Below are 224902 nucleotides of genomic sequence, written 5' to 3'. Positions count from 1 at the left end.
CAAGAACCTGGCAGTGGAAGCTCTCAAGAAGCTTCTGAACGGTGAGATCTCTGCGAAGACCAGAACGAATATCGTTCAGAAAGAGGAGTTTTCCTCTCGCCTGGAGCAAGCGATTGCTAAATATCACAATAGAAGTGTCGACGCCCTTCAGATCCTTCAGGAACTGATCGAAATTGCGAAGGACCTTCGGGATCAACCTGACGACGGTTTGTCTGCGGAAGAACGCGCATTTTATGATGCCCTGTCGCAAAATGACAGCGCGGTTGAGATCATGGACAATGATAAGTTGCGTGTAATAGCCGCGGAACTGGTGAATACGGTGCGAAAAAATTCAGGTACGGATTGGTGGCGCCGGGATAATGTGCGAGCCAGGATGCGTATTGCAGTGAAGAAAATTCTTCAGCGGCATGGGTACCCACCTGATCTTGCATCTGAGGCTGTGAAGACCGTTCTTCGTCAAGCCGAAGCCCTGGCAGTCGAGTTGCATTGAGCGACACGTTGAACCAAAGAGAGAGGCTCCACGGTCGTTTGGTGCCTCTTCAACTGTATCAGTTTCTTCTGTCGAGCGGTGAGCGCTCTGTAAACCCGGCCTACGCGTGCCGGTGCAAATCTCATTCCCCAGAATTTTCCTGGTGATATAGTTTGTGTGTTTTTTAATGGAAAGAGATGAGCAATGGATGATAGAGCGCTGATTTCCGAAATTAGCAGAATTTTGGACACACACGGTCTTGAGTATGGCAAGCGAGACGCGGCTTTGGGTGTGCTTTGGATCGTATTGCATCCAAATTCCACGCCAACCTCAAAAAAGAATGTTTGTGACGATGGAAGTATCCTCAATAGTCAGCGCTGGACTCTATTCAACAATCAACGTGAGAGTGAAATGAAAGTCGCACTCCACTATAATACTGACATAAAGTAGGCTTGCTGTGATTGGACACCGCCCCTTTCTCGGCAAGCTGAAACTGGGACGGCGCATCTCATGACGGAGAAAGTGAGGATCCTTCAACCATTCGAAAATGGGGTTCGCATTGGCTGCATATCGCTGTGCCACCAGTGCCACTGAGATCCCCTGCGTCGTTGCCTGCGCTCAACTCTCGTGCTCTTCTTCGTCCGACTAAAACCCCTTCTTCCGCCCGCCCATAAATCACTCGTCAAGGCGCCGTCAGGTCGGGTTCAACGGGCGCTTGCGTCGAACGCGGCGTCTTCCCAGATAGAAGCGAATTTCTCCTGCGCAGCTGTGAACTGAACGTCAATCAGCCGAGCAAGATCTGTGAGCTGTATGAATTTCTGAGCCTTCTGGCTGTTGTTCTCAACTCCAGTGTAGGGCAAGCGGATGTCGCCGCCGTCGATTTTTTGCTTCAGCGTATCCGGCTTGTAGTTCAAATACTGCGCTACGTGTTCCAGCGGGATAATCGGATTTCCGCCGAAATGGGCGAGCAGCATGTCGATGGTTTTCATCTTGGTCTCCTTTGCTTGTGGAGAGGAAATGCGTTTCTGCTTCAAAAGGCGGAAAGCTGGTTTGATAGAGGCAAAAAAGATGGCCGAAGCATTGCACTCCGGCCATCCCAAAACTCAATGCAAGGCTTTGCACATTTCCAATGCGCGTTGCAGCCAGGGCCAATCGACGAATTTGTCCCCTTCTTCCTCGACATGCTCGTATCGGTAAAGACATCCGCCGTTCTTGTGTCCGGAGATCTTTGATACGAATGCGGCCCGCATGCCCATTTCGAAGTGCCTGCTAATTGCTTCGTGCCGGAAATCATGAAAGCGCAGGTCTACGACGCCGACCCGATCACGGTGGCGACGGTAAGCTGTGCCTATTGAGCGGGAATTGTAGGGAAAGATGTACTCCGAGGTTCTGGGCATTGCTTTGATGATCGCCAAGGCCTCCCTCGGAAGCGTACACCAGACATCATTGCCTTTCTTCTGTCTGGGGTGCTTCATGTCGCGCACCAGTATTTGGCTGCTCCTTTCTTGAAGGTCTTCCCAGCGCAAACGGCAGATTTCATCCAGTCTTCGGGCGGAGTAGATCGCAAACACAACGAGGATGGCGACCGGGATTTTCTGGCGCCGATTATTTGAAATTGCGGTCAGAATCTTGTCGAGTTCCCAGAGTTCTGGTCGACGCTTCCGTTCTTCTGAACGCGCCAGGACCTCATCTTCCCACATCGTTCGCATCGCCGCACCGACAACTTCGATCGGGATCAGCGCGCCACGGTCTTTGGCCCAATTCAGGGTTCTCGCCAGATGGGTCATGTAACCAGCGACAGTTTGTGGAGTTCTTTCACCTGCTGACAAAAGGTCTGCATAGTCACAAAGCTCCTCTTGCGTCAGCGTCGAGACCCTGGTTTTCCCGAACTCATCGTTTTTGATGTAGTTCAGAACTTGTAGAGCCGAACGCCCCAGGTCCTTACCTCGAGTCAGGCGGTTTTGGATGACGTCTGCAATTGTAGTCGAGGTGATGATCTCAACGGGGAACCCATTTACTTCGATTTCCAGCTTCTTCTTGTCGCGCCATTTCTTAGCGTTTGGAAGGTGCTTGAAAGTTTTTGTCAGGCTGTGTTTTTCACCTTCCACGGTTCGACGAATTTGAACGCGAAATGAAACTGCCCCGTCTTTCGTAACGAGCCGAGCAATGTTGGGTTCTTTGAACTTCTTCCTGGATTGGTTCTTTTGGGCTTTCTGATGCTTCACTTTCAGAGACTGATTCGGTGTGTCCCCGTTGCCAGGAACGGGGTTTGCGGAAGCAGTGACGTCGTAGGTCGCCGGTGTCTTAAGAACGGTTGACGTTTGCCAGGCGTTCTGGGCGGCAATGGCGGCAAGAACGCTCTGGGTGCTGGTGTCGATCTTGGTCATGGAGTTCATCCCATCTTGGTTTCTGTGATGGGGAAGTCGGTTCGAACGCCAAAAAAATATCTTGGGTTTGATTGCCGATTTCCGGGGGGAGAAGGGAGGATGGGAAAGGGGGTGCCCGGGCCAGGAACCAGCTGCATTTGGGCCGCTGTTTGTAGGCTTTGGATGTGCTACACCGTAGCACGCTCGAATCGAGAACCTCCGAAAATCCCCGGAAATACGGTGAAATCAGGGGAAATCGTGCTACGCGAAGTTTGGAGCTGAATGGAGTTAACGCTTTGAAAAATAACGCACAAAAAGCAGCGCGTTTAAGCGTGGCACCCATGATGGATTGGACGGATCGGCATTGTCGGTATCTGCACCGATTGTTGAGCCGGGAAACGCTGCTTTACACCGAGATGGTTACTGCTCCCGCGTTGGTGCGGGGGGGGGCGCTGCATCTGCTGGAATTCAGTTCGCAAGAGCATCCATTGGCCCTGCAACTTGGGGGATCTGACCCCGAAGAGCTGGCCAAGGCAGCCAAACTGGGCGCTGATGCGGGCTATGACGAGATCAACTTGAACTGCGGCTGCCCCTCGGATCGGGTGCAGTCCGGAACCTTTGGTGCTGTGTTGATGCAGCATCCGCAACTGGTGGCCGATTGCGTCGCCGCGATGCGCGATGCGGTGGATGTCGATGTCACTGTGAAATGCCGCATCGGTGTCGATGACCAGGACCCCGAAGTTGTTTTACCCGATTTCCTGAACCACATCGCCAAGGCGGGATGCGAACGTGTGACCATTCATGCGCGCAAGGCCTGGCTTCAAGGGCTCAGCCCCAAGGAAAACCGGGATATTCCTCCGTTGGACTATGATCTGGTTCACCGGATGAAGGATCAGTTCCCGGCGCTTCATATCTCGATCAACGGGGGTATCACCTCGTTGGCCGAAGCCAAGGCGCATCTAGAGGCTGGGTTGGACGGCGTGATGATCGGGCGTGCGGCCTATCATCAACCTGCGGACGTCCTGTGCGCCGCAGACCCCGAGATATACGGTGCGGGTACTGCGACCGATCCGGTCGAAGTGGTTCACAAGATGGTGCCCTACATCGAGGCGCATCTTGCCCAAGGGGGCCGGTTGCACCAGATCACCCGTCACATGCTGGGCCTCTTTGCAGCCCGCCCCGGTGCACGACAGTGGCGCCGGACGCTGTCTGAGGGGGCCGCGCGCAAGGATGCCGGGACGGACGTGCTCCTTCAGGCGCTGGCGAGCGTGACCCCTCTGGCGCAGGCGGGCTGATCGGGCTAGGCATACCGTAACGACGAGGGGGAGAGGTCCATGCCGGATACGATGCTGCTGGTGCAGATGCTGGTCATGTTGCTGGTGATCGGCGGATTTGCCGGGGTTTTGGCGGGGCTGTTGGGCGTGGGCGGTGGCATCGTTCTGGTGCCTGCGTTTTTCTATGCATTCCAGACGCTTGGATATGATGGTCCGCAGTTGATGCAGATGTGTTTGGCGACCTCGTTGGCGACGATCATCGTGACCTCGGTGCGCTCGGTGCTCAGCCACAACAAGAAGGGCGCGGTGGATTGGTCGATCCTGCGCAGCTGGGGGCCGGGGATCGCCGTTGGGGCGGTTCTGGGCGTGTTGGTGGCCGCCTCGCTGAAATCGGTGGCGTTGCAGGCGCTCTTTGGCGTGCTGGGGATCGTGATCGGCGCCTATCTGGGGCTGGGTAAGGCCGAATGGCGTTTGGGACAGGCCATGCCGGGCGGTCTGCGTCGCGCGGCACTCTCGCCCATGGTCGGGTTCCTGTCGGTGTTGATGGGCATCGGCGGTGGCAGTTTTGGCGTGCCGCTCATGAGCCTTTACAACACACCCATCCACCGCGCGGTGGCCACCGCTGCAGGCTTTGGTGTTATCATCGCGGTACCCGGGGTTTTGGGTTTTCTGTTGATTGAGATCGATCCCAGCCAACGTCCGCCGCTCACCATCGGTGCGGTCAATCTGGTGGCCTTTGGTATCGTCATCTGTATGACGCTGATCACGACGCCCTGGGGCGTGAAACTGGCCCATGCGATGGATCCCAAGCCGCTCAAGCGGGTCTTTGCGGTGTTCCTGACGCTGGTGGCGCTCAATATGCTGCGAAAGGCGCTTGGGTGGTAATGGGTTTTCACGAACGGGGCTGGGTTCGGTTTCCGGTCGATCCCAAAACGCTGGCTTGGGTGCAGAGCGCAATTCCGGCGGCGCGGGCATCCGTGACCGATCCGGCTCATGGGCAATGGTTAGATTGTGAAGGCACCTGGTTCATCGGTGTGGATGCCTTGCCGAACGATCCTTCGGGGTGTGTGGATGGGCAGACCCCGCTGGCGGGCGCGGCCATTGATTTCATCGCGCAGGAATACGGGATGCAACCGCTGCACCGTGGCCAGGTCTCGGTGATCTATCCAGGCTACCCAAAGGCCCGCCGGGGAGAGAACGAGGCCGCGTTGCGTTATCGCCGCAACCGGGATGCGGCGCATGTGGATGGGTTGAAACCCTCGGGTCCTGATCGCCGCCGCCATGTCGACGAGCCACACAGCTGGATTCTGGGCCTGCCCCTGACCGAGGCCAGCCCGACGGCGGCACCCATGGTCGTGTGGGAGGGCAGCCACAAGATCATGATGGATGCCTTTCGCGCGGCATTGGCGGGGCACGACCCCGCTGTGATGCATCAGGTGGACGTGACCGATGCCTATCAGGCCGCCCGCCGCGAAGTGTTCGAAACCTGCCCCCGGGTTGAAGTGTATGCGCAGCCGGGCGAGGCATATGTGCTGCATCGTCATTGTCTGCACGGGGTCGCACCGTGGGGGGATGATGCCACGGCAGGGCCGGATGGTCGGATGATTGCCTACTTCCGCCCGGACATGCAAAGCGGTGTGGCGGGATGGATCGAATCCCCATAACCTTGGCGCATCATTGTGTGAGAGGGTTATTTTTCGATGATTTCCGTAGAAACTCAAAGTGATGGCGCAATTCTGGAAGTGACCGCTTCGGGGACAATTTCCAGTTCCGATTATGAAGCAACCCTGGTTCCGGCCATCGAAGCGGCGCTGGCGGATCATGATCAGATCCGGCTGTTGATCCTGGTGGGCGAGGAGTTTTCAGGCTTTGACATGTCCGCCGTCTGGGCCGACACGAAACTGGGTGTCAGCCATTGGCGCGGGTTCGACCGGATCGCGCTCGTCACTGACACCGGCTGGGTGCAGACATCCGCCCGGCTGGCCTCGCCGATGATGCCGTGCCCGATGCAGGTGTTCTCACTGGCAGGCATCGAAGAGGCGCGCCGTTGGCTGCGCGAGTCGTTGGGCGCGATCCATGTGATCGACCTGGGTGGACCCTGCGTGCAGGTACGGCTGCTGGGGCAGGTGGATCCGGGCGAATATGCGCAGGCCACTGGCGATCTGGATGCCATGATCCGGGGCAAGCAAGGGTTCCGGCTGCTCATCGACCTGACCGAGTTTGACGGTTGGCAAGGGTTGTCGGCGCTCGATGCCCATTTCCATCTGGGCCGCACCCACGCGCCGCTGCTGGAGCGCGCGGCGATTGTCGGTAACAAAGGGTGGCAACACATGGCACAGCGGATCGGCAATCAACTGATCAAGGCCGACATCCAGTATTTTCCGGAAGAAGACATGGACAACGCCAAGTCCTGGCTGGCAGCAGGATGAACGGTCTTTTGAAGTAGGTTTTGGGTGAGCCCGGGGGCCAGAAACTTTCAAAGTTTCTGCTCCCAATTTCTTTCAAAGAAATTGGCGCCACCGGGACCCGCTCGTCTTGAATTTTACCGTTTCACCCGCGCAGCGCGACCGCCGCGACGCTTGGTCAGGCGCGGTGCGCGTTCGGGCAGGTCTTGCATGATCTCGGCCCGTTCGTCGCTGTCCATTTTGGACCAGCGCGTGATCTCGTCGATGGTGCGATAACAGCCGGTACAGATGCGTTCGGTGGGGTGCACCACGCAAATCTGAATGCAGGGCGATTCGATCTCGTCGCGTTTCCAGACCATGTCGTTCATATCTGCGTCAGGCTCCGGCAAGGGCTAATCCAGAAAGCGCATCCGATCGAGCGCTCCTTGCAAGATATACCCGGCTGCGACGTGATCAATCACCTCTGCGCGACGTTTTCGTGTCGTATCCGCCTCAAGAAGTGCTTTTTCTGCCGCAACTGTGCTCAAACGCTCGTCCCAGAACCCAATCGGCAGCTCGGTCAGGCGGCTTAGGTTGCGGGCAAAGGCGCGGGTGGATTGGCAGCGGGGGCCTTCAGATCCGTCCATGTTGCGGGGCAGACCCAACAGGATTCCGCCAATCTCGCGGTCAGTGACGATCTTGAGGAGCTTCTCGGCATCCACGCCAAATTTCTTGCGCCGTATGGTCTCCAGTGGGGTTGCCACGGTCAGCATCCGGTCGGACACGGCGACGCCAATGGTCTTGTCGCCAAGGTCCAGCCCGGCCAGGGCGGACATCTTGGGAACGGCGGCGGCGAAGTCTTCGAACGCGTCAAAAATCATCCGTCGATCCCTGCGGCTTGGGCGGCGGCTTGCAAAAGGGCCACCGCATTGGCGTCGTTGCCAAAGACCTGCTGCGCCTCGTCATAGATCGCACGAGCGCGGTCCGTGTCGCCCAAAACACCAAGCGCTTGGATCAGCCGCGCCCATTCGGGCGGAGAGCCGCCTTCGTTTGCCAGTCGTTCTGACAGGCGCTCGACCATGCCGCGCGCCATGTCCTGCACCTCTTCGGCGTTCATGTCGCCGGCGGCTTGGATGTCCTCGGCACTTGGGCCAGCCAGACCGGCGGTTTCGGGTAGGCGATAATCCACCCCGGCGCGGAACGCCAGATCAACGATCTGCGACCGGATCGCGGGCACCCACGGCGCATCGCTCGGGCTTTCGCGCAGGGTCTCTTCCCAGATGCGGAATGCGATGTCGGGACGACCGGTTTGCGACAGGCTCAGGCCATAGTAATAGCGCGCAGGCCCATGGGTCGGGTCACGCTCCAGAGCAGTTTCCAGCACCGCCTCGGCCTGCGGAGAGACATAGCCGCCCGCCGCCAGGATCATCATCTCGGCCTGTTCGGCATAGTCCTGTGCGCTGGCCTGATCGCCCAAGATCTCGATCACACGCGCCTTGGCCTCATAGGCGGCCTTGTGGTTGCCGCTGTTGGCCTCGTGCTGGGCCAGCAGAATCTGACCTTGCAGATCGTCGGGGCGTTTCTTGACGGTTTCGCGCAGCTGCTCGATCAGCTTGGCATAGCCGGGATCAATCTCGGGTTTCGGGATCGCGGGCATGCGCTCTTCGGCGCGGGCTTGATCGGGGCGGTTTTCACGCGCCTCTTGCGCCAGTTCGACGCGCAGCGACAAGGGCAGGTCGCCATAGCCCGGCGCCCCCAGGTCGCGATAGATGAAAAAGGCGCCAACGACGATAACCGCGGCGACGCTGCCTGCCACCAGGGTTGTCAGGGTGCGGGGCTGCCCGCCGCCCTCAACTTCGGCCTGCATCTGCGCATCCGCAGCCAGGATGCGGCGCGAGATTTCGGTCCGGATGCGTTCGGCATCGCCTTCGGCAATCACGCCGCGCGCCAGATCCCGATCCACGCCCTTGAGCTGATCGCGGTAAACCTGCAAATCAAAAGCCGCCGCCGGGGTCTGTCCGCTGCGCCCACGCAGCAACGCCAATAGCAGAAGGCCGGTCACGGCCAGCGCCATCACGGCAATGAGGATCCAGAACGTCATGGGGTCTCCGATGTCACCTGCCTTTCATCTATCCCTGTCAGGCCCAAGGCAAAAGGGGCAAAAGGCCGCTGTGTGTCGCAATGTCGGCGACCATGTCGCAACTGCGCATTATTGCGGCGGAACGCGGCGTGGGTAAAATGGCTGTGCGCGGCATATCTGCGACAACCTACGAACCGGATGGATTCGCTCATGAAACATTACTCAGCCTTTGCTGTGGCGCGAGAGGCCTTGCGCTATCACACCGGATGGGAGCGCGCCTGGCGCTCGCCGGAGCCCAAGAAACGCTATGACGTGATCATCGTCGGTGCGGGTGGCCATGGTCTGGCGACGGCCTATTACCTGGGCAAGAACTATGGCATCCAGAACGTTGCCATCATCGAAAAAGGCTGGCTGGGCGGTGGCAACACCGGGCGCAACACCACCATCATCCGTTCGAACTACCTGCAGGATCCGTCGGCAGCGATCTATGAGAAAGCACGCTCGCTGTACGAGGGTCTCAGCCAGGACTTGAATTACAACGTCATGTTCAGCCCGCGCGGCGTCATGATGCTGGCCCAGACCCAGCACGAGATCCGCGGCTATCAGCGCACCGCCCACGCCAACGCCCTGCAAGGGGTCAAGACCGAGTGGATCACGCCCGAGCGCGTGAAAGAGCTGGTGCCGATCATCAATCTTGACGGTCCGCGCTATCCGGTTCTGGGCGCGCTCTGGCAGGAACGCGGCGGGACCGCGCGTCACGATGCGGTGGCCTGGGGCTATGCCCGCGCGTGTTCGGCCATGGGTATGGACATCATCCAGCAGTGTGAAGTCACCGGCGTCCGCTCGGAAAACGGCCACGTTGTGGGCGTCGACACCACCAAAGGCGCGATCGACTGTGACAAGCTGGGCATCGTGGTTGCGGGTCACTCGGGTCAGCTGGCCGAGATGGCGGGCTTCCGTCTGCCGTTGGAAGGCATCGCGCTGCAGGCGCTGGTGTCCGAGCCGATCAAGCCTTGTATGGACGTGGTCGTGATGGCCAACACCGTGCACGGATATATGTCGCAATCCGACAAGGGTGAGATGGTCATCGGCGGCGGCACCGACGGGTTCAACAACTACACCCAACGCGGCTCGTTCCACCATATCGAGGAAACCGTGCGCGCGCTGGTCGAAACCTTCCCGATGATCTCGCGCCTGAAAATGCTGCGTCAGTGGGGCGGCATCGTGGACATGACCGGCGACCGCTCGCCGCTGATCACGAAAACCCCGCTGGGTGGCTGTTTCATCAATGGCGGCTGGGGTACGGGCGGCTTCAAGGCGATCCCCGGCTCGGGCTGGGGCATGGCACAGCTGATGGCCACGGGTCATTCGCCGCTGACCGAAGCCTTCTCGCTCGACCGCTTCAAAGAGGGCCGCTTCATCGACGAAAGCGTCGCCGCCGGGGTGGCGCATTGATCCAGATTTTTTCAAAAAATCTGGTCCGGAGTTTTTTGAAAACTCCGGCGCGCGCCTTTGGAAACGGAGCCGAGTGATGGCTTACTCCGAAGCCTTGGCTGAAACCATGCGTGCCGACCTTGGGGTCGAGCCGGGCCTGTCAGAGAAGAAGATGTTCGGCGGCCTGTGCTTTCTGCTCCACGGCAATATGGTTTGCGGTGTGACCAAAGACGGGGCGATGTACCGCCCCGGCAAGGACCGCGAAGCCCAGGCTTTGGAGGCAGGGGCCGAGCCACTGTCATTTACCGGTCGCCCCATGGGCGGCATGGTCGAGGTTGACGCAGGCGCGTTCGAAGACGCGACACTGCGCGCCACACTCACTGAATTGTCGCTGGCCAATGCGGCCAGCCTGCCACCGAAATGAATATGTAAGGATGATCACATGCTGACCTTGCGTTGCCCCTATTGCGGCGTAGATGCCGACGAAACTGAACTGGCCGCTGGTGGCGAGGCGCACCTGAAGCGCCATGGCCCCGGCTCGGATGACGATCAGTTTCACGACTACCTTTTCACACGCGAAAACCCCAAAGGCGTCCATTTGGAACGCTGGCGTCACGCTGCGGGCTGCGGCAAGTGGTTTCACGCCGCGCGCTGCACCGCCACGCTTGAGGTTTTTGGCACCTATTCCGCGCAGGTTTATGAGCCGCCGCAGGACATCAAGGACGCCATCACCGCCAAGCGCCCCGGCTGGTCGTGGAGAGAGTTCTCGTGATGCGCCGATCCGCCCCTATGCAAGTCCTGACCTCCAATTGCGAAAGGTCCGATAAATGAGCACCCGTCTCGCAAAACAAGGCCGTCTGATTGACCGGTCGAAACAGATCACTTTCAAGTTCAACGGCACCACCATGCGTGGGTTCGAGGGCGACACGCTGGCCTCGGCCCTGATGGCCAACGACCAGATGATGATGGGTCGGTCGTTCAAATACCACCGCCCGCGTGGCGTGGTCGCCAGCGGCGCCGAAGAACCCAACGCTCTGGTTGGATTGGGTGAGGGGGCACGGTTCGAGCCGAACCAGCGCGCCACCACCACCGAGCTGTTCGAGGGGCTGACATCGGCCTCGCAGAACCACTGGCCGAACCTGGAGTTTGACGTGGGCGCGGTGAACACCGCCCTGGCGCGGTTCCTGCCTGCCGGGTTCTACTACAAGATGTTCATCCACCCACAGCCGTTCTGGAAGCACGTGTACGAGCCGATCATTCGCCGCTCGGCCGGTCTGGGCAAGGCACCGGACAAAGAAACCAAGGACGCCGACACCTACGAGCATTTCTATGCCTTTGCGGATGTTATGGTTGTGGGCGGCGGTGTTGCCGGTCTGCAGGCAGCCAAGGCAGCGGCGCAATCGGGTGCCAAGGTTCTGCTGGTCGAGCAAACCAGCCATTGGGGCGGTCGTGGGCCGGTTGATGGCGGCACCATTGATGGCCTGACGCCTGACGCTTGGGTCGAACAGACCCTGGCCGAGCTGCAGGCGATGGACAACGTCACCCTGCGCAGCCGCACCATGGGTTCGGGCGTTTATGACCACGGCTATGCTCTGGCGTATGAGCGCCTGACCGATCACACACCCGGCGCACCGGGGCCGCGTCACCGCCTGTGGCGCATCCGTGCCAAGCAGATCGTCACCGCAACTGGGGCCATCGAGCGTCCGCTGTCGTTTGCGGGCAACGATGTTCCCGGTGTCATGCTGGCCTCGGCCATGCGCGATTATGTGGTGAACTGGGGCGTGACCCCCGGTCAGCGCGTGATCGTGGCGACCAACAACGACGACGCCTATCGCACCGCGATTTCGCTGAAAAAGGCCGGTGTTGACGTGCTGCGCGTGATCGACGCGCGCACCTCGGGCGGCGGAGCTTTGGCGGATGAGGCGCGGGCCCTTGGCATTCGTGTTGATCCGGGCAAAGCAATCGCCAAGGTCAAAGGCGGCAAGCGGGTCAAGAAGGTTGCGATCTGCAATCAGGACGGTATCGGTGGCGCGCGCGAAGAAGTGGCCTGCGATGCGGTCGCCATGTCGGGCGGTTGGTCGCCTGTTGTGCACCTGTGGTCGCACTGCGGCGGCAAGCTGATCTGGGACGACGCGCAGGCGCATTTCCGCCCCGATCCCGCACGTCCGCCTCTGGGTGCGGACGGCAATGGGTTCGTGGTTCCCGCAGGCGCGGCCAACGGTCCGGTTGCCTTGGGTGAGGTTCTTGCAGATGCGCAGACAGCGGGTGAAGCGGCAGCGAACGCAGCTGGCTTTACGCCCAAGACCGCGGATGCGCCCAAAGGCGAGTCCGAGGTGGAGTTGCCTCTGGAACCCGTTTGGCTGATGCCCGCCAACGCCGACACGCCGCTGCGCATGAAGGCCTGGTTGGACTTCCAGAACGACGTCAAGGTCTCGGACGTGCAGTTGGCTGCGCGCGAGGGGTATGAAAGCGTTGAGCACACCAAGCGCTACACCACTTTGGGCATGGCGACTGATCAAGGTAAGTTGAGCAATATCAACGGTCTGGCAACGCTTGCGAAAGCACTGGGTGAGGATATTCCTCAGGTCGGCACCACCACGTTCCGCCCGCCGTACACCCCGATCTCGATGGGGGCCATCGGTGGCGAGGCGCGGGGCGAGGTGTTCCAGCCGATCCGCAAGACGCCGATCCATGAGTGGAACGACGCCAACGGCGCAGACTGGGAACCCGTCGGCCACTGGCGCCGTCCCTATGCCTATGTCCGTCCGGGCGAAGGTGTGCACGATGCGGTCAACCGCGAGGTCAAGAACGCGCGGGAAAACCTTGGGCTGCTCGATGCCTCGACCCTGGGCAAGATCATCGTCAAGGGCCCGGATGCGGGCAAATTCCTGGACATGATGTACACCAACATGATGTCGAACCTGAAGCCGGGCAAATGCCGCTATGGGTTGATGTGTTCCGAAAACGGGTTCCTCATCGACGACGGTGTTGTGGCCCGTATCGATGACGACACGTGGCTGTGCCACACCACCACCGGCGGGGCCGAGCGGATCCATGGTCACATGGAAGAATGGCTGCAGACCGAATGGTGGGACTGGAACGTCTATGTCGCCAACGTGACCGAGCAATACGCTCAGATCGCGGTTGTCGGCCCCAACGCCCGCAAGGTTCTGGAAAAGCTGGGTGGCATGGATGTCAGCGACGCGGCGATCCCCTTCATGGGGTGGGCTGATGGCAAGATCGGTGGGTTTGACTGCCGCATGTTCCGTATCTCGTTTTCGGGTGAACTGTCCTGCGAGATCGCGGTTCCGGCAAGTCAGGGTCTGGCCTTTTGGGAGGCGCTGCTGGAGGCTGGCAAGGAATTCGGCGTGATGCCATACGGCACCGAAGCGCTGCACATCCTGCGGGCCGAGAAGGGCTTTATCATGATCGGGGACGAGACCGACGGGACCATCATCCCGCAGGACTTGGGTCTGAACTGGGCGATCTCGAAGAAGAAAGAGGACTTCCTGGGCAAGCGCGCACAACAGCGCAGCCACATGACCGACCGCAACCGCTGGAAGTTGGTCGGCCTGGAAACCGTCGATGGTTCGGTCCTGCCGGATGGGGCTTATGCAGCGGGCGAGGGCGTCAATGCCAACGGCCAGCGCAACGTGATCGGGCGGGTGACCTCGACCTATTACTCGGCCAACCTGGATCGTGGCATCGCCATGGGTCTGGTGTTGCACGGCCCCGACCGCATGGGCGAGGTGATCGAGTTCCCGGGAACCGACGGCAAGATCTACAAAGCAAAAATCGTGGACCCCGTGTTCTATGACAAGGAAGGGAAGAAGCAGAATGTCTGATCCCGTAAGCGCACTGAACCATGTCTCGTATGTGGGCATCGCCCGCGTCGAGGAAACCGGTCTGCAAGGCATGATCACCCTGCGCGGTGATCTGTCTTCGGCCTCCTTGGGCAAGGCTATAAAAGCCGCCACCGGTCAGGACGTCCCGGACGTCCGCCGCGTGGCCGTGGATGGCGACAGCGGCGCCTGCTGGATGTCGCCCGATGAGCTGTTGCTGCTTGTTCCTTACGCCGAGGTCGAGGCCAAGCTGGCTGCTTTGAACGAGGCGCTCAAGGGCGAGCATGCTCTGGCGGTCAACGTCTCGGACGCGCGCGCTGTGTTCAAGGTCTCGGACGGCCCCGCACGCGAAGTCATGGCCAAGCTGGCACCGGTCGACCTGTCGCCCGGTGCGTTCGAACCCGGCGAAATCCGCCGCACCCGCCTGGCCCAGGTGGCCGGTGCGATCTGGATGGAAGAAGACGGCGCATTCCGCGTCATCTGCTTCCGTTCGACCGCGGATTACGTGTTCAAGCTGCTGAGCGTTGCGGCGCAGCCGGGCAGTGAGGTTGGGGTGTTCTAAGAAAACACCTTATGGTTGCGAATCTAATTGGCGTCACTTACACAGCTCACTGGATACAGTGGGCTGTTTTTTATTGAGAAGTGCGCCGCTGTCACAATATTTCTGTTTGGAGTGGCCACTTGATTTCACCTCGTATCACGCTTGCAATAGTTGTATCGACACTGTTTTTGGTACCCGTGCAAACTTTAGCCGATTCCGCCAACATTTATTTGTGCGATACGGACTTTTCAAAGAGCCATTCCAAGGGGTTCAGGCCGGACGATGTCGCGTTTCAGATCATCGACGGAGCGAAAAAGGGCCGCGCCGTCGACCCCCTCAACTATCACTATGGAAAGATCGCAAAGGCCAAGCAGACCTTTGCCGAGGATGGAAGTGTGACGTTGGCGTGGCGGATGCAGGTCCCGACCACTGAAGGCTTCCAAATGGGTGGGAATATGAAAGTCGTGTTCGATCCTGCCACGATGACCGGAACGATCCGCTCGCATATTCCCTCCCGATTGGTCGATGGTGGGACAGTGATCGGCAATCTATCCTGCAAGAAAGTCAAAGGATTGCCGCAGAAGAAATCTTGAAGCTCTTTCAGGAAAACCTGGTTTTCAATCTTTGAATATATAGCTGCGGAAGCCGGAAAGCGCTTGGGGTGTGGCCCAATGTTCGGAGGTCACCGGTTCACCGGTTTCGTCTGTGCAACTGCCATAGAAGGACAGCGATGACATGAGTTGCCGGGTCCGCTCGGTCCGTGTATCTTCATCCAGATATGGCGCATGGGTCGACAGATACAGGGCAGGGCGGTGCTCTTTCAGCCAGGGCAATAGCGACGGCAGAACGCCGTATTCCGCGCCCTCGATGTCCATCTTGACCAATGAGACTTTCGACAGGTCATTGGCCCCTGCGAACTGATCCCAGCTGATGGTCAGCGCGTCCGTGCCGTGGGTGCCGTCATTCAAGAGTGATGAAGTGGAATCGCCCGCCTCGCCATGCATTGACGCCATGCGGGTCACGCCAAAACTGTCCGACAGCGCCACGCCAAAGGCCGAGACATTGCGGATGTCGTTCAGTTCCAGGTTCCACAGCAGATGCCGCAACGCCACCGGGTCGGGCTCGAAACACATCACCCGGCGCGCCTTGCGGGCGCCATACAGAACTGTGGGGCCGATCCATGCGCCGATGTCCAGATAGTCGCGGTCCATGGACAGATGCTCATCCAGGATTTTAAAGGTCTCGGGCTCCCAGGTGCCAGCCGAGGCTTTGCGCCAGAATTTCGAATGATAGGGGTCCAGACGGAAGGGTTCGCCGTTCAGGTTACCCGCGTAATACCCACGCGCGCGATAGACCATTTTGCGCAGCTTTGTCAGCATTGCCCTGCCTCCCTGTCGTTGTTTTCGCCTCTCGGCCCTTGACCTGCGCGCGTGGTCAAAGCATGTAACCTTGGGAACCGCAACATTTATTATACAGGGGGCCACCATGGCTTTTGAACTTCCTGATCTTCCTTACGCACACGACGCTCTGGCTGCCAAGGGCATGTCGGCGGAAACTCTGGAATATCACCACGACCTGCACCACAACGCCTATGTCACCAACGGCAACGCGGCGATTGCGGGCACCGAGTGGGACGGCAAGTCGCTGGAAGAGATCATCGTAGGCACCTATGACGCCAACGCTGTTGCGCAAAACGGCATCTTCAACAACATCAGCCAGCTGTGGAACCACAACCAGTTCTGGGAAATGATGGGCCCGGGCGAAAGCGCGATGCCGGGCGAGCTGGAAAAGGCTCTGGTCGAGAACTTTGGCTCGGTCGACGAGTTCAAGTCGCAGTTCGCGGCCGCCGGTGCCGGTCAGTTCGGTTCGGGCTGGTGCTGGCTGGTCAAGAACGCCGACGGTTCGCTGGCCGTGACCAAGACCGAAAACGGCGTGAACCCGCTGTGCTTCAACCAGACCGCTCTGCTGGGCTGTGACGTGTGGGAGCACTCCTACTACATCGACTTCCGCAACAAGCGTCCGGTTTACCTGTCGAACTTCCTCGACAATCTGGTGAACTGGGAAAACGTTGCCTCGCGAATGTAATCGCGAATGACGCGAAGAGGTTTTCTTCGGGGCCTGCTGGCGGTGACGCTGGCAGGCTTTTTTGCTGCCCTCTACGGGTTCTTCATCGAACCGGCGCTACGGCTGCGGGTCAGACGGTGGCGGATTAGGCGAGCGGACTGGACGGCCCGACCGCTCAAGATCGTTGTGCTTTCCGATCTCCACGTGGGCGAGCCTTTTGTCGGCCTCAAGCGCATTCGTCAAATTGTCAAACGTGTCAATGCTTTGGACGCTGATCTGGTGTTGCTGCTGGGGGACTATGCCGCCGGGCATAAGTTTATCACCGAACCTGTCAAGATTGCAGACGTCGCCCCCATTCTGGCCGAATGCCGCGCGCGCCACGGGGTTTATGCGGTGTTGGGCAATCACGACTGGTGGGACGATCTCGAAGCTCAACGGCGCGGAGGAGGGCCAAACCTCTATGCGCAAGCGCTAGAGGCACAGGGCATTCGCGTGCTGTCGAACCATTCCACTTGGCTCGAAGGGCCGGGCATCTGGTTGGCCGGTCTCGAGGATCAGATAGCCATCCGGCGCAATGGTCGATGGGCCGGGCTGGATGATCTGCCGGGCACCATGGCCCAGATCACCGATGATGCTCCCGTGGTTTTGATGGCGCATGAGCCCGATATCTTTACCCGCGTGCCAGATCAGGTGGCACTGACCTTATCGGGCCACACCCATGGCGGACAGGTGCGCCTGTTCGGCTGGTCCCCGGTCGTGCCGTCGCGGTTCGGTAACCGGTTTGCCTATGGCCATGTACACGAGAAGGGGCGCGATCTAGTGGTCTCGGGCGGTATTGGCTGTTCGATCCTGCCGGTGCGGTTTGGTGTGGTACCGGAAATCACCGTGGTAGAGATCTCGAGCTGAGGTTTTGGGCTGTCAACTTGAGACCGCACAGGGCATTGTTGCGATCAGAGGAGACAATCATGAACCAAATGACTGCCGAGCCGCTGGTGACCCAAGCCCTGGATCAGGGCGTTTTGACAGTGTCTTTGGGCCGCGCGCCTGCGCATCCACTGTCACGTGAGATGATCGCGGCGTTGCACGGCGTCATTGTGCAGGCGGGACAGGCAGACGACGTCAGGGTGATCGTGATCCATGGATCGGGGCGGATATTCTGTGCCGGCCACGACCTGAAAGAGATCGCCCGTCACCGCGCAGACGCAGACGAGGGGCGGGAATACGTCGAGGATCTGTTTCAGGCCTGCTCTGAAATGATGATCGACATCACACACAGTCCCAAACCAACGATTGCCATGGTCGAAGGGATTGCCACGGCGGCCGGTCTGCAGATGGTGGCGGCCTGTGATCTGGCTTATGCCTCGGTTGATGCCACATTCTGTCTGCCGGGCGTTCAGAACGGCGGATTCTGCACCACGCCTGCGGTCGCTGTCTCTCGCGCTATCGGGCGCAAGGCGGTGATGGAGATGGCCCTGACCGGCGCCGTCTATGACGCCGATTGGGCCTTGGTCAACGGGTTGATCAACCGGGTTCTGGCAGCCGATCAATTGCCTAAGCACGTTCATGACCTTGCTACGACACTGGCCACCCGTGTGCCGGGGACGGTCAGCAAGGGCAAGCAGACACTGCGCCAGCATCTCGATCTGCCGTTGCGCGAGGCTTACGACATGGCCACACCGGTCATGGTCGAACACTTTATGGACCCGGACCGCCGCAAATACGACTGGCAAGCCTGAGCCCTCTTGCCATTACCCTAGTCCCCGGTCACACCTGCGGATGAAAGAGGGGATTGCGGATGAGCCAGACATTGAGCGGCGTTTTGGCCATGGTCACCTCTTGCGTGGTTTGGGGGCTGTCGCCGATTTATTACAAGCTGCTTGATCACGTGCCCCCGGCCGAGTTGCTGTCGCATCGCACCCTATGGGCCGTGGTTTTCTTTGCAGTGCTGCTGCTCTTGCAGGGCCGGATGGGCGAGTTGCGCCAAGCCTTGCGCGGTCGCAAACAGGTGCTGCTCTTGTTCGTCGCCTCGCTCATGGTGGCGACGAACTGGTTCTGCTTCATCCTGTCCATCCAGATCGGCAAGACGACCGAGGCCTCGTTGGGATACTACATCTTTCCGTTGATGGCGGTGCTGATCGCGCGATTCTGGTTTGCCGAACAACTGGCCATGGGGCAGTGGCTGGCGGTGGCCTTGGCGACATTGGCGGTGGTGATCCTGACTTGGGGGCTGGGTGTGGCGCCTTGGATCGCATTGTTCATCTCGACCACGTTTGCGCTCTATGGGGCGATCAAAAAGGGGCTGGCTTTGGGGCCGGTGATCTCGGTCACCGCCGAAATTCTGCTGGTGCTGCCGCTGTGGCTGATGGTGATGGGCTGGTTTCACCTGCAGGGGCAGGGAAGCTTTGGCACGGACCTGACCACCAGCCTATTGTTGATGGTGTCCGGCCCTCTGACCGCCGTTCCGCTGATCCTGTTCAGCTATGCCGCGCGTCGGGTGGCGCTGTCGACTCTGGGCGTGCTGCAATACATCAACCCGACGCTGCAATTCATGTGCGCTGTGGTGGTCTTTGCCGAGCCGTTTTCACAATGGCACGCCATCGCATTTCCGCTGATCTGGGTGGCACTTGCAGTGTTCTCGGTCTCGGCCTTGCGTCAGGACAGGGCCGCGCGCAGGGCGGCCATGGTGGTTTCGGGGGTTTCAACCCACGTCACGAAGTCACCCAAGGATGCGTCTGCAAAGCCCTGATCCATGGTTTGATCCATCAGATCACGCAGCTTGTCCCAATAGCCATCGACATTCATCACCAGAATGGGTTTGTCATGCAGACCCAACTGGCGCCAGGTCAGCGCCTCGAAAAACTCGTCCAGAGAGCCGGGGCCGCCGGGCAGCACAACCACCGCATCGGCGTTCATGATCATCACCTTCTTGCGCTCGTGCATCGTCTCGGTCACGACAAAGCTGGTGAGGTCGGTCTTGCTCACCTCGCGGTTCAAAAGATGGGTGGGGATGACGCCAAACGTGTCACCACCTGCGGCTTGGGCTGCGCGCGCAACGGCCCCCATCAGCCCCACGTCGCCCGCGCCATAGACCAACCGCCAGCCTTCCTCTGCCAGCATCGTGCCAAAGCTCTCAGCTGCGTCTTCATACGCAGGCATTGCTCCAAAGCGCGATCCGCAATACACACAGACGGATTTGACAGTCATGGGCAAGCCTTTCAGGTGGAATGAAACACATGTTTTGCCCCCTGATAGCGGGATTGCATGGCTGGCTCAACTGCGCGGTTACCGGTTTGGGGTGGGGCCCAGATCAGACGCCGCGGATGGGGAAGGAAGAACATGGCAGCGAGTGCCGGAGCTGGCGGGCTGAGCGCCTTTGGATGGGTCGTAGTGGCAGGCGGTGTGGCCGTCGCCGGGGCGGCAGGTCTATATTTTTCAGGGGTTTTGACACCAGAACCAGAGGTCGAGCAGATTGCTGTGGCCGAACCCAAGCCCGTGCCTGAGCCGACCAAACCCGCTGAACCGGCCCAGACTGAGGCCGAAGCGCCCGTAGCTGAGCAGGTCGCAGACCCCGAACCGTCACAACCGGCGACCGAGACGGTCGAGGTCAAGCCCGAGCCACAAGCAGCCGAACCCGAATCCGAGCCGGTTGCAGAGAGCAATGAGCCACAGGAAGAGGCTGCGCCTGCCACAGAAGAGACGGTCAAAGCCCTGCCGGACGTTGCACCAGAGCCACAGGCGGCGCCAGAGCCCGCCGCGCCCGCCTTGGCCGCTCCGGCGCTGGACACCATCCGCATCGAACCGGACGGCAGCGCCGTTCTGGCCGGCAAGGCCGCGCCCGGCAGCACTCTGTCTGTGCGTTTGGATGGGCAAGAAATCGAACACGCCCAAGTCGACCGCAGCGGGGCTTTTGCCCTGTTCCTGACCCTGCCGTTCAGCGACGCACCGCGCGGCCTGAGCCTGGTGGCGGAGCTTGATGGGCAGACCGCTCAATCGGATGACTACCTGTTGGCGGCGCTGCCCAAACCGCGGCCCGTCCAGGTGGCCGAGGCAGAGATCCAAGCGGACCCCGAGCCGCAGCAAGAGAGTGCAGAGACCACGTCTGAGACCCCTCAGCCAGACGCAGTTGCCGAAGTCACAAAACAGGATACCTCGGCAGAGGTGGAGGCAGAACCCAAGGCCGAAGAAGCGCAGATTGCCAACACGCAAGAAGCGCAGCCCGAGCAAGTGACCGAAGCGGAGCCTGCGGTGGAAGATACCGCACCTCAGCCGATCCAAGACGTTGAGCAGGCGGAAAACACGGCTGAACCATCTGAGGAAACGGTCGAAGAAGCTGCTCAGGAAACCACGACCCCAGTCGCGACCAGTGAACCTACGGATGAGGCCGAAGCGGAGCCTGAAACTTATGAAACCGCGTCAGGGGCCGACGAAACGGCCGACGAAACGGTTGACGACGCGCCGCGCGCGGTTGCGATCCTGAAATCGGATGAGGCGGGCGTCGAACTCGTTCAGGCACCGACATCTGCGGAACCCGCAGCCACGGCACAAATCGCATTGGATACCATCGGGTATTCCGACGCGGGCGACGTGCAATTGACCGGCCGTGCCACACAGGGCACATTGGTACGGGTGTATCTGGACAACCTCGCGGTCTCGGACGTGATCACCGACACCGAAGGGCGTTGGCGCGGAGAGCTTGATGACGTGAGCCCGGGCATCTACACCCTGCGCGTGGATGAGCTTGGTCCCGGTGACGTGGTTCTTAGCCGTCTGGAAACCCCGTTCAAACGCGAAGCGCCCGAAGTTTTGGCACCTAAAGAGCCAGCATCCGGTGCTGCGCCTGAGACGGTGGCCATCCGTGCTGTGACCGTGCAAAAGGGCGATACCCTTTGGGCCATCTCGCGCGAGCGCTATGGTGACGGGGTGCTCTACGTCAAGGTGTTCGAGGCCAACCGAGATGCGATCCGCAACCCGGATCTGATTTATCCCGGTCAGGTGTTCAATATCCCCGAATAGCCCCGAACGGCATTGCATTCAGGCCCCATTGGGCCATCATGTCCGATGTGACCAAGAAAAAGGCAGGCCATGCGACGCAGTGCGCCAACCCATTCTGACGACAGTGTAACTGACGCCGAGCGCAGCTCGGGGTGGCGCACCTTGCGCAAGGTGGCGCCCTATTTGTGGCCTGATGACGAGGCTTGGGTGAAACGGCGGGTCGTGTTGGCCTTGGTGATGCTGGTTTGTGCCAAGATCATCGCTGTTTACACGCCGATCCTGTACAAGGGCGCGGTGGACGGCCTTGCCGGGGAAGGGGTGCCGCCGCTGGCTCTGGGGGCCGTCGGGCTGACCGTAGCTTATGGCGTGGCGCGAATGATGACCGTGGGCTTTCAACAGCTGCGCGATGCGATCTTTGCGCCCGTTGGTCAACGGGCTTTGCGGGCGCTTGCGCTGGAAACTTTCCGCCACATCCACCGCCTCTCGATGCGCTATCACATCACGCGCAAGACCGGGGGCCTCAGCCGGATCATCGAGCGTGGCGTCAAGGGTGTCGAATTCCTGTTGCGGTTCATGCTCTTTTCCATCGGGCCGCTGATCCTGGAATTGTTGATGATCGCGGTAATCTTGCTGTGGCTGTTTGACGTCTGGTATCTGGTGATCGTGGCCGTCACCATCGCACTCTATATCTGGTTCACCTTTGCCGTCACCGAATGGCGGGTAAAGCTGCGCCGCGAGATGAACGATCAGGACACGGACGCCAACCAAAAGGCGATCGACAGCCTGCTGAATTTCGAAACGGTCAAGTATTTTGGCGCCGAAGAGCGCGAAGCGCAGCGCTATGATGTGTCGATGCGGGCCTATGCGCGCGCCGCGCTCAAGACGTCTTATTCGCTGGCTTTTCTGAATTTTGGTCAGTCTCTGCTGATCACCGCCGGTCTTGTGGGCGTCATGGTTCTGGCTGCTGTTGGGGTGCAAGGTGGCAGCCTGACGGTGGGCGATTTCGTCATGGTCAATGCCTATATGATCCAGATCACCGTGCCGTTGAATTTCCTGGGCACTGTTTATCGCGAAATCCGGCAATCGCTGGTGGATATGGGCGAGATGTTCGACCTGCTGGAACAACCCTCGGAAGTGTCCGACAAACCCGGTGCCAAGCCGTTGCAGGTAAATGGGGGCGAGATCACGTTGGAGGATGTGCGCTTTGGCTATGATCCCGAGCGCGAGATCCTGAAAGGCGTATCGCTGACCGTACCTGCGGGCAAGACGGTGGCCATCGTGGGGTCTACCGGGTCCGGTAAATCCACCATCGGGCGGCTGCTTTTTCGGTTCTATGATGTGACCGGTGGCGCATTGAAAGTCGACGGGCAAGATGTGCGCGACGTGACGCTCCGCAGCCTGCATGAGGTCATCGGCGTGGTGCCGCAGGATACCGTGCTGTTCAATGACACCATCCGCTACAACATCGGTTACGGGCGCGAAAATGCAACCCAGGATGAGATCGAGGCCGCGGCCCGCGCCGCGCAGATCCACGACTTCATCGAAGGTCTGCCCGAAGGTTATGACACCAAGGTCGGCGAACGCGGGCTCAAGCTGTCGGGTGGGGAGAAACAGCGTGTGGGCATCGCGCGCACCTTGCTCAAGAACCCGCCGATCCTGCTCTTGGACGAGGCGACCAGCGCGCTGGATACCGAAACGGAACAAGACATCAAGGAGGCACTGGCCCGGGCGGGCGAGGGGCGTTCGGTCATCACCATTGCGCACCGGCTGAGCACGATTGCCGAGGCTGACGTCATTGTTGTTTTGGACAAGGGTGAGATTGCCGAGCAAGGCACTCATGACGAGCTGCTTGATCGTAAAGGGCGCTATGCGCAGCTGTGGAACCGGCAACAGGCAGACGCCGACGCGGCCTGAGGTCTGTTGCACCAACGCACATTGCGCGGCTAGTTTGAACCGGATTGCATCTTGCAGCCCGGAGTCTTGAATGCTGAAAATCCTGCGATTTCTGATTTTTGCGACGCTTGTTTACATCGTCGCCAGCTTTGGCTTTCAATGGTTGTTTTCGGTGCCCCATGATCCGGATCGCGCGAATTCCACCGCTTTGCCTGCCAGTACGGACACCACTTTGGGTGGGGTTGTGCTGCCATTGATGGATCAGAACCCTGGCATTTCGGGCGTGGCGGGGTTGCAGGATGGCGCGGCAGCCTTTGCCGCGCGGCTCTTGCTGATTGATGCCGCCGAGCAGAGCCTCGATGTGCGGTATTATATCTGGCAAAAGGACATCACTGGTCTGCTGCTGCTGGATGCGGTGCAGCGCGCGGCAGAGCGCGGCGTGCGGGTGCGGCTGCTGCTCGATGACAACGGGACGCCCGATCTGGATCCGGAACTGGCCGAGATGGACGCGCATGAAAACATCGAGGTGCGTCTGTTCAACCCCTTCATGCTGCGCAGCCCGCGCATGGTGTCATACGTGCTGGATTTCGGTCGCATCAACCGTCGGATGCACAACAAGAGCCTGACCGTGGATGGGGTGGCAACCGTTGTGGGCGGGCGCAATGTGGGGGACATCTATTTCTCGCGCAGCGAAGGGGTGAACTATTTCGACATGGATGTGGTGGCCATCGGGGACGCGGCGGCGGATGTGTCTTCGGACTTCGATCTGTATTGGGCCAGCCCCTCGGCGGTTCCGGTTTCGGATGTATTGACGCCCAGACCCGCGGGGGGCGGCCTGCTGGCGGCCTCGGTCGCGCAGGTCAAAGCGCGGCCCGGCGGTGCGGCTTATGCCGACAGCGTCCGTGCCTCGCACCTGATGGAGGAACTGCTCGACGATGCGCGCGGCTTTGACTGGGTGCCGATGCAGATGGTCAGCGACAGCCCGGTCAAAGGGCAGGGGGCGGCGCAGGACGACGACCTGATGATGACGCGACTGATCAAGCTGCTGCCAAGGCCAGAGGTCGAAGTCAGCGTGATCTCGGCCTATTTTGTGCCCGGCAACCGATTTACCGAGGTGCTGACCACCTGGGCGAGTGATGGGATCCGGGTGCGCACCCTGACCAACGCGCAAGAGGCCACTGATGTGCTGCCGGTGCATTCGGGCTATGTGCCCTATCGCGACCGTTTGATCGACGGCGGGGTCGAGGTGTACGAGCTGAAATCAGATCAGGTCAAACCGGACCTGTTGGAGCAATTCGGGCTGGTCGGTTCATCGAACACCAGCCTGCATGCCAAGACGTTTGAAATCGACGGCAGGCTGATCTTTGTGGGCTCGTTCAACTTTGACCCCCGTTCGGCGCGGCTGAACACGGAAATGGGGTTCCTGATCGACAGCGCGGATCTGGCGGGGGGGATGGCGCGTGGTCTGGATCGACAACTGCCAGAGCGTGCCTATCTGGTCGAGCGGGGTGCCAGTGGAGACCTGCACTGGATCGAGACGGACCAAACGGGAGCCGAGCGCGTCTACCCCCGCGAACCAAAAACCACCGCGCTGAGCCGCGCGGTGGTGTGGATCATGGGGCTGTTGCCCATTCAGTGGATGCTTTGAGCGTTTCGATTGCAAGGTAATTGCGAGACCTCACTTGTCGAAACGCTGCAATCACTCGGCTGCCCGCAAGGGCCCCCCAATTTTGGGCAGGTCTTCTTCGGCCTCGGGCTTGGACTTTGACACCGGCGCATCTTCCCAGATGATCTCGGTCGCTTGCAGCTTCTTCGCCGACTTGTTCAGGCGCATGTCGCGGGCGATCCGGCTGGAGCGGCCACGGGTGGCGCGGGCCAGCATGCGGAAGAACCAGACCGCATAGGTCGTGAACCAGACCCGCAACGCCAGGAACGAGGGCGTCACGATCAGTGTCAGAACCGTTGCAATGCCCAGACCAAAGACCACCGCTGTTGCCAGCTGTTTCCACCACAGCGCCGTGGGGCTGTCGATGGAATAGCCGCCACCGATGAAATCCAAGGACAGGCCGAACATCATCGGTGTCAGACCGGCCATCGTAGTGATGGTGGTCAGCAGAACCGGACGGATACGCGCCTCGGCGGTGCGGATGATCGCCTCGATCCGGGGCATATAGCGGCTGTATTCCTGATAGGTGTCGATCAGAACGATGTTGTTGTTCACCACGATCCCCGCCAGAGCCACGATGCCGGTGCCGGTCATGATGATCGAGAAGGGTTGTTGCATCACCATCATCCCGATCAGAACACCTGTGGTCGACAGGATCACCGCCAGCAGAACCAGGACCGAGTTGTAGAAGCTGTTGAACTGCGCCAGCAGGATCACGAACATCAGCCCGAGCGCGGCAAGGAAGGCGCTGGACAGGAAGGCCTGACTTTCGGCCTGTTCTTCCTGATCCCCGGTCCATTCCCATTCCAGCCCCGCGGGCAGGGGGTTGGCCTCCAGCCACTCGGTCAGCACGCCGATGCGTTCATTGGGGTTGATCGGCACAAACTGCGCACCGTCGTCGATGGCGGTGGTCAATGCGTCGAGGTCTGCATCGTTCAGGAAGGTCACGACATCGAATTCTGCCCCCGCGGCATTGGTGACAGCAGGGCCTTGAGCTGATGCGCCCTCGGGCACTGCACGCAGGACCGCAAGGCGGTTCTTGCTGTCATCGTCAGCGGTCTGTTCCAGGCTGATCAGCCCAGGTTCTACGTCCGATTTTACGTCAAAGTACCGTTTCTGATCGACACGTTTGATCTCCGACAGTTTCGCCACCGGCTTGCGGGTGATGAAGTTTGCCAGCGGCACCAGACCGTCCGGCGTGCGCACCCGCAGCGTGTCGAGCGTCGACAGAACCCGGTCGCTGTCGGGCAGGCGGACGCGGATCTCGATCTCTTCGTCGCTGTCGTTGGGGCGCATTTCACCCAGCAGGATGCCGCGTGTCACCAGCTGCACCATCGCGCCCACGGTTGCCACGTCTGCGCCATAGCGGCCCGCTTTGGCCACATCGACCGAGATTTCCCAGTCGATGCCGGGCAGGGGCAGCGTGTCTTCGATCTTGATCAGGCCGGGGACCGTGTCGAAATGGGCGCGCGCCTCAGCCGTGCTTGTGACCAGTTGCTCCCAATCGTCGCCTTTGACGCGCAGGTGGATCGGCTTGGCCGAGCCAGGGCCCTGTTCCAGCGCCGCAACCTCGGCCACGATGCCAGGTAGTTTGGCAAGCTCGACGTTGATCTCGTCAATCACCGTGTTGCCGTCATATTCGGTCGCTGTCACCTCGCGGGTCAGCAACCCATAGAACCACGTCTCGGTCTCGGTGGGGCGGTTTTCCCATGGGATCATCTCGAACTGGACCTGACCAACGGTGTCGGCAGGCGACTGTCCGCCGCCCGGCCCGCCGGTGTCCAACCCACCTTCGCCCGCGAAGGAGAAGACGTTGATCACGGCGGGGTGGGCCGCGATAACCTCTTCGACCTGGCGGACCATCTCGTCTTTTTCTGTCAGCGACAGGTTGCCCCGCGCGCGGACATAGGTGGTGGCCTGTTCGGGCTCGTTTTCAACAAAGAACTCGACCCCGCGCGAATTGGCCGGGAAGAGGATGGCGACCACATAAAACACAGCGCCAAAGACGGCGGCGATCGACACGATCGGCATGATCGGGTTGCCGACAAGGAATTTCACCAAATGGCCGAACGGAGTGTGCCCTGCCTGAGTGCGGACCTCGCGGGTTTCGAATGTGATCTTGGCCGCGCTGAGTGTGATCGATGCGGCAAACGCGGACAGAACAAAAAACAACGCGCCTGCAATTGTCCCCCCAGGCAAGAAATAGTCGGGGTTCAGCATCTGCATCGCGCCCAGGAACATCCCGTACAAAGCCGGGGGCACCAGGATGGCGCGCACAAACCAGGGCGTGCGGGCCCGCAGCCAGTTCGACGCAGTGGTAAAGGTCCGGCTGATACGGCCCGAGACACCGCCCACAACGGGCAGATAAACCAAAGCAACCACCAGCGAGGCCGAAAGAACAAAAATCAGCGTCACGGGCAACATGCCCATGAACTCACCCGGAACGCCTGGCCAGAACAGCATCGGAAGAAAGGCGCAGAGCGTTGTGGCCGTGGACGAAATCACCGGCCAGAACATGCGTTTGGCGGCCTCGACATAGGCGTGCATCGGACCAATGCCGTCCTTGATGCGCTTGTCGGCGTATTCCACCACAACAATCGCGCCATCGACCAGCATCCCCACCGCAAGGATCAGACCGAACATCACGATGTTCGAGATGCTGACCCCCATGAGCGCGAGAAAGGCAAAACACAGCAGGAACGAGGTCGGGATGGCAAAACCCACCAGCAACGCGGCGCGGCTGCCAAGGCTGGCCAGAACCACGATCATCACCAGTGCCACAGCCGTCAGAACCGAGCCCTCAAGCTGGCTCACCATCGAGCCGACAACGCGGCTCTGGTCGTTCGAGGTGTCAACCTGGATCGCGGTTTTCAGCTCTTCGGGCCATTCTGACCGGGACTGGGCCAGAACCTCTTTGACCTGCTCAACAGTGTCGATCAGGTTGTAGCCCTTACGCTTGACCACTTGCAACGCGACGGTGGATTCCCCATCAAAACGCGCGGTGCCTGCGCGGTCTTCAAAAGTATAGTTGATCTGGGCCAGCTCGCCCAAGGTGACAACCCGGTCGCCGTTGACCTTGACCGGCAGGTCGAACACGTCTTCGGCGGTCTTGAACGACGAGGGGATTTTGACCGAGAAAGTGCCCTGTTCGCTTTCAACTTCACCAGCCGCAATCAGCTGGTTGTTGTTGTTTACCACATTGATCAGCTCGGCTGCGGTGACGTTGTACGCCTCAAGTCGGAGCGGGTCGATGACGACCTCGAGCATCTCGTCGCGGTTGCCTGCGATCCCGGCCTCGAGCACGGAATCCAGCGCTTCGATGTCGTCCTGCAGCTCTTTGGCGATGCGCGCCATGGTGCGTTCAGGCACCGCGCCCGTCAGGCTGATGATGACGATCGGGAATTCCGAGAAGTTGATCTCGGTGATCGTGTATTGCTCGGCGCCATCGGGAAAGTTGGCCTGCGCGGTGTTCATCGCGTCGCGCACATCTGCAATGGTGGCGGACTTGTCCCAGCCGAACTCGAACTCCAGCAGGACACCGGCATAGTTTTCGGCAGCGGTGGCGGTGATCTTGTCCAGACCATCCAGATCCACCATTTCCGTTTCCATCGGCTTGATCAGCAGGTTTTCACTGTCTTCCGCCGAGATGCCCGGAAACTGGGTCGAGACGAAGAGCATCGGGATGTCGATGTCCGGCTCACCCTCTTTGGGCAGGTTCACATAGGAATAGCCCCCGATCACCAGCGAAATGATGATGAAGGCTATGACCATCCGCGCCCGGGACGCGGCCCAGTCGACGATGCCGGTCATTGCGCGGCCTCCCGATAGGTGGGCTCAACACGGACGCCTTGGGTCACGAATTCTTGTCCCACGACAATCACGTCGGCCTGTTCACCCAGACCGCTGACCCAAACGCCGTCGGCGTGGTCCTTGATCAACGATACGGCGGTGAACTGCACGATGTTGCCCGCACCAACCACGCGCACCCCCAATTGCCCATCGTTGTTCAGCGTCAGCGAAGACTGCGGCAGCAGGTGCGCCAGCGTTCCGTCCGAAGCGATGCCGATGGTGGCGGTTTGGCCGTCGCGGATCAGCAACTCGTCGTTGGGAACAGTGATTTCGACCTCAAAAGTACGGGTGGTTGGATCTGCCGAACGGCTGAGGAAGGTGACACGGCCCTGAACCTCGAGCCCTGTGGCCAGACGGGCGCCGGCGGGGGTGCCCACGGTCACGCGGTTCACCTCGGTTTCCGGCACAAAGCCCACCACCTTGATCGGGTTCAGCTGGATGACAGTTGCGCACAGGGTGCCGGGCTGCATCAGGCTGCCGATCTCGGCGGTATCGCTTTCCAGCAGGCCACGGAAGGGGGCCGTGATCGACAGGCGCGCAATCTCACGCTCGGCGGCTGCCACAGCGGCGGTGGCAGCTTCGATCCCGGCTTTGGTGGCTTCAAGCCCCGATTTCGCGCTTTCGATCCCGGCCGCTGCCGAGCTTACAGCGGCCTCGGTCGCCACGCGACGGGTTTCCGAAGCATAGCCGCCTTCGGACAGTTTCTGCGCCGCGTTGTTGTTGATCTCAGCTTCAAGCAGGCGAGCCTTGGCTTCTTCCAGGCGGGCTTCGGCCTCGGGCACACGGCTTTCCGCCTCAAGCTTGCGGGCGTTCATTTCGGCCAGCACGGCGTCACGGGTGCCGGTGTCCAACTGGCACAGCAGATCGCCCGCTTCGACAAAGGCCCCTTTGCGCTTGGGCTCGGAAACCACGACGGCAGATGTTTCGGCGCGCACCTCGACCTGGCGTATGGCGCGGGTCTGGCCGCGCAGGACCACGGCGCTGTCGATCTGACGCGCCACGGATTTCAGCGCGACCACGCCAACGGCGCTTTCGCTGGCCTGCGCTACGGCTTCGCCTGCTTCTTCGGCCGCCTCTGGTGCAGCGGCCTCTTGCGCTTGGGCCGCATCGCCCTTGGCAAATGCGAGCAGTTTCTCGCGCTCAAACACAGCCAGATATAGACCGGCTGTTACCAGAATTGCGGTGATGAAAGGGATCAATCGCATGTCGCGCCTTCCTGAAAGTCCTTGGTTCTGTCCCACGCGCCGCTGTCGACACTTGGCCACCACATGGGGTCTCGGTTTCGTGATGTCTACACTAAACCGAACAGTTCAGATCACTTTTTTTAACTTTAGCACAGTTGTGGCAGGCAAATGACGCATTTCCGACACTTGGCTTGATGCGAGGGGCAAGGTAAGAGGGGCGTCAACAACATGCACCAAGGGGGCAGGGATGAGCGATACCGACAGTTTCATTGACGAGGTGACCGAAGAAGTTCGTCGCGACCGGATGTATCATCTTTTGCGTCGCTATGGCTGGATCGCAGCCGTGGTCGTTGTCGGTGTCGTTGGTGGGGCTGCCTTCAATGAAATCCGCAAATCGCAGGCCACAACGAATGCGCAGGAACTTGGTGACAACATCATTGCCGCTCTGGGTGTGAATGATGCTGCCTCCCGCGCCACCAACTTGGCTGCTATCGAGGCGGCTTCGCCAGGTGGTCAGGCGGTTGTGGACATGCTGACCGCTGCTGCAGAGGCCAATTCCGATCAGGTCGCTGCTGCGGTCGAGGGGTTGAACAAGGTGGCCACCAATGGCGAGCTGCCCGAGATCTATCGCCACATCGCGAGCTTCAAGGCGTTGACGTTGCAGACCGAAACGTTGCCGGTGGCCGATCGACGCCAGCAGTTCAGCGCGCTTGCCGCGCCCGGCGCCCCGCTGCGTCTGTTGGCCGAAGAGCAGTTGGCCCTGATCGATGTGTCCGAAGGGGACGCGCAGGCGGCCATTGACCGGTTGCAGTCGATCTTGCAGGATTCCGAGGCCACCGCGGACTTGCAACAACGCGCAAGCCAGTTGATTGTGGCATTGGGCGCAACGCCCGAGCCCCTGCCGGGGCAGCAAGGCTGAGCCGGGCCCCCTGAGAACCCGGGCGAAACAGGAATGATACAGGACGACAGGCCAGAGCGATGATTGCAAAGTTTTCCGTTTCCCGTGCCGGAGCCGCATTTTTGGGCGGCTCCCTGCTGCTCTTGACGGCCTGTGCCGAGCCCGAAGTCATCCTGCCTGGCGAGCGCGAGGATATTCGCGGCGCAGATGCAGCGGCCGAGGTGGTGAACAAATCCAAGCCCATCAGCCTGCCGAAACAGGTCAGCAACACTTCGTGGGCGCAAAACTATGGCACTCCGGCTTTCCGCACCAACAATGCGGCGATGCGCGCGGCGCCGCAGTTGATCTGGTCGACACCGATTGGTGCAGGCGATGAACGTCGCCGCCGGATCACAGCCGATCCTGTCGTTGCGGGCGGGTTGATCTATACGCTGGATTCCGGCGCAACAGTAACCGGTGTCGCGCCCAACGGTGGTGTGGTCTGGTCCACCGACCTCGTCCCCTCGGGAGAGGATTCGGGACAGGCAACAGGCGGTGGCATGGCTTATGACGGGGGCGTGCTCTACGTTTCGTCAGGATTCGGTCGCCTCACCGCACTCGACGCCAAAACGGGTGCTGTCCGCTGGCGTCAGAAACTGAATGCAACCGGCAGCGGCACGCCTACGATCCGTGATGGCCTGCTTTACCTGGTGGCAGGGGATGAAACCGCCTGGGCCATCAACACCAAGGATGGCCGTATCGCATGGCAACTGAGCGGCACGCCAAGCGTCGGCAACGTTTTGGGTGCACCGTCACCTGCGTTGACCCGCGATTTGGTGATTTTCGCTTTTGGGTCGGGTGACATCATTGCGTCCTTCCGCAAAGGCGGGGTCCGGCGCTGGTTTGCCTCGGTTACCGGTGAACGCAAAGGTCGCGCCGCGTCGCGTATTGGCGACGTGACCGGCAGCCCGGTGATTTCCGGCAGCACGCTTTATGCGGGCAACCACTCGGGGCGTACGGTGGCCTTCGATTCCGAATCCGGCGAACGTAAATGGACCGCAGCAGAAGGGGCCGTTGGTCCGGTCTGGCCTGCTGGCGACAGTGTGTTCCTGGTCAGTGACCGCAGCCAATTGATGCGATTGAGTGCATCCGACGGTTCGGTCATCTGGGCGCGTGATCTGCCGGGATTCGTCAAGGACAAGCCACGCAAACGCGGTGCCGTCTTTGCCCATTATGGCCCGATCCTGGCGGGGGGACGTATTGTTTTGGCCTCAAATGATGGTTACCTGCGGCTTTATAATCCCACGGATGGCGCGCTGTTGGGGCAGGTTCCGGTGCCCGGTGGGGCCACCACAGGACCCGTTGTTGCAGGCAACACGCTCTATGTTGTGGGTGCCAAAGGTCAATTGCACGCTTTCCGTTGACGCCAAGATGCGCTAAAGGGCGCATCTTGGAGCTTTGCAAAGTTTGAAACCATGTCGATGACCCTCGCCATCGTGGGGCGCCCCAATGTGGGCAAATCCACTCTGTTCAACCGCCTTGTGGGCAAACGCCTGGCCCTGGTCGATGACCAGCCGGGGGTCACGCGTGACCTGCGCGAAGGCGAGGCCCGCTTGGGCGATCTGCGCTTTACCGTGATCGACACCGCCGGTCTGGAAGATGCCACAGACGACAGCCTGCAAGGCCGCATGCGCCGGTTGACGGAACGTGCGGTGGATATGGCCGATGTCTGCCTCTTTATGATCGACGCGCGCACCGGCGTGACGCCCACGGACGAGATATTTGCCGAAATCCTGCGCAAGCGCGCCGACCATGTGATCCTGGCCGCCAACAAGGGGGAAGGATCTGCCGCAGACGCCGGCGTGCTGGAAGCCTTTGCTTTGGGTCTGGGCGAGCCTATCCGCCTGTCAGCCGAACATGGCGAAGGGATGAATGACCTTTACACCCATCTGATGCCCTTGGCAGACAAGATGGCCAAGCAGGCCGAAGACTACGCACCGGTCACGGACATCGAGCTGTCTGAGGATGACGACGAGGATGAGTTCGCAACCCCCGCGATCACCGCTGAAAAACCGCTCCAAGTGGCTGTTGTGGGCCGTCCCAACGCGGGCAAATCGACACTGATCAACAAGATCCTGGGAGAGGACCGCCTGCTGACCGGCCCCGAGGCCGGGATCACCCGCGATGCCATTTCGTTGCGCACCGAATGGTCCGGCACGCCGATGCGAATCTTTGACACTGCAGGCATGCGCAAGAAAGCCAAGGTGCAGGAAAAGCTGGAAAAGCTCTCTGTCTCGGATGGTCTGCGGGCGGTCAAATTCGCCGAAGTCGTGGTGGTTCTGCTTGATGCGGATATTCCTTTTGAACAACAGGATCTGCGCATCGCCGACCTGGCCGAGCGCGAAGGCCGCGCGGTTGTGGTGGCCGTCAACAAATGGGACGTGGAAGACAACAAGCAGGAAAAGCTGCGTGATCTGAAAGAGGCATTCAACCGCCTGCTGCCGCAGTTGCGCGGGGCGCCGCTGATCACGGTTTCGGCCAAGACGGGCCGGGGGTTGGAGCGTTTGCACGACGCCATCCTGCGCGCCCATGACGTCTGGAACCGCCGGGTTCCAACCGCGGCGTTGAACCGCTGGCTGACGGGGATGCTGGAACAGCACCCGCCGCCAGCCCCGCAAGGTAAGCGGATCAAACTGCGCTACATGACGCAGGCCAAGACGCGCCCGCCGCATTTCGTGGTGATGTGCTCGCATCCCGACAAAACGCCAGACAGCTATTCGCGTTATCTGGTGAACGGCCTGCGCGAAGATTTCGACATGCCGGGCACGCCGATCCGGCTGGTACTGCGGGGGCAGGGGGACAAGAACCCCTACAAGGGCAAGCGCAAGAAACAGCCAAGCAAATTGAGCAAACATCTCAAGGGACGCCCCAGCTCCTGACCTCACCACCTGCGCGGCCTTGCGTCCTGCGGACGGCCGGGGGCCAGGCTCACGCGGGCAAAGCCCGCGTGAGCCTGGCCCAACGGAAGGAGATGTCCCGCAAGGGGCATCGACGACGGGCGGGAGTGCCCCGGTTCCATTTGGCCGCAAAGAACATTTCACCAAGTTTGGCATCAACACAGGTGACGTGAGGAGATTTTCCGGCTAACTCTATTGTTAAGACACCAGAATTTTCCAGCTTTGCATGCTGGCATACGATTGAACGGAATAGGTTGACACGAACCGGGCCATCCAGGGGAGAGGACAGGCATGGATCTAAGGCAACATACGCGGGCTTATTGCGCCAAAGACAACCGTCTCGCGGCCCTTAGTTACTTTGGTACCTTCGCGGTGTACTTTCTGTCGCTGTACCTTGCGATTTTCTACGTGCATGCGTGGTACATACTGCTTCCCGCGGGGATCGTTCACGCCTTTTCGGCCGTGCGGCTTTACGTGCTGCAACACGATTGCGGCCACCATTCGCTGTTTGAGACGCGCCGACAGAACGAGTGGGCGGGCCATGGCCTGTCCCCGTTCACCTTTGCCCCGTTCGAGGTGATGAAGCAGAACCACAACCTGCATCACAACGGCATCGGCAACCTGGACCATCGCGAAACCGGCGAGATCCACACAATGACCCTGCGGGAATGGAACGAGGCCGGTGTCTGGCAGCGCCTGTTCTACAGGCTCTATCGAAGCCCCTTTGTGCTTGTTCCCATCGGCGCGGCCTTTACCTATTTCATCCGCTATCGCTGGCCCAAGAACACCCTGCGCTTTGGCGTGACGGGGGTCTTGCTGCACAACCTCTCGATCGCGATCTATCTGGGCATCCTCTACACACTGGCCGGACCCACCGGAGTGCTCGTCTGGCTGGCGTTCTCTTTCTTAGGCGGCATGATTGGCGTCTTCCTCGTCTACCTGCAGCACAATTTCGAAGACACCTATTGGGACCGTCGCCCCGACCTTGACCCGCAGATCGCGGCCTTGCAGGGATCATCTGCGCTCGACTTCGGCTGGTTCTTTGATTTGATCGTAGCCTGCATCACCTTGCACGACATCCACCATTTCAACGCGCGCATCCCCTCGTACCGTCTGCGGGCCTGTCACTACAGCCTGCCACCCGAGGTTGCACCGCGCCGCATCAAGTTCCCCGAGGCACTGGCCGCGCTCAACCTCAAGCTCTGGGATGAGGACACCAAACGGCTGGTTCCGTTCCCCAGATCGAAATCCTCGGATCGTGGCGAAGGTGTACCGGCCCAGTAACCAGTCCCGTTTTCTACACGATTTGCAATTTGTATATCCCGTGTATATACATTTTCGAAAGAGTTTTTGGCGACGAACTGAAAGGACCTGTAATGACATCTGTTTCCTCTTTGCGAGGTGTTGGTAAAGCACTGGAACAAGCGTTGATCGCGGCCGGGTTCAAAACGGTCGAAGACGTCGCCGGCGCGACCGAGGAACAGTTGAGGCAGGTCCCACGCGTGGGGGCGGCGCGTGCCAAGGCGCTGTTGGCTGCGGCTCAGGCCGGTGCACCCACGGGGGCAACAGAGGCCCCAAAGCCCGCCCCCCGCAAGCCTGCGACTCGCAAGCCGGCCGCCGCCCGCACTCCAGCGGCCCGCAAAGCCCCCAGCAAGCCAGCCGTAAAGCCGGCCGCATCGACCAGAACCAAGACATCCGCTGCCAAGGCCAAAGCGCAAGCCGCGGAAAAGGCGCGCAAAGAGGCCGACAAAATCCGCAAGGAAGAAAAGGCGCGCAAAGAGGCTGAGAAAGTCAAGAAGAAGGCCAAGACCAAAGCCAAAGCCGCAAAGGCTGCCAAGAAGATTGAAGAGCTTGAGGCCAAGATCCAGAAGGCCAAGGAAAAGGCCAAATCGAACGCCTGGGCCAAAAAGGACAAAAAGGCCAAATCCAAGGACAAAGACAAATCCAAGGACAAGCCAAAAGACAAGAAGTCCAAGAAGAAGGACAAGAAAAAGGCGAAGAAGTAACCTTCTCCGCCTTGCTGGTCTCGCAACTGGCCTGATTTAGGCCAGCGAACCGTCCAGCTGCAGAATGGACTTGCCGCCCAGATAGGGGGCCAGAACTTCAGGCAGGGTCACGGTGCCATCTTCGTTCTGACCGTTCTCCAGCACCGCAATCAGGCAGCGCCCCACGGCCAGACCGGACCCGTTCAGCGTATGCACGAACTGCGGCTTGCCGCCATCGGCGGGCTTGAAGCGCGCGTTCATGCGGCGGGCCTGGAAATCACCGGTGGTCGAAACCGACGAGATCTCGCGATAGGTGTCTTGACCGGGCAACCACGCCTCGATGTCGAATGTGCGACGCGCGCCGAACCCCATGTCGCCGGTGCACAGCACCACGGTGCGATAGGGGATGCCCAGCTGTTCCAGCAGATCCTCGGCGCAGCGCAGCATGCGCTTCTGCTCGTCGTCCGATTTGTCGGGATGCGTCACCGACACCATCTCGACCTTTTCGAACTGGTGCTGACGCAACATGCCGGATGTGTCCTTGCCGGCACTTCCCGCTTCGGAACGGAAACAGGCGGTGTGCGCGGTCATGCGGCGGGGCAACTCGCCCTCATCCAGAATGTCACCCGCAACCGAATAGGTCAGTGTCACCTCAGAGGTCGGGATCAGCCACCAGCCATTGGTGGTCTGATAGCTGTCGTCGCCGAACTTGGGCAGTTTATCCGTGCCATACATCGCCTCATCGCGCACCAGAACCGGGGTCTGCGTCTCGGTCAGCCCGTTCTTGTCGACGTGTGTGTCCAGCATGAACTGCGCCAAGGCACGGTGAATGCGTGCAACGCCTTTGGTAAGGTTCACGAACCGGCTGCCGGATGTTTTGACGGCGGTTTCAAAATCCATCGCCGCAGCCACAGCCGGGATTTCAAAATGCTCCTTGGGCGCAAAGGTCAGCTCACGCGGGGTGCCCCAGCGGTTCACCTCGACGTTGTCATCCTCATCCGCGCCTTCCGGCACATCATCGGCGGGCAGGTTGGGGATGCGCGCCAGCTGATCGGTCAGCTTGGCGTCCAGTTCCTTGGCCTCAGCCTGCATCGCGGCCACTTCGGCCTTTTTGGCGGAAACCTCGGCGCGCAGTCGCTCAAACTCGGCCTCATCGCCTTTGGCCTTGGCGGCACCAATGGCCTTGGCGGCCTTGTTCTGCTCGGCCTGAGCGGTCTCGGCCGCCAGGATCTTGGCTCGGCGCGCCTCGTCGAGTTCCAACAGCGACGACGACATCGCATCATCCCCACGACGCGCCAGAGCGGCATCAAAAGCGGCAGGATTTTCGCGAATAGCGCGGATGTCGTGCATGGGTCTTGTCCCTATAGGTGATTCAACTATGGGCGTTATGCCTGATGTGTGGGGGGAAGGGTAGAGGTCACGAAGCTGTCGTTATGTCCCGCCCGGACGAAGGCCGGGCAGCCCCCGACCGCCCCCATGGGCGGGGGCTCCACCCCCACCCGCGGTCGGGGGCCGCCCTTAGGTGTTTGGTTCATCCCAGGTCGTTGGATCGTTTGGGTCGAAGCCAATCTCAACTTGCCATTCTTTCCAGCGCTCAAAGTAGTCTTCTCGAATGAAATCGGTGGTGGCGAAGTCGTCTTCGTTAAAAACTTCTGAATTTGCTTTGATGGCAGAAGATATTCCCTTGTCAGGTTCATTCAGCCAAGCACTTCCTCGAAACTTTGCTTCCTTCCAGTTGATCGCATTTCTGAACTTGGAGTTCTTGACAACTGCGCCATGGAAACGGGTGTCAGAAGAGAAAAAAGCTTCAGAAAAATCCACTTGCCAAAGGTGACATCCAGAAAAGTTTGCTTGATAAAGGTATGCCCCAAAAAAAGAAGTTCTGTTCAGGTTGAAGTTAAATTTGGCGCGATCTAGCCGGGCGGAGCCAAAGTTTGCTGGAGATAGCCATGCGCCTGAGAAGTCTGTGTTTTGAAGGGAAGCAAGCTCCCATACAGAGTGATTCAAAGAGGTACTTCGGCCAGACACTATGTCAGTCTCAAATCTGGCATGGTTAGCCACAGCCGCAAAAACTAAGGTTTCGTTTATTATGGTGCCTTGTAGTTTTGCGTGAACCAGATTTGCACCAGTTAGGTCTGCTACTCGAAAGTTTGCACACTGTAGTTCTGTGTGCGTCAGAATTGCCCCTCGTAGGTCTGATCCGCTGAAGTCCACGTTTCGAAAATTGTATCCTGACAAATCGCAATTCGTGAGATTGGTGTCCCTCAAGTTCAACCTGAAGCCTTGCCATTCTCCATTTCTGTCATAGAAGCCATGTTCGAGAGAAATCTGTCTCTGAGTGCGTCTTCCTAAAACAGTCAATGCAACACTGATATCTTCCCTGGGCTTTCTTAACTCGCCAACCCAACAGCGAATTTTCTTTGCGACGTCAGAAGCTTTTTCATGCTCCATAAGGTCGGGTTTGCCTTTGTGCCTCAGTCCCGCAATTTTGTCAGTATATTCCTTGGGGAGCGGCTTGGGTGGACCTAGAGGCGCATTTTGGCGAACATACGCGCACAATATTTCCATTATTTGTTCGTGATCACGATCACTATCCTGTGCGATCCGTTCCAACGAGTACAGTGCACCTATTCTGACTTCTAGGTTTGGTTGACTAACCTCTATCATCAAAGGTTTTGAGTAGATGGGTTTCCCGTTTCCGTCTTTTTCGTAAGTTAAGTTTCCGCCATTGTCTTGTCTCTGCTTTTTAACAGTTTTTTCCGCGCCTAATCCCTCAACGGCCTTGCTGATCCGATCTGTGATCTGACCTTGCTCGGCGACATCCACTTGTTTTTGTGCAACGATCGACCGCCAAATCAAAAATGGTACGCCAATGACTGCAGCCAGCGCCAAACCAGTATTTCGTATTGCCTCGCTCTGGGACGCAGTCTCTGCGAACTCAGTTAGGCCTAGCGTAGCCTTTACGAACTGAAATCCTGTGGCTAGAGCAAGCCCCCCAAAGGTGAGCAAAAGGAGTGTAAACAACTTGGTGTTCACAGGGTCTAGGTTTAGCCGCACTTGAAGTTGCTTCACCATTGAGACAATCGGCTCGTACTTGTGGGCCAAAATAAAGATCATCAAGGCTAGCAGTAGCAACCAGCCGACAAAATCCAGACCTCTGATCACATGCGGCTCAATAGGTAGCTCAGTCATACACACAACTCTCGAATAGGTTGCGCGCACTATGACGCCATTGCACGTCAGGGTCGAGGGCTAGGTGTCGTCCATATGGGCCAGCTTCCCATTCCATTCTCCGGGGGGGATCTTGGCCTCGGGCGGGTCGGCGATGTAGCTGGGCGTCATGATCTGCACATCGTTTTCGGTGAACACGGCCATGATGTTGCGGTGCAGGTCGGATTTGATGCGGGGGATCGAGGCGCCCCGCGTCGTGTAGGCGTTGATCTGATAGTTGATCGCGTAATCGGCGAGTGCGGCCCACAGCACAAAAGGGGCAGGGCGCGCCTTGAGGTCCTTGGTGCGGTGCGCGGCCTCGATCAGCATCGCCTCGACCTTTTCGGGGGGCTCTTCATAGCCGATGCCGACGGTGGTGTGCAGCAACAGACCCGAGCCGTCGATTTTCTTGGTGTAGTTGATCACCTCAGAGTTCAGAAGCTGCGCGTTGGGGATCGAAATCAGCTCATTCTTGATCGACTTCAGATGTGTTTCCATCAGTTTGATCTGCACCACGTCGCCGACGTGTTCGCCCACCTGGATGCGATCCCCCAATGACGTCGAGCGGCGGTAGATCACGAAGAGCCCCGCGATCACGTTGCCCACGACCGAGTTTGATCCCAACGACAGCATGGCCCCGATCAGGATGGTCAGGCCCTGGAACGCCGCCGAATCCGATCCGGGGATGTAAGGAAACGAAAAGACAAGCGCGATCATGATGACGACCGTGCGGGCGATGTTGAACGTCGGGTTGATCCAGTGCTTTTCAAAGTCGCGCAAGCGAAAGGTTCCGGCCTCGACCGCGTCAAAGAACACCCGCATGCCCTTGATCACATACTGGGTCAGCAGGCCGATGATCAGCAGCGTGATCAAGTTCGGCAGATAGGCGACGAAACCCAAAACGATGTTGAGCACCGGCTCGGTCACATAGACCAGCAGGATCTGCGCGACATAACGCGTTTCCGCAAAGGCCAGCAGGATGAACGAAAGGTAATAGTACGCCCCCAGGAAGAAGAGCACAAAGAGGATAAAGTTCACCCCAAAGCGGATCAGTGCGGCGATGGCGTCAGCCTGTACCTGGGCGTTGGTGGCGGTTTCCACTTCGGCAAAGTTGCGACGCACGATGGCGTTGATGCCCAGCTTGAACCGGCGGCGCAACCAGATGATCAGAGCGGAAAACAGCGCAAACCCCACAGTCCAGAGCCCGGCTTCGATCGCTCCGGTGACACGGGCTTCGTCCGTGCGTTCGCTGCGATAAGTCAGGATCGCGTCGCGGATCGCATCCCCTTGCAAGGCGGCCAGAACCGAAACGTCCATCTGATCCAGATCCGCGTCCGCCTGGGTCACAATGCTGATTTCCGTTCCGTCGGCTATGATCTTGATACCCAGGTCGGTTTCTTCAAAAGTGATCTCGACGGCTTTGCTTTTAGATTTGGCGGCGACTTCGACTATGCGCTCTTGCACTTGCGCCACACGTTCAATGGCGGGCAGGGCGCTAGATCCGCGCAGCACGAACAGTTCGTTCCCATCCACGATGACCGGTGCCTGAAAGGTGTCGTTCAGGGGGTCTTCGTCGGTTGGCAACGAAATAGAAGGGTCTTCGGTTTGAGCCACGGCTGGCAGGGCCAGAAACACCATGAAAAACATCGTGACCAACGTCCACAGGCTGCTTCGGACCTTGGAATAAACTGCTATCATGATGCTCTCCCCATGACTTGACTATATCCGCGCCAACGGGCCTGCCTAGGACTTATCTGCAACGGTGCGCGACAAAGAACGGGCTCGGGGTGACCGCGATGAGATGCGCGGCGTCAGGTTCCCTTGCAAACCCCCGGGCCAACGCATAGGTTCCCGGCAAATTTGCAAGGGGGCGATCCCCTTGCCCCTGACACAAAGGAATATCCCATGGACGCTGGTGCACTCGGTCAGTTTCTGCCGCTCATCCTGATCTTTGCCATCATGTACTTCTTGCTGATCCGCCCGCAGCAGAAGAAAGTCAAAGAGCACCAGGCGATGGTTGACGCCGTGCGCCGTGGCGATCAGGTGATCACCCAAGGCGGTCTGATCGGCAAGGTCGTCAAGGTCAAAGATGACGGCGAGATCGAGGTTGAACTGGCTGAGAACGTCAAGGTGCGCGTGGTCAAGGCCACCATCGCTCAGGTTCTGAACAAGACCGAACCGGCGAAGTAACTTTACGTTCTAACACATTCAAAAGGCAGGGTAATGCTGCAAATTGATACCTGGAAGCGGGTTCTGATCTGGCTGGTTTGTGTGACTGGCTTGCTCATGGCCCTGCCGAATGCGTTCTACTCACGCGTCGAGCAAAGCAACGACGCAATCGCCGAGATCGAGCTGAAGGGCGAGACGCCCGAGCGGCTGACACTGGCTGAACAATGGCCCAACTGGATGCCGTCCTCGCTGGTCAACCTGGGCTTGGATCTGCGCGGTGGTGCGCATCTGCTCGCCGAGGTCAAAGTCCAAGACGTTTACGCCAGCCGGATGGAGGCCATGTGGCCGGAGATCCGCGATGCGCTGCGCCCCGAACGTTCCACCGTCGGCACCATTCGGTTGCAGCAATCCCCCGCGGATGAGATTCGCGTTCGCATCTCTCAGCCCGAGGGCATGTCGCGCGCGATTGAGGTTGTGCGCGAACTGGCCCGTCCGATCCAGACGCTGACCGGCGCGGGATCAACAGACATTGAGGTGAGCGGGCAGGGTGATGTGCTGACCGTGCGCCTGTCGGATGCAGAAAAGCTGGCATCCGACGACCGCACCGTACGTCAGGCGCTTGAGATTATCCGTCGCCGGATTGACGAGGTTGGTACACGGGAGCCCACCATTCAGCGTCAAGGTGCGGACCGTATCCTGATCCAGGTGCCGGGTATTGGCAGCGCGTCCGAGCTGAAAGCCATCATTGGCACGACCGCTCAGCTGACGTTCAATCCGGTGGTGTCACGTGGCACGGATGCCAATGCCGTTGCTGGTGTTGGTAACGAACTCATCCCGTCGATTGATGAAACCGGCGTCTTCTATGTCATCGAAGCGGCCCCGGTCGTCACCGGCGAAGAGCTGGTCGATGCGCAGCCAAGCTTTGATCAGAACGGTCGCCCGGCGGTCAGCTTCCGGTTCAACACATCCGGTGCGCGCAAGTTCGGCGACTATACCCGCGACAACATCGGGTCACCCTTTGCCATTGTTCTGGACAACGAGGTGATCAGCGCCCCTGTGATCCAAAGCCACATTCCCGGCGGCTCGGGCATCATCACCGGCAACTTCACCGTCGAGGAAAGCACCAACCTGGCCGTGCTGCTGCGCGCCGGTGCCTTGCCTGCAGGGTTGGAGTTCCTGGAAGAACGCACCATCGGCCCCGAGTTGGGTCAGGACAGTATCGACGCGGGCAAGGTCGCCACCATCGTGGCCTTTGTTGCCGTGCTGGTCTTCATGGCGCTCAGCTATGGCCTGTTCGGGATCTTTGCCAATATCGCGCTGATCATCAACGTGGGTCTGATCTTTGGCCTGTTGTCCACAATCGGCGCCACACTGACCCTGCCGGGTATTGCTGGTATCGTTCTGACTGTCGGGATGGCGGTGGATGCCAACGTGCTGATCTTTGAACGGATCCGCGAAGAGCTGAAAACCGCCAAAGGCCCGGCGCGCGCCATCGAGTTGGGCTATGAAAAGGCGCTGTCGGCCATTCTGGATGCCAACATCACCACCTTTATTACGGCCGTGATCCTCTTTGCCATGGGCTCGGGCCCTGTGCGCGGCTTTGCCATCACACTTGGGCTGGGGATCTTGACCTCGGTCTTTACTGCCATTTTCGTGACGCGCTTGATGATTGTCATCTGGTTCGAACGCCGCCGCCCCAAGATGATCGAGGTTTGATATGCGACTGAAACTTGTCCCCCAAAACACCTCGTTCGACTTCTTCAGCCGCTGGAAGCTGTGGCTGGGTCTGTCGGCGCTGATGATCATCGTTGGTATGGCATCCTTTGCCTATCAGGGCCTGAACTTCGGTATCGATTTCCGTGGTGGTACCACCGTGCGCACCGAAAGCCCGCAGCCCATCGATGTGGCGGCCTATCGCGCCGCGATGGAGCCTTTGGGCCTGGGTGACGTGTCGATCACCGAGGTGTTCGATCCCACATTCGACGATGACGAAAACGTCGCCATGATCCGCATCCAAGCCCAAGAAGGGGCAGAGTCTGTCACGGCCCAAGTGGTCAATGATGTGCAGGCCGCACTGCAAGGGCACGATCCTGACATCAAGTTCATCTCGGTCGAATCCGTGGGCCCCAAAGTGTCGGGTGAGTTGGTGCAGACGGCTGTTCTGGCGGTGGCGCTGGCCATCGGGGCGGTGCTTGTCTACATCTGGCTTCGGTTCGAATGGCAGTTCGCGCTTGGTGCCGTGGCAGCCCTTGTGCACGACGTGGCGCTGACCATCGGCATCTTCTCGGAACTTCAGATCAAGTTCGACCTGGCGATCATCGCGGCGCTTCTGACTATCGTGGGCTATTCGCTGAACGATACCGTGGTTGTGTTCGACCGCGTTCGCGAGAACCTGCGCAAGTACAAGAAGAAAGACCTCAAGGACGTTCTCAACATCTCGATCAACGAGACGCTGAGCCGGACGGTCATGACCTCGGTCACGACCCTGTTGGCGCTGATCTCGCTCTACGTGTTGGGTGGGGACGTGATCCGTGGGTTCGTCTTTGCGATGATCTGGGGTGTGATTGTGGGCACCTATTCGTCGGTCTTTGTGGCCTCGGCGATCCTGCTCTACCTGGGGGTCAAGCGCGACTGGTCCAAGCCGTCGAACACAGCTGGCAACCAATACGCCGACATTGATGCCTGATGCCTGAAACCCTTCTGGCGGCACTTGAGACGCCGGGTCTCTGGTGGCTGGCGGCGGCCTCTTTTGTGGCCGCCGTTGTGCGTGGATTTTCCGGCTTTGGCACGGCCCTGGTGTTCCTTCCGGCCGCAGCCCAAGTGCTGCCGCCGGTTTGGGCCGTGATCGTGCTGACGGTGATGGACGCCTTCGGCCCGCTGCCGATCCTTCCACGCGCCTGGCGCGCTTGCCACCGCAATGACCTGCGTCGCCTGCTCATTGGTACCGTGATTACCGTGCCCATCGGTGTACTTATCCTGCGCCACACCGATCCGGACATCTATCGTTATGGCATTTCGACCCTGGCACTTTTGATGCTGGCCATCCTGCTGTCGGGGTTCCGTTATTCAGGCGATGTCTCGCGCCCGATGGTTTACGGAATCGGCGGCGGTGCCGGCTTCATGGGCGGCGTCGCGGGCCTGCCCGGACCGGTGGTGATCCTGTTCTACATGGCCAGCCGTCACGGCCCCGAGGTGATCCGCGCCAACACGCTGCTCTACCTCTGGGCTTTTGACATCCTTTTCTTCACCGCCCTGATCCTGCAGGGGGGCTTTGTCGGCATTGCCGCGTGGATCGGCCTGTTCATGGTTGTGCCAACTTTCATTGGCAATCTCATCGGAACTGCTATCTTCAACCCAGATCGCGAGCGGCTCTATCGCAACGCGGCCTATGTCATCATCGCGGCCTCGGCGATTTCGGGGCTGCCCTTCTGGAACACCGGAGCACACTGATGCAGTTGAACGAGATCTCCTTCGCCGGTTCGGTTCCCGTGGACGGCTATGGCCCCGGTTTCTTTCGCGTGGGCGGAGAGGTGATCCAAGGCGCACTGCTCACTGGTCCCATCGGCACGCAGGCCTGGGGCGGATACGACGACGCGCAACCCCTGTTGGATCTGGCCGAAGGCATCGACGTGCTCTTCATTGGCACCGGCGTGGAAATCGCCCACATTCCGGCATCTCTCCGACAGAGCCTCGAAGCTGCGGGTCTGGGCGTCGAAGTGATGAACTCCCCGGCCGCCTGCCGCACCTATAACGTGCTCCTGTCCGAGGGGCGCCGCATCGCATTGGCAGCCCTTCCTGTCTGAGCGCCCACCTTTGCGGCAACAACGCCCCTTTTGCGTGATGCATCAATCGGCTAAGCGGGTTTCATGACACTGATCGTCTCAGACCTGACCATCGCCCGTGGCGGCGTTCCCGTGCTCGAGGGGCTGAACCTGACGCTTGCGCCTGGGCAGGCGCTGGTGATCCGTGGTCCCAACGGCATTGGCAAGACGACACTGTTGCGCACGCTCGCCGGGCTGCAGCCGCCTGTGACCGGAAAGATTGTAGGCGCCGAGGACACTATCGCCTACGCGGGCCATTCCGATGGGTTGAAACCCACACTGACCGTTACCGAAAACCTGACCTTCTGGGCCCAGGTCTTTGCCGCAGGTTCGATCCAGCCTGCGCTGGATGCTTTTGATCTGAACGACCTGGCCAACCGCCATGCGGGCAACCTGAGTGCAGGGCAGAAACGCCGCCTGGGGTTGGCGCGGCTGCTGGTCACGGGGCGTCCGATCTGGGTGCTGGACGAACCCACGGTTTCGCTCGACACCCGCGCGGTCGGGATGTTTGCCGATGCGGTGCGCGCGCATCTGGGGCAGGGGGGATCGGCGCTGATCGCCACCCACATCGACCTTGGGCTGGACGCGCAGGTGCTGGATGTTGGGCAATTCCGCGCCAAGCTGCCGGCATTGGATGATTTCGATGGGGGCTTTCTGTGATTGCGCTTCTGTCTCGGGATTTGCGGCTTGCCTTGCGCGCCGGTGGTGGCTTTGGCTTGGGCCTCGCGTTCTTTCTGATCCTGACGGTATTGGTACCATTCTCGGTCGGCCCGCAATCGGCCCTGCTGGCCGTGATTGCGCCGGGCGTCTTGTGGCTGGGGGCTTTGCTGGCCTGCCTGTTGTCCCTCGATCGCCTGCTGGCACTGGATTGGGAGGACGGGACGCTGGACCTTTTGGCCACCGCGCCCTTGCCGCTGGAATCCGTCGTGACCATCAAGGCGCTGGCCCATTGGCTGACCACGGGCCTGCCGCTGGTGCTGGTTGCGCCCGTCCTGGGTATCCTGCTGAACCTGCCTGCGCCGGGCTATGTCTGGCTGGTGGTGTCGCTGCTGGTGGGCACGCCTGCGCTGTCGGTCATCGGCACCTTCGGCGCGGCGCTGACCGTTGGCCTCAAACGTGGCGGCTTGCTGTTGTCCCTGTTGGTGCTGCCCATGTACGTGCCCACGCTGATCTTTGGGGCCGAAGTCGCGCGACGTGGCGCCGAGGGGATGGCGACATCAACGCCGCTGTTGCTGCTGGCCGGGATCACGGCGGCGGTCATCGCGCTTCTACCCTTTGCCAGTGCTGCTGTGCTGCGCGTCAATCTGCGCTAGCACGAAAGCAGGGATGTGAATTGAGGCCGTATGAAATCCGGGCTAGATACCAAGACATGACACAGACGTCCAAGCTCAATTCCCTGTGGGAATACGCCAACCCGAAGAAGTTCCTGTCCACGACCGAGCGGTTTTTGCCGGGGCTGTGGATCGTCACGGCCCTGTGCCTGGCAGTCGGGCTGATCTGGGGGTTCTTTTTCACGGGCGATGACTACAAACAGGGCTCGACCGTCAAGATCATCTATCTGCATGTTCCAGCCGCCCTGATGGCGATCAACGCCTGGCTGATGATGCTGGTCACCTCGCTCATCTGGGTCGTGCGCCGTCATCACGTCAGTGCCTTGGCAGCGCGGGCAGCTGCGCCCGTGGGGGCCGTGTTCACCCTCATCGCGCTGGTGACCGGGGCGATCTGGGGCCAACCGATGTGGGGCACCTGGTGGGAATGGGACCCGCGATTGACCTCGTTCCTGATCCTGTTTCTGTTCTACCTGGGCTACATCGCCTTGTGGGAGGCGATCGAAGATCCAGACACCGCCGCTGATCTGACATCTGTCCTGTGCCTGGTGGGGTCGGTTTTTGCAATCCTCAGCCGTTATGCCGTGAACTTCTGGAACCAGGGGCTGCATCAAGGGGCGTCCGTGTTCCGTGCTGGTGCCGTGACCGGGACCGACACGGCCGAGAAGGTGAGCAATGTCTATTTCTACCCGCTGCTGATCTGCATGATCGGCTTTGGCCTGCTGTTTGTGGCGCTGGTATTTTACCGCACCGGGACCGAGATCCGGGCCCGTCGGATCAAAGCCTTGCAAGCGCGTGAAAGGATGAGCGCATGATGCCCGATCTGGGAAAATACGCCGATACAGTGTTGTCGGCCTATGCGGCCTCTCTGGTGTTGCTGGTGGCCTTGGTGGTGATGTCCGTTCTGCGCGGCCGCAAGGTGCGGGCCGAGATGGAAGAGATCGAAAGAAGGTTGCGCCGGGATGGCTAAGTTTTCGCCTTTGATGATTGCCCCGCCGATGATTTTTGCCGGCTTCGTCCTGCTGGCTGCCGTTGGCATGTTCCGCGAAGATCCTGACAGCCTGCCATCCGCGCGCGAGGGGCAACCGGCCCCGCCCGTGGTGATGACCGAGTTTCCGGGCAAGACCGGGTTTGACGACGCCACGCTGCGCGATGGTCAGGTCAAACTGGTCAACTACTGGGCCAGCTGGTGCGCACCCTGCCGGGCCGAACACCCAAGCCTTGAGGCACTGTCGGAACAGGGCATTCCGGTCTACGGCGTAAACTACAAGGACAGCCAAAACAACGCCTCGGCTTTTCTGGAAGAACTGGGTGATCCCTACGCCGGGATTGGTCGCGACGAACAGGGGCGCATGGCGCTGGATTGGGGCGTCTACGGCGTGCCCGAGACCTATGTAATCGCGGGTGATGGTACCATTGTTCTGCGTTTTGCCGGGCCGATCACACAGCGGGTGATCGACAGTACGATCCGCCCGGCGCTTGAAAAAGCGGCTGGCAACTAACTATTTCCGCACAAGAATCCAGACCATCGCGCCGATAAAGGCAAAGGTGGTCAGGTTCATGAGCGTGTCTGTCAGATCTCCGATCAGCATCGCTTACACCTCCTCTTCCCGCAGGCCGCGGAACAGGCAGACCAGCAGCAGCACCGAGATAAAGACAAAGGGCAGGGCACCGACCGAGATCAATATCTTCACCGAGTTGACCGAACCCGACAGGATCATCGCCACGCTCAGCAGCCCCAATAGCACGCCCCAGATCAGGCGAATACGCGGCGCGGGGTTAGCGTCCCCGCCGCTGGAAAATGTCCCCAGCACAAAGGCCGCGCTGACCACGCTGGTGACGATGAACAGAAACGCAGCCAGAACCGTGGCCAGCGTCGTTACCGTGGTCAGGGGCAGACGATCCAACAGGCCAAAGGTCACACGCTCGACATTGGTTTCGGTCATCGACAGCAACTCTCCGGCACCGCTGAGCGCCTCATAGAGGCCGATGCCACCAAAGGCGCTGAACCAGAAGATCGAAAACAGCGTTGGCGCAAAAAGCACGCCCAACACGAACTCTCGGATCGTGCGGCCGCGCGAAATGCGCGCGACAAAGACGCCCACGAACGGCCCCCAGGCGATCCACCAGACCATGTACGTCAGGGTCCAGTCGCTGAACCACTGGCTGACGGCGTCGCCGTAAAATGTGAAGGTCTGAAACCCGCGCGGAATGACATGCGAGACATAATCGCCAAAGCTTTGAACCACAGTGTTCAGCAAGTACTCGGTTGGGCCAAGGATGATGGTGTAAAGCACCAGGGCGATTGCGATCAGCATGGCGGTGTTCGACAATTTGGCCATGCCTTGGCCCAGGTCGATCAGCAGGGCAGGGATATAGGCGGCAACCATTGCCACCAGAACGCCCCCGATGAGGTAAGAGGTGACCGGCCAATCAGTGAGGACGGACACACCATCGGCCACCTGAAACACACCCATTGCCATCGACCCGCCAACCCCGATAGCAATGGCGATGATCGCGGCAAAGTCGGAAAACCACCCCACAACTCTGGCCCATTTTTCGCCGGGAAACAGGGATATCAGCGGCGCGCCGACCATCATGCCGGTGTCCCGGCGAAAGCTGAAATAAGCAATGGTCAACGCGGTCGAGCCATAGATGGCCCAAGCGTGCAGACCCCAGTGGAAATTGGTCGCCAGCATGGCTTGGCGCGCGGCTTCGGGCGAGCCTTCGAACTTATCCATGAAGTGGTAATGGGTCAGCGGCTCGGCCACGGCCCAGAACAACAGGCCGACGCCCATCCCAGCCGAAAACAGCATGGAGATCCAAGAGGCGGTTGAAAACTCTGGTCGGTCGTCATCCTTGCCCAGTCGGATGTTGCCGTATTTGGAAAAGGCCAGATACAGACAGCTGATCAGCATGCCGCTGGCCGCAAGCATTACGAACCAGCCACGGCTGTGAAAGGTCTGATGCACAACGCCGCTGGCCCATTCGACCAGCCCAGCGATGTCCACGATGCCCCATATACCGACGGTGGCAATGACGATCAGTGAACACAACAGCAGTGCATTTGGTTTGCCCATTGGCAGGCTCCGGTCCCGAGATGATGTGGATTAGACTGCCGAAGCGCGTGACAAAGGTCCAGAAAATAAAGATAAACCGCGGCACGAGGCGCAATGCATACCATGGGGCTTGGCTCCCCCAGTTCGATGGGTTTTGCGGGCTACCCGCGCCGCTTAACTCATAATGGCAAACCCAGACCAAACCCTGTCAGCTAGCTCTTTCGATCACTCTGGCAATCTCTTTTCCGATCAGCGCTGATCCTTTGGCCGAAGGGTGAGTTCTGTCTGCGTCAAACAGGTCTCTCACAGGCGGGTCAAACACATCTTCGGCGTCGAGAAAATAGAGGCCCGCGTTTGACCGGGCCAAAATCTCGATGCGCCGTTCGATTTCAACCAAGCCGGGTCGGCACCCCCTGAATGCAGTTGTTTCCGGCGCTTTGTAATAGCCCAGCCACAAGACGCGCGCGCCCTGCGCTTGAGCCTTGGCTACCAGGTCGGGAATGGCGCCGGACTGGCTGTCTGTCGAGATCAGTTGATCGATCACATCGCCGCAGCGGGTGCATCCGCATGTGAACCCCAAGTCATTTGCCGCACCATTGGCGATGACCCAGTTCCATCGTCCCGGCGGCATCTGGCCGGGGATGCTCAAACCGACGATGCGAGCCAGATCGTTAGCTCCGATCTGGGCGCCAAAGGCGGCCCGGTTTACGACGTCACGGCCAAGTTCGGATGCCAAAGCGCTGCCAACGTCGCGGCCCTCGGCGCGGTTCCATGCCAGCACGGAATCCCCAATGACAAGAATGTCGCCGCGCTGCGCGGTCTGTTGCGCACAAGACCCCAGTATCCAAACCAGCAAAAATGCCACCATAAACCGCAAGACCATGTGCTCCTCAGTGGTTCGGTGCGTATTCACTCAGGATGTAAGGTGGGATCGCTTGTCGTCCAATTTGACGAAAGGCGGGGAGCTGGCGCCACCAATGTGCTTTGCGGGCAAACCCCTGTTCTGTCCAGCCCGCGTTTGAACGTATGCAACACGGGCCGGACAATGAGGCCGAGACCTATTGGAGGCGTTTCAATCAGTCCTTGGCGAGGTTGCGCAGCACAAAGTGCAGAACACCGCCATGTTCGATGTATTCAATCTCGGGCGCGGTATCGATCCGGCATTTCAGCGTGATCTCTTTCACCGTGCCGTCTGCCATGGTGATTGAGCAGGGCACCTCTTGCAGCGGCTCGACGTTGTCCAGGCCCGTGATCGTGACGGTCTCTTCCCCGGTCAAACCCAGCGTCTTGCGGGTGTCCCCACCGGTGAATTCCAACGGGATGACCCCCATTCCGACCAGGTTCGACCGGTGGATGCGCTCAAAGCTTTCGGCGATGACCGCCTTGACACCCAAGAGCGCCGTGCCTTTGGCCGCCCAGTCCCGCGATGAGCCCGCGCCATATTGCTCACCACCAAAGACCACCAGCGGCGTGCCATTGGCCTGATGCGCCATCGAGGCGTCATAGACGCTGCTCTGCGCCCCGTCTGGCCCCTTGGTATAGCCGCCTTCGACCCCATCCAGCATCTCGTTCTTGATGCGGATGTTGGCAAAGGTGCCGCGCATCATGATCTCGTGGTTTCCCCGGCGCGAGCCGTAGGAGTTGAATTCGCGCGGTTGAACCTGACGTTCGATCAGGTACTGACCGGCAGGTGAAGACGCGGCAAACGACCCGGCGGGTGAGATGTGGTCGGTGGTGATCATATCGCCCAACATCAGCAGCACCTTGGCGCCTTCGATGTTCTCGATGGTGCCCGGCTCTGGCCCCATGCCCTGGAAATAGGGCGGGTTCTGGATGTAGGTCGAATTGGGGGGCCAATCATAAGTCTCCTGCTGCGGCACCTCGACACCGCGCCATTTCTCATCGCCTTTGAAGACGTCGGCATATTTCGACTGGAACGCCTCACGGGTGACGGTCTTTTGTACCAGATCGGCGATCTCTTCGGTCGAGGGCCAGATGTCTTTCAGATAGACGTCATTGCCGTTCTTATCCTGCGCGATCACGTCTGACGACAGGTCAATGTCCATGGTTCCGGCCAGCGCGTAGGCCACCACCAGTGGCGGCGAGGCAAGGTAGTTGGCGCGCACATCCGGGCTGATCCGCCCTTCAAAGTTTCGGTTGCCCGACAGGACCGAAGTGGCGACCAGATCGCCCTCGGCAATGGCGTCGCTGATCTCTTTCTGGATCGGACCCGAGTTGCCGATGCAGGTGGTGCAGCCATAGCCAACCAGGTTGAACCCGATGGCGTCCAGATCGTCCTGCAGGCCAGCCGCCTCCAGATAGGCGCTGACCACCTGTGACCCGGGCGCGAGCGAGGTTTTGACCCACGGCTTGCGGTTCAGCCCCATCTCGGCGGCCTTGCGGGCCACCAGACCCGCGCCGATCATCACATAGGGGTTCGATGTATTGGTGCACGACGTGATCGAGGCGATGACGACCTTGCCGCTTTCCATGGTGTAGTCTTCGCCTGCAACAGCAACCTCTTTGCCCATGGGGCGTTTAAAGGTCTCTTCCATTTCACGCAGAAAGGCGGTCTTGCCGTCGCTCAGGGCCACGTAATCCTGCGGGCGCTTGGGGCCGGAAATGGCCGGAACAATCGTGCCCATGTCCAGATGCAGGGTGTCGGTGTAGATCGGCGCATAATCCGCATCGCGCCACAGCCCGTTTGCCTTGGCATAGGCCTCGACCAATGCGATCCGGTCCTCATCTCGGCCGGTGTTGGTCAGATAGCGGATGGTTTCGCCGTCGATCGGGAAAAAGCCACAGGTCGCGCCGTATTCGGGGGCCATGTTCGCGATGGTGGCGCGATCGGCCAGCGGCAGGCGGTCCAGACCGTCACCATAGAATTCCACGAACTTGCCCACCACGCCTTTTTCGCGCAGCATTTCAACGACTTTCAGCACCAGGTCGGTGCCGGTGGTGCCTTCCATCATGGCACCGGTCAGTTCAAACCCGATCACTTCGGGGATGAGCATGGAAATCGGCTGACCCAGCATCGCGGCTTCGGCCTCGATCCCGCCAACGCCCCAGCCCAGAACGGCCACGCCGTTGACCATGGTGGTGTGGCTGTCGGTGCCCACCAGCGTGTCGGGATAGGCAACCTCGACCCCGTTCTGGTCCGTGTCGGTCCAGACGGTTTGCGCCAGATACTCCAGGTTCACCTGATGGCAGATGCCGGTGCCGGGCGGCACCACGCGGAAGTTGTCGAACGCGTTCTGTCCCCATTTCAGGAAAGTGTAGCGCTCCATGTTGCGCTCATACTCGCGGTCCACGTTCATCTGGAACGCGCGCGGATTTCCGAACTCATCAATCATCACCGAATGGTCGATGACCAGATCGACGGGCACCTGCGGGTTGATTTTCGACGCCGAGCCCCTGAGGCCCACGATCCCGTCGCGCATCGCCGCAAGGTCCACAACGGCCGGAACCCCGGTGAAATCCTGCATCAACACGCGGGCCGGGCGATAGGCAATCTCGCGTGGGTTCTGACCGCCATTTGCACCCCATTCGGCAAAAGCCCTGATGTCATCGACCGAGACAGAGAAATCCCCATCCTCGAACCGCAGCATGTTCTCCAGCACCACCTTGAGCGCGGCGGGCAGCTTGGAAAAATCGCCAAGCCCAGCCTCGGTCGCGGCGGGGATCGAGAAATATGATATGGTCTTGCCATTCACGCTTAGCTCACGGCGTGTTTTGGCGGTGTCCTGTCCAACGGTGATGGGCATAAGGTGGCTTCCCTCTAATGAGATGTGAGAATGAGGTTTTGCTGTTGGTTTTGTGCATGACCCGGTCCCCTGTTTCAAGGGGAATGGCCCTGCGTCCAACGTCATGTATGCAATTGTATACATTTTTCAACGCCCATGTTTCGGATTATTCACTGGCCTCTCAAGAAACCTTGATTGGCGTTTGAAAGCGTCCCGGCTTAGACCTGTTTGCACCCCAAGCAGGATAGTGCCAGCCATGAAACGCGCCCTTTTTTCAGTTGCTCTGACCGTATTGTCGGCCAGCGTAGCCATCGCCGAAAACAGCAACCCAGTTGTCGTCGAGCTGTATACGTCACAAGGGTGTTCATCCTGCCCGCCAGCCGATGCCCTGATGCAGAAACTGGCCGAGCGGGACGACGTGCTGGGGTTGGCGCTGCACGTGGATTATTGGGACTACATCGGGTGGAAGGACGAATACGCCAAACCGTCCCACACCACGCGCCAGCAGGGGTATGCGCATGCGGGCGGGCGTACGATGATCTACACGCCGCAGATGGTCATCAACGGCAACGAAAGCGTGGTTGGCGCGCGTGGAATGGAGCTGATGGAGCTGATCGCTCAGCACCGTGACCGCACGCCCCTAGCGACGGTCGAGACCACCAAATCCGGCGATGAGGTCGAGGTCAGCATTGTGGCATCCGAAAAACTGCCCAAGGGCACCTATGCCGTGCAAGTGGTCCGCTATGCGCCGATGCGCCACGCCAGCATCAAACGAGGAGAGCTGGCAGGCCATGATCTGGACTATGCCAACGTGGTCGACAGCTTGAATCTGTTGGGTCGCTGGGACGGAGCAGAGGACGCGAGTTTTACCGTGCATCTTGCTGATGGCCTGAAAACCGCAGTTCTCGTGCAGGTGCCGGGTTATGGCCCGATCGTGGCTGCGGCCAAGCTGGATTAACCTTCGGGGGATCCCAGACCGTTCCACATTTTCCAGCGACGGTGGATCCAAAACCACTGATCCATGTGCTTGCGCACCATAACCTCTAGATCGTCGTTCATCTGTTGGGTCATGGTTGTCGGGTCGGTGTGTTCCAGCGGTTCGTGCAATACGATCTCAAAATCCAGGCCATTGGGGTCCCGCACGGCGTAGCAGGGAATGGTCACGGCCTTGTATTTGATCGCCAATTCCGCGTTCAACACGGATGTAACAGCAGGCTGGCCAAAGAACTGCAGCTCTTCGCCGCCATGGGCGTGCAGGTCGGACACAATTGCAATGATGCCGCCCTTTTTGAGCGAGCGCACCATTTCCATCATGCCGCGGCGGCCCTGTTCGAACATCGGCTCGCCGGTTTTGTGAAAGGCGTCAACGTAGATCTTGTTGAAATAGGGGTTTGCCATGCGGCGATACAGACAGCCGATGGGTTTTTGCACCCGGTGCTGCAGGGCCACACGCGCCGCCAGGTAGTGGCCAAAATGCGCGGTGATGAACATGACCGGGCGCCCCTCGGCACAGGCTTGTTCAAAGGCCTCGATACCGGGGCCCGAGACTTTGGCGTTCTTCTGGCGCTCGGTGAAATCCTCGGGCGAGAAATGCTCCATCACGGCGCGGCCAGCAGTGTTGGGGACAGACTTGGTCAGACGCTTCACCTCGGCCTCGGGCAGGTCCGGGCAGGCCAATTTCAGATTCTTGCGCACCCGCTTGCGAAACCCCACCAAAGGCGAGACAGTACTGATGATCGACCCCATGGCCGCGATCCGTGTGTCATACGGCAGCTTGCGCATACCGGCGATGAACGCGCGCAGAAAAAAATAGGACGCACGGTATTTCGCCCGCTCAATCCGGGAAAGTTCAGACTTTTCTACGGGCATGACTGCGCCTCAGGAGTTTCGTGTTTCTCGATGCCACACATATAGGCCCGCCCCAGCGATCACAAGCGCACCGCAGATCGTCCATGTGTCGGGAAACTCGCCAAAGAACACCGCTCCCCAGACAGCCGCGAACCCAAGTCCGCAGTACGCATAAGGCGCCAGCATTGAGGCCTGGCCCAGGGTAAACGCCCGGATCAGCAGCATTTGGGCGATGGTGCCAAAACCCGCGACCATCGCGATCAGGCCCCAACTGGTTGCATCGGGCATCTGAGCATAGGGCGGGGCGATCAGTGTCATGATCACGGTGCCCACAAGACCAGTGTAAAAGAGCGAGGTCCAGACATCTTCGTCCGAGCCGACCTTACGGGTGAGCAGCGCATAACCCGTGTAACAGCAAGCCGCCGCCAGCGGATAGAGCGAGGCCAGAGAAAAGACGCTGCTACCTGGGCGGATGATAATCAATGCGCCGCACATGGCGACGATGATGCCAACGATCCGGCGGGGACCAAGAGGTTCGCGCAGAAAGAGCGCTGCACCAAGTGTAATCAGAACCGGGTTGACGGACATCAGTGCCGTGGCATCGGTAAGAGGTATGAGCGACAGAGCCAGAAAGAAAAATCCGGTGGCTCCCATCAACAGCAATGAGCGCAAGAATTGCAGAACAGGGTACTTCGTGCGCACAACCCGATGCAGGCGCGGCAGAACCAGGACAAAGACTAGTAGCATTTGCCCACCATAGCGTGCCCAAAGGCTGGGAATGACACCAAAACGCGGGGTTAGAGCTTTGACCGAGGCGTCCATCAGCGTGAAGAACAGAATGGCTCCGACCATCAACAGAATGGCTTTGCCTTGGGTGTCTGGCCCGTTGGTCATGGGCGTGAACAGTTCAATGGTATCATCCTGGGGCCTGCCGCTGTGGATCGCTCGAAATTCGTGAGCATGCTAACGTCATAGGCACGACCAGGGTGGCTGTCCATGCGGGAAACGCAACAAAAACAGAGCACCGCAGCGTAATGTGCTCATGGGCCGAGAGACAGCGAACAAAACGAAGACGTGGCAACCGGGCGCGTGTGTTCCAGACAGTTTTCCGGGTGGCCACGCATCAGGCAAGGGAAGGGCGCCGATCACCCACGGATCGTGTCAAAGTTCCGCCCGATCAAACTGGTCTGCCTGCTTGGCAGACCATTCAAGATCATGGCGGCCGAGGCTTACTCGTCCTCCTCGTCTTCGACCACCAGTGTAATGGTGCCTTCTTCTTCCAGCTCTCGGATCGCGTTGACCACAGCGTTCATTGCCCGCTCGCCATCCGTACGCTTGATGGTGCCGCGTTCTTGCACCTCCTCACGTAGGTTGTCGGCCATTCGGGCGGACATGTTGCCCAACAAGAACTCGACCACTGGCGCGTTTTTCTCATCTGTCGCAGCGGCCAGGGCGGTGATCAGATCATCCTGATCCACGGCCCGCACCACAGCAGGCACGTCACGCGTTGTGACCCGTTCTGGGATGTGGGCGAAGGTAAAGATCATCTTGCGCACCGATGTGGCGAATTCCTGATCCTCGGCATCCAACGAGTCGAGCATGTCGTCGCGGGTGTTGGCGGCGGATTGGTTCAGAATGGCGCCAACGCGCTTTTCGGGGTCATCGGCAAAGGCGGATATCGGCCGTTGATCCATCTGAGCAACCAGGGAAAACCCAATACGGTCAACAGCTTCTGGTGTGACCTTGCCGGTTTTTGACACCGCATAGGTGATCTGGCGGGCCATTGGTCCGGGCAATTGCCCCAACATTTCCGCCGCTTTGGGGGTGTCCAGCTTCGACAGCAGTACGGCGGCCACTTCGGTGCTTTCGGCCTGGGCCAGTTCCGCCAGTTCACCAGCAGAGAGAGCTTTGAGCCGCACCCAAGGGTCGCCCGATTGCTTGACGCCGGCCTGTTTGCGCAGTTTGGCGGCCGTACGTGCGCCGATCTTCCCGTCGAGCACAGTAAGCGCGCCAGCCAGATCATGGGGCATCGACAGGCCGATCCCCTCGAGCGCCTCGGCAAACTCATGCGCGACGGCCCCCAGGGTCACCCGGTCCACCAACCCAATTTCGCCCATCTGCTCGGTCAGCTTGGTTTGCAGGTCTTCGGGCAACTCCTCCAAAGGAATGTCCGCGCCTTCGTTCAGCAATAGGCGGACGACAATGGCCGCCTTGGCCCGCCCGCTGAGTTCCCGAGGAACGCGCACGCCTTCTGACATCGGGGCGTCCGCGTTCATTGCGATTACACTGTCCGTCATTGGCGGGGCCAATGGGGCCAGTTGCATCAATGCTCTGTCGTCTTGCATCTTTTTGCCTGCACATCCGTCATCGTCGCGATCACGCTACGCGCAGGCCGTAAAGAAAGACTGAAAATCAGTAGCTGTATGTGGTTCCTGTACGGATTGCTTCGCGCAGCGAGGCTTCGGCCCAGGATCCTTCGCCACCACGGGCCTTGATCTCACGCCATTGGGCAATCGCCAGATCAAGTTTCCCTTGTTCGACAAAGCCTTGGCCCATGTAGCTGCGCGCCAGAATGTTGTCGGGGTTGGTGGTGATCGCTTTGTCGTAATAGGCATTGGCCAGTTCGATCTGACCCAGCTTGCGGTGGGTGAAGCCCCAATAGGTCAACACGCGGTCGTCGTTTTGATCAGCCATTGCCGACAGGACGCCCTGTGCGTCGTCATACCGACCCGCATAAGCCAGCTCGCGCACCGCGCCATACAGCGTGTCGGTGTCCAGCGACGATTTCTTGGGTTTCACACAACGCTTCTTTTTCTCGTCCCAGACGCGCACCCCCTTGCAGGTCTTGGTGGTCTCAGACGGCTCTGGCGGGTTGGTCCATGTGGTGCCTCCGTCGCCATTGCCGCCAGCGGCAAAAGCATATCCGGGCAGGGCGATGGTCAAGGCAAGAAGAACACGCATTACAGTCACTCCGATTGATCACTTGATCAGAGTTTAGTGCAAAAAAAGACGGACGCCCCTCAAATCAGCGCGTCCGCAATAAAAAACCTGTGAGATGTATGTCAGCTGTTGACGATTTTGACGCAGCTTTGGCTGTTTGCATCCCAGGTGGTGCCTGCTGCGCAGGATTGCACCTGATGTTCGCGCCCCGAGCACCCCATCGCCGCAGCGATCGAGGGCAGCAAGAGCGCCGCGGTCAGCACAAGAGTTCCGACTTTCATGATCCGTCCTCCCATTTTGTGGCCACAGGATACGCCGAGACGGATCATTTCCAAAGGGAAAGTTCCTGGTGAACGTGCAAACGAAAAAGACCGGCACAGGGGCCGGTCTTTCAATCGCATGAGCTTGCTTCTCTTAGTCTTTGAAAACACGCTTGAAAATCGTATCGACATGTTTGGTGTGATAGCCCATGTCGAACTTTTCGTTGATGCCGTCCTCGCCCAAGGCTGCAACCACATCAGCATCCGCCAGCAACTGTTCGCGGAAATCGACGCGGTGTTCCCAGACTTTCAAAGCGTTGCGCTGGACCATGGAATAGGCGTCTTCGCGGCTGACACCGGCTTGGGTCAGGGCCAGCAGCACACGCTGCGACATCACCAGGCCGGGGAACTTGTTCATGTTGTCCAGCATGTTGTCAGGGAAGATCAGCATCTTTTCGACCACACCGGCCAGACGGTGCAGGGCAAAGTCCAGCGTGATGGTGGCGTCGGGACCAATCGCACGCTCAACCGAGCTGTGGCTGATGTCACGCTCGTGCCAAAGCGCCACGTTTTCCATCGCGGGCACAACGGCCATACGCACCAGACGGGCGAGGCCGGTCAGGTTTTCGGTCAGAACCGGGTTCTTCTTGTGCGGCATCGCCGACGAGCCCTTTTGACCCATCGAGAAGAATTCGGCACCTTCCAGAACTTCGGTGCGCTGCATGTGGCGGATTTCAACGGCGATGTTTTCGATCGAGCTGGCGATGACGCCGAGCGTTGCAAAGAACATCGCGTGGCGGTCGCGCGGGATCACCTGTGTGGAAATCGGTTCGGGGCGCAGCCCCAGCTGTTCACAGACGTGATCCTCAACCGCAGGGTCAATATTGGCGAATGTGCCAACCGCGCCCGAGATCGCGCCAGTGGCAATTTCCCAGCGGGCTTTTTCCAGACGGTTCTTGTTGCGGTCCATCTCGGCGTAGAAACGCGCGAATGTCAGGCCCATGGTGGTAGGTTCGGCGTGGATGCCGTGGCTGCGGCCCACGCGAACGGTGTCTTTGTGCTCATACGCGCGGGTTTTCAGCGCGGCCAGAACCCGGTCTACCCCTTCCAGCAGGATGTCGGCAGCGCGCACCAACTGCACATTCAGGCAGGTGTCCAGCACGTCCGAGCTGGTCATGCCCTGATGCACGAAACGGGCTTCTTCACTGCCCACATGCTCGGCCAAGTGGGTCAGAAACGCGATGACGTCGTGTTTGGTGACGGCTTCGATCTCGTCGATGCGATCCACGTCGAACTCGACATCTTTGGCTTTCCAAACGGCTTCGGCGTTCTCTTTCGGGATCACGCCCAGATCAGCCATGGCATCACAGGCGTGCGCCTCGATCTCGTACCAGATGCGGAATTTGGTCTGGGGCGACCAGATGGCGACCATGTCGGGGCGGGAATAGCGGGGAATCATTGGTGGCGGCACCTTATTGTGATTGGCACGGGGGATCGCGCGCGTCTTAAACTCGTGGCGGCAAATGAACAAGGCAGGAGCGGGTATATGAGACGGTTTGCCCTGATTTTGGCGGTTTTGGTAGGGGCAACAGCCGCAAATGCCGAACCCAAACCCGAAGACGCGCGGGTTTTGGACGCGTTGATGGGCAAAAAGCTCGATTACGGCGATGGGGTCTGGCAGGACTTTCGGTCCTCGATGAAGACGCTGTATTACTCGGGCCGTCCCAGCTGGGGCTATTGGTCGGTGCGCAATGGCCAGTATTGCTCGCAATGGCCGCCATCCAGCCTGTGGGCCTGCTATGATATCGAACTGACCGTCAGTGGCGTCAGCTTTGTGGGCGAGCGTGGTGATGTCACCATCGGGGCTTACGCAGACTGACGCAGGTTCGGATTTTCGGTTTACATTTCGGGGCTTACGCTGGACACTTGCTGCGATTGAACAGTGAGAGAGGCAATTATGCCGAGAAGTGTTTCCTTGCGGCTGATTTCTGCCGTGCTTGGCGTTGCTGGATTGGTCCTGCCATCTGCCGCGCTGGCCGAGATGCCGGTCACCTATATCGAAGACAATCGCGCGCTGTTTTACGTCAGTGCGCCGGATTTCTGGCAGGTTCGCGCAGGCGGTGCCCGCGCGATCACTCCACCCGGATCTGACGAGGCGCGGTTGATCAACCGTGTCATCGGGTTCGAGCCGGTGGCCGAGCAGGGTGTCTGGGTCGGTTTCATGTCGCCCAACGGTGTCTCGACCTTTGCCGAGGCGCAAGAGTATCTACGCAACATCGGCCAATCTGTGGTGGATAACCCTACGGTGGACAGCAGCAAACCTGCGACGATCGGAGGACGTCGCGCGCAGAAGTTTGCGGGACACGGACGCAGGGATGGTCGGGCCGTCAATTTCACGGCAGTGCTCATCGATCTGCCTGGATCGCGGGTTGCAATCTCACTCTCGGTGATCGAGGCAGGCGCAGATCCTGCATTGATCGATGACGTGAACGCGATTTACGCGTCGTTCCGTGCAGCGCGATAGAAAGGGCAGACCATGCGTATGAAAAAGTTTGTCCTTGGCTGTGTGATGGGGGCAGCAGGTCTGATCCTTGCGGCCTGTGATCCCAACACGACCACATCGTCAGGCGGGTCGGTCTATTATGACAGCATGATGTGGAACGACTATTACTATGGTTATCCGCGACCGCCGCGCCCGGAGCGTCCACGGCCCGAGCATCCGATTGCGCGTCCGCCCGTCGCACGTCCACCCGTTGCCCGGCCACCGATCCATCGCCCCCCTGTGGCGCGGCCTTTGCCAGGCCGGGTGCGCTGATTGCGGAACGAAGACCTCATGAAATCGAACATGCTTCGCCGGTTTGTGGCCGGCGTGCTGATCGCGATCCCGCTCGTGGTGCTTGGGATCGCGCTTTATACTTTGTCCGAACTGTTTCAGATCATCGGCGATCCGCTTTTTGGTCTGATCGATACAGGCACGGCGCTTGATCCGATCCTTGAGCATCTTTTGGCGGGTCTTGCTGCCGTTCTTGCCGTCTATCTGTTGGGATACGCGGCAGAGCTGCGTGCTATCGAAGACCGCATCGGTCGTCTGGATCGCCTGCTGGTTCTGTTGATGCCTGGGTATACGATGATCAAAGGGTTCATCGGCGGGGTGGTGAAGGAAGACAGCCTGATGGAAGGGTTCCGCCCGGTCCTTGTGGAAACCGTCGACTGCACCCGCATCGGCTATGAGATTGAGCGCGCGGCCAGCGGCAAGGTCGTGGTCTTCCTGCCAAACGCCCCCGCTGCCAGCACCGGAATCATCGCCGCCTACGAGGCGAAACGCGTGACCCGGTTGGACGTCCCGCCGCACCGGGTCATGGAGCTGCTGAGTTTTTATGGCGCGGGTCTGACCGAACTGGGCAACGCGCAGCCCAAGTAAGGGGGGATCAGGCGGGCTCTTTTGCCCGCTCCAATATCGTCTCGACCTGGCTGCTGGCCTCCAGCGTGCGGTGAACAGGGCATTTGTCGGCAATCTCCAGCAGGCGCGCCTGCTGATCGGCGGTGAGCGGCCCCTTGAGGTGGATGCGCCGGGTGAAGCGGTCGATCTTGCCACTGGCGGCAGAATCGGCGTCTTGCGCATGCACTTTGTTGTGGCTGACATCCACGCTGACGCTTTCCAGCGGCCATTTCTTGCGGCGGGCATACATGCGGATGGTCATCGACGTGCAGGCGCCCAGACCGGCGGACACGAACCCATAGGGCGACATGCCCTGATTGGTGCCGCCATACGACAGCGGCTCGTCCGCGACGGCATGGTGATCCGGTCCCGATTGCACATCCTGACGGAACCCGTCTGGATCTGCCTCGGACACACGCACGATGCCTTCGGGCGTGCCGGGAGGCGGGGCAGGTGGCGTCAGGTCCACATAACGTGTTGCCCAGGCCGCGATGACGTCGGCCGCATATTCGGCATCTGCTGCGCGGGTGATCAAGTGGTCGGCATCATCCAGAGTGACAAAGCTTTTGGGATGTTTGGCAGCCAGAAAGATCTCGGCCGCGTTGTCGATGCTGACGGTGTTGTCCCGCGGTGCATGCAACACCAAAAGCGCGGCGTGGAGCTCGGCGATGGCGGGTTTCAAGGCGGCCTCGGAAATATCGTTCACAAAGTCCCTCCCGATGCGGAAGGGGCGACCGGCCAGGCAAACCTCGGCCGAGCCTTCGGTCTCGATCGTGGGCAGGGCGGCGTCGAAATGGTGCGAGACATGACCTGGGTCAGCAGGCGCACCCAAGGTCACGACGCCCTTGACCGACGGGATGCCGGCCCGCGCGCGCAGCACTGCTGCCCCACCCAGAGAATGTCCGATGAGCAGTGCCGGAGCCATCCGGCGTGAGGCCAGATATTGCGCCGCCGCGATCAGGTCCTGCACGTTCGAGGTAAACGTGGTATTGGCAAATTCCCCCTCGGAATGACCAAGCCCGGTAAAATCGAACCGCAACACGGCGATCCCCATGGCCGACAGGCGCGCAGCGATTCGGCGCGCGGCTGGGATGTCCTTGGAACAGGTAAAGCAATGGGCAAAGAGCGCTGTCGCCAACACCGGGCCGTCTGGCAAATCTAGCCGGGCCGCCAGTTGGTTGCCATCGTGACCGGGAAAAGTGATGCGTTCTGTGGGCATATCGGGCTCATTTGCTGCGCGGGTGGGATCGCCCCAAGATGGGCTGCGAAGGGGCCGCGCGACAAGGCCTGTGACAGGCTTGTCACAGCATGGTGAGGGAAGCGGAGCCACAGTTTCTTCACAATTGTTCTCAATTTGTGCGCAATCCCCTCAAATTCTCTTCAAACTCTTCTGTCAAACCCAAGTCTCAATCGAATACCAGAATTTAAGCGAAGAACGACATGTAATCCGACGGCGTGGCTTGGGGGCTGCGCGCTTGTCCCGGCAAGCGGGGGTATCAGCGATGCTGGACCTGACGAGTGAACATGAAGTTGTGACGCCCCCCTGGCGTGATCGCGTTTGTTTGGGTCTAAAGGGGAAAATTAACGAAGTTGCGCGGGCGATTGCCGGCGACACGGACGCACGTGATATGACTTTTACGCTGATCAAGGAATCGGCGCGGTCCATCTGTGCCGAAGTGGAAATTGACGGGCAGAGCGCATTCCTCAAGCTGTTTGACGGCGAGGGAGAGGCAGATCAATTGGCCTATATGCGGGAAAAGACCTGCTTGCTATCTTTTCGGGGCAGCGGTTTGGTGCCGCGCATCCTGGCCTTTAGCAATCCAGGGCGGTTCGTGATCACCGAATGGGTCAGCAAAGGGCAGGTTCAGGATCGCCTGGATCGGCTCAGCGCCGAGGACACCGGCGCCAAGCTGGGCCGTTGGTTGGCGCGCTATGACGCCGTCAGCCCAGCGGAATCGGCCTGTGGTAACTGGTATTCCTATCTGAACCGTTTTGGTGCCGAGATCGATTTGCAAGCCGTTGAGACTGCGCAAGATCTGTTGTTGGAAATTCCGCTGTGCGGCCGTTCACTGGCACGCAACGATGCGGCGCTTGGCAATTTCATGCTGACCCACAAGGGCGACATCATCGCTTGTGATTTTGAGGCGGCAACCATGCGCCCGCGGGGCTGGGATTACCTGCAGCTTTATCGTGCGCTGATCCTGCGTTTTGCCGACCGCGCGGCTGATGCGGTTGAGGCGTTTGCCGACGGTTACGCCGCCGAGCACAAAGGTGCGTTGATCGCAGATGAGCTGAACGTCGTGGCGCGCATCTTGTTCTGTGCCGAGGCAGTGGCAGGCCGCAAGGACCGCGAGGCACTGGCATGGCTGTAGAGACATTAACCATTTCGCTGAGCAATACTCAAAAGATCAAGGGAAGCAATTTGATCTCCGGCGATGTCGATGACAATCAAATTGTCACTGTTTTGGACGGTGGAAATTTGAGCGGTCGAACGTACGAGTTCGAAAAATGGGGAAAGGATACGCCAACCGAACCTGGAGCGGGACCAGGTGGAGATGACGAATTCTATTTTGACCTTTCTGGGTTCGACGACAACTTTGACATCGAAATCAAAAGCTTTGACCCGTTAGATTGCTTTATCTTCACTAATTTCGACAGCTACAGCGTGGTCGGCAACGTCTGGACGTTTGACTATACCGGTTCGGACGGGCAACCGCACACGGTTTCGATAGACGCGGAATCCACCAATGGCACCGGTGTGGCCTGCATTGTGGTCTGTTTTGCCAAGGGAACCAAGATCCGCGTGCCAGCGGGGCAAATGTCGATTGAGGATCTGCAGGTCGGCGACATGGTCCATTGCGGCGACGGTATGCAGCGGCCAATCCTTTGGATTGGCAGCCGTGCCATTGATCAGCAGACGTTGGACCTGCACCCCGAATTGCGTCCGGTGCAGATCAAGACGGGTGCGCTGGAACCGGGCTATCCCGCCCGCGACTTATACCTGTCGCCCCAGCATCGTGTGTTGTTGCGCGACTGGCGGGCGGAGCTGTTGTTTGGTGAGGATGAGGTATTGGCAACCGCATCGTCATTGATCAACGACAGCACCATCCGGCCGGATATGGAGTGTACGCAGGTCGAGTATTTTCACCTGCTGCTGGACGGGCATCAGACCGTCTTCGCCAACGGGGTCGAGTGTGAGACGCTGATGCCGGCAGAGATGGCCCAAAACGCCTTGCCCGCCGAAGCCCGGACCGAGATTTGTGCGATCTTCCCGGAACTGGCAACGGACCTTGGATCGTTTGGTCCGCTGTATCGCATGGCCCTGAAACCGACGGAAATCAGGGCCATGATGGCGCTATGAGCGCTTATTGCCCCATCAGAGCGGGATCAAAGGGGTATTTGGTCAGGTTTTCATAGCCGTCTTCAGTGATGAGAACCTGATCCTCAAGCTTGATCGAGAAGGCACCGCCAACGGCACCCACGCAGGCCTCGACACACAGGACCATGCCGGGTTCCAGCGGATAGTCATAGGCGCCTTCGACCGCCGCGTCGGGGTAGGCGACCAACGGCCATTCATCGCACAGGCCCACGCCATGCATCAGGCAGCCGTATTTTTGCGCCTGAAACTGATCATCCAATCGGTGGGCGTTTGCCGTCAGCTCGGGGATCATCACACCGGGTTTCAGCATCTCCATATTGGTCATGATGTGCTCATGCGCGTGTTGCATGGCATAGACCATGTCGGCGGGCGGTTTTTCGTCCCCGATCCACCAGCTGCGCGAGATGTCGATGCAGATGCCGTATGACCCGACCAGGTCGGTGTCGAACGAGATGATCTCGTTTTGTTGCGTGATCCGGGGGCCACATTCCTGGAACCAGGGGTTGGTGCGCTGGCCCGATGCCAACAGGCGGGTTTCAATCCATTCTCCGCCGCGGCGGATGTTTTCCGCGTGCAGCACGGCCCAGATGTCATCTTCGCTGGTCTTGCCGTCGCCTACGTTGGCGCGGGCGAACTCCTCCATCGCGCGGACGGATGTTTCGCAGGCATGGCTGGCACATCGCATGGCCAGGATCTCGTCCGGGCCTTTGACGGCGCGGCATTTCTCGGTGAGCTCTTCGCCTTCCATGATCTCGAAGCCCTGCGCCTCTAAAGCGCGTAGCCCGTGCAGCATGATCTTGTCCACGGCCAGCCGCATGTTACCGCCGCCGTGCTCCTGGATCAGGTCGCGCACTTCGTTCGACAGCTTGTCGGCGGCCACGTCCACTTTGTCGCCGCGATCGAAATAGAACAGGTCTGCGCCCGAGCGCTGCTCGCGCACCAGTGGGTTGAATTCGGACAAGAACGGCGACTGTTTGTAATCCCAGATCACCATATAACCATCTGCGCACAACAGCAGCGCGCGGAATGGGTTGTGGGTGTTCCACAGCTGCATGTTGGTCGAGTCGGTGGCATAGCGGATGTTGAGCGGATCAAACAGCAGCACGCCGCCATAGCCTCGGTCGATCACGTGTTGGGTCAGTCGCTTCCAGCGGTGTTCGCGCATCCGCTCAAGATTGGGCAGGATCAGCCCGGCGGCCTCCCATTCGGCAAAGGCCAATTGCGTCGGGCCGATCTCGACCCGGTCGTTGTCGTTGGGGGTTCCATCCCCCAGGGTCGGGCCCTTGTTGGGGTCGATCTTGCGTCGGTCTCGGTAATGCTGGTTCACTGACTGGCTCCCTGTCTCTTGGCGCCAATTGTGCCACCCGGGGTGACGCCGTGTCCTATCGGAAAGCGACCGACACATGTGTCGTTTTTCGTCGGCAGGTGCTAGGGCAGGGGAATGAAAGAGATCCTGCAGACATCGATTCCCTACGATTTTCAAACTGCCAAGGCATTGCCCGGTATCGCACCTATAGGTGACGAGGCGTGGTTGCATCAGGATGAAGCCTTTGCGGGGCAGATGGCGTATCGCGATGAGTTGATAACCCGGAAACGCGACAAGGTGGTGGCCATCGATGAGGCAGCGGTGCCTGCTGCTCGGGAACTTTTGGATGAGGTGTTGGCACAGATTTACCCGGGGCAAACAAACCAGGTGCTGCGTGCTGATGGCGTCCGAGTCCCTCTGGACCGAGATAACCCATTGGGGACGTTGGGACGCATCGTGCAGGAAGATTTCTGTATTTTGCAGAAACAGGGTGATGAGCACGTTCTTACAGGTGCTGTTTTGTGTTTCCCGGCCAGTTGGACCCTGTCCGAGAAGTTCATGCGCCCATTGATCGGTATTCACGATACGGTGGATTCATACGACGCAGGCATCGCCAAGCGGGTGCAGCGTCTGTTTGACGGGGTCAAGGCAGAGCGTCCCATGTGGCGGTTCAACGCATTGTGGTACGTGGATCCGGACCTGCACCAACCGCGTAGCATTCATGACAGACGCAAGCATCCCGATCCTGCGAACGCCAGCTATTTTCGCTCCGAGCGGCAGTGCATCCTGCGGTTGCCGCAAACTGAGGCGGTCGTTTTTTCAATCCACACCTATATTTTGGCAAAGAGTCACGTGCCAAACGACGAAAGCCCCGTCACTCGTTAGAGCACGGGGCTTTGCATCTATTGCCGCTTGTCACATCGGAAGGATGGACATCACGCTTGCCATGGCGCCCGAACTTTGCAGAAACACCAGAGCGCCGGTCAACGACAGCACTTGAGTGTTCAAGCGAAAATCTTCGCCACGGGCCAGATTGACCGCAGCAAGGGACAGCGCCACCGGGGCCGATACAAAGGCCAGCGTGCCGGTCATCGCCCAACTGGTCAGACGACGAATGTCGTTCTGCGCCCGATCTTCGGGTGACAAACCATCCAGCTCATCAGGATGCGGATCGCTGCGGAACGCCAAGGCCAGGGCCTCTTCGTCAGTCAGTTCGATCAGCCCGAATTCGCCAATATGTGGTTTTTGACCTGCAATTGTGTCGTAGCGCATCGCCAATCCGGGCGCCGTCTCGTCAATTGGCGCAAAACGATCGCCGTTATCATAGACGATTTCCTGGCGACCGCGCACTCGTCGCGGTGACACATTTGCGAATGCGCCCAGAAATTGGTCGATGGTCAGTGAGACATTGGGATCGAGCCATTCGATATGCTCGGAGGCATAAAGGTCGACCATGCGGTAAAGCATCACCACCAGCATCAGCTCGGTGACATCGCGGTCGTCGTGCTGCTCGGACACGGGACAGAGCGAAATCACCAGTCTATTGCGGACGCGGACTCGGGTGTCCTTTTTCCCGCGGTTCAATCCGGCGGCGTCATCCAGACGCGCCGTGTGGTCAGCGCACACAGGATTTGGATCGAGCGTCAGCTTTACGTGGAACTGGCTGGTGACGATCCGGGCCTCGTGCGGGCCTGAAAGTGTTTGTCGTTCAACTGAATGGCCGTAGTCCTCGAGCGTCGCCGTCACAATGCGGCTGAACCGGTCTAATGAGCCGTTTTGGTTACCCAGGAATACTAGTCCACCGTGATACTTGCCTGTCTGTGTCACAGTGAGAATCCTCCGTTGTGTGTGTTCTCGAGATCAAAACTACTCCCCGATCAGGGAGAAATTTTGACCCAAACAGACAGATCACGGGGCAATCTTGGGTTTTGTCTCAGATTGATGACAGATCGGAAACCAGTGTTTTTATGGAAAATTCGTTGAAATTTGACGGAATTGGGGCGACCAAAGGGCGGACACAAGGCTGTGATGCGACTTCTAGTTGTCTATTCGGGCCCCCATGATAGCAATCGACTTTTGGTACACAGTGGCCGCATTCCATTGCTTTATCACTGCAAAATTGGGCTCGCCGGGCTGATATCCTTTGCCGGGCTTCCATCCCTTCTGACGTAGGAAGTTCGCCGTAGAGGCGAGTGCATCGGTCAAGTTGTAGAAATCGACCCTACCATCTCCGGTTGCATCGACCCCATAGGTCAACGCGTTGCCGGGCAGAAACTGGGTGTGGCCCAGCTCGCCATGTTTGGCCCCCTTGGTGGCAGAGGTGATCGCGCCCTGATCCACGAGTTTGAGCGCGCCGATGGCGTGAGGGATGAAAAAATCTGACCGGCGGCAGTCATAGGCCAGCGTGGTGATTGCCGAAACAACCTGACTGTCGCCCATGAAATTGCCAAAGCCTGTTTCCATGCCATGAATGGCGATCAACACGCCTGCGGGCACGCCATATTGCCGCTCGAGAGTGGCATAGAACTGCGCGTTGCGGGCCTTGCGCTTGCGCCCTTGGGCAACGATGGTGTCAGCCCCACGGATCTGCATGAATTTCTCAAGAGAATAGCGAAAACTCTTCTGGTTGCGGTCCGCTGCAATAGTTCGGGTGGCATAGCGGGCTTGTGCCAGGGCTTGTAAGCCACGTTTGCGAACGCCTGCTTTGCGGGCTTGTTTGGCAAAGTCATTCTTCCAGGCTTCAAACCCTGATCCGGTGTTGCCGCAAGGGGCTGCCAGAACGGGTTGGGCCAGCAGGCCAAGGGCGAAGAGGGCTGGGATCAATATGGATCGGGGCATGGCATATCTCTCGCTTCGTCAAATTGGTGCGCCGGGGAGGTTTTCCCCCGGCAGCAGGATCAGGGCAGCGTCGGTGCAACCATATGCAGGGCATCCAGAGCAAAGCCAGGCTTGACACCCGGCAGAGCGGTCTGGAAAATGTCGGCCATCGCGCCTGTGCCGTAAAGCTCGGACAGGACGCTGTCGACCAGCAGGCGGAAATCAGCATCCCCGCGCGCCATCGCCAGACCATGTTTTTCAACCGTCATGATCTCGCCCGAGATCTTGAAGTCATTGCCCATACCTGCGGCGATGTAGTTCACCAACAAAATGGATTGATCGGCAAAATAGGCCGAGATCTCGCCGTTCTTGAGGGCGGTGATCCCTGCAGGGTGCGTGTCAAACCGGACCATCTGTGCCTTGACTCCTGCCGCCGAGAACGAGTTCTTCACGGCTTCTTCGGTGGTGGTGGCGCTGCGCATCCCGATTTTCTTGCCCGCCAGTTGCCGCAGATCACCGCTGGCTTCACGGGGCAACAGCACGTCGGTGCCGTCGATGTATGTGGGGATCGAGAAGTCCACCAGCTCCCGGCGGCTGAGCGTGATTGTGGCCGCACCACACAGCAGGTCGATTTCACCGCTTGCGACCTTGTCGAACCGAGTTTTGGAATCAACCGGGATGAAGGTGGCGTTCAGCTCGGTCAGCTCTAGCTTGTCGGCGATGGCCTGGGCGATCTGATCGCAGATGATGGGGGAATAGCCAGCGGGTTTGTCGTTGGCATCTATGTACGACAAGGGGGCCGCATCTGTGCGGAACCCGATGTTGAACTGTTTGGTCTCTTTGATGCGATCCAGGGTCTGGGCCGCAGCTGCCCCGGCAACCAACGTGGCGGTTGCCAAGGCAAGGGAAAACAAGCGCATGAAAACGTCCTTTGTGTTCAAACTCATCCAAGCGTAGCCGGAGCCGCGCTGAACACAAAGGGGAATGTGACAGGCCCCCGTATCAATTCCCGTATCAATTCGCGGCGGGTTTAAGCCAACGCGAGTTGCGCCTTGAGGTTGCCGATAAACGTCGCATCGTCCTGTGCCTTACGGGCTGCCAAAAAGGACACGGCATCGGCGCCGGCGGTATAGCGCAGCGTGGGGGTTCCGTCGGTGACGGCGGTCCAGATCACTTCGGCCACAAGATCGGGGTCGGAACCGGTGGCGCCAGAGCCAAGTTGTGCAAAGGCCTGCATCAAGCCTTGGACGGTGGGCGCATAGTCAGGCAGTTCATCGCTTTGAGCAAAATCGAACGAGCGGCCGCCAAAATCCGTGCGGATCATGCCCGGCTCGATGATCTTCATGCGGATGCCAAGGGGCTCTAGCTCATAGTGCAGCGCTTCGCTCAGGCCTTCGACGGCAAATTTGGTGCCGTGATACAGCGTGCCAAGGGGGAAGGTCATCTTGCCACCGATCGAGCTGACATTGACGATGGTGCCGGATTTCGCCGTGCGCATGTGGGGAAGGACGGATTTGGTCACCTCAAGCACGCCAAGGACATTGGTGTCGAACTGACGGCGGATGCGGTCCATGTCAAAGGCCTCTAACGGGCCATAGGCGCCATAGCCTGCGTTGTTGAGCAGGACGTCGATGGTGCCAAATCGGGTAAGGGCGGCCTCGGTCGCGGACCGGATCGAGGCGCTGTCGGTCACGTCAAGCCGGGTGACTAGGAGATTGTCAAGCGAGGCAAGGTCTGAGCCCGCTGTCGGGTCCCGCATGGTGGCCACAACGTTCCAGCCACGGGATTGAAACAGCTTGGCGGTCTCGCGGCCAATGCCCGACGACGCGCCGGTGATGAAGATGGTCTGTGTCATGAGGGGTCTCTTGGTTGAAAGCGATGACCCAGAGATGAGGTTTGAGGAAGGGACCTGCAAATGCAGATAGCGCCAAACTGCTTGCGGATAGTGCCAAGCTGATTGCGCCAAGCTGCGCGGCCATTCGGCCTTGCGTCCTGCGGACGGCAGGGGGGCCAGGCTCATGCGGGCAAAGCCCGCATGAGCCTGGCCCAACGGGAGGAGATGTCCCGCAAGGGGCATTGACGACGGGCGGGAGTGCTTCTGCCTCACACAGAAAAAGGGCGCCCCGAAAGGCGCCCTTGATCTTGTTTCGAACCGCTGAGGATCAGCAGCTGTAATACATGCCGTACTCAACCGGGTGCGGCGTGTGCTCGTAGGTTTCGACCTCTTCCATTTTCAGCGCGATGTAGCCGTCGATCTGATCTTTGGTGAACACGTCGCCCTGCAGCAGGAAATCGTGATCAGCAGCCAGCGAGTCCAGAGCCTCACGCAGCGAGCCGCAGACGGTCGGGATGCCGGCCAGCTCTTCGGCGGGCAGGTCGTACAGGTTCTTGTCCATGGCTTCGCCCGGATCGATCTTGTTCTTGATGCCGTCCAGACCGGCCATCAGCAGAGCGGCAAACGCCAGGTAGGGGTTTGCGGCCGGATCGGGGAAACGGGCCTCAACGCGCTTGGCTTTGGGCGATTCAGTCCACGGAATACGGACACAACCGGAACGGTTACGGGCCGAGTACGCGCGCAGAACAGGAGCCTCAAAACCCGGGATCAGGCGCTTGTAGCTGTTGGTCGATGGGTTGGTGAAGGCGTTCAGCGTCTTGGCGTGCTTCAGGATGCCACCGATGAAATACAGCGCTTCGCTCGACAGATCCGCGTATTTGTCACCCGCAAAGAGCGGCTTGCCGTCTTTCCAGATCGACATGTTCACGTGCATGCCAGTGCCGTTGTCGCCATAGATCGGCTTCGGCATGAAGGTTGCCGATTTGCCGTAAGCATGCGCCACATTGTGGATCACGTACTTGTACTTCTGTAGCTCGTCGGCCTGTTTGGTCAGGCTGTCAAAGATCAGACCCAGTTCGTGCTGGCACGAGGCAACCTCGTGGTGGTGCTTGTCCACTTTCATGCCCAGACGCTTCATCGTCGACAGCATTTCCGAACGCAGGTCTTGGGCTTCGTCGATCGGGTTCACGGGGAAATAACCGCCCTTGACGCCCGGACGATGGCCCATGTTGCCCATCTCATACTCGGTGTCGGTGTTCCAGGACGCGTCGGTTGCGTCCACTTCGAACGACACTTTGTTGATGGTGTTCGAGAAGCGAACATCGTCAAACAGGAAGAATTCGGCCTCAGGGCCCATGTAGGCCACGTCACCGATGCCCGATGCCTTCAGATAGGCTTCGGCTTTCTCGGCGGTGCCGCGCGGGTCACGCTCGTATTTCTCGCCGGTGTCGGGCTCAACGATCGAGCAGTGGATGCAGATGGTTTTTTCTGCATAGAACGGATCGACATAAGCCGACGTGGTATCGGCCATCAGTTTCATGTCCGAGTTTTCGATCGACTTCCAGCCTGCGATCGAGGAACCGTCGAACATGAAGCCTTCTTCGAGGAAGTCTTCGTCGACCAGATCCACGTCCACGGTGACGTGCTGCAGCTTGCCGCGTACGTCGGTGAAGCGGATGTCGACGTATGCCGCATCCTCATCCTTGATCATCTGGAGAACTGCGTCTGCGCTCATTCCCTATGTCCTTCTGATTGATGTGTCGGTTGTACTGTGAATTTTACAGCGCGTCCGAGCCGGTTTCGCCGGTGCGGATGCGGATTGTCTGTTCGACGGGGCTGACGAAAATCTTGCCGTCGCCGATCTTGTCGGTCTTGGCTGCAGCCACAATGGCGTCGATGGCTGCGTCGACCTGATCGTCGTCCAGCACCACTTCGACCTTCACCTTGGGCAGAAAGTCGACGACGTATTCGGCGCCGCGATACAGCTCGGTGTGCCCTTTTTGGCGACCAAATCCCTTGACCTCGATCACGCTGAGGCCCTGAACGCCCACGTCCTGCAGCGCTTCCTTCACCTCGTCCAGTTTGAACGGTTTGATGATGGCTTCGATCTTTTTCATGGCACTACCTCGCATGCTTGTCATCGGCTCTCAGATCACGTCTAAGTTTTGCTCACAATCGGATTGCGCACGGGCGGCTGTTGCGTCGCAGCAATTTTGGGGCCCGTGTGAAATTTTGAGCATGTTGCACAAAAAATGCGCAGAATTGAATCGAGCGAGGTTTGAGCCATGACAGAATTGCTGACGGCGGCGCAGATGCGGGCCATCGAGCAGGCCGCCATCGATTCAGGCGAGGTGACCGGACTGGAGCTGATGGAGCGTGCTGGGCAGGGCGTGGTCGAGGCGATCTTCGAGGAATGGCCAGAATTGGCCGAGAGCGAAGAGGGGGGCGCTGCCCCCCGTCCTGCGGACTCCCCCCGGGATATTTCTGGCAAAAGGAAGAGAGCAGTTGTTCTGTGTGGCCCCGGCAACAACGGTGGCGACGGATTTGTCGTGGCTCGGTTGTTGGATCAGAGGGGCTGGGATGTTGACGTGTTTCTTTATGGAGAAGCTGACAAGCTGCCGCCGGATGCGCGGGTGAATTTTGACCGGTGGCGGGAGTTGAATGGAAGATGCCAGGCGTGGCTTTCAACCATTTATGATGACGATGGAAAATTACGTGCCAGGCTGTTGTCTGCTGATGTTACAGTTGATGCGGTGTTTGGAACTGGATTGTCACGCGGTCTCGGCCGGATACACAATGATGTATGGTCAGCCTACGATCTGGATACCGGAGCACTTAACAGGCTCGTTGCGGTGGACATTCCAAGTGGCCTTTGTTCCGATAGCGGCAAGCTCTTGGACTTTGAGGTTAGCGCATTTGGGGCCGATGAAAATTTCCACGCCTTTCAATCGGCGCTAACTGTTACATTTCACAGGGCAAAGCTTGGGCATTATCTGGCTGTGGGCGCAGCGCTTGGTGGTAGGGTGGTCGTCAAAGACATTGGTTTGTCTTCTATAACGTGTCTGCGCGAAGCTTGTGTCCAAAGGGTTGCGTCTGACCGAAGGGCATCTACGAAAATTGAAACAGGACATAAATTCTTGCACGGCCATGCGCTGGTTTTTACCGGGGGGCTAGGCAAAACCGGCGCGGCGCGTTTGTCCGCCCGAGGGGCTCTTCGGATTGGAGCGGGATTGGTAACCCTGGGAGTTCCACCTTCGGCGCAGATGGAGGTTTCGGGCCACATTACCGCTCTGATGATGAGCCGTGTCAATGGAGGGGGCGGGCTAGAGGTTATTCTAGAGGATGAGCGCCTCAATGCTTTATGCCTCGGGCCGGGACTGGGGCAGGCGCGGGCGCGCGACTTGGTACCGGTCGCATTGGCGGCCAAGCGCGCGACCGTTTTGGATGCAGATGCTCTGTCGGCGTTTGCCGATGAACCCGAGGTGTTGTTTGCTCTCTTGCATGAGGGCTGCGTGCTAACTCCACACGGCGGTGAGTTTGCGCGGTTGTTCCCGGACATCGCGGACAAGCTGAACGAGACGCCCATCAGAGGCCCCGCCTATTCCAAGGTGGATGCCACACGTGAGGCGGCGAAGCGGGCAGGGTGCGTGGTTCTGTTCAAGGGGCCGGATACAGTGATTGCCGACCCTCAGGGGTGCTGTTCGATCAACTCGGCACATTACGAGCGGTCGGCGCCTTGGCTGGCCACCGCCGGGTCCGGCGATGTGCTGGCGGGATTCATCACCGGGCTATTGGCGCGCGGGTTTGCGCCAATGCAGGCCGCCGAGATGGCGGCCTGGTTGCATGTGGAATGCGCGTTGGAGTTTGGCCCCGGTCTGATCGCCGAAGATTTGCCGGAACAGCTCCCGGCAGTGTTCCAACGGCTTGGCGTTTAAGCGGCGGGGCGGATTTCGGCGGCCAGCGTTTGCGCGCCCAACTCCAGCCCACCGGCATAAAGGATGTGAGAGCTGTCGAAACGCAGTTGGAACAGCTCCATCTCTTGCTCGCCCAGGTCGCGAATGAATTCGCCATCCAGCAAGGCATCGGCTCGGACCATTGCCTGGGGGGCGCCAAACATGGCTTTGGCGCGCCAGTCGCGGATCAGCACGGGCTGGCCTGCGGGCAGGATCAGGTCCTGATCGGGGCGCGTGTCGCCAAGCGATCCGGCGGCAAAGGAAATGGCCCGCGTGGTCAGCAGGCCGCGTGTGACGCCCTGAACCTTCACAAAGCCCGCGTCGCGAGTGATGATCTTGTCACCTGCCGAGATGAATTCGACCGGCATTTCGCCGTCCTGGGTTAGCAGGATGGTTCCGGACAGAAATCCGATGTCATCCATCGGAGTGGAATAGGGGTGCGAAAGCGGGCTTTGCCCACCAGCACGCCCGACCGTATTCGGTTTCATGGCGTTTCTCGCTCGGTTGCCTCATTATTTTGCCTATCAGAATATGGCAAAATCGTGCACAAGTCGCGGCTTTTTTTGACAAAGGTGCGCAAGGGGTGCGTATTTGGATGGGGTGCAAGGTAAATGGCGGCCCGAAAACTGTCAGGGGGCCTCTTGCCCCCGGTTCGGGGGATGTGTATCAGTCGCCGAGCTTGGCTGACGCAGACCGAAATGGGCGGCGCGGCGAGCATCGGATGCGGGTGTGGCGAAATTGGTAGACGCACCAGATTTAGGTTCTGGCGCCGCAAGGCGTGGGGGTTCAAGTCCCTCCACCCGCACCACTCTGTTTCAATGGCGCGAAAACTGAAGCAAAGTCGGATACTTCGCGGCTTGGGTGGTTCTGGGGCGCTTTGTCACCAGGTTTGACGCTGATGTGCCGCTGCCGCGCAGACTGCTTTCTATTGAGACCGATTCAGATCCGAGAGTTTCGCCGCTGCCTGTTGCAAAGGCGTCAGGAAATCGAGAATCTGTTCCAACGAGCACCGCATCACCGGCGCGTGTACTGACAAGGTTGCCAGCATCCGGCCTTGGGAATCGAGGATTGGAACTGCAATTGCCGCCATGCCTGTCATGAATTCTTCGTTGTCCTGCGAGTATCCGCGTTCGCGCGATTCTGCCAATTCCTGACGCAACAATTCTGGATCGGTTGTCGTTCGTTCTGTTAGTTTTTCCAGAGGCTTGGCCGACAATACCCCGTTCAGTGTCGTCGAGCGCAACGAGGACAGGTACATCTTGCCGCTGGCGGTGCAGTGAAAGGGGACCTGGGTGCCAATAGGCAGCTGGATCCGCAGGGGCCATTTGGTCTCGACCCGGTCCAGATAAGTCATGCCCTCGCGGTCCGGGGTGGCCAAATTGATGGTTTCGCCAATCTCTTCGGCGGCGGCCTTCATGATGGCCAGACGCGCGGTGCGGATGCGTTCAGACGACATGGTGTTGACCGCGAGCGCCCGCAAGCGATCCCCGGGGCCGAACGAGCGGCCATCAAGGTCACGCTGTAAAAAACCTTCGGCCTCTGCAGTTTGCAGAAGCCGATGGATCGTTGGTTTGGGCAGGCCGATCGTGTCGATCAGATCGGCCGGCTTGACGGATACCCCAAGGCGCGCAACCTCCTCCAAAATCCGCAGAAGCCGAAGGTTCGTCGGGATCTGGTGTTCTTTCGAAGGTGTCGCGTCTTCAGGCATCGCGTCTCATTTCTATCTGTTCGGCAGCAGCGCCAGTGCCAGATCCGGTACAAGTGACACAAGCACCCAGACCGAGATCAAGGCGGCAAGATATGGCACCGTATAGCGAAGCAGACGGAAATATGGAACTCCGGTTACGCCTGATGCCACATAGAGGTTCAACCCGTATGGCGGCGTGATAAAGCCGATCGATGCGCCCACAAGGAAGATCACCGAAAAGTGGATCGGATCAATGCCCACAGATGCCGCAATCGGTGCCAGGATGGGGGCCAGAATGATCGTCACCGGCAGGCTTTCCAGCACCATGCCCGAGAAGAACACGATCACCATCGAGGTGAAGAGCACCGCGTGATAACCGCCCATCGAGGTCACGAAATCACCGATGGTTTGCTGCGCACCAAGCAGGGACAGGATTTGCTGCATCACGACGGACACCGCGATCAGCGGGGCCAGAATGCCGCTGATCTGGGCCGAACGGACCACGATCGACGGGATTTCTGGCAGGGTGAAGCCCTCGACCGCGAACATCTCGGCAAAGCTCTTGTCTGAGACGGGCTTTTCACCGTTCGCGCCCATGATCTTGTTGATCGGATAGCTGACAAGACCCGCAAATATGCAGAAGCCTACGGTCACACCCGCCGCCTCGGTGGGGGAGAACTTGCCGGTGTAGATGCCCCAGAGCACCAGACCGATGGCAAAGAAACCCAGCCACGCGCCAAACGCGGTTTTCAGCACCCGGTTCAGTTGCAGCGGGATCAGGTAACCCCAGCCGTTGATGCGGCAGATGATCCAGCAGGCCAGCTGCATGCCAACCACCATCAGCGTGCCGGGCAGGATGCCAGCCACAAACAGGTCCGAGATCGGCAGGTTCATCAGGAACCCGTAGACGATAAAGATGATCGACGGCGGGATGATGATCCCGACAGTACCACCAGCCGCAGCCGTGGCTGCCGAGAAGCGTTCATCGTACCCGCCCTTTACCATCTCGGGGTGCAGCATTGAGCCGATGGTGGCCGTGGTGGCCGAGTTCGAACCCGAGATCGCCGCAAAGAGACCGCAAGCGCCCAGAGATGCCATGGCCAGACCGCCCCGCAGCCAGCCAAGGCAGGCATAGGCAAAGTCCGATAGCCTTTTGGCAATCCCTGATTTGTTGATCAGGTCCCCGGTCAGGATGAACAGCGGCATCGCCATCAGCGCAAACCCGTCCTTGAAGACGTTCAGCATCTCGGCGCCGGTGTTGTCGAGTGTCAGGTCCAGCACAAAGCTGCACCCCACGACCCAGTAAAAGATGATCAGCAGCACCGGCGTGCCCATCATGAACAGAAAGGTCACCCCAAGCGAGATGATCGTAATCCAGGTTGCATCGGTCATCAGGCGTCCCCCCCGATTACGGCTTGTTCGATCATCGGGCCATCGCCTCGGAATTTACCCAAATCTTCGAGGATGTTTTCGATGGCGCGCGTGGCGAGCAGGATGAAGCACAACGGCATTGTCAGGATGAACCACCAGCGCATGATGTCATCGGTGCCCAGAACGATGGCAAAGTTGTCGTAGGTGTTGACCGTGACGCGGGCGGTGGTGGTGACGATGATGATGCAGAAAATCAGCCACAGGACGTTGTCCATGGTCAGCCAGAACAGCTGTCCCTTGCGGCCCAGCTTGGTGCGGAACTCGGAAAAGCTCAGATGCGTGCGCAGGCGGATATTAAAGGTGCAGCCATACCACGCCATGATCATGAACAAGAGCGGCGGGATGGTCGTCGACCAGGGGGCCTGAACCGAGAATACGAACCGCTGGATGACGCCCACAAAGATGATCACCGCCATCACGATGTAACAATAGACCACAATGGTGCGTTCGGGCGTGCGTTCCAGCAGGATCAGCAGCACCGGGATGAACACAACGAGCAGACGCAGGTTGCCACCTGTAATAGTAGTCAGAAAGTTGCCCACCGGATCCAGAAACGCTGCCGCCAGGCCCAAGGCCAGCATCACGGCGATGATCGGATGGGTGAACCGTGTTGCGGAATATCCCAACCGTTCCTCCAGCCTGATGGCCAGTTTCTCGCGATAGTAGAAGATAACAGCGCCGATCAAGGTCAGCGGTCCAAATACAAGCCATGCCGCATCCGAGCGATAGGCCTTAACGACTTTGAAGTTGATGTCCCCCGTCACGGTAGCCGTGACAATGGTGGACATATCCGCCCAGACTGACATCTGGTGCCCCTCCCATGTTCATAAGTACATCCGTCACCGCGCATTGGCTGCGTCTACGGACAAATGAGCCGGCCCCGTGACCGAGGCCAGCTCCAATACCTTAGCGGTGGATTACGATTTCCACCAACGGCGGGGTTCGACGTTTTCGGGCAGCGTGTCCTCGGGGATCGTGCGCACTTCGTCGTAGATCTCCTGATAGGTGTCTGCGCCACCTTGCCAGCCGTTGATCCGCTCGCGCCATTGCTCCCAAAGCTGAGGCTGGAATTCGGGCGAACACATCTCTTCGGCCTTGCGCAGTTCTTCCTTGGACAGGAAGGCGTTGCGCACGTTGTTCTTGGCAAAGATGGTGTCGGGCAGCTGCGGATCGGACATACCGACCGTCTTGACCAGCGCCGCCTCGTTGGCAGCCTGAACATGGGTTTGCGCCCAATAGGCCGATTCCATCACCGCATCCTGCAGTTCGCCACCCAGCCCGTCGAACACCTCGGCCGACATCGCTGTGTGCTCTGTCCCGCAGAAGAAGTTCAGGTGAACCGACTGCGAAACAACTGGCGACATGTTGGCATAGGCCACAGCCGACGCCCAGGTTTCAGCCCCGTCAATCAGGCCCTGCTTCAGACCATCCAGGGTTTCTTCCCACGCGACTGGAACCGGGTTCAGGTTCAACGCCTGCATCGCGATCCGGCCCAACTGAGTGCCCGTGACGCGGTTCTTGGTGCCGAACAGCTGCTCGACGCTGGTGACCGTGGGCTTGTCTTCCCACGCCAGACCCAGCTGGATACCGCGCAGTTCCGCATGGCTGAACAGGAACTTCAGACCATGGCGACGTTCATAAGGCTCACGCAGCAGCGCCTGGGACTTGGGCGAATACAGGAAATGATACTGATCCGCGCGGTTGCGGAACATGTATGCGTAATCCAGAACGTTCAGATAGGGCGCGCCACCAGCCGAGTTCTGAGTGGAGGCGGCATAGATGTCGACGATCCCCTGCTGGGTCTTCTCGACACAGGACACCTGACCGCAGATCTGGTTGTTGCCGATGAATTCGACGCGGATCTCGCCGTCGGTGCGGCTTTCCAGATCGCGAGCAAATTCCAGCGCACCCGCACGTTCGATCAGCAGGTTCTGAGGGTTGAACCCTGCTGCGCCGAACTTCAGCGTGTGTTTGGCCGGCTTTGCGAACCGCTTTTCATAAGTCGACTCGGCGGCGTTTGCCAGGTTGGCCACGCTCATAGCCCCCCCGAACGAACCCGCAGCCAGCAACGTTGAGCTTAGACCATACTGCCCCGCGACCCTGAACAGATCGCGCCGAGACATTTTGCTCAGCTTGTTTCCGATACTCATAGTTCTCCTCCCTGAGTGTCAATTATTGAGACTTGTGGTCTCATTTTTACTCATCTATTGATTGGTGACGCAAGGGAATTCTGCAACCCTGCCAAACTTACCCGCCGGAGGATCTGACTATGTCACCAAAAACAGCTGATTTTCTGATTGTTGGAGCCGGTTCCGCCGGCTGTGTTCTGGCCAACAGGCTCAGCGAGAATCCGGCGAATCGGGTGATTCTGCTTGAGGCCGGCGGCCGTGACATAAACCCTTGGATCCACGTTCCGGTGGGCTATTTCAAAACGCTGCACAATCCCAACACGGACTGGTGCTACAAATCCGAGCCGGATCCGGGGTTGAATAACCGCAGCCTGGATTGGCCGCGCGGCAAGACACTTGGCGGGTCGTCGTCCATCAACGGGTTGCTCTATGTGCGTGGCCAGAAAGAGGATTACGACCGGTGGGCGCAACGGGGCAATCGCGGATGGGGCTATGATGATGTCCTGCCGTTGTTCAAGCGGTCAGAGGCGCATGAAAATGGCGAAGATGAGAACCACGGCGGTGACGGCGGTCTGGCCGTCTCTCTGATCCGAGCCAAATCCGAGATTTCCGAGGCTTTCATAGAAGCGGCCGTTGAAATGGGTGTTCCTCGCACCGACGACTACAACGGCGCGGAACAAGAGGGGGCGGGCTATTTTCATCAAACCGCAAAAGGCGGGTTCCGCTGCTCATCGGCGCGTGCGTTCCTAAATCCCGCCAAAAAGCGCCCCAACCTTGAAGTCATCACACACGCGCATACCGAAGAGCTTATCTTTGATCCAGAAGACGACAAACGCGTCATCGGAGTGCGCTATTCCAGCAAGGGGCAAACTCATGATCTGCACCTGAACCCCGGTGGCGAGGTTATTCTGTCCGCGGGTGCCATCGGGTCGCCCCAAATCCTGGAGCTCTCGGGGATCGGACGGGGTGATGTGCTGCAAAAGGCGGGCGTAGCTCTGCGCCACGAACTGCCGGGCGTGGGTGAATGTCTGCAGGACCACCTGCAGATCCGGCTGGTGTATGAGGTCAACAGCCAGACCCTGAATGACGCCATCAACCGCTTTGTGCCCCGGATGGGGATCGGTTTGAACTATGTGCTGTTCCGCAAGGGGCCGATGAGCCTGGGCGCCAGCCAAGTGTGTATCTTTGCCAAATCGATGGAGGGGCTGGAGACGCCGGATATCCAGTTCCATTTCCAACCTTTGTCAGCGGACAAGCCCGGCATCGAGATGCACCCGTTTTCGGGCATCACATCCTCGGTCTGTCAACTGCGCCCTGAAAGCCGGGGGCACATTCATATCGCGTCTCCGCGGGCCGCGGATTACCCCAAGATCGTGCCGAACTACCTGTCGGCCACGGCCGATCAGCTTTGCGCCATCCGTGCGGTGAAATTCGCTCGTGCGATGACCGAAACCAAGGCGCTCTCGCCCTTTATCGTGCGCGAACATGTTCCGAACAACAATCCGCAGACCGACGAAGAACTGCTGGATTGCGCACGCAACATCAGCCAGACGATCTATCACCCCACCAGCACCTGCCGGATGGGCAATGACGGTCTGGCGGTGGTCGACGACCGCCTGCGCGTGCACGGCGTCGCTGGCTTGCGCGTGGCTGATGCGTCGATCATGCCGGACATCGTCTCGGGCAACACCAACGCGCCGACCATCATGATCGGGGAAAAGGCCAGCGACATGATCCTCGAAGATCGCGCTCGCAGCGCTTGAACACTGCGCACAGCGGCGGAATCGATTGCAGATCGTGTCGCCGTATCCTCATTTCTGCCGAGAAAATCCGGCATTCGACGCCTGCGCGCACTTAGCCATTCTCAAAACTTGAGCGGATTGCTGCGCGTCTCGCCTGATTTGGGCGAAATGGCGCCATGGGTTTGATGCTGAGCGCATATCGGATATGCTGCGACATCATGGATCGCGATTTGAATTTTGCTTGGCAGGGTTTTCCTCGATGATCTGAAGAGGCGCCAAACCCCTTTGTTTGTTGGGGTTACGTTTGTGGGGTCTCAAATTGACTGTTACATTAATGCAATATCATTGGGGCCCGACGGGTCGGCCCCTTCAACATGCAAGATGGGGTTCCACATGTTTTATACCTCAATTCCAGAACTCCCAGTGGTGATGAATATGACACAGACGCTTAAACTAACTTCGGCAGCTGCGCTGCTGGCGGCAGGTATCGCGGCTCCGGCTGCTGCCGAATTCAAATGGGACAACGCTTCGGGCGGATATGTAAAGATTTACGGCCAATTTTCTCCGGCCTTCCAATCCGTTGATGACGGTGTGACGACCACCGACAACCTGGTGGACAACGCGCATTCGAACACCCGTGTCGGCATGTGGGTGCGTCAGCCCCTGCAGGGTGGCGAATTCAGCTTTAACTTTGAAACAGCGCTTGGCCTGCGCAGCTCGGGCGGTGTGAGCCAGACCTCGAAGCCAAAGGGCGTGGATTGGGACCGTACCGACCTGCGTAAGGTCGATTTCGCCTACAAAGGTGACTGGGGTACAGTTTACCTGGGGCAGGGGTCGATGGCGACAGACGGTGTGGCCGACAAATCGCTCAACAACAACGCCATGACCACTTACAACGGCATTGGTGACTTTGCGGGCAGCTTTCAGTTCCGCACAGCCGGTGGTGCGCTTTCCGGCGTGAGCATCAGCAGCGTGACGCCCAGCCTTGATGGCGGTCGTCAGGGTCGTGTTCGCTACGACTCGCCTTCGTTCAATGGGTTCCAGGTTGCCCTGTCGGCGGGGCAAGACATCCTGACCCCGGGCAGCAATGACAAATACTATGACGTCGCGTTGAAGTATGTACGCGAGTTCGGCGGCACCAAGGTCGCCGGTGGCATTGGCTTCTCACGACGGGATCGCAATGGTGTAGATCGTGACGACACCTTTGGTTCGCTGGCCGTCAAATTGCAAAACGGCCTGAACTTTGCCTTCTCGGCCGGTAGCCGGAAGAATGACGGTGACTACACCTACTTCTTGGCGGGGTATGAGGCCGACTGGTGGCAGGCGGGGACAACCTCGATCGCGGTCGACTTTTACAACGGCAACGATTTTGGCCTGGCCGGGCGCAAGTCCAAGAGCATCGGTGTTGGCCTGAACCAGAACATCGACAGCATCAGCACCCAGGTCTATCTGGGCTACCGGACGCATGAACTGTCCGATCCGGGCGTGTCCTATCAAGATGTGAACGCGGTTCTCTTTGGTGCGCGCTGGCGCTTCTGATCCGCCTTACATCGCTGAAATTCAAAACGCCGCGTTTCTGACGCGGCGTTATTTTTTGTGCTGAACAGAATAGAATTCCCCGTTCTCTTTTGCGTCGTCTCGGGCAAGGTCCGAAAGGTGGTGTTTTGCGCGGATTGCTGCAGGTGCATGGTCCAGGATGAGCAGATCGCCGCCGCCGATATTGCGCGCCTGCAAGGCCGATATGTGGTTACGTCATGCGTATACGCATGATTTTCTGTTGTGACAATTTTCTCGGGTTTGCGCCTTGATGCGCAAACGCCTTGTTTCCTTGGTGAAGACGGATCGCCGACTCAAATTCACTGTGACCGAATTGCAATAGAGGCAGTTGAGGGGGGCTTGGCCCCTTCAAGTTGGACGATCCAATTCCATATTCCCGACTGTTACTATCAGAAACACTCCGTGGTGGAAAAAATGTCACAAAAACTTAAACTTACGTCAGCTGCTGCCGTTGTTGCAGCCAGCATTGCAGCGCCTGCTGCTGCCGAATTGCGCTATGAAAATGGCTCAGGAGGTTGGCTCCGTCTGTATGGTCAGTTCAACCCGTCGATCACCCGCGTGGACGATGGCCAGCAGACCGAAACCAACGTCACGGACAGCTCGATCTCGGCCAGCCGCATCGGTGTACGTGGTGCGCAGGACTTTGGCGCGAACACCTTCCTGTTCCGCTTTGAAAGCAGCTTGAACCTGCCGGGCTCGGCAGACATTGACCAGAACGGCCGCAACACCAGCGGTTGGTCGCGTGAGAACATCCGTTATGTCGATTTCGCTCTGCGCGGCAGCTACGGTACCTTCTCGGCCGGTCAGGGCAGCATGGCGGCAGATGGCGCAACCAGCGTTGACCTGTCTTATGTGAGCGAAGTGCTGAACTCGGCCACCACCGACGTCAACGACAGTTTCATCTTCCGCAACCCCAATGGCGCGCTGAATGGCCCGACCGTTGGCAGCACCTTTGGCACCTTTGACGGCTCGCGTCGTGGCCGTGTGCGCTATGACACGCCCGAATTCAACGGTTTCACTGCCGCCGTTGCGTACGGCAAGAACGTTCTGTCGAGCACCGATGATGACGATTACTATGACGTCGCCCTGAACTATGCCAAAGACTTTGGTGGTGTCGAGTTCGCAGCCGCAATCGCATATTCGGTCCGCGACCGCAGCAATGGCGCCAAGCGCTCGGACACCGTTGGTTCGGCCTCGGTCAAGCTGCAGAATGGCCTGAGCTTCACCATGGCAGCCGGTCAGCGCAGCGATGATGCGGCAGGTGCGACCGACCCGAACTATGTCTATGGCAAGATCGCCTATGAGCAGGACTGGTTCTCGATCGGTGAGACCGGCATTGGTATTCACTATAAAGATGGCAGCGACTTCGACACCAACGGATCGAAGTCCAAAGTGATCGGCATCGGTATCGCGCAGCGCATCGACCCGATCAACGCCGACGCATACTTTGGTATCCAGCGTCACGAGCACGACTCGACCACGGTGTCCTATCAGGACAATCAGTCGATGATCCTGGGTGCCCGCTGGAAGTTCTGATTTTCTGATCAGAGCGTCAAAGTGAACACGCCGCATTCCCTCGTGCGGCGTGTTTTTTATTGGTTTGACGGCAAGTCCCGGCCTGTTCTTGTGCAAAGCCTCTTGCACCGGCGGGGCAGGGCAAATAGAAGGCGTCAAATTTCCCGGCGCGCCCGTTTTGCGCGCCCCGAATCCTATGGGGACTAAGAATGCAGGTTACCGAGACGCTGAACGAAGGTCTGAAGCGCGGCTACAACATCGTCGTGACTGCGGCCGAGCTGGACGAGAAGGTCAACGAAAAGTTGGTCGAGGCGCAGCCCGAGATCGAAATGAAAGGCTTTCGCAAGGGCAAGGTGCCCATGGCCCTGCTGAAAAAGCAGTTTGGTCAGCGTCTGCTGGGTGAAGCGATGCAGGAAAGCATCGACGGTGCCATGAACAAACATTTCGAGGATAGCGGTGACCGTCCGGCGCTGCAGCCCGAAGTCAAGATGACCAACGAAGACTGGAAAGAGGGCGACGACGTCCACGTCGAGATGGCTTACGAAGCTCTGCCCGAGATCCCCGAAGTCGACCTGAAGTCGATCTCGCTGGAGAAGCTGGTTGTCAAAGCTGACGACGCTGCCGTGGAAGAGGCCCTGGGCAACCTGGCCGAAACCGCGCAGGACTTCAAAGCGCGCCGCAAGGGCTCCAAAGCCAAAGACGGTGACCAGGTCGTGTTTGATTTCGTCGGCAAGGTGGACGGCGAAGCGTTTGAGGGTGGTTCGGCCGAAGATTACCCGCTGGTTCTGGGCTCCAACAGCTTTATCCCCGGTTTCGAGGATCAGCTGGTTGGCGTGAAAGCCGAGGAAGAAAAAGACGTCACCGTCACCTTCCCCGAAGATTACCAGGCCGAGCACCTGGCGGGTAAAGAAGCCATCTTCTCGTGCAACGTCAAAGAGGTCAAAGAGCCGGTTGCGGCCGAGATCAACGACGAGCTGGCGCAGAAATTCGGTGCCGAAGACCTGGCTGCCCTGAAAGGTCAGATCAGCGAGCGTCTGGAAGCGGAATACGCGGGTGCCGCCCGTGCTGTGCAGAAGCGCGCTCTGCTCGACGCGCTGGATGGCAAAGTGTCGTTCGACCTGCCGCCGTCGCTGCTGGACGCCGAAGCCAAGCAGATCGCGCACCAGCTGTGGCACGAAGAAAACCCCGAGGTTGAAGGCCACGATCACGCCGAGATCGAAGCGACCGAAGAGCACACCAAGCTGGCTGCACGCCGCGTACGTCTTGGCCTGCTGCTGGCCGAACTGGGCCAGAAAGCCGAGGTCGAAGTGACCGACGCCGAGATGACCCAGGCGATCATGGCGCAGGCGCGTCAGTATCCGGGTCAGGAACGTCAGTTCTTTGAATTCATCCAGCAGAACGCACAGATGCAGCAACAGCTGCGCGCGCCGATCTTCGAAGACAAAGTCGTCGACTATGTATTCGAGCTGGCCGAAGTGACCGAGAAAGAGGTCAGCAAGGACGATCTGGAAAAAGCTGTTGAGGCGCTGGAGGACGAGTAATCGTCTTGCTGCCTTTCACAGGTAGAAACAGAAGGAGCCGCCCAATGGGCGGCTCTTTTCGTTTGAGGAGAGCATTTTACTGTCCGGCCCGCCTGGGCCAGGATCATGCTTCGTTTGCCAGGGCCCAGGGTGTCTGGCGCAAGGTCTGACGCTGCTCGGGCGAGAAGCTGTCGCTGAGTGCCTCGATCAGGTCGAGGACGGATTTGACCTCTTCCTCGGTCTTGGCGGCGCGCATCTGCTCGACAAAGTACTTTTCAAGTGAGCTGAGCGGCTTGTGATCGCGGTTGGCGGGAGTGGTGGCTGTTGTTGTATCCAGTGGCATTTTCGCTGTGCTCTTTGAGTGGATTAAAAGTTTCAGTGCCTCTTCCTCAGTGAGGAAAACGTCATGTTCGATGCCTGCAAATTCGCGAACATTGTTGATACGCTCTTCGGTACAGTCGAGCAGGGCGGCGAGCGCGGGAACCTTGCCCATTGGTACGGTCTTGCCAACATAGCCATAGGGCGCATTGTTGGATCGTTTCAGAACACGGTCCATGACCGGGTCCATGACTGTCACGATGTCTTTAATGCCCGAACGGCGGGCGAATTCCAGCGAACCGATCATCAGCTCGCACGTGGCATACGAGACTGAATTGCGATCCTTACCCCGGGTCAAACGCTGCGTGTCAACGCAGAAACGGGTGGATTCCCACATTGTGGCGCTGCGCAGCGGGGCCTCGCCATCCAGGATGGCGTGGAACACGTCGGACAGCATATGTGGGCCTGTGGTTTGCAGGGCACGCACGGCCGACACGACATTGCCGTTGTCGTCAAGCCCTACCACATAGGCCGGGTCCAGATTGTCGAAGTCATCAATTTCTTTACCGTCTTCGATCGTCACGTCCCATCCCAGACGACCGCCGAAGACCCTACCGCGAAGACGAAACATGTCCTCAAGAACAGAACCAAACAGGTGCTTGTTAAGAGCATCAATCACAATAATCATCTTTTCCCCCATCGAGTGGTTATCGGTAAACCAATCGTTACCTATCTCGGCGGGAGGCTCTATTGGGGGATTCCCGTAGTCTGGCGGGAATGATGATTTAGCCGGGGAAAATCAGGCCCAATCCGATGGCACGACCTACGGCCTGGGCGGTTGTGAGGGCATACAACTTTTCCCGGCTCGAACGCAAATGAACTTCGACGGTGCGGTGAGAAATCGACAAAATATCGCCGATGTCCTGCTGTGACTTGCCTGCAGCCGTCCACTGCAGGATCTCAATTTCGCGTTTGGACAGGGCTGGATGCATCAACACTTGGGTCAGGGTGTCAGAGCTCATGACCGAGTCGTGTATGTGGACGGCCATGGATTGCAAATCGCTGATTACGTGGCTGACCAGCTTGGTCCATTCCGCCTTGCTGCACTCACGTGTGACGCTCAGCAGGCCCACGTCACCATAGGGGCCGCGAACCGGGATTGTGAGGCCTTGATCCCCGATGCCAAAGTCATGTGCATCGCGGAAAACCTGCCGGAACTGGTCGCTGCGTTCCAGCCTGCTCCAGTCGACGGGCGCGATGCTGCGCTGAGGCATGTGAAGGGTCGGGTCGATCAGTTGATAGTTTTGATCGGTGTAGTGGGCCTTCCACGCGTCGTCATAGGTAACGTGCCCATGGATCGTGCCGCTAACTGGATTGATCCCGGCATAGGCCACATTGTCCAGTTCGAAATTCTCACGCACTTGGTTCAGAAAGCCACTGTAGTGGTTTTCTGACTTGGGCAAAGCGCCGAGATCCACAATATCCATCTTAGACATCAGCCTGGACCGCTAGGATGTCGGGACCTAACCTTCGATGTCTATTTTTGATCTAGACGGGTGTGAGCGGGCCGACATGTTCTTGATTATGGTAAGAACAGCATGCTTTTGCTCTGCTGACAAGTCCGTAAAGAAATCAATCAGTTCCTTTGTGGCTTGTTCGTCTCTTGTTTTGCCGGAATTCGCAGGCCGACGGAATGGTTTACTCAAGGGCGAGGGGAGCAGCGGCTCTTCTTCGAAAAAATGGCTGATGTGAAGGTCCAAAGTCTCAGCGATCATCCAAAGCCGAGAGGCGCTGACGCGATTCACACCGGATTCGTATTTCTGCACCTGTTGAAAGCGCACACCAATGGCGCGGCCAAGTTCCACCTGGCTAATGCCCAAGGCCATTCGCCGGGCGCGTATCTTTGAGCCAACAAGGCTATCTATCGAATTCATACATATCACCTTTAAATCATCGACAAGCAAACACATGCGGTCCGCTGCGAGTTCGGCGGTGTGTTGCAAGGTTTGCTGGTCGCACATCCATAGGGAGAGTCTGCCCGACGAAGGTGTGTGTGGCAATAGGAATTCCCTTAAGGGTTGTTAGTTTCACTAGGTAAGAAACAGCTTTCTTGAATATTTTGAAAAAAACATCCTAGATACAAGTTCTTGAAGTGAAAGATCGCCGGGGCAAGGGGGCTTGGACCCGCCCGGCAAGTTGGCTCTGTTCCTGAATTTTTCGAACCGAGCAACGAAACAAGAAAGGCAACAGGGACAGGGGCGGCGGAACCGACCCCAATAGATTTGGAGTACGTGTCATGATGAACAAACTTGCAGCAGAATTTGTCGGAACCTTTTGGCTGGTTCTAGGCGGCTGTGGCAGCGCGGTTCTGGCCGCTGGGGTGGCAGATGTCGGGATCGGGTGGCTTGGGGTTTCTTTTGCTTTTGGCTTGACGGTTCTGACAATGGCCTTTGCCGTGGGGCACATCTCGGGGGGGCATTTCAACCCGGCGGTGACGCTTGGTCTGGTGATCGGAGGACGGCACGACGCAAAGGAGTTGTTGCCCTATTGGATCGCCCAAGTGGTCGGGGCCATTGCTGCTGCTGTTGTTCTTTATATCATCGTATCCGGGCAGAGCGGATTTGAAGGCGTAGGTGGCTTTGCCTCCAACGGATACGGCGAGTCTTCCCCGCAGGGGTATTCCATGGCATCAGGGTTCGTGACCGAGGTTGTGATGACAGCCGTGTTCCTGATCATCATCCTGGGCGCCACGTCCAAGGGCGCGCCTGCGGGCTTTGCTCCGATTGCCATTGGCCTGGGCCTGACTTTGATTCACCTGATTTCAATCCCGGTAACCAACACATCGGTGAACCCGGCGCGGTCGACTGGCGTGGCGCTTTTTGCGGATGGTCCCGCCATGGCGCAGCTGTGGATGTTCTGGGTCGCGCCACTGATCGGCGCGGCCGTGGGGGCCGTGATCTGGAAGGTCCTGTCGTCAGACGATTGATACCGACAAGGACATTCTGCCCGCGTCTGGTGCCAGAGGCGGGCAGGGCAATCAGTTTTTCGGCTTCACAAGGCCGGTTTCTACCAGCATTCCACGTCGTTTGGCCTCGTAGTAATAGCCGGTGGCATACAGACGGATTGCGCGCGCTTGATCGCCGTCTGCCAACAGCCAGGCGCCCTTGAGGTACTTGAGTGCAAACTCCAAGTTGGTTTCAGCGTCCAAGAGATCCTTTGGTTGCCCCTTGAACCCCATGGACCGCGCTGTTGCCGGCAAGATCTGTAGCAAGCCATAGTAAGGACGGTTTACCGCCCAGGGGCGGTGGGTGCTTTCCCGAATGGCAAGCTTGTGCACCAGTTCTCGGGGCAATTCATAGTGATCCGCCCATTTGTTGATCGACGCGCGCAGTTCAGGCGTTTCGTTCGGGAACAGCGGCGGGTCATAGACGGGCGGCGCGGGCTCTTCCCTGCTGCAGGCTGCGGTTGCAAAGCTCAATGTCATCAAAATCGCGGAACGGCGTGTCAGGTGTTTCATCAGGATCTCCGCTCAGTCATCAGCTGAGCCTATCCCACTATGGCTTTCCCGCAAGCTCATATCCGGCACATGTGCTGAAAGTTGCCGACCTATCGCGATCAAACCTCTCCGATGGCACCTGCGCTCTGACTTTAGAAGAACCCGATTTCTGCGACATCAACCTGTGCCGCATGGTCGCGTCCAAAAGCGACGACACCAACCGAAGTGACCGACCCGGCGGATACCGTCGAACGTAACAGGCGACCTGACCGCTCAAACGCGGAAAAGGGCAAGCGAACCTCGGTCCAGGTCCCAGTGGTTTCAAAACTTGCCTGATAATATTGCCACGGCAGCAGTGTCCCAGTCGTCCGCAAATGAATGAAGTAAGCTTGGTTGTTTCCTCGGACGACCAATCGAACACCCTGGGTATCCGAGGGGGCGCGTGTTTCGAGCAAATGCCGAAACTGTATGAAGCCACCATTGTTTGCGGTGCTGACCTGGCCTTCTAGACGGGCAAAGGGCGCGTTCGAAGCCTGTTCAAAGCTTACCTTCCCTGTCGAAACACCCCCCATCACCGTGTCTGCAACATATTGCCACCGGGTTTCAGGGTTATTTTCAAAGGTTTCAAAAGGTTCAGCGTTCAAGGTCACGGCTCCGACCAGCCAGAACTGAGCCGAAATAAGCAAGTGTTTGGCGAATTTCACCCGGTGCTCCTCAATTCAGAAATACGATCGACAGGTTCAGGAGAGAGGCGAAGGCTACCCAAGCAAGATAGGGAAACATCGCCAAGGCGGACGGTCTGTCAGAGGACCAACTGACGCGAATGAAGAGGGTGATGACAGTCAGGAGCGCCACGATCACAGCGAGGGCGAGCCCGGGTTGCTGAAGGGCAAAGAAGACAGGCGACCATGCGAAGTTCAGCGCAAGCTGTGTCCACCAAAGCTTGGATTGGGTTGACCGCGCATCAGCCGCGTAAGAGCGCCAGCCTGCTAAGGCAATCAGAACGTAAAGAACGGTCCATGCCGGGCCAAATACCCAATTGGGCGGGGTGAACCACGGTTTGCTCAAGGCAGCGTACCATTCCCCTGGCGCTGTCATGATACCGATTGCGATGCCGCCGCCAATCACCAAGACAAGGAACGCCAAACGTGTGATCCAGCTTTGGCCGTTCGGTGGAAGGGCAGATACGCTCATATCAGGTCACACATGAAGCCTTTAGCAGGATCGCACAGGAAGGGTTGCAGAGGCCGCGGACGAAAAGACCGCAGTGTTGATCTGGTCGCCCTGCGCCAAGTGCACCGTTGCACCAGAAATCTCAGAGTCGGTGACCGTGATCTCGCGGGCCCCCAAAGTGTCATCAACGTCGATTGTGAACGCAATAGATTCACCAGGTTTCAATCGTACAACATCCAGGCTGAGTGCGTTTTGGCCGTCCAAAATGCTGGGAACCGCTGCAATTGCGGTTCGACCTTCGACCAATTCAAACGGTTGATACACTTCTACACCTGCGCCGGACTCGGTCACGTCAAAGATCAAGGCGCCCTGTGATGATGATAGATCCACACTTAGGGTCGCTGACTTGATGTCACATGACCCGGTGTTGTTGATCTGGAACCGGTCCTTTGGTGCGCCCTCAATGAAACGGATATTCAGATCGGCTTGGGCTGCGGTAGCGCAGAGCGCAGACGCAGCGCAACAGGCGGCGAAAGTTTTTAAAATTGAAGTGCCCACTAGGATCTCCGAGGTTTCAGACATTATTGATGAGTCTACGTCTCAAAGCAGCGGATGGATCAATGCGGGGTCAGAAGAACCGGCCCAAACAAAAAAAGCCGCGCAATTTCTTGCGCGGCTTTTTCTATACTCAAGCTGAAAGAGCTTAGGCGTTGGTGTCGTCTTCGGCCGGGGCTTCTTCGGCAGGGGCCAGTTCGTCGTCGTCCGAAGCGGCGGAACCGATATCGTCGAACAGTTCGGCGATTTCGAATTCTGCGGCTGCTTCTTCTTCAGCGGCCAGTTCCTGGATCGACTTGCCCGATGCCTGCAGTTCGGCTTCTTCTTCCGAACGGGCAACGTTCATGTTGATCGTAACTTCGACTTCGGGGTGCAGTTTCACGGCAACGGCGTGCAGACCCAGGTCCTTGATCGGAGCGATCAGGGCGATCTGCTTCTTGTCGACCGAGAAGCCTGCTTCGGTTGCGGCGTCCGCGGCGTCACGCGGAGTGACCGAACCGTAGAGGGCGCCAGCGTCCGAGGCCGAGCGAATCACGATGAACTGCTGGCCATCCAGCTTTTCAGCCAGTGCTTCGGCTTCTTTCTTGGTTTCCAGGTTGCGCGCTTCCAGCTGTGCTTTCTGGGCTTCAAAGGACGCGATGTTGGCGTCCGATGCGCTCAGGGCTTTGCCTTGGGGCAGCAGGAAGTTGCGGGCGTAGCCGGGCTTGACGTCTACGACGTCGCCCATCTGGCCCAGTTTCGCAACGCGTTCGAGAAGGATAACTTGCATGTCAGTCTCTCCTTACTTCACGGCGTAGGGCAGCAGGGCGAGGAAGCGGGCGCGCTTGATTGCACGGGCCAGTTCACGCTGCTTTTTTGCCGAAACGGCGGTGATACGGCTGGGGACGATCTTGCCGCGCTCAGAGATGTAGCGCTGCAGCAGACGGGTGTCCTTGTAGTCGATTGCCGGTGCATTGTCGCCCGAGAAGGGGCAGACCTTACGACGGCGGAAAAATGGTTTTGCGGCCATGGTTTAGTGTCCTTTTCTCAAGCTAAGATCAGCGGCGCTCGCGGCGACCTTCGCGCTCATCGCGCTTCTGCATCTGGACCGAGGGGCCCTCTTTGTGCTCGTCGACCTTGATGGTCAGAACGCGCATCACGTCGTCATGCAGGCGCATCAGGCGTTCCATTTCCTGAACGGCCGGAGCAGGTGCATCCGAACGCAGGAAGGAATAGTGGCCCTTGCGGTTCTTGTTGATCTTGTAGGCCATCGTTTTGACGCCCCAGTACTCGTGGTCGACAAGGCTACCGCCATTGTCGGACAGAACGGCACCAAAGTGTTCGATGAGACCTTCGGCTTGCGTGTTGGACAGGTCCTGACGCGCAATCATTACATGCTCATACAGCGGCATGTGAACTCCTGTTTCTATCAAGGCGCATTTCAAAGGCGGGGCCAGTTCCCTTTCACGACCCTGCCACGAGAGGCTGCGCGGTTATCCGTTTTGTGAAAGGATGGCCTCATATACACGGCTGGGCGCTGTGGGCAAGGGGGATTGTAGCGGTTCATATGCTGAACAAAGAACCGCTTCTGTGGCCACGGCGGCGTGGCGATCAAAGCCATCATTCTTTTCTTCCGCAACAGCTATCGCCCAGCTGGATTGGTGGGCACGCAACGGTGGCATACGAGCAGTAGACGCAGCAGTCGCCTTGCAAGGGTTTCAGTACCGTTTTGCATGACTTGCATTCATAGAACCATTGGCACGCATCTGTCGGCATGGTTTCCGTTTCACTGTGACCGCATTTTGGGCAGGTCAACGTACTTTCAAGCACCACTCTTTGATCTGTCATCATCTCACATCTGCATAATCAAGTAATCGTTGATCCGAGCCTCGTTAAAAAGAACGATCCAAGCAAATCCGGTGATCGCGGTTGTTCCGCAAAGCCACCATTTCAACTTTAGCAACGATCTGCGCCGATAGGATGCCAGCCATGAGGCCATCACCAGAACCGTCGATATTGTCAGCACATAAAGGCTCGCTGACGCAATCTTTCCAAAGATTGCCAGCCAACTGCCGCCCAGTCCAAAGACCATCATCGTCATTGGCAGCACACAGCAAGTCGCAACACCAAGCGCTGAAAGCGACGCAAGATAGCTGAGGTTAATATATTTCTGCATTGTGTTTCCCTGACCGAACGGAGTTGTCCCTGCAACGCCCCCTCGTATAACTTCTGTAGTAACTACAGGAGCAAGCCGGGAAAGTTCACATGATTGCGATTGGCGAGGCATCGCGCCGAAGCGGCGTCGGCATTGAAACGATCCGCTACTACGAACGCGAAGGCATTGTGCCGAAACCTGAAAGGGCATCGAATAATCGACGACTGTATTCTGAACATGATGTTGGACGGCTTCGGTTCTTAAAGAAGTGCCGCGACCTGGGGTTTCCGCTTGCCGACGCAAAAATACTCTTAAACCTGTCTGAGGGCGACAGAGAAGATTGCCGATCTGTCAAGGAAGTTGCCGAAATTCATATCACCAAGATCCGTGCAAAGATCGACGAACTGGGCCGCTTGGAAGCAGCGTTGAGCGAGCTTACGGCCAATTGTGACAGCGGAAATGTTTCCTGCCCATTGCTCTCCCAACTGCGCATTTCATAGATAGGCTTGGCCTCTGAACTGTGGTCGAATTTGGTTTGAACGCTGAGGGTCAATAAAATCCGCATCGAACCACTCGCCACCAATCCCTTGGAAGACATGCCTATGTAATACCCCCGCATTGCCCCATTTGGCCCTCTCTCTGCCCCAATCCCGTCATCTTGTTTACCCATGGTTAACCAAAGCAGGCGGGATTGGCCCGTCTCAGGAGCATAGTGCGACAGGACACGACAGAGATGACTGCGGTTCAACAGCAAGTACTTCAACAACCCCTCGCGATGCCGTCGTTTGAGGAAACCGTTCCCCTGATGATCACCTTTGCGCCCAACTGGCCCATTCGCACGGTGATTTTCCGTATTGCCGGAACAGCCCTTATCCTTGGGTCCGCGGGCATGTGGGTTCTACCTGGCACATCGGTCGATCCTGATCTGATCGTGATGAAGCTGGGGCTTTCATTCTTCCTTTTGCTGAGTGGCATGGTTCTGCTGATGATGCATCATGTGGACAATCAGCCCGACGCCTATTTCGACCCGATCCGCCGCGAGGTGCGCGTTCTGCAAAAGAACAACCGTGGCCGTCCGCAGACGGTCCTGCGCCGCAGCTATGAAAGCCTGGGCAGCGTGAAATTCCACGAGCGTCAGATGGACCTTTATGATGTGGATGGTTCGATCCTGATGAAGCTGCCGCTGGCCTCGCCCGAGGTGCGTCAAGCGCTGCGCAACCAACTGAGCGGAATGGTGAACATCGCCAGCTGATTTTCGCCTGTGATGACGGGTTGTTCATCTGGGAACAGACTCTGTTGGATAATTGAGACTTGTTTGCCGCCCACGGGCGGCACATTTCTTTTCAAGTGGTCGTGATGCGGCCGCTTGATTTTGCGTATTCAATGCATGGAGCCATTCCAATGAAAACCACCCTGCTTGCCGCCGCCCTTGCCACTGTTGCAACTGCGGGCCTTTCGGCCCCTGAGAAGTATGTACTGGACTCCAGCCACAGCCAGGTCCTGTTCGACTACAACCACCTTGGGTTTTCGACCACCTATGGCATGTTCTCGGGCTTTGAGGGCGAGATCATGTTTGATCAGGAAGACCCGGCAAATTCGTCGGTCAACGTGTCGATGCCTGTCATGTCGATGTTCACCGGTTGGGAACAGCGTGAAGGCCATTTCATGTCCGATGACTTTTTCGGTGCCAAAGAGGGCGATCTGGTGACCTTTACCTCGACCGGGATCGATGTGACCGGCGAAGGCACAGCGAATATCACCGGTGATCTGACCCTGAACGGCGTGACCAAGTCCGTTGTGCTGGACGCCAAGCTGAACCAGGTGGGCGAGCACCCGATGGCGGGCAAGCCCTGGGCAGGTTTCGACGCAACCACCACGCTGGTGCGGTCCGAGTTCAACCTGGGCAAGTTCGCGCCGTTTGTCGGCGACGAAGTGAACGTGAAGATCTCGATCGAAGCGATGAAGGCGGAATAAGCGCCTTTCGTCAGAAAAAAGAAAGGGCCGCCAGAGAGGATCTGGCGGCCCTTTTTTTGTGGTGCTTGGTTACTGACCGCGGGTGGCGGTCAGGGTGATGTCCACGTCTACACCAAAGCCAAGCGAGCCTTCGTCGGGCATATGGGCACCTACTGCAAAGTCCAGGCGATTGAGCTGCAGTTTACCGGTCATGGAGGCTGTGTCGCCTTGCAGGTCCAGCGTAAAGGGCAGGGTTATCGGCACCGATTGATCGCGGATGGTGAGTGGACCGGTGGCATCGTACCCTGTGTCCGTCTTTGTGATCTCGCCTTTGAACGTTGCGGTCGGGAAAGTTTCGGCGTTGAAAAAGTCCGCCCCCATGGCTTGATCCGTAACCGACCCTAGTGTCAGTGAGCCGATAGCAATGGTGACATCGACCGAACCGGCCGGTCCCGGTGTGCTGGGTTCGTCAAAGGTGATGCCGGCGGTCCAGTCAGCAAAGGCACCCGACACGGGGTTGCCGAATTGTTGCACGGTGATGGCCAGCGTGCCCTCGGTCACTTGCCAGTCGGATTGCACAGCTTCGAGCTCGGCCACTTCTGATTGGTCCGTGGCGTGGGAAAACACGCCGATCATGGCGCCACCGGTCAAGGCACCTCCCCAAAGGATCAGGGCGCACAGAAGCGGCAGGAGCGAGTGTTTCTGCGCGGGGGGCTGCGGCATCTCGGCAGATCCGGGCAGCATCCGGCGCAGGGTCATGTCGCGGTCGATGACGTGGTGTTTCACTGCACCTGCAATGTGCAGAACCAGGGCCGCAATCAGAACCCACTGAAGCACATAGTGCAAACCGGCGAACAACTCGGCCACGGCGGCGTCTTTGGGGACAAACGGCAGGTCTTGGCCAAAGGGCCACCAGATTGGCGCAAAGCCGGTGGTGGCTGCGTGGTGGATCCAGCCGGTGAGCGGAACAAAGACCAGCGAGCCATAGAGCAGCCAGTGCACGGTCTCGGCTGCCAAGGCCTCGAGCTTGTGGTCGGCGTTCAGAAGGCCGGGTTTTGGCTGGGTCAAAGCCCACAGGATGCGCAGAAGAGCGACGAAGAAGACAGTGACGCCGACGGTCTTGTGCAACGAGAAAAGGAGCGCTGCACGCGCCACATCCGCGTCGGTGCTGGCAATTGCAGGGTCAATGACTGCCTCGGCCAGGTTGTCGGCAATCAAACCAAGGGGCAGGGCCGTCAGGATCAGCAGCGCGGTGAGCCAGTGAAAGGTCTTGGCCACGCCTCCGTAGTTTTGAAAAGAATTGGAGAGGGACATGAGGGAGTGCTCCTGTGTTTTCTTGCGGCAACCCTACCTGTGATGACGCAGCGTACAATATGCGATGCTGCACAGAAGTCGTGCCTTGGCGCAGGCTTTGCATGTTCTTGTGCATTTGCTTGTGTGGCGGGGCCGGGCAGTCTAAACCGTGCGTCAACTTTGGACAGTTCAGGACGAGATCGCAATGACCACAGCTTTCGTTTTCCCCGGTCAGGGGGCGCAAACCATTGGTATGGGCAAGGCCCTGGCCGATGCTTATCCCGCCGCGCAGGCCATCTTTGACGAGGTGGACGCGGCGCTGGGCGAGAAGCTGAGTGCGCTGATCTGGGAAGGCGACATTGCCGAGTTGACGCTGACGCAGAATGCGCAGCCCGCACTGATGGCCACATCCATGGCGGCGATGCGCGCGCTGGAGGCCGAGGGCGTCACGATCGGAGCCGCGTCCTTTGTGGCCGGTCACTCGCTGGGTGAATATTCGGCGCTGGCGGCGGCGGGCGCGATTTCCGTGGCGGACACCGCGCGCCTGTTGCGCACCCGTGGCCTTGCGATGCAAAGCGCTGTTCCGGTGGGTGAGGGCGCAATGGCCGCCATTCTGGGGTTGGACCTGGAGGCGGTGCGTGCCGTTGCCGAAGAGGCGGCGCAAGGCGAAGTTTGCCAGGCGGCAAATGACAATGACCCCACACAGGTTGTGGTTTCTGGCGCTAAGGCGGCTGTTGAGCGCGCGGCCGAGATCGCCAAGGAAAAGGGCGCCAAGCGCGCTGTGATGTTGCCGGTGAGTGCGCCGTTTCATTGTGCTCTGATGCAGCCGGCTGCTGACGCGATGGCCGAAGCTTTGGCTGGTATCACCATCAACGCGCCTGCGGTGCCGGTGATCGCCAACGTGCGGGCCGAGGCGGTAAGCGATCCGGACATCATCCGTCAGTTGCTGGTCGAGCAGGTCACAGGCTCGGTCCGCTGGCGTGAAAGCGTTCAGTATATGGCCGCCCAAGGCGTGACCGAGGCGTGGGAGATTGGCGCGGGTAAGGCCCTGTCCGGCATGATCCGCAAAATTGACCGTTCCATCGCCTCAAAAGCGGTTGGGACACCTGAAGATGTGCAAAAAGTCGCTCAAGGCGACGCGTAAGTCTTTGCAAAACTCACACCTCTGCGGTCATGGTTAATCGCGGGGGTGCAGGAAGGATATGAATATGTTTGATTTGACCGGAAAGACCGCCCTGATCACCGGGGCGTCTGGTGGCATTGGCGGCGAAATTGCGCGCGTCCTGCATGGCGCCGGCGCAACCGTAGGCCTGTCGGGCACGCGGGTTGAGCCGCTGCAGGCGCTGGCCGATGAGCTGGGCGAACGCGCGCATGTGCTGCCATGTAACCTAAGCGATCCTGAGGCCGTCACGGCGCTGCCGAAACAGGCGGTCGAGGCCATGGGCTCGGTCGATATTCTGGTGAACAATGCGGGCATCACCCGTGACAATCTGTTCATGCGGATGTCGGACGATGAATGGCAAAGCGTCATCGACGTGAACCTGAGCGCCACGATGCGCCTGTGTCGTGGCGTCATGCGTCCGATGATGAAGGCACGTTGGGGCCGGATCGTGAACGTTTCGTCCGTTGTGGGGTCCATCGGTAACCCTGGGCAGGTGAACTATGCCGCGTCCAAGGCGGGTATGGTCGGCATGGCGAAATCCATCGCGCATGAAGTCGCCAGCCGGGGAATCACAGTTAACACCGTGGCACCTGGTTTCATTACCACCGCCATGACCGACAAGCTGACCGACGATCAAAAAGCGGGTCTTTTGACCAAGGTTCCGGCCGGTCGCATGGGTGAGGCAAGTGAAATCGCTGCTGCTGTTTTGTACCTTGCAAGCCCTGAGGCGGCTTATGTCACAGGCTCGACCTTGCATGTGAACGGCGGTATGGCCATGTTGTAAGCGCAACGCAGGGGCAGACGGCGAAATCGTTTGCCTCTGCGTCCGTCTATGCTATAGGCGGCGCATCTTTGATGGGGACGGGCGATGGGGCTGGTTCCCGCAGTTGCCCGGGAACCCGGGACCTTAACCGCCCGGATCGGGCAAAACCAAGCCACCCCGAGCGGGCAAGGGCAGAACCGGGCACATGTGCCCTGAATGAATGAGGAATTGACATGAGCGACGTCGCAGATCGCGTGAAGAAGATCGTTGTAGAGCACCTGGGTGTTGAAGAAGACAAAGTGACCGAGAACGCCTCGTTCATCGACGATCTGGGCGCAGACAGCCTGGACACCGTCGAACTGGTCATGGCGTTTGAAGAAGAGTTCGGCATCGAGATCCCCGATGACGCAGCCGAGACCATCCAGACCTTTGGCGACGCAGTCAAATTCATCACCGAAGCTTCCTAAGCTTTGTTGTGAGCAAAAAAGCGGCGCTTCCCCGGCGGGGAGGCGCCGTTTTTCATTGGGGTGGCTGAATTCAGCTTGCCCTGAGTGTGGGACGGTTGCACGGTGGGCCCGAGGCAGCATCAAACAAGACCACACGCGCAATGAATCGCAACATTCCCATGATCAACACCGCCAGGGTGACCCTGAGCGGTATGAGGCCCGAAGATTTCGAACGGTTTGTCGAAATCTGGACGGATCCTGATGTCGTTCGTTTTATTGGTGGCGAGGCCAAGACCCGGGGCGAGGCCTGGGATGCCTTCCTGCGCAACGCAGGCCATTGGCAGATGACGGGGTTCGGGCAATGGGCCGTCGTCCTGCAAAGCTCGCGTCGGATGGTTGGTCAGGCCGGGTTTTTCTACAAGGATCGGGCGTTGGGAGAGGATTTTGATCTCTATCCTGAAGCCGGTTGGGTCATGATGCCCGAGGCGCAGGGGCAGGGGCTGGCCTATGAGGCGGTGCAGGCGGCGCATGACTGGTTCGACCGGGTGATCCCCGGTGTTCTGGTCGCGATGGTGGACACCCGCAACCAACCGTCTGTGAAGCTGGCGCGCAAACTGGGGTATACCTCGTTGCGCACGGCCGAGTTTCTGGGCACCGAGGTTGAACTGTTTCGGCGAAACGGGCCCCCGTCGCGGTCTTGAAACACCTCGGGTTTCGGACGCCGCAAACAGAGCGGACGATGCCGAAACTGGGTCATAGTCCGCAGATTCCCCGCTGTATGGTACACTCGATTAGAGTGTGACCACATTGAGCGGAGGAATAGGCTCATGATGATTTACCCAACGATGGAGCTTCAGCAGGGGAAATGCGTGACCCTGGACAAGGGGCGTTTGGATTCGGCGATGCTGTGGCATGTCGATCCAGTGGAAACCGCGCGGGCCTGGGCTGCGGCGGGGGCCGAGTGGATGCACTTGACCGATTTCGATGCCATTGATGGCAGCGACGCCAATTCCGAGCTGGTCGAAGAGATCATTCGTTCAGCCGGTATTCCGGTGCAGTTGGGCGGTGGTATGCGCACGCGCGATTCCATCGAGCATTGGATCGACAAGGGCGCCGGGCGCATTGTTGTTGGCACGTTGGCAGCCCGCGACCCCGAGCTGGTCAAGGAACTGGCCAAGCACCATCCTGACCAGATCGTGCTGGCGGTGGATGTCTGGCAGGGGCAGGTGATGACAGAGGGCTGGCGCAGTTCGAGTGCGTTTACGCCCGAAGGTTTTGTCGAAGCCTTTGGCAACACGCCTTTCGCGGGCATCGTGGTAACCGACATCGACAGCGATATGGAAGACGTTGAGGCGCAGCTGGGTCTGATTGCCGGTCTGGCAGAAAAATCGCGGACCCCGGTGATTGCCAGCGGCGTCGTGCGCAGCGTCGATGATATCGCGCGGCTGACCTATCTGCCGAACATCTCGGGTGCGTTGGTCGGGCGGGCGCTGTTCCGCAAAACCGTAGACCTGGCCGAGGCCCTGTCGGTGTCGCAACCGGGGCCGGAACCGGTGGCCGAGTTCCAATAGTGCGGTAAAAAATGCATCGCTCCCCTTGAGGGTGCGAAATTTAGCCCAATATGGGCGGTTGGGCCGAATTGCGCTTGCGTCAATTCGGCCCTTGCTCTTGCCCCCATCCCCTTGGGCGGGGTATGAGCGGTTTTCAAAGGCAAGCAGGCAAGAGGGCAGTTCATGCGCAGAGTCGTTGTAACCGGTTTGGGGTTGGTCACACCGTTGGCCAGCGGAGTCGAGGAAACCTGGTCGCGATTGCTGGATGGGCAATCAGGTGCGGGTCCGATCACGTTGTTCGATGCAGAGGCATCGGGCGTGACCACAACCTATGCCTGCGAAGTGCCGCGTGGCGATGGCACCGATGGGACATTCAACCCCAATGATTGGATGCCACCGAAAGAGCAGCGCAAGATCGAGGACTTTATCCTGTATTCCATCGCGGCTGCGGATATGGCCGTGCAGGATGCAGGCTGGACGCCCGAGGACGAAGAAGACAAGTTGCGCACCGGTGTTCTGATCGGCTCGGGCATTGGTGGCTTGGGCTCGATCGCAAATACAGCGAACCTTATCCGCGACAAGGGCCCGCGTCGGGTGTCGCCGTTCTTTATTCCGGGCGCGCTGATCAACCTGGCCTCGGGTCAGGTGTCGATCCGTCATGGGTTCAAAGGCCCCAACCATTCGGTCGTGACGGCCTGTTCCACGGGCGCGCATGCCATCGGGGACGCAAGCCGGATCATTCGCGCAGGTGATGCGGATGTGATGATAGCAGGTGGTGGCGAGGGCTGCATCTGTGAGATCGGGATCGCAGGGTTTAACGCCTGCAAGGCGCTGTCGACCAAATATGCAGACAACCCGCAGGCCGCGAGCCGCCCCTATGACAGTGACCGCGACGGGTTCGTCATGGGTGAGGGCGCAGGTATCGTGGTTCTGGAAGATTACGAACATGCCAAGGCGCGTGGCGCCAAGATATATGCCGAAGTGCTGGGCTATGGCATGTCGGGCGATGCCTATCACATCACCGCGCCGTCCGAGGATGGCGACGGGGCCGAACGCTCGATGCGGGCTGCATTGCGCAGCGCGGGGCTGGAGCCAAAGGATGTGGACTACATCAACGCACACGGTACCTCGACCATGGCAGACACCATCGAGCTGGGCGCGGTAGAGCGGCTGTTGGGCGATCACGCGGCAAATGCCACCATGACGTCGACCAAATCCGCCACGGGGCACCTTCTGGGTGCAGCTGGTGCGATTGAGGCGATTTTCTCGATCCTGGCGATCCGGGATCAGGTGGCACCGCCCACGATCAATCTGGACAATCCGGCCGTTGAAACACCGCTGGATCTGGCGCCGAATGCCAAGCGTGAGCGCAAGATCGATGTGGCCCTGTCGAACTCGTTCGGGTTTGGCGGCACCAACGCAAGCGTGATCTTCGGGAAGCCCGAGTAATGTGGCGGTCTCTTGCCTCGAACATGTTTACCGTTCTTGTGGTTGGCATGTTTCTGGCCGCGGGTGTGATCCTGTGGGGACAGTCGCAGTATACGGCTGAAGGGCCGTTGGATCAGGCGATCTGTTTGCGGGTCAAGACCGGCTCGAACATGGGGCAGGTCAGCAAAGAGCTGGAAAAAACGGGTGCAGTGTCCAATGGGACGATCTTTCGGTTGGGCGCTGACTACAGCGACAAGGCCAATCAGCTGAAAGCGGGTAGTTTTCTGATCAACGAGCGTTCCAGCATGGAGCAGATCGTGGAGCAGATTACCAAAGGCGGCGCAAGCACCTGCGGCACCGAGATTGTCTATCGCATCGGGGTGACGCGCTTGCAGACCCAGATCCGTGAGCTGGATCCGGGGACCGAGCGATTTGTCGAGCTGGCCGCATTTGATCCGTCAGCCGAAGATGTTCCCGCTGTTTACGGCGAGAAACGTGCCGAGCGGGACACGCGGTACCGTATTGCGGTGGCCGAAGGTGTGACCAGCTGGCAGATCGTTGAAGGCCTGAAAGCGTTGGACTTGCTGGAAGGCAACGTGACGGAGGTTCCCGACGAAGGGATGTTGGCGCCCGACAGCTATGAAGTGTCGCCCGGTACTCAGCGGGGCGCGGTTCTGGCGCAGATGCAGGAAAAGCAGGAGCTGCGTATCAACGCGGTATGGGAGAGCCGTCAGGACGGGTTGCCGCTTGCGAACCCCGAAGAAATGCTGATCCTGGCCTCGATCATCGAAAAGGAAACCGGTCTCGCCGGGGAACGTGGGCAGGTGGCCAGCGTGTTCACCAACCGCCTGAACCAGGGCATGAAGCTGCAAACGGACCCGACGGTGATCTATGGCATCACCAAAGGGCAAGGCGTGTTGGGGCGTGGTTTGCGTCGTAGTGAGCTTCGCCGCATAACGCCTTGGAATACCTATCTGATTGATGGGCTGCCTCCGACTCCGATTGCCAATCCCGGGCTTGCGAGCCTGGAGGCTGCCGTGGCGCCGGATGAGACGGATTACATCTTCTTTGTGGCGGACGGTACCGGTGGGCACGCCTTTGCTGAAACGTTGCAAGAGCACAATCGGAACGTGGCCAAATGGCGCGAGATTGAGGCGGAACGCAACAACAACTAACGGGATCCGATTTCTTTCAAAGAAATCGGGTCGGAAACTTTGAAAGTTTCCGGTGCCGAGACGTAGATGTTAGGATTCTGGTAAGGATACCGGGCGCTTAGGTGTTGCACCTGTTGCGTGAAACCTTGACAGAGCGGCCTGTCTCAGCTATAGGTTGTGTCATGCTAGAAGAAGTGGGCAAACGGCCCCGGAGATGATCCGGAGGCCGTTTTTTCGTTTCTCTCGTGCGGAGATCACTCACGCATGAGGTCCAAAGCACACATGACTTTGATTACCCCGGAGGAGCGGATTTCGCAGACGGCTGAACTTTTGCAGTCCCTGGAGAGATCCATTCGCGATTTGCGGCAAGCGGCGGAAGACCTGCGCAAGCAGATCGAGACCGGGGAGGATGCAGATCTTGCTGGTACCAGCAAGCAGTTGGGATCGGTCGAGGGGCTGATACGCAACTGTCAAAAAGTGGAGACGAGTTTTGTCGAACAACACAACAGACAGGCCGGAATTGCCCAAGGAGGCTATGCGCTCGACCTTGACCGAGCTCGGTTTGAGATCGGGTGCAGGTTGGCTCGCCTCCGCACCTGCTGCGACACGCGAGACATTTCTGAGTGAGATCGGGGAGGGAGGGCTTTGCGCCCTCCCTTTCCTTTTTGAGTTCTGGGCGTTGCCGCATCAGCTGCCACCCGAGGGGGACTGGCGATCCTGGGTGATCATGGGCGGGCGAGGTGCCGGCAAGACGCGTGCGGGGGCCGAGTGGGTGCGTTCGATCGTGGAGGGGAGCAAGCCGCTGGATGCGGGCCAGTGCAGGCGCGTGGCGCTGATTGGCGAGACGTTTGATCAAGTGCGCGATGTGATGATTTTTGGCGACAGTGGCATTTTGCAGTGTTCGCCACCGGATCGTCGCCCGACGTGGAAGGCGAGTGAGCGCAAGTTGATCTGGCCCAATGGGGCCGAGGCGCAGGCGTTTTCGGCGCATGACCCTGAAGGGCTGCGTGGGCCGCAGTTTGATGGGGCCTGGGTTGATGAGTTGGCAAAGTGGAAAAAGGCGGGCGAGACCTGGGACATGTTGCAGTTTGCGCTGCGATTGGGGGATCGACCGCAGGTGTGCGTGACAACGACGCCGCGCAATGTTGGCGTTTTGAAACAGCTGCTGGAGTCGCCGTCCACCGTGACGACCCACGCACCGACCGAGGCGAACCGGGCCAATCTGGCGGCGTCGTTTCTGGAGGAGGTGCGCGCGCGTTATGCGGGGACCCGACTGGGGCGGCAGGAGCTGGATGGGGTTCTTTTGCAGGATGCTGAGGGGGCTTTGTGGTCGTCTGAACAGTTGGAACGGGCGCGCAAGGCAGAGGCTCCGGCGTTGGATCGGGTTGTGGTGGCGATTGACCCGTCTGTGACGTCGGGCGCACAGGCGGATGAATGCGGGATCGTGGTGGCGGGCGTGCAGATGAAGGGACCGCCGCAGGATTGGCGGGGCTATGTGCTGGCGGACCGAACGGTGCGCGGCAAGGGGCCGTCTGGCTGGGCGGCAGCGGCGATTGCAGCGATGGATGAGTTCGGGGCCGAGCGGTTGGTGGCCGAGGTGAACCAGGGCGGGCAGCTGGTTGAAGAGGTTGTACGCCAGATCGACCCGTTGGTGCCCTTCAAGGCCGTGCATGCTTCGCGGGGCAAGGTGGCACGGGCAGAGCCTGTGGCGGCTTTGTATGAGCAGGGCAAGGTGCGGCATGTGGGAAATCTGTCCGAATTGGAGGAACAGATGTGCCAGATGACAGCGCATGGTTTCGAGGGGCAGGGATCGCCGGACCGCGTGGATGCGCTGGTGTGGGCGATGCATGAGCTGATGATTGCGCCTGCGGCGCAGTTTCGACGGCCACGTGTTCGGGCGTTGTAACTGTTGCCTGAGCAGCGTGCGCACTGTTTCCAAGCCTTCAACAATCTTCAGCGATAACTCTCGTCAACAAGGCCGAGCGGCGTGTCCGGCGCAGCGGTGAGCAGATAGGAGCATCAGATATGGTTTTCGATTTCTTGCGTCGCAATGCTGGTGGAGGCTCGGGCAAGGCAGCGCCCGAGAGCAAAGCAAGCGCGGCAGGTCCCATTGTGGCCTGGCAGACGAGTGGTCGTGTGGCTTGGAGCCCGCGCGATACCGCCTCGCTGACGCGGACGGGGTTTGCGGGCAACCCGGTGGGGTTTCGCTCGGTCAAGCTGATTGCAGAAGCGGCGGCGGCGCTGCCGCTGGTGTTGCAGGATCGTGAACAGCGCTTTGACGTGCACCCGCTGCTGTCGCTAATTAAGCGGCCTAATGGCGCGCAGGGGCGGGCCGAATTGATGGAAGCGCTGTTTGGGCAGCTCTTGCTGTCGGGCAACGCCTATGTCGAGGGGGTCCAGGGCGAGGACGGCTTGCCGCTGGAGCTGCATGTTCTGCGCTCGGATCGGATGTCGGTGGTGCCGGGGGCCGATGGTTGGCCGGTGGCGTTTGACTACACCGTGGGGGCCAAGAAGCATCGGTTTGACGCGCAGGCGATTTGCCACATCAAGTCGTTCCATCCGCAAGATGATCACTATGGCTTTGCGCCGATGCAAGCAGCGGCGATGGCAGTGGATGTGCACAACAGTGCCTCGCGCTGGTCCAAGTCGCTGCTGGACAATGCGGCACGGCCCTCGGGTGCGTTGGTTTGGAAGGGCGGCGATGGTCATGGCGTTATGGCCGAGGATCAGTTCCGCCGCTTGAGCGATGAGATTGAGGCAAATTATCAGGGCGCGCGCAATGCTGGCCGTCCGATGGTGCTGGAGGGTGGTCTGGATTGGAAGCCGATGGGCTTTTCGCCGTCCGACATGGAGTTTCAGAAGACCAAAGAAGCCGCCGCCCGCGAGATCGCGCTCGCCTTTGGGGTGCCGCCCATGTTGCTGGGTATCCAGGGTGACGCGACCTATTCGAACTATCAGGAGGCCAACCGGGCGTTCTATCGCCTGACGGTTCTGCCCCTGGTGACGCGGGTGGCGGCGGCGTTGGCGGAGTGGTTGTCGGGCTATAGCGGCGAGGATCTGACGTTGAAACCGGATCTGGATCAGGTGCCTGCGCTGGCCTCCGAACGGGACGCGCAGTGGGCGCGGGTGACCGGTGCGGATTTCCTGACGGATGCCGAAAAGCGGGCTCTGTTGGGGTTGCCAGCGGTGACCGGTGACACGGATGGCTGATGGGCATCCTCCGTTTGAGTGCGCACCGGGGCTGAAACTGGCGGCACACGAGCGGGTGATGAGCATTCAGTTGGAGCACATCAACCGCCGTTTGGATCAGTTGGAAGAGATGATGGAGCGGTTGGAAAAGCGGCTTTGGCTGACGGTTTACGGCGTCGTTGCGGTGATCCTGGCGCAGGCTTTTCAATCGGTTCTTACCGCCGCTGCAAATTGAAACATCAATGGGTTACGAGGAGTACCTCATGGAAATTGATACTGGGCTTGAACACAAATTCGCGCGTTTCGGCGATGGTTTGACCGTCACGGATGATGCGGTGATCGAAGGGTATGCCAGCCTGTTTGGGCAGACCGATCAGGGCGGCGACAATGTGCAAAAGGGCGCTTATCGTGCTTCGCTCAAGGCGCTGATCGCATCCGGTCAGCGGGTCAAGATGTTGTGGCAGCATGATCCTGCACAGCCCATCGGGGTCTGGGACGAGGTGCGTGAAGACGACAAGGGCTTGTGGGTCAAGGGGCGGCTGCTGGAAACCACGCAAAAGGGGCGTGAGGCGGCGGCTTTGATCCAGGCGGGGGCGCTTGACGGGCTGTCGATTGGCTATCGCACCAAACGGGCGACCAAGAATGACAAGGGCCAGCGGCTCTTGACCGAACTGGAGCTGTGGGAGGTGTCGCTTGTGACGTTCCCGATGCTTCCCAGTGCGCGGGTAGCGGCAAAGGGGACGATCCCCGAGGCGGAAGACACCTGGCGCAGCATTGCCGAGGTGTTTGACAGCGCCCGGCAGGAGATGGCGCGCAGGTAACGGCGCCGCAAACCCACCCAACAAAAGGACGTGCTGATGAGCAAGACCGATATCGCGGCCTTGGCCGGAGAGGGTGCGCCCCTGGTTCAGGATGTGAAGCAGGCAGTGACCGGCTTTGTGAGTGAATTCAAGGGCTTTCAAGACGAAGTTCAAATAAAACTGAAACAGACAGAAGAGCGACTGACCATGCTGGATCGTAAATCTCAATTCGCGGCACGTCCGCATCTGGCCGCCTCGATCGACGAAGGCGCGCCGCATCAGAAAGCATTCAACGCCTATGTGCGTTCGGGCGACGACGACGCCTTGCGTGGCCTGGACATGGAGGGCAAATCGCTGTCCACATCTGTTAACAGCGATGGTGGTTACCTGGTCGATCCGCAAACGGCGGACACAGTCAAGTCGGTGCTGAAATCGACTGCGTCGATCCGTTCGATTGCCAATGTGGTAAATGTTGAAGCGAATTCGTTCGACGTGCTGATCGACCATACCGACGTTAGCGCGGGTTGGGCCGATGAGACCACTGCAACGCCAGAGACCGGCACGCCGTCGATTGACCGTATCTCGATCCCGCTGCACGAGCTGTCGGCCCTGCCCAAGGCGTCTCAACGCCTGCTGGATGACAGCGCCTTTGATATCGAAGGCTGGTTGGCGGGCCGCATCGCCGACAAGTTTGCTCGTGCCGAGGCGGATGCCTTTATTAACGGTGACGGTGCAGACAAGCCGCGTGGTTTCCTGAACCATACCAAGGTTGAGGACGGCGCGTGGGGCTGGGGCAATATCGGCTATGTGGCAACTGGCACCGCTGGTGGAGTGGATGCCGATGACATCGTCGATCTGGTCTATGCCCTGGGTGCACAGTACCGCGCCAACGGTACTTTTGTGATGAATTCCAAGACTGCTGGCGTGATCCGCAAACTGAAGGATGCGGACGGCCGTTTCCTTTGGTCGGATGGTCTGGCGGCGGGTGAGCCTGCACGTCTGATGGGGTATCCGGTGGTCATTGCCGAGGATATGCCGGATGCGGCGACCGACAGCTATTCCATTGCCTTTGGTGACTTTGCAGCGGGTTACACCGTCGCCGAGCGTCCGGATCTGCGTGTGCTGCGTGATCCGTTCAGCGCCAAGCCGCATGTCCTTTTCTATGCCACCAAGCGCGTGGGCGGCGACGTGAGTGATTTTGCTGCGATCAAGCTGCTGAAATTCGGCACTGCCTAAGCAGTGCTGATACCGGGGCCGGTTCGCCGGTCCCGGGGCGGGCATGCGCCGGGAATGGGTCCTTGCGTTGTCTAGCTGCTCCCCTCCGTCCGAGCAACGTGAGGTGGCGTGTGCCCGCAATTATCCGAAGGATTTGGCCGGTTTGCGGCCCCGAGCTTGCGGAGAGACGAGATGATGTTGATCGAAGAAACCACGATCCCGGTGACGGCGCTGCCGGTGGAACAATTCAAGGCGCACATGCGGTTGGGCAGTGGCTTTGCCGACGACGGAGGCCAGGATGCTGCTCTGCGTGGGTTTCTGGTGGCCGCCATTGCCGCCATCGAGGCACGGATCGGCAAGGTGCTGATCACGCGCGAGTTTTCATGGACCGTGAACAGCTGGCGCGACCGTGCGGGTGAGGTGTTGCCAGTGTCGCCCGTTCGCACAGTGAGTTCGCTGGTTCTGTCCAATGCGGTTGGGACAGAGACGGTTGTTGCCGCTGAAGATTATCGGCTGGAAAAGGACAGCCAACGCCCGCGATTGCGCCCGGATGGAGCGTTGCTGCCGGTGATTGTGACGGGCGGATCGGCAAAGATCTCCTTCAGCGCCGGGATGGCGGTGGATTGGGGCGGGTTGCCTGCGGATCTGGGGCATGCGGTTTTGCTGTTGGCGGCGCATTACTATGAATACCGCGATGAAACTGCGCTAAGCGATGGTTGTATGCCCTTTGGTGTGACCAGTCTTATCCAGCGCTATCGCACGATGCGCTTTGGTCTGGGAGCAGCCCAATGAAGCGGCCGCATCTGAACCGCAGATTGACGTTAGAACGCCCTGCGCGTGCGGCAGATGGTGCCGGCGGGTTCAACGAAACTTGGACCGCAATCGGTCAGCTTTGGGCCGAAGTGTCCGCGCGGACCGGGTCGGAGCGTCGCGTTGGAGGAGCTGCTCGCTCGCAGATGCGCTTCAAGATTGTGGTTCGCAACGCGCCCATGGGGGCCGCGAGCCGGCCTTCACCTGATCAGCGCTTTCGGGAAGGCGACCGGGTGTTCGTGATCCGTGCCGTCGCCGAACGCGATCCGGCGGGGATGTACCTGACATGTTTTGCAGATGAAGAGGTGGCGGTATGAGCTATGGAGCTGCAGCTGCGTTGCAGAGCGCGGTTTATCAAGTTTTGCAGGCCGATGCCCAGGTGGACAGCCTGGTGGGGGATGCGATCTATGACGCCCTGCCTGCGGGAACCTTGCCACAGACCTATGTGTTGCTGGGGCCCGAGGAGGTTCGCGATGCATCTGATCAGACAGGACAGGGCGCGCGGCATCGATTTACGGTCACCGTGATGTCCGAGGCGTCCGGTTTTGCCGCGGCCAAGCAGTTGGCGGTGGCGATCGGGGACGCGCTGCGTGACGCCTCGCTGACCCTGACGCGGGGCCGTGTGGTTGGCCTGTGGTTCGAGCGGGCCACGGCCAGGAAAACCGGCTCGACCGGCCAATTCCGTCAGATCGACCTGAGGTTCCACGCCCGCGTGGAAGACAACTAATCAACCTATCATTGGAGAGACGATATGGGTGCTCAAAACGGTAAAGACCTGCTGATCAAGGTGGACATGAACGGCGCAGGCCAGTTCGAGACAGTCGCCGGTCTGCGGGCCACGCGGGTGAGTTTCAACGCCGAAAGCGTGGATGTGACCAGCCTGGAGAGTCAAGGCGGTTGGCGTGAGCTGCTGTCTGGCGCGGGGGTGAAGTCGGCCTCGATCTCGGGTTCGGGGGTGTTCAAGGATGAAGGCACGGATGAACGCACGCGGCAGCTGTTCTTTGATGGTGTGACACCGGCCTTTCAAGTGATCATCCCGGACTTTGGCACTGTAGAGGGGCCGTTCCAGGTGACCGCAATTGAATACGCCGGTTCGCACAATGGCGAGGCGACGTACGAGCTGAGCCTGGCAAGCGCTGGCGCGCTGAACTTCACGGCGCTGTAAACCGATGGCCAATCCGTGGACGGGAGAGGTGGCTTTGACCATCGATGGAGAGCGGCGGGTGCTCAAGCTGACGCTGGGCGCATTGGCCGAATTGGAAGACAGCCTGGAGTGCGGCTCGTTGATGGAGCTGGTGCAAAGGTTTGAAGAGGCAGAGTTTTCAAGCCGCGATGTGCTGGCATTGATCCTGGCCGGATTGCGGGGCGGCGGTGCGGATGTTGATCGCGCCGACCTGCTGCAGGCTGAGATCGAGGGCGGGCCGATGGCTGCTGCGCGTGCCGCGGGAATGCTGTTGGCGCGGGCCTTTGTTCTGCCTGAAAAGGCATGAGCGGGTTCGATTGGCCCGCCCTGATGCGGGCGGGTCTTTACGGACTGAAACTGACGCCAGAGCAATTCTGGCGTCTGACACCTGCCGAACTGCGGTTGATGCTGGGCCAGGACGGGGCGCACGCCCCACTGAACCGGGCCGGACTGGATGCGCTGCTTGAGGCCTATCCGGATCAGAAACACGGCCAGAGAGATGGAGAATGTGATGGCGGAGAGTGAGAGCTTTATCGAGCTGGAAGAAGCCAGCGAGAGTGCATCCCAAGCGGTGCGTGGCACCAACATGAGCTTGGCCGAACTGGGTCGCGCGTCCGAGACAACCGACAAGGCGCTGGCCGGTTTGGTCAAGGACATGTCCGGGCTGGAACGCGGAATGCGGTCGGGTCTGAAAGGCGCGTTCGAGGATCTGGTGTTCGAGGGCGGCAAGCTGTCGGACGTGTTGAAGGATGCAGCAAATTCCGTCGTCCGCTCGACCTACAACGCGGCCGTGAACCCGGTGATCGACGGCATTTCGGGATCGATATCCAGCGGCATTGGCGACTTTGTCGGCGGGCTGTTTGGGTTTGCCAAGGGTGGCAGCTTTTCGCAGGGGCGGGTCATGCCGTTTGCCAATGGTGGCGTCGTCAATGGGCCGGTGACCTTTCCCATGCGCGGCGGCACCGGTCTGATGGGCGAGGCCGGACCCGAAGCAATCATGCCGCTTACACGCGGAGCGGATGGCAAGCTGGGCGTGCGAAGCGCCGGCGGTGGTCGTCCTGTGAGCGTGGTCATGAATATTTCGACGCCGGATGCCCAGAGTTTTCAGCGGTCTCAGGGGCAGATCGCGGCGCAGATGGCGCGCGCGCTGAACCGCGGAAATCGAAATCGCTAAGTCAGGGAGACAGACATGAACTTTCACGAGGTGAGATTTCCCGCCAACCTGAGCTTTGGTTCGGTTGGCGGACCGGAACGTCGGACCGAGGTCGTAACCCTGGCCAATGGTTTCGAAGAGCGCAACACGCCCTGGGCCCATTCGCGTCGCCGTTATGACGCCGGGCTGGGGATGCGGTCTCTGGACGATATCGAGACACTGATCGCGTTCTATGAGGCGCGCCAGGGACAGATGTTCGGGTTCCGATGGAAGGACTGGTCCGACTTCAAAACCTCCAAGGCGACAGGGGATGTGTCGTTTGATGACCAGGTCATCGCAACCGGCGACGGCCAGACCACGCGTTTTCAGCTTAGCAAGACCTATCGTTCGGGCGAATACTCTTACCGGCGGCCAATCTCGAAGCCTGTTCTCGGCACCGTACGGGTCGGGGTCGAGCAGGACGAGTTGAAAGAGACGGTGGACTATACCTTGGACCTGAGCACAGGTGAGGTGGTTCTTAATCATCCTCCAGCGGATCAGCTGCCAATTGTGGCCGGGTTCGAATTTGATGTGCCGGTGCGTTTTGACACGGACCGTATCCAGACCAGTGTGGCGAGTTTTCAAGCAGGCGATGTGCCGAATGTTCCCGTCGTCGAAGTGCGAGTGTGAGTGGACCAATGGATGAACGTTTCAAATCACATTTGCAGACTGGGATAACCACTTTGGCCCGGTGCTGGGCCATTCGCAGAGCGGACGGTCAGGAATACGGATTTACCGATCATGATCAGACCCTGCGCTTTGACGGTTTGGAGTTCAAGGCAGATACCGGCCTGACGGCATTGGCCGTCGAGCAGAGCACGGGTCTGTCGGTAGACAACACCGAGGCCTTGGGGGCGATCAGTGATGTGTCAGTCCGGGCCAAAGACATCGAGGCAGGGCGCTTTGACGGGGCCGAAGTGACGGCCTGGTTGGTCAATTGGGCTGATACGGACCTGCGCTGGCTGCAGTTTCGGGGCACCATTGGAGAGCTGCGCCGCACTGGCAATGCGTTTCAGGCCGAATTGCGCGGTTTGACTGAGGCTTTGAACCAGCCGACGGGTCGTATCTTTCAGAAGCCATGCACCGCCGTGCTGGGGGATGGCGCGTGCCGGTTTGACACCAACGAGCCCGGTTATTCCGTTGAGCGCGAGGTTGAAGCCATCGAGGATGGGTTGGTTCTACGATGGAAGGAGTTGCCAGGCTTTGAACCACATTGGTTCGAACGTGGGCGGTTGAACGTGCTGTCGGGGTCAGCCAAAGGCCTTTGGGGGCTTATCAAGCGTGACGTGATCGACGGGGATGAGCGCATCATCCACCTGTGGGAGCCGATGCGCGGCGGATTGCAAGTTGGTGACACTGTCCTGCTTTTGGCTGGGTGCGACAAGCGAATGGAAACTTGTCGGCTCAAGTTCAACAATTTGCTGAATTTTCAGGGGTTTCCCGATATCCCGACCGAGGATTGGGTGATGGCGGTTCCCAAACAATCCGGTCGCAACACCGGGGGGAGCCTGCGGTGACACCTGAGCAAAGCAAGATCGTGTTGATCGCCAGATCCTGGATCGGCACACCGTATGTGCATCAGGCTTCGACCAAGGGGGCGGGCAGTGACTGCCTTGGGTTGGTACGAGGGGTCTGGAGGGAACTGTTCGGGCAAGAGCCCGAGCAGGTTCCGGCCTATTCGATGGATTGGTCCGAGCCACAAGGTGAAGAGCGTATGATGTCGGCTGCCTGTCGACATCTGATCGAAGCGCGCGATGGCGCGATTGAAGCGGGTGATGTCCTGCTGTTTCGCATGCGTCAGGGGGCGGTGGCCAAACACGTTGGTATTGTAACTGAGGCCGAGAATGCTCGCTTTGTGCATGCCTATTCCGGCCACGGCGTGGTCGAAAGCCGCCTGAGCCTGCCTTGGGCCAAGCGGCTGGTCACGCGTTTCAAATTTCCAGTGGAGGGTTCCTGATGGCGACCATTCTTCTTTCTGCAGCCGGTGCTGCTATTGGCGGCTCGGTCGGTGGCACGATTGCAGGCATCGCAACCGGCATCGTGGGCCGCGCGGTTGGTGCGACAGTCGGGCGCGTGATTGACCAGCGTCTTTTGGGAAGCGGAGGCGAGGCGGTCGAGACCGGACGCGTCGATCGGTTTCGTCTGACACAAACCGGTGAAGGTGCTTCTGTCGCGCGCGTTTTTGGCCGAGTGCGTACTGGTGGACAGGTGATCTGGGCATCGGATTTCAAGGAAACGTCGACTACATCCGGTGGTGGTGGCAAGGGATCGCGCCCGCAACCAAAGACCACTTCGTTCAGCTATAGCGTCTCTCTCGCGGTTGCGGTCTGCGAAGGGGAAATTGCGTCAATTGGGCGGGTTTGGGCGGATGGCGAAGAGGTCGCCATCGAAGACCTGAATATGCGCGTCTACGCTGGGTCTGCAGATCAGTTGCCGGATCCGGTGATCGAGGCAGTCGAAGGCGAGGGGCAGGTTCCGGCTTATCGGGGCACAGCATATGTTGTGCTAGAGGATTTGCAGCTTGATCAATTTGGGAACCGTGTGCCGCAGTTTTCCTTTGAAGTGGTCAGACAGGAACAGCGCGACGATCCCAAGTTCGCGCAAGGGGTTGCTCAGGCGGTTCAGGGTGTAGCGATCATCCCGGGTACTGGTGAATATGCATTGGCGACATCCCAGGTGAATTATTCGGACGGGCCAGGGAGCACCTGGGCGGCGAATGTGAATTCGCCTTCTGGCAAAAGCGATTTTGTGACGTCGATGGACACACTTTCGGATGAGTTGCCGAAGTGTCAAACAGCGTCTCTGGTCGTTTCCTGGTTCGGTGGCGATTTGCGGTGCGGATCCTGCGAGTTGGAGCCAAAAGTTGGGAAAAAGACCATCGAGGGTTCCAACATGCCCTGGACGGTGTCGGGGTTGGATCGCGTTTCGGCCAAAGAAGTCGCGCGTGTCGATGACCGGCCGATTTATGGAGCTACACCGGCGGATGCATCGGTGGTCGAAGCCATCAAGCATCTAAAGAACAGCAACAAGCGGGTGATGTTTTATCCGTTCATCCTGATGGATCAACTGGCGGACAATAATCTGCCTGATCCTTGGAGTTCCGCCGACAGTCAGGCCAAACTACCTTGGCGGGGGCGGATCACCCTGAGCAAGGCGCCCGGTCAGGATGGCAGCCCGGATAAAACTGCTGACGCAGACACACAAGTTTCGGCATTTGTGGGCACAGCAAAGGCGTCGGACTTTTCCATCGGCGATGGCGTCGTTTCTTACACAGGTCCAGATGAATGGACGTTCAGCCGCTTTATTCTGCACTATGCGGCGCTTTGCGCAGCGGCAGGTGGTGTTTCGTCCTTTTGCATCGGGTCCGAATTGCGTGGCCTGACGCAGATCCGGGGGGCGAGCGGTTTTCCGATGGTTGCCGCGTTGAAAGAGTTGGCTGCACAGTCTCGCCTTCTGTTGGGCGCAGAGACCAAGATCGGCTATGCGGCGGACTGGTCTGAGTACTTTGGCTACAAACCCGTAGATGAGGCGGATAGCCGGTATTTCCATCTTGATCCACTTTGGGCGGACGACAACATCGACTTTGTCGGCATCGACAATTACATGCCGTTGTCGGATTGGCGCGATGAAGAGGAACATCGCGATGCAAAGGCCGGTTGGAAGAGCATCTATGACGAGGCCTATCTGCGCGACAATATCGAAGGGGGGGAAGGCTTCGATTGGTATTACCACTCACCCGAAGCACGCGCTGCGCAAATCCGTACGAAAATCGAAGACCTGGCCCATCAGGAGCACTGGATATGGCGTTACAAGGATTTGCGTGGTTGGTGGTCGAATGCGCACCACGAGCGTGTCAATGGCGTCAGACAGGCAGCTTCGACGGACTGGGTGCCACAATCGAAACCGATCTGGTTCACTGAGCTGGGGTGTGGGGCTGTGGACAAGGGGACCAATCAGCCCAACAAGTTCCTGGATTCCAAGTCGTCAGAATCTGCGTTGCCGTACTTTTCAAACGGATTTCGGGATGATCTGATCCAGCACCAGTATCTGCGCGCCATGTTGGGGTATTGGTCAGAGGCTGAAAATAATCCCAAGTCGACAGAATATGACGGGTCGATGATCGACATGAGCAACGCCTATGTCTGGTCTTGGGACGCGCGGCCATACCCGTCATTTCCAAACAACGTAAAGCTCTGGAGCGACGGTACCAACTATTCGCGGGGTCATTGGCTCAACGGGCGCAGTGGAAGTCGGACTTTGGCCTCGGTCGTGTCCGAAATCTGCCGTCGATCAGGGCTGGCTGCCTTTGACGTCAGCGAGCTTTACGGCGTTGTGCACGGCTATAGCATGGATGCTGTCGGAGACGCGCGATCCGCATTGCAACCTCTCATGCTACGGTATGGCTTTGATGCGATCGACCGGGACGGCAAACTGCAATTCGTGTCTCGTGGATCGCGCAGGCCGGTTCGGATCTCGGACGACGACTTTGCGATTTCTGGCGATTTGTCAGGGTCGGTCGAACACAGCCGGGATGCAGACGCAGAAATGAGCGGTCGCGTGCGCCTTCGCTTTGTGCAGGCCGGAGCCGATCACGACGTTGTTTCGGAAGAGGCGGTTCTGTCTGATGATGCGACACACGCCGTGGCAACCAGTGAGTTCCCATTGGCCATGTTGCGTGCAGAAGGGCGCCAGACAGTTGAACGCTGGCTGGCCGAGGCGCGAGTGGCGCGGGATAAGGTGCGATTTGCTCTGCCACTTTCCAAGCTGCATTTGGGCGCAGGCGATGTTGTTGAGTTGGGTGGTACCCAGGTCGCTGAACCGGGGCTCTATAGGATCGATCGGGTCGAACAGGCGGACAGTCAGATGATCGACGCCGTGCGAACGGAACCCAAACTCTATGAGCCATCCGAGATGGCTGATGATCAACCAAGCTTGCGCGAGTTCGTGCCTCCGCTGCCCGTATTGCCATACTTCCTGGATCTGCCTTTGCTGAGCGGTGATGAAGAACCCCATGCGCCCCACATCGCCGTTACGGCGGATCCGTGGCCAGGCACAGCGGCGGTCTATTCCTCGGGCAGCGATGCCGATTACGTGTTGGATGAGATCATCGCCGCACGAGCTGTGATCGGCACAACCGAAACGGTGTTGCGCAAGGCGGCGGCGGGGCTTTGGGACCGGGGGGATGGACTTCAGATCAAACTGATCTCGGGGGATTTGGAAAGCAAGACGGCGGAGGCCGTGTTGGGCGGCGCAAATCTGTGTGCGATTGGCGACGGCAGCAGCGGAAATTGGGAGCTTTTTCAGTTCAAGACAGCGGAATTGGTTGGCCCCCAAACCTATGTCCTGAAAGATCGTTTGCGCGGGCAGGCAGGAACCGATGCATTGATGCCAGATGTTTGGCCCGAAGGATCGGTTGTGGTGCTTCTTGACAATCGCGTCGAGCAGATTCCGCTGAAAAGCTCGCAGCGACGCATTGCGCGGCACTACCGAATTGGCCCCGCGCGTCGCGGCTATGATGACCCATCGTATCTGCACCGGGTCGAGGCGTTCGACGGCAACGGACTGCGTCCATATTCGCCGACGCATTTGCGAGCGTCCAGAGGCAGCTCGGGCGACATCGGGATCACCTGGATTCGACGCACCCGGATTGAAGGCGATGACTGGACCGGTTTGGACGTCCCGTTGGGCGAAGAAACCGAAAGCTACCTGGTGCGCATCATGAACGGTGAAACCGTCGTTCGCGAAACGACTGTTGGCGCAGCCGGTTGGACCTATGCAGCAGCGCAACAATCGGCCGACGGCGCGGGCTCAGCTGTGAGCGTTGAAGTGGCGCAGATATCGGCGCGCTTTGGGGTAGGGCCTGCAACGCGCATCGATCTGCCAGTTTAGCGCAGCATAGAAATACTGCGAGCGCCGTTTGGAATGGCGCTCGCAGAGGACAGCTGCAAAACCTTCTCAAACTGTGATCGACACGGTCAATTTAATTCATGGCACATCCCTTTGCGGTGGCGGCATTGTGCGTTACATATGGTATCTCGCATAACGCTAGGACATCGAGCCATGGTAGAAACACGCGCTAAGATTTCGACGGTTGATCCGGTATGGGATCAGATCACCACCGAAGCCCAGGAAGCAGTTCGCACTGAGCCTTTGATGGGCGGGTTGGTTCATGCCTGTATTCTACACCACAAATCGCTGGAAAAGGCGCTGTCCTATCGCATCGCGGCCAAGCTGGCGTCGAATGAGATGTCGATGGTCGTGTTGCGTGAAATCGCTGACAACGCCTATCAGGAGAATCCTGATTTGGTAAAAGCCGCGCGTGCCGATCTGGTGGCGGTCTATGAACGTGATCCCGCCTGCCATCGACTGTTGCAGCCCATTTTGTACTTCAAGGGCTATCAGGCCATGCAGGGGTACCGTGTGGCTCACTGGCTCTGGAGCCAGGGCAAAACGGATCTGGCCTATTTCTTTCAGATGCGGATTTCCGAGATCTTTGGCATCGATATTCATCCTGGCGCTCGTATTGGTCGCGGTATCATGATCGATCACGCGCATTCCATTGTCATCGGCGAAACGGCCGTTGTTGGCGACAACGTCTCGATGCTGCACTCGGTAACGCTTGGGGGGACTGGCAAGGAAGAAGAGGACCGACATCCCAAGATCGAGGATGGCGTTTTGATCGGAGCCGGAGCCAAGGTTCTGGGCAACATCCGCGTGGGCCATTGCAGTCGCATCGCTGCAGGGTCGGTTGTGTTGTCCGAGGTGCCGCCGTGCAAGACCGTGGCTGGAATCCCGGCCAAGATCGTGGGCGAGGCGGGATGCGAACAACCGGCCGTCAGTATGGACCACATGCTGGGACCTGACGCTGGTCAATAGAATTCATGCAAAAGGGGCGGCCTGAGAGTTCAGGCCGCCCCCTTTTTTGTTTCTGGATGGAGGCCTTACGCCAACATCATCATCGGGTTTTCCAGGTTTTCGACGATGGCTTTGAGCAAATTTGCACCAAGCGCGCCGTCGATGACGCGGTGATCGACCGACATGGTGACCGACATGACGGTGGCCACGGTCAGCTCGCCATCCGCGCCGACAACCGGTTTCTTGACGCCGGTGCCTACGGCCAGGATGCCTGCATGCGGCGGGTTCACGATGGCATCAAAATTGTCGATGCCGAACATGCCCAGGTTTGAAACGGCAAATGTGCCGCCCTGGTATTCATGCGGCGCCAACTTGCGATCGCGGGCGCGGGCGGCCAGGTCCTTCATCTCGGTCGAGAGGGCAGACAGTGATTTGGTGTCGGCGTCCTGCAGGACCGGGGTGAAGAGGCCGCCCTCGATGGCGACGGCAACCGCCACATCCGAAGGCTTCAGCTGCAGCACCCGGTCACCGGCCCAAACGGCGTTGCATTCCGGGACCTGCTGCAGGGCGTTGGCCACGGCCTTGATGATGAAGTCATTGACGCTGAGTTTGACGCCGCGCCCTTCGAGCTGCTTGTTCAACTGGCTGCGGAACTTGAGCAGCGCGTCCAGCTGAATGTCACGGCGCAGATAGAAATGCGGGATGGTCTGCTTGGCTTCGGACAAACGCGCCGCAATGGTTTTGCGCATGCCGTCGAGTTTGACCTCTTCGTACTCACGGCCTTCGTACATGCGGGCCACCATGTCGGCTGAGGGGCCGGTCGCCGGGGCGGCGGCAGGGGCGGTCGCTGCCGGAGCAGGTGCCGAAGCCGCCGCTGGTGCGGAAGCAGGTGTGGTGGCTGTTGCGCTCTCGACGTCGGCCTTGACGATGCGGCCATGGGGGCCCGAGCCGGTGATCTGTGCCAGATCTAGACCCTTTTGGGCAGCGATGCGGCGGGCCAGCGGCGAGGCAAAGATGCGACCGCCATCGGCCTTGGCCGGAGCTGCCGGGGCAGGGGTTGCGGCAGGGGCGGGCGCCTCAACCACCGCAGGGGTGGCCTCGTTGCCCGCAGCGGCTGCGGGGGCAGCCGCCACGCTCGTGCCGATATCGTCCGCGCTTTCGCCCTCTTCGAGCAGGACAGCGATTGGCGTGTTCACCTTGACCGCCTCTGTCCCCTCGGGGATCAGGATCTTGCCGATGGTGCCTTCGTCGACGGCTTCGAACTCCATCGTCGCCTTGTCGGTTTCAATTTCAGCCAGCAGATCGCCCGAGGAGACGGTGTCGCCTTCCTTGACGAGCCATTTGGCCAGGGTGCCTTCCTCCATCGTGGGGGAGAGGGCAGGCATCAGGATTTCGGTGGGCATGTCAGCGCTCCTCAATCAATGTGATTTGGTCAAATGGGGGCCGGGGAGCCCCCTTGCCGCGCGCCAGCTTGGCGATTGCGGCTTCGATCTTGTCTTTGTTCTCGGCCATCCAGACGTATGCCATCTGATGTGAGGGCCTCGAGCCGAACAGGCGGAGGTCGGCGGCCAACCGTTCAGGAACCAGAGCCGTCACTGTGCGCCCATCCACATCATGGGTGACGCGGTAACATTCGGTTCCTGGATCACGACCCCGAACCTCCATCCGATCAGCGGTAGGTCACTTGTTTGACGGCAGCGATCACCTCATCCGTGGTCACCAGCGCCAGTTTTTCCAGGTTGGCGGCGTAAGGCATTGGGACATCCTTGCCGGTCAGGTTGATCACGGGTGCGTCGAGGTAATCGAACGCTTCCTGCATCACGACCGAGCTGATGTAGCTGCCGACCGACCCTTGGGGCCAGCCTTCTTCGACCGTTACAAGCCGGTTGGTTTTCATCACCGAGTTGATAATGCTGCCGGTGTCCATTGGGCGCAGGGTGCGCAGGTCGATGACTTCGGCTGAGATACCCTCTTCGGCCAGTTTGTCAGCGGCTTCCAGAGCATACTGCATGCCGATCCCGAAGGAGACGATGGTGACGTCCGAACCTTCGCGCCAGATGCGGGCCTTGCCGAAGGGAACGGTGAAATCATCCATCACCGGTACGTCAAACGAGCGGCCATAGAGGATTTCGTTTTCCAAGAAGACCACCGGGTTGTTGTCGCGGATGGCGGTTTTCATCAGGCCTTTGGCGTCTGAGGCCGAATAGGGCATGACGACTTTCAGACCGGGGATCTGCATGTACCACGCAGCATAGTCCTGGCTGTGTTGAGCACCGACGCGGGCGGCAGCACCGTTGGGACCACGGAACACCATGGGCGCGCCCATCTGACCGCCGGACATGTAGAGTGTCTTGGCGGCGGAGTTCAGGATGTGGTCGATCGCCTGCATCGCAAAGTTGAATGTCATGAATTCGACGATCGGGCGCAGACCCGCCATAGCCGAGCCTGTGGCGATGCCGGCAAAACCGTGTTCGGTGATCGGCGTGTCGATGACGCGCTTGGAACCGAATTCGTCCAACATGCCCTGCGAGACCTTGTAGGCGCCCTGATATTCGGCGACTTCTTCGCCCATCAGATAGACATCTTCGTCGCGGCGCATCTCTTCGGCCATGGCGTCGCGGAGGGCTTCGCGGACCGTTTGCTGCTTCATTTCGGTGCCTTCGGGCCAATCCGGCGTCAGATCAACCTGCGGTGCCGCGGGGGCCGCAGCAGCCGGGGCAGGGGCAGGCGCCTCGGAGCCCCCTGCGGGGGCCGCCTCGTTGCCCGCGGTGGCGGCCGACGGTGCGCTGACGATGGCGTCGGCGCTTTCGCCTTCTTCGAGCAGCACGGCGATGGGGGTGTTCACCTTGACCCCTTCGGTGCCCTCGGCCACCAGGATCTTGCCGATGGTGCCTTCGTCGACCGCCTCGAATTCCATCGTGGCCTTGTCAGTTTCGATCTCGGCCATGATATCGCCCGAGGATACGGTGTCGCCCTCTTTGACCAGCCATTTGGCCAGTGTGCCTTCCTCCATGGTCGGCGACAGGGCGGGCATGAGAATTTCGGTTGCCATGTCTATCTTTCCCCTCAGGCGTAAATGTCAGTCCAGAGCTCTTCAACTGCGGGCTCGGGGCTTTCCTTGGCGAAATCGGCGGCCGCGTTCACCACGTCCTTGATTTCCTTGTCGATGGCCTTGAGGTCATCTTCGCTGGCGTGTTTGCCGGTGAGCAGCATCGAACGGACCTGTTCGATCGGATCCCGCTCTTCGCGCATGCGCTGAACCTCTTCGCGGGTCCGGTATTTTGCCGGGTCCGACATCGAGTGGCCGCGGTAGCGGTAGGTCTTGATCTCCAGGATGTAGGGACCCTTGCCCGCGCGGCAGTGCGCCACGGCCTTTTCGCCAGCTTCCTTGACCGCCAGAACGTTCATGCCGTCGACCGCCTCGCCGGGGATGCCGAAGGCCTCACCACGGGTGTAGATGTCGGGGGTCGAGGTCGAGCGCGATTGCGCGGTGCCCATGGCGTATTGGTTGTTCTCGATCACGAAGACCACGGGCAGATCCCAGAGGGCGGCCATGTTGAACGCCTCATACACTTGGCCCTGGTTTGCCGCGCCATCGCCGAAATAGGTGAATGTGACGCGCCCGTTGCCCTTGTATTTGTCGGCAAACGCCAGACCGGCCCCCAGGGGCACCTGCGCGCCCACGATGCCGTGGCCGCCGTAGAAATGTTTCTCTTTCGAGAACATGTGCATCGAGCCGCCCTTGCCCTTGGACAGGCCACCCTCGCGGCCGGTCAGTTCGGCCATGACGCCGCCCGGGTCCATGCCACAGGCCAGCATGTGGCCGTGATCGCGGTAGGATGTGATGCGTTTGTCGCCTTCTTCGGCGGCAGCCTCGAGGCCGACAACAACGGCCTCTTGGCCGATGTAGAGGTGGCAGAAACCGCCGATCAGGCCCATGCCATAAAGCTGACCTGCCTTTTCTTCGAATCGGCGGATCAGCAACATCTCTTTGTAATAATTCAAAAGCTCTTCAGCAGAAACATTTGGTTTCTTTGTACTTTTTCGCGCGGCCATCGTGGCGATCTCCCCCTTCCGGCAAGATAGTTTAGCGTTAAACTATCTAATAGAACATTTCCCGCAACAAGGCGAGTGAAATTGTGACGCGGGGGAAAGTCGCGCTGATATCTGCTTGGGAAATGTACAAAATGTCTAGCGGATGACGATCTCGTCGGCCCGCAGCAGACCCAGAACCGAGCGGGCCTGTTGGTCCAGCAGATCCAGATCCAGATAGCTGTCAGACAGGCGCAGGGTCAGGTTGCTCATCTGATCGATCTCGGCGTTCAGCCTGCCCAGATCACGCGACAACGCATCGGCTTCGGCTGCAATCTCGGCCCGGCGGAACAGCCCGAAATCCCCCTGCACGGCGGCAAAGGTGAAATAAGTGCCCAGGGCAAACGCCACGGCGAAAAAGATCAATGCACCAAAGCTGGGTCTGTTGGAACGGGGCACGCCGTTGTCCTGCCTCTGATAGTATTCTGCTCGCACCCTTTGCGGGCGTCTGCTGTGCAGTATGGCACAGGCGAATCAGCATGTGAATCCCCTAAATCAGGGGAATTCACAATGATTTCAGCCGGTAAGGTTGTATGGCTCAGCCTGCCTCTTCCAGCGCTGCGACACCGGGCAGGGTTTTTCCTTCCATCCACTCCAGGAAAGCGCCGCCAGCGGTCGAGATATAGGAAAAGTCACCTGCCGCCCCCGAGGCATTCAACGCGGCAACCGTGTCCCCGCCACCGGCGACCGAGGTCAACTGACCAGCGTTGGTCATGGCAGCGGCCTTCAAGGCTGCGGCATTGGTTGCGGCGTCAAAGGGTTCCAGCTCGAACGCGCCAAGGGGACCGTTCCAGATCACGGTCTTGCTCTGACCGAAAATCTCGGTGATGCGCGCAACGCTGTCGGGGCCTGCGTCCAGGATCATGCCCTCTTCGGGGCACTGATCGGCGGGCAGCACCTGATGCGGGGCGTGGCTTTCGAACTTTTCCGCCACAACGATGTCGGTGGGCAGGATGATCTGGCAGCCCAGACCGTCGGCCTTTTCGATGATCTTGGCGGCGGTGTCCTTCATGATGCGTTCCGCCAGCGATTTGCCGACACCCATGCCTTTGGCGACGAGAAAGGTGTTGGCCATGCCGCCACCAATCACCAGGTAATCCACTTTTTCGATCAGGTTGCTCAAGAGTTCCAGCTTGGTCGACACCTTGGCCCCGCCCACAACGGCAGTCACCGGGCGCTCGGGCTGACCGAGTGCGCTTTCCAGGGCCTCCAACTCGGCCTGCATCAGGCGGCCTGCACAGGCGGGCAGCAGGCGCGCCAGTGCTTCGGTCGAGGAGTGCGCACGGTGCGCGGCTGAAAAGGCATCGTTGCAATACACGTCACCCAGTCGCGCCATGCCTGCGGCCAGATCCGGGTCGTTCTTGGTTTCAGCCGCGTGGAAACGGGTGTTTTCGAGCAGCAGAACCTCACCCGGCTGCAATTGCTCGGCGGCCAGCTCAGCGCCGGTGCCCACGCAGTCGGCAGCGAAATGCACTTTGGTTTCAAACGCGCGCTCCAGCGTCGGCACCAGTTGGTTCAGCGACAGGTTCTCGCGACGCTCGCCACCGGGGCGGCCAAAATGCGCCAGCAGGATCGGTTTGCCACCAGCGGCCAGGATGTCGCGCACGGTGGGGGCGATGCGACGGATGCGGGTGGAGTCGGTCACAACGCCATCCACGATCGGCACATTGATGTCCACGCGCACCAAAACGCGCTTGCCGTTCAGATCCATGTCGTCGAGTGTTTTCCAGGCCATCATGTGCTCCGCTCAAAATCAACAAAACTTGGCTGCTCTTTCCCCGGAATCGCCCCTCAGGTCAATGCGCGACTTGGCAATCGGTCAGGGGGCGCTTAGGTATTCGCCCAACAACTTGCTACAGGAGGGCCCAATGGCCGAGATCAAGGATCCAGAAAACACCGTCATCGTCGAGCTGAAGGGCGGCAATGTCGTCATCGAGCTGCTGCCAGATGTGGCACCCAAGCACAGCGAACGCATGAAAGAACTGGCGCGCGCGGGCGAATATGACAACGTGGCCTTTCACCGTGTGATCGACGGCTTCATGGCGCAGACCGGCGACGTACAGCACGGCGACATGGAAGACGGGTTCAACCTGCGTATGGCGGGCACCGGTGGCTCGTCGCTGCCCAACGTTCCGGCCGAGTTCTCGAAACTGCCGCATGACCGTGGCACTCTGGGTGCTGCCCGTTCGGCGAACCCCGACAGCGCCAACTCGCAGTTCTTCATCAACTTCAAGGACAACCACTTCTTGAATGGCCAGTACACTGTTTATGGACGCGTCATCGAAGGTATGGAGCATGTCGACGCCATCGTGCGTGGCGAGCCGCCTGCAAGCCCCGACCGCATGATCAGCGTCAAGGTGGCCGCAGATGCGTAAGCTCGCAGCTGTCTTTGCGCTGATGGCCAGCCCTGCGCTGGCCACTGGTTTGCAAATCGAGGTCGAAGGCGAGGCCAACGGCACGATCACCATCGACCTGCTGGAAGATGTGGCGCCCAAGCACGTGGAACAGATCGCGGCTCTGGCTGCCGAAGGTCAGTATGATGGCGTGGTGTTCCACCGTGTGATCGAGGACTTCATGGCGCAGACAGGGGATGTCGAGTTTGGCAAGCTGGGCGGCAACATGGCGGCCGCGGGCCGTGGCGGCTCTAGCCGTCCGGACCTGCCCGCCGAGTTTTCGGACATCCCGTTTGATCGCGGTGTGGTCGGCATGGCGCGGTCGCAGAACCCGAACAGTGCCAACTCGCAGTTCTTCATCATGTTTGACGCAGGTCATTTCCTGAACGGGCAATACACCGTTGTGGGCAAGGTCACCGGCGGTATGGACGTGGTGGACCAGATCAAGCGCGGCAAAGGCCAGAACGGTGCCGTGATCGGTCAGCCGGACGTTATGAAAAAGGTCACCGTGACCAAGTGACGTTTTTTGCGGTGTCCCTGTTGCTTGGGGCACCGCACCTTTTGTCAAATCTGCGTGTGATGGGCTGTTCAGTTGGCCCATGTGTCCGCACACTCTCCACGTCGCAACACTGCAAAGGTGTGACCCATGCGTGGATTGTTCATATTCCTCTTTTCTTTGATCGCGTCGGTGGCGCTTTCCAGCCCCGAGTTCTGGCGCCACGAGTGGCCTGACACCGACTTCTCGCGCAGCAGCGTGCAGAATTGGGGAGAGATCCTGTCAGGCGGCCCGCCCAAGGATGGTATCCCAGCCCTGAGCGACCCGAGCTTTCTGCGCGCTGAGGACGAGCGCAGGATCAAAGGACGCGAGCCGGTGATCACAGTTGAAATCGATGGGGTCGAACCGCGCGCCTATCCGATCCGATATCTGATGTGGCATGAGATCGTGAACGACACCGTGGGCGGCATCCCCGTGGCGGTGACCTTCTGCCCGCTGTGCAATTCGGGGATTACCTTTGACCGGCGGGTTCGGGGGAAAGTGCTGAGCTTTGGTGTCTCGGGCAAGCTGCGTCATTCGGACATGATTATGTATGACCGTGAAACCCATAGCTGGTGGCAGCAGGCCATTGGCACGGCCATTGTCGGAGAGTTGAATGGCACCCAATTGAGGGCGCTGCCGACCTGGATGGAAAGTTGGGATGAGTTCAAGGCGCGCAACCCCCAAGGTCTGGTGATGGCGCAGCCCAGCTACAACCGGTCCTACGGACGTAACCCCTACGAAGGTTATGACAGTCTGAGCCAACCGTTCCTATACAACGGCGCGCTTCCGCCTCATGGCATTCCGCCGCTGGCGCGGGTGGTGCGCGTTGGCGATCGCGCTTGGCCCCTATCTCGGCTACGAAACGCAACCGACTTGCGCGAGGCCGGCGTGGTGCTGAGTTGGAAAGCCGGGCAGGCCTCGGCTTTGGATACTGGTCGCATCGCGCGTGGCAAGGACGTTGGCAGCATTCGCGTGACAGACGGGCAAGGGCGTGATCTGCCCCATGACGTCATGTTCGCCTTTGCCTTCCACGCGTTCTGGCCTGACGGGCACTGGATGCTTGGCAATTAGCCGTCGCTGAAGGTGTAAGACCCCATGTCACACAGATCGAGGCCATAGTCCTCGAACTCGGCCCCGTCCGAGAACTGCCCGCGGATGTCATAGACGCAGGTGCTCAGACCGTCCGCAATCAGAACGCCGATCTCATAGCCCGAGGCGAGATAACCGCCTTCGAGAAGGTTGTCCTCCCACGCGTCCGATGAGGCTGCGCTGACGTTGAAGCCGATCAGGTCCGCACTGGATTCGTTGATCAGAAAGAACTCCAGGTCTTCGGCAACAGCCGCTGAGCCCGTGGTAAGTGCGGCCAACGCGGCCCCAAGCAGAATGCGTTTCATGATGTCCCCCTACATGTGAATGCGGCCGGTCGTGCGTTCTGCACAGGCTGCTCAATTTCTATTGTGCGGAATTCCGCCCAGCAGGGAAGGGGGTATGTTCAATTCCAGCGAATCTTGTGCCGATTGCACAAAAAAGCGCCGACACGGAAATTCCGTATCGGCGCATTCAATGTCCTCTGGCGCATGGGCGCGAGATTACTTGCCTTCGGCCGGGGCTGCGGCGGGTGCTGCTGCCGGATTGGCACCGGGCTTGGTGGCGCGGCCGGGGTTCAGCGGGTCGTCCTGACGCTGTACGGAACCCTCGAAATGGGCGCCGCTTTCGATCGCGATGGTCTTGTGGATGATGTCGCCTTCGACGCGCGCGGTCGAAGTCAGGCGCACCTTGAGGCCACGCACACGGCCCACGATGCGGCCGTTGATGACGACGTCATCTGCAGTGACTTCACCCTTTATTGTTGCGCTTTCACCGATGGTCAGCAGATGCGCGCGGATGTCGCCCTCGACAGTGCCTTCGACCTGGATGTCACCCGTCGTCTTGAGATTGCCGGTGATGTGCAGGTCCGATGACAGCACGGATGCGGGTGGCTTGGCTTTGGGGGCGCTGGCTTTGAAATCGCTTTGGGCAGGGGCTGCCGGGGCAGAGGTCGGCGCCGCAGGCTTTGCAGCTTCGGGGGCCTTTGTGCCCGGCTCGTTGATTTTGCTCTTAGAAAACATTTCGTGCAGCCTTGATGTAGATCATGGGGTTTACGGGTCTCCCGTTCACGCGTACCTCATAATGGAGGTGGGTGCCAGTCGACCGTCCGGTGCTACCCATATCAGCAATATGATCCCCGCGCGAGACCCTTTGACCCTTCTTCACGCGAATCCGCGTGTTATGAGCATAAAGCGTCTCAATTCCAAAGGCATGCTGGATTCTCACCAACCGCCCAAAGCCCGACTGCCAGCCTGCGTGCGTCACTACGCCATCGGCGGTGGCAAAGATGTCGGTGCCATGGGGCCCGGCAAAGTCCGAGCCGTTGTGCATGCGCCGACCACCGGTCTTGGGGTCGCGGCGATAGCCAAAGCCGCTGGTATAGCGAACTGCCGCGCGCACAGGGCTGGCAAAGGGCGCCTTTTCGGCGGCAATGCGATACAGGTTCAACTGGTCCATCTGCCGCAGCAGCTGGTTCGCGCGGGCCTCGTCAGCCGAGGGTTCTTCACCGCGCGTGCTCAGGGATAAAGGGGTGAGCGGACCGCCCTGACCGCTGTAACCCCGCCGGACCTGCTCGATGATGCGGTCAGTGGGCATGCCTGCGTTACGGAACATCTTGTCCAGCGGCTCGACCGAGATGGTCATCGCCTCTTCCAGCTGGCGGAAGATCTGATCGTTCTGTTCCCGCATCAGGCGGATTTCCAATTCCAGCTCGTCGCGCTGGTCCAGCGCCGATTGCGCGTCCGAGATCACCTGATCGCGCTGCTGTGCCGTACGTTCCAGCGCATCGGCCATAAACGTCATCTGCACCGGGGCAGAGGCCGCAACGTGGTGAACGGTTGCATCGTCCTGATTCTGCGCTTCAAGTTGGGTCAACGCGTCGCGGGCTGCCTCGCGGTCCTTCATGGTGTTGCGCAAGGTGCTCTGGATCACATCGATTCCGGTTTCCAACTCGCGGCGGCGGGTCTCGGATTCCAGCAGCTCGGATTGCATGACCGAGATCTGATCGAGTGCCGCATTGAACCGCGCCTGTGCGGCAAGTGCCTCTTCGGCGCGGGCATCGCGTTCACCCGACAAGGCGTTGAGCCGCTCTTGATAGGTCATCTGATCGCGTTTGGCTTGTTCACGGAAGTTGCCCGACCCGATGCTGTCCATCAACAGGATCGCGGTGGCCACGATGGCCCAGGCCACAACCACGGTCACGCCGGCATAGGCGATCAGCTGTGTTTCCGGCCGCAGCCGGATGAACCTGGTGTCGGTGTCGGATTTGAGAAACAGGCGGCGTTCGGGAAAGATCCTCTCCAGAAACGCGTGTATCTTGATTGCCAGACGTGTTCGCACGCGTCTTTCCTTGTCTTACCCCTCTGACGGCGTTTTCGGTGAGTGACCGTCAGCCTTGGGCCGACTGAATAGCCAGACAGGCCCGTTTGGGCAAGTTTGTTAACTTCCAAGGTGATTCTGACGGGGTTTCGCGCCGAACATGAGCGGATTGTTGCCGATGAGGCGGTTTTTGTGACCAAGGATCAGGGGGTTGTCCCTGATCCGCATCAGAAAATCGGGCGCTTGACGGGGTTAGCGTACGTGTGCGGGGTATTGATCGGCCAGCGGCCAATAGAAGTCGGGCGGCAGGCCGGCATCGGCGCGCTTCTCTTCGTTGAACGGAGGCTTCAACCCGCCTTTGAAGTAGTGACGCACCAGTTTGTGGAACTCCTCCTTGGGGTCGATGTTGTCGCGCCCGCAGAGAAAGTTGAACCATTTCGAGCCATAGGCCACGTGGCTCACCTCTTCGGCATAGATCGTTTCCAGACAGCCAACGGCCTGGGTCTCTTTGGCGTTCTGAAAGATCTTGATCATACCGGGGGTCACATCCAGCCCGCGTGCCTCAAGCACCATGGGGACAATCGCCAGCCGACCCAATAGGTCGTCGGACGTGTCGATAGCGGCGCGCCACATGCCTGCGTGCGCTGGCAAGGCGCCATAGTGGCTATCCATCGCCTCAAGGCAGTCGCACATCATGTTGAAATGGTTCGATTCCTCATCTGCGGCCTGCACCCAGTCATCATAGAACCCCATGGGCATCGGCACATCCGTGAACCGCGCGATGATATCCCAATGCAGATCGACGGCGTTCAGCTCGATATGCGCGACTGCATGCAACAGGGCGATCCGACCGGCAGGCGAGCCGGGTTTGCGTTTCGGCACATCGCGGGGGGACAGCAGATCGGGTTTGTCAGGCCGAGCCGGGTGATCGGGGGGCGTGGCTTCACCAATCTCTATGATCTCGCCTGCTGCACGCGCGGCTTTCCACTGCGCGGCATAGGTGCGGGATTTGGCGGTTTTGGCACGGCCATCAGCGGTGGTCAGCACGTCGACAGCCATCGCGGCCAGCGTCTTTGGGGTGTCTGTCGTGCTGTGATCCATCGGCCTGCGTGCTCCGTCTTTGGTCTGACGCGCTGAATATCAGGTTTCTCGGCTGATCCAACCGCTATGCGTCGAGGGCAAGCTCTGGATGGTCATAGGCTTGGGGGTAGGGCATGGGCTTCTCCGGCCCCAGGGGGACAACGCCATTCCAGCTGCGCCCAAAATACCCCTGACGACAATGCACCAGCGAACAGCTGTCCGCGACGCCGGGCAGGGCATGGACCCGACACAGCCATCGCCACAGATGCGGATAGTCCAGGATCTTGGCCCCGTTCAGCTTCATTCGCAGGTAATAGACCGGATCGTGACGATAGAGCGTGGGGAAGAGGCGCAGGTCAGCCTCGGTAAAGCGGTCGCCCGTCAGATAGGGGCGGCCATCACTCAGGCGGTGCTCCAATTCGTCGAGGGTATGGAAGTAGGCGGCATAGGCGCTGGCATAGACCGTCTGATCCGAAGAAAACCCAGCCTTGTAGGCCCCATTGTTGATGGAGACATAGATTTGCTCGTTCAACACGTCGACCTCAGGGCGTGCGTCCACCGGGTAAAGGTCAACGCCGCCATCGCCACCAAGAGCCTGCGCATGTTCCCCCAGCATCCGAATGATCTCGGCGCTTTCGTTGTTCACGATGCGCTGTTGCTGCTTGTCGTAGAGGATAGGAACAGAGCGCTCGGTTGCCCCTTCGGCCTCATAGATCTGTTTGACCAGACGAAACCCTTGCCCGGTCGCGGTCTCGCCCGTGCACTCCGGCAGGGTGCTCCCTGTCAGGCTTGCCACCTTGTCAGGAGCGAATTGCCAGTTGTTGGGGCCATCGGGGTCGTTTTTATCCGTGCGGTTGGGAAAGGCCACGTCCATCGTGATGCTGTCCTGCAGTCCCAGAACATTGCGCGCCAGCGTCACGCGGTGACACCAGGGGCAGTTAAGCGCAACAAACAGGTGATAGCGCCCAGGCTCTGGGGGGAAGCCGGGATCACCAATGGCATGGCGGAACCCGCTGACGCCGCGCACAAATTCACCTTGTGCGCGGCGCGTTGTGGCGCCGGTCTGGTCTTCTTGGGTGGAACGGTCGCCCATGGGCTTATCCTCTCAGCCGGTGATGCAGGATGATCGGAACGGCCAGCTCCTCTTCATCGCTCAGGTGACGCTGCAAAAACGCCTCGATTGCTTCCGAGGTGCCATGCAAGGCGCCCACTTCGTCGCGGACCTGACCGGGATCAAGCTGCATCAGTTTGATCACACGATTTGCGCTTTTGGTGTAGCTGTCCAGCACCTTGTCCAGATCGGCATGGTCCTGTTCCAACACTTCAAGCCCGTGATCAAAGCGGGGATCAGCCTCGGACAGTTCAGGGAAGTAACTGCGATCCTCCCACCCGTGGTGCCCATGCAGGTTCCCGACCAGCGCATTGCCGTAATAGGACAGGCGCGCGGCATAGGTGCCATCGCCCATGTCCTTGTCCAGATAGACCTCGGCATCTTCGCGCAGAACCTCGGCCAGCTTGCGAAAGCCCTGATGGGCGCCCAGCCATTGGCGGGTCTTGTCCTTGAAGCCGGGGTGCGCCTCCCAACTGTCGCGCGGATAGGTGTCGAGCAAGACACGCATCTCGTCCGGCATGTTGTGGGTCCTGATGTCAAAAGTGGTTTGGGTCATGGTCTCGCTCCTTTCGCCACAGGAAGTGGGAGGAGCGGGTGAGTGTTCCAATCTCTACACCTGCACAGGGTCTGTGCCAGACCTCACAGACAGGAAAAAGGGCGCGGTCCGTAAACCACGCCCAGTGTAGGTATCGTCAAAAGGTCAGAGCGCTTTGACAGCTTCCAGCACCTCATCCACGTGACCCGGCACTTTGACCTTGCGCCAGACTTGGGCGATCTTGCCCTCGCGATCCACGACAAAGGTCGACCGCTCGATGCCAAGGAATTTCTTGCCGTACATGCTTTTTTCCTTCCACACGCCATAGTCCTCGCACATGGTGCTGTGCTCATCGGACAAAAGCGGCGTGGTCAGGTCATGCTTGGCGACAAATTTGTCGTGCTTTGCCACGCTGTCCTTGGAAATGCCAAAGACTTGAGCCCCCGCATCGGCAAAGGCTTGCAACTGCTGCGAAAAGCCAATGGATTCCTTGGTGCACCCCGGGGTATCATCGCGGGGATAAAAGAACAGGACAACAAGATCGCCCCGCAAATCAGACAGGCTGACCGTACCACCACCATCCCGGGGCAAGGTGAAATCAGGTGCGGTATCGGAAACTTCGGGCATCAGGCAACTCCGGTAAGGGTTTCAAAAGTGTTCGCCTGGATAATAGGTGTCGAGAAAGAAGTTGAAAGGCACAGACGGAAATTCCCAGGGATCTGACGTGACCAAGGATCAAACACCCCCCCAGGCCAAGACCCCGCGTCGGCGGGCCAAGGTGGGGCGTTGGACCTTTCGTGGTGTCTTGATCCTGATCTTTCTGGCCTCTGTTACGGCGGTCATGACCATCGGGCAGACCATCAGCGCGCCCGACTGGGTGCGTGAGCGCGTTGCGGATCGGATCGAGCGCAATTTGAATGGTCTGCAACTGGAATTCGGTCAGGTTAAATTCATCATCCTCGACGGATGGCGTCCCCGCATCAGCCTTCAGAACGTGGCGCTCAAATCCGCCGAGGGGCAGATGATCGCACAACTTGCCCACGCCGAGGCTAGCCTGGCGATGCGGCCGCTGTTGCAAGGACAGGTCAAGCCCAAGCAGATCGTCCTCAGTGGGGCTTTTGTCACCATGCAACGCGACGCGCTGGGCAATCTGTCGCTATCCCTTGGCGAAGGGGCCGCGCCGGTGGGGCAGGCGGCGAACCTGCCGCAGATGATCGAGACGGCGGATCAGGTGTTCCTGTCCTCGCAATTGTCAGCTTTGACCGCGATTGAGGTGCAGGGCATCACGCTAAGTCTCGAGGATCTGGGCAAGGGCCGTGCCTGGACGCTTGACGGCGGCCACATCCAACTGACCAGGCATGACCGGGACGTACGTATCGCCACCGGGTTTTCGCTGCTTTCGGGCCGCGACTATGCCAGTTCGATCGAGGCGAATTACACCAGCACGCTTGGCGCACCAGAGGCCAAGTTCGGCATCTCGGTCAGTGATATCGCCGCCGAAGACATCGCGCTTCAAAATGCGGCCGTGTCCTGGCTCGAAGTGCTCGAAGCGCCGATTTCAGGCGCCGTGCGTGGCGGCATCGACGTGCAAGGCAACCCGACCTTGGTGTCCGCGACTTTGCAGATTGGCGCAGGGGCGGTGCAGCCCAACCCTGAAACGCGCCCGATACGGTTTACTGGTGCGCGAACCTATTTCACCTATGACCCGTCCCGACAGCTCCTGGACTTCAACGAATTCTCGGTGAACAGCTCGTGGGGGGCTGTCACAGCCGAGGGGCAGGCCGTGGTCAACGGTGTTGAAACCGGTGTTCTTGAAAGCCTTGTGGGACAGCTGCGGTTTACCGACATGTCACTGAACCCGGCGCAGTTGATGGAAGCTCCTGTGAATGTCGATCGTGCCGAGGTGGACCTGAAACTGAAACTGAATCCGTTTCGCGTGCAGGTGGGGCGACTGACAGTGTCAGACGACAACAAGCTGCTCAACGCCTGGGGACATCTGGCAGCAGATCCGACCGGGTGGCGCGTTGCGTTGGACGGAACGCTTGACCGGATGACGCCTGGCGAGTTGCTGGGATATTGGCCGCGCGCAGTGGCTCCCAAGCCCCGCGAATGGGTGGAAGAAAACCTGACAGCTGGCACCTTCACGGATGGTGACTTTGCGGTGCGCTTGGTGCCGGGAAAACAGCCTGATCTCTATGCGGATTTCGATTTTGATCAAACGACGATCCGATATGCCAAAACCCTACCACCCGCCATCGATGCCCGAGGCCAAGCCAGCCTGACGGGGCAGCGTTTTGCCGTTCTGGCGCATGCCGGGCGCGTCATCACCGATCATGGCGATGAAATCGATGCGGCGGGCACCTCGTTCATCATCCCCGACATTTCGATCAAGAAGGCAGCGCCCGGCATTGCGCGGATCATCGGAACCGGCAGTGTCCCGGCGGTGCTGTCCCTGCTGGACCGCCCACCTCTCAACCTGATGTCAAAATCCAAACTGCCGATTGAACTGGCCGAGGGGCAGGTGTCGGTTCAGGGCACGCTGTCCTTGCCGCTCAAGGACAAGGTCAAGATCGATGATATGGAGTTTCATCTGACTGGCGAGGTTACGGACGTCCGCAGCACGGTGCTTGTGCCAGGGCAGGAGTTGAGCGCGCCGCGTCTGGCAGCGGTGGGAGATCAGACACAGATCACCCTGTCGGGGAGCGGTTTTCTGGGGCAGGTGCCCATGACGGCCAAGTGGACCCAACCCATCGGGGACAAGGATACGCCAAAGGCGAGTCAGGTGGCCGGGACGATTGAGCTGTCGCCCCAGTTGATGCAGCAGTTCAATTCTCCCTTCGCGGTTCGTGCGCTGCGTGGCGCGGGAACGGCGCGGTACACGCTTGATCTGCAACAGGGAAAGCCGCCCTATCTGACCGCGCAGTCGGATCTGGTCGGGGTGGGGTTGCGTGTTTCGGAATTGGGCTGGAGCAAACCACAGTCGACACCGGGAGAGCTGTCTGTGGCCGTCGAACTTGGCGACCATGACACGGTTGAGACGTTTTCGGTGCAAGCAGCCGGGCTGACAGCCGTTGGGACGATGTCATTCAACGATGCGGGTGCCATGGAACGTGCACAGTTCATCACCCTGCGCGTCGGCAATTGGCTGAACGTGCGGATGGACATGATCGGTCGCGGCAGCCGGGCCCCGGATATGGTGATCCGGGGGGGGACGCTGGACATGCGCGGGGCAGGGATCGGCGGCGGTGGTGGTGGTGCGTCTTCGGCAGCGTCCGGAGCCAGCTCGGGGCAGAACGTCACCGTGACACTTGACCGGCTGCAGATCACCGACAGCATCGCGTTGACCGGATTTCAGGGGAATTTCTCTCAGGCCTCTGGGATGACCGGCAACTTTGCCGGGCGCATCAACGGACAGACGCCCGTGAACGGACAAGTTCTGCCCAAGGGTGGGCGCAGTGGGTTTTTTGTACAATCCAACGATGCGGGCGGGGTCTTTCGATCTGCGCAACTGCTCAATCAGGCGCGCGGGGGCACTATGCAGCTTTCGCTGTCTCCGGTTGGCGGCCCGGGGAGCTATGACGGAACGCTGCGGGTGCGCAACACGCAGGTGAAGGATGCGCCGGCGATGGCGGCGTTGCTGAATGCCATCAGTGTTGTGGGGCTACTGGATGAGATGGCGGGCGCAGGTATTCAATTCGCGTCAATTGACGGACGGTTTCGCGTCGATCCGGACAAGGTTACCGTCTACGAAGGCAGCGCGGTTGGGCCATCGATGGGTCTTTCGGTCGATGGTACGGTTGATACGGAACAAAGAACGCTCAACCTGCGTGGGGTGATATCACCGGTCTATCTGCTCAATGTGATCGGCAGTGTGATTTCCACCCGCAAGGGCGAGGGGCTGGTGGGCTTCAACTATACCCTCACCGGGTCAATGACCTCGCCTCAGGTCTGGGTGAACCCGTTGTCGGGGTTGGCGCCCGGCTTTCTGCGCGATTTCCTGCGTGAGCCTGCGCCCAAGGCGCCACCGGTGCCGGGACAGCCGCCGGTGCAACAGGTGGACCCCACCCACAACAGCGGCGCAGGGGATCGCTGAGGGGTGTGGCCAAGCGCGCGCAGGCGACTTATATGCGCGGGCATGAAACTGAGCGAATTTGATTTCGACCTGCCCGATGGGCTTATCGCAACCCGACCGGCGCAGCCGCGAACTTCGGCCCGCCTGCTGGTGGCCGAAGGTGACGCGATCACGGATTCGGTGGTCCGCGATCTGACCGGGTGGCTGCGCCCCGGTGATCGGTTGGTACTGAACGACACCCGTGTGATCCCTGCGCGCCTGAGCGGCCGCCGCCATCGCGACAGCGCGCAGGGGCCGGTGTCGGCCAAGATCGAGGTGACGTTGCTGGATCCGGCGGCTGATGGCTGCTGGTCGGCTTTGATCAAACCGCTGAAAAAAGTGAAGCCGGGTGAGGTCATTGTCTTCTCGGACGACCTGTCAGCCGAACTGGTTGGCATCGAAGACGGGCAGGGCCGACTGCGGTTCAACCTGACCGGGGATGACTTTGATACGGCTTTGGCGCAGGCCGGGGCCATGCCGCTGCCGCCCTATATCGCCGCCAAGCGCCCGGCGGACGAGCGGGACAAAACCGACTATCAAACGGTTTGGGCCAAGAACTCGGGCGCTGTGGCGGCTCCGACGGCCTCGTTGCATTTTGACGATTCATTGCTGTCGCAGCTGCACGAGATGGGGGTTGGGTTCACCTATGTGACGCTACACGTGGGGGCGGGCACCTTTCTGCCGGTCAAGGTCGAGGATGTAACAACCCACAAGATGCATTCCGAATGGGGCCATGTCAGCCCCCAGGCCGTGACCGAGATCGAGGCCACCAAGGCCGCGGGCGGCCGCGTGATCCCTGTAGGCACAACCGCCCTGCGCCTGATCGAAAGTGCTGCTCAAACCGGCAGGTTGAAACCGTGGGAAGGCGACACGGACATCTTCATCTATCCGGGGTTCGAATTTCATGTCACCGACGCGCTGATGACCAACTTTCACCTGCCCAAATCGACGCTTTTGATGTTGGTGTCGGCGCTGATGGGGCAAGAGCGGATGAAACGCGTTTACGATCACGCGGTGCAATCCGAGTACCGCTTCTTTTCATATGGCGACGCGTCGCTTTTGATCCCGGCTTAGGCGAAAATGCCAAACCCGACTCGGTGAATGTCGTAGACAAGCACGTCATGACTGGTGTCTGATGAGATACCGGAGCCAATACAGTCGGATACGAGCGAGGACGCCCGATGCTTCAGGTTCTTTCCAGCGCATGGGCGCTGCTTCTGGGTATTTGTCTGCTGCTCGTGGGCAACGGGTTGCAAGGCACCCTGCTGGGGGTGCGTGGCGAGATCGAAGGGTTTTCCACCTTCGAGATGTCGATTGTGATGTCAGCCTATTTCATCGGCTTCCTGGGCGGGTCGCGCATGGCACCGCAGCTGATCCGGCGGGTTGGGCACGTGCGGGTGTTCGCGGCGCTGGCCTCGTTCATCTCTGCCGTCATGATCCTCTATCCCGCTTTGCCCAACATGTGGGTCTGGATCTTGGGGCGCGTGATCATCGGGTTCTGTTTCTCGGGCGTGTATGTGACCGCTGAAAGCTGGCTGAACAACGCAGCCGACAATTCGAACCGGGGCAAGGCGCTGTCGCTTTACATGATCGTGCAGATGATCGGTATCATCTCTGCCCAGGGCTTGATCCAGATCGGCGATCCCGGCGGGTATGAGGCGTTCATCATCGCCTCGATCCTGGTTTCGATCTCATTCGGCCCGATTTTGCTGTCGATTTCACCCACGCCTGCCTTTGACACCACCAAACCGATGACCCTGCGCGAGCTCATGAAAATCTCGCCTCTGGGCTGCGTTGGCATGTTCTTGCTGGGGGGCATCTTCTCGGCTCAGTTCGGTATGAGCGCGGTTTATGGCGCCACGATTGGTCTATCGCTGACCAACTTGTCGCTGTTTATCGCGACCTTCTACATCGGTGCGTTGTTTCTACAGTATCCGCTGGGATGGATCAGTGACCGAATGGACCGGCGCTTCTTGATTATGGGAGTTGCGGCCGTAGGGGGGTCAGCTGCGGTCGTCGGCATGATGTTTGGGGATCAGTTTTCCATGCTGTTGGTGTCGGCCTTTGTAATTGGCGGCATGTCAAACCCGCTCTATTCGCTACTGATTGCCTATACCAACGACTATCTGGATCACGATGACATGGCTGCGGCTTCGGGTGGGCTGGTGTTCATCAACGGTCTGGGGGCCATCGCGGGCCCGATGATCACAGGTTGGCTCATGGGTGACGCCTTGCTGGGACCGCCGGGCTTTTTCGCCTTTATGGCGGCTCTGCTGGCGGTCATGGCCGTTTACGCTCTGTATCGCACCACACAGCGCGCTGCGATCCCGGTCGAGGAAACGGGCAGCTTCACCGTCATGACGCCAACGTCAACGCCGGTAGCGGTTGAATTTGCGCAAGAAGTCGCCATCGAGGCCGAATTGGAGGAGCAAGAAGCGCAATAAGTCGCATTTTGCTTCAAAATATGTCGCGGATGTTGCAATATGTTACTGTAACAATTGTGTAAAACATTTTTTAATACCTATGTTCCCTGGGGGAAATTAGAAGTGGGGTGAGGCCAATGGTTGGTCCCGAAGATATTCTGAGTTTCTGGCTGGATGAAGTTGGTCCGGCTGGGTGGTATGTACAAGACGACGCGCTTGATGCCCAAATCACCGAAAAGTTCAAATCGACGTGGGAGGCCGCCTGTGAAGGTCGCTTCTCGATGTGGTTGACCTATCCAAGCGGTGCTTTGGCCTACATCATCCTCACGGATCAGTTCCCACGGAACATGTTCCGCGGCGATGCCCGTGCATTCAAAACCGACAAGGCGGCTCTGGCGGCAGCCAAATGCGCGGTTGATAAGAAGTGGGACATGCGCATCGACGAACCAGCGCGGCAGTTCTTTTATCTGCCGATGATGCATTCAGAGAACCTGTGTGATCAGGAACGCTGTGTGCGTCTGCTGTGCGAACGCATGCCGGAAAATGGTGCCAGCAACATGCTGCACGCCCGGGCGCATCGCGAAGTGATCCGCCAGTTCGGCCGGTTCCCGTATCGCAACGATGCGCTGCACCGGACGCCGACCGCGCAAGAGGCCATGTATGTCTCGGACGGTGGGTACGGTCAGACCGTGCGTCAGATGCAGGCAGCAAGTTAACTTGCAGGCACGCATCCTTTGACATCCGAAATGCTGCGGGTGAGGGCATCCGCAGCAGTTTCGATCGAGTGATCGATCAACTGCTCTGGCGTATCGACCAGCTGTCGAACCCGGATCTGCGCCCCCTGAACATTTGTTTCAAGTGCCTGCACCTTGTTTTGCAAGGCGATCAGGGTTGCCGTGCTGTATTCGCCCGACTGTGATTTGAGGGTGGCCAGGTCGTTTCGGATGTCCGAAAGATCGCTGCGCAGTCCGGCGACTTCGTCCCGCAGTGGCGTGATCTTGATCAGATTCTCGGAAAAGGTCGCGGTCAACCCGTCGACCGTGGTGGCTGTTTTCCAGGCCAAAAACAGGCACAGGGCCACCAGGATCAGCGTGGCGTTAAGAAGGGCGAGGGCGAGGTCCTTGAGGGTTTTGGCCATGATGCATCCAATGTTTGAATTCAAAAACAAATCATTAACGCCTGCAAAAGGGCGCCGTTGGAGCATTTCTAGCGTTTTGCAAGTGAGGGGTATAGGCTGATTCCAGCGCATCTTTTTGTCATCTTCCCCAGCGTCACACATGTCGCAGGGGGCAGGGATTGATGTGTGCGAAAAAATAGTTTAACGGTAAACTAGTTTTTGAAAACGCCTGCGGCGAGGAGTGACCATGGCTGCGAAATCCTTTGATCTGATTGTTATTGGTGCCGGTCCCGGCGGCTATGTTGCGGCCATTCGTGGTGCGCAACTGGGCCTGAAGGTGGCCGTGGTCGAACGCGAACACCTGGGCGGCATCTGCTTGAACTGGGGCTGTATCCCGACCAAGGCGCTGCTGCGCTCGTCCGAGGTGTTCCACCTGATGGAACGCGCCAAGGACTTTGGCCTCAAGGCAGAGAACATCGGCTATGACCTGGACGCTGTTGTCAAACGTTCGCGCGGGGTGGCGGCGCAGCTGTCGGGCGGCATTGGCCACCTGCTGAAAAAGAACAAGGTCTCCGTGGTGATGGGTGAGGCGACGATCCCTGCCAAGGGCAAGGTATCGGTCAAGACCGACAAGGGCGCTGAGGAGCTGACCGCCAAGAACATCATCCTGGCCACCGGCGCGCGGGCGCGCGAGCTGCCGGGGCTTGAGGCCGACGGCGATCTGGTCTGGACCTACAAGCATGCGCTGGACCCGGTGCGCATGCCCAAGAAACTGCTGGTGATCGGCTCGGGTGCCATCGGCATCGAATTCGCCAGCTTCTACAACACGCTTGGCGCCGACACGACCGTAGTCGAGGTGATGGACCGCGTGCTGCCCGTCGAAGACGCCGAGATCAGCGCCTTTGCCAAGAAGTCTTTTGTCAAACAGGGCATGAAGATCATGGAAAAAGCCATGGTCAAACAGCTTGACCGGGGCAAGGGCAAGGTCACCGCGCATATCGAAGTGGGCGGCAAGGTCGAGAAACACGACTTTGACACGGTGATTTCCGCCGTTGGCATCGTTGGCAACGTCGAGGGGCTGGGGCTCGAGGCGCTTGGCGTCAAGATCGACCGCACCCATGTCGTGACGGATGAATTCTGCCGCACCGGCGTTGACGGCCTCTATGCCATTGGCGACATCGCGGGCGCGCCCTGGCTGGCGCACAAGGCGAGCCACGAGGGCGTCATGGTTGCCGATCTGATCGCGGGCAAACACGCGCACCCCGTTAAACCCGAAAGCATCGCAGGCTGCACCTATTGCCACCCGCAGGTCGCGTCGGTCGGCTATACCGAGGCCAAGGCGAAAGAACTGGGTTATGACATCAAGGTCGGTCGCTTCCCCTTTATTGGCAACGGTAAGGCGATTGCACTGGGCGAGGCCGAAGGCATGGTCAAGACCATCTTCGATGCCAAGACCGGCGAGCTTTTGGGCGCCCATATGGTCGGCGCCGAGGTGACCGAGATGATCCAAGGCTATGTGGTGGGCCGCCAGTTGGAGACCACCGAAGAGGATCTGATGAACACGGTCTTCCCGCACCCGACCCTGTCCGAGATGATGCACGAAAGCGTTCTGGACGCTTATGATCGCGTCATCCACATGTGATCCAGTGATCTGAGCTGCAGAAACGAGGGGGCCCCGACGGCCCCCTTTGTTATTTCACCTCGATGGTCTGCCGCATCGCCGTCACTCTGTCGCGGAACTTGTAGCGCAGCTCGTAGGTGCCGGGCGTATCGGGTGCGGTCAGCGTCACCGGTGTCTTACCACGCGTGTAGGCATAGTTGGAGTAGCTGTCGGAATCGACCGGTCCGATCTGGATGTTGTCGCCCCCCTGATCCGGACCTGTCCAGCCCACCTGAAACTGCGCCCCAGGTGCCACGGTTTCGGGCGCAGTCAGGGCAATGTCCGGCTCTGTCACCGTTACTGGCATCCGCAGGATATTCTCACGGTCTCGAAAGCTGTAGCGGATCTCATAGTTGCCCGGCTCGATTGGGGCGATAAGGTTCACGGTGGTGCCATCGCGTGTGTAAATGTAGTGGGTGTATTGATCCGTACCGGCTGGCCCGATCTGGATGTTGTCGCCGCCCTGATTGGGGCCGACCCATGCCACTGGAATGGTTTGCCCACCCTGGACGGAGGATGGAAACTCCAGGCTCAATTCCATCGCTGTTACCTTGAGGGGGACACGCAGGATGTTCTCGCGATCGCGGAAGCTGTAGCGCACTTCGTAGTCCCCCGGTTCGGCGGGCGCGATCAGGGTGACCGGGTTACCTTTGTTGGTGTATTGGTAGTTGGTGTAGCTGTCCGTCCCTGCTGGGCCGATCTGGATGTTGTCGCTTCCCTGGTCCGGACCGCTCCAGACAACGTCAAAGCTCTGTCCTGCTTGCACTTCGGACGGGAAATCCAATCCAAGCGCCGTGGCTGTTACCGTCAACGGCGTGCGCAAGATGTTCTCTCGGTCGCGGAAACTGTAACGGATTTCATACTCGCCCGGCTCGGCCGGAGCGATCAAGGTAACCGGGTTGCCCTTTGAGGTGTACTGATAGCCGGTGTAACTGTCGGCGCCACGCGGTCCGATCTGGATGTTGTCTCCACTTTGATCGGGACCGGTCCATGTCACCTGAAAACTGGATCCGGCTTCGACCGTGTCCGGGTGAACCATCGCCAACTCGGGCTCGGTCAGTGTGATGGGGCGCGTGGCGATCACCTGCCGGTCGTTCAGGACATAGCGCAACTCATAGGTGCCGGCGTGAGGCGGCAGGATCAGATCAAGCGGGTTGCCGTCGGCGGTATACGTGTAGCCAAGATAACGATCTTCACCTGCGGGACCAATCTGGATGTTGTCATTGGCCTCGTTCGGACCTCCCCATCCGACAGACAGTGTGGATCCCGCGATGGCACTGTCCGGCGCAAGGATGCGCGCCTTGGGCAGGGCCTTGGGAAAGCTCACGACCACATCAATCGGACCATCGCCGACGGCCACGAATTGGCGGCTGAGTTCGGTTTCGGTGCTCAAGCGATAGGCCGTCACGACGTATGCTCCCTCTGCCAGATCCTGTTCCACGGGATTGCCTTGAACCTCGTCAAACACCGCTGCGCCATTGCTGCTGAGGGACCACAGAACCGGATCGTCGAAAGCAGTGTTTACGTACCCCTCGACAGCGCGGAATGTGGTCGTAATCGGCTCAGGCTCAGGCTCAAGTTCGGGCGGAGCAGCGGCCACAGTGGTCAAAGCCGCAGCCAGTTCCGAGGCATTGGCCGCACTGCGAAACGTCCCTCCGGTTTCATCCGCCAGGCATTGCATCTGTGCCAACGCTTCGGGGTCAGTGACATCGAACCCAACCACGTGAGCGGTGAAGTTCACCCCAGTCTCTTCGAGTTTGCGGGCCACAGCGCAGACGTCGGGTGCGCAGGTTTCGATCCCGTCGGATACAAGAATGACCGTCGCGGCCTCTTCCGTGTGGCGCAAGGCCTGCGCGGCGGCCACCACGGCATCAGCCATCGGTGTCTTGCCTTTGGGTTTGATCGCGCGCACCGCGTCTGCAATCTGATCGCGGGTTCCCGAACCGGGTGTCACCAGGGTTTCGATATCCGAACAATCGCCCTTGCGACGATGGCCATAAACCGTCAACCCCAGAGACTGTTCGGACGGCAAGGCGGTCAACAAGTCTTGTACCACGTCCTGGGCAATGGTGATCTTTGCGGTGCCATCGATCTGCCCCCACATGGAACCTGACCCGTCCAGAACGAGAATGGCCGAGGGGCGCTCTTGGGCGAGCAGGGGGGCGGTCGCCGCTGCGATCAAAAAGGTGAATGCTAAGGGCAGGCGCATGCGTACCTCCAAACGTCTTGATGTCGAAATGTCAGAGTTAAAAATGATCTGTGGGGACAGTTTACCGGTGTTTTCGAAAAACCAAAGGAAAAATCAGGGTGTGCGGGGCGAGCTTCCAATGCGATGCCGCCGATCCAAGTCGGTCTTCCCGGTGATCCAATGTGACGCCCATCGATGATGATGTGCGAGAGCTTGCTGGAGGACGGCGGTTTTGCACCTGTCGCCATCCGGGCCAAGCAATGAATCCTCAAAGGCGGAGCCTTGCGCAAAATACCTGATAGTCACCTATGGCGAATTTTCACAGGTTCACACTTTGTTCGCATTTTTGGGTTGGAGACTCAGCCACGCTCCACTATCTCTTAACCACTTGAGTGCAGGGGGCCCGGATGGCTGAGCTGAAGAACATCGAGGTGCGCGGCGCACGCGAACACAACCTCAAAGGCATCGACGTTGATATCCCGCGGGATCAACTGGTGGTGATCACCGGTCTTTCAGGGTCTGGTAAATCCTCGCTGGCGTTCGACACGATCTATGCCGAAGGGCAGCGGCGCTATGTCGAAAGCCTGTCGGCCTATGCGCGCCAGTTCCTTGATATGATGGAAAAACCCGACGTGGATCACATCAGCGGTCTTAGTCCCGCCATCTCTATCGAACAGAAGACAACGTCGAAAAACCCCCGCTCGACCGTCGGCACCGTGACCGAAATCTACGACTATATGCGCTTGCTTTTTGCGCGGGCAGGCACACCCTACAGTCCTGCCACCGGCCAGCCGATTGAGGCACAGCAAGTGCAGGACATGGTTGACCGGATCATGACGATGGAAGACGGGACGCGCGGTTATCTGCTGGCCCCCATCGTGCGTGACCGCAAGGGGGAGTACAAAAAGGAATTTCTGGAACTGCGCAAACAGGGGTTTCAGCGGGTGAAGGTCGATGGTGAGTTCTACGAACTGGACGAGCCGCCCACACTGGACAAGAAATTCCGTCATGACATCGACGTTGTGGTCGACCGTCTGGTGGTGCGAGAGGGGATGGAAACCCGGTTGGCCGACAGCCTGCGCACCGCGCTTGATCTGGCCGATGGTATCGCAATTCTGGAAACCGCGCCGCGTGAAGGTGACCCGGAGCGCATCACGTTCTCCGAGAATTTTGCCTGTCCTGTCAGTGGGTTCACGATCCCCGAGATCGAACCACGTCTGTTCTCGTTCAACGCACCCTTCGGGGCATGCCCCAGTTGTGATGGCCTAGGCGTTGAGCTGTTCTTTGACGAGCGTCTTGTGGTGCCGGACCAGACGCTAAAGGTTTATGATGGTGCGCTGGCGCCGTGGCGTAAAGGCAAGTCTCCCTACTTCTTGCAGACCATCGAAGCCATCGCCAAACACTTCGAATTCGACAAGAACACCCCGTGGAAAGACCTGCCCAAGAAGGTGCAGCAGGTGTTTTTGTACGGTTCGGGCGAAGAAGAAATCGAGTTCCGTTATGACGAGGGGGGCCGCGTCTATCAAGTCACCCGCGTGTTCGAAGGCGTCATTCCCAACATGGAGCGCCGCTATCGCGAGACGGATTCGAACTGGATTCGCGAAGAGTTCGAACGCTACCAGAACAACCGTCCCTGCGGCACCTGCGAAGGGTACCGCCTGCGGCCCGAGGCACTTGCGGTCAAGATCGCGGGCCTGCATGTGGGGCAGGTGGTGCAGATGTCGATCCGCGAGGCGTTGGCTTGGGTTGAAAGCGCACCCGGGCACATGAGCCAGCAGAAAAATGAGATTGCCCGCGCCATCCTGAAAGAGATCCGCGAGCGTCTTGGGTTCCTGAATAACGTGGGATTGGAATACCTTACGCTGTCACGTTCAAGTGGCACACTGTCGGGGGGCGAAAGCCAGCGGATCCGTCTGGCCAGCCAGATCGGCTCGGGGCTGACCGGAGTTCTTTACGTGCTCGACGAGCCGTCCATCGGCTTGCATCAGCGCGACAATGACCGGCTTCTGGGGACGCTCAAGAACCTGCGCGATCAGGGCAACACGGTGATCGTGGTCGAACATGATGAAGAGGCCATTCGCGAGGCCGATTATGTGTTCGATATTGGTCCGGGAGCCGGTGTGCATGGTGGACAGGTGGTCAGCCACGGGACGCCTGCGGACATCACAAATGATGCAGCCTCGATCACCGGGCAATATTTGTCCGGTGTGCGCGAAATTTCGGTCCCCGTAGAGCGGCGCGCAGGGAACGGCAAGACGCTCACGGTGGTCAAGGCGACCGGCAACAACCTGAAAAAGGTCACGGCCGACTTCCCGCTTGGCAAGTTTGTCTGCGTGACCGGCGTGTCGGGTGGGGGCAAGTCCACCCTGACGATCGAGACGCTGTTCAAGACCGCGTCCATGCGCCTGAACGGCGCGCGGCAGACGCCCGCACCGTGCGAGACAATCAAGGGTCTGGAGCATCTGGACAAGGTCATCGACATCGATCAGCGTCCGATCGGGCGAACGCCCCGTTCAAATCCAGCGACTTACACCGGGGCCTTCACGCCGATCCGCGACTGGTTTGCCGGTCTGCCCGAAGCAAAGGCGCGTGGTTACAAACCCGGTCGCTTCAGCTTCAACGTCAAGGGCGGCCGATGCGAGGCCTGTCAGGGCGATGGTGTGATCAAGATCGAAATGCACTTTCTGCCGGATGTCTACGTCACGTGTGAGACCTGCAAGGGCGCGCGCTACAACCGTGAAACGCTTGAGATCAAGTTCAAAGGCAAGTCCATTGCCGACGTGTTGGATATGACAGTCGAAGACGCGCAAGACTTCTTCAAGGCGGTGCCGAGCATCCGCGACAAGATGGATGCATTGGCCCGTGTCGGGCTTGGCTATATCAAGGTGGGTCAGCAGGCGACCACGCTGTCAGGGGGCGAGGCGCAGCGGGTGAAACTGTCCAAGGAACTGTCCAAGCGCTCGACCGGCCGGACGCTTTATATCCTGGATGAGCCAACAACCGGTCTGCATTTCGAAGACGTCCGCAAGCTGTTGGAAGTGCTGCATAAATTGGTCGATCAGGGCAATACCGTGGTTGTGATCGAACATAACCTTGATGTGGTGAAAACCGCCGACCACATCATCGATATCGGTCCCGAGGGGGGTGATGGCGGTGGCCGGATCGTGGCCCAGGGCACGCCCGAGGAGGTTGCTGATTGTGAGGGCAGCCATACAGGGCATTACCTGAAACCGATGCTGAACCCGGAACGGGTCGCGGCGGAATGATTGGATGAGGGGCTTTGCCCCTCTTTCCGGAGCATTTCTGAAAAGGTGAAGGGGCGGTTCAAGCGGCCGCCTCTTGGCTTGTGCGTGACATCAGGATCGGCACAAGGAAAAGCGCCAGAAAACCCGAATTCATCACCACGTTGAACCAGGCCCCGGCCGCGAGTGAGCCCAGGCTGTCGGGAATGAACCACGCCAGCAGAGTGAGAGTGATCATGCGCCGCGCCAAGGTGGGATCGCGCGCATAGAGGTGATCGGCGATCAGCCAGACGGCGGCACCCAATCCACACAGCAACCCACCACTGATGGCGCTCAGCAGGGCCTCGGTATCGGTGTCGATCTGTTGCGCACCGTCGAGCGGCAGATGGGCCAGGTCCACAAAGAAGCTCAGAGCGGGGGCAAGAAAGGTGAAAGGGGCCATCGCCATGGCCAATCCGATCGCGATGCAGACCACGGCTGCGGATTTGAGCCACTGGGTCGTAGTGAGGACGGTTTTGGTGTCGGTCATGTCAGGGTCTCCTGTTTGATCCTCTCTACCCTTGCCGGTGTCACATAGGTAAAACAATTACCTCTCAGGTAAGTGCATTTCGGCGCGGTCCGCGTAGACTGTTCCACGGAGGTGCCCCATGGCTGATTTTGGTCCTGCGTTAAAAGAATGGCGGACAACGCGTCGGATGAGCCAGATGGATCTGGCCCTGTCGGCAGGTGTGTCGGCAAGGCATCTGTCGTTTCTGGAAACCGGACGCGCGCGACCCAGCCGGGGTATGGTGCTGCGGCTGTGCGATGAGTTGAGCGTGCCCAATGCGGGCCGCAACCAATTGCTGACTGCGGCGGGCATGGCCCCGGCCTATGCCTCGCGCTCCCCCGACGCCGAGGATTTGAAACCACTGAAAGAGGCGGTGGCCTGGATGCTGGACAATCACGCGCCATACCCCGCGATGGCGTTGAACCGGCATTGGCAGTTGGAGGAGATGAATGGCCCGGCGGCGATGATGTTGAGCGCGTCGGGTTTGCAGCTTGGGGACAGCCTGATCGAGGCTTTGGTGAGCAATGAAGCTTTGCGCGGCGCGTTGGACAACCTGGAAGAGGTTGAGCGGCACACATTGGCACGGCTCAGGACGGAACTTACGCATTTTGGTCGCGATCCGGTGATCGAACGGGCGGTCGAAGCATTGCAGGCGCGAGTGTCCAGGGATGACGCGGTTCTGCCAGCGGTCATACCGGCGCGCTATCGGATGGGCGATCAGCTGTTGTCGTTCTTTTCGACCATCGCACAGTTCGGCACAACCGGTGATCTGGCGATGTCCGAGCTGAAGGTAGAGTTGATGTTCCCCGCCGATGACGCGACGCGTTTGGCGTTAACCGGGGGCGTTTAGACACAGGTCCAAAAGGCGCGAGACCTCTTGCGCCGAAAGGCTGTCAAACCGTGTGCTCAGATCTTCGATCTCATCTGCGCGTGTCCGACCCAAAACAGGATCGGCAAACAGGTGGAACTTGTCCGAGATTTCCCGGTCACTCAGCGGCAGGTCGGTGTCACCACGCGGCGTGCGCGGCTCGGACGTCAGCCGGGTGCCATCCTGCAGCACCAGCGTCACCTGCGCCCACCGTTTGCCGACGCTGATCTTGGTGAAATGCGGATCGTCGATCAGGGTTGTTGCCCGACTCAGGCGCAGAATATCGGGGTCGGTCAGGGTTTCCGGGGCCAGTTCCGGCACGCCGACCTGACCGCGCACGATCTGCGTCGCGACCGGGAAAGCGATGGAATAGGCGAACTCATCCGGTGTGGCCGGTTCATGACCCGCCAGACGGGTGGCATTGTGGAAGGTGCGGATTTCGACCTCGGCCACTTGGTTGTGGATCAGGTTGTGCGCGGACATCAGCTCGGCGGCGGCATCCAGCGCCGGGTGGGCCCATCGGCAACAGGGGTAGGGCTTGTAATGGGTGTCCTCGACCAACTGCCATCTGTCCCCCAGATCGGACCAGAATGCGGCGGCATCGTCGCCTTCGCAGGTCAGGGCAGGGGCGCCGGTGAAGCCCATGGTGGCGAGATAGGCCGCCGTTACGCCCGATGGCGCGCCCCAACCCACACCGTCGCGCACCATGGTGGGGTGATCGATGCAGCGCATCATCTGGCTGCGGGGCCCGTGGTACTCCCCGATCCCGGCGGCGTGTCGGATGATTTCTGCCCCGGCACCCAATTGCCGTGCCACGGCGGCAGCGACACCAACAGCAGTCCAAGCTCCGGATGTGTGGTAGTCGGCGCAGGTGGCATGCTGCGCAAGGCCCGCGCGATAGCTGACCTCGTACGCGATGGCGAGCAGGGTGGCGAAATCTGCCCCTGTGGCGGGCTGTACCTGCGCGTCTGCGACAGCCATGAGGGCAGGAAAGATCGCCGATCCGGCATGACCTTTGCAGGGGGATGTGCCGTCGTGCGCGTCGATGCTGTCGATGGTGAAGGCCCCGGCCATGGCCGCCCCTGCGGGGCTGACGGGCGTGCCGTCCATCATCATGCGCGCCGGACCTGCGTCAGACACGCCAAACAGCGCGGTGGCGCCCTTTCGGGCGATGGACGCCAGCGGCGTGGTCGACCCGACAGCCGCGACGCCCATTGTGTCCAGAAAGCTGCGGCGCAGGACCTGCAGGACCGGCGCGGGTAGGTCGGCGTAGGTCAGGTCAGCGGCGAAACGGTCGAATGTGGGCATCTGAGACTCCGGTCGTTTGGACCGAGCCTAGAAGGAGAGCAGGCAGAGGCGTTGTCTGTTTGCGACAGAAAGTGGTTTGGTGCGCGCCAACGCTCGGCACGCACCGTTGCAGGCGCGTGTTATTCGCGCCCGCGCTTTTCGAACCGGGGCAGCATGGCGCTGAAGTCTTTGCCTGCGCCGTCCTCGCCTTCGACAAACTGCGCATAAAGCGCCTGTGCCAGTTGACCCATCGGCGTGTCCGCATCGGCGCTTTCGGCCGCTTGCTGCGACAGGCGCAGGTCCTTGAGCATCAGGTCGGCGGCAAACCCGGGGGTATAATCGTTGTCGGCGGGGCTTTGCGGGCCAACGCCAGGCGCCGGGCAATAGGCGTTCATCGTCCAGCTGTAGCCAGACGAGGTCGACACCACATCGAACATCTTTTGCCGATCAAGGCCCAACTTGTCCGCCAGAGCAAAGGCCTCACACGTGGCGATCATGGTGACGCCCAGGATCATGTTGTTGCAGATCTTGGCCGCCTGACCGGCCCCTGCATCACCGCAATGCACGGCCTTTTGGCCCATGACATCGAACAGAGGCTCGGCCTTGGCAAAAGCATCCGCACTGCCGCCCGCCATGAAGGTGAGCGTGCCGCCAGCAGCCCCGCCAATGCCGCCCGAAACCGGCGCATCGACAAACAGAAGGCCAGCCGCCGCCGCATCGGCATCAACCGCACGGGCGCTGTCGACGTCAACGGTCGAGCAATCGACCAGGGCCGCACCTGCTGCCATAGCCGGGATCACATCTGCGGCCACCGCGCGCAGGATCTGACCATTGGGCAACATGGTGATCACAACATCCGCGCCTGCCGCTGCTGCAGCGGCGCTGTCGGCCATGCTCACACCGTCGATCGCGACATCTGCCATGTCAAAGCCGGTGACGTCGTGGCCTGCCTTGGCCAGGTTGGCGGCCATGGGGCCACCCATGTTTCCAAGTCCAATGAACCCGATCTTCATACCCTGTTTCTCCTCCTCGAATGACAATGCGTCCTTGCCCAATGGCTGCAGCATTTTCGACACCGCCGCAACGGGAACGTTCTGATCAGCAAACTGCCAGGCCGGGTTGCGGTCTTTGTCGATGATCTGCGCGCGGATGCCTTCCAAGAAATCCCCATGCTCCATTGCGCGATAGGTAAAGCGGTATTCCAGCTCCAGCGCCTTGCGGATGGTCAGCGACGGGCCACGCAGGCGGCGCAGCATCTCGATGGTGCAGGCCATCGACAGGGGTGAAATGCGCGACATTGTCTTGAGCGTGTCGGCGGCGAAATCGCTATCCAGCGTGCGCAGCGTGTTCAGGATGTCACCCAGGCTCTCGCCGCCAAATGCCTCGTCAATCTGAGGCATCTGCGCCTCGAGCGTGCTGTCGGTGGCAGGCTGCGCATGGGTTTCCACGTGGGACGCGTCGCCCGAGGCCTCGAGCATGGCGATCAGATCGCCCCAGATGTCGCGGGGGATATAGTGATCGGCGAACCCGGCAAAGATCGCATCGCCGGGGCCCATGCGCCCTGCCGTGAGCCCGAGGTATTCGCCCAAGCGCCCCGGTGCCAAGGCCAGCATCAAAGTGCCGCCCACATCCGGGACCAGGCCAATTCCGTTCTCCGGCATGGCGATTTTGGAAGTTTCGCAGACCACTCGGTGCGAGCCGTGACAGCCAATGCCAACCCCGCCGCCCATGGTGAACCCTTGCAGGAAGCTGACCACAGGCTTGGGGTATTCGAACAGCAGCGCGTTCATCCGGTATTCGTCGCGCCAGAAGGTGCGGCCATACTCATAGTTGCCCCTGGTGCCGGTATCATAGAGCTCGGCAATGTCACCGCCCGCACAGAACGCCTTGTCGCCTTCGGCGTCAAAGATCACCAGATCAACCGCGTCATCCTCGCGCCAATTGCGCAGGGCCGCGTCGATGGCCATGCACATGTCATAGCTCATCGCGTTTAGGGCGCTCGGCCGGGTCAGAGTGATGCGGCCCGCACGGCCGGTGACGCGGATGTCGATGTCAGACATGGTGATGTCCCCAATGTTTCAATTCGTTCTGTGTGTCCTGTAGCAGGCTGATAAGCGAGGTGGTGTTGCCAAACACTGCCGAGAAACCAGCAAAGTAGCCACGGAGTGTGTCATGCAAGGCTCGGAGCACGATAGGGCCCGCTACCACGACGTATGCCGGCTGCAAAAGTGCAAGTCCTAGCATTGCGTGCTCTGACACTCCGGCAGACGTTGCGACATGAAGCCAGGACACTGACAGCACCGTCACGGGCAGAAACCACCAAACGGCGAGCAATGTGATAAGTGGAAAGCAGTACAAAATCCCTGACGCTGAAATCGCCTTGGCCGTCCACACACGGTGAACGAGAAACGCCCGATACAGGGTCGAGCGTTTCAGGGTTTTGTACCAGCCTGGTGTCATCTATTGGCCAGCAGGTGGCGGGCGGTGATCACGCGCATGATCTCGTTGGTGCCTTCCAGGATCTGATGCACCCGCAGATCACGCACCAGCTTTTCGATCCCGTAGTCGGCCAGATAGCCATATCCGCCGTGCAGCTGCAGGCATTGGTCTACGATCTTCGATCCGGCTTCGGTCACGAACTTCTTGGCCATGGCGCAGTGTTTCGACGCATCCGGCGCGCCCTGATCCAGCTTCCACGCCGCTTGGCGCAGGAACACGCGGGCGGCTTGCAGCTCGATTTCCATATCGGCCAGGCGGAATTGCAGGCCCTGGAACTGGTCGATGGATTTGCCGAATGCCTGCCGCTCGGACATGTATTGCAGCGTCAGGTTCATGGCCGTTTGCGCCGCGCCCAGAGAGCAAGAGGCGATGTTCAAACGCCCCCCATCCAGACCCATCATGGCGTATTTGAAGCCGTCGCCTTCGGTTCCGACCAGGTTGCCCGCAGGCACCTTGCAATCGTCAAACTGCACCTGCGCGGTTGGCTGGCTTTTCCAGCCCATCTTGTCCTCGAGCCCACCAAAGCTCAGGCCCTCGGTGCCATCCTCGACATAGACGGTCGAAACGCCCTTTGGCCCATCCTCACCCGTGCGCACCATGCAGACATAGGCGTCGGAATAGCCACCACCCGAGATGAATGCCTTGGTCCCGTTGAGCGTATAGCCCTCGTTCGTGCGTTCCGCGCGGGTCTTCAGCGCGGCGGCGTCTGAGCCTGATCCGGGTTCGGTCAGGCAATAGCTGAGCACCGTGTTCAGGCTCAGCACATCCGGCATGATCCGCTCTTTCAGCGCGTCATCGCCAAAGCTGTCGAGCATCTTGGCGCACATGTTGTGGATCGACAGGAAGGCCGCGACCGAGGGGCAGGCCATGCTGAGCGCCTCGAACACCAGCGTCGCATCCAGCCGGGTGAGGCCCGAACCGCCGACCTCTTCCGAGACATAAAGCCCGCCGAAGCCCAACTCGCCCACTTGGGGCCACAGCTCTTTCGGGATGGTGCCCTCGGCCTCCCACTGGCGGGCAAAAGGTGCGATGTGCTCTTGTCCGAACTGATAGGCCATATCAAAAATGGCGGTCTGCTCTTCGGTAAGCGCGAAATCCATGTGGTGCCTCCTCCCCAACATCAATGAATTGAACGGCTGTTTATTTCGTGATTCTTACAGAACTATTGCAAGCTCAGAAAGGCCATAAGTCAGCGCAGCGGATCAGAGGCGTGTTTCGCCGCTTTGACGCATTGACGCGGGCGGCGGGGGATGGTCACCCTGCGGGCATGACTTCACCGCTGCACATCTCCCGCACGCCCCGACCTTTTGACCCTGATCTAGGCGCCGAGACGCTGACGCGGTTCCCGGACCTGTCGTCTGACCGCGCCGCGTTGATCGCGGGTACGGGGGGCACCAGCCCGTACCTCAAAAGCGTGCTCGAGCAGGAGGCCGTGTGGCTGACCGAAGCGCTGGATGATCCCCAAGGTGCTGTGGCGCGGGTCTTTGCCGACTGTCGCGCGCTGTCGTTTGATCAGCTCAAACCGGGGCTCAGGCAGGCCAAGCGGCGGGTTGCCGGGCTCACGGCTTTGGCGGACCTGTCCGGTGGCTGGACGCTGGAGCAGGTGACAACGGCGCTGACGGATTTTGGCGCTTTGGCGGCGGATGTGGCGGCAAAGGCCGAGATTGCCACGTTGATCCGCCGCAAGAAGCTGCCCGGACAAACCGAGGATGACATCGAGACGGCAGCGGGCATGGTCATCCTGGCCATGGGCAAAATGGGCGCGCATGAGCTGAACTACAGCTCGGACATCGACCTTATCGTGCTCTTTGACGAAACCCGCTATGACCCCGACGACTTTTATGAAGCCCGCCAGGGCATGGTGCGGGCGACGCGGAACTTCTGCGCCACGCTCAGCGATCGGACGGCGGATGGCTATGTCTTTCGTACTGACCTGCGCCTGCGCCCCGATCCGGCGGTGACGCCCGTGTGCCTGGCGACCGAGGCGGCCGAGCGGTATTACGAGAGCCTGGGCCGCACCTGGGAGCGGGCGGCTTACATCAAGGCGCGGGCCTGTGCCGGGGACATCGCGGCGGGCGAGGCATTCCTGCAAACGCTCACGCCGTTTGTCTGGCGGCGGCATCTGGACTTTGCCGCCATTCAGGACGCCCACGACATGCGCCTGCGCATCCGGGAGAACAAAGGCACCGGCGGGCCGATCACCGTGCCGGGTCACGACATGAAGCTGGGCCGGGGCGGCATTCGCGAGATCGAGTTTTTCACCCAAACCCGTCAGTTGATCGCAGGCGGGCGCGACCGTGATCTGCGGGTGCGCGGCACCGTGCCGGGGCTGGCGGCGCTGGCGGCCAAGGGCTGGATCCCGCAGGACGTGGCCGAAAAGCTCACCAATCACTACCGCGCGCACCGCGATGTGGAACACCGCATTCAGATGGTGCATGACGCGCAAACCCACCGCGTGCCAAAATCGCAGGACGGCATGGAACGGGTGGCCTGTCTGATGGACCTGGATCTGGTGGAGCTGCAAGCCAACCTCAAGGATCGCCTGACCGAGGTTCACGACCTGACCGAAGGATTTTTTGCGCCAGATGCAGCGCCTGAGCCGCAGGCGGCTCCGGTCGCGTTCGACACCGACATCATCGCCCGGTGGCCCACGTACCCGGCGCTGCGCTCGCAACGCGGCGCGCAGATTTTCGAACGCATCAAGCCCGAGTTGCTGTCGCGCCTGTCGCGCACCGCCAAACCGGACGAGGCGCTGATGGCCTTGGACGGGTTTCTGGCCGGGTTGCCCGCAGGGGTGCAGCTCTTTTCCCTGTTCGAAGCCAACACACAGCTTATCGACCTGTTGGTGGATATCGTGGGCACCTCGCATGCGTTGGCTGGGCACCTGTCACGCAATGCATCCGTGTTCGATGCGGTGATCGGAGGGTCGTTCTTTGATGACTGGCCGGGGGAACAGGTGCTGCAGGCCGAACTGTCTGACGCATTGGCTGCTGAGGGAGACTATGAGCGCCAGCTCGACACGGCGCGGCGCTGGACCAAGGAATGGCATTTCCGTGTTGGTGTGCATCATCTGCGCGGTCTGATCGACGGGGCGACAGCGGGCCGCCAGTACTCCGATCTGGCGAGTGCCGTGATCGCCTCTATCCTGCCGATTGTCACGGCGCAGTTCGAGGCCAAGCATGGGCCTGCGCCGGGGCGGGGCATGGCGGTTCTGGGCATGGGGTCGCTGGGGGCCGAGCGGCTCAACTCGACGTCCGACCTGGATTTGATCGTGATCTATGACCCGCAAGGGGTCGAGATGTCCGACGGCAAGCGCCCGCTGTCGACACGGCCCTATTTTGCGCGCTTCACCCAGGCGCTGATCACGGCGCTGACGGCGCCGATGGCGCAGGGCAGGCTTTATGAGGTGGACATGCGCCTGCGCCCCTCGGGCAGTCAGGGGCCGGTTGCCACCAGTTGGAGCAGCTTTACCAACTATCAGCAGAACGAGGCCTGGGTGTGGGAACATCTGGCCCTGACCCGCGCCCGCGCTGTGGCTGGCGATGCGAGCCTGGGCGCGGATATCGAGGCGTTCCGGCAGGAGGTTCTGATATCCCCCCGAGATCGCACCAAGGTTCTGACTGATGTGACCGAAATGCGCGCGCGCCTGGCCGCCGCAAAGCACCCAACTGATATTTGGGACGCCAAGACCGGGCCGGGGCGGATGCTGGATATCGAGTTGATGGCCCAGACCGGCAGCCTGCTGGCGGGCAATCCGGCGCGCGATGTGCATTCTGGCCTAGACGCGGCGGTCGCTGTTGGGGTGCTGAATGTCGCGGATGCCCAAACGCTCAAGGACACCTATGACCTATGCTGGTCGGTGCAAACGGCGGCGCGGTTGCTGTCGGGGCAGGGGATCGAAGTCGAGAAGATCGGCGAAGGGGGCGGCGCGTTTCTGTGCCGCAGCGCCGGTTTCGATCAGCTCTCGGAACTCGAAGCGGCCCTGGCCGATGGCTATGCGCAGGCAAATGCGGTGATCACTGCAGCGTTGGACACGACGACATTGGACAGGGGGCAGGCATGAAAGATCAACGGGACGTGTTGGACCCCAAGGGGCTGATCCGCGAAGCCTATCGGATCGAGGGCATCGTGGCCTCGCAGTGCCGCAGCATCTTTCTGGATTGGGCATTGAGCCTGCCGGACGGGCAGGATTCCCGTGAGGCGATCGCGGCGCTGCTCGAGCGTTACGCCGAGCAGCCCGACGACCACCCGATGACCCATGTTCTGCGCGAAGGCATGACCCGGATGACGGCTCCAAAACGGCGCGGCGGTTGGCGCTCCAGACCCCGAGACTGAGTTGAAAAACCGGTCGTGGGACCGTGAACAATCTCTAAATCGGTCAGAAATTGTCTCAAAGTTGCCTCAATTGGGGAGCAAATCTTACTCCATCAAAGGTGCAAAGAGTCTCATTTGGGGCTCGTTGAAGGAGAAGAGACAATGAAATCCATGCGACTGATTCTGCTGATGGGTTTGGGGCTGACTGTCTCGGCATGTGCCGCGGTCGACGTCCCGACGCGCAACGCCCCTTACGAACAACTGCCCGATGGCGCGGTTGCAGCACCCGCAGGTTATGAGTTGACTCAGGCCGAACGCCAGCCGATCCCGGCCGTTGCTTCGGGTCAGGTCGAAATTTCCGCAACCCGTGCTGCGACGTCGGATGCGTCCGGTGCGCTGAGTGTTGTGCCGGGGCAGGCGCCGGTATCCGTGAATTCGGTGACCGTTCTGGTGCCGCGCTCGCTGAAAGTGTCCGAAGCCAACCGGTATCTGCCGCGCGGTGACATCGTATGGCGCGAGGATCCGATTGGTGACCGCCACGCACAGGTGCAAAAAATCGTGCAGGATGCGATCGTGCGCGGTGTGACCCCGCTGAATGGTCCGGTGTCGGCTGAAGTCGTGATCCAGGTGAAGCGCTTCCACGCGTTGACCGAAAAGGCCCGCTATACCACGGGCGGCGTCCACTCGATCACGTTTGATCTGGCGCTGAAAAACGCCAAGACCGGCGAACTGCTGGTGCCCGTTCGCGAAGTGCGCGCTGATCTGGACGCCTTTGGTGGTCAACAAGCCTTGCAAGCCGAGGCCCGTGGCCTGACCCAAAAAGTGCGTATCACCAACCACTTGGCCGAGGTCATTCGGCAGGAATTGACCAATCCCGAAGGCTACAAGAACGCCTCGCTTGGCTTCTTCCAGATGCTGAACAACATCTGAGCCTTTCACAGCCAGACCAATCTTAGTAAGAGGGCGCCATGACAGCGCCCTTTTCCGTATCTGACCGCCCGACCGTCCGACTCAAACCCAAGGCCAACGCCCGTGCCGTGCGTCATGGGTTCCCTTGGGTCTATGCCAACGAGCTGGTCACCGACCGCCGCACCAAAAAGCTGACGCCTGGCACATTGGCGATGCTCGAAGATGACGCGCGCCAGCCTTTGGGGCTGGTGTCGGTCAACCCGAACTCTAAGATCATCGCGCGGATGCTGGACCGTGATCCGGCGGCCGAACTGAATGCCGCGTGGTTTGAAGCCCGCCTGAGCCGTGCCTTGCGCCTGCGCGAGCAGCTGTATGACGCGCCGTTCTATCGTCTGGTTCACGCCGAGGCCGATGGGCTGCCGGGGGTGGTCATCGACCGCTTTGGCGACGCCTGCGTGTTGCAACCCAACGCAGCCTGGGCCGAGGCGCATCTGAACGTGCTGGCGACAGCCCTGGCTAAGGTCACCGGTGTCACCACCATCTTGAAAAACGCTTCTGGCCGCACGCGTGGGCTCGAAGGGCTGGATGACGTAAACACCGTGCTGCATGGCACCGCACCCAAGGCCCCGGTGCAGGTGCCGATGAATGGCGCGACCTACATGGCCGATCTGACGGGCGGGCAGAAAACCGGCTTGTTCTTCGATCAACGCGAGAACCATGCCTTTGCCGCGCGGTTGGTGCATCCCGGCGCCAAGGTGCTGGATGTCTTTTCACACGTGGGGGGCTTTGGTCTGGCCATGCTCGCCGGTGGTGCAGGCGCGGCGCTGTCGGTCGATGGTTCGACCGCGGCCTTGAGCTTGGCAGAGCAGGGGGCCGAAGCGAGCAGCATGGGCGACCGCTTCACCGCGCGCAAGGGCGATGCCTTTGATGTGCTGACAGCACTGGCCGACGAAGGGCAAAGTTTTGATGTGGTGATCTGTGACCCACCCGCATTTGCACCGTCGAAACAGGCGCTCGATGCAGGTCTGCGCGCCTATGAACGTGTGGCCCGACTGGCCGCGCCCTTGGTCCGCGACGGCGGTTATCTGGGCCTCTGTTCCTGTTCACACGCGGCTGATTTGGGTAAGTTCCGCGCCGCCTCGGCTCGTGGTATCGGGCGTGCGGGGCGCTCAGCGCAGCTGCTGCACACCGGTTACGCCGGACCAGATCACCCGCAACTGCCGCAACTGGCGGAAAGCGGTTACCTCAAGGCGGTGTTCTTCCGTCTATGAAGGCTGTTCTGGACACCTGCGTCATCTACCCAACGGTGATGCGCGAGATGCTGATGGGCGCGGCCAAAGCGGGGCTTTATACACCGCTGTGGTCGGCCCGTATCCTCGAGGAATGGTCGCGCGCCAGCGTCAAGCTGGGCCCCGCGGGCGAGGCGCAGGCGAGGGCCGAGATTGCATTGACGCGCGCCAACTGGTCGGCGGCTGAGGTGGCGCCTGCACCAGGCATCGAACAGAGGCTCTGGTTGCCGGATGCGGCAGACGTTCATGTGCTGGCGACCGCAGTTGCCGCGTCAGCTGATTTGATCGTGACAGTCAACCGCCGCGATTTTCCCCGGCACATCTTGGCCGAAGAAGGCGTGGATCGCATCGACCCGGACGCACTGCTTTTGCAGTTTTGGCGGGATAACCCGGCACAGATCTCTGCCGTGGCCGAAAATGTGCTGAGCGAGGCCAATCGTCTGTCCGGCGACAAATGGGAATTGCGCCCGCTGTTGAAAAAGGCACGTTTGCCGAGGCTGGCCAAGGCACTGACGAGCTAGGGTCAGGACCCAAAGATCGCCCATGTCCTGCGGGCATATCCCGGCGTCGTGTCTGCGCGCGTGCTCAGCGATCAAGAGGCGAGCGGTTAAGCCTGATCCCACCGGGTTTCCAGCACTTCCAAAGCTGCGATGCGTTCGTGGGTCTTTGGGTGGCTCATCAACCATGCAGGCGTGACGCCTGCGCGTTGGCCGGTCAGCTCTTCGAGCTTGTGGAACAGCGATTTTTGCGGGCCGATGCCGATGCCGGCCTTGGTCAGCAGGGCGGCGGCGTATTCGTCGGCCTCATACTCATCCGAACGCGACAGTCGCGCGGCCAACAGGGTCATCAACCCGTCCGCAATCCAGGCCCCGACAAAAGGGATGAACCGGCCCAGGATCATCGCCAGTGCCGAGCGCATGGCGTTCTGACCGGAAAAGTCGATCATCCGGCGGCGCGAATGCCCAAGCGCCACATGCCCCATCTCATGTGCGATGACCGAGGCCATTTCCGGCCCCGTGATCTCTCCGCTTTGGTATTTCCGGTAAAACCCGCGCGTGATGAAGATGCGCCCGTCCGGAGCGGCCAGACCGTTTACCGGATCGATTTCATAGATGTAGACCGGAACCCGTTTCAGATCGAGCGCCACCGCCAGCCGGTCGGTCAGTGCCTTTAGCCCCGGATCGGCCAACTCGGTCGATCGCGCGTCAAGCTCGCGGTTGGTGCGCCAAACCGAGAACCGGTACATCGCCAACGCATACAAAATGGCCAGCAGGATTGGGGTGAACCTGATCATGTCTCAAAGATGGGGTGATGGGGCGGGCAGGCAAGGGACCTGCCCGCATTGTGATCATCCTTCGGGGGCGTACCAGATGGGCGAGGTATAGGCGCGCTCTTGTCCGATGCGCACGGCATCAGCGGGAACCTCGGCGCCTAGGCGAACCTGGTCATAGAGCACCCAACGGGGTGTGGGGATTTCCAGCACACGGGCATAGTAAAACGCCTGCTGGCCCGCGTCGAAATCGGGGTCGGTCCAGACAGCGGCCAGTTCCGAGGCACCGATGGTGTTGGCCCAGCTTGCGGCTGCTTCGTCCACTGTGTTGCCTACCGCTGGTACTTTGCCATTCGCGTCGGGTTCGCGATCGTCCGACCAGGCGACGTCATAGACCCGCTCATGCAGCGCGCCATCCGCGTCCATCCACCCTTTGACGATCTGAACCCGGTCCAGATTGGCGCCGATGGGGTCGCGCAGGGCATAGACCATGAATGTGGGCGCGTCCGAGGTCGCCGCGCGCAGGTCACCGCCCATGGGTACGCCCTTGTCATAGCCGACGAAGGCCGGGTTGCGGGTGCGCAGGTCAGCGTCCGAGAACTCCCACCCGCCAAAGAAGCGCACTGCCATGCGGGGGCCGGTGGTGGCGTAGACCTCGCGCCGGACCATGGCGTCCCAGATAGAGGCGCGGGTGTTTTCCTCGGCCCAGACCCCGGTATAGCCCGAGGCCACAAGCGACCAGCCAGGGAATTCGCCCTGATCGGTCTTGGTGAACGGGTGGGTCATGCGGGTCAGGGACGGTTCGGCATTGGTGGCCTTGCCGAAATAGTTGTCGCTGTCGGCGGTTGCGAGCGATGTGTGGCTGTCCGTGGCCCCAGAAAAGCCGAACCGATAGGGATTCACCCCGAACTTCTGCTCCAACATGAAACCCTGTTTCAACGCCTCGCGGGCGTATTCACCGCGCAACATCTCTTCGGTCTTGGCTTCGGTGAGGTCCAGGTTGCCAGCATCCCAGGTCTCATAGTCGGCAAATTCGTCATCCGGGCTCAGAACCGGGTGGGTCTCGCCATCGCCCTTGATCTGGGTGATCTCATACAGCGGCTCCCATTTGGCGCGCGCTTGGACATAGGCCTCATCCACCATGTCGCCGGTAAAGCGCTCGTCCGTCGGGAACATGATCCCGTTTGACAGGTTGCCATTGTGGGCCAGGGCAAAGGCCTGACCGCCGGTCTTGGCTACATAATCCTCAAGCCAGGCATAAAGCCCCATTGGGTCCGTTGTGCCACCGGGGCCTTGGGTGACCATCGGCTCGACCTGCAACGCCTTGTTGGCACCGTCGCGCAGGATGACATTGCGGTGCAGGTTGTTGCCCTTGTCCAGCGAGGTCCATTCGAACCCATGAAAGGCGGTGAACCGGCCTGGCTCGTTATAGGTTTCGGCCGTCTGAATCAGATCCTCCCACACCGACGCGTAGATGGGTGAACCGGGCGAGTAGTCGCCGATCAGCTGGGGGTCCATTTCACCTTGGGAAAAGGTGGTGATCAGGTCGAGCGTGGCGGCGACCGAGGCCTCTCCGCCCTCATTGATGGCCTCGCTCCAGCGGCGGCCCTGTTCGGTGGCCAGAACGTTGGGCGCGCCGTCCTGCAAATCAAAGATCATGCCCATGCCGTCGGAATGTTCCGTCACCACCAGCCAATCCAAAGGCCGGGCCAGCTTGACCGGTTGACCAGAGGCGGCGGTCACTTCTTCGCCGCGCGCGAATTTATAGGCCGTATCGGGGCCGGTGGTGTTGCCAAACAGGCCGGCATCCATCGAGTACCCGGTGTGGAGATGCGTGTCGCCCCAGAACACGCGGCTGGGGAATGAGCGCTTGGCGTAAGGCGAATAGGCCTTGCCGGGGTAAAGCCCCTGAAGCGATTCTTGTGAGGGGACAAATTGTGCAGCAGCAGGGCCGGTCAAGGCAACGGCGGCGGCGGAAAGAAGCAATAAACGTCTCATGAAACCTCCATGAGTCTGAAAAAAAGTCATAGCAGCGATGGCCACAGCTTTGCATGCATGGGTCAGAATATGAAGGGTGTTCGAACGTTTGACGCGTTAGCGCGTCAACTCTTTCATGCCGCGTTCGAGACCGGACAGGGTCATGGGCACCATGTTGTCGGCGAAAATCTCGCGGATCATGCTGATGGAATGGGTGTAGTCCCAGTATTTCTCGGGCACCGGATTGATCCAGAGGTTCGAATTCCACTGATCGCGGGCACGTTCCAGCCAGACCTGACCGGACTCGGGGTTCCAATGCTCGTTGGCTCCGCCGGGATAGGCGATCTCGTAGGGCGACATGCTGGCGTCGCCCACAAAGATGCATTTGTAGTCGGGCCCATAGGTGCGCAGCACCTCATGCGTCGGGATCTGCGCGTCCCAGCGGCGGCGGTTGTCGCGCCAGACGCCTTCGTACAGACAGTTATGGAAGTAGAAGTATTCCATGTGCTTGAATTCGGTTCGTGCCGCTGAAAACAGCTCCTCGACAACCTTGATGTGCGGATCCATCGAGCCGCCGACGTCCAGGAACAGCAGCACTTTGACTGCGTTGTGACGCTCGGGGCGGGTTTTGACGTCCAGATAACCGTGTTCGGCCGTGGCGCGAATGGTGCCGTCCAGATCCAGCTCTTCGTTGGCCCCCTCGCGGGCCCAACGGCGCAGGCGTTTCAGGGCCACTTTGATGTTGCGGGTGCCCAGTTCGACCGTGTCGTCCAGGTTCTTGAACTCGCGCTTGTCCCAGACCTTGACCGCGCGCTTGTGGCGGCTCTCTTTTTGGCCGATGCGCACGCCCTCGGGGTTGTAGCCATAGGCGCCAAAGGGCGAGGTTCCGGCGGTGCCGATCCATTTGTTGCCGCCCTGGTGGCGCCCCTGCTGTTCCTTGAGCCGCTCTTGCAGCGTCTCCATCAGCTTTTCAAAGCCGCCCATGGCCTCGATCTCGGCCATTTCTTCGGGGCTCAGGTGTTTTTCGGCCATCTTTTCCAGCCAGTCGCTGGGGATGTCCACCGCCTCGATCACCTGCTGAAAACTGATCTCTTCCAAACCCTTGAAGCTGTTGGCAAACGCCTGATCGAACTTGTCGATGTTACGCTCGTCTTTCACCATCGACACGCGAGCGAGGTAATAAAACGCCTCGACATCGTAGGTGGCCAGGCCCCGTTTCATCCCCTCCAGAAAGGTCAGGTATTCGCGTAAGGATACGGGAATGCCAGCTTTGCGGAGGTTTTCGAAAAAGGGCAGGAACATGAGATCAGAGCGCCATTCGGTGAAGTATAAGTGTTGCTACCACCCCAACAAGCGCAAAAGCAATTCCGTAACCGGCCGCATATTGGGCAATATCGGCCCCTGTGCCGTTACGTTTTTTGGCGGTCATCCCGCCCAGAACCGCCCCCACAAGGGCAAATCCGATAATGATCATCTGCGTTTAGCCGCCCGCTCGTTTGTTGGGGTTCAACGCCGAGATTTCACGCATCCGGGCGCGAACCGCGTGGTCCGAGCCAAAGCCGTACCGCGCCCAACCCAGACTGTCCAGCCTGACGGCGCGTGCCTCGCTGCCGCGGCCCTGAATCTCCAGCGCTTCGGCCTTGAGCAGCATCAGCATCGACATGAGCGAGGCGTTTTCGGCCCGCGCGGCAATGTTGATCGCCGGGTTGATCTGACGCAGCGCCCCTTGGGCGTTGCCGCGCGAAATTTCATAGGCCGAGGTATAGACGGCGATGTTGGCTTTGTGCAGGTCAGTGCCGGGAATGCTGGCCAGGTATTGCTGTGCCGCGCCGAAATATTGTTGCGCCTTGGCCGGGTCTGTTCCTTGGGTCACGCGACCCAGATTGAACAGGCTGAATGCATGCCGGTTGTCGGTCCATCCTTCGCGCTGCGCGATCGCGACCGAGCGGGCGGCAGAAGATTTGCGCTGACTTGCCGAGGCACCTGGGCCAAAGGTCTTTTGTACCGCGTCGATCCAGTCTCGCGGTGTGGGGGTGATTGGCTGCGCCGGGATCGAGTTTCCGCGCGGGTTCATGCGCGCCAGAATGCCGGGCAGAACGCGGGCGACTTGTTCGCGGCTCATGCCGGTGCGCAATTCGGGCGCATAAGTGGCCCGCAAGATCAGCATGTCGAACCCGGTCAGAACCGTGTGGATGTTGTCGTCGTTGAAAACGGAATCCGGCAGGCGGTAAAGGTCATTGAGCGGCCCGATGGCCTGCGCCAGCTCTTCGTGCAGGCAGTCGCGGATTTCCTGCGGGCTGGCGTTGTAGGGAAGGAAAATTCCCAGGCGTTCGCGCGATTCAATTTCCAGCCAGTTGGTCCGCGATTTTCGACGGTCCCGGCGGAACTCGGCCAGGCTTGAGACGTTGGGCACGACGAAACAGGCGGCCTGCGGCAGCGCACGGCGGATCTCGGATCGGCTGATCGCCTCGATGGTGATATTGGCCGGTTGATCCGAGCGAACCTGCGTGATGTTGACCCCGGCCTCGCGGCGCAAACGGCCCAACAGACGGCCAAGATCGCCGTTCAGGGTGGACGAGGGCTGTCCAGTGACGCGCACGGTGATCGGCGTTTCAAACCGGGTGAACATGGGCAAGGCACGCCCACTTTCCAGTTGGAAATGCAGTGACAAGAAATCCTGAGCGATGTTGCTGTTGGACCGGATCGGAGCCGAGGGATGCGGCGTCACAAACGCCTTCATCGGCGGCAGAGAGCTGTCGGCGATCTGAGCGCGGGTTGGCGTATCTTCGAGGGGGACGGTGTTACAGCCAGCAACAATCATTACCATGGCCAGCGCGGTTTTGCGGATCATCAAGTTACCCCCAAGCATCAGACGGAAGATGCCGTTGTCCCGTCAAAATGAAATTGTTCAAATACGTAAAATAGCGCGCCCGACGCCGTGGCCAGCTTTTTCCGGTCGCAAGCGCCAAAGGCGCGGCTTTTGTGCAGTCTGGTCACTCTGGGTTCGGTCCAATTGGCAAGCTGTGCGAATGCGTTACACCCTGAAGCGCCTTCGCGTCAGCACTATGGTCGCATTCTGACACTGTTAAGGCAAGGTGCGAACTGTTTGCAACTTTGTATCAAAGAGCTTGATGCAGACTGACACAAAAAAGCCCGCAACCTTTGGGGCGGGCTTCTTGTCTCAGGTCTTGGATTAAGATTTAGCGTTGGCCGCGTGCCATAAAGGCCAGCCGCTCGAACAGATGCACGTCCTGCTCGTTTTTCAAAAGTGCACCGTGCAGTTTGGGCAGGGCACTTGCACCGTCGCGTTTGAGGTCTTCGGCGGTCAGATCCTCGGCCAGCAGCAGCTTGAGCCAATCCAGCACCTCGGAGGTCGAGGGCTTTTTCTTCAGTCCCGACGTTTCGCGGATCTCATAGAATTGCGTCAGCGCGGTGGTCAGCAAACCCTCTTTGATGCCGGGGTGGTGCACCTCGACGATCTTGCGCATCGTGGTCTCATCCGGGAAGCGGATGTAGTGGAAGAAACAGCGGCGCAGAAAGGCGTCGGGCAGTTCCTTTTCGTTGTTCGAGGTGATGATCACAATCGGGCGCTGTTTCGCTTTGATGGTCTCGCCGGTCTCGTAAACGTGGAACTCCATCTTGTCGAGTTCCTGCAGCAGGTCGTTGGGAAACTCGATGTCGGCCTTGTCGATCTCGTCAATCAGCAGCACGACCTTTTCGTCCGCCTCGAACGCCTGCCAAAGCTTGCCTTTTTTGATGTAGTTGCCGACGTCGTGGACCTTTTCTTCGCCCAGCTGGCTGTCGCGCAGACGGCTTACGGCATCGTATTCATACAGACCCTGCTGCGCGCGTGTCGTCGATTTGATGTTCCATTCGATCATCCGCAGACCCAGGGCGCCTGCGACCTGTTTGGCCAGTTCGGTCTTGCCCGTGCCTGGTTCGCCCTTGACCAGCAAAGGACGTTCCAGTGTCACGGCGGCGTTCACGGCAATCGTCAGATCGTCTGTCGCCACATATTCGGCGGTTCCCTGGAAGCGTGCGGTCATGTTTGGCCCTCTTTCACTCGGATATCGTGGCGCAGTTTGCGTGTTGCCACATTGGGTAGTTTGGTCCGGGAGGTTTGACAAGGTGCGCCGCTGCGTCCCTTGACTGGTATTTTTGCCGAACATTTCAGCATTCCGGTCATTTGTCGGGCGATTGAGGGGTCTGCCAGCTGTTGAGTCGCAAAGTGAGAGTTCAGTTCGGCCAAATGACTGCGAATTTCGGCCACCTGAGGAAACAGGCAGTAACCATTGGGTAAACAATGGTGGGCAGAATGGCCAATTAAATTGGGGTTTGACCCGGTTTTGTCACAGCTCGGCCGTTCCCCGATCCCGGATTGTGTTTGTGTAGTGACATTCTTATTAGCGTCAGATAAATGCTGCGGCAGAAGGGGGAGCCAAATGTCTGGAGAAGCAAGATGACGGACGTTGTGGGCCATACCGAGGGAGCCAAGATGAAGCAGGAAGTTTTTCTGCCGGAGGACTACCGTCCGGCCGAAGATGAACCTTTTATGAATGATCGTCAGCTTGAGTATTTCCGCCGCAAGCTGCTCAATTGGAAAAATGAACTTCTGGCGGGAAGCCGTGACACCATCGAAGGTCTGCAGGACAGCACGCGCAACATCCCTGATGTTGCCGACCGCGCCAGTGAGGAGACTGACCGCGCGCTGGAATTGCGAACCCGGGATCGTCAGCGCAAGCTGGTTGCCAAGATCGACAGCGCCCTGCGCCGGATCGACGAGGGTGAATATGGTTACTGCGACGTAACGGGCGAGCCCATCTCGCTCAAACGTCTGGACGCCCGTCCGATTGCTACCATGAGCCTTGAGGCTCAGGAGCGGCACGAGCGGCGCGAAAAAGTTCACCGCGACGACTGAGGTCCAGTCGCGGATTGCAAGATCAAAACGCCGGGGCCTGTTGCTCCGGCGTTTTTCGGTTCAAGAGGCCTGTATGGAACTGAACGGTCAAAAGATCATCGTTGTTGGGGCAGGCGTCGGCGGTCTGGCCGCGGCACTTGCGTTTCGACAGCGCGGTGCGGATGTTACCGTGCTGGAACAGGCCGAAGCCATCACCGAGGTCGGCGCCGGTCTGCAGATCAGCCCCAATGGAGGCGCGGTTTTGCACGCGCTTGGCCTGGCGGACGATTTGGCGCGGCGGTCGGTCAAGGCCGAGACGGTTCAATTGCGCGACTATCGGCGGGGCGCGCCTGTGGTGGCATTGGATCTGGCCCGTCATGCTGCCGATCAAACCTATCTGTTTGTGCACCGGGCCGATTTGATCGGCGTGCTGGCCACGGCTGTGCGCAAGGCGGGCGTGCATGTGCGGCTGCTGCAAAAGGTTGATCAGGTGGTGCCAGGGCGCGTGCCTGCCGTATCGCTGGCCAATGGCGCGCAGATGCAGGCGGATCTGATCGTAGGCGCGGACGGGCTGCATTCCAAGGCCCGCGTGGCTCTGAATGGTGAGGCCGAGCCGCAGTTCACCGGCCAGGTGGCCTGGCGCGCAACCGTGCCCAACAATTTGGGGCTGGGGCCACAGGCGCAGGTCTTTATGGCGCCGCATCGGCATTTGGTGTGTTACCCGCTGCGGGGCGGCGATCTGGTCAACATCGTTGCGGTGCAAGAGCGCGCCGCCTGGGTCGCCGAAGGGTGGAACCATCAAGACGACCCGGAGGCCCTGCGCGAGGTGTTCCGGGACTTTGGCGGACAGGCGAAACACCTGCTCGACTACGTTGATCAAGTACATCTGTGGGGTTTGTTTCGCCATCCAGTGGCCGAGCACTGGCATGGGGACGGCCTGGCTATTCTTGGGGATGCTGCGCATCCGACGCTGCCGTTTCTGGCACAGGGCGCCAATCTTGCCTTCGAAGATGCCTGGACGCTGGTCGACAGCCTTGCCAAGGCCGGATCACAAGCCGAGGGTCTGGAGCTTTATCAAAGCCGCCGCCGCGATCGCGCCGTCCGCGTGATCGAGGCTGCCAATGGCAACGCTTGGAAATACCACCTGAGCTTTCCGCCCCTTCGCTTTGCCGCGCACACGGCCATGCGCGTGATGGGGCGGTTTGCGCCCGAAAAGATGGTCAGACAGTTTGACTGGCTCTATCGCCACGATGTGACGGATCAGAGATCAAGCTCGACCCAGACCGGCACGTGATCTGACGGTTTCTCGCGCCCGCGTACTTCGGCGTCGATCTGGCATTCTTGCAGCAGGTCGGCCGCCGTGGGTGTCAGCAGGAAATGGTCGATGCGAATGCCATCGTTGCGGTTCCAGGCCCCGGCCTGATAGTCCCAGAACGAATAATGCCCCGGACCTTGGGTGCGGGCGCGGAAGGCTTCGGTGAAGCCCAGGTTCACGATCCGGCGATAAGCGGCGCGGCTCTCAGGGCGATACAGCGCATCCTCGGTCCAGGCTTCGGGGCGTTTGGCATCCTCGGCCTGCGGGATGATGTTGTAATCTCCCGCCATCAGGGCAGGGATCTCGTCCGCCAACAGCTCTTGTGCGCGGGTGTGCAGCCTGTCCATCCAGCGCAGTTTGTAGTCGTATTTACCGCCGGGCACGGGCGAGCCATCCTCTTGCAATTCAACCGGGTTGCCATTGGGCAGATAAAGCCCACAGATGCGCAGCGCCTGTTTGCCCACCACGGTCGCCTCGATCCAGCGGGCCTGTTCGTCGCTGTCATCGCCCGGCAACCCGCGTGAGACATCCTCGAGCGGCAGCTTCGACAGGATCGCCACCCCGTTGAAACTCTTTTGCCCGTGGGTCTCGACATTATAGCCGCGCTCTTCGAACAGCTCGCGGGGAAATGCCTCGTCTACGGTTTTGATCTCTTGCAGCAGCACGACGTCCGGCTGCGCCTCGTCGAGCCAGGCGGGCAGGGCCTGAGCCCGGGCTTTGATGCCGTTGATGTTGAACGTGGCGATTTTCATGGGCGATCTCCGGCTGACTGCGGTTTGATCTATCGCCGATGTAGGGGGGGGAGGGCAAGCGTTGGATTTTGGGGGAATCGGGTTGGGAGATTCGGTCGGAATGGGGCGGAAATGTGGCCAATGTGTTATGTGATTCGAATTCAATCATGGGTAGAAAGTGATAAAAACTCATCAAAATCAGGCCTGTGGATAAGATTTTGTGTTCGATGTCGGAAAAATCAAGAGTCCAATTTTGCCATAATTCTGCCCAATTTTCTTAATGTGGATAACTTTTGTTACTCACAGCCTCAGATTGAAAAACCAGTTTGAGACTCCCGGTTAAGCTGCAAGCGTGAAAGGGCATTCAACTTCGCAAAATGAGGAACTTACGATGTCTGCTCAGCACAAGATCACCGCAACTACCGAAGCTCTGATCACTGGCCGTAACAGCCTGTTTGATGGCGAGGGCACTGCCATGTTTTCGTCCGGCTCTGCCCCCACAATGACCACCGATGCATTTGGCGGTGACGCGACCGAAATGTTCTCGTCCGGTTCTGCGCCCACCCTGACCACCGAGGCCATCACAGGCGACGCGGTCGAGATGTTCTCGTCGGGCTCCGCGCCTGTAACCACCTCTGCCACAGCTGGTGACCTGGTGCAAATGTTCTCGTCGGGTTCGGCCCCTGCAGCCACAGCAGATGTGATCACTGGTGAAGGCACGCAGATGTTCTCGTCCGGTTCTGCCCCGTCGGCAAGCGCGGACGCGACCACCGGTGAGGGGACGCAGATGTTTTCGTCGGGTTCGGCCCCTGCCGCCAGTGCCGATGCGACCACGGGTGAAGGCACACAGATTTTCTCGTCCGGCTCTGCGCCATCGGCCAGCGCAGATGCCACCGCAGGCGAAGGCACGCAGATGTTCTCCTCAGGCTCGGCTCCGGTTGCCAAGGCCGACACCACCGCGGGCGACGGCACCCACATGTTCTCGTCGGGCAGCTGATCTGACGCGCACGTACCTTAGAAGTTGAAACAGGGGCGTTCAGGTAACGCCATTTGAAACGGAGACCACCCCATGACAAATGTGATCCACCTGAACGCGCCTGTTCAACGTCTGGACCCGAAAGTGCGCAATGCCAATCTGGTGGCCGGGTTCGCCCGCCACCGGAGGTTCGGCGACGATGTGTTCTGGCTGAAAGAGAACGCAGAGCTGCTGAATATACTGGAATGCACCGGTTTGTCCCTGACCGATGACGCCCTGACCCCGCATCAGGGGTTCTATGACCGGATCGAACAGCGGCTGGGGTTTTTCCCTCAATACTATCGTTTTCTTCTGTCGATCTGCCTCGATCTAGAAGATCTGGGGATGCGCGGCACCAAGGGAGAGGCCCTGTGTCATTGGATCGCCCGCGAGGGGCTGGCCCAGGCTGAATTGTCGGACTTGCAACGCGCCGAGGCGCGGCGTTTGTTATCGCGGCGTGGGGTGGACAGCGGATCTGATGACGGTCTGACCGAACGTCTGCACGCCTTTGTTAACCGTTCTGAAACTTTTGCGCTGCCCAATAAGAAGGCAGCGTATGAACTGACCCACATCCTGTTTTATCTGAGCGAATACGGCCGCCGGGATCCTCAGGTGTCTGAACAGGCGATCACCAGCTTGGAGTATGCCGGACTATTGGCCTATCTCGATCAAAATGCCGATCTTTTGGCCGAGGTCTGTGTCGCCCTGCGCTATGCCGGGGCCACGCCGTCACCGATTTGGGAGGGTTGGATCGAACGTGAAGTAACGCGGTTTGCCATCCAAACCGAGGATCATGCAGATCCGCAGGATGATTACCACGATTATTTCGTCTGCAACTGGTTGCTGGCCACGTCCGGACAAGAGGTATTCAAACATACCGCGGGCGACACTCGGATGAGCTTTCATCGCGCCACCCACTGGCCGGGACCGCTGCGGGACATGTCGGAATGCCTGTTCCAGCTCGAGGACAGCCGCAGCGACGATTGGAGTGTGATGCGCTTGCGGGTGGAGCGTTCTCTGAGCGAGATAGGTCATGACATCCTGGCCGAGGCTGAAGAGAGCACTGACAAATTCGAAAGCTTTTTCAACGCCTTCTCCCGAACGGGTTTGCGTGGGGTTACCCTATGAAGGCCTCACTGATTGGCGCGGCTCTGGTCGCGCTATACACCATTCTGATTTCATCCGCCGACGCGATCACCAAACTGATTGCGGGCGGCTACGCTGCTCCGCAACTCTTTTGCCTGTCCGGGCTGATTGTTGTGGCGCTCAGCCTGTTGGTGGATCGCTTGCCGTCGCAGCAACAGGGTCTGCGTACCCGCAGCCCTTGGGCCATGGCGGTGCGGTCAGGGGCCACGGTGCTGGCAGCGGTTTGTTTTTTCAATGCCTTTGGGGCACTGCCACTGGCCGATGTCTTTCTGTTCATCGGGTTGATGCCGCTGTTGTCGGGGCTGATGTCTGGCCTGATCCTGCGCGAGCAAGTGCGCCCTTCAGCGTGGTTTGCGTTGACCGCGGGGTTTGTCGGGGTGCTCAGCCTATTCCCCGGAGGTCTGCAGGCGATCACAAACGGCCATCTGTTTGGCCTGGGCGCGGCCGTGTTCGGAACGCTTTCGATCGTGATGTCGCGCTACATCGGGCGACATGAGTCGAACGTGCTGGCGCAGGTGTTCTATCCGAACCTGGCACTTTTTGTTGCGATGGGGGCGGCGCTGCCCTTTGTCTGGGTGCCGATGCCGCTTTCTGATCTGGCATGGGTTGTCGTCTACGCCGCCGTGCTGTTTTCGGCCCGCTGGGTTCTGGTCCTGTCGCTGCGTAACCTTGCGGTCTATGTGGTCACGCCGCTGATGAACCTGCAATTTGTCTGGATGGTGATTCTGGGCGCGGTGTTCTTTGGCGAATTGCCGACAACCGCAACCCTTCTGGGCGTGGCCATTGTCATGGCCTCGGGCCTCTATCTGGTGTGGGAGCAGTTTGCCCCGGAACACACAGAGGATACCTTTGTTCGTAACTTTAAAACAGATCCGTAATTATCTGTTTTACATCGAGAATGATGTCCCGCAACCGCAAGAAGATGTAGCGTTTGGGTTCTCGATTACAAAGCGCGCGCCGATCAGTTCTTCGGTGAAATCGATCACCGCGTTTTCCAGAAATGGAAGCGAAACAGCATCAACGACAACCTTTTCACCCTGACCCTCAAGGATCAGATCGTCGGTGCCGGGTGCGTCCAGCGCAATCTCGTACTGAAAGCCCGAGCATCCGCCACCTTCGACGGCCACGCGCAGGGCTTGGCCCTGATCGGACGCGCCAATTTCGGCAAGGCGGGCAAAGGCGCGGTCTGTGACTTTGGGAGGCAGATTCATGCCGGACTCCAACGGTTTCTTTATGCTGCGTTGTGCAATATAGAAGTCTCAAGGACAGGCGACAAGGACGAGGCTGCACATGAGGGCAGGTTTTGCCTCGGATCCGGACCGGGCGCGGGGGCGTTTGGTTCCTGAGGAGGAGAGCAGTTTCCGCTCCTGCTTTATGCGGGACCGGGATCGTATCATTCATGCAAGCGCGTTTCGGCGGCTCAAGCACAAGACACAGGTCTTTGTCGAACATGAGGGCGACAATTACCGCACCCGGCTGACGCATTCGATCGAGGTGGCGCAGGTGGCGCGCACAATCGCGGGCGCTTTGGGGTTGAACCCCGAACTGACCGAAGCGGTGGCGCTGGCTCATGATCTGGGCCACACGCCCTTTGGCCACACGGGCGAGGATGCGCTGCACGAAGTGATGCTGCCCTATGGCGGGTTTGATCACAACGCACAGGCCATCCGCATCGTTACCAGCCTTGAACGGCACTATGCCGAGTTCGACGGGTTGAATTTGACCTGGGAAACCCTTGAGGCGATTGCAAAACACAACGGGCCTGTAACCGGTGAACTGCCCTGGGCCCTGGCTGAATGCAACACCGGATTTGATCTGGAATTGCACACGCATGCCAGTGCCGAGGCGCAGGTGGCCGCGCTGTCGGACGACATCGCTTACAACAACCACGATCTGCACGACGGGTTGCGGGCTGAGCTGTTCACCGATGACGAGATTGCCGGACTGCCCATCGTGGGCGACTGTTATGCCGAGGTGGACCGGATGTATCCCGATACTGACGCCTATCGTCGCCGACACGAGGCGCTGCGGCGTGTGTTTGGCGTGATGGTGAGTGATGTGATCGACACTTCTCGGACGTTGTTGGCAGGCTCCGGTGCTGAAAGCGTCGAAGATGTGCGCCTGCTGGGTTATCCGGTGGTACAGTTCTCACCTCAGCTTTGGGCACAACTCAAAGTGATCCGCGAGTTCCTGTTCACCCGCATGTACCGCGCGCCGTCGGTGATGGTGAAGCGGGCCGAAGTGTCCAAGGTCGTCGAAGAGCTGTTCCCGATTTATTTGAACGATCCCAAGCAGATGCCCGCACGCTGGCACGCGGACATCGAGGCAGCCGACAGCGAAATCGCACTGGCCCGGATCGTTTCCGACTACATCGCGGGCATGACTGATCGCTTTGCGCTGCAGGATCACGCGCGGCTGACCGGGAGCGATCCTGCACGGGTCTGATTACTGGATCCCGATATAAGCGATGGCCCAGACCTGTTTGGCGGGGATGGCCTCGGCGTCCTCGGCATTGTCGGTGGGTGGAAAGACGACCATTGTCGGACCGTATCCACCAACCCCCATCGGCATCCCGTCCGCATGGGTGGCCAAGATCGGATTCAGACGCGCGATCATGTCCCAGGGGATTTCGGCCTGGTAGCTGTCCATTGCCATAGGCAGGGCCGTTTTCCCGTTGGCACCAGCCATGGTCATTACATCCGCCAAAGCAGGCCCCGAAAACGCATAGTCCCGTTGGTTGTCTTCAGGTCCGTAGGGGATCGAGATCGTGTGTTGCGTCAAGCTGCTCAACATGGCCGTATCCAGACCAACGGCTGCGTCATATTCCACCTCGAGAAACCCGAACAATCCGCCATCATCCGCACCGCGCGCGGGTAGGTTGCTTTCGCCAACCGCACCACCCAATGTCACCAAAACAGGGCCTGTGGGCGCGGCGATCTCTGCCACGGCGGGCAGGGGGGACAGCAAGGCGACGCACAGGGCCGCAGTTCGTGCAAATGTCATGAAAAGCTCCAATCGGTTGATCTGTCCCGACCCTAACCGGGAAATGGCACAGGCCAAGTGAAACCTTGTGCGTGCTGACATTGACCTTGGCGCTTTGCGTGGTAAACCGCCACCCAAGCAAAAGGACATCGCAATGAACCTGTTTTCCGAGATCCGCAGCCTCGTGCTGGACGCGCTTGCGCAAATGCAGGCCGAAGGGACCCTTCCCGAGGGGCTGAGCTTTGACAATGTCGCGGTCGAGCCGCCGCGTGACGCCGCCCATGGTGACATGGCCACCAACGCGGCCATGGTGCTGGCCAAGCCCGCCAAGATGAAGCCGCGCGACATTGCCGATGCTCTGGCAGCCAAACTGGCCGATGATGCGCGCGTGACCTCGGCCGAGGTTGCTGGCCCGGGTTTCCTGAATCTGCGTCTGGCGGATGCGGCCTGGCACGGTGTTCTGTCCGCGGTTCTTGAGCAGGGCACGGCGTACGGTCGCTCTGACATGGGGCAGGGCAAAAAGGTCAACGTCGAATATGTCTCGGCCAACCCCACCGGTCCGTTGCACGTGGGCCACACCCGCGGCGCGGTCTTTGGCGATGCTCTGGCGAGCCTGTTGGACTATTCGGGCTATGACGTGACCCGCGAGTATTACATTAACGATGGCGGCGCGCAGGTCGATGTTCTGGCGCGGTCTGTGTACCTGCGGTATCTTGAGGCGCACGGTAAAGCGGTTGAATTCCCCGATGGCACCTATCCGGGCGAATATCTGGTCGAGGTTGGTCAGACGCTCAAGGACAAGGTGGGCGACGCCTATGTCGGCAAGGGCGAAGATGTTTGGTTGGAAGAAATCCGAAACTTTGCCACCGACGCGATGATGGATCTGATCCGCGCGGACCTGTTGCAGCTTGGCGTAAAGATGGATGTCTTCTTCTCGGAAAAATCTCTCTATGGCACGGGCCTGATCGAGGCCGCGTTGGAAAGCCTGGATGCCAAGGGCCTGATCTATGAGGGCGTGCTGGAGCCGCCCAAGGGCAAAAAGCCCGAGGATTGGGAACCGCGCGAGCAGACCCTGTTCAAATCGACCGAACATGGCGATGACGTCGACCGCCCGGTCAAGAAATCCGATGGCAGCTGGACTTACTTTGCACCGGACATCGCATATCATTTCGATAAGGTTTCCAGAGGCTTCGACGAGCTTATTGATGTGTTTGGCGCCGACCATGGTGGCTATGTCAAGCGGATGAAAGCGGCTGTTTCGGCCCTGTCCGATGGCAAGGTGCCGCTGGACATCAAGCTGACGCAACTGGTGAAACTGTGGAAAAACGGCGAGCCATTCAAGATGTCCAAGCGTGCAGGCAACTTTGTAACCTTGCGCGATGTGGTCGATCAGGTCGGCTCGGATGTGACCCGTTTCGTGATGCTCACGCGCAAGAACGACGCCTCGCTCGATTTCGATTTCGACAAGGTGCTGGAGCAGAGCCGAGAGAACCCGGTGTTCTATGTGCAGTATGCGCACGCCCGGATACAAAGTGTTCTGCGTCGTGCCGCCGAGGCGGGGATTGCTACGGATGAAGCCACTTTGAAAGCAGCGGATCTTGGCAAAGTGGGGCACGAGGCCGAGCTGGCGGTGGCCAAGAAGCTGGCCGAATGGCCACGCCTGGTCGAGATCGCCGCCCGCACCAACGAGCCGCATCGCGTTGCCTTCTACCTGTATGAATTGGCAGGCGATTTCCACGCGCTTTGGAACCGTGGCAACGAATTGCACGAGCTGCGATTCATCCAGGATGGCGATGCCGCCACAAGTCAGGCAAAAATTGCGTTGGCACAGACAGTTGCCGTTGTGATTTCGGCTGGCCTTGGTATTCTTGGGGTGAAACCGGCGCAAGAAATGCGATAAAAAAACTCGCCAAGCCGCCGGTCTGAGGCAGACGACAAGAGAACCTGAGCACGGCAACGTCCGTGCAATCGGGGCAGTGAGGCGGACATGGCTAGTTTTGATTATTCGGGGCAGGTGCCCCCGCAACAGGTGAATTACACCTATCAGATGCCCCAATTGGAGGCGTCGGAATATGTTGAGGACACCTATCCCGAACCCGAGGGTGAATCAGGGAAATTCGGCCAGATCGCCGCGTTGATGGGGGCGGTCGCCTCTGTGGCGTTGGTGGTCGGCGTGGGCATCTGGGGGTACAAACTGGTCAGCCGCGATGTCAGCGGCGTGCCGGTTGTACGCGCCATCGAAGGGCCGATGCGGGTGCAACCTGCCAACCCAGGCGGGACACCTGCCGATCATCAGGGCCTGGCGGTCAACACAGTTGCGGCGCAAGGTACGGCTGCCCCGCCGCCCGACCGTCTGGTTCTGGCGCCAAAGCCTGTATCGCTTAGCGAAGACGACGCCCCGATGGGCGATCTGGAGCCGACGCCGGTGTCGCTGCAAACTTCGGATCAACCCGTGTCCTTGTCTGACGAGGCTGTGACATCGTTTCAAAATGGCGCTGTGGATGCCTTGGTGGCAGAGCTGACCCAGGGGGTCGAGCCACTGATCCAAGACAGTGATCAAGACGCGGCAGAGACAACTCAACTGGCCTCAATAGTACAACCCAGCCCTGTTTCTCTGACTGATGTGATCGAAGAAGAAGTGGCCATCGATCCCGCCGATCTGGCCGCGCTGCAACCCGATCCGGCGGTCTTGAATGCACCCGGTGTACGGCAATCCCTGCGCCCGCAGGTGCGTCCGGCGCGGGCGGTACCGTCCAGCGCGGCAGAAACCGCCACGCTGAATGCAGCCATCAATGCCGCCGTGGAAACCGCCGCCGGTCTGGACGTCGACCCCGAAGGCTTGCCGGTTGGCACGCGCCTGGCCCAGCTTGGCGCCTATGACACACCCGAGGTCGCGCGTGCGGAATGGGACCGTTTGAACAGCCGGTTCGGCGACTACATGGATGGCAAAAAGCGGGTGATACAAAAGGCCAGCAGCGGGGGGCGCACTTTCTATCGTCTGCGCGCCATGGGCTTTGATGACCTAAGCGATGCGCGCCGGTTTTGTTCGGCCCTGGTGGCCGAACGCGCCGACTGTATCCCGGTCACCACTCGATGAGGTTTGGCGCTTCGATCCTTGGGGCCGAAGGGCTGCGGCTGACGGCTGAGGAAAAAGCGCTCTATCGCGCGGTAAAGCCTTTTGGGTTCATCCTGTTTGCCCGCAACATTGACAGCGCCGATCAGATCCGCGCGCTATGTACCGAGTTTCGCGACACGGTGGGCTACAATTGCCCGATCACCATCGACCAAGAGGGCGGGCGGGTGCAGCGCCTCCGCCCACCGCTGGCGCGGCAGTGGCTGCCGCCGCTGGATCATGCACAGATTGCCGGGGGCAACGCTGCGCGGGCCATGTATCTGCGGTATCGGCTGATCGCGCATGAGCTTTTGTCTATGGGCATCGACAGCAATTGCGCGCCGATGGTCGACATCGCGTTCGACGAAACCCACGAATTCCTGCGCAATCGCTGCTATGGCCAAACGGCAGCCGAGGTATCGCCCCTGGGCCGGGCCGTGGCAGATGCGCATCTGGATGGGGGCGTGTTGCCCATCATAAAGCACATCCCTGGACACGGCCGCGCGACGCTCGACAGCCACTATGACCTGCCGCATGTCGATCAGGACCCCGAAGAGTTGTTCGATACCGATTTCGAGCCGTTTCGCGCGCTAAATGATCTGCCTTTGGGAATGACGGCGCATTTGGTCTATGACCGCATCGATCCGCAACCAGCGACCGTATCGCCGCGCATGATGCAGTTGATCCGCGAAGACATTGGCTTTGACGGGCTGATCATGACCGACGACATCTCGATGCAGGCGCTAGAGGGGACGCTGGCCGAGCGCTCGCGCGCCTCGATTGCTGCCGGTTGCGATGTGGTTCTGCATTGCAATGGCCCGCTATCAGATCGCGCCGAGGCAGCAGAGGCCGCCGGTGAGATGACGGATACCGCGCAAATCCGCGCTGACCGCGCCCTGGCGGCGCGTCACGAGCCCGATGAGCTTGACATAGGGGCCGCCGAGGCGGAACTATCTCAGCTCATGAACGGGCAGGTGTATGACGGATAACCTTTTCACCGAAGATCAGACATCGGTGGCCGAACGGCTTGCAGCCGAGGCGCTGATCGTCGACGTGGACGGGTTCGAGGGACCGCTGGATGTGCTGTTGACCCTGTCGCGCACTCAAAAGGTGGATCTGCGCAAAATCTCGGTTTTGGAACTGGCGCGGCAATATCTGGCCTTTGTCGAAAAGGCTAAGGAACTGCGGATCGAACTGGCCGCAGACTATCTGGTGATGGCGGCCTGGCTGGCTTTTCTGAAATCGCGTCTGCTGCTGCCGCCGGACCCTTCGGAAGAGGGGCCAACGGGCGAAGAGCTGGCCGCGCATCTGGCCTTCCAACTGGAACGCCTGCAAGCCATGCGTGATTCTGCCGCCCGGCTAATGGCACGGGATCGGTTGGGGCGCGATTTTTTTGCGCGCGGGCAGGGCGAGGATGTGACCCGCATCCGGACCGTGACCTATTCCGCAACCCTGCTGGATTTGATGCAGGGCTATGCCCGGATCCGCACCCGCGATGAATTCCGCCCCTTTGTGATGGACCGGGATTCGGTCTTTACCATGGAACAGGCGCTGGACCGGATGCGGGGCCTGATAGGCTTTGCGGGCAGTTGGACCGATATGGTCAGCTATCTGCCCGATGGCTGGGGCGCGGACCCTATGCGGCGGCGATCAGCGACTGCGGCGACCTTTGCCGCCTCGCTTGAGCTGGTCAAAGAGGGGCATTTGGAAATCAAACAGTCCGATACATTTGCCCCGATCCATCTTCGCAAAAGGAAAGATGACGCGTGACGGACAAAACAGAAGACGCAATCGACAGCCTGTTCGAGGCGCCGCCCATGGCCGAACAGGAACGTATGGTCGAAGCGGTGCTGTTTGCCAGCGCCGAGCCCGTAACCGTGCGCGATCTTGAGCACCGCATGCCGCATGGCTGTGATGCGGGCCAGGCTCTGGAACATCTTCGCAGCCGGTATGAGGGACGCGGCGTGCGCGTTGTCCGTGTCGGCGAGGCCTGGGCCATGCGCACGGCTCCGGATCTGGGTTTTTTGATGCAAAAGGAAACAGTTGAGACCCGCAAGCTGAGCAGGGCCGCGATCGAGACCTTGGCAATCATCGCCTATCATCAACCCTGTACACGGGCTGAAATCGAAGAGATCCGCGGCGTGTCGGTGTCGCGTGGTACTATCGACCAGTTGATTGAAATGGAATGGGTTCGGTTGGGGCGCCGGAGAATGACGCCGGGCCGACCGGTGACCTTTGTGGTCACGCCAGTGTTCCTGGACCATTTTGGATTGGAAAGCGCGCGCGATTTGCCGGGTCTCAAGGAGCTGCGTGCCGCTGGATTGTTGGAAAACCGCCCACCACCGGGGTCAATGCCTCTGGGGGATGACCGCCGCGAGGAAGACGGAGATGACGGCCAGCCCGAGCTCTTTGAAGAAGAGTGACCTATGGGCCGTGGAAAACGGGTGGAAATCGTGTAAACTGCGCGCGAGCAGACACCAAAGGCAAAAGCCATGAACACGAACCAGATTATCAACATGATCATGCGGACGGTGATGCGTCGCTTGATCAATACCGGGGTGAATGCCGGGTTTGATGCCGCGTCCAAGATCGGCCGCCCCAAGCCCCCGAAGCCGCCCAAATCCGCCAACCCCAAGGTCGAGACTGAACCCACGCCCGAGCAGATTGAACGCGAACGCATTCGCGCCATCCGTCAAGCGCGGCGCGCAGCGCGTCAGAACAATCAATCCTAGCAGATCGTATCAGGCGCTTTTGAAGTGTTTGGACAGCTTCAGGCCCTGTCCCTGATAGTTCGATGCAATGCCTGATCCGTAAAGCTGGGTGGGCAGCTCCGACATCTTCTCGTAAACTAACCGTCCGACCACTTGGCCATGTTCCAGAACAAATGGTGCCTCGTGACAGCGGACTTCAAGCACGCCGCGTGAGCCGGTGCCGCCTGCTGCGGCATGGCCGAACCCCGGATCGAAGAAGCCTGCATAGTGCACCCGGAATTCCCCGACCATCGCCAGATAAGGCGCCATTTCAGCGGCGTATTGGGGTGGAATGTGCACGGCCTCGCGGCTGACCAGAATGTAAAAGGCGCCAGGGTCCAAGATGATGCGCCCGTCCGAACTGCGAACCTCTTCCCAGTACTCTGCCGGGTCGTATTGCCCGATCCGGTCCAGGTCGATGACACCGGTATGGGGTTTGGCACGATAGCCCACCAAATCGGTGTCTTTTAGGCGCAAATCGACTGAAAAGCCCAAGCCGTCCTGAATCACAGCGTCGCCATCCACCAGCGGCGTTTGCGCGTGCAGCGCGGTCAATTCATCGTCTGACAGAACTGCCTGGCCCTGCCGGAATCTGATCTGGTTAAGCCGCATGCCCGGCCGAACCAGAACCGAGAATGAGCGGGGGCAGATTTCGGCATAGAGCGGCCCTGTGTAGCCTGCTGGCACGCGGTCGAATTCGGTCCCGCCGTCGGTGATTGTCCGCGTCAGCAGATCGAGCCGCCCGGTGGAGCTTTTGGCGTTGGCAACGGCACTCATGTCGTCGGGCAAGTTCAATGACTCGAGCAGAGGGACCAAATAGACGCAGCCCTTCTCCAGAACCGCGCCCTGGCGAAGGTCGATGCGGTGCATCTCGAACTCGCTTAGCCGTTCGGCGACGGTGTTTCCGTCGCCAGCCAGGAACGAGGCACGCACGCGGTAAGCCACTGTGCCCAAACGCAGATCCAGGCTTGCAGGTTGGATTTGTTCAGGCAGAACGCCAACCTCGGCCCCGATGGCGCCATTGGCGATCATGGTCTCGATTTGCTGATTTGGACACACGCCTGTCATCCAGCCTCTCCCCCTTGGCAGAGGCCCCGGCACCCGGTCCGGCTCCCCATTCGGGGTCGCCTCAGATTGTATCGTCGGTGTGATTTGGTCGGGCTAGCAGGACTCGAACCTGCGACCTTCCGTCCCCCAGACGGACGCGCTACCAGGCTGCGCCATAGCCCGACGATGTGGGCTTCATAACGGTTTTCACGGCAGGGGCAAGAGGAAATCATTGCCTTTTTTCATCCAGCCGAAATTGCCTCTTGTTGCTCGACCCAAGCACGCAACTCGACCGCTACATGTTTCACGCCACCCAGCTGATTGGGCGTCAATGTTTCAAGGGCCGTCAGCCTGGACAGCAGACCAGCGTCCGCTTCGATCTGGTCGTCAGCAGGTACGTCAGCGACGGTGACAAGGATCGGCTTGAGCGGTGCGTCGACTGTATCAACCTCACCCATTACAGCCTCTACAGAGTCGCCTTCAGTTGATTCTGCAGCGGCGGGAGAGGTGACTTTCTCTTCAATGACCTCGGCGGCCTCTTCGGTCGGTTCGATTTCCAGGGACGCTTGCTGCGGTTCGGCTTCAGCCGGCAATTCGGTTTTGATTCTCGACGGTTTGGTCAGGAACGACGGCAGCTCTTGAACAGGTGCTTCTTCCGAAGCGTCCGGTTCTGGCAGGTCCAAGCCAATCTGCCCGTCGTCTGCGTCATCCCCGACAGGGTGAGCATGCAGATGAACAACCGTGTCGTCTGCTTCTACCGGGGCAGCGGCAGCGGTTTCATCCAAACCCTGCGACAGCTCAGAGACATGCGAGACGCCTTGTTCGCGCAGGATCTTCTGAACGCCTTTGATGGTCAGCCCGTCATCGTGCAAAAGACGCTTGATACCGCCAAGTAACAACATGTCTGCCGGGCGATAATACCTGCGGCCACCTGCGCGCTTAACCGGTTTGACTTGGGTGAACTTGCTTTCCCAGAATCGCAACACATGGGCCTGTATCCCCAGCCAATCCGCAACTTCGCTGATGGTGCGAAAGGCGTCAGGTGATTTGCTCATGTGTTCTAATTCCTAAAGCTATTTTCGGTTTCCAGCCGCGACCCGGTCTTTCATCAAATGCGAAGGCCGAAAGGTCAGAACGCGGCGGGGTTGAATTGGCACTTCCTCGCCCGTTTTCGGGTTCCGGCCGATGCGGGCCGATTTATCCCGCACGCTAAATGTGCCGAATGAAGAAATCTTTACCTGTTCACCACGAACCAGAGCATCCGACATATGTTCAAGCATGCTTTCCACCAGCTGCGCGCTTTCGTTGCGCGACAAGCCAACCTCGCGGAAAACCGCTTCGCTCAGATCCATGCGTGTAAGTGTTTTTTCGCCCATACCGTCCCCCATGTTCTTGGCAGAGCATAGGGGGTCGGGAATTTCCCTGTCAATATCAATGAATTGCGTTAGGGACTTTGCGCCGGATCGCGCCAAGGTGCCGCAGGGTCAATTGTGGTGGATCACCAGCGCAGGACCACCGCACCCCAGGCCAGACCGCCGCCAATGGCTTCGGTGACAACCAAGTCGCCTTGTTTGATCTGACCGCGCGCCTTGCCCACAGACAAAGCCAGTGGGATCGAGGCCGCAGAGGTGTTGCCGTGGTCCTGAACAGTGACAACGACCTTATCCATGGGCAGGCCCATTTTCTTGGCGGTGCCTTGGATGATACGGATGTTGGCCTGATGTGGCACGATCCAATCTACATCCGCGCTGCCAAGGCCAGCTTTATCCAGAGCCGATTCGGCGGTTTTTGCCAGTTTTTCAACGGCATGGCGGAAAACTTGGTTGCCCTGCATGCGCAGATGGCCGGTCGTATGGGTCGATACGCCGCCATCAACATAGAGCAGATCCTTGTAGCGACCGTCAGAATTCAGATCGACCGACAGAATGCCACGATCCTGGGCGGTGCCTGCGCCGTCCTGCTTTTCCAGCACCAGTGCCCCGGCACCATCGCCAAACAGCACACAGGTCGAACGATCCGTCCAGTCCATGATACGCGAGAAGGTTTCGGCGCCGATCACCAGCACGCGATCCGCCTGGCCCGAGACGATCAGCGCGTTTGCATTGCTGAGCGCATAGACGAAGCCTGCGCAAACGGCCTGCACATCAAACGCAAAGCCGCGGGTCATTCCCAGAGCCGACTGGACCATGGTCGCGGCAGATGGAAAGGTCAGGTCGGCGGTTGATGTGGCCACCACAATGGCGTCGATGTCGTCGGGGTCCAGTCCTGCGTCGGCCAGAGCGGCGCGTGCTGCATTGGCAGCCAGTTGCGAGGTGGTCTCACCCTCGGCTGCAAAATGGCGCCGCTCGATGCCCGAGCGGGCGCGAATCCATTCATCGGACGTATCAAGCGTCGCTTCGAACTCGGAATTGGGAACGATGCGTTCAGGCAGATAGTGCCCGACACCTGTGACGACTGCGCGGCCTGTCATGGGTTGTTATTGCCCTTCTTGTCCTTCTGCGTCTTTTGACGCTGGGTGAGCCTCATCTTGGGTAAGCTCGACGGTGGATGCAACCCGTGCAGCCAGTTTTTCGGCAAAACCCGATTGTGCCAGCGTGAACGCCAGCTTGACGGCTGACGAGACGCCTGTTGCGTCCGCGCCGCCGTGGGATTTCACCACAGTGCCGTTCAGGCCCAGGAAAACCCCGCCATTGACCCGGCGGGGGTCAATCCGCTTTTTCAAGCGGTTAAGTGATGTGATGGCCAGAACCGAGGCCAGCCGAGATAGCGGTGAGTACTTGAACGCCTCGCGCAACAACTGGCCAATCAGGCTGGCGGTGCCTTCGCCGGTCTTGATCGCGACGTTGCCGGTGAAGCCGTCCGTCACGATAACGTCAGCCTTGGTGCCGGGAATGTCGCTGCCCTCGACAAAACCCACAAATTCGAAATTCGCGGCGTCGGCAAAGTTCGAAATCAACGCATGCGCCTCTTTCAGCTCGGGGCGCCCTTTGTGTTCTTCGGTGCCTACGTTCAGCAGGCCGATGCGCGGGCGTTTCAGTTCAAGGCCGTTGCGAGCGTAGGAGGCACCCATCAGCGCGTACTGAAGCAAGTCCTGCGCATCGGCGCGAATATCGGCACCAACGTCCAGCATCACGTTGAACCCTTGTGGGTTCAAGGATGGCCACAGAACCGCAATTGCGGGGCGGTTGACGCCTGGCAATTTGCGCAGGCGCATCATGCTGAGCGCCATCAAGGCCCCGGTGTTGCCACAAGACACAGCGCCGGCGGCCTCGCCCTTGCGCACTGATTCCAGCGCCGACCACATCGAGGTGCCTTTGCCCTTGCGCACAACTTGGCTGGGCTTGTCCTCCATCGTGACAACGTCCTGGGAATCGCGAAAAGCGACGCGTCCGTCCAGGATGCGTCGCTTGGCGACCAATGGGCGCAATGTGTCCTCGGGGCCGTGCAGGATGAACCCGATGTCCGGGTTCTTGTCTGCTGACTGTGCAATACCTGCCACCACGACCGACGCACCGGCGTCTCCGCCCATTGCGTCAACCGAGATAATGATGCGCCCGGCGGGAGTGCCGATCTGATCGGGCTGAGCCGTCATTATTGCGTGGCCTGTACCTGCAAGGACTTAGGCTGCGTCGTCTTCCAGATCGATCTCGTCGGCCTGTGCAACGACTTCGCGGTCGTCATAGTGGCCGCACGCTGCGCAGACGTGGTGGGGGCGCTTCAGCTCACCACAGTTGGGGCATTCGTTCGGGTTAGCAGCAACCAGAGCATCGTGCGCACGACGGTTGTTGCGGCGCGACTTGGATACTTTGTTCTGTTGGACAGCCATTGTCTCAACCTTTGCATAAGTGGGCTTGGGACTGCTGTCCGCGGCCGAGTTTCAGTGTTCGTTCTCTTGGTGTGACGCGCGTTTAGGCAAAAGCCGAAGCACTGTCCAACCGTAATTCCGATGAGCGCGCGAAAATACTGCGATTCTCGGTTTGCGCAAGGGGTTTTTCTGCAGGCCTGCTATGACAGCTTTTGCGGGCTCTGTCATTCCTCTTTTTTCAACTGATCGCGCAATTCTGCAAGACCGGCAAAGGGTTTGACATCGTCGTCTGTCATCGCGGTCTTGCCGGGTTCGGTGACATTCAGCTGACCCAGTTCAGCGCCGTCAGCACGAGGGTATTCGGGCAGATTCAATGCCAAGGCTTCGACCATCACGGCAAAGACATCGATTTCCGCGCCCAATTGGTCTGCTTCTTCGTCCTCGGTCATTTCGACCTCGGCCTCTTCGGAATCGATCCATTCAGCCAGCAAGATGCGTCGTACCTGTTTGTCCAAACGTGTCGCCACCGGATCCAGCGTCACCACGCAGGGCTGGACCACGGTTGCGCCCAGATCTGCGCGAATTTCCCAATCTTTCTTGCCACTGGCGGTGATCTGCCCGGCAAAGCTGAGCTTGCGCAGGCCCAACAATCCCAGATCCTCCTGGATCTGGCGCAGGGTGTCCGCATCGGGGCGCAGGGAAAAAGTGGTGGGCGCGTTTTGCGGCAGATCTGCGACCCGCCACACAGTTTTGTCGGACATGAAACGACTTTCGTTGGTTGAACCAGAGGCTCGGTTTCTGTAATCGGGATAAAAGGCGTAATGAGCCAAGGCAAGAGGGCAGACATGTTCAAGACCGCAGACCTGCTGAAACCGGCGTACCGTATTGCAATTTTGGGTGCAACGGTCGCTGTCCTGACCGCCTGTACTTCGATTTACCGCAACCACGGCTATGTACCGTCCGAAGAGGATCTGGCGCAGGTGCAGGTCGGTGTGGACACCCGTGACAGCGTGATCCAAGCGGTTGGCGCTCCCAGTTCTGCAGGCGTTCTTGAAGAGAGCGGATACTATTATGTCTCGACCCGGATGCGCCACTATGGTCCGGCAAAGCCACAAGTGGTGTCGCGCCAGTTGGTCGCCATCAGCTTTGATCAACGTGGCGTGGTGCGCAACATCGAGCGCTTCAGCCTGGCAGATGGCCGCGTGATTCCGCTGGAACGCCGCGTGACGGATTCGAGCATCGAGGACAAGACATTCCTGCGTCAGCTGCTTGGCAACCTGGGCAACTTCAACCCTGGCTCGGTCCTGAACCAGTAACCCCATAGGTCGTCACCACGGTGTCACATCTTGTATGCTAGGCGGGGCTTGGCTACGGTTTTGGCATGATCGTGCGGAGGACGGGATCTTGGCATCTGGGACACTGTTGAGCAGAGGTCGATATCGCGCTCGTATTGGCCAAGGGGCCGATGACATCCTGGCGGCGCAAAAGTTGCGGACAGGGGCCTTTGGAACCGCTTCGCTGGACCGAGATAGATTTGATGACATTTGCGCGCATATCCTGATCGAAGACACCGAGACGGGGCAGTTGATGTGCTGTTTCCGGATGCTCATCATGGACGGTGGGCATGAGGTCACCAGCAGCTATTCGGCGCAGTACTACGATCTTTCTGCGCTTGGTGACTTTCAGGGACGCATGGTCGAGATGGGGCGGTTCTGCATCGATCCATCGCTCAACGATCCAGATATCCTGCGTGTGGCCTGGGGCGCGATGACCACATTTGTCGACGACAACGGGATCGAGATGCTGTTTGGCTGCTCATCCTTTGCGGGCACCGCGACCGAAGAGTATCTGGATGCTTTTGCCATGCTCAAGCATCGGCACCTTGCTCCCAAGCGCTGGCTGCCGCGGGTCAAGGCACCCAATGTGTTCCGCTATGCCGCGCGGCTGCGCCGCAAGCCGGACGCCAAAAAGGCGATGCTCAGGATGCCACCCTTGCTGCGCACCTATCTGATGATGGGCGGCTGGGTTAGCGACCATGCGGTCGTCGACAGTCAGATGAACACGTTGCACGTCTTCACCGGGGTCGAGATTCAGGCGATTCCACCCGCCCGCAAGAAACTGCTGCGCGGTGTGGCGGGCGGCGTTACTTGATCTTGTTGCAACGGACCTTCCGCTGACATAGTCAGCAGTCATGTCGACGATACCTCTTTTGCAGATGTCCGGAATTTCGCTGACCTTCGGCGGCAACCCGGTGTTTTCCGAGCTTGATCTGGTTGTTCAACCAGGCGACCGTGTGGCGCTTGTTGGCCGCAACGGCTCGGGCAAATCCACCCTGATGAAGGTCATGGCCAGCCTTGTCGAACCGGACGAGGGCACCATCGTCGTGCCGCCCGGAAAATCCGTGGGCTACATGGAGCAGGACCCCACGATGGAGGGGTTTGCTACGCTTGGTGACTATGCCACCAGCGCGCTGGAGCCGGGCGAACTCTATAAAGTGGAACGCGCAGGCGAGGGGTTGAAGTTCGATCCGGCACGCGCCGTGGAAACCGCGTCAGGCGGCGAACGCCGCCGGGCGGCCCTGGCCAAGCTGATGGCCGAAGCGCCCGATCTAATGCTGTTGGACGAGCCGACCAACCACCTGGATATCGAGGCGATCGCCTGGCTGGAACGCGAGTTGGGCACGACTCGGGCGGGTTTCGTTCTGATCTCGCACGACCGGGCGTTCTTGCGGGCGCTGACCCGCGCGACACTCTGGATCGACCGGGGACAGGTGCGGCGACAGGAAAAAGGGTTCGAGGCGTTTGAGGCCTGGCGCGATCAGGTCTGGGAAGAAGAAGACATGCAGCGCCACAAGCTGAATCGTCTGATCAAGTCCGAAGCCCGGTGGGCCGTAGAAGGCATCAGCGCCCGCCGCAAGCGCAATCAGGGCCGGGTGCGCGCATTGCAGGCGCTCCGCGCCGAAAAAGCTGGCCAGATCAAGCGGCAAGGTACGGCAGACTTCGCACTGGACGCCGCGCCCAAATCGGGCCGCAAGGTGATCGAGGCGCAAGGGATTGCCAAAAGCTTTGGCGACAAACAGATCGCGCGCGGTTTTGATCTGACCGTGCAGCGCGGCGACCGGGTGGCCTTTGTTGGGCCGAACGGTGTGGGCAAGACCACGCTCTTGAAACTGCTTCTGGGACAGGAGACAGCGGATGAAGGCACGGTCAAGCAGGGCACAAACCTGGAGATTGCCGTCTTCGACCAGACCCGCTCGCAGCTGGACCCCGACATGAGCCTTTGGGACAGCCTGACCGGCGATCCGGACATGCGGGTGTCGGGCAAAGCCGATCAGGTCATGGTGCGGGGCACGCCGAAGCACGTTGTGGGTTACCTCAAGGACTTTCTGTTTGATGAACGACAGGCCCGCGCGCCGGTGCGCTCGCTCTCGGGCGGGGAAAAGGCGCGACTGCTGCTGGCCAAGCTGATGGCGCAAAGCTCGAACCTGTTGGTGCTGGATGAACCGACAAACGATCTGGATGTTGAAACGCTCGACCTGCTGCAAGAGCTGCTCGATGACTATGACGGCACCGTCCTGTTGGTCAGCCACGATCGCGATTTTCTGGACAGGGTGGCCACCACGACCATCGCGATGGAAGGGAACGGCAAGGCGACTGTCTATGCAGGTGGTTGGAGCGACTACATCGCGCAACGTGGGCCGTTGGAGGGCGAAAAGGCTGCAAAACCAAAAGCTAACAAGCCGAAGATCAAGCAAGAGGCTAAGCCGAAATCGGGGTTGTCCTACACCGAAAAACACCGGCTGGAGAAACTGCCGGCCGAGATCGAACGCCTGGAGGCCGAGATTGCCAAGCTCGAAGAGCTGATGGCTGACCCTGAGCTGTTCACTCGCGAACCGGTGAAGTTCCAAAAGGCGACCGAGGCTTTGATGCAGCGCCAGGAAAAGCTCGCCACTGCCGAAGAGGAATGGCTGGAACTGGAAGAAAAGGCCGAAGCATGACGCATCCGATCCGACTGGCCACACAAGACGATGCACGGGCGTGCGCCGCAATCGTGAACGGCTGGATCGACGCAACGCCTTGGATCGAGCGGATTCACAGCGCTCAAGCCATCGAAGACATGATCCACGCAGGCATCCCCTTACGCGAGTTCTGGGTCGTGGGCGATCCGGTCGCGGGCTATCTGTCCTTCAACGTGGAGGAGGGCTGCGTCATGGGCCTCTATACTGCTGCGCCCGGATCGGGCGTTGGCAAGGCGCTGTTGGATCAGGTCAAACAGGGGCGGGACCGCGTGATGCTTTGGTCGCATCTGCCCAACACCGGCGCGCATCGGTTTTATCGGCGCGAAGGGTTCGCGCCGACCGGCGCGCAGCGGGATGGGGACGACGGGTTGGTCGAGATCGAATTCGCCTGGGAGCGGTAAGTGGCTCAGGTCATCCTTTTGAACAGCCCCTCAAGCAGCGGCAAATCCACCTTGGCGCGGGCGTTGCAAGCACAGGCTGATGCGCCGTTCTGGCACATCTCGCTCGATCATCTGCGTGACAGCGGCATCCTGCCAATGGATCGGTTCCGGACCGGTGATCTGGATCGGAAAGCGCATCGGGCCCGCGCGTTCGACGGACTGCATGCAATGGCCTCTGCCGCAGCAGATGCAGGTAACAACCTGATTTTCGAACATCTTCTGGAAGATAGTGCTTGGATCGAAGCGTTAAAGCACTCTCTTGCATCGCATGATGTGCTCTTTGTTGGCGTTTACTGCGATCTGGATGTGCTCAACACGCGTGAGCGCGAGCGGGGCGACCGTCCGATTGGCAGCGCGGCGCTGGATCATGCGTCGGTTCATGTCGGTCGAACCTATGACATCACGGTGGACGGGACGGCACCAATTCAGACGAATGTCGATGCCATCCTGAAGGCCTTGGGCAGTGGGCGGCGCGTGTCCGAGTTTCACACCGCCCGCTGACATCACCGCATCCGCAGTGCGCCGTCCAGGCGGATCACTTCGCCGTTCAGATAACCCATCTCGACCATGAACCCGGCCAGACGCCCGTATTCCGCCGGATCACCCAAACGTGCAGGGTTCGGCACATCGGCGGCCAGCGACGCCTGAATGTCTTCGGGCAGGCCTGCAAGCATCGGCGTCATGAAAATGCCCGGCGCGATGGTGTTCACGCGAATGCCGCTCGAGGCCAGATCACGCGCCATGGGCAGGGTCATCCCCACCACACCCCCCTTGGAGGCGGAATAGGCGGCCTGGCCTTTTTGACCGTCAAAGGCGGCGATCGAGGCGGTGTTGATGATTATGCCACGTGCGCCATCGGGTTCCGGCTCGTTCCGGCCCATTTCCATCGCGGCCAGACGCGAGACGTTGAAGGTGCCCACCAGGTTAATGTCGATGGTGCGCTGGAACGCATCCAATGGGTGCGGGCCATCCTTGCCAACGGTCTTGATGCCATAGGCGATGCCGGCGCAGTTCACGCAGGCGGTGATCTTGCCCATCTTGTCCATGGCATGTGCGATGGCTGCGGCAACGGATGTCTCGTCAGTGACGTCTGTCTCGGCAAAATAGCCGCCGATCTCTTCGGCGACTTTGGGGCCGCGCTCGGCGTCGCGGTCCAGGATGGTGACCAGTGCGCCCTTGCTGGCAAAGTGTCGGGCGGTGGCTTCGCCCAGACCGGACGCGCCGCCAGTTACTACTGCGGCCGTATTGGACAGTTCCATTTTGGGTTCCTCTCCCCGTGATATGAACATTTGTTCAAATAATCACGCGGATGTCAGCCTGTCCAGTCATCACGCATCAGCTTGGCGTCCCACGCGGCGAGGGGACGCAGCGTTTTGCCCAAGGGCGGCCACCAAATCCACGTGCCGCCAAGTTTGCGGGGTTTGGCGCCGGTGCCCAGCTTGAAGCGCGCCAGTCCCGGCGCGTCTTCGGTCGAGATCAGGCCGAGATCCAGCCGCTGCATGTCCTTGCGCGCGGCCCAGGTCATTGCGCACCACAAGAGCAGGTTTTGCGCGGAATGATGACGCCCTCGTGCGGTTGTGTGAGCAATTTGGTAGGTGGCAACCGATCCGTGCCGCAGCAATAAAAGCCCGGCGAGCGGTGTCTTGCCTGCAAAGGCGGTGAACAACTTGGCCTGACCAGGATTGGCTTTTGCGAATGCACAGTTAAGGGGGGCGGGCCAACTGCGATAACGACGCGTTCTCTGCTGTGCCGCGTCTGCTGAAAGCAGCCAATGTGCAGGGTCAATCGGCATGTTCTGCCGCGTCACACGCAGGTTCTGCATTTCGGCGTGTTTCAGACGGTTGCGCCATTTCTGATGCAACTGGGCGCGCAAATCTCCTGTCAAACTCAACTCTGCTGTGGTTGCGGGGCCGATCAGAGGAACCGCGCCGATTTTTTCAATATCGGGATCGCGAAAATCCGGATTCAGAAGGACGGGACGCCGCTGGTTGACCAATATGTCTGGCAAGACACGGGCAGGGGCTTGATACCGAGGAAGCATCAGAAGCGGGCCACGTTGCAAGGCAAGAGTGCCGTCCGAAAGCTTCAACGGTGCGCGACCGGTGTACGCCAGCGCCGAGGCAAATTCCGGGCTTTGTTGCAGGGCGGGATGGGGAGCAGCGGCGGCAAAATCGAACATGAGCCCAGTTAACCCATCCGAAACCTAAATCACGGTTAATGCTGCTCATGAAAACTGTGTATGGAAAGTCGGTGGCCAGCCCCCGAGTGACCAAGGCCGCGGCCTTGTTGCTGGCGACGGCGTTGTCAGGTCCCGTGTTTGTGGTGCTGACGCTTGTAGGTTGGCTCTGGGGTTAGAACTTGGCGCTGGTTCCGATTTCTTGCAAAGAAATCGGTCCGGAAACTTTGAAAGTTTCCGGGCGCGATACGGATAAAGGTGCTTTTCGATCCGAGCGTTAGCTCAGTTGCACCAGCGCGTGGCGTTTTTTGCCTGCGCTCAGTTTGATGGGGGAGGACAAAGCGCCTGCGTCGATCATCAAACCACCATCAGTCAACGGGGCATCATCCAGCTTGGCGCCGTTTTCGGCGATCAAGCGTTTGGCTTCCTTGCCGGATTTGGCCAGACCCGATTTAACAATCAACTGCACGATGGACACTGGCAGATCACCAATCTCTAAGGTCAGCGTTGGAAGATCGTCGCCAACACCTCCATTTTCGAACACTTCGCGGGCTGTGGCTGCTGCCGCAGCTGCCGCATCGGCGCCGTGACACAGTGTGGTCACTTCGTTTGCCAGGATGACTTTGGCATCGTTGATCTCGGATCCGGCCAATGCCCCCAGACGTTCGCATTCGTCCACCGGCATTTCGGTGTAGAGCTTGAGGAACCGGCCCACGTCGGCATCCGTGGTGTTGCGCCAGAACTGCCAGAATTCATACGGGCTACGCATGTCTGCGTTCAGCCAGACCGCGCCGTCTTGTGACTTACCCATCTTCTTGCCGTCGCTGGTCGTCAGCAGCGGAGAAGTCAGGCCAAATACCTCACCCTCGATGGTGCGACGGGTCAGGTCGATGCCGTTTACGATGTTACCCCATTGATCCGAGCCGCCCATCTGCAGCACACAGCCATAGCGACGATGCAGCTCCATGAAGTCATAGGCCTGTAGGATCATGTAGTTGAATTCCAGGAACGACAGCGATTGCTCACGATCCAGGCGGGATTTCACGCTTTCAAACGACAACATCCGGTTGACAGAGAAATGCCGCCCGATGTCGCGCAGGAATTCAAGGTAGTTTAGATCGTCCAGCCATTCCGCATTGTTCAACATCAGGGCCGCGTTTTCGGCGCCGCTGTCATAGTCGATGTAGGCCGAGAACACTTTTTTGATGCCGGCGATATTGTCGTCGATCTGCGCTTCGGTCAGCAGCGGGCGTTCATCCGCCCGGAACGAGGGGTCGCCCACCTTGGTGGTGCCGCCGCCCATCAGCGTAATCGGCTTGTGGCCGGTCTTTTGCAGCCACCGCAGCATCATGATCTGGATGAGCGAGCCCACATGCAACGACTTGGCCGTCGCATCAAAGCCGATATAACCCGGTTGCACACCCTTGATCAGTGCCTCATCAAGGCCCTGATAATCGGTGCAGTCAGCCAAAAAACCGCGCTCGATCATCACAGCGATGAAATCCGATTTGGGATGGTAGGTCATGTCTTGCCTCGGGTTTGTGTTGCGGGGCAGTGTATAGAGCGCAAAGGCACGAGAGGGAAACCATTTTCCGTTTGTTTTTGCGGGGTGGGACAACAAAGGATTAGGCCATGAGCAGGGCCATCAGAGAAGACGGGCCGATCCGGGCCTTGGGGGCGATGTCGGGCACCTCACTCGATGGGGTGGATGCGGCTGTGGTCCAGACCGATGGATCGCGTATCTTCGAGTTCGGGCCAAGCGGTTATCAGGGCTACACCCCTGAACAGCGTGAGGTGTTGAGGGCCGGTCTGGGACAGTGGACCGGTGACGCAGTCGATGCGGCCGCAGAGTTGGTGATACAGGCACATGCTAAGGCTCTGTCTGGGTTCAAAGAGGTCGAGCTTGTGGGCTTTCACGGTCAGACCCTGGCGCATGACCCGCAACGACGCCGAACCTTGCAGGTTGGCAACGGGGCAGAGCTGGCGCAGGCGTTGAACCGCCCGGTGGTCTGGGATTTCCGGTCCGATGATGTTGCAATGGGCGGCGAGGGCGCACCGCTGGCGCCGTTCTTTCACTTTGCCTGTGCCAAATGGATTGGGGCTGAGGCGCCCCTGTGTTTCCTCAACCTTGGCGGGGTGGGCAACCTGACCTATGTCGATCCTTCCTTTGATAAACCGGAACAGTCCGGCGCCTTGCTGGCGTTTGACACCGGCCCGGCGAATGCGCCGATCAACGATCTGGTGCAGGCGCGCCTTGGATTGCCGATGGACAAGGACGGCGCCATTGCTGCGGGCGGCGAAGTTGAAACCGGTGCCTTGGAGCTCTTTCTGGCAGAGCCATACTTTTCAAGAATGCCGCCGAAGTCATTGGACAGGAACGATTTTGCCGAAATGATTGGTTTGGTGGCCGAGCTGGGAGATGCCGACGCCGTGGCCACGCTGACCGGCATGTGCGCCGCTGGTGTGGTTCAGGGGATGGAGCATTGCCCCAAACCTCCCACCCGCGTACTGGTCACTGGCGGTGGCCGTCACAATCCCGTGCTGATGGAGATGCTGCGCGTCTCGCTCGATTGCCCGGTTGAACCGGTCGAGGCCGTGGGTTTGGACGGCGACATGCTCGAGGCGCAGGCCTTTGCCTATCTCGCGGTCCGGGTGACGCGGGGTATGCCGACCTCATGCCCCGGCACCACAGGCGTTGGCGCCTTGGTTGGTGGCGGGATCGTCAGTGTTCCGTAAGTTGGATAGCAGGTCAGGGGGCTCTGCCCCCGTCGCTTTGCGACTCCCCCGCCGTATTTCCAACAAGAAGAAGGGTCAGCGCGTTAGGCTGCGGGCATAGTCTGCAGTGAATTCGGTGTAGCCGTTTGAGGTGGATTTCAGGTGCTCTTGGGTCCAGCGGTGAAAGGCCGGGAGTTGGTGGAACGGCACGTTGGGAAAGCTGTGGTGTTCCGCATGATAGGGCATGTTCCAGGCTAGAAACCGCACAATCCGGTTGGTAAAGGTGGTGCGTGAGTTTTCGAGCATGTTGGCCACGGGCGGGCAGAGCCCGTGTTCCGCGAGCAGATAGAGCCGCAGAACCGGCTGGCCCACGATCAGCGGCAAGAGCCAAGCCCAAATGAGCAGCGGTGACCAGATCAGGCTAAGGGCACCAAGCGCATAGAGGCTCAGCAGAACGCGCGCCTCGCGTTGCATGGCCCCATGCTGGCGCTCCGGCAGGTAGGGGGCGTCCAGTTCTCCCTTTGCGTTGGCGACAAGCGTTTTTGCCATCCCAGTCCAATAGAACCAGCCGCTGAGGTAGACCAGCATATCGGGCCAGTTGCCCGGGCGTGGTTTGCCCGCCAATTCCGGGTCACGCTCGGGGTCGTTGGTCCATTTGTGATGGGCCAGGTGAAAATAGCGGAACCAGACAAAGGGCAGGGCGATCAGCAGACCGACGGCGTGTCCCACGACCTCGTTCAGCCAGCGGCTTTTGAACGGGGTCTGGTGGGTGCATTCATGACTGAGCGTGAAGAGAAACACCAAGAGGATGCCCTGAGGCAGGATCAGCAGTCCCCAGAACGGTATCTGGAGTCCAATGCCAAGCGTGCAAAGCGCGAGGGCAATTCCGTACAGAGTCAAATGTATCAACCCCGCCCGGTTCGAGCGTTTGGTGAGTTTCGCCTTTGTCTCGGGCGGAAGTTTGGCGATCAGAGTGCGGTGGTCCATGAGGCGAGCCTGTCAGCGGGAGGCGCTTTTGGCAAGCAATTCACGCGCGCGGGATGTCAAAGCTCTTGTCCGCCAATTCGAACCCCTCGAATCGGAATCCGGGCGATACGGTGCAACTGACCAGCGTGTAGTCGCCGGTGCTGCGTGCCGCCTGCCAGTGGCCTTCGGGCACGATCAGTTGCGGTGAACCCTGGTTCAAGTCGGGGGTCAGCAGGTGATCCTGCGCCGGGCCGTCATCTGTCGCACTCATCGACAGGATCAGGGGCGCGCCCGCGTGATAAAGCCAGATCTCGGTCGCATCGACCCGGTGCCAATGGCTGCTTTCCCCCGCCTTCAGCAGGAAATAGATGCAGGTGCCGGTGGCGCGGCCTTCATTTTCGGCCACCCAGGTCTGACGGTACCAGCCGCCTTCGGGGTGGGGAGAGAGCTGCAGGTGGTTGATGATCTGCTCTGGGGTCATGGGGGCCTCGGGGCTTGGTTTTTCGGGACTATGCCCGGCCCAATCGGATTGTGCTATGGCAATCGTGTGATCCGCCCTTATGTTGCGGCGCATGACACTGATGATCCCCTTCGACAACTCTTATGCGCGTCTGCCGGGCGTGTTTTATTCCAAACAAGCGCCCGTTCCGGTGCGCGCGCCGAGGCTGGTGGCATTCAATACCGATCTGGCCGCGGTGATGGGCATCACCCCCGGTGAGGTCGAGGAGATGGCACAGGTTTTTGCCGGTAACCAGGTGCCTAAGGGCGCAGACCCGATCGCACAGCTATATGCGGGCCATCAGTTCGGCCACTACAACCCGCAACTTGGCGACGGGCGCGCGGTGTTGCTGGGCGAAACAGTGGGCGTTGATGGGCTGCGGCGCGACCTGCAGCTCAAAGGGTCGGGCCGAACGCCTTATTCACGACAAGGGGACGGGCGTGCCTGGCTAGGGCCGGTGCTGCGCGAATATGTGGTGTCCGAGGCGATGCATGCGCTTGGCATTCCCACGACGCGCGCCTTGGCTGCGGTCGAGACCGGCGAAACAGTTCTGCGCGAGGCGCCTTTGCCCGGTGCGGTTCTGGCACGCGTGGCCTCCAGTCATCTGCGGGTGGGCACGTTTCAAATCTTTGCTGCCCGAGGCGAGATGGGCAGCCTCAAGCAACTCACCGATTATGCCATTGCGCGTCACTACCCCGATGCAGAGGGGCCGATGGACCTATTGCGCGCGGTAAGGGATGCTCAGGTGGCGCTGATTGCCCGGTGGATGGGCGTCGGCTTCATTCACGGGGTGATGAACACCGACAACAGCTCGATTGCCGGGGAAACCATCGACTATGGGCCGTGCGCCTTCATGGACAGTTATCATCCCAACACGGTCTACAGCTCGATCGACCGGATGGGGCGCTATGCCTATTCCAACCAGCCCGATATTGCCGTGTGGAATATGGCGCAGCTGGCGACATCTCTGATCCAGCAGATGCCCGACCGCGCGGCGGCAGTTGAAGAAGCAACCGAAATCGTGCATGCGATGCCGGATCTGCTGCAAGAGGCGTGGCTGGCAAAGTTCCGTTGCAAGTTGGGATTGAACACCGCGCAAAAGGGTGATGATGCGCTGATCGCGGACCTGCTCCAGCGCATGGCGCAGAACCAGGCGGATTTCACCAATACTTTCCGTGTGTTGGGGCGGGCCGAGGGGCGCGATCAATTCCTGGATCCAGCGGCTTATGATACCTGGCTCGCAACCTGGCAGGCGCGGGCCAAGGGCGAGGCGGACCCGCTGGCGTTGATCGCTGCGACCAACCCGGCGTTCATCCCGCGCAATCATCGTGTGGAACAGATGATTCAGGCAGCGGTTGCCGGGGACTATGCGCCGTTCCAAAGGTTGCAGCAGGTCCTGACCACCCCCTATGCAGACCAACCCGATCACGCAGAATTGCAAAGCCCGCCTGCGGAAAATGAGGTTGTCCAGGCCACGTTCTGCGGCACTTGAACCCGGGTCGCAACCGCGCCGAGCCGCAAGGCTTGGCGCCCGGCCCAACGGAGCAAGGGCCCGTCAGGGCATGCCGCGAGGGCGGGAGAGCACCGTTGCCTCAAGACCGATTGATCAGATAGATCCCGGCCGCCACCAGCGCCAAAGCGGCCCAGATCTGCAACCCGATCTCTTCGCCCAGCAACGCCCACCCCAACAGAACCGCAAGAACTGGTGACAGAAAGCTGAACGAGGCGACACCGCTGGCCTGATAGATAGCCAGCAGACGGAACCAGGCCATGAACCCCAATCCCACAACGCCGATGGCCTGAAACGCAAGTCCCGCAATATGAAGGGGCTGTACATCGCGCACCATCTCTCCAAAAAGCGGCGCGGCCAACAACAGCAAGGGCGCCGAGACCACCAACTGACACATCAGCTGCATTTCGGCGCTTGCTTTTGACAGGTCAGTCATCCGAACCACCAGCGCGATTCCGGCCCAGCAGATGGCGCCCAGCAGGGAATACAGATCACCCGCAAGGCTCACCTGTCCGCCATCTCGCTCGGCAAAGGCCACGATGATCCCACCCATAGCCAGCACCAAACCCCAAACCTTGAGGCTGCTCAGTTTCTCTCCAGGCAAAAACACATGGCCTGCCAGAGCGAGCCACACAGGCATGGAATAGAACAGGATTGACGTGCGCGACACGGTCGTCACGTCCAGCGCGGAATAGAGGCAGATGAACTCGACCGTGAACAGCAGCCCCGTCAAAAGCCCGCCCAATAGGGCCGTTCGCGGCAGCTCGATCCGTTTTCGAAAAAACCACATCCATGCCAACAGAAAAGCCAAGGCAATAGCCGAGCGGAGACCAGCCTGAAACACCGGGCCAAAGCCGGTGCCGGTGACCTTGATCACCACTTGGTTGAAGGCAAGTAGCAGGGCAATCCCGATCAGCGCGGCGGCACCAGTGGCGTCTATGGGGCGTTTTTGATCCATATGCCCACAGGATGTGCAATGTGTTGTTATGTCAACAGGTTTCAAGGGGCACAAAAGGGGTGAGACCTTGCGTCCCTTGGACCTATCCAGCAACATCCCCCAGATTGAAGCTCAATTCGATTTTGGACAAACCTCAATGCTTCGACTGGCCAGCTACAATATCCAGAAATGTGTGGGCCTCGACTTTCGTCGCCTGCCACGCCGAATCCTGCAGGTGCTGGATCGGATCGGGGCGCAGATTGTGGTGCTGCAAGAAGCTGACAAGCGCCTGCCGCCACGCCCTGCGGCCCTGCCGCATTTTGTGCTGGACGAGGCCGGGTGGAACATTGTCGACCTCGGCGGCGCAGGTAGTCTGGGCTGGCATGGCAATGCGGTGATCTGGCGAGGTGAGGGGCTGCGTGAGCTGGAGACGGGGCAAATGGCGCTGCCAGGGATGGAGCCCCGCGGGGCCGTCTGGGTCAACTTTGACACGCCCATCGGTCCGCTGCGCGTGGTGGGGGCGCATCTGGGGCTATTATCCCATTCGCGCCAGCAGCAGGTGATGCACATCAGCCGCCATATTCAGAATCTGCCCGAAATGCCTACCGTCTGGGCCGGGGATTTCAACGAATGGTCGCGCCAGCCAGTGCTGGACCACCTGGCACCCAAAATGCGGTTCCTGCCGCCGCTGCCCAGCTTTCCCTCGCCGCAACCGTTGGGACCTCTGGATCGTATCGCGCTAGGTCCCGGCCTGAACGCCAACGGCCACGGCGTGCACTCGGATCGTCCGGCGAATATTGCTTCTGACCATCTGCCGATCTGGGCAGACTTGGTGCAAGCCTAGTGGTCCCCTTTTTCGAACGTGAATTTTGTCTCGTTTAACCTGCGGTACATCAAGTCCCCTGGCGGGCCAGAAACCCTGGCATGGAACGCATCGACTACAACCCGGTGCGGATTGAAATTGTAGCAAGAAAGACCTGCCCGAAAGATCGTGCAAAATTCTCCCTCAGGTCAAAACTGGTTTCCGTATAGCGGAAGGACCAGTCCCCGAAACCCGTGGTCTTCGTCGCAGCGCGGCTCATGCCGTCCACCCCCCTCGTGAGGGCGCTGACGGATTTGGACGCGGAATCCTGATCGTCAGAGAGGCCGCTTGCACGCTGTTGATATGCGTGCACGTGCTTTGTTTATCCTTGTTTTCAGGGCTTCGTGGCGTTGCCAAGCTTGCGGTGCCTCAAGCATTCTTTTCAGGCGTCAGATCTTCTTTCAGGTGATCCGCGCCCAATTCCGCATATCCCATAAGTTTTAGCCAGCAGACGTACACCCGGACGCTTGAAATTGCGTCATGACGTCGAAAACAGTGCGCCTTCATAGTGTTTCAATGACGCGCGGGCAGTTTTGTGATGCGGATAATGGGTGGCAAAAAGCTCGGGAAACAGAGTGGCAATTTCGATGCTGTTTTTGTCATCCTCGGGCCATTCAGCCAAATAGGCGGGATCCAAGCTTTCGCTGGCACATCCATTCGCATAAATGACTTCGTGCCGATCGAGCAAAAGGTGCAGGTAGTGAACCGTGCTCATGTCGGTGTCGCGGCGAACATCTTTGTCGTTGCACAGGTATTTGGCGGCAATCAGAACTTCGGGTTCGCCAAAATAGAGCTCAGCTTTCCATCCCGTCAAAAGCATCTTGTGCTGAGGAGAGACCAAAAGATCGCGGTCATTGTTCAAACTGCCCGCTTTGAACCGGATGGGCGCAAAGGGGCCTTGGGCGGGAACTTCACGCCCGCCAACCCACCGCAAAGGGACCAACCCGTGGTCGCGGGTGACGATTTTGTCGCCAGGTCGCAGGTCCTCGATGGGCACTGGCCCCATGTCCGTCATGATGCGCGTGCCTGCAACAAAGCAGGGAATGGGCGGATCGGGGTCTAGGCTGGTGCCGACGAAAAAGTTGGCGTTTTCGGTTCCAACCGGATCGCCGTTTTCATCCAGAACCTCTTCTTCGCGGACGATGTTGGTGACTTCTCCTTCGGTGAATGTGTCGTTCAAGGAAAAGACCATTTTTCCGGACAAGTCGGATGGGAACGGAGACGGTCCAGACGGCCCGCTGACGTCGTCGTTGGTTGTGAAAAACGTGTCACCCTGTTCAACAGATTGCCCAGGATCGGAATTGCTTGCCCCGCTTTCCTTGATTTTTGAGCCGTCTGCGACCTGGAACTCATAGACATCATCCCCGCGCCGTACGCGGATCGAGACAAAGATCACCTCGTCAAAATCAAACTCGCCATCGGGTCGGATGCTCGAATTCAGGATGTCAATTTCAATGATGTCGGTTGGCAGGAAAGGTTGTTCGGATACCGAGATGTCGGCCGAGACATTCCCGTCGCTTGACGAGATACTGTCAAAAAACGCCACGTTCGCGCCGCTAAAGTAAAGCGTTGTGACGTTCGCCGGGTCGAACACCCGTGGCGACGAGATATTGAAGCCGCCGCCCGGATTCGGGTTGTCATTGTCGAAGTTTCGCCCAGGTCCGGCAACCGCCCAATTCGATGTGTCTGAGATGGCCGCGATTGCGCCGGGGGCGCTGATCGGGTCGGGCAGGGCGTCAAAGCCATCGAAAACCATATAGTCATGGTCGCCATCGATGATGATCGCGCCGTTTTCCTGGCTCAGGCCTGTGTTGTCCAGATTGGGCGTCGCCCGGTCGCCGCCGTCAGCCTCGTTTCCGATCACGCTGATGAAGTTTTCCGGCGTGACGTCATTGCCGACGCGGGTGCCTTGAAAAGCCCACAACATTTCATTGTTGGACGCCAGTTGGCCGCCGCCGCGAATATAGTCGATGCTGCCCGAGACTTCGCCGCTCAGCGATCCGCCCACCGTGACAACAGCGCTGCCGCCGGGTGTCATGTCCAGGGTCAGGATCGTGCCAGCGGGGATCCCTTCGGCGGGAACCGTCCATTCAATCAGCTGTTCCCCGGGCAGGAAACTGGTGCCGTTCCATTCGCTGTCGGTGAAGTAAATCACCTCACCGCCCGCGATATCCGCGGTGGTGGCAAAAGCGACGTCTTCGTTGTCTGCGTCCCAACCGACAAAGATCAGGTCACCGGGGTTCAGCATTGCTGTGTCCTCAGAAACTCGATTTTTTGCTCAGATAGGGGTCTACCGGCTGAATGCCGCGGTTTTTGGGCTCAAATCAGGTCATATTGTCATGACTTGGTCGAGCTTGGCACGGTTTCTGCAGTCTGTCCAACCAGTTGTGCGAAACACTTTGTATTCTGAAAAAGAAAAATGCGCCCGGATCGGGGCGCATTTTTTGGCTTTGGATCATGCTGCGGAACGTGGACTTGGCTTGCCGCCGCGTTTTGACCCACGACGGCGGCGGTTGTTGCCGCCACCCGGTTTCGCTCCAGGGCCACCTTGAGGCCCGCCCCGATTGCCACCGCGATTGCCCCCCCGGCGCGGGCCTTTGCCACGCGGAGGTTTGGCCTCTTCCTCGAGCGGTTGCCAAGGGCGGCCCGAGGCAACCGGGATCTGTTGACCAATCGTCTTTTGGATGGCGCGCAGCTCGTCCATCTCATCGGGTGCGCAAAATGCAATCGCCGCGCCGTCCTTGCCCGCGCGGGCTGTACGGCCAATGCGGTGCACATAGGCGTCCGGCACGTTGGGCAGTTCATAGTTGTACACGTGTTTGACGTCCGGGATGTCCAAACCGCGCGCGGCCACATCCGTGGCTACCAGCACCTTGACCTCACCCGCCTTGAACGCCGCAATCGCGCGTTCCCGCTGTCCCTGGCTTTTGTTGCCATGCACGGCCGCGGTAGCATAGCCTGCTTTTTCCAGCACGCGGGCCAGTTTTTCGCAGCCATACTTTGTGCGGCCAAAGACAATCGCTCGTTCTTCTCGGTGGCCGTCCAACAGCTCGATCAGAAGGTTTGTTTTTTCGGCCTTGGCGATGAAATGGATCGCCTGAGTGACCTTGTCGGCGGTTTTGCCGGGGGGTGAGACCTCGATCCGCTTGGGGTTGTTCAGATAGCTTTGGGCAATCTCGTTCATCTGTTTAGGCATGGTGGCCGAGAACAGCATGGTCTGGCGGTCTTTGGGCAGGACGCCCGCGATTTTGCGCAAAGCGTGGATAAAGCCCAGGTCCAGCATCTGGTCGGCCTCGTCCAGCACCAGGAACGAACACTCCTCAAGGTCGACCGCTTTGCGATCCATCAGGTCCAGCAAGCGACCGGGGGTGGCCACCAGAACGTCGACACCGCGTTCCAGCCGCTTGATCTGCGGGTTGATCGAAACGCCACCCACAACAATTGCGACCTTGATTGGGGTGTTTTCGGTAAGCGTTTTCAGAGTTTCGGCAATTTGCTGGGCCAGTTCGCGCGTCGGTGCCAGGATCAGGCTGCGCACGACGCCCTTTGCAGGTTTGCGCCCGTATTTCAGCATCAAGGTGACCAGCGGCAGGCCAAAGGCCGCCGTCTTGCCGGTGCCGGTCTGGGCCAGACCCATCACGTCTTCGCCGTTCAGAGCATGCGGAATGGCACGCTTCTGGATCGGGGTTGGGTCGGTGATGCCCATGTCGGTCAGGCGGTTCACCAGGACCTTGGGCAGGTCCATCATTTCAAAATCGCTCACTTCATATCCTTTCGCGCCTGCCGAAACGACAAACGCAACATGGCCGCCCCCATGGGCGACCTCTTGGGGTGCGCGGAGCCTCGGGCTTGTGGGGCCGAATGCCCTTCAAGCCGGTCCGGCGCTTTGCCCCACGCGTGATTTTGGGAACAGCAGGTTCAGGTCCATGACTGCGATCCGGGTATCGGATCGGGCGGTTCAGCCGCTCTTTGGTCTTATCTGCTCACGCGGCAGAGGACAAAAACCTGTGGCTCACATGGAGGGGCCGATGGGTTTTGTCAAGCCGTGGGTGGCAGAACGCATATGACCTGCGGCGCGAAGCACGCAGCGCCGCATGGCCGGTAGGGGGCGTTCAAAAACAGCGGCAAAGGCATAGCAGATCAACACCGTTGTCGTGAAAAGCGCCAGATTGCTCAAGCCGGGCAGGCTCGCATCCAGCCACTGCAACACGGGGTAGTGCACCAGATAGAGCGAGAAGCTGCCACCCGCGCACCAATTTGCAAGACGCGAAACACGCGTCAGATCGGCGTGACGCGCCAACCCTGCGGCCCCAAGCAGGTGCAGCGTGGTCAGGCCACCCAGCAGCGCATTCCAAAGGTATTCATCGGAAAACCGCAGGTCATGTCCGCCAAACACAGGTTGCACGGTGCTTTGCATGATCCCCGGCACGTCGATGGCCAGGCACAGGGCATAGGTTGCGACGGGTCCTAGGGTCAAAAGCATCAGAACCTGCGGAGACAGCCCGTTGACCAGATGCAGCTTGCGATAAAGCCACACGCCCATCAGCCAGGCGGGCATCAGCAACAGCACGTTCAGGCCAAAGAGCAGGCAGAACAGCACCAGCAACGCCGCGCGGCGCAACCCATTCAGATAGAAGCAGACAGCAAAGAGGACATAATAGGCGGCCTCGTAGCTCAGCGACCAGAAGGGGCCGTTGCTGCCCAGACGCGCGCTGAGGCCCGACCATTCGTTGGAAAAGCTCAACCCTCGGGCCAGCATTTCCCACAGGGGCAGGGGCGCATAGTAGGGGGCGAAATAGCTGGCGGGATCAGCGGTGCTGCCCATGCGGTCCAGCACCCAGGTCAGCACGAGCGCAGGAAGGGCGACTGAAATCAGTCGGGACAGGCGCGAAAATGCAAAACGTCCCATCGTGTCGTCTTTGCGCTCCGCTGTCAGGGCTATGACGAACCCGGAAAGCACAAAGAAGATGACAACCGCATCCGAGCCCAGGTTCAGCTCGCGCACCCACATCCAATCTCCGCCAGAAAAGCGGGGATAGGCAAAGTGGGACAGCAGCACAACCATCGCCGCGCCAAAGCGCAGCAGGTTGAGGTAGGTGGAAAAGCCAGGGGTCATATGTTCACTCGGCCGGGGTAACAGTGGGCTTGGCGCCTTTTCGGCGCAGCTTTTTGCGGATCTGGCGCAGGCTGTCACGGACGGGCACGACAAGGGCCGCTGCCAAGCTGTCGTGGCGCTGTGCCAGGCGGTTGCCATGGGCATCACCCAGACCAAATTCCAGCTTCTCTGCCGTCTGCGGAACGTAGAGCGTGCCGAACATCCAGTCCCAGATCGCCAGAACTTCGCCATAATTGGTGTTGTGATGGGCAGGATCGATGGAATGGTGGATCTGGTGTTGCGCGGGCGAGATCAGGATGTGTTCCATCACCCGGCCATAGCTGAGCCAGATGTGCGTGTGCCGGAAATTGGCGCCCAGCATATTGAACAGCAGATAGCCCGCATTCACACCCAAGAGCATGCCCATGGTCACGCCACCGGGGAACATTGCCAGCAGCGCGCCTTGGGTCAGGCCGATCATCGCGCCGTGGATCACGGATTTGGTCAGGTCATAGATGGGGTGTTTGCGGTAGACGGTGACCGGCGTCATCACCTCGGCCGAATGATGCAGCGAATGAAACGGCCAGAGGATGTGAACCTCATGATGCAGACGGTGAACCCAATAGGTTGCAAAGTCGCTGACAACCAACAAAAGTGCTGCGATAACGAAGGGGTGCGGTTGGGCGTCGGTCAGTTGCGACAAGGGCAGATGCGCCGCCACAAGGGGCGCCACAATGGTGCTGAGCGCGATTACATTGAAGGCACCAGCCACGGTCAGAAGCCGAGACAGGGCAAAAACCTTGAGGTCAACGATATGCGAGGGGTGCAGCCAGACGGCCTTGGGCATCAGCCATTGCAGAAACGGCTGCCGCTCGCCCCGCAGCCGATACAGCGCCACGGCAATCACCAGCGTCGTGATCAGATAAAGCGGCCACAGACGGCTTTTGTTGCCAAAACTGGCATCCCACAGATCAACCCAGATCCCCAATAGATATTCCATATCACCACGTCCGACTGCTCTTTTGTTGTGCATGCAGACTAGATGGCGTTTTCGTCAGCAATATGGCGCGATTTCCGGTTTTCCTGTGGCCTGTTATGGCTTAAACCGGAAAACCACTTGACCTTTGGGGGCCGCACACATGCCGGACACAATTATCTCGCGTTGCGAAGCCAAAGGGCTGCGCATGACCGGTCAGCGCCGTGTGATCGCCAAGGTTTTGCAGGAAAGCGACGATCATCCGGACGTCGAAGAGCTCTATGCTCGTGCCAGCGCGCTTGATTCCGCGATCTCGATCGCCACGGTCTATCGAACGGTCAAGCTGTTCGAAGAGGCGGGCATACTGGAGCGGCTGGAATTCGGCGATGGTCGCGCGCGCTACGAGGATGCCGAACGCGATCATCATGACCACCTGATCGACATGAACTCGGGCGAGGTGATCGAGTTTTGCGACCCCGAGATCGAGGCGTTACAGGAAAAGATCGCCGCCAAACTTGGGTATGAGTTGCGCGGTCACAAGCTGGAACTCTACGGCGTGCCGCGCAACAAGGATTAATCGCGCACTGTCCGGTCAGCGCAATAGGCCCATGCCTGCGCTGAGCTGAGCGCGTTTCCGACCAGATCAACGGTGTTTGATGCGGAATTGACCTCTCCTTGTTGGGGTGGGGTCAGGCTGAATTGCACGGATGTTTTTCCCGGCTCACCGATGCTGGCGCCACGGCCACGCCAGACATAGATCCGTTCGTTCGAAGGGCGCGACAATTGTGAAATCACATAGTCTCCGGCACCACACCAATAGTCGCCCGGTGCGCGGCCGCTTTTGACGACCACCTCGAACACATTTGAGGCGATGGGATAAACCTTGAAATTGTTGGCATAACCGGCCAGAGCCATCTGTCCCGGCACCATGAGACCCGCCAGTAGGGCGGCTTTGATCATGTTCATGTTCATTCTCCCCTTTGGTATCCGTGTTACGCATCACGACAGGGGGTGGATCACTCACGCGCGCGGTTCACCGCCTCGCGGTGAAAGATATAAAGCGACGACGCGATGATAATCGCGGCCCCCAAGAGGGTCATCGCATCCGGAATTTCGGCAAAGAAGAAGAACCCGAACGCCGAGGCATAGATCAGCTTCATGTATTGCACATTGCCGATGATGCTGGCCTCGCCCAACCGCAGCGCTTGCACGCCGATCCACTGGGCAATGGTCGCGATGACGCCAAGGGCAATCATGAAGAGCAGGTCATCCATATCCGGCGTCTGCCACAGCCAGATCAAGGGAATACCGGCCAGAAGTCCCACAAAGAACGACTGATAGATGAGAAGCGTGGCGGTATCTTCGGTCTGCGACAGCTTGCGGATGCACACACCTGCCGTGGCCGCACCCAAGGCGCCCACAACCGGGATCAGGGCATAGGGGTCGATGAACCCGTCCAGCCCGGGGCGCATGGCCACGAGAACACCCAGGAAACCCACGCCAATGGCCGCGATACGGTGGCGACCGACGTTTTCGCCCAAAAAGAACGCGGCGAGCAGCGCCAGAAAGAACACCTGAGCAAAGGTCAGCGTCACTGCCGTGGCCAGCGGCAGCACGGCTACGGCCCAAATGCCGGCCGTCAGCGCCACAAAGGCGCCTGCAATGCGGATCGCATGAATGCCGGGCCGATGGGTGCGCAGGCTGTTTGGGAAATCGCGGATCACTTGCGGGGTGGCCGACAGAAACACCACGATCTGCCGAATGAACAGGATCTGCAGCACGTGGTATTCCGTCACCGCCACCTTGGCCATGGCCGCCGTCGTGGAAAACAGCGCCACTGACACCATCGACCACAGGACACCCTGCAGGTTCCTCGACATGCGCTGCTCTCTCTCCTTGGCGTTGCCCGTGCCCAAGTATCCGTCAGAGACCGGCGAATGAAAAGGACAGACGTTTGCGTCTTGCGCAGGGCTGCCGAATTCGTCATGGCTTGCGCAGTACACGACCCTTTTTGTGGGACCCCTGACAATGGAAAATCTGCGCGGCGCCGGATTGATGACGCTGGCCATGCTTGGCTTTGCGTTCGAAGACATGTTCATCAAGCTGATGGCGGATGCCATGGCCACCTGGCAGATCATTCTGGTGCTGGGGGCAGGGGGTGCGTTTGTCTTTGCCCTGCTGACCTTGATGAAACGCCAGCCGCTTTTTACCCGCGCCTATCTGAGCGCGCCGGTGATGCTGCGCAATCTGGGCGAACTCATCGGCACGCTTGGCTTTGTCACCGCCATCGCGCTGACGCCGATTTCGCAGGCTTCGGCCATTTTGCAGGCGACGCCCCTGGCCGTAACCCTGGGGGCGGCGCTGTTTTTGAATGAACCCGTTGGCTGGCGGCGGTGGTCAGCGATCCTGGTGGGCTTTGCCGGGGTCATGCTGGTCATCCGTCCCGGCACCGAAGGGTTCGATATCCGCTCGCTCTTTGCGGTGCAGGGCGTTGTTGGCCTGGCGATCCGCGATCTGGCCACCCGCAAGGTCCCGGCTGAAACCTCGTCGTTCCAGCTCAGCTTTCTGGCGTTCCTGATGCTGATCCCGGCGGCTTTCATTCTGTCGCAATTCAGTGATCAGGCGTGGGTTGCACCGACACCGCAGATCTGGGGCCTGTTTGTCGGGGTCGTAGGCCTGGGTGTTTCCGCCTATTACGCGATCGTGGCGGCCATGCGGATCGGTGAAGTGTCCTTTGTGACCCCGTTCCGCTACTCGCGCATGATTTTTGCTCTGGTCGTGGGATTTGTGGTCTTCAACGAACGCCCCGACGCAATGATGCTGGCAGGGGCGGCGGTGATTGTGGGCTCGGGCATCTATACGATCTGGCGTGAGCGCAAACATCGCCCTGCGGCTTAAGAGCCCCTTTTATCATGGGCTTTTGCCCGGTATGAGGCGCGCAAAGCTTCTCTACTGGGACGATATCATGAGCACCATTATCGACATTCACGCGCGCGAAATTCTGGACAGCCGGGGCAACCCGACGGTCGAGGTGGACGTGATCCTGGAAGACGGCACCTTGGGCCGCGCAGCTGTGCCCTCGGGCGCATCGACCGGCGCGCATGAGGCCGTCGAAAAGCGCGACGGCGACAAGGAGCGTTACCTGGGCAAGGGTGTGCTGGAAGCCGTGGCATCGGTGAATGGTGAAATCGCAGAAAACCTGGTGGGTTTCGACGCGACCGAGCAAGTCGCGATCGACGCCGCGATGATCGAACTCGACGGCACCGCAAACAAAGCCCGCCTGGGCGCCAACGCGATCCTGGGCGTGTCCATGGCGGTGGCCAAGGCTGCCGCAGAATTCACCGGCCAGCCGCTATTCCGTTACGTGGGCGGCACCTCGGCCCGCGTTCTGCCGGTGCCGATGATGAACATCATCAACGGCGGCGAGCATGCGGACAACCCGATCGACATCCAGGAATTCATGATCATGCCCGTTTCGGCCGCGAACATCCGCGAAGCCGTGCGCATGGGCGCCGAAGTCTTTCACACCCTGAAAAAAGAGCTGTCGGCTGCTGGCCTGTCGACCGGTATCGGGGATGAGGGCGGCTTTGCCCCCAACATCGCCTCGACCCGCGACGCGCTGGATTTCATCAAGACCTCTGTTGAAAAAGCGGGCTACAAGCTGGGCGAAGACATCTATCTGGCGCTCGATTGTGCCTCGTCCGAGTACTACAAGGACGGCAAGTACGAGCTGAAGGGCGAAGGCAAATCGCTGACCTCGGAAGAGAACGCGCAATACTTGGCAGACCTCTGCGCCGACTACCCGATCATCTCGATCGAGGACGGCATGGACGAGGACGACTGGGAAGGCTGGAAACTGCTGACCGACAAGATCGGCGACAAGGTGCAGTTGGTGGGTGACGACCTGTTCGTGACCAACCCCGCGCGTCTGGCCGATGGCATCGCGCAGGGCGTTGCCAACTCGATGTTGGTCAAGGTGAACCAGATCGGTTCGCTGACTGAAACGCTGAAAGCCGTCGATATGGCGCACCGTGCGCGTTACACCAACGTGATGTCGCACCGCTCGGGCGAGACCGAGGATGCCACCATCGCCGACCTAGCGGTCGCCACCAACTGCGGCCAGATCAAAACCGGCTCGCTGGCGCGTTCGGACCGGTTGGCGAAATACAACCAACTGATCCGTATCGAGGAACTGCTGGGTGAAACGGCAGAATACGCGGGCCGCTCGATCTTGAAGTAAGTAGAGGTGAAATTATCTTTGCAAAGGCCGGGAATTGCCCCGGCCTTTTTTTGTGAGGTTTGATGTCTGATTACAAAGAGCAACACTACATTCCAAAGGCAATTCTCAGGAACTTTTGTCATTCAGGTAAACAGCTGTGGTTCTACAACAAAGAAAGGCCGCAGAAGGGTGTTGATCCCCGGAATGTCAAATCGGTGTTTTTCGAACATCATGCCGCCACGATCTGGAGACGAGATGCAGGCGGTTTGGTGGCAGATCATTCGGTCGAAGCCTTCTTCAGTAAGGAAATAGAAAACCATCTCCCGAAAATTATTTCGAATTTGGCTGGGTACTTTACTGGACGACGAAAACGAGACCTCGCGCCCGAAGAAAAACGATATCTTGTTCAGTTCTTTTATAACCACATGTTGCGAACACCCGATGTCATGGGCAGTTTTTTGGAGAAGACTGTATCTAACTTGGATCTTCAAGAGTCCGCTAAGGATTTGAAATGGAAAGACAACGTTCGAGCGCGCGCGTTGGCTCACCAAAATAAAGAGATTTTGGAAGAGCTTTTTAAAGGTAGAGTGGCGATTGCCACCCCGAGAACCCGAAAGAAACAATTTATCGTCGCAAGCAACCCAGTTCTTAGACTCCATCAGAAAAATCGAGCTAATTGGCTGTCAGGTGACGTTGAATTGTGGACCGCTTTGACGCCAAAATTAGCGGTAGGGATTTTGAACGAGCCGGGACCGTTGATAGGTTATAAGTTAAGCAACCTGCAAGTTCGAGACATGAACGTCATGTGGGCGAAGCAAAGCAGGTCGATTGCCGGAAGTAGTAAAGAGCTTGTCACATCGTTGTTGTCATACGTGAACGGATAAAGGGTGGGAAATCAAAGTCCATCGCTTCAAATGGGGAACTCGATAAGACTCTCGGTAGGGATAATGATGACGGAACCATCAAGGATCAACAACTATCAGCCGGATCATGCGCGCTTGCTTATGGAGAGCTTTCAGGGGGTTGCGGGGCGATCCTTGCTCGAAGGTGCGGATGCCAAAGCTCTATACCACGCCCCATTCCCGATCCTGTCGCATAATACTGCTGCGGATCCGGTGCTGACCTATGGCAATCTGGCGGCGCAAGAGCTGTGGGAGATAGGCTGGGACGACCTCACCGCCTTACCTTCACGCCTCACAGCAGAGCCTGCAGAACGGGGGCAGCGGGATGCGATGTTTGCCGAAATGCGCGCCAAGGGGTTCATCGAGAATTACGCAGGCATCCGCGTGTCAGCCACCGGCAAACGGTTCGAGATCCGCAATGCGATCATCTGGCCGCTGATTGATGCAGCAGGCATCAAGGTGGGTGAGGCGGCGGCGTTCAGGGACTATCGGTTTTTGTAACGGCTGCTTTTGGGGGTATGCAGCGGCCCGGCACGAGGTAATTCGCCGGGCCACTGAATGGGCGTGGCCACAAGGGGTCACAGGCCTGTCTCTAGCAGGATGGGACGATAAGGGAGAGGGGGAAAACCCGCCCCAATTTACCCATGAGTGATGCTCCGCCGTCAGAGCGTCTTGCTCATCAGCATGTAACGCGCGCGGGGGCGAAACCCGGTGCGGGTATACAGCCGCTGTGCTGTCTCGTTCTCGCGGTCGACCTCAAGATGCAGCGCAGTCATGCCCGCCGCCGCGAGTGCCTTGGGCAATTGGATCAGGACTTCGGTGGCAATACCGCGTCCGCGCACGGCGGGACGGATGTAGATCTCGTCGACAAAGCCATCCATGCCGCCAAATTCGACTGACCAGCCAAAGGTGACGATGACATAGCCCAAAGGCGCGCGGGCTGGTCCGATCAGGTAGACGCAGCCGTGCGGGATGCCCTCGAGCAGAGGCATCAGCGCAGCGTAGCGGGCCTCGTCCGTGCTTTCCAACCCTTCCTCGGCATGGAATGCGGCGACAAGAGCCAGCAGGCGCTTGATGTCTTCGGGGCGGGCGAGGTGCAGGGCTGCGCTCATGTATAGTGCTCCAGGGCCTTGGTTTCCGCCTTGTCGATCCAATTCGCCTTGCAGGCGCCATAGGCCCGGTGATCACCGGGATGCAAAGCTGCACATCGGGATTTGACAGAGGTATAGGCCGCGCGCAAGGGCGCGTTGTCCCTGAGCGCGTCACGAAAGACCAGATGCCGGGTGATCTCGGCAGAGCCTTGCGCATAGCAATGGGCCTGAAACAGGCGTTTGCCGGTTTCGGGGTCGTCCATGCGGACATAGCGACGATCGGGCAGGCCAAACGCGCCAAGCCAGTCATAGCCAAGGGTCTCGATCCGGGTTTGGGCGGCGTCGCAGGCGTCTGTTGTTTCGAAAACGGGCAGCAGGTCGATGATCGGCTTGGCAGGCAGGCCGGAGACCGAAGTTGAACCGATGTGATGGATCGTCACCAAACCCGGCAAATCAAGTGCTCGCCAGCGATCAGCCTCGGCCTGGGCCTGGGCGGGCCAGTTGGGGTCGGGGGCGACGATCAGGCTCACAACCGGGCCAGGCGCTCGGTCAGCAGATCAAAGAAACCGTCGGCGTCCAGATCGCCCATGAACATGGCATTGGGTGCGCGATCAGTGACGCGCCACCAATCGGCGACAGTCATGCCCAAGGTCAGCTCGGACCCGGTTTCGATCTCGACATTGATGTGCCGACCCGTGAACAGCTCGGGGCGGATCAGATAGGCGGTGACACAGGGGTCATGCAGCGGGGCGCCTTCGGAGCCGTATTTTTCCTTGTCGAAGCGCTCGAAGAAGTCGGTCATCTCGGCCACGGCGATGCCCACTTTGGTGCCAAGAGCACGGAAGGCGTCGTTGCGGGGTTTGGTGACCAGAGCCTTGTGCGTGACATCAAGCGGCATGACCACAATGGGTACGCCGGATTTGAACACGATATCAGCGGCTTCGGGATCGACGTAGATGTTGAACTCGGCCGCGGGCGTGATGTTGCCCACCTCGAAGTAGGCGCCGCCCATCAAGATAATCTCTTGAACGCGAGCCACGATGTCGGGAGCTTTCTGAAAGGCGCTCGCGATGTTGGTCAACGGCCCCAACGGGCAGAGCGTCACAGTGCCCGCGTCGTGCGACCTTAGGGTGTCGATGATGAAATCCACCGCGTGGCCATCGGTCAATGCCATGTCGGGGTCTGGCAGGACAGGACCGTCAAGACCGGTTTTGCCGTGCACATGTTCGGCAGTGACCAGCTTGCGGCTGAGGGGGGCGTCGCAGCCTGCGTAGACGGGGACGTCCGTTTTGCCGGCGAGTTCACAGACGATGCGCGCGTTTTTCTGGGTCAGTGGCAGAGGCACGTTGCCGGCCACGGCAGTGACGCCCAGAACGTCGATCTCTTCGGGGCTGGCGAGTGCAAGCAGGATGGCAACCGCGTCGTCCTGGCCGGGATCGGTGTCTATGATGATTTTGCGCGCTGTCATAGTGGTGCTCCGAAAGTTGGGAGGGGTTGGGGGCGCTGCCCCCGTCGCTTTGCGACTCCCCCGGAGTATTTGAAAAAGGGTGAAGGGATCATGGAGCGCTTTTTTCGCGGGCCTTGGCCAGATCCCAAAGGGCGTCCATCTCTTCGAGTGTTGAGGTTTGCGGGGTTTTACCGCGATTGGTCAATTCGGCCTCGACCGCTTCGAACCGGCGGGTGAATTTGGCGTTTGTGCGGCGCAGTGCGGTTTCGGGTTCAACGCCCAGGTGGCGGCCAAGATTGACCATGACAAACAGGAGATCGCCGAACTCATCCTCCATCGCGTCGGCGTCCAGATTATCGCGCGCCTCGACCAGTTCCGCGGCCTCTTCGGTGATCTTGGCCAGCACGTCGCTGGCGTCGGGCCAGTCGAAACCGACGCGGGCGGCGCGTTTTTGAAGTTTCAATGCGCGCAAAAGCGCGGGCAGGTTGGGGGCGACACCATCGAGTGCGCCTTTTTGTTGTTTGCCTGCGCGCTCGGCGGCCTTTATTGCCTCCCAGTCGGCGGTCTGCTGGTCGGCGAATTTGGCGTTGGATTGATCTCCAAAGACATGCGGATGACGGCTGACCATTTTGTCGGACATGGTGCGCACCACGTCCTGGAATGTGAAATGGCCCGCCTCTTGCGCCAACTGGGCGTGAAACACCGATTGGAACAGGAGATCACCCAACTCTCCCTTGAGCTCATCCCAGGCTTCGCGTTCGATCGCGTCGGCGACCTCATAGGCCTCTTCGATGGTATAGGGGGCGATGGTGGCAAAATCCTGCTCAACGTCCCAAGGACAGCCGGTTTCGGGGTCGCGCAGGCGGCGCATGATTTCGAGCAGGCGTTCTATCCCGGCGTCAGGGTCGTTGATCAGAGGGTTTTCGGGCATTGCGGCGGCTTTCATTCCGGTGTCAGATGCATCCATTCCGCACCTTACCTCAGGAGTCCAGACCATATGCCCATCGTGAACCGCATCGCCGACTTTGCCGAAGACATGGCGACCTGGCGTCAGCATTTGCATACCATCCCCGAATTGGAGCTGGAGTGCCACCAGACCGCCGCCTTTGTGGCCGAGCGTCTGCGGGAGTTCGGGGTGAACGAGTTGTACGAAGGGATCGCCGAGACAGGGATCGTGGCGATCATCGAAGGGCGCGGGCCGGGGCCGACGATTGGGTTGCGCGCGGACATGGATGCGCTGCCGATGAGCGAGGAGACGGGGTTGGACTATGCTTCGACCCATCCTGGCAAGATGCATGCCTGTGGCCATGATGGGCACACCACGATGTTGCTGGGCGCGGCGCGGTATCTGGCAGAGACGCGTAATTTTGCGGGCCGGGTGGCGCTGATCTTTCAGCCGGGCGAAGAGGCTGGGGGTGGCGCGGATGTCATGGTGCAAGAGGGCATCATGGAACGGTTCTCGATCAACCAAGTCTATGCGCTGCACAACGCGCCGGGGACCGAAGAGGGGACGTTCTTTACCACGCCGGGACCGATCATGGCGGCGGTGGATACGTTTGACATCCACATCCAGGGCAAGGGCGGTCACGGGGCGATGCCGCATGAGACCCGCGATCCCGTGATGGCGGCCTGTGGAATTGCGCAGGCGATCCAGACGATTGTGAGCCGGAACCACTATGCGCTGGACGATCTGGTCGTGTCCGTCACGCAGATCCACACCGGAACGGTCGACAATGTGATCCCGGATACCGCTTATATCAACGGGACTGTGCGGACCTTTGACCCTGCTGTGCAGAAGATGGTCATGGAACGGATGGAACAGATCGTGGCCGGGCAGGCTACGAGCTATGGCGTCGAGGCCGAGCTGGTCTATGAGGTTGGCTATCCCGCGACGATCAACGATGCGGGTAAGGCCGGATTTGCGGCGGATGTCGCGCGCGAGGTTGTGGGCGAAGGCAAGGTTGTTGCCGATGCAGGCCGCGAAATGGGGGCCGAGGACTTTTCCTATATGCTGAATGTGCGGCCCGGAGCCTATCTGTTTCTAGGGCAGGGGGCGAGCGCAGGGCTGCATCACCCCAAGTACAATTTCAACGACGAGGTGGCGCCCATCGGGGCGTCGTTCTTTGCCCGGATCGTGGAAAAGGCGCAGCCGGTTTCCCAGTAAGAGATGCGGGGTGACGCCCTTTTGAGCGTCGCCCGCCCACCCACCCCGACACTCAAAAGGGCGTCAGATCATGGCTTTGGAAGATGCAAAAACCCAAGTGGACGAGGCGTTCACCAACCCAGACCTCAAAGGCCTGTCCTTTGAGAACACCTTTGGGGGGGCGACGTCGTTTCTGCGACGCCTTTACACCAAAGATCTGACCGGAGTTGATATCGCAGTCACGGGCGTGCCGTTTGACCAGGCCGTGACCAACCGCCCCGGCACCCGCCTGGGGCCACGCGCGATCCGCGAGGCAAGCGCGTTGCAATCGCCCGACGCGCCCTATGGCTGGCCCTTTGATGCGCTCAGCGAGCTGGCGATCGTGGATTATGGCGACATGGCCTATGATTACGCCAATGTACCAGCCTTTCCCGGCACGTTGACCGATCACATCCGGGGGATCCTGAAGGAAGACGTCGCCTCGGTCACCTTGGGCGGGGATCACTACATCAGCTTTCCGATCCTGAAGGCCTATGCCGAGAAATACGGACCGATGTCACTGTTGCAATTCGATGCGCATACCGACACCTGGGCGGATGACGACATGGACCGCGTCGATCATGGCACCATGTTCTACAAGGCTGTGAAGTCGGGGATCGTGGACCCCAAACGCTCGGTTCAGGTGGGCATTCGCACCCACAACGAGGATACGCTTGGCGTCAATATCATCGACGCGCGCGAGGTTTATGAGAGTGGCCCGGCAGCTGTGGCGGAGAAGATCAAAAACATCCTGGGCGATAATCCCGTCTATCTGAGTTTCGATATTGACGGGCTCGACCCGGCCTTTGCCCCTGGCACCGGAACGCCGGTCTGGGGTGGGATCACCTCGATCCAGGCGTCGATCATCCTGCGTGACATTGCCGGGATCAACATCAAGGGCGGCGATGTGGTCGAGGTCTCTCCACCCTATGACACATCCGGGGCGACAGCGATTGCGGGGGCTCATGTGGCGACACAGATCATCTGTCTGCTGGGTTGGAACAAATTGACCAAATAGGTGCGCATAAACCGCTGGCACAGCACGCATAGGTTGCGCTAGGGAAGCAGCAAAGCACAGGTGAGACCATGACCAAATTCAACCAACCCATCAGCGGCAATGATCTGGCGCGGTTTTCCGGGCCCAACACATTCATGCGGCTGCCGACGGCCGATAGCCTTGCCGGGTTGGATGTCGCGGTTCTGGGCATTCCGCAGGATGTGGGCACGTCCTGGCGGTCGGGCACACGGTTCGGGCCAAAGCAGATCAGGGCCGAAAGTGCTATGATCCGCCCCTATAACATGGCCACGGGTGCCGCGCCGTTCGACAGTCTGCAAATTGCGGACATTGGCGATCTGGCGATCAACACCTTTTCGCTGGCGGAAAGCCTGAAGATCATCAAAGACAGCTATGACGGTATCCTGACGCACGACCTGATCCCGGTGGCAATGGGGGGCGATCATTCGATCACCTTGCCGATCCTGCGCGCGATTGCGGGCAAACATGGCCCGGTGGCCCTGGTCCATGTCGACGCCCATGCCGATGTGAACGACGAGATGTTTGGGGAGCGTGAAACCCATGGCACCGTGTTCCGCCGCGCTTATGAAGAGGGACTGATCCAAGCCGATAAGACCTATCAGATCGGTATCCGCGGCTCGGGCTATGCCGCCACCGATTTCACCGAGGCTCAGGGTTGGGGGTTCCAGCATTTCCCGGCGCATGAGTTGTGGCACCGGTCGCTGGCGCCCTTGGGCGCCGAGATCCGACGCGACATCGGTGACCGCCCGGTATATGTGACCTATGACATCGACAGCTTGGATCCGGCTTATGCCCCTGGTACGGGAACACCCGAAATTGGCGGGCTGACAACACCGCAGGCGTTGGAATTGATCCATGCCTTGAAAGGTCTCAACATCGTCGGCTGCGACCTTGTCGAGGTTTCTCCGCCTTATGACACGTCGGGAAATACGGCGCTGACGGCAGCCAATCTCTTGTACGAATTGCTCTGTGTGCTGCCGGGGGTGACGTCACGATAGGCGTGTTTTGGTGCCGATTGTGCCCTAGTGTTTCGGGAACCTGTTGATCTGGACCATGAATGAGACGCGCGATGACTGTTGCTTGGGTACTGCTGACACTGATGATCCTTGGCGTGGCGTTCATTCGTCTTGCCCCCAGCGATCCGGTTCGTTGGCATGTCGCGCCCAAGGGTGACGCCGACAAGGACCTGAAAGGCGGCGTTGTGCGTGTTGTACAGGCAGGCCAGCTTGGACTGAAGAAGTTCAATACGATTGTTCAGGCAGATGCCACAACCCGCGTTCTGGCCGGGTCGGTTGACGAAGGGATGGTCACCTATATCTCGCGCACCAAGGTCATGGGCTTTCCCGATTACACCACTGCGCAACAGGATGGTGACACCCTGCGCATCTATGGTCGCCTGCGCTTTGGCCGCTCGGACATGGGGGTCAATCGCAAGCGGGTTGACGGCTGGCTGCGGCAGTTGCCAAGCTCCGCGAACTAGGTCAGTTTTCGGCCGTAGACACAAGAAGGTGGCACTGGTTGAAAACGCCTAATCAGCGGAAACTGGATAGGTCCCAACAGGAATTGCGTGTCAGAGGGGCTGAAAGACACACCAGATTGCCCTGGCTGTTTCGGCTGTTTCAAAAGCTTGGGTTTGAACCCATACCACCGCTTTATCGGTCGTTTCTGCGCAACTTCGTGGGCACTGCTGCCTACTTCGGCCCGGTTTGGGGCGCTCTGATGTATTTCGCGGCTTGGCGCCACACTGACCTGCATCCGCACATGATGATCGCGACCAGTCTTTTTGCTGGAGTTCTGTTTGGTCTTATGATGGCCGGGTATTTCTACATGAAACAAAGAAAGCTCAACCTGACGGCCTGGGATCGCCTTTGATCAACCGGCCTTGGCCCAGGGTGCGGGTGACATCTGTGGCGGATTGGCCTGAGACGACAAACAGCCCTCTTGCACTTCGCGCCACATCGGTACGTTCAGCGACATCTGGCATTGCGCCATGAACATGCGGCCATCGACCTGCAGGCAGATGGTTTCCCCCAGCTCGATCCGAGAGCCGGATTGGTCGGTACAATAGCAGTCCTGCACCTTGCCGCCCGGTCCGACAACATCGGCGGCGACAGGAGAGCTCAGGGCCAAGATCAACATGAAAATACGGGTCATGGTTAAAGTCTATCACAGGCTTGCCCCTTGACCAACGCGCTGTGATATCGGACACCCGCCAAATGGTTCCTGAAGATCGCCTAGAACAAATCACGCAACGGTTTCAATTTCTTGAGGCCGCGATGGCCGATGGCGCTGCGGGTGGTGATATCGCTGCATTGGCCAAGGAGTATTCCGACCTCAAACCCGTGGTCGAGCAGATTGCCGCCTGGCGTCAGCTGAACGCTGACCTGGCAGAGGCCGAGGCGATGCTGGATGACCCCGACATGCGCGAGCTGGCGGAAGAGGAGATCCCGACGCTGAAAGAGCAACTGCCCGTGGCGGAACACGCCTTGCAGTTGACGCTCTTGCCCAAGGACGCCGCCGATGCACGCCCGGCCATGCTGGAAATCCGCCCCGGCACGGGCGGGGATGAGGCGGCGCTTTTTGCCGGGGATCTGTTGCGGATGTACCAGCGTCACGCCGAGGCGCGTGGGTGGAAATTCGACATCATCGAAGAGCAGGCCACCGAACTGGGCGGTATCAAAGAGGTTGTGGCGCACATCAAGGGCGAGGGGGTCTTTGCCCGGATGAAGTACGAATCCGGCGTGCACCGCGTGCAGCGGGTGCCCACAACCGAAAGCGGCGGGCGCATTCACACCTCGGCGGCAACGGTTGCGGTTCTGCCCGAGGCCGAGGACGTGGACATTCAGATCGACGCAAATGACATCCGCATCGACACCATGCGTAGCTCGGGCGCCGGGGGGCAGCACGTCAACACCACCGATTCGGCGGTGCGGATCACCCATATCCCCTCGGGCATCGTCGTCACCAGTTCCGAGAAGTCCCAACATCGCAACCGCGAGATCGCGATGCAGGTGCTGAAAACACGGCTCTATGATCAGGAACGTCAGCGGATCGACAGCGAACGATCTGCTGACCGCGCCAGTCAGGTGGGTTCGGGCGATCGTTCGGAACGCATCCGTACCTACAATTTTCCGCAAGGCCGGATGACCGATCACCGCATCAACCTGACGCTCTACAAGCTCGATCAGGTGATGCAGGGGGATCTGGACGAGGTGATCGACGCGCTGACCGCTGACGATCAGGCCCGCATGCTGGCCGAGATGGGCCAGTGACCGAAGCACCAACAGCCGCCCAGGCCATGGTGGCCGCAACTGCCCGCCTTAGGGCAGCAGGGGTGCCCGATCCGGCTCGCGACGCGCGTGTTCTGTTGGCGCATGCAGCGCGAATCGAGGCCAGCCGCGTGACCCTGATCGCGCCCGAGGAATTGGATCCGGATATCGGCGAGCGCTATGATCAATTGATTGCCTTGCGGGCCATACGGGTGCCGGTTTCGCATCTGCTGGGGGAGCGTGAATTCTACGGTCGCCGCTTCAAGGTCAGCGGCGAAGTGCTTGATCCTAGACCGGAAACCGAAACTCTGATCGAGGCGGCGCTGGCGCAGCCGTTCGACCGGGTGCTGGATTTGGGCGTGGGATCGGGGTGTATTCTGGTCACTCTGTTGGCAGAAATGCCGACAGCAAAGGGCCTTGGCTCTGACTTGAGTGAGGCCGCCTGTTTGCAAGCCAGCGCCAATGCGATTCTGCACCGGGTCGAGGCGCGGGCAGAGATCATCTGCTCGGACTGGTTCGAGGCTGTTCGCGGCACCTATGACCTGATCGTGTCGAACCCGCCATATATCGCATTGGACGAAATGCCGGGACTGGACGTCGAGGTCCGCGAACATGAACCGGAAATGGCGCTGACCGACTATGGTGATGGGCTGCAGGCCTATCGCAAAATCTCGGCCCGAATGAGCGATCATCTGGCGCCGGGTGGGCGGGTATTGGTCGAGATCGGGCCTACGCAGGGGCAAGCGGTTTCGGATATGTTTCGGCAGGCAGGGTTGGTGGACGTCACCGTGATGCAGGATCTGGACGGTCGCGACAGGGTTGTTGGTGGACGATCAATCACCTGAAGTCCGAAGATGCGGCTGAAATGTGCCAATCATCGTGAAAAACCCGCAAAAAATGCCAGCAACCCCTTGTGTGAACCCGCAGGACATGTTTACTCAGAGGTGTCGCGGCGGTTGATGCTTTGCAGCTCACGCCGGACACCAAGCCCAAAATAGTCGATCTCCCGGCGGTAGATGAACGCAAGAGGCGTCAAACGGGACAATCGACAGGTAATGACAAGGCTGACGTAAAGTAAGATGAGATCTTCCAAATCCCGCTCGCGGTCCAAGAACAACCGCAACCGGCCCTCTGGTGGCAACGTCGTCAATCGCGTGTTTGACAGCTCGGGCCCCGAAGGCAAGGTGCGCGGCACGCCGCAGCAGATTATCGACAAGTACAACCAACTGGCGCGTGACGCGCAGTTGAGCAACGACCGGGTTGCGACTGAAAACTTTCAACAGCATGCGGAACACTACCTGCGCCTGCTGAGCGAGGCACAGCGAGAGCAGGAAGCCCGCCGCGAAGAGCAGGAACGTCAAAACCGCGAACGTCAGGCCGAACGTGACCGCGAACGCGCGGAACGGGCCGAGCGTCAGGAACGCGAAGCCGCGGCTCCCGAGGCCTCTTCGCAGGACCCGGCGAACGCGCCGCAGCCTGACGTGTTGGATATGGGCGACAGTGGCCGCGAAGATGACAACGGGTTGGTCGAGACGCCTGAAAGCAAGCCCAAGGATGAGGCGGCCGAGGCCAAACCGAAAAAGCCGCGCCGCCCACGCGCGCCGCGCAAGCCCAAGGCAGAGCCTGCGGCAGATGCACCGGCAGATCCTGCCCCGTCCGGCGACGCGCCAGAGGCCGCCGAGTAACCCGCGCCTTTTGCATGGACAAAGATTGATCTGACGCCCCGAAGCCTGCAGCTTTGGGGCGTCAGCCGTTTCGGGGGCATGGGTTTGGAGTGGGCGGGGTGCTCCCGTCCGTCGTCGATTTTTCGAGCGAAAAACCTCCTCCCGTTGGGCCGAGCGCCGCGCTGCGCGCGGCGCGGCACCGCAGATTGCGTCAATAGGCCAGCCCTTAGACGATTTCGTCAAGCATCTGCGACCATTCGTCAAAAGATGCCCCCATACGCCCCATGGCGTGAGAGCCAAGGTAGAGCCGTTGCAGCGCCGTAGCCTTGCGCTTGATCACGGCAGGATCGCTCTCGGGCATCATCTCGAGTAGCACCGACGACAGCGCTTGATGTAGACGCGCCGAGATCTCAGCGCAGCGGGTGGCGCAAATCTCGTCAAACGGGGCCATTTCCACCAGGGCGTTGCATAGAAAACACCCGACTTTGCGGGCGGGTTTGGCCGCGTGATATTCGGTGCGAAGGAAAAAACTGAGCAAACGTTCGCGTGCGCCACCGGTTGCTGGGTCAGCCATCTGGTTCAACGCCCGGGCCATGCGCGTGTCGTCATAGTGATCCAGCGCCCGTAGATAGACGGAATGCTTGTCTTCGAACGCCTTGTAAAAAGACCCCCGAGTGAGTGACATGGCGTCCAGCAGGTCGGGCATGTTCGTGCCCGCATAACCGCGTTTCCAAAAGATGATCATCGCGCCTTCGATGGCGTCGGTTTCATCAAATTGTCTGGGTCGGCTCATCTTATGTCTCGTTCAGGCAAGTTGCGCCCGACCAATGAGGACGGGCGCGGTTTCGGGGCGAGCTTAGGTGTGTTCGGGAGCACAGGCAATCGCCCCGCATACGTCAGCTTTCCGGCAGTTGCTGCGGGTGCACAAAACCCAAGGCGGGGCGCTGAGAGTGGGCAACGAATTTGACCGTTCCATCCTGCAGGCCGTTGTGGACGGTGTCCCAATTGGCCTTGGATTGGGCCAGAAGATTGTCTTTGTCTTTCAGGAAACGCTCTTTGACGTCGGCCGACCAGGTCACGTACAGCTTATCGTCGGCGATAAACCAACCGTCGATGAAATCAACTTCGGCGGCATAGCCATGTGCGACAGCCCAGGCACACCAACCGTTGTTTTGCGGTGCATAGCTGTCAGGTGACGTAAGAAAAGTGTCGCGGTTCTCAGCGCTGGCAAAGAGCCAAGTGCGACCCTTGTGATCTGCACGATAGGCCTGATCGCCTTTGGCAGGTTTGCCTTGCGCGAAATAGGCGACCGGATCGAAACCGTCCATTGCCAGACCGCGACTGGTCGAGTTTACAACCTCTTCCGTGTAGTTTTCGGCTTGAGCAGTGGTCGAGCCAAAGGCGATGGCCAAGGCACAAAAGGCGCCAAGTATCAGGTGTTTCATGTGTTCCTCCCTTAGTAAACCAATCAGTTCCCTAATTGGTGGAACAATTGGTACATTAAGAGTGATCACACTCAACTCACGTCTTCGTGTGGTGAATCTTTTTCCTATCTAATTGTGTTTTATCAGAGGTTTGTGGTGCGAACCTCAGGTTCGCTTGTCACGCCTTTTCAATCTCGCGTGCCAAGGCGCAGAAGGCTTCGAGAGACACCTGTTCCGCGCGTTCGGTCGGTTTGATGCCTGCAGCAAGCAGGTGATCTTCGATCCCTGGTGTCACACCCTTGAGCGCGGCCCGCAGCATTTTGCGGCGCTGGTTGAAGGCAGCGGCGACAACGCGGCTGAGAATGGCGGCATTGGCTGGAAAGCGCGGCTCGGGCAGCGCTGTCAGATGGACAACTGCGCTCGATACTTTGGGGGGTGGCGTAAAGGCACCGGGCGGCAGCGACAGGACGATCCGCGCCTCTGACCGCCATTGCGCCAGAATGGCAAGTCGGCCATAGGCCTTGGACCCTGGCTGCGCAACGATGCGCTCTGCAACCTCGCGCTGAAACATCAGCGTCAAACTTTGCCAGAAGGGGGGCCATGTGGGCGGGGTCAACCAGCGGACCAAAAGCTCGGTTCCCACGTTGTATGGCAGGTTGGCCGCGATGCGGACAGGGGGCGTGAGATGTTCGAGCGGGTCGATCTCCAGTGCATCACCGTTGATCACCTCAAGCCGACCGGGATAGGCCTCCGCGATCTCTTGCAGGGCGGGCATGCAGCGTGTGTCTTTTTCCAGGGCAAGGACTTTGCGCGCGCCTTCGGACAGCAGCCCACGCGTCAGGCCACCGGGGCCGGGGCCGATCTCTAACACATCACAATTCGACAGATCCCCGGCCTGCCGCGCGATTTTGGCGGTCAGATTAAGATCCAACAGGAAATTCTGCCCCAGGGATTTGCGGGCAGACAGCTGGTGGGACGCGATAACCTCGCGCAAGGGGGGAAGATTGTCGATGGCGCTCATAGGGATGCTTTAGAGCCAGAAGAGGGGGAAAGGCCAGTGCTTTCCAGCCCATGTCGCGAATTCAGACGCTTCCGGCCATGCGTTGTGCCATTTTCAGCGCCTCGATCAGCGAGGTTGGGTTGGCGATGCCCTGGCCTGCAATGTCAAAGGCGGTGCCATGATCGGGCGAGGTGCGGATGAACGGCAAACCCAGGGTGACATTGACGCCCCGGTCGAAATCCAGCGTCTTGATCGGGATCAGGGCCTGATCGTGATACATGCACACGGCGGCGTCATAGCGGGCACGGGCGCTTTCATGAAACAGGGTGTCGGCAGGATGTGGGCCTGTCACTGTCAGGTCGTCGTTCTGACCCAGTGCTTGTACCAGCGCAGTGATCCAGTCGCCTTCTTCCTGTCCCATTGCCCCGCCTTCACCTGCGTGCGGGTTCAGGCCAGCGACTGCGATCCTGGGGTGAGCGATGCCAAACTGACGTCGCAGCCCGTTGGCCGTGATCGAGATCGTTTCGCGCAGCAGGTCGGGTGTCAGAACCTTTGGCACGTCGCTTAATGCAATGTGAATGGTGGCAGGCACGACGCGCAGCTGTTCGCTGGCCAGCATCATGACGACACGATCGACACCCGCGAGGGCCGCCAGAAACTCGGTATGGCCAGGATAGGCAAACCCGGCGCCGTCGATTAGGGCCTTTTTGTGAATCGGGGCCGTGCACAGGGCCGAGGCTTGGCCCGAGGTGACAAGCTGCACGCCCGTTTCGATCGCTTTAATGACGCCGACTGCGTTGTCCGGGGACGGGTTTCCAGGGTCGGCAGGCGCTGCAAAAGGGATCTCAAGAACCGGCAAGGCCGTGACCGATATTTCGACCGCATCCGAGACGTCCGTCACGACTTGGTAGGGCGTGTCAGAAGGCAGATGGCGCGGATCGCCGAGCCATACAAACGAACAGTCTTGGCGGAGACGATCCCATGCGGCAACAGCGATCTCGGGGCCGATGCCCGAAGGATCGCCACAGCTAAGCGCGATGGGACGGCTCATTCTTCGATGATGGCGTCGGCCTTGAGCTGCGCCAGCAAGCTTTCGGCAAAGGACTGAAGGCGCTGCTGGGTCAGGGCGTTGGCCACCTCTTCGCGGCTGGCATCCTGGGCCAGATCTGCAGTGCGGTTGCACAGCATCAGGAACACCAACGTCTGGCCATTGTTGCGCGTAAGTGCGCTCGAGGTCTCGCCCGGATCCAATTTGGCCAATTCCAACGCGATGTCTTGCGGGATTTCGGACGGCTTTGCTGTCACGCGATCCAGCACGCTTTCGGGTTGTCCCTTGGCCACGCCATAAAGGTCATCGCAGCTGTCAACATAGCGCGCGATCTGCCCCGCGGTTGCAAGCGTTTCCGGCGTGCGTCCGCCGGACAGGAAATACGTGGCATATTCGATGCTGCTGTAGCGCGGCGCGCCGGTTGCAATCTCTTGAATCCCACGCATCTGGAACAGTGCGACGGCATTGGGCAGAGCAATGGGATCGGTGATTTCGCCCGGGTTCAGACCCAGAATGATCGGTTGCAGCGCCGGAGGCAGGCTGCTCACCGATAGCCAA

The 224902-nt window shown here is 59.6% G+C and carries 228 protein-coding genes, 2 tRNA genes and 1 pseudogene (2 of these 231 cut by a window edge); 125 read left to right on the top strand and 106 right to left on the bottom strand.

The features are described from left to right. A protein-coding gene (locus tag TRL7639_RS12470) for a type I restriction endonuclease subunit R (RefSeq protein WP_085795966.1) crosses the window boundary here: on the top strand, positions 1-490 show its final stretch. 2594 nt of this gene lie to the left of the window's left edge; only the last 490 of its 3084 coding nucleotides appear in the window; the start codon falls outside the window, past its left edge; it ends in the stop codon at positions 488-490. A gap of 683 nt (positions 491-1173) precedes the next feature. On the opposite strand, the gene TRL7639_RS12460 is transcribed toward TRL7639_RS12470, so the two are convergent. Together TRL7639_RS12460 and TRL7639_RS12455 are read right to left on the bottom strand one after the other, a co-directional pair. Then, entirely contained in the window at positions 1174-1458 is a 285-nt protein-coding gene (locus TRL7639_RS12460; protein ID WP_051371952.1) for a pyocin activator PrtN family protein, read from the bottom strand. 114 nt (positions 1459-1572) lie between these two features. Further along, a complete protein-coding gene (locus tag TRL7639_RS12455; protein ID WP_085796414.1) occupies positions 1573-2856 on the bottom strand; it encodes a tyrosine-type recombinase/integrase in 1284 nt (427 codons plus the stop codon). Between the two features lie 275 nt (positions 2857-3131). On the opposite strand from TRL7639_RS12455, the gene dusA reads away from it, so the two are divergent. Genes dusA through TRL7639_RS12435 form a run of 4 tightly spaced genes read left to right on the top strand, consistent with a single transcriptional unit; the run spans position 3132 to position 6538 of the window. After that, positions 3132-4130, top strand: coding sequence for a tRNA dihydrouridine(20/20a) synthase DusA (dusA, locus tag TRL7639_RS12450; RefSeq protein ID WP_085796413.1), 999 nt, complete (start codon positions 3132-3134; stop codon positions 4128-4130). A gap of 39 nt (positions 4131-4169) precedes the next feature. Then, positions 4170-4994, top strand: coding sequence for a sulfite exporter TauE/SafE family protein (locus TRL7639_RS12445; RefSeq protein ID WP_085795963.1), 825 nt, complete (start codon positions 4170-4172; stop codon positions 4992-4994). Next, on the top strand, positions 4994-5773 hold the full coding sequence (locus TRL7639_RS12440; protein ID WP_207559662.1) for a hypothetical protein: 780 nt from the start codon (positions 4994-4996) through the stop codon (positions 5771-5773). Before TRL7639_RS12445 ends, TRL7639_RS12440 begins: the two co-directional genes overlap by 1 nt. Positions 5774-5809: 36 nt before the next feature. Beyond that, complete coding sequence (locus tag TRL7639_RS12435) at positions 5810-6538, top strand: SpoIIAA family protein (protein ID WP_085795961.1); 729 nt, start codon at positions 5810-5812, stop codon at positions 6536-6538. 113 nt (positions 6539-6651) lie between these two features. Here the strand turns inward: TRL7639_RS12435 and TRL7639_RS12430 are convergent, their stop codons facing one another. From TRL7639_RS12430 to ccmI, 3 genes are read right to left on the bottom strand one after another with little or no spacing between them, the layout of a single operon-like run. Continuing rightward, positions 6652-6882 carry a DUF1289 domain-containing protein gene (locus tag TRL7639_RS12430; RefSeq protein ID WP_085795960.1) on the bottom strand — a complete coding sequence of 77 codons (231 nt, stop codon included), beginning with the start codon at positions 6880-6882 and terminating at the stop codon, positions 6652-6654. A 24-nt stretch (positions 6883-6906) separates the two neighbouring features. Further along, a complete protein-coding gene (gene ruvX / locus TRL7639_RS12425; protein WP_085795959.1) occupies positions 6907-7374 on the bottom strand; it encodes a Holliday junction resolvase RuvX in 468 nt (155 codons plus the stop codon). Continuing rightward, positions 7371-8594: a c-type cytochrome biogenesis protein CcmI gene (gene ccmI, locus TRL7639_RS12420; RefSeq protein ID WP_085795958.1), complete on the bottom strand. Its 1224-nt coding sequence runs from the start codon at positions 8592-8594 to the stop codon at positions 7371-7373. Before ccmI ends, ruvX begins: the two co-directional genes overlap by 4 nt. A 189-nt stretch (positions 8595-8783) precedes the next feature. On the opposite strand from ccmI, the gene TRL7639_RS12415 reads away from it, so the two are divergent. The 6 genes from TRL7639_RS12415 to TRL7639_RS12390 all read left to right on the top strand — a co-directional run bounded on the left by TRL7639_RS12415 (position 8784) and on the right by TRL7639_RS12390 (position 14983). Further along, positions 8784-10028, top strand: a complete 1245-nt coding sequence (locus tag TRL7639_RS12415; protein WP_085796412.1) for a sarcosine oxidase subunit beta family protein — start codon at positions 8784-8786, stop codon at positions 10026-10028. 76 nt (positions 10029-10104) lie between these two features. Then, positions 10105-10431, top strand: a complete 327-nt coding sequence (locus TRL7639_RS12410; RefSeq protein WP_085795957.1) for a TfoX/Sxy family protein — start codon at positions 10105-10107, stop codon at positions 10429-10431. 18 nt (positions 10432-10449) lie between these two features. Further along, on the top strand, positions 10450-10779 hold the full coding sequence (locus tag TRL7639_RS12405; protein ID WP_085795956.1) for a sarcosine oxidase subunit delta: 330 nt from the start codon (positions 10450-10452) through the stop codon (positions 10777-10779). Between the two features lie 55 nt (positions 10780-10834). Continuing rightward, entirely contained in the window at positions 10835-13852 is a 3018-nt protein-coding gene (locus TRL7639_RS12400) for a sarcosine oxidase subunit alpha family protein (RefSeq protein ID WP_085795955.1), read from the top strand. Then, a complete protein-coding gene (locus TRL7639_RS12395) occupies positions 13845-14411 on the top strand; it encodes a sarcosine oxidase subunit gamma (RefSeq protein WP_085795954.1) in 567 nt (188 codons plus the stop codon). The genes TRL7639_RS12400 and TRL7639_RS12395 overlap by 8 nt, the downstream gene beginning before the upstream one ends. A 119-nt stretch (positions 14412-14530) precedes the next feature. After that, positions 14531-14983: a hypothetical protein gene (locus TRL7639_RS12390; protein ID WP_133057651.1), complete on the top strand. Its 453-nt coding sequence runs from the start codon at positions 14531-14533 to the stop codon at positions 14981-14983. A gap of 24 nt (positions 14984-15007) precedes the next feature. Here TRL7639_RS12390 and TRL7639_RS12385 read toward each other — a convergent pair whose 3' ends face one another. After that, complete coding sequence (locus tag TRL7639_RS12385) at positions 15008-15769, bottom strand: FkbM family methyltransferase (RefSeq protein ID WP_085795952.1); 762 nt, start codon at positions 15767-15769, stop codon at positions 15008-15010. A gap of 106 nt (positions 15770-15875) precedes the next feature. Between TRL7639_RS12385 and TRL7639_RS12380 the strand changes: the two genes are divergently transcribed. Genes TRL7639_RS12380 through rarD form a run of 4 tightly spaced genes read left to right on the top strand, consistent with a single transcriptional unit; the run spans position 15876 to position 19200 of the window. Beyond that, positions 15876-16475, top strand: coding sequence for a superoxide dismutase (locus TRL7639_RS12380; protein ID WP_085795951.1), 600 nt, complete (start codon positions 15876-15878; stop codon positions 16473-16475). A gap of 6 nt (positions 16476-16481) precedes the next feature. Beyond that, a complete protein-coding gene (locus TRL7639_RS12375; RefSeq protein ID WP_085795950.1) occupies positions 16482-17360 on the top strand; it encodes a metallophosphoesterase in 879 nt (292 codons plus the stop codon). Positions 17361-17419: 59 nt separating this feature from the next. Next, positions 17420-18190 (top strand): enoyl-CoA hydratase-related protein, encoded by a 771-nt coding sequence (locus TRL7639_RS12370; RefSeq protein WP_085795949.1) that lies wholly within the window; start codon positions 17420-17422, stop codon positions 18188-18190. Positions 18191-18249: 59 nt separating this feature from the next. After that, positions 18250-19200, top strand: coding sequence for an EamA family transporter RarD (gene rarD / locus TRL7639_RS12365; RefSeq protein WP_085795948.1), 951 nt, complete (start codon positions 18250-18252; stop codon positions 19198-19200). Here the strand turns inward: rarD and TRL7639_RS12360 are convergent. Continuing rightward, positions 19107-19658 carry an LOG family protein gene (locus TRL7639_RS12360; RefSeq protein ID WP_085795947.1) on the bottom strand — a complete coding sequence of 184 codons (552 nt, stop codon included), beginning with the start codon at positions 19656-19658 and terminating at the stop codon, positions 19107-19109. The two genes, rarD and TRL7639_RS12360, sit on opposite strands and share 94 nt — an antisense overlap. A 132-nt stretch (positions 19659-19790) precedes the next feature. On the opposite strand from TRL7639_RS12360, the gene TRL7639_RS12355 reads away from it, so the two are divergent. The 3 genes from TRL7639_RS12355 (at position 19791) to TRL7639_RS12345 (ending at position 24987) form a co-directional block, all read left to right on the top strand. Next, a complete protein-coding gene (locus TRL7639_RS12355; protein ID WP_110647124.1) occupies positions 19791-21467 on the top strand; it encodes a LysM peptidoglycan-binding domain-containing protein in 1677 nt (558 codons plus the stop codon). Between the two features lie 69 nt (positions 21468-21536). Further along, positions 21537-23360 carry an ABCB family ABC transporter ATP-binding protein/permease gene (locus TRL7639_RS12350; protein WP_085795945.1) on the top strand — a complete coding sequence of 608 codons (1824 nt, stop codon included), beginning with the start codon at positions 21537-21539 and terminating at the stop codon, positions 23358-23360. 70 nt (positions 23361-23430) lie between these two features. Further along, positions 23431-24987 (top strand): phospholipase D family protein, encoded by a 1557-nt coding sequence (locus TRL7639_RS12345; protein WP_085795944.1) that lies wholly within the window; start codon positions 23431-23433, stop codon positions 24985-24987. 51 nt (positions 24988-25038) lie between these two features. Here TRL7639_RS12345 and TRL7639_RS12340 read toward each other — a convergent pair whose 3' ends face one another. Continuing rightward, positions 25039-28815: an efflux RND transporter permease subunit gene (locus tag TRL7639_RS12340; protein ID WP_085795943.1), complete on the bottom strand. Its 3777-nt coding sequence runs from the start codon at positions 28813-28815 to the stop codon at positions 25039-25041. Beyond that, positions 28812-30059 carry an efflux RND transporter periplasmic adaptor subunit gene (locus tag TRL7639_RS12335; protein ID WP_085795942.1) on the bottom strand — a complete coding sequence of 416 codons (1248 nt, stop codon included), beginning with the start codon at positions 30057-30059 and terminating at the stop codon, positions 28812-28814. Before TRL7639_RS12335 ends, TRL7639_RS12340 begins: the two co-directional genes overlap by 4 nt. A 226-nt stretch (positions 30060-30285) precedes the next feature. Between TRL7639_RS12335 and TRL7639_RS12330 the strand changes: the two genes are divergently transcribed. The 5 genes from TRL7639_RS12330 (at position 30286) to TRL7639_RS12310 (ending at position 35878) form a co-directional block, all read left to right on the top strand. Further along, positions 30286-30957 (top strand): tetratricopeptide repeat protein, encoded by a 672-nt coding sequence (locus TRL7639_RS12330; RefSeq protein ID WP_085795941.1) that lies wholly within the window; start codon positions 30286-30288, stop codon positions 30955-30957. A 59-nt stretch (positions 30958-31016) separates the two neighbouring features. Further along, positions 31017-32339: a PQQ-like beta-propeller repeat protein gene (locus tag TRL7639_RS12325; protein ID WP_085795940.1), complete on the top strand. Its 1323-nt coding sequence runs from the start codon at positions 31017-31019 to the stop codon at positions 32337-32339. Positions 32340-32390: 51 nt separating this feature from the next. Continuing rightward, positions 32391-33854, top strand: coding sequence for a ribosome biogenesis GTPase Der (der, locus tag TRL7639_RS12320; RefSeq protein WP_085795939.1), 1464 nt, complete (start codon positions 32391-32393; stop codon positions 33852-33854). Between the two features lie 309 nt (positions 33855-34163). After that, on the top strand, positions 34164-35156 hold the full coding sequence (locus TRL7639_RS12315; protein ID WP_085795938.1) for a fatty acid desaturase: 993 nt from the start codon (positions 34164-34166) through the stop codon (positions 35154-35156). Between the two features lie 92 nt (positions 35157-35248). Beyond that, a complete protein-coding gene (locus TRL7639_RS12310; protein WP_085795937.1) occupies positions 35249-35878 on the top strand; it encodes a helix-hairpin-helix domain-containing protein in 630 nt (209 codons plus the stop codon). A 36-nt stretch (positions 35879-35914) separates the two neighbouring features. On the opposite strand, the gene serS is transcribed toward TRL7639_RS12310, so the two are convergent. From serS to TRL7639_RS12295, 3 genes are all read right to left on the bottom strand, one after another. Continuing rightward, complete coding sequence (serS, locus tag TRL7639_RS12305) at positions 35915-37207, bottom strand: serine--tRNA ligase (RefSeq protein WP_085795936.1); 1293 nt, start codon at positions 37205-37207, stop codon at positions 35915-35917. Positions 37208-37375: 168 nt separating this feature from the next. Then, positions 37376-39049 (bottom strand): pentapeptide repeat-containing protein, encoded by a 1674-nt coding sequence (locus tag TRL7639_RS12300; RefSeq protein ID WP_085795935.1) that lies wholly within the window; start codon positions 39047-39049, stop codon positions 37376-37378. A gap of 60 nt (positions 39050-39109) precedes the next feature. Further along, the gene (locus tag TRL7639_RS12295) at positions 39110-40765 is read right to left on the bottom strand and encodes a mechanosensitive ion channel family protein (protein ID WP_085795934.1); all 1656 of its coding nucleotides are present in this window, start codon (positions 40763-40765) and stop codon (positions 39110-39112) included. 207 nt (positions 40766-40972) lie between these two features. On the opposite strand from TRL7639_RS12295, the gene yajC reads away from it, so the two are divergent. From yajC to TRL7639_RS12245, 10 genes are all read left to right on the top strand, one after another. Then, positions 40973-41257 carry a preprotein translocase subunit YajC gene (gene yajC, locus TRL7639_RS12290; RefSeq protein ID WP_085796411.1) on the top strand — a complete coding sequence of 95 codons (285 nt, stop codon included), beginning with the start codon at positions 40973-40975 and terminating at the stop codon, positions 41255-41257. Positions 41258-41290: 33 nt separating this feature from the next. After that, a complete protein-coding gene (secD, locus tag TRL7639_RS12285) occupies positions 41291-42952 on the top strand; it encodes a protein translocase subunit SecD (protein WP_085795933.1) in 1662 nt (553 codons plus the stop codon). A gap of 1 nt (position 42953) precedes the next feature. Beyond that, complete coding sequence (gene secF, locus TRL7639_RS12280; RefSeq protein ID WP_085795932.1) at positions 42954-43922, top strand: protein translocase subunit SecF; 969 nt, start codon at positions 42954-42956, stop codon at positions 43920-43922. Further along, the gene (locus TRL7639_RS12275) at positions 43922-44686 is read left to right on the top strand and encodes a sulfite exporter TauE/SafE family protein (protein WP_085795931.1); all 765 of its coding nucleotides are present in this window, start codon (positions 43922-43924) and stop codon (positions 44684-44686) included. Before secF ends, TRL7639_RS12275 begins: the two co-directional genes overlap by 1 nt. Beyond that, on the top strand, positions 44686-45039 hold the full coding sequence (locus TRL7639_RS12270) for an Mth938-like domain-containing protein (protein WP_085795930.1): 354 nt from the start codon (positions 44686-44688) through the stop codon (positions 45037-45039). The genes TRL7639_RS12275 and TRL7639_RS12270 overlap by 1 nt, the downstream gene beginning before the upstream one ends. 63 nt (positions 45040-45102) lie before the next feature. After that, the gene (gene ccmA / locus TRL7639_RS12265) at positions 45103-45717 is read left to right on the top strand and encodes a heme ABC exporter ATP-binding protein CcmA (RefSeq protein WP_085795929.1); all 615 of its coding nucleotides are present in this window, start codon (positions 45103-45105) and stop codon (positions 45715-45717) included. Continuing rightward, positions 45714-46370, top strand: a complete 657-nt coding sequence (ccmB, locus tag TRL7639_RS12260; RefSeq protein WP_085795928.1) for a heme exporter protein CcmB — start codon at positions 45714-45716, stop codon at positions 46368-46370. The genes ccmA and ccmB overlap by 4 nt, the downstream gene beginning before the upstream one ends. Before the next feature lie 56 nt (positions 46371-46426). Further along, positions 46427-47200, top strand: a complete 774-nt coding sequence (locus TRL7639_RS12255; protein WP_085795927.1) for a heme ABC transporter permease — start codon at positions 46427-46429, stop codon at positions 47198-47200. Then, complete coding sequence (gene ccmD / locus TRL7639_RS12250; RefSeq protein WP_207559661.1) at positions 47197-47355, top strand: heme exporter protein CcmD; 159 nt, start codon at positions 47197-47199, stop codon at positions 47353-47355. Before TRL7639_RS12255 ends, ccmD begins: the two co-directional genes overlap by 4 nt. Further along, positions 47348-47887, top strand: coding sequence for a DsbE family thiol:disulfide interchange protein (locus TRL7639_RS12245; protein ID WP_085795926.1), 540 nt, complete (start codon positions 47348-47350; stop codon positions 47885-47887). The genes ccmD and TRL7639_RS12245 overlap by 8 nt, the downstream gene beginning before the upstream one ends. Positions 47888-47980: 93 nt before the next feature. Here the strand turns inward: TRL7639_RS12245 and TRL7639_RS12240 are convergent, their stop codons facing one another. The 3 genes from TRL7639_RS12240 to acnA form a co-directional block, all read right to left on the bottom strand. After that, positions 47981-49465 carry a BCCT family transporter gene (locus TRL7639_RS12240; protein WP_085795925.1) on the bottom strand — a complete coding sequence of 495 codons (1485 nt, stop codon included), beginning with the start codon at positions 49463-49465 and terminating at the stop codon, positions 47981-47983. A gap of 187 nt (positions 49466-49652) precedes the next feature. Then, on the bottom strand, positions 49653-50327 hold the full coding sequence (locus tag TRL7639_RS12235) for an SGNH/GDSL hydrolase family protein (protein WP_085795924.1): 675 nt from the start codon (positions 50325-50327) through the stop codon (positions 49653-49655). 193 nt (positions 50328-50520) lie between these two features. Then, positions 50521-53208 (bottom strand): aconitate hydratase AcnA, encoded by a 2688-nt coding sequence (acnA, locus tag TRL7639_RS12230; protein WP_085795923.1) that lies wholly within the window; start codon positions 53206-53208, stop codon positions 50521-50523. A 235-nt stretch (positions 53209-53443) separates the two neighbouring features. Between acnA and TRL7639_RS12225 the strand changes: the two genes are divergently transcribed. Next, a complete protein-coding gene (locus TRL7639_RS12225) occupies positions 53444-54145 on the top strand; it encodes a DUF1223 domain-containing protein (RefSeq protein ID WP_085795922.1) in 702 nt (233 codons plus the stop codon). On the opposite strand, the gene TRL7639_RS12220 is transcribed toward TRL7639_RS12225, so the two are convergent. The 6 genes from TRL7639_RS12220 to purB form a co-directional block, all read right to left on the bottom strand. Further along, on the bottom strand, positions 54142-55056 hold the full coding sequence (locus tag TRL7639_RS12220; protein WP_085795921.1) for a lysophospholipid acyltransferase family protein: 915 nt from the start codon (positions 55054-55056) through the stop codon (positions 54142-54144). The genes TRL7639_RS12225 and TRL7639_RS12220 overlap by 4 nt on opposite strands. A 9-nt stretch (positions 55057-55065) precedes the next feature. Continuing rightward, positions 55066-55929, bottom strand: a complete 864-nt coding sequence (locus TRL7639_RS12215) for a DMT family transporter (protein WP_085795920.1) — start codon at positions 55927-55929, stop codon at positions 55066-55068. Between the two features lie 335 nt (positions 55930-56264). Continuing rightward, entirely contained in the window at positions 56265-57332 is a 1068-nt protein-coding gene (locus TRL7639_RS12210) for a flagellar motor switch protein FliG (RefSeq protein ID WP_207559660.1), read from the bottom strand. Between the two features lie 115 nt (positions 57333-57447). Further along, on the bottom strand, positions 57448-57996 hold the full coding sequence (locus TRL7639_RS12205; protein WP_085795918.1) for a tetratricopeptide repeat protein: 549 nt from the start codon (positions 57994-57996) through the stop codon (positions 57448-57450). A gap of 101 nt (positions 57997-58097) precedes the next feature. Beyond that, positions 58098-58256, bottom strand: coding sequence for a hypothetical protein (locus TRL7639_RS23105; RefSeq protein WP_165759804.1), 159 nt, complete (start codon positions 58254-58256; stop codon positions 58098-58100). 133 nt (positions 58257-58389) lie between these two features. Continuing rightward, positions 58390-59694, bottom strand: coding sequence for an adenylosuccinate lyase (gene purB / locus TRL7639_RS12200; protein WP_085795917.1), 1305 nt, complete (start codon positions 59692-59694; stop codon positions 58390-58392). Between the two features lie 87 nt (positions 59695-59781). Here purB and TRL7639_RS12195 point away from each other — a divergent pair, with 87 nt between their 5' ends. The 4 genes from TRL7639_RS12195 to TRL7639_RS12180 all read left to right on the top strand — a co-directional run bounded on the left by TRL7639_RS12195 (position 59782) and on the right by TRL7639_RS12180 (position 61656). Continuing rightward, positions 59782-60114 (top strand): hypothetical protein, encoded by a 333-nt coding sequence (locus TRL7639_RS12195; RefSeq protein WP_085795916.1) that lies wholly within the window; start codon positions 59782-59784, stop codon positions 60112-60114. Between the two features lie 78 nt (positions 60115-60192). Beyond that, complete coding sequence (locus tag TRL7639_RS12190; protein ID WP_133057650.1) at positions 60193-60759, top strand: hypothetical protein; 567 nt, start codon at positions 60193-60195, stop codon at positions 60757-60759. A 12-nt stretch (positions 60760-60771) separates the two neighbouring features. Continuing rightward, positions 60772-61050, top strand: coding sequence for a hypothetical protein (locus TRL7639_RS12185; protein WP_085795914.1), 279 nt, complete (start codon positions 60772-60774; stop codon positions 61048-61050). Positions 61051-61068: 18 nt separating this feature from the next. After that, positions 61069-61656, top strand: coding sequence for a DUF502 domain-containing protein (locus TRL7639_RS12180; protein ID WP_085795913.1), 588 nt, complete (start codon positions 61069-61071; stop codon positions 61654-61656). A gap of 7 nt (positions 61657-61663) precedes the next feature. Here the strand turns inward: TRL7639_RS12180 and TRL7639_RS12175 are convergent, their stop codons facing one another. Continuing rightward, positions 61664-62893 carry a bifunctional alpha/beta hydrolase/OsmC family protein gene (locus tag TRL7639_RS12175; RefSeq protein ID WP_085795912.1) on the bottom strand — a complete coding sequence of 410 codons (1230 nt, stop codon included), beginning with the start codon at positions 62891-62893 and terminating at the stop codon, positions 61664-61666. Positions 62894-63302: 409 nt separating this feature from the next. On the opposite strand from TRL7639_RS12175, the gene TRL7639_RS12170 reads away from it, so the two are divergent. Both TRL7639_RS12170 and TRL7639_RS12165 read left to right on the top strand, forming a co-directional pair. After that, positions 63303-64046 carry a phosphotransferase gene (locus tag TRL7639_RS12170; protein WP_133057649.1) on the top strand — a complete coding sequence of 248 codons (744 nt, stop codon included), beginning with the start codon at positions 63303-63305 and terminating at the stop codon, positions 64044-64046. 107 nt (positions 64047-64153) lie between these two features. After that, entirely contained in the window at positions 64154-65035 is an 882-nt protein-coding gene (locus tag TRL7639_RS12165) for a Hint domain-containing protein (RefSeq protein WP_165759803.1), read from the top strand. Between the two features lie 4 nt (positions 65036-65039). Here TRL7639_RS12165 and dddP read toward each other — a convergent pair whose 3' ends face one another. Further along, positions 65040-66380: a dimethylsulfonioproprionate lyase DddP gene (gene dddP, locus TRL7639_RS12160; RefSeq protein ID WP_085795909.1), complete on the bottom strand. Its 1341-nt coding sequence runs from the start codon at positions 66378-66380 to the stop codon at positions 65040-65042. Between the two features lie 114 nt (positions 66381-66494). Here dddP and TRL7639_RS12155 point away from each other — a divergent pair, with 114 nt between their 5' ends. Beyond that, positions 66495-67244 (top strand): heme-dependent oxidative N-demethylase family protein, encoded by a 750-nt coding sequence (locus tag TRL7639_RS12155; RefSeq protein WP_085795908.1) that lies wholly within the window; start codon positions 66495-66497, stop codon positions 67242-67244. Between the two features lie 30 nt (positions 67245-67274). Here TRL7639_RS12155 and TRL7639_RS12150 read toward each other — a convergent pair whose 3' ends face one another. From TRL7639_RS12150 to TRL7639_RS12125, 6 genes are all read right to left on the bottom strand, one after another. Further along, positions 67275-68186, bottom strand: a complete 912-nt coding sequence (locus tag TRL7639_RS12150; RefSeq protein ID WP_133057648.1) for a hypothetical protein — start codon at positions 68184-68186, stop codon at positions 67275-67277. A gap of 210 nt (positions 68187-68396) precedes the next feature. After that, positions 68397-69197 carry a lytic murein transglycosylase gene (locus TRL7639_RS12145; protein ID WP_085795906.1) on the bottom strand — a complete coding sequence of 267 codons (801 nt, stop codon included), beginning with the start codon at positions 69195-69197 and terminating at the stop codon, positions 68397-68399. 59 nt (positions 69198-69256) lie between these two features. Further along, the gene (locus tag TRL7639_RS12140) at positions 69257-70096 is read right to left on the bottom strand and encodes an amino acid ABC transporter substrate-binding protein (RefSeq protein ID WP_085795905.1); all 840 of its coding nucleotides are present in this window, start codon (positions 70094-70096) and stop codon (positions 69257-69259) included. A 110-nt stretch (positions 70097-70206) separates the two neighbouring features. After that, on the bottom strand, positions 70207-71031 hold the full coding sequence (locus TRL7639_RS12135; protein ID WP_085796409.1) for an SDR family oxidoreductase: 825 nt from the start codon (positions 71029-71031) through the stop codon (positions 70207-70209). Positions 71032-71338: 307 nt separating this feature from the next. Next, complete coding sequence (gene glnA / locus TRL7639_RS12130) at positions 71339-72745, bottom strand: type I glutamate--ammonia ligase (RefSeq protein ID WP_085795904.1); 1407 nt, start codon at positions 72743-72745, stop codon at positions 71339-71341. Positions 72746-72788: 43 nt separating this feature from the next. Further along, positions 72789-73127, bottom strand: coding sequence for a P-II family nitrogen regulator (locus tag TRL7639_RS12125; protein ID WP_085795903.1), 339 nt, complete (start codon positions 73125-73127; stop codon positions 72789-72791). A 168-nt stretch (positions 73128-73295) separates the two neighbouring features. Between TRL7639_RS12125 and TRL7639_RS12120 the strand changes: the two genes are divergently transcribed. Next, positions 73296-74945 carry an NAD(P)H-hydrate dehydratase gene (locus TRL7639_RS12120; protein ID WP_085795902.1) on the top strand — a complete coding sequence of 550 codons (1650 nt, stop codon included), beginning with the start codon at positions 73296-73298 and terminating at the stop codon, positions 74943-74945. Here TRL7639_RS12120 and TRL7639_RS12115 read toward each other — a convergent pair. Further along, positions 74942-75451 (bottom strand): Hint domain-containing protein, encoded by a 510-nt coding sequence (locus TRL7639_RS12115; RefSeq protein ID WP_085795901.1) that lies wholly within the window; start codon positions 75449-75451, stop codon positions 74942-74944. The two genes, TRL7639_RS12120 and TRL7639_RS12115, sit on opposite strands and share 4 nt — an antisense overlap. Positions 75452-75686: 235 nt before the next feature. On the opposite strand from TRL7639_RS12115, the gene TRL7639_RS12110 reads away from it, so the two are divergent. Continuing rightward, positions 75687-75771, top strand: a tRNA-Leu gene (locus tag TRL7639_RS12110). A gap of 117 nt (positions 75772-75888) precedes the next feature. Here TRL7639_RS12110 and TRL7639_RS12105 read toward each other — a convergent pair. The 4 genes from TRL7639_RS12105 to TRL7639_RS12090 form a co-directional block, all read right to left on the bottom strand. After that, on the bottom strand, positions 75889-76671 hold the full coding sequence (locus TRL7639_RS12105) for an IclR family transcriptional regulator (protein ID WP_085795900.1): 783 nt from the start codon (positions 76669-76671) through the stop codon (positions 75889-75891). Between the two features lie 12 nt (positions 76672-76683). Then, positions 76684-78042, bottom strand: coding sequence for a TRAP transporter large permease (locus tag TRL7639_RS12100; RefSeq protein ID WP_085795899.1), 1359 nt, complete (start codon positions 78040-78042; stop codon positions 76684-76686). Next, positions 78042-78887: a TRAP transporter small permease gene (locus tag TRL7639_RS12095; protein ID WP_085795898.1), complete on the bottom strand. Its 846-nt coding sequence runs from the start codon at positions 78885-78887 to the stop codon at positions 78042-78044. Before TRL7639_RS12095 ends, TRL7639_RS12100 begins: the two co-directional genes overlap by 1 nt. 111 nt (positions 78888-78998) lie before the next feature. Then, the gene (locus TRL7639_RS12090) at positions 78999-80231 is read right to left on the bottom strand and encodes a TRAP transporter substrate-binding protein (protein ID WP_085795897.1); all 1233 of its coding nucleotides are present in this window, start codon (positions 80229-80231) and stop codon (positions 78999-79001) included. A gap of 119 nt (positions 80232-80350) precedes the next feature. Here TRL7639_RS12090 and TRL7639_RS12085 point away from each other — a divergent pair, with 119 nt between their 5' ends. From TRL7639_RS12085 to tig, 4 genes are all read left to right on the top strand, one after another. Further along, positions 80351-81973, top strand: coding sequence for a GMC family oxidoreductase (locus tag TRL7639_RS12085; protein ID WP_085795896.1), 1623 nt, complete (start codon positions 80351-80353; stop codon positions 81971-81973). A 414-nt stretch (positions 81974-82387) separates the two neighbouring features. Beyond that, the gene (locus TRL7639_RS12080) at positions 82388-83491 is read left to right on the top strand and encodes a porin (RefSeq protein ID WP_133057647.1); all 1104 of its coding nucleotides are present in this window, start codon (positions 82388-82390) and stop codon (positions 83489-83491) included. A 432-nt stretch (positions 83492-83923) separates the two neighbouring features. Continuing rightward, positions 83924-85045: a porin gene (locus TRL7639_RS12075; RefSeq protein ID WP_085795894.1), complete on the top strand. Its 1122-nt coding sequence runs from the start codon at positions 83924-83926 to the stop codon at positions 85043-85045. Between the two features lie 188 nt (positions 85046-85233). Next, complete coding sequence (gene tig, locus TRL7639_RS12070; RefSeq protein ID WP_085795893.1) at positions 85234-86565, top strand: trigger factor; 1332 nt, start codon at positions 85234-85236, stop codon at positions 86563-86565. Positions 86566-86668: 103 nt separating this feature from the next. Here tig and TRL7639_RS12065 read toward each other — a convergent pair whose 3' ends face one another. From TRL7639_RS12065 to TRL7639_RS12055, 3 genes are all read right to left on the bottom strand, one after another. After that, complete coding sequence (locus TRL7639_RS12065; RefSeq protein WP_085795892.1) at positions 86669-87550, bottom strand: acyl-homoserine-lactone synthase; 882 nt, start codon at positions 87548-87550, stop codon at positions 86669-86671. 97 nt (positions 87551-87647) lie between these two features. Further along, the gene (locus TRL7639_RS12060; protein ID WP_085795891.1) at positions 87648-88349 is read right to left on the bottom strand and encodes a LuxR family transcriptional regulator; all 702 of its coding nucleotides are present in this window, start codon (positions 88347-88349) and stop codon (positions 87648-87650) included. A gap of 36 nt (positions 88350-88385) precedes the next feature. Further along, positions 88386-88883, bottom strand: coding sequence for a helix-turn-helix domain-containing protein (locus tag TRL7639_RS12055; RefSeq protein ID WP_085795890.1), 498 nt, complete (start codon positions 88881-88883; stop codon positions 88386-88388). A 275-nt stretch (positions 88884-89158) separates the two neighbouring features. Between TRL7639_RS12055 and aqpZ the strand changes: the two genes are divergently transcribed. Continuing rightward, the gene (aqpZ, locus tag TRL7639_RS12050; protein ID WP_085795889.1) at positions 89159-89848 is read left to right on the top strand and encodes an aquaporin Z; all 690 of its coding nucleotides are present in this window, start codon (positions 89159-89161) and stop codon (positions 89846-89848) included. Positions 89849-89899: 51 nt separating this feature from the next. On the opposite strand, the gene TRL7639_RS12045 is transcribed toward aqpZ, so the two are convergent. The 9 genes from TRL7639_RS12045 to TRL7639_RS12005 form a co-directional block, all read right to left on the bottom strand. Further along, positions 89900-90346 carry a transglycosylase SLT domain-containing protein gene (locus tag TRL7639_RS12045; RefSeq protein WP_370808951.1) on the bottom strand — a complete coding sequence of 149 codons (447 nt, stop codon included), beginning with the start codon at positions 90344-90346 and terminating at the stop codon, positions 89900-89902. A 164-nt stretch (positions 90347-90510) separates the two neighbouring features. Continuing rightward, positions 90511-91062 carry a CIA30 family protein gene (locus TRL7639_RS12040; protein WP_207559659.1) on the bottom strand — a complete coding sequence of 184 codons (552 nt, stop codon included), beginning with the start codon at positions 91060-91062 and terminating at the stop codon, positions 90511-90513. A gap of 10 nt (positions 91063-91072) precedes the next feature. Beyond that, on the bottom strand, positions 91073-91552 hold the full coding sequence (locus TRL7639_RS12035) for a TspO/MBR family protein (RefSeq protein ID WP_085795887.1): 480 nt from the start codon (positions 91550-91552) through the stop codon (positions 91073-91075). 21 nt (positions 91553-91573) lie between these two features. Beyond that, positions 91574-92113 carry an aggregation factor core gene (locus tag TRL7639_RS12030; RefSeq protein WP_085795886.1) on the bottom strand — a complete coding sequence of 180 codons (540 nt, stop codon included), beginning with the start codon at positions 92111-92113 and terminating at the stop codon, positions 91574-91576. A 121-nt stretch (positions 92114-92234) separates the two neighbouring features. Further along, a complete protein-coding gene (gene rplI, locus TRL7639_RS12025) occupies positions 92235-92855 on the bottom strand; it encodes a 50S ribosomal protein L9 (RefSeq protein WP_085795885.1) in 621 nt (206 codons plus the stop codon). 12 nt (positions 92856-92867) lie between these two features. Next, positions 92868-93095 carry a 30S ribosomal protein S18 gene (gene rpsR, locus TRL7639_RS12020; protein ID WP_005852865.1) on the bottom strand — a complete coding sequence of 76 codons (228 nt, stop codon included), beginning with the start codon at positions 93093-93095 and terminating at the stop codon, positions 92868-92870. Positions 93096-93123: 28 nt separating this feature from the next. Beyond that, positions 93124-93477 (bottom strand): 30S ribosomal protein S6, encoded by a 354-nt coding sequence (gene rpsF, locus TRL7639_RS12015; protein ID WP_085795884.1) that lies wholly within the window; start codon positions 93475-93477, stop codon positions 93124-93126. A 208-nt stretch (positions 93478-93685) separates the two neighbouring features. After that, entirely contained in the window at positions 93686-93913 is a 228-nt protein-coding gene (locus TRL7639_RS23350) for a GDCCVxC domain-containing (seleno)protein (RefSeq protein ID WP_085796407.1), read from the bottom strand. A 4-nt stretch (positions 93914-93917) separates the two neighbouring features. Further along, positions 93918-94241, bottom strand: a complete 324-nt coding sequence (locus tag TRL7639_RS12005; protein WP_085795883.1) for a hypothetical protein — start codon at positions 94239-94241, stop codon at positions 93918-93920. A gap of 89 nt (positions 94242-94330) precedes the next feature. On the opposite strand from TRL7639_RS12005, the gene TRL7639_RS12000 reads away from it, so the two are divergent. The 3 genes from TRL7639_RS12000 (at position 94331) to TRL7639_RS11990 (ending at position 96194) form a co-directional block, all read left to right on the top strand. Then, positions 94331-94720 carry a MerR family transcriptional regulator gene (locus TRL7639_RS12000; RefSeq protein WP_085795882.1) on the top strand — a complete coding sequence of 130 codons (390 nt, stop codon included), beginning with the start codon at positions 94331-94333 and terminating at the stop codon, positions 94718-94720. A gap of 305 nt (positions 94721-95025) precedes the next feature. Continuing rightward, on the top strand, positions 95026-95472 hold the full coding sequence (locus tag TRL7639_RS11995) for a hypothetical protein (protein ID WP_235820313.1): 447 nt from the start codon (positions 95026-95028) through the stop codon (positions 95470-95472). Between the two features lie 149 nt (positions 95473-95621). Beyond that, on the top strand, positions 95622-96194 hold the full coding sequence (locus TRL7639_RS11990) for a YceI family protein (protein ID WP_085796406.1): 573 nt from the start codon (positions 95622-95624) through the stop codon (positions 96192-96194). A 69-nt stretch (positions 96195-96263) separates the two neighbouring features. On the opposite strand, the gene TRL7639_RS11985 is transcribed toward TRL7639_RS11990, so the two are convergent. Beyond that, a complete protein-coding gene (locus TRL7639_RS11985; protein WP_085795880.1) occupies positions 96264-97487 on the bottom strand; it encodes a cytochrome b/b6 domain-containing protein in 1224 nt (407 codons plus the stop codon). A 184-nt stretch (positions 97488-97671) separates the two neighbouring features. On the opposite strand from TRL7639_RS11985, the gene fabD reads away from it, so the two are divergent. The 25 genes from fabD (at position 97672) to cysE (ending at position 119234) form a co-directional block, all read left to right on the top strand. After that, complete coding sequence (fabD, locus tag TRL7639_RS11980) at positions 97672-98610, top strand: ACP S-malonyltransferase (protein WP_085795879.1); 939 nt, start codon at positions 97672-97674, stop codon at positions 98608-98610. A gap of 64 nt (positions 98611-98674) precedes the next feature. Beyond that, complete coding sequence (fabG, locus tag TRL7639_RS11975; RefSeq protein ID WP_085795878.1) at positions 98675-99412, top strand: 3-oxoacyl-[acyl-carrier-protein] reductase; 738 nt, start codon at positions 98675-98677, stop codon at positions 99410-99412. A gap of 212 nt (positions 99413-99624) precedes the next feature. Then, complete coding sequence (locus TRL7639_RS11970) at positions 99625-99858, top strand: acyl carrier protein (RefSeq protein ID WP_028091986.1); 234 nt, start codon at positions 99625-99627, stop codon at positions 99856-99858. A gap of 140 nt (positions 99859-99998) precedes the next feature. Further along, on the top strand, positions 99999-100538 hold the full coding sequence (locus tag TRL7639_RS11965; protein ID WP_085795877.1) for a GNAT family N-acetyltransferase: 540 nt from the start codon (positions 99999-100001) through the stop codon (positions 100536-100538). A 126-nt stretch (positions 100539-100664) separates the two neighbouring features. Further along, complete coding sequence (locus TRL7639_RS11960; RefSeq protein WP_085795876.1) at positions 100665-101408, top strand: 1-(5-phosphoribosyl)-5-[(5-phosphoribosylamino)methylideneamino]imidazole-4-carboxamide isomerase; 744 nt, start codon at positions 100665-100667, stop codon at positions 101406-101408. A 162-nt stretch (positions 101409-101570) separates the two neighbouring features. Next, positions 101571-102836, top strand: coding sequence for a beta-ketoacyl-ACP synthase II (gene fabF, locus TRL7639_RS11955; protein WP_085795875.1), 1266 nt, complete (start codon positions 101571-101573; stop codon positions 102834-102836). After that, entirely contained in the window at positions 102836-103990 is a 1155-nt protein-coding gene (mltG, locus tag TRL7639_RS11950) for an endolytic transglycosylase MltG (RefSeq protein WP_085795874.1), read from the top strand. The genes fabF and mltG overlap by 1 nt, the downstream gene beginning before the upstream one ends. A 261-nt stretch (positions 103991-104251) precedes the next feature. Next, positions 104252-104596, top strand: coding sequence for a hypothetical protein (locus TRL7639_RS11945; RefSeq protein WP_085796405.1), 345 nt, complete (start codon positions 104252-104254; stop codon positions 104594-104596). After that, entirely contained in the window at positions 104505-105875 is a 1371-nt protein-coding gene (locus tag TRL7639_RS11940) for a DNA-packaging protein (protein ID WP_085795873.1), read from the top strand. Before TRL7639_RS11945 ends, TRL7639_RS11940 begins: the two co-directional genes overlap by 92 nt. A 119-nt stretch (positions 105876-105994) precedes the next feature. After that, entirely contained in the window at positions 105995-107179 is a 1185-nt protein-coding gene (locus TRL7639_RS11935; RefSeq protein ID WP_085795872.1) for a phage portal protein, read from the top strand. After that, entirely contained in the window at positions 107172-107393 is a 222-nt protein-coding gene (locus TRL7639_RS11930) for a GTA head formation protein, RCAP_rcc01685 family (protein ID WP_085795871.1), read from the top strand. The genes TRL7639_RS11935 and TRL7639_RS11930 overlap by 8 nt, the downstream gene beginning before the upstream one ends. A 28-nt stretch (positions 107394-107421) precedes the next feature. Then, positions 107422-107979 carry an HK97 family phage prohead protease gene (locus tag TRL7639_RS11925; protein WP_085796404.1) on the top strand — a complete coding sequence of 186 codons (558 nt, stop codon included), beginning with the start codon at positions 107422-107424 and terminating at the stop codon, positions 107977-107979. 36 nt (positions 107980-108015) lie between these two features. Beyond that, positions 108016-109194, top strand: coding sequence for a phage major capsid protein (locus TRL7639_RS11920; protein ID WP_085795870.1), 1179 nt, complete (start codon positions 108016-108018; stop codon positions 109192-109194). Between the two features lie 171 nt (positions 109195-109365). Further along, a complete protein-coding gene (locus TRL7639_RS11915; RefSeq protein ID WP_085795869.1) occupies positions 109366-109965 on the top strand; it encodes a head-tail connector protein in 600 nt (199 codons plus the stop codon). Further along, on the top strand, positions 109962-110300 hold the full coding sequence (locus TRL7639_RS11910; RefSeq protein WP_085795868.1) for a head-tail adaptor protein: 339 nt from the start codon (positions 109962-109964) through the stop codon (positions 110298-110300). The genes TRL7639_RS11915 and TRL7639_RS11910 overlap by 4 nt, the downstream gene beginning before the upstream one ends. Continuing rightward, positions 110297-110710 (top strand): DUF3168 domain-containing protein, encoded by a 414-nt coding sequence (locus TRL7639_RS11905; protein ID WP_085795867.1) that lies wholly within the window; start codon positions 110297-110299, stop codon positions 110708-110710. The genes TRL7639_RS11910 and TRL7639_RS11905 overlap by 4 nt, the downstream gene beginning before the upstream one ends. Positions 110711-110734: 24 nt before the next feature. Continuing rightward, positions 110735-111148 (top strand): phage major tail protein, TP901-1 family, encoded by a 414-nt coding sequence (locus tag TRL7639_RS11900; protein ID WP_085795866.1) that lies wholly within the window; start codon positions 110735-110737, stop codon positions 111146-111148. 4 nt (positions 111149-111152) lie between these two features. Continuing rightward, a complete protein-coding gene (locus TRL7639_RS11895; protein WP_085795865.1) occupies positions 111153-111473 on the top strand; it encodes a gene transfer agent family protein in 321 nt (106 codons plus the stop codon). Then, the gene (locus tag TRL7639_RS11890) at positions 111470-111691 is read left to right on the top strand and encodes a rcc01693 family protein (RefSeq protein WP_085795864.1); all 222 of its coding nucleotides are present in this window, start codon (positions 111470-111472) and stop codon (positions 111689-111691) included. Before TRL7639_RS11895 ends, TRL7639_RS11890 begins: the two co-directional genes overlap by 4 nt. After that, on the top strand, positions 111678-112340 hold the full coding sequence (locus tag TRL7639_RS11885; RefSeq protein ID WP_085795863.1) for an RcGTA-type gene transfer agent tail tape measure protein: 663 nt from the start codon (positions 111678-111680) through the stop codon (positions 112338-112340). The genes TRL7639_RS11890 and TRL7639_RS11885 overlap by 14 nt, the downstream gene beginning before the upstream one ends. Before the next feature lie 15 nt (positions 112341-112355). After that, positions 112356-112988, top strand: a complete 633-nt coding sequence (locus tag TRL7639_RS11880; RefSeq protein ID WP_085795862.1) for a DUF2460 domain-containing protein — start codon at positions 112356-112358, stop codon at positions 112986-112988. Positions 112989-112996: 8 nt separating this feature from the next. Continuing rightward, positions 112997-113875: a phage/gene transfer agent baseplate hub protein gene (locus TRL7639_RS11875; protein ID WP_207559658.1), complete on the top strand. Its 879-nt coding sequence runs from the start codon at positions 112997-112999 to the stop codon at positions 113873-113875. Then, positions 113872-114315 carry an NlpC/P60 family protein gene (locus TRL7639_RS11870; protein ID WP_085795860.1) on the top strand — a complete coding sequence of 148 codons (444 nt, stop codon included), beginning with the start codon at positions 113872-113874 and terminating at the stop codon, positions 114313-114315. The genes TRL7639_RS11875 and TRL7639_RS11870 overlap by 4 nt, the downstream gene beginning before the upstream one ends. Then, positions 114315-118247, top strand: coding sequence for a baseplate multidomain protein megatron (locus TRL7639_RS11865; protein ID WP_085795859.1), 3933 nt, complete (start codon positions 114315-114317; stop codon positions 118245-118247). The genes TRL7639_RS11870 and TRL7639_RS11865 overlap by 1 nt, the downstream gene beginning before the upstream one ends. Positions 118248-118418: 171 nt before the next feature. After that, a complete protein-coding gene (gene cysE, locus TRL7639_RS11860; RefSeq protein WP_085795858.1) occupies positions 118419-119234 on the top strand; it encodes a serine O-acetyltransferase in 816 nt (271 codons plus the stop codon). Positions 119235-119299: 65 nt separating this feature from the next. On the opposite strand, the gene TRL7639_RS11855 is transcribed toward cysE, so the two are convergent. The 6 genes from TRL7639_RS11855 to TRL7639_RS11830 form a co-directional block, all read right to left on the bottom strand. After that, positions 119300-120616 carry a pyruvate dehydrogenase complex dihydrolipoamide acetyltransferase gene (locus TRL7639_RS11855; protein ID WP_085795857.1) on the bottom strand — a complete coding sequence of 439 codons (1317 nt, stop codon included), beginning with the start codon at positions 120614-120616 and terminating at the stop codon, positions 119300-119302. A gap of 1 nt (position 120617) precedes the next feature. Continuing rightward, the gene (locus TRL7639_RS11850) at positions 120618-120878 is read right to left on the bottom strand and encodes a hypothetical protein (protein ID WP_085795856.1); all 261 of its coding nucleotides are present in this window, start codon (positions 120876-120878) and stop codon (positions 120618-120620) included. 4 nt (positions 120879-120882) lie between these two features. Further along, a complete protein-coding gene (locus TRL7639_RS11845; RefSeq protein WP_085795855.1) occupies positions 120883-122265 on the bottom strand; it encodes a pyruvate dehydrogenase complex E1 component subunit beta in 1383 nt (460 codons plus the stop codon). 14 nt (positions 122266-122279) lie between these two features. Next, positions 122280-123269: a pyruvate dehydrogenase (acetyl-transferring) E1 component subunit alpha gene (pdhA, locus tag TRL7639_RS11840; protein WP_085795854.1), complete on the bottom strand. Its 990-nt coding sequence runs from the start codon at positions 123267-123269 to the stop codon at positions 122280-122282. Positions 123270-123404: 135 nt separating this feature from the next. Then, positions 123405-123704, bottom strand: coding sequence for an FtsB family cell division protein (locus TRL7639_RS11835; protein WP_085795853.1), 300 nt, complete (start codon positions 123702-123704; stop codon positions 123405-123407). Positions 123705-123843: 139 nt separating this feature from the next. Beyond that, entirely contained in the window at positions 123844-125040 is a 1197-nt protein-coding gene (locus TRL7639_RS11830; protein ID WP_085796403.1) for a phosphoglycerate kinase, read from the bottom strand. A 133-nt stretch (positions 125041-125173) separates the two neighbouring features. Here TRL7639_RS11830 and TRL7639_RS11825 point away from each other — a divergent pair, with 133 nt between their 5' ends. The 3 genes from TRL7639_RS11825 (at position 125174) to TRL7639_RS11815 (ending at position 127307) form a co-directional block, all read left to right on the top strand. Then, positions 125174-125680 (top strand): peptidylprolyl isomerase, encoded by a 507-nt coding sequence (locus TRL7639_RS11825; RefSeq protein WP_085795852.1) that lies wholly within the window; start codon positions 125174-125176, stop codon positions 125678-125680. Beyond that, positions 125673-126218 carry a peptidylprolyl isomerase gene (locus TRL7639_RS11820; RefSeq protein ID WP_085795851.1) on the top strand — a complete coding sequence of 182 codons (546 nt, stop codon included), beginning with the start codon at positions 125673-125675 and terminating at the stop codon, positions 126216-126218. The genes TRL7639_RS11825 and TRL7639_RS11820 overlap by 8 nt, the downstream gene beginning before the upstream one ends. A 126-nt stretch (positions 126219-126344) precedes the next feature. Continuing rightward, positions 126345-127307, top strand: coding sequence for a DUF3179 domain-containing protein (locus TRL7639_RS11815; RefSeq protein ID WP_085795850.1), 963 nt, complete (start codon positions 126345-126347; stop codon positions 127305-127307). On the opposite strand, the gene TRL7639_RS11810 is transcribed toward TRL7639_RS11815, so the two are convergent. The 7 genes from TRL7639_RS11810 to TRL7639_RS11780 all read right to left on the bottom strand — a co-directional run bounded on the left by TRL7639_RS11810 (position 127304) and on the right by TRL7639_RS11780 (position 132994). After that, positions 127304-127630, bottom strand: a complete 327-nt coding sequence (locus tag TRL7639_RS11810) for a hypothetical protein (protein WP_085795849.1) — start codon at positions 127628-127630, stop codon at positions 127304-127306. The two genes, TRL7639_RS11815 and TRL7639_RS11810, sit on opposite strands and share 4 nt — an antisense overlap. Before the next feature lie 195 nt (positions 127631-127825). Continuing rightward, positions 127826-128344 (bottom strand): bactofilin family protein, encoded by a 519-nt coding sequence (locus TRL7639_RS11805; RefSeq protein ID WP_085795848.1) that lies wholly within the window; start codon positions 128342-128344, stop codon positions 127826-127828. Then, on the bottom strand, positions 128334-129662 hold the full coding sequence (locus TRL7639_RS11800; RefSeq protein ID WP_085795847.1) for a M23 family metallopeptidase: 1329 nt from the start codon (positions 129660-129662) through the stop codon (positions 128334-128336). Before TRL7639_RS11800 ends, TRL7639_RS11805 begins: the two co-directional genes overlap by 11 nt. Positions 129663-129893: 231 nt before the next feature. Then, on the bottom strand, positions 129894-130742 hold the full coding sequence (locus TRL7639_RS11795; protein ID WP_085795846.1) for a ferritin-like domain-containing protein: 849 nt from the start codon (positions 130740-130742) through the stop codon (positions 129894-129896). Positions 130743-130806: 64 nt separating this feature from the next. Continuing rightward, positions 130807-131814 (bottom strand): glutathione S-transferase C-terminal domain-containing protein, encoded by a 1008-nt coding sequence (locus TRL7639_RS11790; RefSeq protein ID WP_085795845.1) that lies wholly within the window; start codon positions 131812-131814, stop codon positions 130807-130809. 4 nt (positions 131815-131818) lie between these two features. After that, positions 131819-132388 (bottom strand): hemerythrin domain-containing protein, encoded by a 570-nt coding sequence (locus TRL7639_RS11785; protein ID WP_235820309.1) that lies wholly within the window; start codon positions 132386-132388, stop codon positions 131819-131821. Between the two features lie 144 nt (positions 132389-132532). Further along, positions 132533-132994 carry a peroxiredoxin gene (locus TRL7639_RS11780; RefSeq protein ID WP_085795844.1) on the bottom strand — a complete coding sequence of 154 codons (462 nt, stop codon included), beginning with the start codon at positions 132992-132994 and terminating at the stop codon, positions 132533-132535. A gap of 97 nt (positions 132995-133091) precedes the next feature. On the opposite strand from TRL7639_RS11780, the gene TRL7639_RS11775 reads away from it, so the two are divergent. The 4 genes from TRL7639_RS11775 (at position 133092) to TRL7639_RS11760 (ending at position 139617) form a co-directional block, all read left to right on the top strand. Continuing rightward, positions 133092-136460, top strand: a complete 3369-nt coding sequence (locus TRL7639_RS11775) for a YhdP family protein (RefSeq protein WP_085795843.1) — start codon at positions 133092-133094, stop codon at positions 136458-136460. A 42-nt stretch (positions 136461-136502) separates the two neighbouring features. Beyond that, on the top strand, positions 136503-137552 hold the full coding sequence (gene queA / locus TRL7639_RS11770) for a tRNA preQ1(34) S-adenosylmethionine ribosyltransferase-isomerase QueA (protein WP_085795842.1): 1050 nt from the start codon (positions 136503-136505) through the stop codon (positions 137550-137552). 107 nt (positions 137553-137659) lie between these two features. Then, positions 137660-138922 carry an MFS transporter gene (locus TRL7639_RS11765; protein WP_085795841.1) on the top strand — a complete coding sequence of 421 codons (1263 nt, stop codon included), beginning with the start codon at positions 137660-137662 and terminating at the stop codon, positions 138920-138922. A 116-nt stretch (positions 138923-139038) separates the two neighbouring features. Then, positions 139039-139617: a DUF924 family protein gene (locus TRL7639_RS11760; RefSeq protein ID WP_085795840.1), complete on the top strand. Its 579-nt coding sequence runs from the start codon at positions 139039-139041 to the stop codon at positions 139615-139617. Here TRL7639_RS11760 and TRL7639_RS11755 read toward each other — a convergent pair. Next, entirely contained in the window at positions 139614-140039 is a 426-nt protein-coding gene (locus tag TRL7639_RS11755; RefSeq protein ID WP_133057646.1) for a spectrin repeat-containing protein, read from the bottom strand. The genes TRL7639_RS11760 and TRL7639_RS11755 overlap by 4 nt on opposite strands. A 226-nt stretch (positions 140040-140265) precedes the next feature. On the opposite strand from TRL7639_RS11755, the gene lpdA reads away from it, so the two are divergent. Further along, positions 140266-141660, top strand: a complete 1395-nt coding sequence (gene lpdA, locus TRL7639_RS11750) for a dihydrolipoyl dehydrogenase (protein ID WP_085795838.1) — start codon at positions 140266-140268, stop codon at positions 141658-141660. A 49-nt stretch (positions 141661-141709) separates the two neighbouring features. Here the strand turns inward: lpdA and TRL7639_RS11745 are convergent, their stop codons facing one another. Next, complete coding sequence (locus TRL7639_RS11745; RefSeq protein WP_085795837.1) at positions 141710-143887, bottom strand: vWA domain-containing protein; 2178 nt, start codon at positions 143885-143887, stop codon at positions 141710-141712. Positions 143888-144273: 386 nt separating this feature from the next. On the opposite strand from TRL7639_RS11745, the gene uvrA reads away from it, so the two are divergent. After that, on the top strand, positions 144274-147132 hold the full coding sequence (gene uvrA / locus TRL7639_RS11740; RefSeq protein WP_085795836.1) for an excinuclease ABC subunit UvrA: 2859 nt from the start codon (positions 144274-144276) through the stop codon (positions 147130-147132). Between the two features lie 58 nt (positions 147133-147190). Here the strand turns inward: uvrA and TRL7639_RS11735 are convergent, their stop codons facing one another. Beyond that, positions 147191-147637, bottom strand: coding sequence for an excinuclease ABC subunit A (locus tag TRL7639_RS11735; protein WP_165759802.1), 447 nt, complete (start codon positions 147635-147637; stop codon positions 147191-147193). A 118-nt stretch (positions 147638-147755) separates the two neighbouring features. Here TRL7639_RS11735 and TRL7639_RS11730 point away from each other — a divergent pair, with 118 nt between their 5' ends. After that, positions 147756-148505 carry a helix-turn-helix domain-containing protein gene (locus tag TRL7639_RS11730; RefSeq protein WP_085795835.1) on the top strand — a complete coding sequence of 250 codons (750 nt, stop codon included), beginning with the start codon at positions 147756-147758 and terminating at the stop codon, positions 148503-148505. Here the strand turns inward: TRL7639_RS11730 and TRL7639_RS11725 are convergent. The 4 genes and pseudogenes from TRL7639_RS11725 to TRL7639_RS11710 form a co-directional block, all read right to left on the bottom strand. After that, positions 148488-149831, bottom strand: coding sequence for an MmgE/PrpD family protein (locus TRL7639_RS11725; protein ID WP_085795834.1), 1344 nt, complete (start codon positions 149829-149831; stop codon positions 148488-148490). The two genes, TRL7639_RS11730 and TRL7639_RS11725, sit on opposite strands and share 18 nt — an antisense overlap. A gap of 119 nt (positions 149832-149950) precedes the next feature. Then, the gene (gene mmsB, locus TRL7639_RS23490) at positions 149951-150823 is read right to left on the bottom strand and encodes a 3-hydroxyisobutyrate dehydrogenase (RefSeq protein ID WP_306456282.1); all 873 of its coding nucleotides are present in this window, start codon (positions 150821-150823) and stop codon (positions 149951-149953) included. Positions 150824-150904: 81 nt separating this feature from the next. Further along, a pseudogene (locus TRL7639_RS23485) lies at positions 150905-151870 on the bottom strand (enoyl-CoA hydratase/isomerase family protein); the annotation flags it as partial. Positions 151871-152266: 396 nt separating this feature from the next. Then, positions 152267-153409: an acyl-CoA dehydrogenase family protein gene (locus tag TRL7639_RS11710; RefSeq protein ID WP_085795831.1), complete on the bottom strand. Its 1143-nt coding sequence runs from the start codon at positions 153407-153409 to the stop codon at positions 152267-152269. A 167-nt stretch (positions 153410-153576) separates the two neighbouring features. On the opposite strand from TRL7639_RS11710, the gene glnE reads away from it, so the two are divergent. The 5 genes from glnE (at position 153577) to TRL7639_RS11685 (ending at position 159342) form a co-directional block, all read left to right on the top strand. Then, complete coding sequence (glnE, locus tag TRL7639_RS11705; protein ID WP_085796400.1) at positions 153577-156372, top strand: bifunctional [glutamate--ammonia ligase]-adenylyl-L-tyrosine phosphorylase/[glutamate--ammonia-ligase] adenylyltransferase; 2796 nt, start codon at positions 153577-153579, stop codon at positions 156370-156372. Next, positions 156369-156644: a hypothetical protein gene (locus TRL7639_RS11700; protein ID WP_085795830.1), complete on the top strand. Its 276-nt coding sequence runs from the start codon at positions 156369-156371 to the stop codon at positions 156642-156644. The genes glnE and TRL7639_RS11700 overlap by 4 nt, the downstream gene beginning before the upstream one ends. A gap of 141 nt (positions 156645-156785) precedes the next feature. Further along, complete coding sequence (locus TRL7639_RS11695; RefSeq protein ID WP_085795829.1) at positions 156786-157553, top strand: DUF6778 family protein; 768 nt, start codon at positions 156786-156788, stop codon at positions 157551-157553. A 38-nt stretch (positions 157554-157591) separates the two neighbouring features. Then, the gene (locus tag TRL7639_RS11690) at positions 157592-158803 is read left to right on the top strand and encodes an RSP_2647 family RNA methyltransferase (RefSeq protein WP_085795828.1); all 1212 of its coding nucleotides are present in this window, start codon (positions 157592-157594) and stop codon (positions 158801-158803) included. After that, positions 158800-159342 (top strand): RSP_2648 family PIN domain-containing protein, encoded by a 543-nt coding sequence (locus TRL7639_RS11685; RefSeq protein WP_085795827.1) that lies wholly within the window; start codon positions 158800-158802, stop codon positions 159340-159342. Before TRL7639_RS11690 ends, TRL7639_RS11685 begins: the two co-directional genes overlap by 4 nt. An 86-nt stretch (positions 159343-159428) precedes the next feature. On the opposite strand, the gene TRL7639_RS11680 is transcribed toward TRL7639_RS11685, so the two are convergent. The 6 genes from TRL7639_RS11680 to TRL7639_RS11655 all read right to left on the bottom strand — a co-directional run bounded on the left by TRL7639_RS11680 (position 159429) and on the right by TRL7639_RS11655 (position 166114). Then, positions 159429-160115, bottom strand: coding sequence for a M48 family metallopeptidase (locus TRL7639_RS11680; protein WP_085795826.1), 687 nt, complete (start codon positions 160113-160115; stop codon positions 159429-159431). Positions 160116-160169: 54 nt separating this feature from the next. Beyond that, positions 160170-162089, bottom strand: coding sequence for a DUF3604 domain-containing protein (locus tag TRL7639_RS11675; RefSeq protein WP_085796399.1), 1920 nt, complete (start codon positions 162087-162089; stop codon positions 160170-160172). A gap of 96 nt (positions 162090-162185) precedes the next feature. Further along, positions 162186-163370, bottom strand: coding sequence for a vWA domain-containing protein (locus TRL7639_RS11670; RefSeq protein WP_085795825.1), 1185 nt, complete (start codon positions 163368-163370; stop codon positions 162186-162188). Between the two features lie 4 nt (positions 163371-163374). After that, positions 163375-163542, bottom strand: a complete 168-nt coding sequence (locus TRL7639_RS11665) for an apolipoprotein acyltransferase (RefSeq protein WP_085795824.1) — start codon at positions 163540-163542, stop codon at positions 163375-163377. A gap of 6 nt (positions 163543-163548) precedes the next feature. Next, the gene (locus tag TRL7639_RS11660; RefSeq protein WP_110647145.1) at positions 163549-164919 is read right to left on the bottom strand and encodes a DUF2927 domain-containing protein; all 1371 of its coding nucleotides are present in this window, start codon (positions 164917-164919) and stop codon (positions 163549-163551) included. Positions 164920-165268: 349 nt separating this feature from the next. Further along, positions 165269-166114 (bottom strand): AAA family ATPase, encoded by an 846-nt coding sequence (locus TRL7639_RS11655; RefSeq protein ID WP_085795823.1) that lies wholly within the window; start codon positions 166112-166114, stop codon positions 165269-165271. Positions 166115-166563: 449 nt separating this feature from the next. On the opposite strand from TRL7639_RS11655, the gene dksA reads away from it, so the two are divergent. After that, positions 166564-166986: an RNA polymerase-binding protein DksA gene (dksA, locus tag TRL7639_RS11650; RefSeq protein WP_085796397.1), complete on the top strand. Its 423-nt coding sequence runs from the start codon at positions 166564-166566 to the stop codon at positions 166984-166986. Positions 166987-167059: 73 nt separating this feature from the next. Further along, positions 167060-168259 carry an FAD-dependent monooxygenase gene (locus TRL7639_RS11645; RefSeq protein WP_085795822.1) on the top strand — a complete coding sequence of 400 codons (1200 nt, stop codon included), beginning with the start codon at positions 167060-167062 and terminating at the stop codon, positions 168257-168259. On the opposite strand, the gene xth is transcribed toward TRL7639_RS11645, so the two are convergent. Then, on the bottom strand, positions 168226-169032 hold the full coding sequence (gene xth, locus TRL7639_RS11640) for an exodeoxyribonuclease III (RefSeq protein ID WP_085795821.1): 807 nt from the start codon (positions 169030-169032) through the stop codon (positions 168226-168228). The genes TRL7639_RS11645 and xth overlap by 34 nt on opposite strands. A 370-nt stretch (positions 169033-169402) precedes the next feature. Between xth and TRL7639_RS11635 the strand changes: the two genes are divergently transcribed. The 3 genes from TRL7639_RS11635 (at position 169403) to TRL7639_RS11625 (ending at position 172050) form a co-directional block, all read left to right on the top strand. Beyond that, positions 169403-170008 carry a DUF6749 family protein gene (locus TRL7639_RS11635; protein WP_207559657.1) on the top strand — a complete coding sequence of 202 codons (606 nt, stop codon included), beginning with the start codon at positions 169403-169405 and terminating at the stop codon, positions 170006-170008. 72 nt (positions 170009-170080) lie between these two features. Next, positions 170081-171154: a DUF6902 family protein gene (locus TRL7639_RS11630; protein ID WP_085795820.1), complete on the top strand. Its 1074-nt coding sequence runs from the start codon at positions 170081-170083 to the stop codon at positions 171152-171154. Beyond that, positions 171151-172050 (top strand): DMT family transporter, encoded by a 900-nt coding sequence (locus TRL7639_RS11625; RefSeq protein WP_085795819.1) that lies wholly within the window; start codon positions 171151-171153, stop codon positions 172048-172050. Before TRL7639_RS11630 ends, TRL7639_RS11625 begins: the two co-directional genes overlap by 4 nt. Positions 172051-172059: 9 nt before the next feature. Here TRL7639_RS11625 and TRL7639_RS11620 read toward each other — a convergent pair whose 3' ends face one another. Then, the gene (locus tag TRL7639_RS11620; RefSeq protein ID WP_085795818.1) at positions 172060-172383 is read right to left on the bottom strand and encodes a HesB/IscA family protein; all 324 of its coding nucleotides are present in this window, start codon (positions 172381-172383) and stop codon (positions 172060-172062) included. Positions 172384-172462: 79 nt separating this feature from the next. Between TRL7639_RS11620 and TRL7639_RS11615 the strand changes: the two genes are divergently transcribed. Continuing rightward, on the top strand, positions 172463-173617 hold the full coding sequence (locus TRL7639_RS11615; protein ID WP_085795817.1) for a deoxyguanosinetriphosphate triphosphohydrolase: 1155 nt from the start codon (positions 172463-172465) through the stop codon (positions 173615-173617). Here the strand turns inward: TRL7639_RS11615 and TRL7639_RS11610 are convergent, their stop codons facing one another. Further along, positions 173618-174175 (bottom strand): putative pterin-binding protein, encoded by a 558-nt coding sequence (locus tag TRL7639_RS11610; protein ID WP_085795816.1) that lies wholly within the window; start codon positions 174173-174175, stop codon positions 173618-173620. Positions 174176-174308: 133 nt separating this feature from the next. Here TRL7639_RS11610 and argS point away from each other — a divergent pair, with 133 nt between their 5' ends. The 6 genes from argS to TRL7639_RS11580 all read left to right on the top strand — a co-directional run bounded on the left by argS (position 174309) and on the right by TRL7639_RS11580 (position 179998). Next, on the top strand, positions 174309-176054 hold the full coding sequence (gene argS / locus TRL7639_RS11605; protein WP_085796396.1) for an arginine--tRNA ligase: 1746 nt from the start codon (positions 174309-174311) through the stop codon (positions 176052-176054). A gap of 87 nt (positions 176055-176141) precedes the next feature. Beyond that, on the top strand, positions 176142-177251 hold the full coding sequence (locus TRL7639_RS11600) for an SPOR domain-containing protein (RefSeq protein ID WP_085795815.1): 1110 nt from the start codon (positions 176142-176144) through the stop codon (positions 177249-177251). Then, positions 177248-178255, top strand: a complete 1008-nt coding sequence (gene nagZ / locus TRL7639_RS11595; protein WP_085795814.1) for a beta-N-acetylhexosaminidase — start codon at positions 177248-177250, stop codon at positions 178253-178255. Before TRL7639_RS11600 ends, nagZ begins: the two co-directional genes overlap by 4 nt. Then, positions 178245-179036 carry a segregation and condensation protein A gene (locus TRL7639_RS11590; RefSeq protein WP_085795813.1) on the top strand — a complete coding sequence of 264 codons (792 nt, stop codon included), beginning with the start codon at positions 178245-178247 and terminating at the stop codon, positions 179034-179036. Before nagZ ends, TRL7639_RS11590 begins: the two co-directional genes overlap by 11 nt. Positions 179037-179083: 47 nt before the next feature. Then, positions 179084-179689 (top strand): SMC-Scp complex subunit ScpB, encoded by a 606-nt coding sequence (gene scpB, locus TRL7639_RS11585; protein WP_085796395.1) that lies wholly within the window; start codon positions 179084-179086, stop codon positions 179687-179689. Positions 179690-179758: 69 nt separating this feature from the next. Next, a complete protein-coding gene (locus TRL7639_RS11580; RefSeq protein ID WP_085795812.1) occupies positions 179759-179998 on the top strand; it encodes a hypothetical protein in 240 nt (79 codons plus the stop codon). Between the two features lie 9 nt (positions 179999-180007). Here the strand turns inward: TRL7639_RS11580 and TRL7639_RS11575 are convergent, their stop codons facing one another. The 8 genes from TRL7639_RS11575 to TRL7639_RS11540 form a co-directional block, all read right to left on the bottom strand. Further along, positions 180008-181084, bottom strand: a complete 1077-nt coding sequence (locus TRL7639_RS11575) for a 2'-deoxycytidine 5'-triphosphate deaminase (RefSeq protein ID WP_085795811.1) — start codon at positions 181082-181084, stop codon at positions 180008-180010. A gap of 85 nt (positions 181085-181169) precedes the next feature. Then, positions 181170-181246 (bottom strand) — tRNA-Pro (locus TRL7639_RS11570). Between the two features lie 59 nt (positions 181247-181305). Continuing rightward, positions 181306-182118 carry a MerR family transcriptional regulator gene (locus TRL7639_RS23345; protein WP_085795810.1) on the bottom strand — a complete coding sequence of 271 codons (813 nt, stop codon included), beginning with the start codon at positions 182116-182118 and terminating at the stop codon, positions 181306-181308. A gap of 18 nt (positions 182119-182136) precedes the next feature. Further along, positions 182137-182439, bottom strand: a complete 303-nt coding sequence (gene ihfA / locus TRL7639_RS11560; protein WP_085796394.1) for an integration host factor subunit alpha — start codon at positions 182437-182439, stop codon at positions 182137-182139. A gap of 122 nt (positions 182440-182561) precedes the next feature. After that, positions 182562-183533: a beta-ketoacyl-ACP synthase III gene (locus TRL7639_RS11555; RefSeq protein WP_085795809.1), complete on the bottom strand. Its 972-nt coding sequence runs from the start codon at positions 183531-183533 to the stop codon at positions 182562-182564. A 6-nt stretch (positions 183534-183539) separates the two neighbouring features. Continuing rightward, positions 183540-184655 (bottom strand): phosphate acyltransferase PlsX, encoded by a 1116-nt coding sequence (plsX, locus tag TRL7639_RS11550; RefSeq protein ID WP_085795808.1) that lies wholly within the window; start codon positions 184653-184655, stop codon positions 183540-183542. Positions 184656-184682: 27 nt separating this feature from the next. Next, the gene (gene rpmF / locus TRL7639_RS11545) at positions 184683-184889 is read right to left on the bottom strand and encodes a 50S ribosomal protein L32 (protein ID WP_085795807.1); all 207 of its coding nucleotides are present in this window, start codon (positions 184887-184889) and stop codon (positions 184683-184685) included. Between the two features lie 203 nt (positions 184890-185092). Next, complete coding sequence (locus tag TRL7639_RS11540; protein ID WP_085795806.1) at positions 185093-185629, bottom strand: YceD family protein; 537 nt, start codon at positions 185627-185629, stop codon at positions 185093-185095. A gap of 84 nt (positions 185630-185713) precedes the next feature. Between TRL7639_RS11540 and TRL7639_RS11535 the strand changes: the two genes are divergently transcribed. The 5 genes from TRL7639_RS11535 (at position 185714) to TRL7639_RS11515 (ending at position 189827) form a co-directional block, all read left to right on the top strand. Further along, entirely contained in the window at positions 185714-186184 is a 471-nt protein-coding gene (locus TRL7639_RS11535) for an outer membrane protein assembly factor BamE (protein ID WP_085795805.1), read from the top strand. A gap of 106 nt (positions 186185-186290) precedes the next feature. Next, positions 186291-187019 (top strand): GNAT family N-acetyltransferase, encoded by a 729-nt coding sequence (locus TRL7639_RS11530; protein WP_370808808.1) that lies wholly within the window; start codon positions 186291-186293, stop codon positions 187017-187019. 40 nt (positions 187020-187059) lie between these two features. After that, a complete protein-coding gene (locus TRL7639_RS11525) occupies positions 187060-188865 on the top strand; it encodes an ABC-F family ATP-binding cassette domain-containing protein (protein WP_085795803.1) in 1806 nt (601 codons plus the stop codon). Next, positions 188862-189287: a GNAT family N-acetyltransferase gene (locus TRL7639_RS11520; RefSeq protein ID WP_085795802.1), complete on the top strand. Its 426-nt coding sequence runs from the start codon at positions 188862-188864 to the stop codon at positions 189285-189287. Before TRL7639_RS11525 ends, TRL7639_RS11520 begins: the two co-directional genes overlap by 4 nt. Then, the gene (locus TRL7639_RS11515; RefSeq protein ID WP_085795801.1) at positions 189288-189827 is read left to right on the top strand and encodes a chloramphenicol phosphotransferase CPT family protein; all 540 of its coding nucleotides are present in this window, start codon (positions 189288-189290) and stop codon (positions 189825-189827) included. A gap of 2 nt (positions 189828-189829) precedes the next feature. Here TRL7639_RS11515 and TRL7639_RS11510 read toward each other — a convergent pair whose 3' ends face one another. Next, positions 189830-190585, bottom strand: coding sequence for a 3-hydroxyacyl-CoA dehydrogenase (locus TRL7639_RS11510; RefSeq protein WP_085795800.1), 756 nt, complete (start codon positions 190583-190585; stop codon positions 189830-189832). A gap of 53 nt (positions 190586-190638) precedes the next feature. Then, positions 190639-191505 carry a GNAT family N-acetyltransferase gene (locus tag TRL7639_RS11505; protein WP_085795799.1) on the bottom strand — a complete coding sequence of 289 codons (867 nt, stop codon included), beginning with the start codon at positions 191503-191505 and terminating at the stop codon, positions 190639-190641. A 47-nt stretch (positions 191506-191552) separates the two neighbouring features. Here TRL7639_RS11505 and TRL7639_RS23460 point away from each other — a divergent pair, with 47 nt between their 5' ends. Continuing rightward, the gene (locus tag TRL7639_RS23460) at positions 191553-191681 is read left to right on the top strand and encodes a hypothetical protein (protein WP_268875836.1); all 129 of its coding nucleotides are present in this window, start codon (positions 191553-191555) and stop codon (positions 191679-191681) included. Between the two features lie 98 nt (positions 191682-191779). Here TRL7639_RS23460 and tyrS read toward each other — a convergent pair whose 3' ends face one another. Beyond that, entirely contained in the window at positions 191780-193027 is a 1248-nt protein-coding gene (tyrS, locus tag TRL7639_RS11500; protein ID WP_085795798.1) for a tyrosine--tRNA ligase, read from the bottom strand. Between the two features lie 107 nt (positions 193028-193134). On the opposite strand from tyrS, the gene TRL7639_RS11495 reads away from it, so the two are divergent. Continuing rightward, positions 193135-194238 (top strand): anhydro-N-acetylmuramic acid kinase, encoded by a 1104-nt coding sequence (locus TRL7639_RS11495; RefSeq protein WP_085795797.1) that lies wholly within the window; start codon positions 193135-193137, stop codon positions 194236-194238. Between the two features lie 75 nt (positions 194239-194313). On the opposite strand, the gene TRL7639_RS11490 is transcribed toward TRL7639_RS11495, so the two are convergent. Beyond that, complete coding sequence (locus tag TRL7639_RS11490) at positions 194314-195204, bottom strand: fatty acid desaturase (protein ID WP_085795796.1); 891 nt, start codon at positions 195202-195204, stop codon at positions 194314-194316. Between the two features lie 40 nt (positions 195205-195244). Next, on the bottom strand, positions 195245-195664 hold the full coding sequence (locus tag TRL7639_RS11485) for a cupin domain-containing protein (RefSeq protein ID WP_085795795.1): 420 nt from the start codon (positions 195662-195664) through the stop codon (positions 195245-195247). Between the two features lie 91 nt (positions 195665-195755). Here TRL7639_RS11485 and TRL7639_RS11480 point away from each other — a divergent pair, with 91 nt between their 5' ends. Continuing rightward, positions 195756-197174, top strand: coding sequence for a protein adenylyltransferase SelO (locus tag TRL7639_RS11480; RefSeq protein ID WP_085796393.1), 1419 nt, complete (start codon positions 195756-195758; stop codon positions 197172-197174). Between the two features lie 100 nt (positions 197175-197274). Here TRL7639_RS11480 and TRL7639_RS11475 read toward each other — a convergent pair whose 3' ends face one another. Further along, positions 197275-198150, bottom strand: a complete 876-nt coding sequence (locus tag TRL7639_RS11475; protein ID WP_085795794.1) for a DMT family transporter — start codon at positions 198148-198150, stop codon at positions 197275-197277. A gap of 136 nt (positions 198151-198286) precedes the next feature. On the opposite strand from TRL7639_RS11475, the gene TRL7639_RS11470 reads away from it, so the two are divergent. Then, positions 198287-198973: an endonuclease/exonuclease/phosphatase family protein gene (locus TRL7639_RS11470; RefSeq protein ID WP_085796392.1), complete on the top strand. Its 687-nt coding sequence runs from the start codon at positions 198287-198289 to the stop codon at positions 198971-198973. Positions 198974-199469: 496 nt separating this feature from the next. Here TRL7639_RS11470 and TRL7639_RS11460 read toward each other — a convergent pair whose 3' ends face one another. The 4 genes from TRL7639_RS11460 to TRL7639_RS11445 all read right to left on the bottom strand — a co-directional run bounded on the left by TRL7639_RS11460 (position 199470) and on the right by TRL7639_RS11445 (position 205086). After that, positions 199470-201239, bottom strand: a complete 1770-nt coding sequence (locus TRL7639_RS11460; RefSeq protein WP_085795792.1) for a Hint domain-containing protein — start codon at positions 201237-201239, stop codon at positions 199470-199472. A 207-nt stretch (positions 201240-201446) separates the two neighbouring features. After that, positions 201447-202754 (bottom strand): DEAD/DEAH box helicase, encoded by a 1308-nt coding sequence (locus TRL7639_RS11455; protein WP_085795791.1) that lies wholly within the window; start codon positions 202752-202754, stop codon positions 201447-201449. Between the two features lie 249 nt (positions 202755-203003). Continuing rightward, positions 203004-204107 (bottom strand): acyltransferase family protein, encoded by a 1104-nt coding sequence (locus tag TRL7639_RS11450; RefSeq protein WP_165759801.1) that lies wholly within the window; start codon positions 204105-204107, stop codon positions 203004-203006. A 4-nt stretch (positions 204108-204111) separates the two neighbouring features. Further along, on the bottom strand, positions 204112-205086 hold the full coding sequence (locus tag TRL7639_RS11445; protein WP_165759800.1) for a sterol desaturase family protein: 975 nt from the start codon (positions 205084-205086) through the stop codon (positions 204112-204114). A 139-nt stretch (positions 205087-205225) separates the two neighbouring features. Here TRL7639_RS11445 and TRL7639_RS11440 point away from each other — a divergent pair, with 139 nt between their 5' ends. After that, positions 205226-205639 (top strand): Fur family transcriptional regulator, encoded by a 414-nt coding sequence (locus TRL7639_RS11440; RefSeq protein ID WP_085795788.1) that lies wholly within the window; start codon positions 205226-205228, stop codon positions 205637-205639. Here TRL7639_RS11440 and TRL7639_RS11435 read toward each other — a convergent pair. Both TRL7639_RS11435 and TRL7639_RS11430 read right to left on the bottom strand, forming a co-directional pair. Further along, the gene (locus tag TRL7639_RS11435) at positions 205636-206028 is read right to left on the bottom strand and encodes a hypothetical protein (protein ID WP_085795787.1); all 393 of its coding nucleotides are present in this window, start codon (positions 206026-206028) and stop codon (positions 205636-205638) included. The genes TRL7639_RS11440 and TRL7639_RS11435 overlap by 4 nt on opposite strands. A gap of 50 nt (positions 206029-206078) precedes the next feature. Then, entirely contained in the window at positions 206079-206942 is an 864-nt protein-coding gene (locus TRL7639_RS11430) for a DMT family transporter (protein WP_085795786.1), read from the bottom strand. A 148-nt stretch (positions 206943-207090) separates the two neighbouring features. On the opposite strand from TRL7639_RS11430, the gene TRL7639_RS11425 reads away from it, so the two are divergent. From TRL7639_RS11425 to TRL7639_RS11410, 4 genes are all read left to right on the top strand, one after another. Next, on the top strand, positions 207091-207960 hold the full coding sequence (locus tag TRL7639_RS11425; protein ID WP_085795785.1) for a DMT family transporter: 870 nt from the start codon (positions 207091-207093) through the stop codon (positions 207958-207960). Positions 207961-208027: 67 nt separating this feature from the next. Continuing rightward, the gene (eno, locus tag TRL7639_RS11420) at positions 208028-209302 is read left to right on the top strand and encodes a phosphopyruvate hydratase (RefSeq protein WP_085795784.1); all 1275 of its coding nucleotides are present in this window, start codon (positions 208028-208030) and stop codon (positions 209300-209302) included. A gap of 62 nt (positions 209303-209364) precedes the next feature. Further along, the gene (locus tag TRL7639_RS11415; RefSeq protein ID WP_085795783.1) at positions 209365-210165 is read left to right on the top strand and encodes a DUF4238 domain-containing protein; all 801 of its coding nucleotides are present in this window, start codon (positions 209365-209367) and stop codon (positions 210163-210165) included. A 66-nt stretch (positions 210166-210231) separates the two neighbouring features. Further along, the gene (locus TRL7639_RS11410) at positions 210232-210684 is read left to right on the top strand and encodes an MEKHLA domain-containing protein (RefSeq protein WP_085796391.1); all 453 of its coding nucleotides are present in this window, start codon (positions 210232-210234) and stop codon (positions 210682-210684) included. A 161-nt stretch (positions 210685-210845) separates the two neighbouring features. Here TRL7639_RS11410 and TRL7639_RS11405 read toward each other — a convergent pair whose 3' ends face one another. The 4 genes from TRL7639_RS11405 to mazG all read right to left on the bottom strand — a co-directional run bounded on the left by TRL7639_RS11405 (position 210846) and on the right by mazG (position 213652). Then, positions 210846-211295 (bottom strand): GNAT family N-acetyltransferase, encoded by a 450-nt coding sequence (locus tag TRL7639_RS11405; protein WP_085795782.1) that lies wholly within the window; start codon positions 211293-211295, stop codon positions 210846-210848. Further along, on the bottom strand, positions 211292-211804 hold the full coding sequence (locus tag TRL7639_RS11400) for a GrpB family protein (protein WP_085795781.1): 513 nt from the start codon (positions 211802-211804) through the stop codon (positions 211292-211294). Before TRL7639_RS11400 ends, TRL7639_RS11405 begins: the two co-directional genes overlap by 4 nt. Continuing rightward, positions 211801-212742, bottom strand: a complete 942-nt coding sequence (locus TRL7639_RS11395) for a nucleoside hydrolase (protein ID WP_085795780.1) — start codon at positions 212740-212742, stop codon at positions 211801-211803. Before TRL7639_RS11395 ends, TRL7639_RS11400 begins: the two co-directional genes overlap by 4 nt. A gap of 88 nt (positions 212743-212830) precedes the next feature. Next, positions 212831-213652 (bottom strand): nucleoside triphosphate pyrophosphohydrolase, encoded by an 822-nt coding sequence (mazG, locus tag TRL7639_RS11390; protein ID WP_085796390.1) that lies wholly within the window; start codon positions 213650-213652, stop codon positions 212831-212833. 66 nt (positions 213653-213718) lie between these two features. Here mazG and TRL7639_RS11385 point away from each other — a divergent pair, with 66 nt between their 5' ends. From TRL7639_RS11385 to TRL7639_RS11365, 5 genes are all read left to right on the top strand, one after another. Further along, positions 213719-214885 (top strand): M20 aminoacylase family protein, encoded by a 1167-nt coding sequence (locus TRL7639_RS11385; protein ID WP_085795779.1) that lies wholly within the window; start codon positions 213719-213721, stop codon positions 214883-214885. A gap of 70 nt (positions 214886-214955) precedes the next feature. Beyond that, positions 214956-215921, top strand: a complete 966-nt coding sequence (speB, locus tag TRL7639_RS11380) for an agmatinase (protein WP_085795778.1) — start codon at positions 214956-214958, stop codon at positions 215919-215921. 68 nt (positions 215922-215989) lie between these two features. Then, positions 215990-216937 (top strand): agmatinase, encoded by a 948-nt coding sequence (gene speB / locus TRL7639_RS11375; protein ID WP_085795777.1) that lies wholly within the window; start codon positions 215990-215992, stop codon positions 216935-216937. A 71-nt stretch (positions 216938-217008) separates the two neighbouring features. Further along, positions 217009-217419: a DUF1499 domain-containing protein gene (locus tag TRL7639_RS11370; RefSeq protein ID WP_235820308.1), complete on the top strand. Its 411-nt coding sequence runs from the start codon at positions 217009-217011 to the stop codon at positions 217417-217419. A gap of 38 nt (positions 217420-217457) precedes the next feature. After that, a complete protein-coding gene (locus tag TRL7639_RS11365; protein WP_268875835.1) occupies positions 217458-217811 on the top strand; it encodes a DUF6404 family protein in 354 nt (117 codons plus the stop codon). Here the strand turns inward: TRL7639_RS11365 and TRL7639_RS11360 are convergent, their stop codons facing one another. Then, positions 217812-218093 carry a hypothetical protein gene (locus tag TRL7639_RS11360; protein ID WP_085795774.1) on the bottom strand — a complete coding sequence of 94 codons (282 nt, stop codon included), beginning with the start codon at positions 218091-218093 and terminating at the stop codon, positions 217812-217814. Between the two features lie 62 nt (positions 218094-218155). On the opposite strand from TRL7639_RS11360, the gene prfA reads away from it, so the two are divergent. The 3 genes from prfA (at position 218156) to TRL7639_RS11345 (ending at position 220893) form a co-directional block, all read left to right on the top strand. Continuing rightward, entirely contained in the window at positions 218156-219211 is a 1056-nt protein-coding gene (gene prfA, locus TRL7639_RS11355) for a peptide chain release factor 1 (RefSeq protein ID WP_085796389.1), read from the top strand. Between the two features lie 26 nt (positions 219212-219237). After that, a complete protein-coding gene (gene prmC, locus TRL7639_RS11350) occupies positions 219238-220053 on the top strand; it encodes a peptide chain release factor N(5)-glutamine methyltransferase (RefSeq protein ID WP_085796388.1) in 816 nt (271 codons plus the stop codon). Positions 220054-220287: 234 nt separating this feature from the next. Then, positions 220288-220893, top strand: a complete 606-nt coding sequence (locus tag TRL7639_RS11345) for a DUF4167 domain-containing protein (protein WP_085795773.1) — start codon at positions 220288-220290, stop codon at positions 220891-220893. Positions 220894-221098: 205 nt separating this feature from the next. On the opposite strand, the gene TRL7639_RS11340 is transcribed toward TRL7639_RS11345, so the two are convergent. From TRL7639_RS11340 to TRL7639_RS11320, 5 genes are all read right to left on the bottom strand, one after another. Beyond that, entirely contained in the window at positions 221099-221665 is a 567-nt protein-coding gene (locus tag TRL7639_RS11340) for a TetR/AcrR family transcriptional regulator (protein WP_085795772.1), read from the bottom strand. 103 nt (positions 221666-221768) lie between these two features. Next, positions 221769-222317, bottom strand: a complete 549-nt coding sequence (locus TRL7639_RS11335; RefSeq protein ID WP_085795771.1) for a YHS domain-containing (seleno)protein — start codon at positions 222315-222317, stop codon at positions 221769-221771. Between the two features lie 157 nt (positions 222318-222474). Further along, a complete protein-coding gene (gene rsmA / locus TRL7639_RS11330; protein WP_085795770.1) occupies positions 222475-223317 on the bottom strand; it encodes a 16S rRNA (adenine(1518)-N(6)/adenine(1519)-N(6))-dimethyltransferase RsmA in 843 nt (280 codons plus the stop codon). A 61-nt stretch (positions 223318-223378) separates the two neighbouring features. Further along, the gene (gene pdxA / locus TRL7639_RS11325; RefSeq protein WP_085795769.1) at positions 223379-224347 is read right to left on the bottom strand and encodes a 4-hydroxythreonine-4-phosphate dehydrogenase PdxA; all 969 of its coding nucleotides are present in this window, start codon (positions 224345-224347) and stop codon (positions 223379-223381) included. Continuing rightward, a protein-coding gene (locus TRL7639_RS11320) for a peptidylprolyl isomerase (protein WP_085795768.1) crosses the window boundary here: on the bottom strand, positions 224344-224902 show its 3' end. It continues 704 nt past the right edge of the window; 559 of the gene's 1263 nt are visible here — the last part of the coding sequence; the start codon falls outside the window, past its right edge — the gene reads right to left on this strand; the stop codon is at positions 224344-224346. Before TRL7639_RS11320 ends, pdxA begins: the two co-directional genes overlap by 4 nt.

Origin of the sequence: Falsiruegeria litorea R37 (assembly GCF_900172225.1) — a bacterium.
Classification (GTDB): Bacteria; Pseudomonadota; Alphaproteobacteria; order Rhodobacterales; family Rhodobacteraceae; genus Falsiruegeria; species Falsiruegeria litorea.
The sequence above is the reverse complement of the archived record's forward strand: the minus strand, read 5'-3'. Positions and strand labels throughout refer to the sequence as shown.

Bases quoted from the DNA above. Each gene is read 5' to 3' on its own strand.
- TRL7639_RS11875 (WP_207559658.1), top strand. From the start codon at position 112,997: ATGGATGAACGTTTCAAATCACATTTGCAGACTGGGATAACCACTTTG.
- queA (WP_085795842.1), top strand. From the start codon at position 136,503: ATGAAACTGAGCGAATTTGATTTCGACCTGCCCGATGGGCTTATCGCA.
- rpsR (WP_005852865.1), bottom strand. From the start codon at position 93,095: ATGGCCGCAAAACCATTTTTCCGCCGTCGTAAGGTCTGCCCCTTCTCG.
- TRL7639_RS12085 (WP_085795896.1), top strand. From the start codon at position 80,351: ATGTCACCAAAAACAGCTGATTTTCTGATTGTTGGAGCCGGTTCCGCC.
- TRL7639_RS11405 (WP_085795782.1), bottom strand. From the start codon at position 211,295: ATGAGCGCAGCCCTGCACCTCGCCCGCCCCGAAGACATCAAGCGCCTG.
- TRL7639_RS11495 (WP_085795797.1), top strand. From the start codon at position 193,135: ATGAGCAGGGCCATCAGAGAAGACGGGCCGATCCGGGCCTTGGGGGCG.
- TRL7639_RS11905 (WP_085795867.1), top strand. From the start codon at position 110,297: ATGAGCTATGGAGCTGCAGCTGCGTTGCAGAGCGCGGTTTATCAAGTT.
- lpdA (WP_085795838.1), top strand. From the start codon at position 140,266: ATGGCTGCGAAATCCTTTGATCTGATTGTTATTGGTGCCGGTCCCGGC.
- TRL7639_RS11430 (WP_085795786.1), bottom strand. From the start codon at position 206,942: ATGTCGAGGAACCTGCAGGGTGTCCTGTGGTCGATGGTGTCAGTGGCG.
- ihfA (WP_085796394.1), bottom strand. From the start codon at position 182,439: ATGGGCGAAAAAACACTTACACGCATGGATCTGAGCGAAGCGGTTTTC.
- TRL7639_RS11945 (WP_085796405.1), top strand. From the start codon at position 104,252: ATGACTTTGATTACCCCGGAGGAGCGGATTTCGCAGACGGCTGAACTT.
- TRL7639_RS11445 (WP_165759800.1), bottom strand. From the start codon at position 205,086: ATGGAATATCTATTGGGGATCTGGGTTGATCTGTGGGATGCCAGTTTT.
- TRL7639_RS11990 (WP_085796406.1), top strand. From the start codon at position 95,622: ATGAAAACCACCCTGCTTGCCGCCGCCCTTGCCACTGTTGCAACTGCG.
- TRL7639_RS11475 (WP_085795794.1), bottom strand. From the start codon at position 198,150: ATGGATCAAAAACGCCCCATAGACGCCACTGGTGCCGCCGCGCTGATC.
- TRL7639_RS12255 (WP_085795927.1), top strand. From the start codon at position 46,427: ATGACACAGACGTCCAAGCTCAATTCCCTGTGGGAATACGCCAACCCG.
- TRL7639_RS11725 (WP_085795834.1), bottom strand. From the start codon at position 149,831: ATGCCCACATTCGACCGTTTCGCCGCTGACCTGACCTACGCCGACCTA.
- ccmD (WP_207559661.1), top strand. From the start codon at position 47,197: ATGATGCCCGATCTGGGAAAATACGCCGATACAGTGTTGTCGGCCTAT.
- TRL7639_RS11580 (WP_085795812.1), top strand. From the start codon at position 179,759: ATGAACACGAACCAGATTATCAACATGATCATGCGGACGGTGATGCGT.
- TRL7639_RS12375 (WP_085795950.1), top strand. From the start codon at position 16,482: ATGACGCGAAGAGGTTTTCTTCGGGGCCTGCTGGCGGTGACGCTGGCA.
- TRL7639_RS12115 (WP_085795901.1), bottom strand. From the start codon at position 75,451: ATGAAACCGAATACGGTCGGGCGTGCTGGTGGGCAAAGCCCGCTTTCG.
- TRL7639_RS12340 (WP_085795943.1), bottom strand. From the start codon at position 28,815: ATGACCGGCATCGTCGACTGGGCCGCGTCCCGGGCGCGGATGGTCATA.
- secF (WP_085795932.1), top strand. From the start codon at position 42,954: ATGCGACTGAAACTTGTCCCCCAAAACACCTCGTTCGACTTCTTCAGC.
- TRL7639_RS12455 (WP_085796414.1), bottom strand. From the start codon at position 2,856: ATGACCAAGATCGACACCAGCACCCAGAGCGTTCTTGCCGCCATTGCC.
- TRL7639_RS11460 (WP_085795792.1), bottom strand. From the start codon at position 201,239: ATGCTGAACCCCGGTGACCTGATCTTTGTCGGTTGGGACGCAGACAAC.
- TRL7639_RS11735 (WP_165759802.1), bottom strand. From the start codon at position 147,637: ATGACCGACACCAAAACCGTCCTCACTACGACCCAGTGGCTCAAATCC.
- TRL7639_RS12060 (WP_085795891.1), bottom strand. From the start codon at position 88,349: ATGGATATTGTGGATCTCGGCGCTTTGCCCAAGTCAGAAAACCACTAC.
- TRL7639_RS11695 (WP_085795829.1), top strand. From the start codon at position 156,786: ATGAAATCCATGCGACTGATTCTGCTGATGGGTTTGGGGCTGACTGTC.
- TRL7639_RS11885 (WP_085795863.1), top strand. From the start codon at position 111,678: ATGGCGGAGAGTGAGAGCTTTATCGAGCTGGAAGAAGCCAGCGAGAGT.
- TRL7639_RS11780 (WP_085795844.1), bottom strand. From the start codon at position 132,994: ATGCCCGAAGTTTCCGATACCGCACCTGATTTCACCTTGCCCCGGGAT.
- ccmI (WP_085795958.1), bottom strand. From the start codon at position 8,594: ATGACGTTCTGGATCCTCATTGCCGTGATGGCGCTGGCCGTGACCGGC.
- TRL7639_RS12325 (WP_085795940.1), top strand. From the start codon at position 31,017: ATGATTGCAAAGTTTTCCGTTTCCCGTGCCGGAGCCGCATTTTTGGGC.
- TRL7639_RS11470 (WP_085796392.1), top strand. From the start codon at position 198,287: ATGCTTCGACTGGCCAGCTACAATATCCAGAAATGTGTGGGCCTCGAC.
- mazG (WP_085796390.1), bottom strand. From the start codon at position 213,652: ATGCCCGAAAACCCTCTGATCAACGACCCTGACGCCGGGATAGAACGC.
- TRL7639_RS11665 (WP_085795824.1), bottom strand. From the start codon at position 163,542: ATGATCATTATCGGATTTGCCCTTGTGGGGGCGGTTCTGGGCGGGATG.
- TRL7639_RS11855 (WP_085795857.1), bottom strand. From the start codon at position 120,616: ATGCCCACCGAAATCCTGATGCCTGCCCTCTCCCCCACGATGGAGGAA.
- TRL7639_RS11700 (WP_085795830.1), top strand. From the start codon at position 156,369: ATGAAAGATCAACGGGACGTGTTGGACCCCAAGGGGCTGATCCGCGAA.
- TRL7639_RS11995 (WP_235820313.1), top strand. From the start codon at position 95,026: ATGATCACCTTTGCGCCCAACTGGCCCATTCGCACGGTGATTTTCCGT.
- TRL7639_RS11890 (WP_085795864.1), top strand. From the start codon at position 111,470: ATGAGCGGGTTCGATTGGCCCGCCCTGATGCGGGCGGGTCTTTACGGA.
- TRL7639_RS12240 (WP_085795925.1), bottom strand. From the start codon at position 49,465: ATGGGCAAACCAAATGCACTGCTGTTGTGTTCACTGATCGTCATTGCC.
- TRL7639_RS23345 (WP_085795810.1), bottom strand. From the start codon at position 182,118: ATGAGCAAATCACCTGACGCCTTTCGCACCATCAGCGAAGTTGCGGAT.
- acnA (WP_085795923.1), bottom strand. From the start codon at position 53,208: ATGCCCATCACCGTTGGACAGGACACCGCCAAAACACGCCGTGAGCTA.
- TRL7639_RS11555 (WP_085795809.1), bottom strand. From the start codon at position 183,533: ATGACAGGCCGCGCAGTCGTCACAGGTGTCGGGCACTATCTGCCTGAA.
- TRL7639_RS12175 (WP_085795912.1), bottom strand. From the start codon at position 62,893: ATGCCCACAGAACGCATCACTTTTCCCGGTCACGATGGCAACCAACTG.
- TRL7639_RS12120 (WP_085795902.1), top strand. From the start codon at position 73,296: ATGACAGAATTGCTGACGGCGGCGCAGATGCGGGCCATCGAGCAGGCC.
- TRL7639_RS11410 (WP_085796391.1), top strand. From the start codon at position 210,232: ATGACGGAACCATCAAGGATCAACAACTATCAGCCGGATCATGCGCGC.
- TRL7639_RS11435 (WP_085795787.1), bottom strand. From the start codon at position 206,028: ATGAACATGATCAAAGCCGCCCTACTGGCGGGTCTCATGGTGCCGGGA.
- ccmA (WP_085795929.1), top strand. From the start codon at position 45,103: ATGACACTGATCGTCTCAGACCTGACCATCGCCCGTGGCGGCGTTCCC.
- TRL7639_RS12335 (WP_085795942.1), bottom strand. From the start codon at position 30,059: ATGCGATTGATCCCTTTCATCACCGCAATTCTGGTAACAGCCGGTCTA.
- TRL7639_RS11660 (WP_110647145.1), bottom strand. From the start codon at position 164,919: ATGATCCGCAAAACCGCGCTGGCCATGGTAATGATTGTTGCTGGCTGT.
- TRL7639_RS12140 (WP_085795905.1), bottom strand. From the start codon at position 70,096: ATGCGCTTGTTTTCCCTTGCCTTGGCAACCGCCACGTTGGTTGCCGGG.
- TRL7639_RS11970 (WP_028091986.1), top strand. From the start codon at position 99,625: ATGAGCGACGTCGCAGATCGCGTGAAGAAGATCGTTGTAGAGCACCTG.
- TRL7639_RS12185 (WP_085795914.1), top strand. From the start codon at position 60,772: ATGCGTATGAAAAAGTTTGTCCTTGGCTGTGTGATGGGGGCAGCAGGT.
- TRL7639_RS11395 (WP_085795780.1), bottom strand. From the start codon at position 212,742: ATGACAGCGCGCAAAATCATCATAGACACCGATCCCGGCCAGGACGAC.
- TRL7639_RS12370 (WP_085795949.1), top strand. From the start codon at position 17,420: ATGAACCAAATGACTGCCGAGCCGCTGGTGACCCAAGCCCTGGATCAG.
- TRL7639_RS11615 (WP_085795817.1), top strand. From the start codon at position 172,463: ATGAGGGCAGGTTTTGCCTCGGATCCGGACCGGGCGCGGGGGCGTTTG.
- mmsB (WP_306456282.1), bottom strand. From the start codon at position 150,823: ATGAAGATCGGGTTCATTGGACTTGGAAACATGGGTGGCCCCATGGCC.
- eno (WP_085795784.1), top strand. From the start codon at position 208,028: ATGAGCACCATTATCGACATTCACGCGCGCGAAATTCTGGACAGCCGG.
- TRL7639_RS11485 (WP_085795795.1), bottom strand. From the start codon at position 195,664: ATGACCCCAGAGCAGATCATCAACCACCTGCAGCTCTCTCCCCACCCC.
- TRL7639_RS23460 (WP_268875836.1), top strand. From the start codon at position 191,553: ATGAAAACTGTGTATGGAAAGTCGGTGGCCAGCCCCCGAGTGACCAAG.
- TRL7639_RS11370 (WP_235820308.1), top strand. From the start codon at position 217,009: ATGACTGTTGCTTGGGTACTGCTGACACTGATGATCCTTGGCGTGGCG.
- plsX (WP_085795808.1), bottom strand. From the start codon at position 184,655: ATGACGGCTCAGCCCGATCAGATCGGCACTCCCGCCGGGCGCATCATT.
- TRL7639_RS12170 (WP_133057649.1), top strand. From the start codon at position 63,303: ATGACTTTTACGCTGATCAAGGAATCGGCGCGGTCCATCTGTGCCGAA.
- TRL7639_RS12030 (WP_085795886.1), bottom strand. From the start codon at position 92,113: ATGTCTGAAACCTCGGAGATCCTAGTGGGCACTTCAATTTTAAAAACT.
- TRL7639_RS11505 (WP_085795799.1), bottom strand. From the start codon at position 191,505: ATGTTCGATTTTGCCGCCGCTGCTCCCCATCCCGCCCTGCAACAAAGC.
- TRL7639_RS12155 (WP_085795908.1), top strand. From the start codon at position 66,495: ATGAAAGAGATCCTGCAGACATCGATTCCCTACGATTTTCAAACTGCC.
- purB (WP_085795917.1), bottom strand. From the start codon at position 59,694: ATGATTCCCCGCTATTCCCGCCCCGACATGGTCGCCATCTGGTCGCCC.
- TRL7639_RS12380 (WP_085795951.1), top strand. From the start codon at position 15,876: ATGGCTTTTGAACTTCCTGATCTTCCTTACGCACACGACGCTCTGGCT.
- glnE (WP_085796400.1), top strand. From the start codon at position 153,577: ATGACTTCACCGCTGCACATCTCCCGCACGCCCCGACCTTTTGACCCT.
- TRL7639_RS11915 (WP_085795869.1), top strand. From the start codon at position 109,366: ATGATGTTGATCGAAGAAACCACGATCCCGGTGACGGCGCTGCCGGTG.
- TRL7639_RS11760 (WP_085795840.1), top strand. From the start codon at position 139,039: ATGGTTGGTCCCGAAGATATTCTGAGTTTCTGGCTGGATGAAGTTGGT.
- TRL7639_RS12385 (WP_085795952.1), bottom strand. From the start codon at position 15,769: ATGCTGACAAAGCTGCGCAAAATGGTCTATCGCGCGCGTGGGTATTAC.
- TRL7639_RS12080 (WP_133057647.1), top strand. From the start codon at position 82,388: ATGACACAGACGCTTAAACTAACTTCGGCAGCTGCGCTGCTGGCGGCA.
- ruvX (WP_085795959.1), bottom strand. From the start codon at position 7,374: ATGATTTTTGACGCGTTCGAAGACTTCGCCGCCGCCGTTCCCAAGATG.
- TRL7639_RS11755 (WP_133057646.1), bottom strand. From the start codon at position 140,039: ATGGCCAAAACCCTCAAGGACCTCGCCCTCGCCCTTCTTAACGCCACG.
- TRL7639_RS11450 (WP_165759801.1), bottom strand. From the start codon at position 204,107: ATGACCCCTGGCTTTTCCACCTACCTCAACCTGCTGCGCTTTGGCGCG.
- TRL7639_RS12415 (WP_085796412.1), top strand. From the start codon at position 8,784: ATGAAACATTACTCAGCCTTTGCTGTGGCGCGAGAGGCCTTGCGCTAT.
- TRL7639_RS12075 (WP_085795894.1), top strand. From the start codon at position 83,924: ATGTCACAAAAACTTAAACTTACGTCAGCTGCTGCCGTTGTTGCAGCC.
- TRL7639_RS11655 (WP_085795823.1), bottom strand. From the start codon at position 166,114: ATGACCGCACGCTTCCAGGGAACCGCCGAATATGTGGCGACAGACGAT.
- TRL7639_RS12270 (WP_085795930.1), top strand. From the start codon at position 44,686: ATGCAGTTGAACGAGATCTCCTTCGCCGGTTCGGTTCCCGTGGACGGC.
- TRL7639_RS12405 (WP_085795956.1), top strand. From the start codon at position 10,450: ATGCTGACCTTGCGTTGCCCCTATTGCGGCGTAGATGCCGACGAAACT.
- TRL7639_RS12300 (WP_085795935.1), bottom strand. From the start codon at position 39,049: ATGACTGAGCTACCTATTGAGCCGCATGTGATCAGAGGTCTGGATTTT.
- tyrS (WP_085795798.1), bottom strand. From the start codon at position 193,027: ATGACCTACCATCCCAAATCGGATTTCATCGCTGTGATGATCGAGCGC.
- argS (WP_085796396.1), top strand. From the start codon at position 174,309: ATGAACCTGTTTTCCGAGATCCGCAGCCTCGTGCTGGACGCGCTTGCG.
- fabG (WP_085795878.1), top strand. From the start codon at position 98,675: ATGTTTGATTTGACCGGAAAGACCGCCCTGATCACCGGGGCGTCTGGT.
- TRL7639_RS11510 (WP_085795800.1), bottom strand. From the start codon at position 190,585: ATGGAACTGTCCAATACGGCCGCAGTAGTAACTGGCGGCGCGTCCGGT.
- TRL7639_RS12190 (WP_133057650.1), top strand. From the start codon at position 60,193: ATGCCGAGAAGTGTTTCCTTGCGGCTGATTTCTGCCGTGCTTGGCGTT.
- rpmF (WP_085795807.1), bottom strand. From the start codon at position 184,889: ATGGCTGTCCAACAGAACAAAGTATCCAAGTCGCGCCGCAACAACCGT.
- TRL7639_RS11965 (WP_085795877.1), top strand. From the start codon at position 99,999: ATGAATCGCAACATTCCCATGATCAACACCGCCAGGGTGACCCTGAGC.
- TRL7639_RS12135 (WP_085796409.1), bottom strand. From the start codon at position 71,031: ATGACACAGACCATCTTCATCACCGGCGCGTCGTCGGGCATTGGCCGC.
- TRL7639_RS11785 (WP_235820309.1), bottom strand. From the start codon at position 132,388: ATGACCCAAACCACTTTTGACATCAGGACCCACAACATGCCGGACGAG.
- TRL7639_RS12205 (WP_085795918.1), bottom strand. From the start codon at position 57,996: ATGCGTGTTCTTCTTGCCTTGACCATCGCCCTGCCCGGATATGCTTTT.
- pdxA (WP_085795769.1), bottom strand. From the start codon at position 224,347: ATGAGCCGTCCCATCGCGCTTAGCTGTGGCGATCCTTCGGGCATCGGC.
- TRL7639_RS11610 (WP_085795816.1), bottom strand. From the start codon at position 174,175: ATGACATTTGCACGAACTGCGGCCCTGTGCGTCGCCTTGCTGTCCCCC.
- prmC (WP_085796388.1), top strand. From the start codon at position 219,238: ATGGTGGCCGCAACTGCCCGCCTTAGGGCAGCAGGGGTGCCCGATCCG.
- TRL7639_RS11880 (WP_085795862.1), top strand. From the start codon at position 112,356: ATGAACTTTCACGAGGTGAGATTTCCCGCCAACCTGAGCTTTGGTTCG.
- TRL7639_RS11985 (WP_085795880.1), bottom strand. From the start codon at position 97,487: ATGTCCCTCTCCAATTCTTTTCAAAACTACGGAGGCGTGGCCAAGACC.
- TRL7639_RS11425 (WP_085795785.1), top strand. From the start codon at position 207,091: ATGGAAAATCTGCGCGGCGCCGGATTGATGACGCTGGCCATGCTTGGC.
- TRL7639_RS11900 (WP_085795866.1), top strand. From the start codon at position 110,735: ATGGGTGCTCAAAACGGTAAAGACCTGCTGATCAAGGTGGACATGAAC.
- TRL7639_RS11630 (WP_085795820.1), top strand. From the start codon at position 170,081: ATGACAAATGTGATCCACCTGAACGCGCCTGTTCAACGTCTGGACCCG.
- TRL7639_RS11340 (WP_085795772.1), bottom strand. From the start codon at position 221,665: ATGAGCCGACCCAGACAATTTGATGAAACCGACGCCATCGAAGGCGCG.
- TRL7639_RS11490 (WP_085795796.1), bottom strand. From the start codon at position 195,204: ATGGACCACCGCACTCTGATCGCCAAACTTCCGCCCGAGACAAAGGCG.
- TRL7639_RS12210 (WP_207559660.1), bottom strand. From the start codon at position 57,332: ATGACGGACAGTGTAATCGCAATGAACGCGGACGCCCCGATGTCAGAA.
- TRL7639_RS11745 (WP_085795837.1), bottom strand. From the start codon at position 143,887: ATGCGCCTGCCCTTAGCATTCACCTTTTTGATCGCAGCGGCGACCGCC.
- TRL7639_RS12220 (WP_085795921.1), bottom strand. From the start codon at position 55,056: ATGCCCGTAGAAAAGTCTGAACTTTCCCGGATTGAGCGGGCGAAATAC.
- glnA (WP_085795904.1), bottom strand. From the start codon at position 72,745: ATGAGCGCAGACGCAGTTCTCCAGATGATCAAGGATGAGGATGCGGCA.
- TRL7639_RS12045 (WP_370808951.1), bottom strand. From the start codon at position 90,346: ATGACATTGAGCTTTGCAACCGCAGCCTGCAGCAGGGAAGAGCCCGCG.
- TRL7639_RS12410 (WP_085795957.1), top strand. From the start codon at position 10,105: ATGGCTTACTCCGAAGCCTTGGCTGAAACCATGCGTGCCGACCTTGGG.
- TRL7639_RS12100 (WP_085795899.1), bottom strand. From the start codon at position 78,042: ATGACCGATGCAACCTGGATTACGATCATCTCGCTTGGGGTGACCTTT.
- TRL7639_RS11805 (WP_085795848.1), bottom strand. From the start codon at position 128,344: ATGTTTTCTAAGAGCAAAATCAACGAGCCGGGCACAAAGGCCCCCGAA.
- rsmA (WP_085795770.1), bottom strand. From the start codon at position 223,317: ATGAGCGCCATCGACAATCTTCCCCCCTTGCGCGAGGTTATCGCGTCC.
- fabD (WP_085795879.1), top strand. From the start codon at position 97,672: ATGACCACAGCTTTCGTTTTCCCCGGTCAGGGGGCGCAAACCATTGGT.
- TRL7639_RS11675 (WP_085796399.1), bottom strand. From the start codon at position 162,089: ATGAGACGTTTATTGCTTCTTTCCGCCGCCGCCGTTGCCTTGACCGGC.
- rpsF (WP_085795884.1), bottom strand. From the start codon at position 93,477: ATGCCGCTGTATGAGCATGTAATGATTGCGCGTCAGGACCTGTCCAAC.
- TRL7639_RS12095 (WP_085795898.1), bottom strand. From the start codon at position 78,887: ATGTCAGTCTGGGCGGATATGTCCACCATTGTCACGGCTACCGTGACG.
- TRL7639_RS11790 (WP_085795845.1), bottom strand. From the start codon at position 131,814: ATGGGCGACCGTTCCACCCAAGAAGACCAGACCGGCGCCACAACGCGC.
- rarD (WP_085795948.1), top strand. From the start codon at position 18,250: ATGAGCCAGACATTGAGCGGCGTTTTGGCCATGGTCACCTCTTGCGTG.
- TRL7639_RS11385 (WP_085795779.1), top strand. From the start codon at position 213,719: ATGCCCATCGTGAACCGCATCGCCGACTTTGCCGAAGACATGGCGACC.
- TRL7639_RS11415 (WP_085795783.1), top strand. From the start codon at position 209,365: ATGTCTGATTACAAAGAGCAACACTACATTCCAAAGGCAATTCTCAGG.
- TRL7639_RS12275 (WP_085795931.1), top strand. From the start codon at position 43,922: ATGCCTGAAACCCTTCTGGCGGCACTTGAGACGCCGGGTCTCTGGTGG.
- TRL7639_RS11765 (WP_085795841.1), top strand. From the start codon at position 137,660: ATGCTTCAGGTTCTTTCCAGCGCATGGGCGCTGCTTCTGGGTATTTGT.
- dksA (WP_085796397.1), top strand. From the start codon at position 166,564: ATGAAGCAGGAAGTTTTTCTGCCGGAGGACTACCGTCCGGCCGAAGAT.
- TRL7639_RS12195 (WP_085795916.1), top strand. From the start codon at position 59,782: ATGAGACGGTTTGCCCTGATTTTGGCGGTTTTGGTAGGGGCAACAGCC.
- TRL7639_RS11960 (WP_085795876.1), top strand. From the start codon at position 100,665: ATGATGATTTACCCAACGATGGAGCTTCAGCAGGGGAAATGCGTGACC.
- TRL7639_RS11635 (WP_207559657.1), top strand. From the start codon at position 169,403: ATGTCTGCTCAGCACAAGATCACCGCAACTACCGAAGCTCTGATCACT.
- TRL7639_RS12435 (WP_085795961.1), top strand. From the start codon at position 5,810: ATGATTTCCGTAGAAACTCAAAGTGATGGCGCAATTCTGGAAGTGACC.
- pdhA (WP_085795854.1), bottom strand. From the start codon at position 123,269: ATGGCCGCGCGAAAAAGTACAAAGAAACCAAATGTTTCTGCTGAAGAG.
- TRL7639_RS12225 (WP_085795922.1), top strand. From the start codon at position 53,444: ATGAAACGCGCCCTTTTTTCAGTTGCTCTGACCGTATTGTCGGCCAGC.
- TRL7639_RS11925 (WP_085796404.1), top strand. From the start codon at position 107,422: ATGGAAATTGATACTGGGCTTGAACACAAATTCGCGCGTTTCGGCGAT.
- TRL7639_RS12125 (WP_085795903.1), bottom strand. From the start codon at position 73,127: ATGAAAAAGATCGAAGCCATCATCAAACCGTTCAAACTGGACGAGGTG.
- TRL7639_RS11865 (WP_085795859.1), top strand. From the start codon at position 114,315: ATGGCGACCATTCTTCTTTCTGCAGCCGGTGCTGCTATTGGCGGCTCG.
- TRL7639_RS12430 (WP_085795960.1), bottom strand. From the start codon at position 6,882: ATGAACGACATGGTCTGGAAACGCGACGAGATCGAATCGCCCTGCATT.
- TRL7639_RS12000 (WP_085795882.1), top strand. From the start codon at position 94,331: ATGATTGCGATTGGCGAGGCATCGCGCCGAAGCGGCGTCGGCATTGAA.
- TRL7639_RS12035 (WP_085795887.1), bottom strand. From the start codon at position 91,552: ATGAGCGTATCTGCCCTTCCACCGAACGGCCAAAGCTGGATCACACGT.
- TRL7639_RS12145 (WP_085795906.1), bottom strand. From the start codon at position 69,197: ATGCCCCGATCCATATTGATCCCAGCCCTCTTCGCCCTTGGCCTGCTG.
- TRL7639_RS11645 (WP_085795822.1), top strand. From the start codon at position 167,060: ATGGAACTGAACGGTCAAAAGATCATCGTTGTTGGGGCAGGCGTCGGC.
- secD (WP_085795933.1), top strand. From the start codon at position 41,291: ATGCTGCAAATTGATACCTGGAAGCGGGTTCTGATCTGGCTGGTTTGT.
- mltG (WP_085795874.1), top strand. From the start codon at position 102,836: ATGTGGCGGTCTCTTGCCTCGAACATGTTTACCGTTCTTGTGGTTGGC.
- TRL7639_RS11575 (WP_085795811.1), bottom strand. From the start codon at position 181,084: ATGACAGGCGTGTGTCCAAATCAGCAAATCGAGACCATGATCGCCAAT.
- TRL7639_RS11680 (WP_085795826.1), bottom strand. From the start codon at position 160,115: ATGATCAGGTTCACCCCAATCCTGCTGGCCATTTTGTATGCGTTGGCG.
- TRL7639_RS11525 (WP_085795803.1), top strand. From the start codon at position 187,060: ATGTCGACGATACCTCTTTTGCAGATGTCCGGAATTTCGCTGACCTTC.
- TRL7639_RS11930 (WP_085795871.1), top strand. From the start codon at position 107,172: ATGGCTGATGGGCATCCTCCGTTTGAGTGCGCACCGGGGCTGAAACTG.
- prfA (WP_085796389.1), top strand. From the start codon at position 218,156: ATGGTTCCTGAAGATCGCCTAGAACAAATCACGCAACGGTTTCAATTT.
- speB (WP_085795778.1), top strand. From the start codon at position 214,956: ATGGCTTTGGAAGATGCAAAAACCCAAGTGGACGAGGCGTTCACCAAC.
- TRL7639_RS11825 (WP_085795852.1), top strand. From the start codon at position 125,174: ATGGCCGAGATCAAGGATCCAGAAAACACCGTCATCGTCGAGCTGAAG.
- TRL7639_RS12330 (WP_085795941.1), top strand. From the start codon at position 30,286: ATGAGCGATACCGACAGTTTCATTGACGAGGTGACCGAAGAAGTTCGT.
- TRL7639_RS11810 (WP_085795849.1), bottom strand. From the start codon at position 127,630: ATGAAACGCATTCTGCTTGGGGCCGCGTTGGCCGCACTTACCACGGGC.
- xth (WP_085795821.1), bottom strand. From the start codon at position 169,032: ATGAAAATCGCCACGTTCAACATCAACGGCATCAAAGCCCGGGCTCAG.
- TRL7639_RS11520 (WP_085795802.1), top strand. From the start codon at position 188,862: ATGACGCATCCGATCCGACTGGCCACACAAGACGATGCACGGGCGTGC.
- TRL7639_RS12245 (WP_085795926.1), top strand. From the start codon at position 47,348: ATGGCTAAGTTTTCGCCTTTGATGATTGCCCCGCCGATGATTTTTGCC.
- TRL7639_RS11670 (WP_085795825.1), bottom strand. From the start codon at position 163,370: ATGTTCCTGCCCTTTTTCGAAAACCTCCGCAAAGCTGGCATTCCCGTA.
- TRL7639_RS11480 (WP_085796393.1), top strand. From the start codon at position 195,756: ATGACACTGATGATCCCCTTCGACAACTCTTATGCGCGTCTGCCGGGC.
- TRL7639_RS12345 (WP_085795944.1), top strand. From the start codon at position 23,431: ATGCTGAAAATCCTGCGATTTCTGATTTTTGCGACGCTTGTTTACATC.
- TRL7639_RS12460 (WP_051371952.1), bottom strand. From the start codon at position 1,458: ATGAAAACCATCGACATGCTGCTCGCCCATTTCGGCGGAAATCCGATT.
- scpB (WP_085796395.1), top strand. From the start codon at position 179,084: ATGGCCGAACAGGAACGTATGGTCGAAGCGGTGCTGTTTGCCAGCGCC.
- cysE (WP_085795858.1), top strand. From the start codon at position 118,419: ATGGTAGAAACACGCGCTAAGATTTCGACGGTTGATCCGGTATGGGAT.
- TRL7639_RS12215 (WP_085795920.1), bottom strand. From the start codon at position 55,929: ATGACCAACGGGCCAGACACCCAAGGCAAAGCCATTCTGTTGATGGTC.
- TRL7639_RS11815 (WP_085795850.1), top strand. From the start codon at position 126,345: ATGCGTGGATTGTTCATATTCCTCTTTTCTTTGATCGCGTCGGTGGCG.
- TRL7639_RS11795 (WP_085795846.1), bottom strand. From the start codon at position 130,742: ATGGATCACAGCACGACAGACACCCCAAAGACGCTGGCCGCGATGGCT.
- TRL7639_RS11910 (WP_085795868.1), top strand. From the start codon at position 109,962: ATGAAGCGGCCGCATCTGAACCGCAGATTGACGTTAGAACGCCCTGCG.
- TRL7639_RS11820 (WP_085795851.1), top strand. From the start codon at position 125,673: ATGCGTAAGCTCGCAGCTGTCTTTGCGCTGATGGCCAGCCCTGCGCTG.
- serS (WP_085795936.1), bottom strand. From the start codon at position 37,207: ATGCACGACATCCGCGCTATTCGCGAAAATCCTGCCGCTTTTGATGCC.
- TRL7639_RS12310 (WP_085795937.1), top strand. From the start codon at position 35,249: ATGACATCTGTTTCCTCTTTGCGAGGTGTTGGTAAAGCACTGGAACAA.
- TRL7639_RS11590 (WP_085795813.1), top strand. From the start codon at position 178,245: ATGACGGATAACCTTTTCACCGAAGATCAGACATCGGTGGCCGAACGG.
- TRL7639_RS12315 (WP_085795938.1), top strand. From the start codon at position 34,164: ATGGATCTAAGGCAACATACGCGGGCTTATTGCGCCAAAGACAACCGT.
- TRL7639_RS11935 (WP_085795872.1), top strand. From the start codon at position 105,995: ATGGTTTTCGATTTCTTGCGTCGCAATGCTGGTGGAGGCTCGGGCAAG.
- TRL7639_RS12105 (WP_085795900.1), bottom strand. From the start codon at position 76,671: ATGCCTGAAGACGCGACACCTTCGAAAGAACACCAGATCCCGACGAAC.
- TRL7639_RS23350 (WP_085796407.1), bottom strand. From the start codon at position 93,913: ATGACAGATCAAAGAGTGGTGCTTGAAAGTACGTTGACCTGCCCAAAA.
- TRL7639_RS12445 (WP_085795963.1), top strand. From the start codon at position 4,170: ATGCCGGATACGATGCTGCTGGTGCAGATGCTGGTCATGTTGCTGGTG.
- uvrA (WP_085795836.1), top strand. From the start codon at position 144,274: ATGGCTGAGCTGAAGAACATCGAGGTGCGCGGCGCACGCGAACACAAC.
- TRL7639_RS11685 (WP_085795827.1), top strand. From the start codon at position 158,800: ATGAAGGCTGTTCTGGACACCTGCGTCATCTACCCAACGGTGATGCGC.
- der (WP_085795939.1), top strand. From the start codon at position 32,391: ATGTCGATGACCCTCGCCATCGTGGGGCGCCCCAATGTGGGCAAATCC.
- TRL7639_RS12090 (WP_085795897.1), bottom strand. From the start codon at position 80,231: ATGAGTATCGGAAACAAGCTGAGCAAAATGTCTCGGCGCGATCTGTTC.
- TRL7639_RS12400 (WP_085795955.1), top strand. From the start codon at position 10,835: ATGAGCACCCGTCTCGCAAAACAAGGCCGTCTGATTGACCGGTCGAAA.
- TRL7639_RS12235 (WP_085795924.1), bottom strand. From the start codon at position 50,327: ATGGTCTTGCGGTTTATGGTGGCATTTTTGCTGGTTTGGATACTGGGG.
- TRL7639_RS11920 (WP_085795870.1), top strand. From the start codon at position 108,016: ATGAGCAAGACCGATATCGCGGCCTTGGCCGGAGAGGGTGCGCCCCTG.
- nagZ (WP_085795814.1), top strand. From the start codon at position 177,248: ATGAGGTTTGGCGCTTCGATCCTTGGGGCCGAAGGGCTGCGGCTGACG.
- TRL7639_RS11535 (WP_085795805.1), top strand. From the start codon at position 185,714: ATGTTCAAGACCGCAGACCTGCTGAAACCGGCGTACCGTATTGCAATT.
- fabF (WP_085795875.1), top strand. From the start codon at position 101,571: ATGCGCAGAGTCGTTGTAACCGGTTTGGGGTTGGTCACACCGTTGGCC.
- TRL7639_RS12065 (WP_085795892.1), bottom strand. From the start codon at position 87,550: ATGATTATTGTGATTGATGCTCTTAACAAGCACCTGTTTGGTTCTGTT.
- TRL7639_RS11345 (WP_085795773.1), top strand. From the start codon at position 220,288: ATGAGATCTTCCAAATCCCGCTCGCGGTCCAAGAACAACCGCAACCGG.
- TRL7639_RS11730 (WP_085795835.1), top strand. From the start codon at position 147,756: ATGGCTGATTTTGGTCCTGCGTTAAAAGAATGGCGGACAACGCGTCGG.
- TRL7639_RS11625 (WP_085795819.1), top strand. From the start codon at position 171,151: ATGAAGGCCTCACTGATTGGCGCGGCTCTGGTCGCGCTATACACCATT.
- TRL7639_RS11540 (WP_085795806.1), bottom strand. From the start codon at position 185,629: ATGTCCGACAAAACTGTGTGGCGGGTCGCAGATCTGCCGCAAAACGCG.
- aqpZ (WP_085795889.1), top strand. From the start codon at position 89,159: ATGATGAACAAACTTGCAGCAGAATTTGTCGGAACCTTTTGGCTGGTT.
- TRL7639_RS11895 (WP_085795865.1), top strand. From the start codon at position 111,153: ATGGCCAATCCGTGGACGGGAGAGGTGGCTTTGACCATCGATGGAGAG.
- TRL7639_RS11360 (WP_085795774.1), bottom strand. From the start codon at position 218,093: ATGACCCGTATTTTCATGTTGATCTTGGCCCTGAGCTCTCCTGTCGCC.
- TRL7639_RS11710 (WP_085795831.1), bottom strand. From the start codon at position 153,409: ATGGATTTCGCGCTTACCGAAGAGCAGACCGCCATTTTTGATATGGCC.
- speB (WP_085795777.1), top strand. From the start codon at position 215,990: ATGACCAAATTCAACCAACCCATCAGCGGCAATGATCTGGCGCGGTTT.
- TRL7639_RS11620 (WP_085795818.1), bottom strand. From the start codon at position 172,383: ATGAATCTGCCTCCCAAAGTCACAGACCGCGCCTTTGCCCGCCTTGCC.
- TRL7639_RS12295 (WP_085795934.1), bottom strand. From the start codon at position 40,765: ATGATAGCAGTTTATTCCAAGGTCCGAAGCAGCCTGTGGACGTTGGTC.
- TRL7639_RS11845 (WP_085795855.1), bottom strand. From the start codon at position 122,265: ATGGCAACCGAAATTCTCATGCCCGCCCTGTCGCCGACCATGGAGGAA.
- TRL7639_RS11600 (WP_085795815.1), top strand. From the start codon at position 176,142: ATGGCTAGTTTTGATTATTCGGGGCAGGTGCCCCCGCAACAGGTGAAT.
- yajC (WP_085796411.1), top strand. From the start codon at position 40,973: ATGGACGCTGGTGCACTCGGTCAGTTTCTGCCGCTCATCCTGATCTTT.
- tig (WP_085795893.1), top strand. From the start codon at position 85,234: ATGCAGGTTACCGAGACGCTGAACGAAGGTCTGAAGCGCGGCTACAAC.
- TRL7639_RS23105 (WP_165759804.1), bottom strand. From the start codon at position 58,256: ATGAAAGTCGGAACTCTTGTGCTGACCGCGGCGCTCTTGCTGCCCTCG.
- TRL7639_RS12355 (WP_110647124.1), top strand. From the start codon at position 19,791: ATGGCAGCGAGTGCCGGAGCTGGCGGGCTGAGCGCCTTTGGATGGGTC.
- TRL7639_RS12350 (WP_085795945.1), top strand. From the start codon at position 21,537: ATGCGACGCAGTGCGCCAACCCATTCTGACGACAGTGTAACTGACGCC.
- TRL7639_RS11830 (WP_085796403.1), bottom strand. From the start codon at position 125,040: ATGGCCTGGAAAACACTCGACGACATGGATCTGAACGGCAAGCGCGTT.
- TRL7639_RS11440 (WP_085795788.1), top strand. From the start codon at position 205,226: ATGCCGGACACAATTATCTCGCGTTGCGAAGCCAAAGGGCTGCGCATG.
- TRL7639_RS11850 (WP_085795856.1), bottom strand. From the start codon at position 120,878: ATGGAGGTTCGGGGTCGTGATCCAGGAACCGAATGTTACCGCGTCACC.
- TRL7639_RS12055 (WP_085795890.1), bottom strand. From the start codon at position 88,883: ATGTGCGACCAGCAAACCTTGCAACACACCGCCGAACTCGCAGCGGAC.
- TRL7639_RS12395 (WP_085795954.1), top strand. From the start codon at position 13,845: ATGTCTGATCCCGTAAGCGCACTGAACCATGTCTCGTATGTGGGCATC.
- TRL7639_RS12440 (WP_207559662.1), top strand. From the start codon at position 4,994: ATGGGTTTTCACGAACGGGGCTGGGTTCGGTTTCCGGTCGATCCCAAA.
- TRL7639_RS12005 (WP_085795883.1), bottom strand. From the start codon at position 94,241: ATGCAGAAATATATTAACCTCAGCTATCTTGCGTCGCTTTCAGCGCTT.
- TRL7639_RS11690 (WP_085795828.1), top strand. From the start codon at position 157,592: ATGACAGCGCCCTTTTCCGTATCTGACCGCCCGACCGTCCGACTCAAA.
- TRL7639_RS12360 (WP_085795947.1), bottom strand. From the start codon at position 19,658: ATGACTGTCAAATCCGTCTGTGTGTATTGCGGATCGCGCTTTGGAGCA.
- TRL7639_RS12180 (WP_085795913.1), top strand. From the start codon at position 61,069: ATGAAATCGAACATGCTTCGCCGGTTTGTGGCCGGCGTGCTGATCGCG.
- TRL7639_RS11335 (WP_085795771.1), bottom strand. From the start codon at position 222,317: ATGAAACACCTGATACTTGGCGCCTTTTGTGCCTTGGCCATCGCCTTT.
- rplI (WP_085795885.1), bottom strand. From the start codon at position 92,855: ATGCAAGTTATCCTTCTCGAACGCGTTGCGAAACTGGGCCAGATGGGC.
- TRL7639_RS11940 (WP_085795873.1), top strand. From the start codon at position 104,505: ATGCGCTCGACCTTGACCGAGCTCGGTTTGAGATCGGGTGCAGGTTGG.